At 63.7% G+C, this 224,554-nt stretch carries 219 protein-coding genes, 4 tRNA genes, 1 rRNA gene, 1 pseudogene and 2 riboswitches (1 of these 227 cut by a window edge); of the genes and pseudogenes, 109 read left to right on the top strand and 116 right to left on the bottom strand.

Annotated features, from left to right (window positions below):
- Positions 1-161: the 5' end (the start) of a TlpA disulfide reductase family protein gene (locus tag IB234_RS07515; protein WP_192316085.1), read on the bottom strand. 307 nt of this gene lie to the left of the window's left edge; 161 of the gene's 468 nt are visible here — the first part of the coding sequence; its start codon is at positions 159-161; its stop codon lies off the left edge, out of view.
- Between the two features lie 30 nt (positions 162-191).
- Here IB234_RS07515 and IB234_RS07510 point away from each other — a divergent pair, with 30 nt between their 5' ends.
- Together IB234_RS07510 and IB234_RS07505 are read left to right on the top strand one after the other, a co-directional pair.
- Positions 192-1,601, top strand: a complete 1,410-nt coding sequence (locus IB234_RS07510) for a PilZ domain-containing protein (RefSeq protein ID WP_192316083.1) — start codon at positions 192-194, stop codon at positions 1,599-1,601.
- Between the two features lie 121 nt (positions 1,602-1,722).
- Positions 1,723-2,115, top strand: a complete 393-nt coding sequence (locus IB234_RS07505) for a hypothetical protein (RefSeq protein WP_192316081.1) — start codon at positions 1,723-1,725, stop codon at positions 2,113-2,115.
- 53 nt (positions 2,116-2,168) lie between these two features.
- Here IB234_RS07505 and IB234_RS07500 read toward each other — a convergent pair whose 3' ends face one another.
- Both IB234_RS07500 and IB234_RS07495 read right to left on the bottom strand, forming a co-directional pair.
- Positions 2,169-2,360, bottom strand: coding sequence for a hypothetical protein (locus IB234_RS07500; RefSeq protein ID WP_192316079.1), 192 nt, complete (start codon positions 2,358-2,360; stop codon positions 2,169-2,171).
- A gap of 160 nt (positions 2,361-2,520) precedes the next feature.
- Entirely contained in the window at positions 2,521-3,753 is a 1,233-nt protein-coding gene (locus IB234_RS07495; RefSeq protein WP_192316077.1) for a virulence factor BrkB family protein, read from the bottom strand.
- A gap of 71 nt (positions 3,754-3,824) precedes the next feature.
- Between IB234_RS07495 and arsC the strand changes: the two genes are divergently transcribed.
- Genes arsC through IB234_RS07480 form a run of 3 tightly spaced genes read left to right on the top strand, consistent with a single transcriptional unit; the run spans position 3,825 to position 5,180 of the window.
- The gene (gene arsC, locus IB234_RS07490; RefSeq protein ID WP_192316074.1) at positions 3,825-4,178 is read left to right on the top strand and encodes an arsenate reductase (glutaredoxin); all 354 of its coding nucleotides are present in this window, start codon (positions 3,825-3,827) and stop codon (positions 4,176-4,178) included.
- Positions 4,175-4,780, top strand: a complete 606-nt coding sequence (gene wrbA, locus IB234_RS07485) for an NAD(P)H:quinone oxidoreductase (RefSeq protein ID WP_192316071.1) — start codon at positions 4,175-4,177, stop codon at positions 4,778-4,780. The genes arsC and wrbA overlap by 4 nt, the downstream gene beginning before the upstream one ends.
- Entirely contained in the window at positions 4,773-5,180 is a 408-nt protein-coding gene (locus tag IB234_RS07480; RefSeq protein WP_192316069.1) for a DUF2069 domain-containing protein, read from the top strand. The genes wrbA and IB234_RS07480 overlap by 8 nt, the downstream gene beginning before the upstream one ends.
- Positions 5,181-5,198: 18 nt before the next feature.
- Here IB234_RS07480 and hda read toward each other — a convergent pair whose 3' ends face one another.
- A complete protein-coding gene (gene hda / locus IB234_RS07475; RefSeq protein ID WP_192316067.1) occupies positions 5,199-5,903 on the bottom strand; it encodes a DnaA regulatory inactivator Hda in 705 nt (234 codons plus the stop codon).
- 320 nt (positions 5,904-6,223) lie between these two features.
- Between hda and IB234_RS07470 the strand changes: the two genes are divergently transcribed.
- A complete protein-coding gene (locus tag IB234_RS07470) occupies positions 6,224-6,691 on the top strand; it encodes a hypothetical protein (RefSeq protein ID WP_192316065.1) in 468 nt (155 codons plus the stop codon).
- Positions 6,692-6,912: 221 nt separating this feature from the next.
- On the opposite strand, the gene IB234_RS07465 is transcribed toward IB234_RS07470, so the two are convergent.
- The 6 genes from IB234_RS07465 to pedF form a co-directional block, all read right to left on the bottom strand.
- Positions 6,913-8,697, bottom strand: coding sequence for a PQQ-dependent methanol/ethanol family dehydrogenase (locus tag IB234_RS07465; protein WP_192316062.1), 1,785 nt, complete (start codon positions 8,695-8,697; stop codon positions 6,913-6,915).
- A 431-nt stretch (positions 8,698-9,128) separates the two neighbouring features.
- Positions 9,129-10,064: a quinoprotein relay system zinc metallohydrolase 1 gene (locus IB234_RS07460; RefSeq protein ID WP_192316060.1), complete on the bottom strand. Its 936-nt coding sequence runs from the start codon at positions 10,062-10,064 to the stop codon at positions 9,129-9,131.
- Between the two features lie 2 nt (positions 10,065-10,066).
- A complete protein-coding gene (locus tag IB234_RS07455) occupies positions 10,067-10,399 on the bottom strand; it encodes an EthD family reductase (protein WP_192316057.1) in 333 nt (110 codons plus the stop codon).
- Between the two features lie 33 nt (positions 10,400-10,432).
- The gene (locus IB234_RS07450; protein WP_192316055.1) at positions 10,433-11,179 is read right to left on the bottom strand and encodes a quinoprotein dehydrogenase-associated SoxYZ-like carrier; all 747 of its coding nucleotides are present in this window, start codon (positions 11,177-11,179) and stop codon (positions 10,433-10,435) included.
- Between the two features lie 13 nt (positions 11,180-11,192).
- Positions 11,193-12,077, bottom strand: a complete 885-nt coding sequence (locus IB234_RS07445; RefSeq protein WP_192316053.1) for a substrate-binding periplasmic protein — start codon at positions 12,075-12,077, stop codon at positions 11,193-11,195.
- A gap of 3 nt (positions 12,078-12,080) precedes the next feature.
- A complete protein-coding gene (gene pedF / locus IB234_RS07440; RefSeq protein ID WP_192316051.1) occupies positions 12,081-12,518 on the bottom strand; it encodes a cytochrome c-550 PedF in 438 nt (145 codons plus the stop codon).
- Between the two features lie 359 nt (positions 12,519-12,877).
- Between pedF and exaA the strand changes: the two genes are divergently transcribed.
- The 5 genes from exaA to IB234_RS07415 all read left to right on the top strand — a co-directional run bounded on the left by exaA (position 12,878) and on the right by IB234_RS07415 (position 17,178).
- Positions 12,878-14,749, top strand: a complete 1,872-nt coding sequence (gene exaA / locus IB234_RS07435; protein ID WP_192316048.1) for a quinoprotein ethanol dehydrogenase — start codon at positions 12,878-12,880, stop codon at positions 14,747-14,749.
- 105 nt (positions 14,750-14,854) lie between these two features.
- On the top strand, positions 14,855-15,499 hold the full coding sequence (locus IB234_RS07430) for a pentapeptide repeat-containing protein (protein ID WP_192316046.1): 645 nt from the start codon (positions 14,855-14,857) through the stop codon (positions 15,497-15,499).
- Positions 15,500-15,667: 168 nt separating this feature from the next.
- On the top strand, positions 15,668-16,135 hold the full coding sequence (locus IB234_RS07425) for a hypothetical protein (RefSeq protein ID WP_192316044.1): 468 nt from the start codon (positions 15,668-15,670) through the stop codon (positions 16,133-16,135).
- Between the two features lie 13 nt (positions 16,136-16,148).
- Positions 16,149-16,391 carry a helix-hairpin-helix domain-containing protein gene (locus tag IB234_RS07420; RefSeq protein ID WP_192316042.1) on the top strand — a complete coding sequence of 81 codons (243 nt, stop codon included), beginning with the start codon at positions 16,149-16,151 and terminating at the stop codon, positions 16,389-16,391.
- Between the two features lie 88 nt (positions 16,392-16,479).
- Positions 16,480-17,178, top strand: coding sequence for a polysaccharide lyase family 7 protein (locus tag IB234_RS07415; RefSeq protein WP_192316040.1), 699 nt, complete (start codon positions 16,480-16,482; stop codon positions 17,176-17,178).
- A 10-nt stretch (positions 17,179-17,188) separates the two neighbouring features.
- On the opposite strand, the gene IB234_RS07410 is transcribed toward IB234_RS07415, so the two are convergent.
- Genes IB234_RS07410 through IB234_RS07400 form a run of 3 tightly spaced genes read right to left on the bottom strand, consistent with a single transcriptional unit; the run spans position 17,189 to position 19,529 of the window.
- On the bottom strand, positions 17,189-17,842 hold the full coding sequence (locus tag IB234_RS07410; protein ID WP_192316038.1) for a response regulator transcription factor: 654 nt from the start codon (positions 17,840-17,842) through the stop codon (positions 17,189-17,191).
- Positions 17,839-19,092, bottom strand: a complete 1,254-nt coding sequence (locus tag IB234_RS07405; RefSeq protein ID WP_192316036.1) for a histidine kinase — start codon at positions 19,090-19,092, stop codon at positions 17,839-17,841. The genes IB234_RS07410 and IB234_RS07405 overlap by 4 nt, the downstream gene beginning before the upstream one ends.
- Positions 19,092-19,529, bottom strand: coding sequence for a copper-binding protein (locus tag IB234_RS07400; protein ID WP_192316033.1), 438 nt, complete (start codon positions 19,527-19,529; stop codon positions 19,092-19,094). Before IB234_RS07400 ends, IB234_RS07405 begins: the two co-directional genes overlap by 1 nt.
- A 154-nt stretch (positions 19,530-19,683) precedes the next feature.
- Here IB234_RS07400 and IB234_RS07395 point away from each other — a divergent pair, with 154 nt between their 5' ends.
- From IB234_RS07395 to IB234_RS07355, 9 genes are all read left to right on the top strand, one after another.
- Positions 19,684-20,880, top strand: coding sequence for an ABC transporter substrate-binding protein (locus IB234_RS07395; RefSeq protein ID WP_192316031.1), 1,197 nt, complete (start codon positions 19,684-19,686; stop codon positions 20,878-20,880).
- A complete protein-coding gene (locus tag IB234_RS07390; RefSeq protein ID WP_192316029.1) occupies positions 20,877-21,140 on the top strand; it encodes a hypothetical protein in 264 nt (87 codons plus the stop codon). The genes IB234_RS07395 and IB234_RS07390 overlap by 4 nt, the downstream gene beginning before the upstream one ends.
- Positions 21,141-21,172: 32 nt before the next feature.
- A complete protein-coding gene (locus IB234_RS07385; RefSeq protein WP_192316026.1) occupies positions 21,173-22,144 on the top strand; it encodes a YVTN family beta-propeller repeat protein in 972 nt (323 codons plus the stop codon).
- The gene (locus tag IB234_RS07380; RefSeq protein ID WP_192316023.1) at positions 22,141-22,872 is read left to right on the top strand and encodes an ABC transporter ATP-binding protein; all 732 of its coding nucleotides are present in this window, start codon (positions 22,141-22,143) and stop codon (positions 22,870-22,872) included. Before IB234_RS07385 ends, IB234_RS07380 begins: the two co-directional genes overlap by 4 nt.
- Positions 22,869-23,663, top strand: coding sequence for an ABC transporter permease (locus tag IB234_RS07375; RefSeq protein ID WP_192316021.1), 795 nt, complete (start codon positions 22,869-22,871; stop codon positions 23,661-23,663). The genes IB234_RS07380 and IB234_RS07375 overlap by 4 nt, the downstream gene beginning before the upstream one ends.
- 121 nt (positions 23,664-23,784) lie before the next feature.
- Positions 23,785-24,321 carry a PQQ-dependent catabolism-associated CXXCW motif protein gene (locus tag IB234_RS07370; protein ID WP_412547911.1) on the top strand — a complete coding sequence of 179 codons (537 nt, stop codon included), beginning with the start codon at positions 23,785-23,787 and terminating at the stop codon, positions 24,319-24,321.
- Positions 24,322-24,369: 48 nt separating this feature from the next.
- Entirely contained in the window at positions 24,370-25,032 is a 663-nt protein-coding gene (locus IB234_RS07365) for a response regulator (protein WP_192316017.1), read from the top strand.
- Positions 25,032-25,868: a DMT family transporter gene (locus IB234_RS07360; protein ID WP_412547906.1), complete on the top strand. Its 837-nt coding sequence runs from the start codon at positions 25,032-25,034 to the stop codon at positions 25,866-25,868. Before IB234_RS07365 ends, IB234_RS07360 begins: the two co-directional genes overlap by 1 nt.
- 68 nt (positions 25,869-25,936) lie before the next feature.
- Entirely contained in the window at positions 25,937-26,509 is a 573-nt protein-coding gene (locus IB234_RS07355; RefSeq protein ID WP_192316015.1) for an Sbal_3080 family lipoprotein, read from the top strand.
- Positions 26,510-26,512: 3 nt separating this feature from the next.
- Here IB234_RS07355 and nahK read toward each other — a convergent pair whose 3' ends face one another.
- The 7 genes from nahK to IB234_RS07320 all read right to left on the bottom strand — a co-directional run bounded on the left by nahK (position 26,513) and on the right by IB234_RS07320 (position 35,854).
- Positions 26,513-29,143, bottom strand: a complete 2,631-nt coding sequence (nahK, locus tag IB234_RS07350) for a hybrid sensor histidine kinase/response regulator NahK/ErcS' (RefSeq protein ID WP_192316013.1) — start codon at positions 29,141-29,143, stop codon at positions 26,513-26,515.
- A complete protein-coding gene (nosP, locus tag IB234_RS07345) occupies positions 29,076-30,236 on the bottom strand; it encodes a nitric oxide-sensing protein NosP (RefSeq protein ID WP_192316011.1) in 1,161 nt (386 codons plus the stop codon). The genes nahK and nosP overlap by 68 nt, the downstream gene beginning before the upstream one ends.
- 113 nt (positions 30,237-30,349) lie before the next feature.
- Positions 30,350-30,745, bottom strand: a complete 396-nt coding sequence (locus tag IB234_RS07340) for a hypothetical protein (protein ID WP_192316009.1) — start codon at positions 30,743-30,745, stop codon at positions 30,350-30,352.
- Positions 30,746-30,824: 79 nt separating this feature from the next.
- Positions 30,825-32,003, bottom strand: a complete 1,179-nt coding sequence (locus IB234_RS07335) for a porin (protein WP_192316007.1) — start codon at positions 32,001-32,003, stop codon at positions 30,825-30,827.
- 301 nt (positions 32,004-32,304) lie between these two features.
- On the bottom strand, positions 32,305-34,797 hold the full coding sequence (gene pqqF / locus IB234_RS07330; RefSeq protein ID WP_192316004.1) for a pyrroloquinoline quinone biosynthesis protein PqqF: 2,493 nt from the start codon (positions 34,795-34,797) through the stop codon (positions 32,305-32,307).
- A 49-nt stretch (positions 34,798-34,846) separates the two neighbouring features.
- Positions 34,847-35,122: a hypothetical protein gene (locus IB234_RS07325; protein ID WP_192316002.1), complete on the bottom strand. Its 276-nt coding sequence runs from the start codon at positions 35,120-35,122 to the stop codon at positions 34,847-34,849.
- Positions 35,123-35,560: 438 nt separating this feature from the next.
- Complete coding sequence (locus IB234_RS07320) at positions 35,561-35,854, bottom strand: transcriptional repressor (protein WP_192316000.1); 294 nt, start codon at positions 35,852-35,854, stop codon at positions 35,561-35,563.
- Between the two features lie 304 nt (positions 35,855-36,158).
- Here IB234_RS07320 and IB234_RS07315 point away from each other — a divergent pair, with 304 nt between their 5' ends.
- From IB234_RS07315 to IB234_RS07270, 10 genes are all read left to right on the top strand, one after another.
- Entirely contained in the window at positions 36,159-36,446 is a 288-nt protein-coding gene (locus tag IB234_RS07315; RefSeq protein WP_192317753.1) for a hypothetical protein, read from the top strand.
- Positions 36,447-36,561: 115 nt separating this feature from the next.
- A complete protein-coding gene (locus tag IB234_RS07310) occupies positions 36,562-37,587 on the top strand; it encodes a ligase-associated DNA damage response exonuclease (protein WP_192315997.1) in 1,026 nt (341 codons plus the stop codon).
- Positions 37,584-39,317 (top strand): ATP-dependent DNA ligase, encoded by a 1,734-nt coding sequence (locus IB234_RS07305; protein WP_192315995.1) that lies wholly within the window; start codon positions 37,584-37,586, stop codon positions 39,315-39,317. The genes IB234_RS07310 and IB234_RS07305 overlap by 4 nt, the downstream gene beginning before the upstream one ends.
- A complete protein-coding gene (locus IB234_RS07300; protein ID WP_192315993.1) occupies positions 39,314-41,896 on the top strand; it encodes a ligase-associated DNA damage response DEXH box helicase in 2,583 nt (860 codons plus the stop codon). Before IB234_RS07305 ends, IB234_RS07300 begins: the two co-directional genes overlap by 4 nt.
- 20 nt (positions 41,897-41,916) lie before the next feature.
- On the top strand, positions 41,917-42,600 hold the full coding sequence (gene pdeM / locus IB234_RS07295; protein ID WP_192317751.1) for a ligase-associated DNA damage response endonuclease PdeM: 684 nt from the start codon (positions 41,917-41,919) through the stop codon (positions 42,598-42,600).
- A 94-nt stretch (positions 42,601-42,694) separates the two neighbouring features.
- The gene (napE, locus tag IB234_RS07290; protein ID WP_318651989.1) at positions 42,695-42,844 is read left to right on the top strand and encodes a periplasmic nitrate reductase, NapE protein; all 150 of its coding nucleotides are present in this window, start codon (positions 42,695-42,697) and stop codon (positions 42,842-42,844) included.
- 13 nt (positions 42,845-42,857) lie between these two features.
- On the top strand, positions 42,858-43,118 hold the full coding sequence (locus tag IB234_RS07285; RefSeq protein ID WP_192315989.1) for a chaperone NapD: 261 nt from the start codon (positions 42,858-42,860) through the stop codon (positions 43,116-43,118).
- Positions 43,115-45,619, top strand: a complete 2,505-nt coding sequence (napA, locus tag IB234_RS07280; protein ID WP_192315987.1) for a nitrate reductase catalytic subunit NapA — start codon at positions 43,115-43,117, stop codon at positions 45,617-45,619. Before IB234_RS07285 ends, napA begins: the two co-directional genes overlap by 4 nt.
- An 11-nt stretch (positions 45,620-45,630) precedes the next feature.
- Complete coding sequence (locus IB234_RS07275) at positions 45,631-46,110, top strand: nitrate reductase cytochrome c-type subunit (protein ID WP_192315985.1); 480 nt, start codon at positions 45,631-45,633, stop codon at positions 46,108-46,110.
- Between the two features lie 7 nt (positions 46,111-46,117).
- The gene (locus tag IB234_RS07270; protein ID WP_192315983.1) at positions 46,118-46,714 is read left to right on the top strand and encodes a cytochrome c3 family protein; all 597 of its coding nucleotides are present in this window, start codon (positions 46,118-46,120) and stop codon (positions 46,712-46,714) included.
- Between the two features lie 3 nt (positions 46,715-46,717).
- Here the strand turns inward: IB234_RS07270 and IB234_RS07265 are convergent, their stop codons facing one another.
- From IB234_RS07265 to IB234_RS07240, 6 genes are all read right to left on the bottom strand, one after another.
- The gene (locus tag IB234_RS07265) at positions 46,718-47,875 is read right to left on the bottom strand and encodes a phospholipase D-like domain-containing protein (protein ID WP_192315981.1); all 1,158 of its coding nucleotides are present in this window, start codon (positions 47,873-47,875) and stop codon (positions 46,718-46,720) included.
- On the bottom strand, positions 47,872-48,459 hold the full coding sequence (locus IB234_RS07260; protein ID WP_192315979.1) for a YceI family protein: 588 nt from the start codon (positions 48,457-48,459) through the stop codon (positions 47,872-47,874). The genes IB234_RS07265 and IB234_RS07260 overlap by 4 nt, the downstream gene beginning before the upstream one ends.
- Before the next feature lie 96 nt (positions 48,460-48,555).
- Positions 48,556-48,885 carry an amidase gene (locus tag IB234_RS07255; protein WP_192315977.1) on the bottom strand — a complete coding sequence of 110 codons (330 nt, stop codon included), beginning with the start codon at positions 48,883-48,885 and terminating at the stop codon, positions 48,556-48,558.
- The gene (locus IB234_RS07250; protein WP_192315975.1) at positions 48,882-49,991 is read right to left on the bottom strand and encodes a serine hydrolase domain-containing protein; all 1,110 of its coding nucleotides are present in this window, start codon (positions 49,989-49,991) and stop codon (positions 48,882-48,884) included. Before IB234_RS07250 ends, IB234_RS07255 begins: the two co-directional genes overlap by 4 nt.
- Positions 49,992-50,149: 158 nt before the next feature.
- Positions 50,150-50,935: an MBL fold metallo-hydrolase gene (locus tag IB234_RS07245; RefSeq protein ID WP_192315973.1), complete on the bottom strand. Its 786-nt coding sequence runs from the start codon at positions 50,933-50,935 to the stop codon at positions 50,150-50,152.
- A gap of 66 nt (positions 50,936-51,001) precedes the next feature.
- A complete protein-coding gene (locus IB234_RS07240; protein ID WP_192315972.1) occupies positions 51,002-51,877 on the bottom strand; it encodes an acyl-CoA dehydrogenase in 876 nt (291 codons plus the stop codon).
- Between the two features lie 137 nt (positions 51,878-52,014).
- Between IB234_RS07240 and olsB the strand changes: the two genes are divergently transcribed.
- Positions 52,015-52,758, top strand: coding sequence for an L-ornithine N(alpha)-acyltransferase (gene olsB, locus IB234_RS07235; RefSeq protein ID WP_192315971.1), 744 nt, complete (start codon positions 52,015-52,017; stop codon positions 52,756-52,758).
- A 50-nt stretch (positions 52,759-52,808) separates the two neighbouring features.
- The gene (locus IB234_RS07230) at positions 52,809-53,585 is read left to right on the top strand and encodes a lysophospholipid acyltransferase family protein (RefSeq protein WP_192315970.1); all 777 of its coding nucleotides are present in this window, start codon (positions 52,809-52,811) and stop codon (positions 53,583-53,585) included.
- A 4-nt stretch (positions 53,586-53,589) separates the two neighbouring features.
- On the opposite strand, the gene IB234_RS07225 is transcribed toward IB234_RS07230, so the two are convergent.
- The 3 genes from IB234_RS07225 to IB234_RS07215 are packed head-to-tail and all read right to left on the bottom strand — an operon-like array spanning position 53,590 to position 55,722.
- Positions 53,590-54,075, bottom strand: a complete 486-nt coding sequence (locus IB234_RS07225) for a hypothetical protein (RefSeq protein ID WP_192315969.1) — start codon at positions 54,073-54,075, stop codon at positions 53,590-53,592.
- A gap of 37 nt (positions 54,076-54,112) precedes the next feature.
- Positions 54,113-54,700, bottom strand: a complete 588-nt coding sequence (locus IB234_RS07220) for an ACP phosphodiesterase (RefSeq protein WP_192315968.1) — start codon at positions 54,698-54,700, stop codon at positions 54,113-54,115.
- Positions 54,697-55,722, bottom strand: coding sequence for an AraC family transcriptional regulator (locus tag IB234_RS07215; protein WP_192315967.1), 1,026 nt, complete (start codon positions 55,720-55,722; stop codon positions 54,697-54,699). Before IB234_RS07215 ends, IB234_RS07220 begins: the two co-directional genes overlap by 4 nt.
- A gap of 124 nt (positions 55,723-55,846) precedes the next feature.
- On the opposite strand from IB234_RS07215, the gene IB234_RS07210 reads away from it, so the two are divergent.
- The 6 genes from IB234_RS07210 (at position 55,847) to IB234_RS07185 (ending at position 60,436) form a co-directional block, all read left to right on the top strand.
- Positions 55,847-57,007, top strand: a complete 1,161-nt coding sequence (locus IB234_RS07210) for an alkane 1-monooxygenase (RefSeq protein WP_192315965.1) — start codon at positions 55,847-55,849, stop codon at positions 57,005-57,007.
- Positions 57,004-57,171, top strand: coding sequence for a rubredoxin (locus IB234_RS07205; protein WP_192315963.1), 168 nt, complete (start codon positions 57,004-57,006; stop codon positions 57,169-57,171). Before IB234_RS07210 ends, IB234_RS07205 begins: the two co-directional genes overlap by 4 nt.
- 145 nt (positions 57,172-57,316) lie before the next feature.
- Positions 57,317-57,622: an ArsR/SmtB family transcription factor gene (locus IB234_RS07200; RefSeq protein WP_192315961.1), complete on the top strand. Its 306-nt coding sequence runs from the start codon at positions 57,317-57,319 to the stop codon at positions 57,620-57,622.
- Between the two features lie 57 nt (positions 57,623-57,679).
- Entirely contained in the window at positions 57,680-58,849 is a 1,170-nt protein-coding gene (locus IB234_RS07195; protein WP_192315959.1) for an MFS transporter, read from the top strand.
- An 18-nt stretch (positions 58,850-58,867) separates the two neighbouring features.
- Positions 58,868-59,917 (top strand): alkene reductase, encoded by a 1,050-nt coding sequence (locus IB234_RS07190; protein ID WP_192315957.1) that lies wholly within the window; start codon positions 58,868-58,870, stop codon positions 59,915-59,917.
- A gap of 117 nt (positions 59,918-60,034) precedes the next feature.
- Positions 60,035-60,436: a hypothetical protein gene (locus tag IB234_RS07185; RefSeq protein WP_192315955.1), complete on the top strand. Its 402-nt coding sequence runs from the start codon at positions 60,035-60,037 to the stop codon at positions 60,434-60,436.
- Positions 60,437-60,453: 17 nt separating this feature from the next.
- Here IB234_RS07185 and IB234_RS07180 read toward each other — a convergent pair whose 3' ends face one another.
- The 4 genes from IB234_RS07180 to recQ all read right to left on the bottom strand — a co-directional run bounded on the left by IB234_RS07180 (position 60,454) and on the right by recQ (position 65,661).
- Positions 60,454-60,888, bottom strand: a complete 435-nt coding sequence (locus tag IB234_RS07180) for a MarR family transcriptional regulator (protein WP_192315953.1) — start codon at positions 60,886-60,888, stop codon at positions 60,454-60,456.
- 120 nt (positions 60,889-61,008) lie between these two features.
- On the bottom strand, positions 61,009-62,013 hold the full coding sequence (locus tag IB234_RS07175; RefSeq protein ID WP_192315951.1) for a DUF2804 domain-containing protein: 1,005 nt from the start codon (positions 62,011-62,013) through the stop codon (positions 61,009-61,011).
- A gap of 85 nt (positions 62,014-62,098) precedes the next feature.
- Entirely contained in the window at positions 62,099-63,259 is a 1,161-nt protein-coding gene (locus IB234_RS07170; RefSeq protein WP_318651988.1) for a sensor domain-containing diguanylate cyclase, read from the bottom strand.
- A 269-nt stretch (positions 63,260-63,528) separates the two neighbouring features.
- A complete protein-coding gene (recQ, locus tag IB234_RS07165; RefSeq protein ID WP_192315948.1) occupies positions 63,529-65,661 on the bottom strand; it encodes a DNA helicase RecQ in 2,133 nt (710 codons plus the stop codon).
- A 143-nt stretch (positions 65,662-65,804) separates the two neighbouring features.
- Here recQ and IB234_RS07160 point away from each other — a divergent pair, with 143 nt between their 5' ends.
- The 4 genes from IB234_RS07160 to lapD all read left to right on the top strand — a co-directional run bounded on the left by IB234_RS07160 (position 65,805) and on the right by lapD (position 69,656).
- Positions 65,805-66,392, top strand: a complete 588-nt coding sequence (locus tag IB234_RS07160; protein WP_192315946.1) for a YecA family protein — start codon at positions 65,805-65,807, stop codon at positions 66,390-66,392.
- A gap of 154 nt (positions 66,393-66,546) precedes the next feature.
- Positions 66,547-66,951 carry a YbaN family protein gene (locus IB234_RS07155; protein WP_192315944.1) on the top strand — a complete coding sequence of 135 codons (405 nt, stop codon included), beginning with the start codon at positions 66,547-66,549 and terminating at the stop codon, positions 66,949-66,951.
- Positions 66,952-67,001: 50 nt separating this feature from the next.
- Entirely contained in the window at positions 67,002-67,700 is a 699-nt protein-coding gene (gene lapG, locus IB234_RS07150; RefSeq protein WP_192315942.1) for a cysteine protease LapG, read from the top strand.
- 9 nt (positions 67,701-67,709) lie between these two features.
- The gene (gene lapD, locus IB234_RS07145; RefSeq protein ID WP_192315939.1) at positions 67,710-69,656 is read left to right on the top strand and encodes a cyclic di-GMP receptor LapD; all 1,947 of its coding nucleotides are present in this window, start codon (positions 67,710-67,712) and stop codon (positions 69,654-69,656) included.
- 34 nt (positions 69,657-69,690) lie between these two features.
- On the opposite strand, the gene IB234_RS07140 is transcribed toward lapD, so the two are convergent.
- The 3 genes from IB234_RS07140 to IB234_RS07130 form a co-directional block, all read right to left on the bottom strand.
- Positions 69,691-70,032 carry a tryptophan synthase subunit beta gene (locus tag IB234_RS07140; RefSeq protein ID WP_192315937.1) on the bottom strand — a complete coding sequence of 114 codons (342 nt, stop codon included), beginning with the start codon at positions 70,030-70,032 and terminating at the stop codon, positions 69,691-69,693.
- A 190-nt stretch (positions 70,033-70,222) separates the two neighbouring features.
- Entirely contained in the window at positions 70,223-71,530 is a 1,308-nt protein-coding gene (locus IB234_RS07135) for an OprO/OprP family phosphate-selective porin (protein WP_192315935.1), read from the bottom strand.
- A 362-nt stretch (positions 71,531-71,892) separates the two neighbouring features.
- Positions 71,893-73,017 (bottom strand): beta-ketoacyl-ACP synthase III, encoded by a 1,125-nt coding sequence (locus tag IB234_RS07130; protein ID WP_192315932.1) that lies wholly within the window; start codon positions 73,015-73,017, stop codon positions 71,893-71,895.
- 216 nt (positions 73,018-73,233) lie between these two features.
- Here IB234_RS07130 and IB234_RS07125 point away from each other — a divergent pair, with 216 nt between their 5' ends.
- Positions 73,234-74,028: a LysE family translocator gene (locus IB234_RS07125; protein WP_225580446.1), complete on the top strand. Its 795-nt coding sequence runs from the start codon at positions 73,234-73,236 to the stop codon at positions 74,026-74,028.
- A 127-nt stretch (positions 74,029-74,155) separates the two neighbouring features.
- On the opposite strand, the gene IB234_RS07120 is transcribed toward IB234_RS07125, so the two are convergent.
- Together IB234_RS07120 and IB234_RS07115 are read right to left on the bottom strand one after the other, a co-directional pair.
- The gene (locus IB234_RS07120; RefSeq protein ID WP_192315930.1) at positions 74,156-74,755 is read right to left on the bottom strand and encodes an FMN-dependent NADH-azoreductase; all 600 of its coding nucleotides are present in this window, start codon (positions 74,753-74,755) and stop codon (positions 74,156-74,158) included.
- A 130-nt stretch (positions 74,756-74,885) separates the two neighbouring features.
- Complete coding sequence (locus tag IB234_RS07115) at positions 74,886-75,200, bottom strand: 3-phosphoglycerate kinase (RefSeq protein ID WP_192315928.1); 315 nt, start codon at positions 75,198-75,200, stop codon at positions 74,886-74,888.
- Between the two features lie 50 nt (positions 75,201-75,250).
- Between IB234_RS07115 and IB234_RS07110 the strand changes: the two genes are divergently transcribed.
- The 3 genes from IB234_RS07110 to IB234_RS07100 are packed head-to-tail and all read left to right on the top strand — an operon-like array spanning position 75,251 to position 77,563.
- Positions 75,251-76,177, top strand: coding sequence for a LysR family transcriptional regulator (locus tag IB234_RS07110; protein ID WP_192315926.1), 927 nt, complete (start codon positions 75,251-75,253; stop codon positions 76,175-76,177).
- Positions 76,178-76,187: 10 nt separating this feature from the next.
- On the top strand, positions 76,188-77,015 hold the full coding sequence (locus IB234_RS07105; RefSeq protein ID WP_192315924.1) for an alpha/beta fold hydrolase: 828 nt from the start codon (positions 76,188-76,190) through the stop codon (positions 77,013-77,015).
- Positions 77,009-77,563: a peptidylprolyl isomerase gene (locus IB234_RS07100; RefSeq protein ID WP_192315922.1), complete on the top strand. Its 555-nt coding sequence runs from the start codon at positions 77,009-77,011 to the stop codon at positions 77,561-77,563. Before IB234_RS07105 ends, IB234_RS07100 begins: the two co-directional genes overlap by 7 nt.
- Before the next feature lie 153 nt (positions 77,564-77,716).
- Here the strand turns inward: IB234_RS07100 and IB234_RS07095 are convergent, their stop codons facing one another.
- From IB234_RS07095 to IB234_RS07075, 6 genes are all read right to left on the bottom strand, one after another.
- Positions 77,717-78,040: a low molecular weight protein tyrosine phosphatase family protein gene (locus tag IB234_RS07095; protein ID WP_192315920.1), complete on the bottom strand. Its 324-nt coding sequence runs from the start codon at positions 78,038-78,040 to the stop codon at positions 77,717-77,719.
- A 36-nt stretch (positions 78,041-78,076) separates the two neighbouring features.
- A complete protein-coding gene (locus IB234_RS07090; RefSeq protein WP_192315918.1) occupies positions 78,077-79,207 on the bottom strand; it encodes a GNAT family N-acetyltransferase in 1,131 nt (376 codons plus the stop codon).
- A gap of 177 nt (positions 79,208-79,384) precedes the next feature.
- Complete coding sequence (ccoM, locus tag IB234_RS24115; RefSeq protein WP_263864186.1) at positions 79,385-79,516, bottom strand: cytochrome c oxidase subunit CcoM; 132 nt, start codon at positions 79,514-79,516, stop codon at positions 79,385-79,387.
- A 144-nt stretch (positions 79,517-79,660) separates the two neighbouring features.
- Positions 79,661-79,813, bottom strand: a complete 153-nt coding sequence (locus tag IB234_RS07085) for a hypothetical protein (protein ID WP_192315916.1) — start codon at positions 79,811-79,813, stop codon at positions 79,661-79,663.
- Between the two features lie 2 nt (positions 79,814-79,815).
- Positions 79,816-80,412: an alpha-ketoglutarate-dependent dioxygenase AlkB family protein gene (locus IB234_RS07080; protein WP_192315914.1), complete on the bottom strand. Its 597-nt coding sequence runs from the start codon at positions 80,410-80,412 to the stop codon at positions 79,816-79,818.
- Between the two features lie 5 nt (positions 80,413-80,417).
- Positions 80,418-80,717 (bottom strand): aspartate-semialdehyde dehydrogenase, encoded by a 300-nt coding sequence (locus IB234_RS07075; protein ID WP_192315912.1) that lies wholly within the window; start codon positions 80,715-80,717, stop codon positions 80,418-80,420.
- Positions 80,718-80,883: 166 nt separating this feature from the next.
- Here IB234_RS07075 and rapA point away from each other — a divergent pair, with 166 nt between their 5' ends.
- Together rapA and IB234_RS07065 are read left to right on the top strand one after the other, a co-directional pair.
- A complete protein-coding gene (gene rapA / locus IB234_RS07070; RefSeq protein WP_192315910.1) occupies positions 80,884-83,739 on the top strand; it encodes an RNA polymerase-associated protein RapA in 2,856 nt (951 codons plus the stop codon).
- A gap of 159 nt (positions 83,740-83,898) precedes the next feature.
- Positions 83,899-86,730 (top strand): valine--tRNA ligase, encoded by a 2,832-nt coding sequence (locus IB234_RS07065; protein ID WP_192315907.1) that lies wholly within the window; start codon positions 83,899-83,901, stop codon positions 86,728-86,730.
- Between the two features lie 99 nt (positions 86,731-86,829).
- Here IB234_RS07065 and IB234_RS07060 read toward each other — a convergent pair whose 3' ends face one another.
- Positions 86,830-89,037 (bottom strand): hypothetical protein, encoded by a 2,208-nt coding sequence (locus tag IB234_RS07060; RefSeq protein ID WP_192315896.1) that lies wholly within the window; start codon positions 89,035-89,037, stop codon positions 86,830-86,832.
- A gap of 202 nt (positions 89,038-89,239) precedes the next feature.
- Between IB234_RS07060 and IB234_RS07055 the strand changes: the two genes are divergently transcribed.
- The 12 genes from IB234_RS07055 to IB234_RS07000 all read left to right on the top strand — a co-directional run bounded on the left by IB234_RS07055 (position 89,240) and on the right by IB234_RS07000 (position 100,133).
- Complete coding sequence (locus tag IB234_RS07055; protein ID WP_192315894.1) at positions 89,240-89,536, top strand: winged helix-turn-helix domain-containing protein; 297 nt, start codon at positions 89,240-89,242, stop codon at positions 89,534-89,536.
- A 33-nt stretch (positions 89,537-89,569) separates the two neighbouring features.
- A complete protein-coding gene (locus IB234_RS07050; RefSeq protein WP_192315892.1) occupies positions 89,570-91,405 on the top strand; it encodes an SLC13 family permease in 1,836 nt (611 codons plus the stop codon).
- Between the two features lie 95 nt (positions 91,406-91,500).
- Positions 91,501-92,451 carry a YbgA family protein gene (locus IB234_RS07045; protein WP_192315890.1) on the top strand — a complete coding sequence of 317 codons (951 nt, stop codon included), beginning with the start codon at positions 91,501-91,503 and terminating at the stop codon, positions 92,449-92,451.
- Positions 92,448-93,383 (top strand): MerR family transcriptional regulator, encoded by a 936-nt coding sequence (locus IB234_RS07040; RefSeq protein WP_192315887.1) that lies wholly within the window; start codon positions 92,448-92,450, stop codon positions 93,381-93,383. The genes IB234_RS07045 and IB234_RS07040 overlap by 4 nt, the downstream gene beginning before the upstream one ends.
- Entirely contained in the window at positions 93,371-94,810 is a 1,440-nt protein-coding gene (gene phrB, locus IB234_RS07035; protein ID WP_192315885.1) for a deoxyribodipyrimidine photo-lyase, read from the top strand. The genes IB234_RS07040 and phrB overlap by 13 nt, the downstream gene beginning before the upstream one ends.
- A complete protein-coding gene (locus tag IB234_RS07030; protein ID WP_192315883.1) occupies positions 94,803-95,228 on the top strand; it encodes a nuclear transport factor 2 family protein in 426 nt (141 codons plus the stop codon). The genes phrB and IB234_RS07030 overlap by 8 nt, the downstream gene beginning before the upstream one ends.
- Positions 95,225-95,974: an SDR family NAD(P)-dependent oxidoreductase gene (locus tag IB234_RS07025; RefSeq protein ID WP_192315881.1), complete on the top strand. Its 750-nt coding sequence runs from the start codon at positions 95,225-95,227 to the stop codon at positions 95,972-95,974. The genes IB234_RS07030 and IB234_RS07025 overlap by 4 nt, the downstream gene beginning before the upstream one ends.
- Positions 95,971-97,218 (top strand): NAD(P)/FAD-dependent oxidoreductase, encoded by a 1,248-nt coding sequence (locus IB234_RS07020; protein ID WP_192315879.1) that lies wholly within the window; start codon positions 95,971-95,973, stop codon positions 97,216-97,218. The genes IB234_RS07025 and IB234_RS07020 overlap by 4 nt, the downstream gene beginning before the upstream one ends.
- Positions 97,215-98,006, top strand: a complete 792-nt coding sequence (locus IB234_RS07015) for a DUF1365 domain-containing protein (RefSeq protein WP_192315877.1) — start codon at positions 97,215-97,217, stop codon at positions 98,004-98,006. Before IB234_RS07020 ends, IB234_RS07015 begins: the two co-directional genes overlap by 4 nt.
- On the top strand, positions 97,993-99,270 hold the full coding sequence (locus tag IB234_RS07010) for an SAM-dependent methyltransferase (protein WP_192315875.1): 1,278 nt from the start codon (positions 97,993-97,995) through the stop codon (positions 99,268-99,270). The genes IB234_RS07015 and IB234_RS07010 overlap by 14 nt, the downstream gene beginning before the upstream one ends.
- Positions 99,270-99,770, top strand: a complete 501-nt coding sequence (locus IB234_RS07005) for a DUF2878 domain-containing protein (RefSeq protein WP_412547905.1) — start codon at positions 99,270-99,272, stop codon at positions 99,768-99,770. Before IB234_RS07010 ends, IB234_RS07005 begins: the two co-directional genes overlap by 1 nt.
- Before the next feature lie 57 nt (positions 99,771-99,827).
- Positions 99,828-100,133 (top strand): YkgJ family cysteine cluster protein, encoded by a 306-nt coding sequence (locus IB234_RS07000; protein ID WP_192315873.1) that lies wholly within the window; start codon positions 99,828-99,830, stop codon positions 100,131-100,133.
- A gap of 58 nt (positions 100,134-100,191) precedes the next feature.
- Here IB234_RS07000 and IB234_RS06995 read toward each other — a convergent pair whose 3' ends face one another.
- The 6 genes from IB234_RS06995 to hemA all read right to left on the bottom strand — a co-directional run bounded on the left by IB234_RS06995 (position 100,192) and on the right by hemA (position 105,667).
- Positions 100,192-100,704: an acyloxyacyl hydrolase gene (locus tag IB234_RS06995; RefSeq protein ID WP_192315871.1), complete on the bottom strand. Its 513-nt coding sequence runs from the start codon at positions 100,702-100,704 to the stop codon at positions 100,192-100,194.
- 105 nt (positions 100,705-100,809) lie between these two features.
- Complete coding sequence (murI, locus tag IB234_RS06990; RefSeq protein WP_192315869.1) at positions 100,810-101,601, bottom strand: glutamate racemase; 792 nt, start codon at positions 101,599-101,601, stop codon at positions 100,810-100,812.
- Complete coding sequence (locus IB234_RS06985) at positions 101,598-102,359, bottom strand: molybdopterin-synthase adenylyltransferase MoeB (RefSeq protein WP_192315867.1); 762 nt, start codon at positions 102,357-102,359, stop codon at positions 101,598-101,600. Before IB234_RS06985 ends, murI begins: the two co-directional genes overlap by 4 nt.
- Positions 102,356-103,186, bottom strand: a complete 831-nt coding sequence (prmC, locus tag IB234_RS06980) for a peptide chain release factor N(5)-glutamine methyltransferase (protein ID WP_192315865.1) — start codon at positions 103,184-103,186, stop codon at positions 102,356-102,358. Before prmC ends, IB234_RS06985 begins: the two co-directional genes overlap by 4 nt.
- Before the next feature lie 133 nt (positions 103,187-103,319).
- The gene (gene prfA / locus IB234_RS06975; protein ID WP_192315863.1) at positions 103,320-104,402 is read right to left on the bottom strand and encodes a peptide chain release factor 1; all 1,083 of its coding nucleotides are present in this window, start codon (positions 104,400-104,402) and stop codon (positions 103,320-103,322) included.
- A complete protein-coding gene (hemA, locus tag IB234_RS06970) occupies positions 104,399-105,667 on the bottom strand; it encodes a glutamyl-tRNA reductase (protein WP_192315861.1) in 1,269 nt (422 codons plus the stop codon). Before hemA ends, prfA begins: the two co-directional genes overlap by 4 nt.
- Before the next feature lie 193 nt (positions 105,668-105,860).
- Here hemA and IB234_RS06965 point away from each other — a divergent pair, with 193 nt between their 5' ends.
- From IB234_RS06965 to ychF, 9 genes are all read left to right on the top strand, one after another.
- Entirely contained in the window at positions 105,861-107,588 is a 1,728-nt protein-coding gene (locus IB234_RS06965) for a tetratricopeptide repeat protein (RefSeq protein WP_192315859.1), read from the top strand.
- 3 nt (positions 107,589-107,591) lie between these two features.
- Positions 107,592-108,206 (top strand): lipoprotein insertase outer membrane protein LolB, encoded by a 615-nt coding sequence (gene lolB / locus IB234_RS06960; RefSeq protein WP_192315857.1) that lies wholly within the window; start codon positions 107,592-107,594, stop codon positions 108,204-108,206.
- Positions 108,203-109,075, top strand: a complete 873-nt coding sequence (gene ispE, locus IB234_RS06955; protein WP_192315855.1) for a 4-(cytidine 5'-diphospho)-2-C-methyl-D-erythritol kinase — start codon at positions 108,203-108,205, stop codon at positions 109,073-109,075. The genes lolB and ispE overlap by 4 nt, the downstream gene beginning before the upstream one ends.
- Before the next feature lie 16 nt (positions 109,076-109,091).
- Positions 109,092-109,166 (top strand) — tRNA-Gln (locus IB234_RS06950).
- 29 nt (positions 109,167-109,195) lie between these two features.
- Positions 109,196-109,270 (top strand) — tRNA-Gln (locus IB234_RS06945).
- A 77-nt stretch (positions 109,271-109,347) separates the two neighbouring features.
- The gene (locus tag IB234_RS06940; RefSeq protein WP_043307172.1) at positions 109,348-110,289 is read left to right on the top strand and encodes a ribose-phosphate pyrophosphokinase; all 942 of its coding nucleotides are present in this window, start codon (positions 109,348-109,350) and stop codon (positions 110,287-110,289) included.
- Between the two features lie 111 nt (positions 110,290-110,400).
- Positions 110,401-111,006 (top strand): 50S ribosomal protein L25/general stress protein Ctc, encoded by a 606-nt coding sequence (locus IB234_RS06935; RefSeq protein ID WP_192315853.1) that lies wholly within the window; start codon positions 110,401-110,403, stop codon positions 111,004-111,006.
- Between the two features lie 35 nt (positions 111,007-111,041).
- The gene (pth, locus tag IB234_RS06930) at positions 111,042-111,626 is read left to right on the top strand and encodes an aminoacyl-tRNA hydrolase (RefSeq protein WP_192315851.1); all 585 of its coding nucleotides are present in this window, start codon (positions 111,042-111,044) and stop codon (positions 111,624-111,626) included.
- Between the two features lie 37 nt (positions 111,627-111,663).
- The gene (gene ychF / locus IB234_RS06925) at positions 111,664-112,764 is read left to right on the top strand and encodes a redox-regulated ATPase YchF (RefSeq protein WP_192315849.1); all 1,101 of its coding nucleotides are present in this window, start codon (positions 111,664-111,666) and stop codon (positions 112,762-112,764) included.
- Positions 112,765-112,836: 72 nt separating this feature from the next.
- On the opposite strand, the gene IB234_RS06920 is transcribed toward ychF, so the two are convergent.
- From IB234_RS06920 to IB234_RS06910, 3 genes are all read right to left on the bottom strand, one after another.
- A complete protein-coding gene (locus tag IB234_RS06920; RefSeq protein ID WP_192315847.1) occupies positions 112,837-113,274 on the bottom strand; it encodes a CopD family copper resistance protein in 438 nt (145 codons plus the stop codon).
- A 307-nt stretch (positions 113,275-113,581) separates the two neighbouring features.
- Positions 113,582-114,658: an AI-2E family transporter gene (locus IB234_RS06915; RefSeq protein WP_192315845.1), complete on the bottom strand. Its 1,077-nt coding sequence runs from the start codon at positions 114,656-114,658 to the stop codon at positions 113,582-113,584.
- A gap of 83 nt (positions 114,659-114,741) precedes the next feature.
- The gene (locus IB234_RS06910; protein ID WP_192315843.1) at positions 114,742-115,767 is read right to left on the bottom strand and encodes a DUF2066 domain-containing protein; all 1,026 of its coding nucleotides are present in this window, start codon (positions 115,765-115,767) and stop codon (positions 114,742-114,744) included.
- Positions 115,768-115,964: 197 nt separating this feature from the next.
- On the opposite strand from IB234_RS06910, the gene purM reads away from it, so the two are divergent.
- From purM to IB234_RS06890, 4 genes are all read left to right on the top strand, one after another.
- Positions 115,965-117,023 carry a phosphoribosylformylglycinamidine cyclo-ligase gene (gene purM, locus IB234_RS06905; protein ID WP_192315841.1) on the top strand — a complete coding sequence of 353 codons (1,059 nt, stop codon included), beginning with the start codon at positions 115,965-115,967 and terminating at the stop codon, positions 117,021-117,023.
- On the top strand, positions 117,023-117,670 hold the full coding sequence (purN, locus tag IB234_RS06900; RefSeq protein WP_412547904.1) for a phosphoribosylglycinamide formyltransferase: 648 nt from the start codon (positions 117,023-117,025) through the stop codon (positions 117,668-117,670). The genes purM and purN overlap by 1 nt, the downstream gene beginning before the upstream one ends.
- 8 nt (positions 117,671-117,678) lie before the next feature.
- Entirely contained in the window at positions 117,679-118,398 is a 720-nt protein-coding gene (locus IB234_RS06895; protein WP_192315839.1) for a DUF3108 domain-containing protein, read from the top strand.
- Positions 118,399-118,492: 94 nt separating this feature from the next.
- Positions 118,493-118,771, top strand: coding sequence for a Rho-binding antiterminator (locus tag IB234_RS06890; protein ID WP_192315836.1), 279 nt, complete (start codon positions 118,493-118,495; stop codon positions 118,769-118,771).
- Positions 118,772-118,814: 43 nt separating this feature from the next.
- On the opposite strand, the gene IB234_RS06885 is transcribed toward IB234_RS06890, so the two are convergent.
- The 12 genes from IB234_RS06885 to IB234_RS06830 form a co-directional block, all read right to left on the bottom strand.
- The gene (locus tag IB234_RS06885) at positions 118,815-119,354 is read right to left on the bottom strand and encodes a DUF2058 domain-containing protein (protein WP_192315834.1); all 540 of its coding nucleotides are present in this window, start codon (positions 119,352-119,354) and stop codon (positions 118,815-118,817) included.
- 19 nt (positions 119,355-119,373) lie between these two features.
- Positions 119,374-120,204, bottom strand: coding sequence for a nucleoside triphosphate pyrophosphohydrolase (gene mazG, locus IB234_RS06880; RefSeq protein WP_192315832.1), 831 nt, complete (start codon positions 120,202-120,204; stop codon positions 119,374-119,376).
- Positions 120,205-120,221: 17 nt separating this feature from the next.
- Positions 120,222-122,468 (bottom strand): GTP diphosphokinase, encoded by a 2,247-nt coding sequence (relA, locus tag IB234_RS06875; RefSeq protein ID WP_192315830.1) that lies wholly within the window; start codon positions 122,466-122,468, stop codon positions 120,222-120,224.
- Positions 122,469-122,548: 80 nt separating this feature from the next.
- Positions 122,549-123,913: a 23S rRNA (uracil(1939)-C(5))-methyltransferase RlmD gene (gene rlmD / locus IB234_RS06870; RefSeq protein ID WP_192315827.1), complete on the bottom strand. Its 1,365-nt coding sequence runs from the start codon at positions 123,911-123,913 to the stop codon at positions 122,549-122,551.
- Positions 123,914-123,915: 2 nt separating this feature from the next.
- Entirely contained in the window at positions 123,916-124,803 is an 888-nt protein-coding gene (gene cysM / locus IB234_RS06865; protein ID WP_192315816.1) for a cysteine synthase CysM, read from the bottom strand.
- Positions 124,804-124,941: 138 nt separating this feature from the next.
- The gene (locus IB234_RS06860) at positions 124,942-125,277 is read right to left on the bottom strand and encodes a DUF3325 domain-containing protein (RefSeq protein WP_192315813.1); all 336 of its coding nucleotides are present in this window, start codon (positions 125,275-125,277) and stop codon (positions 124,942-124,944) included.
- Complete coding sequence (locus tag IB234_RS06855) at positions 125,277-126,863, bottom strand: PepSY-associated TM helix domain-containing protein (RefSeq protein WP_192315811.1); 1,587 nt, start codon at positions 126,861-126,863, stop codon at positions 125,277-125,279. The genes IB234_RS06860 and IB234_RS06855 overlap by 1 nt, the downstream gene beginning before the upstream one ends.
- Positions 126,860-127,147, bottom strand: a complete 288-nt coding sequence (locus tag IB234_RS06850; RefSeq protein ID WP_192315809.1) for an iron transporter — start codon at positions 127,145-127,147, stop codon at positions 126,860-126,862. Before IB234_RS06850 ends, IB234_RS06855 begins: the two co-directional genes overlap by 4 nt.
- A gap of 100 nt (positions 127,148-127,247) precedes the next feature.
- Positions 127,248-128,519 (bottom strand): class I SAM-dependent methyltransferase, encoded by a 1,272-nt coding sequence (locus tag IB234_RS06845; protein ID WP_318651987.1) that lies wholly within the window; start codon positions 128,517-128,519, stop codon positions 127,248-127,250.
- Positions 128,520-128,689: 170 nt separating this feature from the next.
- Entirely contained in the window at positions 128,690-130,765 is a 2,076-nt protein-coding gene (locus IB234_RS06840; protein ID WP_192315806.1) for a TonB-dependent receptor domain-containing protein, read from the bottom strand.
- A 329-nt stretch (positions 130,766-131,094) separates the two neighbouring features.
- Positions 131,095-132,426 carry a sensor histidine kinase gene (locus IB234_RS06835; protein WP_192315804.1) on the bottom strand — a complete coding sequence of 444 codons (1,332 nt, stop codon included), beginning with the start codon at positions 132,424-132,426 and terminating at the stop codon, positions 131,095-131,097.
- Position 132,427: 1 nt separating this feature from the next.
- Entirely contained in the window at positions 132,428-133,126 is a 699-nt protein-coding gene (locus IB234_RS06830; RefSeq protein WP_192315802.1) for a response regulator transcription factor, read from the bottom strand.
- Between the two features lie 109 nt (positions 133,127-133,235).
- Here IB234_RS06830 and IB234_RS06825 point away from each other — a divergent pair, with 109 nt between their 5' ends.
- The 4 genes from IB234_RS06825 to IB234_RS06810 all read left to right on the top strand — a co-directional run bounded on the left by IB234_RS06825 (position 133,236) and on the right by IB234_RS06810 (position 138,119).
- A complete protein-coding gene (locus IB234_RS06825; protein ID WP_192315799.1) occupies positions 133,236-135,986 on the top strand; it encodes an ATP-binding protein in 2,751 nt (916 codons plus the stop codon).
- Positions 135,987-136,081: 95 nt separating this feature from the next.
- Positions 136,082-137,068, top strand: coding sequence for a 2-hydroxyacid dehydrogenase (locus IB234_RS06820; protein ID WP_192315797.1), 987 nt, complete (start codon positions 136,082-136,084; stop codon positions 137,066-137,068).
- Between the two features lie 215 nt (positions 137,069-137,283).
- On the top strand, positions 137,284-137,721 hold the full coding sequence (locus tag IB234_RS06815; RefSeq protein WP_192315795.1) for a hypothetical protein: 438 nt from the start codon (positions 137,284-137,286) through the stop codon (positions 137,719-137,721).
- Complete coding sequence (locus IB234_RS06810; RefSeq protein WP_192315792.1) at positions 137,718-138,119, top strand: META domain-containing protein; 402 nt, start codon at positions 137,718-137,720, stop codon at positions 138,117-138,119. The genes IB234_RS06815 and IB234_RS06810 overlap by 4 nt, the downstream gene beginning before the upstream one ends.
- On the opposite strand, the gene IB234_RS06805 is transcribed toward IB234_RS06810, so the two are convergent.
- The 14 genes from IB234_RS06805 to rpoE form a co-directional block, all read right to left on the bottom strand.
- Positions 138,120-138,398 carry a SelT/SelW/SelH family protein gene (locus tag IB234_RS06805; protein ID WP_192315790.1) on the bottom strand — a complete coding sequence of 93 codons (279 nt, stop codon included), beginning with the start codon at positions 138,396-138,398 and terminating at the stop codon, positions 138,120-138,122. It abuts the gene before it with no gap.
- Between the two features lie 109 nt (positions 138,399-138,507).
- On the bottom strand, positions 138,508-139,725 hold the full coding sequence (locus IB234_RS06800) for a hypothetical protein (protein ID WP_192315788.1): 1,218 nt from the start codon (positions 139,723-139,725) through the stop codon (positions 138,508-138,510).
- Between the two features lie 62 nt (positions 139,726-139,787).
- The gene (locus IB234_RS06795; protein ID WP_192315785.1) at positions 139,788-140,237 is read right to left on the bottom strand and encodes a YcgN family cysteine cluster protein; all 450 of its coding nucleotides are present in this window, start codon (positions 140,235-140,237) and stop codon (positions 139,788-139,790) included.
- 128 nt (positions 140,238-140,365) lie between these two features.
- Entirely contained in the window at positions 140,366-141,112 is a 747-nt protein-coding gene (pdxJ, locus tag IB234_RS06790) for a pyridoxine 5'-phosphate synthase (protein WP_192315783.1), read from the bottom strand.
- The gene (recO, locus tag IB234_RS06785; RefSeq protein ID WP_192315781.1) at positions 141,105-141,803 is read right to left on the bottom strand and encodes a DNA repair protein RecO; all 699 of its coding nucleotides are present in this window, start codon (positions 141,801-141,803) and stop codon (positions 141,105-141,107) included. The genes pdxJ and recO overlap by 8 nt, the downstream gene beginning before the upstream one ends.
- A 4-nt stretch (positions 141,804-141,807) precedes the next feature.
- Complete coding sequence (era, locus tag IB234_RS06780; RefSeq protein WP_192315779.1) at positions 141,808-142,710, bottom strand: GTPase Era; 903 nt, start codon at positions 142,708-142,710, stop codon at positions 141,808-141,810.
- A complete protein-coding gene (gene rnc / locus IB234_RS06775; protein WP_192315776.1) occupies positions 142,703-143,392 on the bottom strand; it encodes a ribonuclease III in 690 nt (229 codons plus the stop codon). Before rnc ends, era begins: the two co-directional genes overlap by 8 nt.
- Positions 143,389-143,766, bottom strand: a complete 378-nt coding sequence (locus IB234_RS06770; RefSeq protein WP_192315774.1) for a DUF4845 domain-containing protein — start codon at positions 143,764-143,766, stop codon at positions 143,389-143,391. Before IB234_RS06770 ends, rnc begins: the two co-directional genes overlap by 4 nt.
- 85 nt (positions 143,767-143,851) lie before the next feature.
- Complete coding sequence (gene lepB / locus IB234_RS06765; RefSeq protein WP_192315772.1) at positions 143,852-144,703, bottom strand: signal peptidase I; 852 nt, start codon at positions 144,701-144,703, stop codon at positions 143,852-143,854.
- A 5-nt stretch (positions 144,704-144,708) separates the two neighbouring features.
- Positions 144,709-146,508, bottom strand: a complete 1,800-nt coding sequence (lepA, locus tag IB234_RS06760) for a translation elongation factor 4 (protein WP_192315770.1) — start codon at positions 146,506-146,508, stop codon at positions 144,709-144,711.
- A gap of 147 nt (positions 146,509-146,655) precedes the next feature.
- Complete coding sequence (locus IB234_RS06755) at positions 146,656-148,077, bottom strand: DegQ family serine endoprotease (RefSeq protein ID WP_192315768.1); 1,422 nt, start codon at positions 148,075-148,077, stop codon at positions 146,656-146,658.
- A gap of 126 nt (positions 148,078-148,203) precedes the next feature.
- Positions 148,204-149,142 carry a MucB/RseB C-terminal domain-containing protein gene (locus IB234_RS06750; RefSeq protein ID WP_192315766.1) on the bottom strand — a complete coding sequence of 313 codons (939 nt, stop codon included), beginning with the start codon at positions 149,140-149,142 and terminating at the stop codon, positions 148,204-148,206.
- A gap of 8 nt (positions 149,143-149,150) precedes the next feature.
- Positions 149,151-149,735: a sigma-E factor negative regulatory protein gene (locus IB234_RS06745; RefSeq protein WP_192315764.1), complete on the bottom strand. Its 585-nt coding sequence runs from the start codon at positions 149,733-149,735 to the stop codon at positions 149,151-149,153.
- A 37-nt stretch (positions 149,736-149,772) separates the two neighbouring features.
- Positions 149,773-150,354, bottom strand: coding sequence for an RNA polymerase sigma factor RpoE (gene rpoE, locus IB234_RS06740; protein ID WP_192315762.1), 582 nt, complete (start codon positions 150,352-150,354; stop codon positions 149,773-149,775).
- A 347-nt stretch (positions 150,355-150,701) separates the two neighbouring features.
- Here rpoE and nadB point away from each other — a divergent pair, with 347 nt between their 5' ends.
- Positions 150,702-152,318, top strand: a complete 1,617-nt coding sequence (gene nadB, locus IB234_RS06735) for an L-aspartate oxidase (protein WP_192315759.1) — start codon at positions 150,702-150,704, stop codon at positions 152,316-152,318.
- Here nadB and IB234_RS06730 read toward each other — a convergent pair.
- Together IB234_RS06730 and IB234_RS06725 are read right to left on the bottom strand one after the other, a co-directional pair.
- Entirely contained in the window at positions 152,287-152,739 is a 453-nt protein-coding gene (locus IB234_RS06730; RefSeq protein WP_192315757.1) for a protein YgfX, read from the bottom strand. The genes nadB and IB234_RS06730 overlap by 32 nt on opposite strands.
- Positions 152,723-152,977 (bottom strand): succinate dehydrogenase assembly factor 2, encoded by a 255-nt coding sequence (locus IB234_RS06725; RefSeq protein ID WP_192315755.1) that lies wholly within the window; start codon positions 152,975-152,977, stop codon positions 152,723-152,725. The genes IB234_RS06730 and IB234_RS06725 overlap by 17 nt, the downstream gene beginning before the upstream one ends.
- Positions 152,978-153,097: 120 nt before the next feature.
- Here IB234_RS06725 and IB234_RS06720 point away from each other — a divergent pair, with 120 nt between their 5' ends.
- From IB234_RS06720 to IB234_RS06640, 17 genes are all read left to right on the top strand, one after another.
- Positions 153,098-154,039 (top strand): YgfZ/GcvT domain-containing protein, encoded by a 942-nt coding sequence (locus IB234_RS06720; protein ID WP_192315753.1) that lies wholly within the window; start codon positions 153,098-153,100, stop codon positions 154,037-154,039.
- 107 nt (positions 154,040-154,146) lie between these two features.
- Positions 154,147-154,983: an HDOD domain-containing protein gene (locus tag IB234_RS06715; RefSeq protein ID WP_192315751.1), complete on the top strand. Its 837-nt coding sequence runs from the start codon at positions 154,147-154,149 to the stop codon at positions 154,981-154,983.
- Positions 154,984-155,118: 135 nt separating this feature from the next.
- Positions 155,119-155,874, top strand: a complete 756-nt coding sequence (locus IB234_RS06710) for a substrate-binding periplasmic protein (RefSeq protein WP_192315749.1) — start codon at positions 155,119-155,121, stop codon at positions 155,872-155,874.
- A 177-nt stretch (positions 155,875-156,051) separates the two neighbouring features.
- Positions 156,052-156,155, top strand: a riboswitch (guanidine-I (ykkC/yxkD leader).
- Between the two features lie 50 nt (positions 156,156-156,205).
- Positions 156,206-157,264 (top strand): putative urea ABC transporter substrate-binding protein, encoded by a 1,059-nt coding sequence (locus IB234_RS06705; RefSeq protein ID WP_192315747.1) that lies wholly within the window; start codon positions 156,206-156,208, stop codon positions 157,262-157,264.
- Between the two features lie 308 nt (positions 157,265-157,572).
- Positions 157,573-157,676, top strand: a riboswitch (guanidine-I (ykkC/yxkD leader).
- A 59-nt stretch (positions 157,677-157,735) separates the two neighbouring features.
- On the top strand, positions 157,736-158,803 hold the full coding sequence (locus IB234_RS06700) for a putative urea ABC transporter substrate-binding protein (protein ID WP_192315745.1): 1,068 nt from the start codon (positions 157,736-157,738) through the stop codon (positions 158,801-158,803).
- Between the two features lie 62 nt (positions 158,804-158,865).
- Positions 158,866-159,681, top strand: a complete 816-nt coding sequence (locus IB234_RS06695; protein WP_192315743.1) for an ABC transporter permease — start codon at positions 158,866-158,868, stop codon at positions 159,679-159,681.
- A complete protein-coding gene (locus tag IB234_RS06690) occupies positions 159,678-160,472 on the top strand; it encodes an ABC transporter ATP-binding protein (RefSeq protein ID WP_192315741.1) in 795 nt (264 codons plus the stop codon). Before IB234_RS06695 ends, IB234_RS06690 begins: the two co-directional genes overlap by 4 nt.
- Before the next feature lie 9 nt (positions 160,473-160,481).
- The gene (locus IB234_RS06685; RefSeq protein WP_192315739.1) at positions 160,482-161,210 is read left to right on the top strand and encodes an urea amidolyase associated protein UAAP1; all 729 of its coding nucleotides are present in this window, start codon (positions 160,482-160,484) and stop codon (positions 161,208-161,210) included.
- A 10-nt stretch (positions 161,211-161,220) separates the two neighbouring features.
- Positions 161,221-161,856, top strand: a complete 636-nt coding sequence (locus tag IB234_RS06680) for an urea amidolyase associated protein UAAP2 (RefSeq protein WP_192315737.1) — start codon at positions 161,221-161,223, stop codon at positions 161,854-161,856.
- 233 nt (positions 161,857-162,089) lie between these two features.
- Positions 162,090-165,689, top strand: a complete 3,600-nt coding sequence (gene uca / locus IB234_RS06675; protein ID WP_192315735.1) for an urea carboxylase — start codon at positions 162,090-162,092, stop codon at positions 165,687-165,689.
- A 39-nt stretch (positions 165,690-165,728) separates the two neighbouring features.
- Positions 165,729-166,796 carry a DUF2157 domain-containing protein gene (locus IB234_RS06670; protein ID WP_192315732.1) on the top strand — a complete coding sequence of 356 codons (1,068 nt, stop codon included), beginning with the start codon at positions 165,729-165,731 and terminating at the stop codon, positions 166,794-166,796.
- Positions 166,793-167,644: a DUF4824 family protein gene (locus tag IB234_RS06665; protein WP_192315730.1), complete on the top strand. Its 852-nt coding sequence runs from the start codon at positions 166,793-166,795 to the stop codon at positions 167,642-167,644. Before IB234_RS06670 ends, IB234_RS06665 begins: the two co-directional genes overlap by 4 nt.
- A 30-nt stretch (positions 167,645-167,674) precedes the next feature.
- Complete coding sequence (locus IB234_RS06660) at positions 167,675-169,153, top strand: sensor domain-containing diguanylate cyclase (RefSeq protein WP_192315727.1); 1,479 nt, start codon at positions 167,675-167,677, stop codon at positions 169,151-169,153.
- A gap of 1 nt (position 169,154) precedes the next feature.
- Positions 169,155-169,355 carry a cysteine-rich CWC family protein gene (locus IB234_RS06655; RefSeq protein WP_192315715.1) on the top strand — a complete coding sequence of 67 codons (201 nt, stop codon included), beginning with the start codon at positions 169,155-169,157 and terminating at the stop codon, positions 169,353-169,355.
- Between the two features lie 2 nt (positions 169,356-169,357).
- Complete coding sequence (locus tag IB234_RS06650; RefSeq protein ID WP_192315712.1) at positions 169,358-170,050, top strand: pseudouridine synthase; 693 nt, start codon at positions 169,358-169,360, stop codon at positions 170,048-170,050.
- Between the two features lie 348 nt (positions 170,051-170,398).
- Positions 170,399-171,277 (top strand): alpha/beta fold hydrolase, encoded by an 879-nt coding sequence (locus IB234_RS06645; protein WP_192315710.1) that lies wholly within the window; start codon positions 170,399-170,401, stop codon positions 171,275-171,277.
- 77 nt (positions 171,278-171,354) lie between these two features.
- A tRNA-Gly gene (locus IB234_RS06640) sits at positions 171,355-171,428 on the top strand.
- A gap of 118 nt (positions 171,429-171,546) precedes the next feature.
- On the opposite strand, the gene IB234_RS06635 is transcribed toward IB234_RS06640, so the two are convergent.
- The 3 genes from IB234_RS06635 to IB234_RS06625 all read right to left on the bottom strand — a co-directional run bounded on the left by IB234_RS06635 (position 171,547) and on the right by IB234_RS06625 (position 175,120).
- On the bottom strand, positions 171,547-173,751 hold the full coding sequence (locus IB234_RS06635) for an OsmC domain/YcaO domain-containing protein (RefSeq protein ID WP_192315707.1): 2,205 nt from the start codon (positions 173,749-173,751) through the stop codon (positions 171,547-171,549).
- Positions 173,752-173,831: 80 nt separating this feature from the next.
- Positions 173,832-174,470, bottom strand: a complete 639-nt coding sequence (locus IB234_RS06630; RefSeq protein WP_192315705.1) for a DUF4375 domain-containing protein — start codon at positions 174,468-174,470, stop codon at positions 173,832-173,834.
- 341 nt (positions 174,471-174,811) lie between these two features.
- A complete protein-coding gene (locus tag IB234_RS06625; RefSeq protein WP_192315703.1) occupies positions 174,812-175,120 on the bottom strand; it encodes a hypothetical protein in 309 nt (102 codons plus the stop codon).
- 275 nt (positions 175,121-175,395) lie between these two features.
- On the opposite strand from IB234_RS06625, the gene IB234_RS06620 reads away from it, so the two are divergent.
- The gene (locus IB234_RS06620; RefSeq protein WP_192315701.1) at positions 175,396-175,557 is read left to right on the top strand and encodes a hypothetical protein; all 162 of its coding nucleotides are present in this window, start codon (positions 175,396-175,398) and stop codon (positions 175,555-175,557) included.
- Between the two features lie 6 nt (positions 175,558-175,563).
- On the opposite strand, the gene IB234_RS06615 is transcribed toward IB234_RS06620, so the two are convergent.
- On the bottom strand, positions 175,564-176,115 hold the full coding sequence (locus IB234_RS06615; RefSeq protein ID WP_192315699.1) for an ATP-dependent Clp protease proteolytic subunit: 552 nt from the start codon (positions 176,113-176,115) through the stop codon (positions 175,564-175,566).
- 386 nt (positions 176,116-176,501) lie between these two features.
- Positions 176,502-176,732, bottom strand: coding sequence for a hypothetical protein (locus tag IB234_RS06610; RefSeq protein ID WP_192315697.1), 231 nt, complete (start codon positions 176,730-176,732; stop codon positions 176,502-176,504).
- A 181-nt stretch (positions 176,733-176,913) separates the two neighbouring features.
- On the opposite strand from IB234_RS06610, the gene IB234_RS06605 reads away from it, so the two are divergent.
- The 4 genes from IB234_RS06605 (at position 176,914) to IB234_RS06590 (ending at position 182,358) form a co-directional block, all read left to right on the top strand.
- Positions 176,914-178,551 carry a VRR-NUC domain-containing protein gene (locus tag IB234_RS06605; protein ID WP_192315695.1) on the top strand — a complete coding sequence of 546 codons (1,638 nt, stop codon included), beginning with the start codon at positions 176,914-176,916 and terminating at the stop codon, positions 178,549-178,551.
- Positions 178,548-180,830 (top strand): ATP-dependent DNA helicase, encoded by a 2,283-nt coding sequence (locus tag IB234_RS06600; protein ID WP_192315693.1) that lies wholly within the window; start codon positions 178,548-178,550, stop codon positions 180,828-180,830. Before IB234_RS06605 ends, IB234_RS06600 begins: the two co-directional genes overlap by 4 nt.
- Before the next feature lie 215 nt (positions 180,831-181,045).
- Entirely contained in the window at positions 181,046-182,038 is a 993-nt protein-coding gene (locus IB234_RS06595; RefSeq protein ID WP_192315691.1) for a TerC family protein, read from the top strand.
- 14 nt (positions 182,039-182,052) lie between these two features.
- Positions 182,053-182,358, top strand: a complete 306-nt coding sequence (locus IB234_RS06590; RefSeq protein ID WP_192315689.1) for a hypothetical protein — start codon at positions 182,053-182,055, stop codon at positions 182,356-182,358.
- Here IB234_RS06590 and IB234_RS06585 read toward each other — a convergent pair whose 3' ends face one another.
- The 11 genes from IB234_RS06585 to pqqA all read right to left on the bottom strand — a co-directional run bounded on the left by IB234_RS06585 (position 182,359) and on the right by pqqA (position 192,669).
- Positions 182,359-183,114, bottom strand: coding sequence for an SIR2 family NAD-dependent protein deacylase (locus IB234_RS06585; protein WP_192315687.1), 756 nt, complete (start codon positions 183,112-183,114; stop codon positions 182,359-182,361).
- 41 nt (positions 183,115-183,155) lie between these two features.
- Complete coding sequence (locus IB234_RS06580) at positions 183,156-183,650, bottom strand: hypothetical protein (RefSeq protein ID WP_192315685.1); 495 nt, start codon at positions 183,648-183,650, stop codon at positions 183,156-183,158.
- Position 183,651: 1 nt separating this feature from the next.
- Positions 183,652-184,545 (bottom strand): lysozyme, encoded by an 894-nt coding sequence (locus tag IB234_RS06575; protein WP_192315683.1) that lies wholly within the window; start codon positions 184,543-184,545, stop codon positions 183,652-183,654.
- 144 nt (positions 184,546-184,689) lie between these two features.
- Positions 184,690-186,339, bottom strand: a complete 1,650-nt coding sequence (locus IB234_RS06570) for a NahK/ErcS family hybrid sensor histidine kinase/response regulator (protein WP_192315681.1) — start codon at positions 186,337-186,339, stop codon at positions 184,690-184,692.
- The gene (ercA, locus tag IB234_RS06565) at positions 186,323-187,486 is read right to left on the bottom strand and encodes an alcohol dehydrogenase-like regulatory protein ErcA (RefSeq protein WP_192315679.1); all 1,164 of its coding nucleotides are present in this window, start codon (positions 187,484-187,486) and stop codon (positions 186,323-186,325) included. Before ercA ends, IB234_RS06570 begins: the two co-directional genes overlap by 17 nt.
- 77 nt (positions 187,487-187,563) lie before the next feature.
- Positions 187,564-189,420 carry an alpha/beta hydrolase family protein gene (locus tag IB234_RS06560; RefSeq protein ID WP_192315677.1) on the bottom strand — a complete coding sequence of 619 codons (1,857 nt, stop codon included), beginning with the start codon at positions 189,418-189,420 and terminating at the stop codon, positions 187,564-187,566.
- A complete protein-coding gene (gene pqqE / locus IB234_RS06555) occupies positions 189,417-190,571 on the bottom strand; it encodes a pyrroloquinoline quinone biosynthesis protein PqqE (protein WP_192315674.1) in 1,155 nt (384 codons plus the stop codon). Before pqqE ends, IB234_RS06560 begins: the two co-directional genes overlap by 4 nt.
- Positions 190,543-190,845 carry a pyrroloquinoline quinone biosynthesis peptide chaperone PqqD gene (gene pqqD, locus IB234_RS06550; protein WP_192315672.1) on the bottom strand — a complete coding sequence of 101 codons (303 nt, stop codon included), beginning with the start codon at positions 190,843-190,845 and terminating at the stop codon, positions 190,543-190,545. The genes pqqE and pqqD overlap by 29 nt, the downstream gene beginning before the upstream one ends.
- A 31-nt stretch (positions 190,846-190,876) precedes the next feature.
- Positions 190,877-191,629, bottom strand: a complete 753-nt coding sequence (gene pqqC, locus IB234_RS06545; protein ID WP_192315670.1) for a pyrroloquinoline-quinone synthase PqqC — start codon at positions 191,627-191,629, stop codon at positions 190,877-190,879.
- A 10-nt stretch (positions 191,630-191,639) separates the two neighbouring features.
- Positions 191,640-192,551, bottom strand: coding sequence for a pyrroloquinoline quinone biosynthesis protein PqqB (gene pqqB / locus IB234_RS06540; protein WP_192315668.1), 912 nt, complete (start codon positions 192,549-192,551; stop codon positions 191,640-191,642).
- A gap of 46 nt (positions 192,552-192,597) precedes the next feature.
- Positions 192,598-192,669 carry a pyrroloquinoline quinone precursor peptide PqqA gene (gene pqqA / locus IB234_RS06535; RefSeq protein ID WP_192317738.1) on the bottom strand — a complete coding sequence of 24 codons (72 nt, stop codon included), beginning with the start codon at positions 192,667-192,669 and terminating at the stop codon, positions 192,598-192,600.
- 391 nt (positions 192,670-193,060) lie between these two features.
- On the opposite strand from pqqA, the gene IB234_RS06530 reads away from it, so the two are divergent.
- Positions 193,061-195,004 carry a sigma-54-dependent Fis family transcriptional regulator gene (locus tag IB234_RS06530; protein ID WP_192315666.1) on the top strand — a complete coding sequence of 648 codons (1,944 nt, stop codon included), beginning with the start codon at positions 193,061-193,063 and terminating at the stop codon, positions 195,002-195,004.
- A gap of 96 nt (positions 195,005-195,100) precedes the next feature.
- Here IB234_RS06530 and aldA read toward each other — a convergent pair whose 3' ends face one another.
- The 6 genes from aldA to IB234_RS06500 form a co-directional block, all read right to left on the bottom strand.
- The gene (aldA, locus tag IB234_RS06525) at positions 195,101-196,537 is read right to left on the bottom strand and encodes an aldehyde dehydrogenase (protein ID WP_192315663.1); all 1,437 of its coding nucleotides are present in this window, start codon (positions 196,535-196,537) and stop codon (positions 195,101-195,103) included.
- A gap of 67 nt (positions 196,538-196,604) precedes the next feature.
- Positions 196,605-198,794, bottom strand: coding sequence for a PQQ-dependent dehydrogenase, methanol/ethanol family (locus tag IB234_RS06520; protein ID WP_192315661.1), 2,190 nt, complete (start codon positions 198,792-198,794; stop codon positions 196,605-196,607).
- A gap of 467 nt (positions 198,795-199,261) precedes the next feature.
- Positions 199,262-200,782 (bottom strand): aldehyde dehydrogenase family protein, encoded by a 1,521-nt coding sequence (locus tag IB234_RS06515; protein WP_192315659.1) that lies wholly within the window; start codon positions 200,780-200,782, stop codon positions 199,262-199,264.
- Positions 200,783-200,940: 158 nt separating this feature from the next.
- Positions 200,941-201,699 carry a thiosulfate oxidation carrier complex protein SoxZ gene (locus tag IB234_RS06510; RefSeq protein ID WP_192315657.1) on the bottom strand — a complete coding sequence of 253 codons (759 nt, stop codon included), beginning with the start codon at positions 201,697-201,699 and terminating at the stop codon, positions 200,941-200,943.
- Complete coding sequence (locus IB234_RS06505) at positions 201,696-202,970, bottom strand: NAD(P)/FAD-dependent oxidoreductase (RefSeq protein ID WP_192315655.1); 1,275 nt, start codon at positions 202,968-202,970, stop codon at positions 201,696-201,698. Before IB234_RS06505 ends, IB234_RS06510 begins: the two co-directional genes overlap by 4 nt.
- A gap of 3 nt (positions 202,971-202,973) precedes the next feature.
- A complete protein-coding gene (locus IB234_RS06500) occupies positions 202,974-204,206 on the bottom strand; it encodes a methyl-accepting chemotaxis protein (protein ID WP_412547910.1) in 1,233 nt (410 codons plus the stop codon).
- Positions 204,207-204,812: 606 nt separating this feature from the next.
- On the opposite strand from IB234_RS06500, the gene IB234_RS06495 reads away from it, so the two are divergent.
- The 3 genes from IB234_RS06495 (at position 204,813) to IB234_RS06485 (ending at position 207,189) form a co-directional block, all read left to right on the top strand.
- Positions 204,813-206,048: an ABC transporter substrate-binding protein gene (locus tag IB234_RS06495; RefSeq protein ID WP_192315651.1), complete on the top strand. Its 1,236-nt coding sequence runs from the start codon at positions 204,813-204,815 to the stop codon at positions 206,046-206,048.
- Between the two features lie 66 nt (positions 206,049-206,114).
- Positions 206,115-207,017 (top strand): aromatic amino acid DMT transporter YddG, encoded by a 903-nt coding sequence (yddG, locus tag IB234_RS06490; RefSeq protein WP_192315648.1) that lies wholly within the window; start codon positions 206,115-206,117, stop codon positions 207,015-207,017.
- 95 nt (positions 207,018-207,112) lie between these two features.
- A tRNA-Met gene (locus tag IB234_RS06485) sits at positions 207,113-207,189 on the top strand.
- On the opposite strand, the pseudogene IB234_RS23915 reads toward IB234_RS06485, so the two are convergent.
- The 3 genes and pseudogenes from IB234_RS23915 to IB234_RS06475 all read right to left on the bottom strand — a co-directional run.
- Positions 207,146-207,498: pseudogene (locus IB234_RS23915) on the bottom strand (hypothetical protein); the annotation flags it as partial. The gene IB234_RS06485 and the pseudogene IB234_RS23915 sit on opposite strands and share 44 nt — an antisense overlap.
- Before the next feature lie 758 nt (positions 207,499-208,256).
- Positions 208,257-208,805 carry a hypothetical protein gene (locus IB234_RS06480; RefSeq protein ID WP_192315637.1) on the bottom strand — a complete coding sequence of 183 codons (549 nt, stop codon included), beginning with the start codon at positions 208,803-208,805 and terminating at the stop codon, positions 208,257-208,259.
- 397 nt (positions 208,806-209,202) lie between these two features.
- Positions 209,203-209,406, bottom strand: a complete 204-nt coding sequence (locus IB234_RS06475; protein WP_192315634.1) for a hypothetical protein — start codon at positions 209,404-209,406, stop codon at positions 209,203-209,205.
- A gap of 812 nt (positions 209,407-210,218) precedes the next feature.
- Between IB234_RS06475 and IB234_RS06470 the strand changes: the two genes are divergently transcribed.
- Positions 210,219-210,656, top strand: a complete 438-nt coding sequence (locus IB234_RS06470; protein ID WP_192315632.1) for a hypothetical protein — start codon at positions 210,219-210,221, stop codon at positions 210,654-210,656.
- A 250-nt stretch (positions 210,657-210,906) separates the two neighbouring features.
- Positions 210,907-211,110 carry a hypothetical protein gene (locus IB234_RS06465; protein WP_192315630.1) on the top strand — a complete coding sequence of 68 codons (204 nt, stop codon included), beginning with the start codon at positions 210,907-210,909 and terminating at the stop codon, positions 211,108-211,110.
- Between the two features lie 3 nt (positions 211,111-211,113).
- On the opposite strand, the gene IB234_RS06460 is transcribed toward IB234_RS06465, so the two are convergent.
- The 6 genes from IB234_RS06460 to IB234_RS06435 form a co-directional block, all read right to left on the bottom strand.
- Positions 211,114-212,013, bottom strand: a complete 900-nt coding sequence (locus IB234_RS06460; RefSeq protein WP_192315628.1) for a DMT family transporter — start codon at positions 212,011-212,013, stop codon at positions 211,114-211,116.
- On the bottom strand, positions 212,013-212,657 hold the full coding sequence (gene can / locus IB234_RS06455) for a carbonate dehydratase (RefSeq protein WP_192315626.1): 645 nt from the start codon (positions 212,655-212,657) through the stop codon (positions 212,013-212,015). Before can ends, IB234_RS06460 begins: the two co-directional genes overlap by 1 nt.
- Before the next feature lie 28 nt (positions 212,658-212,685).
- A complete protein-coding gene (rimI, locus tag IB234_RS06450) occupies positions 212,686-213,138 on the bottom strand; it encodes a ribosomal protein S18-alanine N-acetyltransferase (protein ID WP_192315624.1) in 453 nt (150 codons plus the stop codon).
- Entirely contained in the window at positions 213,135-213,941 is an 807-nt protein-coding gene (locus tag IB234_RS06445) for an energy transducer TonB (RefSeq protein WP_192315622.1), read from the bottom strand. Before IB234_RS06445 ends, rimI begins: the two co-directional genes overlap by 4 nt.
- 187 nt (positions 213,942-214,128) lie before the next feature.
- A complete protein-coding gene (locus IB234_RS06440; RefSeq protein ID WP_192315620.1) occupies positions 214,129-215,373 on the bottom strand; it encodes a saccharopine dehydrogenase family protein in 1,245 nt (414 codons plus the stop codon).
- Positions 215,374-215,403: 30 nt separating this feature from the next.
- The gene (locus IB234_RS06435; protein WP_192315618.1) at positions 215,404-216,501 is read right to left on the bottom strand and encodes a carboxynorspermidine decarboxylase; all 1,098 of its coding nucleotides are present in this window, start codon (positions 216,499-216,501) and stop codon (positions 215,404-215,406) included.
- A 223-nt stretch (positions 216,502-216,724) separates the two neighbouring features.
- Between IB234_RS06435 and mksB the strand changes: the two genes are divergently transcribed.
- From mksB to mksF, 3 genes are read left to right on the top strand one after another with little or no spacing between them, the layout of a single operon-like run.
- Positions 216,725-217,972, top strand: a complete 1,248-nt coding sequence (mksB, locus tag IB234_RS06430; protein ID WP_192315616.1) for an Mks condensin complex protein MksB — start codon at positions 216,725-216,727, stop codon at positions 217,970-217,972.
- Complete coding sequence (gene mksE / locus IB234_RS06425; protein WP_192315614.1) at positions 217,969-218,679, top strand: Mks condensin complex protein MksE; 711 nt, start codon at positions 217,969-217,971, stop codon at positions 218,677-218,679. Before mksB ends, mksE begins: the two co-directional genes overlap by 4 nt.
- A complete protein-coding gene (mksF, locus tag IB234_RS06420; protein WP_192315612.1) occupies positions 218,676-221,495 on the top strand; it encodes an Mks condensin complex protein MksF in 2,820 nt (939 codons plus the stop codon). The genes mksE and mksF overlap by 4 nt, the downstream gene beginning before the upstream one ends.
- 55 nt (positions 221,496-221,550) lie before the next feature.
- On the opposite strand, the gene IB234_RS06415 is transcribed toward mksF, so the two are convergent.
- The 3 genes from IB234_RS06415 to rrf all read right to left on the bottom strand — a co-directional run.
- Complete coding sequence (locus IB234_RS06415) at positions 221,551-221,859, bottom strand: PepSY domain-containing protein (protein WP_021701515.1); 309 nt, start codon at positions 221,857-221,859, stop codon at positions 221,551-221,553.
- Between the two features lie 77 nt (positions 221,860-221,936).
- Entirely contained in the window at positions 221,937-224,240 is a 2,304-nt protein-coding gene (locus IB234_RS06410; RefSeq protein ID WP_192315610.1) for a PqiB family protein, read from the bottom strand.
- A gap of 221 nt (positions 224,241-224,461) precedes the next feature.
- Positions 224,462-224,554 (bottom strand): 5S ribosomal RNA (rrf, locus tag IB234_RS06405); the annotation flags it as partial.

Below are 224,554 nucleotides of genomic sequence, written 5' to 3'. Positions count from 1 at the left end.
GGCTTGCACCACTCTGCCCAGTAATTGATCACCAACCACTGGCCTTCTAGCTGCTCAGCCGTTACCTTTCGTCCATGCTGATCGACTCCCCAGTCCTCGGCGCAGCCGGCCAGGAAAAGTCCGGCTACTAGACCTATCACCATCTGGAGTGGCCTTCCCATGCATTCGCTCCTCGTGCACTCGGGGTTGATATGACGCTGGACGCTCTGCGCCTGGAAGTGCCGGACATCGTCGAAGAGGAAGCCACCCGGCTCGGTGAGCTCAACGCCGAACTCACCGATGCACGCCGAAAGCCTCGTGAGGACGGCCTGCAACAGGCGTTGAGGCTATTGCATCGCCTCAACCGCAGTGCCATGACCTTACTTGAAAGACAGCGGGCCCTGCAAAGCTTCTGCGAAGAGTATCGCCACTATTGCAACGCGCTGGCCGATGGCTCCCAGCCCTCTCAGGCGTTTGTCAGCCTGTGCAACGAACTGGCAGCCGGTTTCAAACGGCTACTGCTGCAGATACTCCAGGGCCGCCAGCCCTCGCGCCCGCATCTCGCCTGGTGCCTGTATATGGCCCAGCACTTTCTCGCCCAGAGTCTGCTGCGCCATTATCAGCTTTATCAGGAACCGCCCGCCTCGCTCTGGAGCGATAGCCACCTGCTCTACTGGATAGGCGAGCATCAGGGTTGCCTGGACGAACATGTAGCCGCCCCATTCCAACCTACTCCGGCAGGGACGCTGCGCGGCCTCTATCAACAGATGCTGATGCTGGCACTGAGCAATCCCTTCCATCTGGCAGAGGGTGAGTGCGCAGTCCTGTTCGGGGCGCTGACGCCGCTCGCATCGCTCGCCCGGCTACTACCCTGGGACGAAGACGAAGAAGGCGAAGGTCCTCTGATCGACCTGAGCCAGGCTCAGCCATGCCTCCCGTACGATGCGGAGATCGCGGGCTCCACTGAACACCTGCGCAGGTTAGAGCTCGGAGCCCTGCTGGTGGCCCTGTATGAGCCAGCACCATTACAGAGTGCAGGCGAGCGTGAACTGCTGGATCAGGTCCGACAGCACTGGCTTGGTCGCCAGCAAAGACGTCATCCTCGTGCCGACTTCAGTGCCGATTGCAGCCTGGTGATCGGCCTACCGGCCATCCATGCGCAGTTGCTGGAGAAGCGCCCCACCAGCTCCGCCGCGCAGATGCTGGATGCCAGCGCCGGAGGGGCCAGACTCGTCTGCCATGCTGAGCTGGCCACGCATCTACCAGTCGGCCAACTGGTCCTAGTTCTACCTCGCAGCGGATCCGCCACCCTGGCCCTGGTACGTTGGCGCCACCTCAATCAGGATGGACTGCACCTGGGCCTGCGCTACCTGAAGGGCCTGCCTCGCGCCGTATGGCTGAGACGAGCCCCCAGCGCACAAACTCATCCGGGGGTGTTGCAAAGCACACCGGAGCCGGGAGCGGGCTGGCATCATGGTCTTTGGCTGCCCTGCGGACAGTTCGTCGAAGGCGAGAACGTCTGGCTGCAGCTCGCCAACGCCAACAACCAAGCGATATTGTTACTGCCGGCACCCAATCTCGGCACCCCAACAGTCACGCGCTACCCGCTGCGGCTGGCTTGAACATTCAGCCAGGTTCTGCGACAGAAGTCTCAAGAGCCAAAGCCCCAGTGCACAGTTTCGTCACCAGCCGTTTTTTATAATTGGCTAATTCCTATACCAATGAGTTCTGCCGGAGCCTTCCATGTCCCAAGCCAACGACAAGCTAATCGGCCCAGTTCCCGCGAGCATCGTCAATAGCGCGCGCCTGAACGTAACGCCTTACGAGGGGCGGGTCGGTGAGTTCAACGTGGCTGTCTGGCTGCACCTGCCAGGCCTGGCCAATCTGCCGGTTTCGCTGATCGTGCGCTATCGCGACGGCAACCAGGCACGCGAAGTGGCGGTAGACCATGGCAAGGTCAACGGCCATAACAAGGTGATGCTCTCCGGCATTGCCCGCCTGCCAATGAAACACAAGATCGAAGACATGCAAGTACGTTTGCGTTCGGCCGTTCCCGCCCAGACCCTGGTCGTGGAGGAGCTCTTCGTACAAGCCGTCGAGATACTGGATGCCGCGTCTCGCCAGGCAATGGCCTGACGCTTGAGACCTGAATCAACCCCGCTACGGCGGGGTTTGCTTTTTTTGGGGCCTCAGAACACCCCGAAGCGCACGACACTACTCGGCTTCGCAGGCTCAGCCTCCTCGGCCGCCTGCCGGGCCAGCGCTGCCAGCGACTCGGGCCAGCGAGAAAAACGCAGACCGGTGATGCGATTGAGCCGTTCCAACGCCTCCTCGGAATCCCGAGGCTGCAACGGCACCACCTTGTTCTTGCTACTGCTCATTCACCGCGTCCCCGAATCCCGCACTCGCTAGCAGTCTGCCAGCATTCAGCTAGGCATTAGCCAGAAGCGTGCCAGGCCCAGCAGGCCGCTTTCGCAGGAGGCCGAGGAGCCTTCATTCGGCGCACATGGGCTGTACCTCGCCCGAAACTGACCTTTTTCGTCACTTTTCCTGAGAATCGCTTTCGGCGCGTAACCATCTCGCAAGACTGCCGCCGAACAGGGCCGCCTGGTCTTCGTGAAATCGTCCCATGGCCTCACGCAGCTGGGGGTACCAGGCTTCCTCCAGGGTCTCCGGCAACTGGTTCGGACGCGGCAAGGGCCAGGGACTGTGAGCGAGCAGGCGATGCAGGCTGTAGTGCTCGAGATCACGACACAGCACCCAGCCCCCGCCGCTGGCGCGACAAATCAGACGCTCACGCTCCAGGAAGTCGAGCACCTCCTCCCATTCGTCCTGAGGCAACCACCATCCAGCCCGCTGTACATCGAGGTGGCGAACCGATTGTCCGCGCTGCTGCCGATCATGGAAAACCCTCAGTACGCCGATGACCGCCAGCAGGCGAGGCAGTGCCTGGCGCCGCCACTGACGTGACGATGAGAGGTTGCATACCAGCTCCGCACCGAGCAGCACGATCAGCCAGGACAGATACACCCAGAGCAGGAACAGAGGCACGGTAGCGAACGCACCGTAGATCAGCTGGTAGCCCGGAAAGAAGCTCACGAAGAGACCGAACAACTTCTTGGCCACCTCGATCAGTACTGCCGCGAAGAGCCCGCCGATCAGGGCATGGCGTAACGGCACGCGTGCATTGGGCACCGCCGAGTAGATCAGAGTGAAGGCCGCGGCGCTGAACAGCAGAGGAGCAAAGCGCAGGAGAGTACGCGCGCCGATCAGAGCATCCGGCCCTGTGAGTAACGACAGCGATGTGATGTACGTGGTCACGGCGAATCCGGCCCCCAACAGCAGCGGCCCCAGGCTTAGGATCGCCCAGTACAGCAGGAAACTGGAGACACCCCGACGTGGCTGGCGCACACGCCAGATGGCATTCAAGGTTTTCTCGATGGTCACCAGCATGAAGAATGCGGTCACCGCGAGCAGCGCCACACCAGCCCAGGTAAGGTGTCGCGCCTGAGTGGTGAACTCTCGCAGGTACTGCTGCACAGTCTCGCCAGATGACGGCACGAAGTTGTGGAAGATGAAACTCTGGATCTGCTCGCCGGTATCCTGGAACGCCGGCACGGCAGAAAGCATGGCGAAGGTAACGGTCATCACCGGCACCACGGCGAACAGCGTGGTGTAGGTCAGCGCAGCGGCGTTATTGATGGCACGGTCGGCGAGGAAACGCTGCAACAGGAATCGCCAGAACTCCATCAGATCATCCAGCCGCTGTTGCATGCCCACTCCTTAGAACCGTTTCGTGCTCGACGCGGCTAGAATAGCGCCCTCATCCGACAATGGGCACCCGCATGACCGACCTGACCCTCTACCACAACCCGCGCTGTTCCAAGTCCCGCGGCGCCCTGGAGCTCCTCGAGGCGCACGGGCAGTCGCCCAACGTGGTGCGCTACCTGGAGACGCCACCCAGCGCCGCCGAGCTGCACGCACTACTGGCCAAGCTGGGCATAGGCGCACGCGAGCTGCTGCGTAGCGGCGAGGACGAGTACAAAGACCTAGGCCTGGCCGACTCCAGCCTCAGCGATGAGCAACTGATTGCCGCCATGGCCGCACATCCCAAGCTGATCGAGCGCCCCATCCTGGTCGCGGGCGAACGGGCCATCATCGGTCGCCCTCCGGAGAAGGTACTGGAGCTGCTGGCATGAGTTCGCCCTACATCCTGGTGCTGTACTACAGCCGCCACGGAGCCACTGCCGAAATGGCCCGGCAGATCGCCCGTGGTATCGAACTAGGAGGCCTGGAGGCTCGTCTGCGCACCGTTCCGGCCATCTCCAGCGAATGCGAGGCCGTAGCCCCGAACATTCCCGATGACGGCGCCCCGTACGCCAGCATCGACGACATCCGGCACTGCGCCGGTCTCGCCCTGGGCAGCCCGACACGCTTCGGCAACATGGCTGCGCCGATGAAGTACTTCATCGACGGCACCAGCAGCCTGTGGCTGACTGGCGAGTTGGTCGGCAAGCCGGCAGGCGTCTTCACCTCCACGTCCAGCCTGCACGGCGGTCAGGAAAGCACGCTGCTGTCGATGATGTTGCCGTTGCTGCACCACGGCATGCTGGTCTGCGGCCTGCCTTACAGCGAGGGTGCGCTGCTTGAGACCCGCGGTGGCGGCACACCCTATGGCCCTAGCCACCATGCCGGAGCCGATGGCAAACGTAGCCTGGATGAGCATGAAATCGCACTGTGCCGAGCCCTCGGCCAGCGCCTGGCGCAGACCGCCATGAAACTGGAGAACCTCCGTGGCTAAAACGCCCAAGCCCTTACCGGCCGTAGAGTGGCTGAACCCGCGTCTGAAACTCAGCCGCGCCCTCAGCCTTGTCAGCTTCTTCGCCTTGCTCGTTCTGCTCCTGATTTGGAACGTGGCCTTCGCCGACCTGCACGGTGCCCGTACATGGGTTGTGCTGAGCATTCAGCTGCTGCCGCTGCTGCTGCTCGCCCCAGGCCTGCTGCTGGGCAACGCCCGCGCTCACGCCTGGGCCTGTTTCGTAGTGAATATCTACTTCATCCAGGGCGTGGTCGCCTGCATCGACCCGGCCCGAGCCCTGTTCGGCGCCCTGGAAACGGTGATCAGCGTAAGTCTGTTCTGCAGCGCCCTGCTCTACACCCGCTGGCGCTTCCAGTGCGACCGCAAGATGGCAGGAGAGTGACCTGAGATACCCTGGGCCTTACCAGCCCAGGGTTTCCTTGAGAAAGGGAATAGTCAGCTTGCGCTGAGCCTGCAGCGAGGCCTGGTCGAGCCTCTCCAGCAACTCGAACAGGGCACTCATGCTGCGCTCGCCGCGGGTGAGAATGAAGCGTCCCACTTCTTCGGTGAGGTGCAGGCCTCGGCGCGACGCACGCAACTGCAGGGCACGCAGCTTGTCCTCGTCAGACAGCGAATGCAGCTGAAACACCAGCGCCAAGGTCAGACGTGACTGCAGGTCCGGTAGTGCTATCGGTAGCTCGCGCGGCGACGCCGTCGCTGCCAGCAGTAGAGGTTTACCGGCATCACGCAGGCGATTGAACAGGTGAAACAACGCCTCTTCCCAGTCAGCACGGCCCGCCACCGCATCGAGATCATCCAGACAGACCAGCTCAGACTGCTCCAGACCATCCAGCAACTCGGGACCGTACTCGGCCACCTCGCCCAGCGGCAGGTAGACCGCCTGCTCACCCCGCAGCTCGAAGCGCAGACAGGCGGCCTGCAACAGATGGCTACGCCCTACGCCTTCGCCCCCCCAGAGATAGATAAGGCTCTCTGCCCAACCGGCATCGGCCTCGCACAGGCGCTCGACATAGCCAAGCGCGGCGGCATTGGCGCCGGGATAATAGTTGGCGAAGGTGGCATCGTCACGCAGACGTACGCCGAGAGGCAGCTGGACAGGTTTCATACGCTGGACAGCGGCTTTTCCAAGCCGCCCAAGGACTCTGTGATGATCGCCAAGTTTATCGCCTTGTCGGCTCCAAGTCATTGATGGATAAGCCTGTTCGGATGAACACGAAACACATCGCCTGAACGGAGCTGGCAGACACCAGGACAGGGGCGTTGCGCCCCCCACGTGATCTGACGTCACAAGGCGCATGGCGGATGAGAACCGGCAGTCAGCGACCATCAGACGCATGAGGCCGATATGGACTCCCCAGGCCGAACAGCCGATCATCGCCCACCAACGGATTACCTTTTTGTTTCGGAGCCAGGAGCATCACGACCATGGACGGTCACAACCAACAGAAGCTATTCGCCTTTCCCCGCGAGGTAGCACGCGCAGCTATCTCAGTAACCAGCCGTCGCACCTGGCGACATGCACACCCGGGCATTCATCTGGGTCGCCCCCTGGCGTTGTGCCTGCTATTTATTCTCCCCTTCACGGCTCACCCGCAAGAATTTGGATCAATGGAGGCTCAGTACCTGCTCTACTCAGGTGCCATCGGCGATCCGATGCCGGTCGAGCAAAACAATGCCAAGCTCGCGCTGGCGATAACGGGCGAAGCGGCCGAGGAAATCTTCCAGCAGATCGGCCCCGACCTGAAAGATGAGTGCGATGCAGGGAATGAAAGCCGTTTTCGTGCCAACGGTAATGGCTCGGTCACCTGCCAGTACCACCTGCAGGACGGCTATCTCTGCTACCTAGGAATCGACCTGGTGAAGGGCATGCCGGTCAGCGCAAGCGTCTGCTAGGCTCGCCCACTGCCGAGCAAGCCGGTCAATTCGGGCGGTACGACGCATACCTCGGAAGTCTGGCGATCCAGAGCAGCAGTCGGCGCCGCGGTGATCGTCGGCGGATCAGCAAAGAGGCTACCGGCAAGAACGACGATGCGCGCGGCCCCATTCGGGAAGACCGCGCGCATCCGGGAGAAGCTACAGACGGCGAGGCCGTTAGCCTCGCTGCCCAACCGACCTCAGTGCTTGGTCGCAACCAGGTCCTTCGGCAGTTTGAAGGTCCAGAGCATGCCGCCCTGGTTGAAGTCCTTGATCCGCTTGGCGACCTCGCCACCCCACAGCGGCACGGCACCACCCCAGCCGGAAAGCACGGAGACGTACTGCTCACCATCCATCTCCCAGGTGATCGGCGAGCCGATCACGCCGGAGCCGGTCTGGAACTCGTAGAGCTTCTTACCGGACTTGGCATCGAAGGCCATCAGATAGCCTTCCGGGTTGCCGGTGAACACCAGGTTGCCCTTGGTGGCCAGCACCCCGCCCCAGAGAGGCGCGTAGTTCTTGTAACGCCAGACCTCCTTGCCGCTCTTCGGATCGATCGCGCGCAGCACACCGATGTATTCCTCGTTGAGCGGATGGATGGTGAAGCCAGAGCCTAGGTAGGCTGCGCCTTTCTTGTAGGTCACACCCTCGTTCCACATGTCCATGCCCCACTCGTTGGAAGGCACGTAGAACAGACCGGTGTCCTGACTGTACGCCATCGGCATCCAGTTCTTACCGCCAAGGAAGGACGGCGCGACGAACACGGTGTTGCCCTTCTTGGCGTCACCGCTCGGAGCACCCGGACGGTTGGCCGGGTCGTAAATCGGTCGGCCATCCTTGTCCAGGCCCTTGGCCCAGGTGATCTTGTCGACGAAGGGGAAACCGCGGATGAACTTGCCGTTGGTGCGGTCGAGCACATAGAAGAAGCCGTTACGGTCCGCGGTGGCTGCCGCCTTCACGGCCTTGCCGCCGTCCTGGTAGTCGAACGACACCAACTCGTTGACGCCGTCATAGTCCCAGCCGTCGTGCGGGGTGGTCTGGAAGTGCCACTTGATCGAGCCGTCCGCCGGGTTCAGCGCCAGACGCGAGGCGGAGAACAGGTTGTCGCCCGGACGCAGGTTGGAGTTCCATGGCGATGGGTTGCCGGTACCGATCAGGATGGAATCGGTGCTCGGGTCGTAGTAGCCACCCAGCCACGGAGCCGCACCTCCGGTCTTCCACAGGTCACCCGGCCAGGTCTTGCCCGGTGCGCCGCCGGAGATGCCGTTCTCGACAGCCTTGCCGTCCTTGTAGACATAGCCCATGTGGCCTTCCACGGTCGGACGACTCCACAGCAACTCGCCGTTCTTCGGATCGTAGGCCTCGACCTTGCCGACCACACCGAACTCGCCACCGGCTACACCGGTGATCAGCTTGCCTTTGACGATCATCGGTGCGGCAGAGATCGAATAGCCTGCCTTGTAGTCGGCCACGGTCTTCTTCCACACCACCTTGCCGGTGTCCTTGTTCAGGGCGACCAGCTTGGCATCGAGAGTGGCGAAGTACACCAGGTCGTCATACAGCGCTACGCCGCGGTTGATCACGTCGCAGCACGGCATGATGCCGTCGGGCAGGCGTGCGTCGTACTGCCAGAGCTTCTTGCCGGTGCGCGCATCGACCGCGAAAACCCGCGAGTAGGAGCCGGTGACATACATCACACCATCCTTCACCAGCGGCTGGGCCTGCTGGCCACGTTGCTTCTCGCCACCGAAGGAGAATGCCCAGACCGGGCGGAGCTGAGTGACGTTCTCGCTGTTCAGGGTGTTCAGGCTGCTGTAGCGCTGACCCAGAGTACCGAGGCCGTTGGTGACCACCTGGTCCGGGGTCTTGGCGTCGTTGATGATCTCTTCGTCCGTGACCGCCGCCCTAGCGGCCAGGCTGGACAGGGCCAGAGCGGCTGACAGCGCCGTCAGAGCGAGGGGCTTGCGAAGACCTGTGTGCATCATTGCGGCTACCTCTGCGGGTTCATTGTTATGCAACCGGGAAATAGTCCCGGTCTGCCGCAAATTCTTGGACCGACGCCGCCCTGCGCCTATCCAACGCTGTGCCGATTTCCCTAGTTCCTTGGTAGCAATACCCCCAGCCGCAGGCGATTCGGCACCAAGGGCTATCGCAGTGCGCCCTGCATGCTCCGGGCAAGACATGCCAAAGGCCGTCGATCCAACGAGCCCCAAGAGACCGATCCGAGCTATGCGCGTGCCGGCAACAGGAATGGGTTGTTCCACTGAGCTTGAAGTGACCGCTGCAGCAGTTCGGCAGGAACACCGCCTCGCCGCGCCGAGCATGTTCGCGAAAAGGTCGCCAGACCTCTCTTGCAGACTCGCCAAGCGCTATTTCCACAGCACATCGACGTCCTCGATGCGCTGAGTGTCGCCCTTCACTCGCGGCGATCGATCCGCCTCAGCACCTGCGTCTCGTAACGCGGATACAGGTGGCTGACACTGCGGATCAGCTCGTAGCGGCTCAGGCTGACGGCGGCGAAACGCTCGGGAATGGGTGCGCGTATCACCTCGTTCATGTCCTCACCGCGACCAGCAGCGCCACGCAGCAGGCCATCAAGCCAGCCCAGGTAGTCGTGCATCTGCGCGAAAGGTGCGGCATCGCTGGCCAGCGGCCCGTGCCCAGGCACGATGAGCCGCCACGGCAGCTTCTGCAGCGTCTCCAGATCGGCCTGCCAGATTTCCAGTCCCGGGCTGTTCGGCGTGGTCAAGGCACGCTGGTAGAACACCAGATCGCCGGCAAACAGCACGCCAGTACTCTCGTCGAGGATCGCCAGATCGGCACCTGTATGGCCGCTCAGGGCCAAGAGGCGCAGACGATGCCCGCCGATGTCCTGCACACCAGGCTCGACGGTCTCGTCGGGCAGCACCACCTCGGTGCCGCGCATCCAGTCCCCAACCAGGCGGTACATATTCTCGGCCATGGCGTTGCCCTGCTGGCTCAGCAGCTCGCGGGTGCCAGCCAGGGCCGCGATGGGCACGCCGGCGAAGGCCTGGTTGCCCAGCACATGGTCCGGGTGGTGATGAGTCAGCAAAACCTTGTACAGCGGCTTGTCGGTGACCCCGGCGATAGCCTGACGCATGGCCTCGCCGTAGCGCTTCGAGGGGCCGCTGTCGATCACCAGTACACCCTCGGCGGTGACGATGAAGGCCGTGTTGACGATGTTGCCGCCATTGCTTTCGGCGAAGTTGTCGGTACTGCCTTCCAGCAGCCAGGTGTCCGCCGCGATCTGCCGGGGTTGCAGCCGATAGTCGAATTGCGCCTGGGCGGAGCCGGCAGCCAACAGGGCGAACAGCAGCAACAGGCCGCGCATGCTCAGCACTCCGGCGCGCGCCAATCGAGCCGCACGTCGCTGATCTGCACCTGCGGCTCGGCGTCGGTGAAGTTGGGCAGGTCGCCCATGATCCGCTCGCCATGCTCGGCGAAACACCGCTGAAAGCTGTCCAGGCTGACGAAGAACAGATGCCCGACCACCACGAACGGCGCTGGGCTACCGGGCGCACCGCCGGCCAAGCCCTGATCCACGGCCACGCCTAGGCAGGCCTCACCCAGGCACTCGCGCACAAGGGCCATGTGCGTGCCGCAGTAGTAACCCAGATCGAAACGCACGCCGGGGCGGTTGGGATACAGAACGCTGACCTTGATCATCGGGAGTACTCCAGAGAACGGAAGAGGGAAGCTTCAGAGCTCGGCAGCGAACTCGTTGCCATTGTTGTCGCGCAAGCGCAGCTCGGTCTCGCCGCCACCGCGCAGCTCGAAGCCCAGAGTCGGGTTCTCGCTCACCGCGGGAAACAGCTCGAGCAGCGCCAGGCGCTTGCCGCCCTGGTCGAACAGCTCGGCGCGCTCCAGGTAGAACTCCGGGATGCCGCCCACCAGGCCGTTGTCCATCGGGTGGGCCACCGAAAGACGCAGGCGCTCCAGGTCGCCCTGCGGGTAACGCCCACCGAGCACCTGGCCCAGGCGCTCCTCCCAGCCTTCCTGAGCGCGCACCACGCTAGGCGCTGTACAGCCGCCGCCGGCGGCATCGACACGGGTTGAGCCGACATGCCAGACACCATCCTCGGTCTGCACAGCGGCGCGGATCGCCGTGGCCTGCTCGACACGGATGCGCACCGCGATAAACGGCAGCAGGCGCTCGGACTCGCTGTGCAGGGTGAATATATGCGGGATCGGATTCAGCTCGGCCCAGGCCAGCATGCGCTGCACCGGCCGGCCAAGGTCGCGGGCGTCGATCTCGATCGGCACCTGGCGCGAGTCTTCGGCGAACGGTGGCGCCAGCACCCTGACCCGCTCATCGAACTGCACCGGCGCGACGCCGAGCAGGCGCTGGCGATGGAACTCCCACATAGGCGAATTCAGCGGATCGATCTCCCCCGCTTGCACCGTGCAGGCAAGCAGCAGAGACAGCAGACACCACATGCGGGACATACGACCTCCTGGCCTACTCGACATCCTGATAGAGACCGGGCAACTCGTACTGCAGGCCCTGCCCGCCATACAGACTGGTCATCTCGCCCGAGCGAATCATCCCGTCGAGCGTCTCCTCGAGGGCATAGGCCAGCTGGCGATTGCTTTCGTGTACCGCCATGCCGATGTCCCACTCCTGCTGGCCCATCTCCGGATAGGCGTTGGTCGCCAGCCGCAGCCGCTCGTCGCCAGCCTGATGCAGAAGCCCGTCGATCTCGCCACGCATGGCCATCACCGCGTCCACCTCACCGCCACGCATCGCCGCAAAAGCCTGTGAGGCGCTCGGGTAATGGTGGGTGTTACGGCTCATGCGACCGCCGAACACCGAGGTCATGTAGAAGGACGGCACGCTGTCCACCTCGACGCCGATCGGGTGATAGGAGAACACCGCGATGCTTGGCACCTCCTTCAGACGTCGGCTGTCGTAGGCCACCTGCCAGCGCTCGCGCTGATAGGGGGCGAACATCACCACCTGCTCGTTGACCAGCTCACCCAGCTCGTTGCGCTTGGCCGAGTAGTCGCGGTCATACGGCACCCGCAGCATCACGTCGGCGAGCAGGTTCGGGCGCATGTAGTGGCCCTTCCAGATGTAGTTGCGCAGGTCGTCGTCGAGCTTCTCACCGGGTACCACCCAGATCAGTTCCAGCTTCAGCCCCATGCCGGCTGCCAGGCGCTCGGCCAACCGCACGTCGATGCCGTGTGGCTGGCCGTCACGAAGCTCGCTGTAGGGCGGGAAGTTGTCGTAGACCGCCACCTTGAGCACGCCCGATGCGACGATGTCGTCGTACGGCCGCACCTTGGCCTGGGCCTGCCCGACCAGCAGCGCGAGGCACAGCAGACAGCCCAGCAGCAGGCGCATGGCTTACTCCTCGGTGTGCACGCTGTCCAGGTAGGAGCGGATCGCCCACAGCGCTTCCTGGCTGAGGAAGTCGGCCATCTTCGGCATGTAGACGGCACCGTCGCGAACCGCACCGTTGATCACACGCTCCTTGAACCATTCGTCACCCTCGGCACCCACTTCGAGGTAGCGCAAGTCGGGGGCGATACCACCGGAAATGGCCTCCAGGCCATGGCAGCGAGCGCAGTTCTGGTTGTAGGCGGAAGTACCGATCTCGACCGCCAGCTTGTTATTGGCGTAGGGCGCGCGGTAGGGGTTCTCGTCGCGCCATTCCTTGCCCAGCGGCTCCAGACCGTCGACGTTGACCGCCTGCGGGGTCACGTCACCGTGGGCCAGAACCAGGCCGGAGAAACCAAGGCCAGCGCAGATCAGCAGAGCGCGGGAAATATTCTTCTTGTTCATTGCTGTCCATCCTCATCAAATGCAGTGCAAGGCAAACGCTTGCGGGAGCCTGCCCACGGATCGATGAGTGACCATCGCCGTGTACAGCCTCCGTGCGTCTTGTCCGCATCTTAGGAATGGCCCGACAGCGCCTGAATGCTGCTTTGGTGGCCAGGTACTAGTCCCTTGGTAGTAGCCTGGCTGAATGCCTCGCCAGACCCTTTCGCAGCAAGCCCAAGTCATGTCCCGTTCGGGCATTTTTCCCGACACTCGCGGGAGCTTTTCCGTATTCCGCCTCCCCGCCTGATCCCACTATCGATGCACCGGGCCGCCGGCTCGCCGACCGACCCCGTGTCCATCAACCAATGGGAACCGCAAACATGACAAGAACAACACTCCCCAGCACTGCCACCCCGCTGGCGCGCACCGTGCAGAGCCTGATTCTCGGCTTCGCTCTGGTGTCGTCCGGCAGCGTCTTCGCCAAATCGGTGACCTGGGACGACATCGCCAACGACCATACCACCACCGGTGACGTGCTGCAGTATGGCCTGGGCACCAACGCCCAGCGCTGGAGCCCCCTGGCCCAGGTCAACGACAACAACGTATTCAAGCTGACCCCGGCCTGGTCCTTCTCCTTCGGCGACGAAAAACAGCGCGGCCAGGAATCCCAGGCCATCGTCAGGGACGGTGTGATCTATGTGACCGGCTCCTACTCCCGCGTGTTCGCCCTCGACGCCAAGACCGGCAAACGCCTGTGGACCTACAACCACCGCCTGCCGGACGACATCCGCCCATGCTGCGACGTGGTCAACCGCGGCGCCGCCATCTACGGCGACAAGATTTTCTTCGGCACCCTCGACGCCTCCGTCGTGGCGCTGAACAAGGACACCGGCAAGGTTGTGTGGAAGAAGAAGTTCGGCGACCACGGTGCCGGCTACACCATGACCGGCGCGCCGACCATCGTGAAGGACGGCAAAAGCGGCAAGGTGCTGCTGATCCATGGCAGCTCCGGTGACGAGTTCGGCGTGGTCGGCAAGCTGTTCGCCCGCGACCCGGATACCGGTGAAGAAGTCTGGATGCGCCCCTTTGTCGAAGGCCATATGGGTCGTCTGAACGGCAAGGACAGCACCCCGACCGGCGACGTCAAGGCGCCGAGCTGGCCAGATGATCCCAACCACCCGACCGGCAAGAAGGAGGCCTGGAGCCAGGGCGGCGGTGCCCCGTGGCAGAGCGCCAGCTTCGATGCCGAGACCAACACCATCATCGTCGGCGCGGGCAATCCGGCGCCGTGGAACGGCTGGGCGCGCACCTCCGACGGTGGCAACCCGCACGACTATGACAGCCTGTATACCTCCGGCCAGGTCGGCGTCGACCCGAGCACCGGCGAGGTGAAGTGGTTCTACCAGCACACGCCGAACGATGCCTGGGACTTCTCCGGCAACAACGAACTGGTGCTGTTCGACTACAAGGACAAGGACGGCAAGACCGTCAAGGCCACAGCCCACGCCGACCGCAACGGCTTCTTCTATGTGGTCGACCGCAAGAACGGCAAGCTGCAGAACGCCTTCCCCTTCGTCGACAAGATCACCTGGGCCAGCCACATCGACCTGAAGACCGGTCGCCCGGTGGAAAACGAGGGCCAGCGTCCGCCGAAGCCGGAGCCAGGCCAGGCACGCGGCAAGTCGGTGGAAGTCTCACCGCCGTTCCTCGGCGGCAAGAACTGGAACCCGATGGCCTACAGCCAGGACACCGGCCTGTTCTACGTGCCGGCCAACCACTGGAAAGAGGACTACTGGGCCGAGGAGCCGCACTACAAGAAGGGTTCCGCGTACCTGGGCATGGGCTTCCGTATCAAGCGCCTGTATGACGATCACGTCGGCATCCTGCGCGCGATGAACCCGACCACCGGAAAAGTGGTATGGGAGCACAAGGAGCGCCTGCCACTGTGGGCCGGCGTGCTGGCGACTAAGGGCAACCTGGTGTTCACCGGCACCGGCGACGGCTACTTCAAGGCCTTCGACGCGAAGAACGGCAAGGAGCTGTGGAAGTTCCAGGTCGGTACCGGCATCGTCTCCCCGCCCATCACTTGGGAACAGGATGGCGAGCAATATATCGGCGTGACCACCGGTTACGGCGGCGCCGTACCGCTGTGGGGCGGCGACATGGCCGAGCTGACCAAGCCGGTTGCCCAGGGTGGTTCGTTCTGGGTGTTCAAGCTGCCGAACTGGGACAACAAGACCGCCAGCCGCTGAGCCGACTGACTGCAGCCCACGGTCGCCGAGTGCACCGTGGGCTGCGGCCATCTTCCCGACCGGTGCGCACCGCCAAGCGGTGCCGCACCACCACAGGAGCACACCATGAAGTACCTGCACCTGATTCTTCCGGCCGCCCTACTGCTGGCCGGCAGCTACGCCCTTGCCGATGACGAGCCTCTGGTGATCGACGGCTGCCGCATCGAACCCGGCAGCCACTGTCCAGGCGCCAATCTAAAGGGTGCCAACCTGCGCAACCAGGACATGCGTCGCATGGACCTGTCCGGTGCCGACCTATCCGGCGCGGACCTGCGCCACACCACGCTGGACCTAGCCAACCTGGAAAAGGCCAACCTCAAACAAGCCAACCTGACCCGCGCGAGCCTGCAGCAGAGCAACCTGCGCCTGGCCGATTTCAGTCAGGCCAAGCTGGTCGCCGTGCAGGGCTGGGGCCTGTTCGCCCAGGCTGCGCAGTTCCAGGGTGCCGACCTGTCCGCCGCGAACCTGGAGTTCGCTCGCCTGTCCGGCGCCAAGATGCACGACGCCAGACTGGTCGCCGCCGATCTGGAGATGACCTGGCTGAGCAAGGCCGACCTCAAGGGTGCCAACCTCAGCGATGCCAACCTGCAGGAAGTGAAGCTGAGTGGGTCGAACCTCGAAAACGCCGACCTCACCGGCACCCGCACACGTTTCGGTAACTTCCAGGACGCCTACATGGAGGGCTGCACCAACTGCCCGAAAGGGTGGTGATACTCCGACAGGCTCTGTACGAAACCTGCCCGGCACCTCAGCGCCGTTTTCGTACAGAGCCTGGCGCGATGCCAAGAGATGGCAAACCCGGCACGCGTCCTTCCTCACATCACGGCCTGGCTGGAGACGCTAGACTGGCGCGCTCTGAAACCGTCTAGGAAGGACCGCATGAGCGATACCGTATTGATCGCTGCCCAGCCAGGTCGCGCGCTGCTGCGCGCACTCCCCTATGTGCTGCTGTTTATACCCTTTGTGCTGCTGGTGCTGTGGCTGCAGTTCGGCTCTGGCGAAGTCTGTGCGCCGGAGCTACTGGGCATACCGCAGGCCTACTGGGCGCTACTGGCCGCGACCCGTGGCATGCCTGGCCTGATACTGATCATTGCGCTGGCCCATATTCCCTCGGCACTGAAGATCCTGCGTGACGGCTACTTCCCACCGCTCGACTCGGCGCGCCTGCGCCCCACCATTGCTCGGCGAGGCCCGATGGCCCGTATACGCGGATACCTCCTTCTCATCGCACCCTGCCTGGCCATCGGTCTGGTATTGCTGGGTCACCAGGCCCACAAGGAAATCATGGAGGGCCGTAGTGTCGACGACCTGCAACGGACCCTCGAAGCCAAATGCCAACATCCCTGACTGGTCATCGCATATGCCGTTTCCCGAAGAGCAACGCCAGGCCCTGCTACAGCTAAAGGGGGTCGGTCCCACGGTAATACAACGCCTCGAACAGCTCGGTTTCGGCTCGCTGCAGCAACTGAGCGAGGCGACAGCCCTGGACATCGTCGAGCAGGCTGCGGGGCTGCTCGGATCAAGCTGCTGGAAGAACAGTCCGCAAGCCAGGGCAGCCATCCAGGCGGCCATCGACCTCGCTCGCAACCAGCAAGCAGGATAGGCCGCTCGTCCAGAACCAAGCGCAACGCTGAACTTCCCGGCTCGAAGGGGTCGGAATCCCCACCGTTGCGCTTGCCAAGGACGCTCCCATGCTAGATCTCTCCACCTGGAACCTGACGATTCCGGCGACCGAATCCACCACGCTGATCACCACCGAGCGCCTCAACCGTGGCTACAGCAGCCAGTACTTTCGCCCGCAGCGCGACAGCAGCGTGCGCTTCTGGGTGCCGGTGAGCGGATCGCGCACTCTCAACTCCAGCTATCCCCGCAGCGAACTGCGCGAGACCTGGCCGAACGGCCAATTGCGCAATTGGTACCACCACGACGCGGACAACATCCTGAGCGCCGTACTCTCGGTCAACCAGGTGCCGAGCAAGAACAAGCTGGTGATCGGCCAGATCCATGCGGTCAATCGACCTGGCGATGTCGGTACGCCACTGATCAAGCTGCAGTACCACTTCCGGCCGGAACGCAACAGCGGGCGCATAGAGGCACTGGTACGCAAGCACCCGGACGACAGCCATGTGCAGAACATCGCGCTGGTCTCCGACGTGACCCTCGACGAGCGTTTTGCCTATCGACTGCGCCTGACTGCCAGCGGCCGCCTGGGCATCACCGTTTACAGCGACGACGATGACGGCTCCTACTATCGCCAGATCGCCTCTGGCTGGAGCCGAGAGCAGCTCTACTTCAAGGCCGGCGCCTATGTGCAGGACAACGCTGGCGGCAAAGCGGAAGGCGGGCGCGCCACCTTCTACCACCTCAACACCCTGCACCGCACACCCTGAACAACACTATTCAGGCCGACTGGCGCTCGCCGACACGCAGTACACCGGTGTCGATGGCCAGGTGCACCAGCTCGGCCAGCGAGTCGACACCCAGCTTGTTCTTCAGCAGGGTCATGTGGTTCGACACGGTCTTGCCGCTGATGCACAGACGCTCGGCGATCTGCCTCGTGGGCAGGCCACGGGCGAGCATGATGAATATCTCCATCTCGCGCGGCGTCATGCCGGCAAGGCGCGGGTCGCCTTCTGGCTCCGGAGTCTTCTGGCAGGCGAGCTGGGTGGCCAGCAACTGCTCGATGTAGGGGTAGCCGGAAAGCACCCGGCGTACAGCCTCGACCAGCACATCCGGCGCACAGCGCTTGCTCAGGTAACCGGCCGCGCCTGCATCCAGCGCCTGGCGCACCAGCGGTAGCTCCTCGTGCATGCTGAAGAACAGCACCGGCAGCTGCGGCAGCCGCTGGCGCAAGCGCCGACAGGTTTCCAGGCCGCTGATGCCCGGCAAGCCGATATCCAGCACCACCAGGTTGGGAATCTGCACCTGCACCTGGGCCAGTGCCTCCTCGCCACTGGCCGCTTCGCTGATCTGCACATCCGGCAGCAGCGCGCCAAGCAGGCTGGCATAGCCCTGGCGCACCACCGCGTGATCGTCCACCAGCAGGATCTTCATGTCCGTTCCTCCAAGGGAATGTTCAGATATAGCGTCCAGCCACGTCCCGGGCGGCCCCGGTAATGCAGCTCTCCACCCAGGCAACGGGCACGCTCGCACATGGATCGCAGGCCGATGCCCCGGCGAGCGGCCGGGCGACCATGACCGTTGTCGCGCAACAACAGCCGCAACTGGCCGCCACGCTGTTGCAGGCGCATGCGCACCCGGTTCGCACCAGAATGGCGAGCAACGTTGGTCAGGGCCTCCTGCAGCAAGCGGTAGAGATGCAGCTTGGCCTCCTGACTCGGCTCCGGCACCTCGCCGATCAGGTGCACTTGGCAATCGATGCCCTGGGCGCCCTGCCACTGCTCGGCGAGCTGGCACACCGCCTGCCGCAGCGGCAGGTGTTCGAGCATTACCGGATAGAGGTCGCGAACCAGAGCATGGAAGCCTTCCTGCAGTTGTACGCAATGCGCTTCCAGCCTCTGCGCGGCGTCGCGCACACCCTGCGGATTCTCTGCGAGCAGGCCGAACAGGCACGCCTGGGCGCGAATGCCGGCCAGGTACTGGCCCAGGTCGTCGTGCAGGGTCTGCGCCAGGCGGTTGCGTTCGTGCTCCTGCAGGCGCAGCAGGGCCTGGTTGAGGCGCTGGTTCTCCGCCTCGGCATGCTGCAGGGCGCTGGCCATCCGGTTGAAGTGACCGGCCAGGCGCTGTGCCTCCGGCAGGCGATGGCTGGTCAGCCTGGTGTCCAGCTGTCCCTGGGAAATCTGCTGGAGGCCGGTAAGCAGCTCCTCCAGCACGCCGAGTGCGTGGCGCACCGCCCAGCGGATCGCCAGCAGACATAGCAGCAGCGATAGACCGAGCAGGCCGAGCAATTGACGCAGCGAATCCCAGACCTCGTCGATCTCGTCACCGGGGTCGACCGCCAGGCGCAAGCGCCTGCCGTCGTCGAGGGCGATAAGCCGGGCCGGCGCCACCTCAGGGTAGAGCCAGCGCCCCAGCCAATCATCGGGCCCGGCCTCCGGCGGCACCGCCTGCCCGGCCGCCAGCCACTCCGCACGCACATGGCGCAGGCTCTGCCCCAGGTGTGGCGGCAGGCTGTCCGGAGAGCGGCGTACGCTGTCGGCCAGATAGTCGACCACTCCCTGAGCGGCGGCCAGCTCACGATGAACATCGTCGCCGGCCTGGCGCAACAGGATGGCCATGCAGATCAGCGTGACGACGGCGAAGAACAGGCTGACCAGCAGGTTGATACGACCGAGCGCGCTCATCACTCGACCACGAAGTGACCCTGCATGCCCTTGCCTTCCAGGCCCTTGGCATAGAACGGGAAACGTCCCGGCTTGATCGGTACGAAGAACAGCTCGGCCTCGCCGGCATCCTCGAATTCCAGCTCGTTCAGGGTCACCGCCTTGATCTCCACTCCGCCGGCCTCGACCTTGCGCAGGAAGATCGACGTGGCGAACTGCGGAGCCTGGAAGGCGTATTCCTTCTGACCGTTGGAGATCACCTTGAGCTGGTAGGCCTTGCCGGTCTCCAGACGGTACTCGTGCTGCGACATGAAGTAGTCGCTGTCGTCCGAGCCCATGACCAGGTCGGGCAGCGCCTGAGTCTTGCGAGTCAGGTCACCGGCGGCCATGACCTTGTCCAGGCCAGCCAGGCTGACCAGCAGCAGAACCAGAAACAGCAGGTGTTTGGTGACATGCATGGCGGAGTCCTCGAATTATTGTTGTGGACTCCATGCTAGGGACTGCGGCGCCCCGAGGTTCTCCTACCTTGGTACTGGCTCAGCACTACTTTCTGCATATTTCGCGCGGTCCGGGCTGTTCCTATGCTGGCGACAAGAATTAGAGGAGCCGCCCATGCGCCAGCTCGCCATGCATGCCCTGATCTATCTGCTGGCCATTGCCAGTGCCGCCTTCGTTGCCTGCCAGGCCTACGCGGCGGGCGGCGAGTTGCAGGTCCGCATCGCCTACCTGGCCTGGCAGCCCGACTCCGGGCCGGTGCTCTCCAATGTCATCCCCGAGCCGCTCGACGCAGGCCTGCGCGGGGCCGAACTGGCCATCGAAGACAGCAACAGTACCGGCCGCTTCCTCAAGCAACGCTACCACCTGGACACGGTGCAGGCGGAGAACCCCGAGCACTTGCTGGAGCGTGCCGCTGCATTGCATGCCGAGGGCGTGCGCCTGTTCGTGGTCAACGCCCCGGCCGCGCAGCTCACAGCGCTAGCCAAGTCCATGCCCGACAGCCTGCTGCTGAATGCCGGCAGCCCGGACGACGACCTGCGCCGCAGTGTGTGCCAGGCCAACCTGCTGCACAGCCTGCCCAGCCGCGCCATGCTCACCGACGCGCTGATGCAGTTCCTCGCCACTCGACAATGGCAGCGCCTGCTGCTGATCGTCGGCCAGACTCCGGATGACCAGCGCTACGCCGATGCCCTGCGGCGCTCGGCCAAGCGCTTCGGTCTGCGTATCGTCGCCGAGAAGCCGTGGAGCTTCGACAACGACCAGCGTCGCAGCGCCCAGGCCGACATGCCGCTCTTCACCCAGACCACGGAGTACGACGTCGTGCTGGTCGCCGACGAGCGCGGTGACTTCGGCGAGTACGTACCCTACCAGACCTGGTACCCACGGCCAGTGGCCGGCACTCAGGGACTGACGCCCACCGGCTGGCACAAGAGCGTGGAAACCTACGGAGCGGCGCAGCTGCAGAAGCGCTTCGAGGAGCACGCCGGGCGCTGGATGAACGACCGCGACTTCGCCGCCTGGATCGCCGTGCGCAGCATTGCCACCGCCGTCACCCGCAGCCGCGATGCGGCACCGCTGGCGATACGCAGCCTGTTGCTCGACGAGCAACTGCCGATCGACGGTTTCAAGGGCCGCAAGCTCAGCTACCGCTCATGGGACGGCCAGCTGCGCCAGCCGATTCCCGTGGTACAGCCACGCGCCCTGGTCACGACCTCACCGCAGGACGGCTTCCTGCATCCCGACAGCGAGCTCGACACCCTCGGCGATGATCGTGCCGAGAGCAGCTGCGACCTGGCCGGAGCCGCCTCATGAAACTGCTGCTGGCGGCCGGGCTGCTGCCAGCGCTGGCCGGCGGGGGCCTGGTACTCGGCGTACCGGAGCCAGAGGGAGCACAGCGCAGCGCATATCTGGTGAGCAGCCAGCGCCTGCCATGCCTCTACGCACGGCTGGCAGCACAGAGTGGCGGAAGCGCCCCGCGCAGCCGCCTTGAAGACTGCGCCGAGCGCTGGCAAGACCACCAGGCCGCCGCACTGTTGGCCAGCATCCCCGTCGCCGAAGAACCAGCGCGCTGAGCGCGCCCACCATAACAAGAGAGGATTCCGCCATGCTCCGTCCACCGTTCCTGCCGCTCCTGGCCCTCCCCCTGCTGCTCGCCAGCGTCGCAAGCCAGGCCGCTACCGCCTACGTATCCAACGAGAAGGACAACAACCTCAGCGTCATCGACCTGGATACCCTGAAGGTCACCGGAACCATCGAGGTCGGCAAGCGCCCACGTGGCCTGGCCCTGTCACACGAAAACACGCTGCTGTACATCTGCGCCAGCGACTCGGACACGGTGCAGGTGATGGACCTGGCCACGCGCAAGATCATCAAGGAGCTGCCCTCCGGAGCCGACCCCGAGCAGTTCGCCCTGCACCCGAACGACCAGTGGCTGTACATCTCCAACGAGGACGATGCGCTGGTGACGGTGGTCGACGTCAAGGCCGACAAGGTACTGGCGCAGATCGATGTGGGCGTAGAGCCCGAGGGCATGGCGGTGAGCCCCGACGGCAAGTGGGCGATCAACACCAGTGAAACCACCAACATGCTGCACTGGATCGACACCACCACCCAGACCCTGGTGGACAACACCCTGGTTGACCAGCGCCCACGGCATGTCGAGTTCAGCAAAGACGGCTCGCGCCTGTGGGCCAGCTCGGAAATCGGCGGAACGGTCACGGTGATCGACACCGCCAACCGCCAGCCGCTCAAGGTGCTCACCTTCAAGATCAAGGGCGTGCACCCGGACAAGGTACAACCGGTCGGTATCAAGCTCAGTAGCGACGGCAAGTACGCCTTCGTCGCACTCGGCCCGGCCAACCATATCGCCGTGGTCGACGCCAAGACCTTCGAGGTGCTGGACTACCTGCTGGTCGGCCGGCGTGTCTGGCACATGGCTTTCAGCCCGGACGAGAAACTCCTGCTGAGCACCAACGGGGTCAGCGGCGACGTCTCGGTAATCGACCTCGACTCGCTCAAGGTGACCAAGTCGATCAAGGTCGGTCGCTATCCCTGGGGCGTGGTGGTGACTCCGTGAGCCGCCTGCTCGCTCGGGACCTGAGTTTCCGCTACGGCGCCCGCCAGGCGCTGGACGGCGTGGCTTTCAGCCTGGAGCCCGGTCGTTTCACCGCACTGCTGGGACCCAATGGCGCCGGCAAATCGACCCTGGTCGCCCTGCTCACCCGCCTCTACGACCTGCAGGCGGGCGAGATTCTGGTCGACGGCCATAGCCTGCGGCGCGCCCCGCGCGAGGTACTGCGCCGCCTCGGCGTGGTGTTCCAGCAGAGCACCCTGGACCTCGACCTCTCGGTGGAGCAGAACCTGCGCTACCACGCCGCCCTGCACGGCATGGCACGCGCCGAGGCAAGCCGGCGCATCGACGAGGAACTGGCCCGCCAGCAGCTCGGCGAACGCCGCCACGAGCGTGTACGCGCCCTCAATGGCGGGCATCGGCGGCGGGTGGAGATCGCCCGCGCCCTGCTTCACCGCCCGCGCCTGCTGCTGCTCGATGAGGCCAGCGCCGGCCTCGATCCGGCGGCGCGCCTGGCGCTCAACACTCATGTGCGCCAGCTGTGCCGCGAGCAGGACCTCAGCGTGCTGTGGACCACCCACCTGCTGGACGAGGTGCAGGGCGACGACGACCTGCTGATCCTCGACCGCGGCCGCTTAATCGCCTGCGGGAATGCCGCGGCGATCGGCACCGATCACGGCGGCGACCTTTCCGCGGCCTTCCATCACCTGACCAGCCACGAGGTCGCCGCATGATCGCCTATTGGGAATGCCTGCGCGGTGTGCTGCTGCGCGAATGGCTGCGCTTCGCCCAACAGCGCACCCGCCTGCTCAGTGCGCTGGTACGACCGCTGCTGTGGCTGCTGGTATTCGCTGCCGGATTCCGCGCCGCCCTGGGCATCGCCATCATTGCGCCCTACGACACCTACATCACCTACGAAACCTACATCGTTCCCGGCCTGGCCTGCATGATCCTGCTGTTCAACGGCATGCAGGGCTCGCTGTCGATGGTCTACGACCGCGAGATGGGCAGCATGCGCGTGCTGCTCACCAGCCCGCTGCCGCGCGGTTTTCTGCTGCTGGCCAAGCTGCTGGCGACCTCGCTGATCTCCTTGCTGCAGGTCTATGCCTTTCTCGCCGTGGCCTGGTTCTATGGGGTGCAGCCACCGGCCTGGGGCCTGCTCGCCGCGCTGCCGGCGCTGCTGCTGGTAGCGCTGCTGCTGGCCGCCCTGGGCCTGCTGCTGTCCAACGGCATCCGCCAGTTGGAGAACTTCGCCGGGGTGATGAACTTCGTCATCTTCCCGCTGTTTTTCCTGTCCTCCGCGCTCTACCCGCTGTGGAAGATGCGCGAGGCCAGCGAATGGCTGTACTGGTTGTGCGCCATCAATCCATTCAGCCACGCCGTGGAGCTGGTGCGCTTCGCCCTCTACGAGCGATTCAATCCGCTGGCCGGCGCCATCTGCCTCGGCCTGACCCTGCTGTTCGCCGTACTCGCGGTGATCAGCTTCAACCCGCAGCATGCCGCCCTGCGCCGCTCGGCAGGATAAACAGCCGACCCGCCGGTCAGCCGGCTACTACTTTGGTATTGGTTTTCTTCACCATCGTAGGATTCCCAAAGGTCGGAGACTTGCCTGTAATAGGGATGAAGGAGTCGCCCCGATGTCGCGCATGCTCTCGCTGCCGTACCTGCTGCTGGCGCTGTTCACAGCCTCCGCCGTCGCCGAAGAACCTCTGCCCCTCTTCAGCGCCGACGGATACCGCCAGACGCACTATCGCAGCCCGACGCCCGAGCGCATCGAGGGCGCGCGGACCGTGACCACCGCCGAGCTGCAGACGCTGCTGGCGAGCGAGCCACGACCGGTACTGATCGACGTGTATCGCCGGCAGTACCTGTTCGGTCGCTTCATCGCCGACGAGGCCCACCACAATCTGCCCGGCAGCCTGTGGCTGGCCAACACCGGTGACGGCACGCTGAGCGTGCCCTGGCGCGACTACTTCGCGGCGCAGCTGCATCGCGCCAGCCACGGCCACAGGGACTGGCCGCTGGTGTTCTACTGCCGCTCGGACTGCTGGCTGGGCTGGAACGCCACTCGCCGCGCCCAGGCGCTGGGTTATACCCGGCTGTACTGGTACCGCGACGGCACCGACGCCTGGCAACAGGCCGGCCTGCCGCTGGAGCCAGCGGAGCCGGTCGCGTTACCCTAGAAACAATGCGTGCCCTGATAACGACAAGAAGAAATGAGGTGAATGGCCGTGTACAAGATACTCATCGCCGATGACCATCCGCTATTTCGCGAGGCCATCCACAACGTCATCTCCGACGGCTTCCCCGGCAGTGCCGTGATGGAGACCGCCGACCTCGACAGCACCCTGGAGCTGACCCAGGACCACGACGATCTGGACCTGATCCTGCTCGACCTGAACATGCCCGGCATGCACGGCCTCAACGGCCTGATCAACCTGCGCAACGAGGCGCCGACGGTACCGGTGGTGATCGTCTCCGCCGAGCAGGACAAGCAGATCGTGCTGCAGGCCATCACCTATGGCGCCGTGGGATTCATCACCAAGTCCAGCCCTCGCGCGCAGATGACCGACGCCATCGAGCAGATCCTCAACGGCAACGTCTACCTGCCCTCCGATATCATCCGCACGCAGAAGAACCCTTCGCGACGCAGCCACGAGGAGCCGAGCATCCCGCCGGAACTGCTGCAGGCACTCACCCGCAAGCAACTGCTGGTGCTGGAGCGGATGACCAAGGGCGAGTCGAACAAGCAGATCGCCTACAACCTCGACATCGCCGAAACCACGGTCAAGGCGCACGTCTCGGCGATCCTGCGCAAGCTGAACGTGCACAACCGGGTCCAGGCCATCCTCTCGGCCAGCGACATCGACTTCAGCTCGTACCTGCGCCGCTGATGCTGCGCGTCGCCCTACTTACGGCGCTGGCCATGCTGGCCTTCGCCGGCAACTCGCTGCTGTGCCGCGTCGCCCTGCGCGACAGCGATCTCGACCCGGCCAGCTTCACCGCCATCCGCCTGCTCTCCGGTGCATTGGTGCTCGCCTTGCTGGTCATGCTGCGTCGCCAGGGGCCTATCCGAGGTGACTGGCGCTCGGCCATGGCCTTGTTCGGCTACGCAGCCGGCTTCTCCTTCGCCTACGTCGAGCTGGATGCCGGGAGCGGCGCGCTGATCCTGTTCGGCGCGGTGCAGGCCAGCATGATCGGCTACGGCTGGCTCAGGGGAGAGCGGCTTCGCCCGCTGCAGCTGTTCGGCCTGGTCTGCGCCCTTGGCGGCCTGCTGTTCCTGCTGCTGCCCGGTGCCAGCGCACCATCTCCGCAGGCCGCCGGCCTGATGGTGCTGGCCGGCGTGGCCTGGGCCTTCTACTCACTACTCGGACGCGGCAATGCCGACCCGCTGGCCGCCACCGCTGGCAATTTCCTGCGCAGCCTGCCAGCCCTGCTGCCGCTCGCCGCGCTGTACCTGGAGCACCTGCGCTGGGATGGCCTCGGCGCCATCTACGCCGTGCTCTCCGGCGCGCTGGCCTCGGGCATCGGCTACGCGATCTGGTACACCGCCCTGCCCCACCTGAAGGCGATCCAGGCGGCCAGCGTACAGCTCAGCGTACCGATCATCGCCGCCCTGTTCGGCGCTCTGCTGCTGGGTGAAGCACTCAGCCTGCGGCTGGTGATCGCGTCGTTGGCCGTACTGGGCGGTATCGCGCTGATCCTGCTGGCCAAGGCCCGGCAGGCCTGAGCAGCACTCAGGATGCCGGCACTTTGGTAACATCCCGGCCCTGATCTAACTCTGGCATGGAGCCACCTATGCGTTTAGTCGTCGCATGTCTGTCCGCAGCACTTCTCACCGGCTGCAGCATCAAGCAGTCCGTCACCCCCGCCAGCATCCATAAACCCGCCAGCCGGGAAATCTGCATGATCCCTGCACTGGGGCTGCGCGAAGGCTTCCACGCTACCTACAAGGGCCTGCTCGAGCAGAAGGGTTTCAGCGTTCGCGAACTCAGGCCCGGCTCCAAACCTTCGCAGTGCCCGCTGACCACGGCCTACGTCGGCAACTGGACCTGGGATCTGGCGCTGTACATGGTCTACGCCGACATCAAGGTGTACCAGTACGGCCATCAGGTCGGCCAAGCCACCTATGACGCCAAGTGGGGCGGCGGCCGGCCGGACAAGTTCATCGATGCGGAAAGCAAGATCACCGAGCTGGCGAACCAGCTTTTCCCCAATGGCGCCCCCGAGCCCGAGGCCAAGGTCGAACCGGTCTCTACCTCGCACAACACCAGGCTCGAAAAGGAGCGCCAGTTGCAGGAGCTGATGAACGACAACAGCCTGGGCTACGAGGAATACATGCGCCGACGCCAGGCCATCGAAGCCGAGTGAGGCCTATCCCCGCCCCTGCAGCAGATGGCTCAGGGTGGTCTTCAGCTTCATCGGTTTGACCGGCTTGTGCAGCAGCGTATGGCCGAGCTCGCGCAGACTCTGCTTGAGCTCGTTGCTGTAGTTGGCAGTGACCATCAGCGCCGGTAGCGGCTCGGCGCGACGTGCGTTGATCGCGGTCACCGCCTGCACGCCATCACGATCATCGTCGAGGTGGTAGTCGGCGATCAGCACGTCGGCCTCGGCGTGGTAGTTGTCGACCTGGCGTGCGAGATCATCCTCGGACAACGCGGTGATCACCTGACAGCCCCAGGCCTCCAGCAGCGTGCGCATGCCGGCGCAGATGGCCGCGTCGTTATCCAGTACCCAGATGCGCGCGCCATGCAGGCGCTCCACTTCCATCGACAGCGGCTGTACAGGCGCCCGCAACACGCTGCTGCGGCGGGTCAACGGCACCTCGATGGCGAACATCGAACCGCGCCCCAGCTGGGAGGTCACGCGCAGGCGGTGACCAAGCATGCGCACGATCTTGTCGACGATGGCCAGGCCTAGCCCCAGACCACGATCCTGGTGCGGGCGCTGGCTGTCGCCACGCTTGAACTCCTGGAATATCTCGCTCAGCTTGTCCTCGGCGACGCCCATGCCGGTGTCCCACACCTCGATGGACAGCACGTTGCCGCGACGCCGGCAGCCGAGCAGGATGCGCCCACGCTCGGTGTAGCGAATAGCGTTGGTCAGCAGGTTGCGCAGGATGCGTGCGAGCAGCTGGATATCGCTGCGCACCCAGGCGGTACTGGCCAGGTAGCGCAACTCCAGCGACTCGCCGTCGGCCTGCTGGCGGAACTCGACGGCGAGGTTGTCCAGCAGGTCGGCGACGGCGAAGCTGGACAGGTCCGGGCGGATCACGCCGGCGTCCAGCTTGGAAATATCCACCAGAGTACCGAGCAGGTGCTCCACGTCCTCCAGCGAGTTGCTGACGTTGCGGATCAGCCCGCCCTCGCCCGGCGGCGCTTTTTCCAGCAATGCGCTGGTAAACAGTCGCGCGGCATTGAGCGGCTGCAGCAGGTCATGACTGACCGCGGCGAGGAACTTGGTCTTCGAAAGGTTGGCCACCTCGGCCTCGCGCTTGGCCTCGCGCAGGCGCGCTTCGGCCTGGGCATGCTCATCGATCTCGCGGCGCAGCTGGCTGTTCACCGTAGTCAACTCGGCGGTGCGCTCGCGCACGCGCTGCTCCAGGTTCTGGTAGGCCTGGTGCAACGCCTCGGCGGTGCGCCGCTGCTCGGTCACGTCGCGGATCAGCACGAAAATGCCGACCACCTCGCCACTCGCCACCCGGTTCGGCACGTAGGAGCGCAGCATGTAGCGCTGCTGGCCGCCAAAATTGGTCTCGGCCATCTCGAAGGTCACGCTCTCCCCAGACAGCGCCCGCTCGACGTAGGCCTCCAGCCGCCGCCAGTGATCCTCGCTGTGCACGTCGCGCAGGCTCTGGCCGAGCATCCCCTCGCGCGGCCAGTGGTACCACTCCTCGTAGACCTTGTTGGTGAATTCGTACACCAGATCGGCGTTGAGGTAGGCGATCAGCGCCGGCACATGGTCCGTGATCAGGCGCACCCAGCGCTCACGCTCGCTGAGCATCTGCGCATGCAGGAAGCGCTCGGTGATGTCGGTGAAGGTGTTGACGAAGCCGCCGGTGGGCAACGGGTGGGTGCGCACTTCCAGCATGCGTCCATCGAACAGACGCTGTTCGCACTCGTGCAATGGCGCCCCGGACTCGTCACGGCTGTCGGGGGTGAGCAGGCGCAGCTCGCTGTCGGCCATCACCTCGGCGAAGGGCCGGTGCGCCTCGATCGGTGCCAGGCCGCAGAGCTCGAGGAAGCGGTGGTTCCACAGCTCCAGGCTGCCCTCGGCGTTGACCATCGCCACGCCCTGGGACAGGTTGTCCACCGCCCGCTGCAGCAGCCGCGACTTCTGTGCCAGAGCCTGCTCGCGGCGCTGGGTCTCGCTCTGCTTGAGTTCGGTGATGTCGGTGTAGAGGATCACCAGCCCGCCTTCGCGAGTGGGCCGCTCGCTGACCTGTACCCAACGACCGTTCATCAACCGGTAGATGGTGTGGCCCTCGCCGCGACCGCGCTGTTCCTCGACGATCAGCCCCGTGCTGGCCGCCAGGCGCTTGATCTCGGACAACCGCGTACCGCTGCAGATGCGCGCACGGGTCCGCGCCCAGAACTCGCGGAAGCGGCTGTTGAACAGGACGATGCGCTGCTCCTTGTCGAACAGCACGAACGCATCGGAAATGCTCTCGATGGCGTCGATCAGGTGCTGGTGCGCGGTCTCGGCGCGCTGGCGGGCCTCACGCAGCAGCTGGTTGCTCGACTTCAGTTCGGTCATCGCCTGGTTCAGCGCGTCAGTGCGTTCACGCACCTGCTCGGCGAGGATCACCGAATGCTGAAACGCCGCGTAGCCATCCGAGCGCAGCGAATGGCCGGACTCGACCCGCTCGATCAGCGCCGCGTTGATCTTCTGCAGCCTCCCGTTCTGCGCCTCCAGTTCGGCGACACGGGCGCGCAGTTCAGCGCAGTCCGGATTCTGGGCGACCAATGGCGACACCGGTGAAGGTCTGGTTGATGTGCATGCCATTGAACTGCTCCCCGTAGGTGTTGAAGCCGATCACCCGCTGTTCGCGCAGGTATTCGGAGACTTCGGCCATGCCACTGCCATCGGAGACCTCCAGACGACGCAGCACGCAATCGCAGCCGATAGTGAGCAGCGGTGCCCCGAGACGCGCGTGCAGGCGCTCGAACTGCTGTCGCAGGTTCGGCAGCAACGGGCCGGGGGTCATGGAGGTAAGGACGATGCCAGTCTCCACCGCGCAGTAGAAGGTCAGGCTGCCATCCGGGTTGACCTGCTGGATGGAGCGGACGTAGTACTGGTCCTTGATCCGCACCGCCAGCGGGTGGGCGGCGAACAGACGCATATCGAGCGCCGCGGGTGCCACACCGATCAACCTGGCGTATTCCTCTGCCGCTGGCGCGGCGTTGAGCTCCAGCACCCGCCGCGACTCGGAATCGGCGGCGGTCACCACCAGCTTTTCAGCGCGCGGTTCGACGTGGTGGGTGGTGAACACCTCGAAGTCCAGCCAGGTGTTGAACAGCAGCACCACGGCCGCACCGCTGTGGAATTCGCCGTCGTGGTAGACGTGGGTACAGGTCAGGTGATTGTCGTCGCCGGCCGAGCCACCGAAGTGCGGGATCTGGCCGAGAGCGGCGCTGAGCGCAGCCAGCACTACCTCCTCACGGCTGGACAGTCCGTCCAGCAGGGTCAGGGCGAAACTGTGGTCCTTGATCGGCGCCATGGCGTTGCTGCGGCAGTCGCCCACCAGTTGCTCGACCAGTTGCTGGGCGTCAATCAGGTTGAAGCGATCCATCTGGTCGATCAGCACGCTGGCGATGGAGAAGCTGCGGTGATCGAAGCCAATGGCGCTGACACAGCGCTGACCGTAACCCTGCGGCGTGATCTCGCCTGCCGTGGTGCAGCCGACCACGCGGATACCACCGAAATACTCGTGCAAGGCCGGCCCCAGGCTGGCCAGATCGTATTCGGCCGAGCAGAAGAACAGCACGAAGCCCAGGTTGGGGTGCATCAGCTGGCGTGCCAGCTCCTGAGCCACGGTCTCGCTCTCGCGGGCGTGTGACACGGCCGTGACCACGGCCTCGGGTTCCTCATGTCGCATGCCCTACCTCACATCGCACTCCAGCTGTGCGGTCATTCTAGGAGGGGGCGGATTGCCCGCCCCATGCTACTTGGGTAGTGAACGGCCTCGTTCTAAAGTAGCGACCTCCGGCCTCAGCCCGGCAGCGGCCAGAACAGCAGCACCAGCACCAGCATGCCGGCGTAGAAGCCGATCTCCAGCGTCTCGCTCAATGGCTGTATCCGGCGAATGGCACCGTACACGTGCACCAGAACCATCAGCACGGCCACCGCAGCCAGAATCTCGTAGACCGTGGTGATGGCCTCGCCGGTGAGTGCCGCCCGGAGCATCAGCCCCTCGACGATCAGGATGAAGGCACCGAGGCAGCGACCGAAATAGATCGCCAGGTGCGTGTGCGTCGGAATGGTCCAGCCCATCAGGCGAGACCAGAAAAGTGGCACCAGGAAGATCGGCAAGGCGAACACCAGGCTGGTCCCCAGGCACAACCAGAGCAGGAAGCTCTGGCTATGAGCGCTCCATATCCCAAGCATGAAGAATCCCTCTATAAAAAAGAGAGAGCCGGAGCTCTCTCGAAGAATGGAGTATCACAGTTGCTGCAAGCGCCGTTACTTACCAGCTCAGTACCGCACCCACGGCGAAGGTATCGGTGTCTTCGTTCAGGCCACTGCCCTCGGCCGCATCGATCTCGTACTGGTTGTACTCGGCAACCAGCTTGAGGTTGTCGTTGATGGTGCGGAAATAGGCAATGCCGCGGGTCTCGTAATCGGCGGCCACACCTAGGCCGTTGCCGTCATCCTCGGTCTTGCCATAGGACAGGGCGAAGCGGTTCTTGCCAAAGGTGTAGGAACCCTGCAGCAGGTAGCCGTCGCTGTCGATGTCACGCAGGGTCGGCTCACCCAGGTTGTTGGTGAAGAACGGGTTGATGCCCTTGGCCTGGAAGCCGGATGCAGTCAGCGAGAGACCACCCATCTTGGCCTGCACGCCATAGCCGAGGCCCTTGGAGGTCACGTCGTCGACGCTGTCGTCGGTGTTCTCGGAAGTCTGGTAGGCGCCGTTGAGCCAGGTATAGATGGTCGAGCCGCCCATATCGAACTGATAACTGACCTCGGATTCGTAGCGCGGCTGGTCCTGATAGGCCTTGCCCACGGCGCTGTCGTCATTGGTATCGACCGGGTCCATGATACCGACCGCGAAGCGCAGCCCCTCGGCCAGGTTGTTGTTGCGATAGGTGATCTGCGAGGTCGGGAATGGATACGGGTAGCCGGTACCAATGTTGCCGAAGGAAACGCCGTTGCCATCCACCAGACCGAGAGTGTCGCTGACGTTGCCGTAGCCGGCCAGCAGCTCGTCGAGGAAGATGTTGGAGCGCGAGAACAGACCGAAGTCCTTACCGACCAGCACCTCGCCCCACTCGGGATTGGCCACGGTGCCATAGAACTGGCGAACGTCGATGGCGGTGTCGGTACCGTTGGTCTCACTGTCGTTGATGGTGACCCAGAACGAGGACCGACCACCCAGTTTGAGATCGTCCATCTGCTTGCCGAAGTTGAAACCGATCCAGTTGGGCAGGAAGCCCATCTTCACTCGAGACTGGCGACGGTCGAACTGCTCGCCATCGCGGTCGACGTCGCTGTTGACGTAGAAGGCATTGATATAGCCATCGGTAGAGAAGGTGGTGTCGTCCTTGTCGTACAGCACGATCTCGGCGGCGGCCTGCTGGGCAATGCCCAGGGCGACTGCGGCGCCCAGCGCCAGGGGTAGGAATCGACGGGTATTGTTCTTGTTCATCTCGCTCTCCGCTGTGTTGGGACGACTGTCGGCAGTCGTTGCGGGGCGATTATCGAAAGGCCACGGGGCAGCCCCCAGCCTGCGATGGCAGCGGTTGAATGGTGCTTTGGCGGGGTATGGCAGGAGCGGCAAGGAAGGTGTAGATCGGTGCCTGCCGGCGAAGCAAGGCTTAGGTCTTACTACCGTCAGACGAGCCAGCCACCAAAGTCGCGAGCCAGGCGCGCTTTGCACACAAAGAGGGACAGAATGGGGCCGGGAACACGGGACACGTTCCCGGTCGTGGTACGGGCTTGGAGATGTCTCAGCTGACGCGAGCCGGCCTGGAGGTCAGCACAAGACGCTCGCGGCGGACGTCCCGCAGGGCGTCGAAGGCCTGGAGCAGAGCCTTCGGTGTCAGGGCGCCGATAGCATCGAGGATATGGTCCGGCAGATACTCGCGCCCAGCCAGCCGGCCGTGCCACAGCCACTCGCCCAGCGCCTGCGGTTCTCGCAGCTGACCCCGCAGGCGAGCCACCAGAAGGTCGCCGCCCGAGGAGACTTCATCCGGCGAGCATTCGACCAGCCCCGCGCGCTGGGCATCGAGAAAAGCATCGACATGCCGCTGTAGCTCATGGGCGTCGGCGCAGGGAGACTGGATGGCGAACAGTAGTCCTGCATGCCCGAGTACCTGACGGAAACCACTGAACAGCCCGTAGCCAAGCTGCAGTTCTTCACGCATGCGGCGATGAAACGCGGCCTGCAGCCACTGGCCCAGCCAGCGCCAGGCGGCCTCGGCCTCGGCCTCCAGGGTCTGCTCGGGTTGGGGACAGAACAGCAGCAGAGCCGAGTCGCCGCCCGCCGCCCCTACACAGTCCACGGCACGCCACTCGGTGGTGTGGCGTAGCCCGGGCTGTTGCGCGATGCCCGGCAGAAGCAGCAACTCGGCAGCCAGTTTCCCGGCGAGCTCTTCAGGGCCCACCAGCAGGCCGTGCCAGCAACTCTCCCGCCAATCCATGCCCGTTTGCGAGACTGAAGATGCCTCGCTCGCCCCGACCAGTGCCCGGGGTAGCATCTGCAGCAAACGGCGAATGGGCATTTGCGCCTGCTCGCGTTGAACCGCCTGCTGCCACAGGCGCCGGCCGAGTTCGAGATCATCCTCCCCCGCCTGCGCGAGCTCCTGCCGCACCGCCCGCACAAGCGCCGGCAAGAGCGCTACCGGTCCGTCACATGACAACTGCCAGGTGCCGGCGCCGCCGCTGCTCTGCAGCGCAACACCCAGCCGCTCCGCTGCGGCTCGAACGCCCTTCAGGCGCCGCTCGTGCGCCAGGCCGAGCATGGGCGCCAGCAACGTGGGCCAGCGCCACTCCAGGAACAACGCTCCACGATCACCGGGCAACGGATGAACGGCCAGCGCTTGGGGCGAGGCCGCTGGGGGGAATTCCCCGGCATCCAGAAGTGGGTTGAGCAGGGAAGCGAAGTGGATCGGTAGCCTCTCCACGGCCGGTAATTCGGCCGCCGCCAAGGCCAGCGGAAAGCCACAGACCGTCGAAATAGCCGGCGCCAGCTCGGCGCTAGCGCGTACGCTGATCAGGCTGCCCTCACCACACTGTTCGAGCATCACCGTCAGGCTGCGCACGGCAGCATCGCCGGGCAACGGTATCGCTTCACCCCCGGCACTGCGCTCCAGCCAGAAGCGCGCCAGCTCAAGCGGCGCCAAGGCGTTCAACCTCCAAGGGAGCTCCAGGTGCTGCATCGCCAGCTCTTCCGGCCAGGGCGCGCAGGCGCCAAATTTCGCGAGCCAGTCCAGCAACGCCTGGCGAATCCGTGCACAGGCCTGGTCATCATCCTGCGCAAGCTCGACGTCGAGAGCGAGCACCGCCTGACCGAGATGGGAATACGCCGGACGCATGTACCAGCCATCGATCAGGCCAGCATCTCGTAGCTGTTGCTGAAGGCTACCCGGCAGATCGCTGGCCAGTTGCTCCTGCAACCAGCACAGCGCCCACCTGCAGCCCTGGGCTCTCCCCTGCAGCACCAGTCCCAACCACAGACGAGGATCGGCGGACGCCTGCCCGAGATGCCAATGCCGGGCGCGCAGCGGCAGAAGACTACCATCAGCCTCGGGAGCCGCCTTTGCCCCTCTGCCGAGGAAAGTGGCCAGACGCTCACCCAGCACCAGAAGCTCGTCCTTGGACTGTGGTCCGACCAGCATCAGGCGGCAGTTCTGCGCACAATAGAAACGCCGATGAAACTGAGCCAGGGCAGTGCGGAAATCTTCCCGCTGCGGCGCTAGGGTCGCGCCGTTGCCTGCCACGAAAGCATGGCAGGGATGCCCTGGAGCCAGTGCATCCAGCAGGGCACAAAGCCCCTGCTGGAGCGGATCGGCACTGCGGGCCAGGTACTCGGCTTCAAGCACCCGGAGCTCGGACACCTGGTCGGCAGCAGCCAACCGCGGACGGGCAAGCATGTCGAGCATTCGTAAGCCGGCTTCCTCCAACAGCTCTGCCGCTACCTCGCAGTGGAACTCGGTGAGGCGAGCCCCGGTGCTGGCATTGACGCGCCCCCCGCGGCGCTGGACGAAGGGTAGCAGCCGCTGTTCAGCCGGGTAGTCCTCTCCCCCGAGGAACAGCAGATGCTCCAGAAAGTGCGCGAGCCCCGGCCAGGCAACTGGTTCATCGTGGCTGCCGGCAGCCACTTCGACGACCAGGCACGCACGGCTCTCGTTCGGGCGATGCAGGACGGCAATCTGGCATCCACCGGGAACAGTACGTTGGAAGGGCACTGGCGTGCGCGGCGACAGGTCTGGGGCGGTCATGAGGGCCGAGAATGGCAATGGAGAGGCCAGCATCGACCCCTGGCGGGAATCAGGCAATAACTCTTTCGGCCAATGGCTCGGGCTCGGAGGCGCTGGAGCAGAGACTACACAGCTCGCGCGACGCACAGCTCGACGCCGCGCGACGCAACCTCAGATAAGACTCGCGCGCACTGGCCGCCGCACGTCCAAGCATCTCGCACTCCGCTTGCTGCTCGGCCGTGTAGGGTAGCGACGTTTCATTCATGAATTGGATCAGCGCCTGATGCGCCTCGGCTGAGAGCCGGGCCAAGCGGCTCTCTTCCTGGAGGATACGGGACTGGTCCATAGATATTTTTCCTGCCTACGCTTCTTGTTCTCGGCTTTTTTGACGCCAGAGAAGCGCAAGGTTCCTTCCTCCACGACGACCGGTCTGTCAGCGAAACGCGAAGGTGGTGTGGAAAAATACGATGGAAGCAGGACCATTCGGCGGGCACGGGGAAATCACGGATCGAACAAACGCCGCCTCAACCCTCGAAGCGAGCCACCGTGTACATCAGGCTCCTGGCCGATCGGCTACTCCCGCTTCGGCGAGCGCCGCTCGACGCCAGGCTGGGTATCCACCTGGCCAGGGCCCAGCGGATTGGGCTTGGCTGGCAGAGGTGAATGGGGGCTCCGCGGCCGATAGGGGTCGATGGCCATGCTCACCTCCTCGACCAGGAACAGCCTGGCCCTCTGACCTGGAGGCAGGCAAGCCTGACCGACGAAGTTCGAGGCGTCGGATGCCTCAGCCAGCCAGCGCCACAGGCGCCGCCTGTAGGCGGGTCCGCAGCAGACGGTAGAGACCGTCACCGTCGCGCTCGACCAGGCCGCAGGCACACAGGCGGCTCAGTACCTGCCTCACGCTGAGCACGGATATCTGTTCATCGGCCAGCAGCAGGCAGTCATGGAGCTCTCGCGAGCGCACACCCTGTTCGTTTCGCTGCAGCACTTCGAGAATCTTCAGTCGCACCAGACTGACTTTCAGTCCGGCGCCCTGAAGCATTGCCTTGAGTTGCAGGTGCTTGTCGCTGGTGGTCATACCACTCTCCTTGTGCGTGTGCTATCCACGTCTTCTATGTTCGAAAATCTGTCACGAAGCACAGCTTCTCAGCTTCTTACTAACTAAGACGAATGAGCGGCGAAAAACCTGCAGACGAAATGAAAAACTTTTGTATCTCGCCCCTGCATCAATCGTTTTGTGCTATTTCTCGAACCGCTCCGGCTTCACTGCCAGGCAGGGTTCAAGCAGCGACTCGATAGAACAGAGCTGCGTTACCGTCGGAGCACTGCAACAGGGGATGGCGGTACGCCGCCAGAAACAGGCAAGCCCGCTGGGGATAGATATGAAAAGGCTTGTACTGCTGACAATCACGCTGGTGCTTGTCGCCGGGTGCTCCGCAACTGCCAAGACGTATGAGAAAAAGGGCCGCAAAGGCCTGAACATCAACTGCTCCGGACTCACCTCGAACTGGAAGCAATGCGAGGACAAGGCGGCCAACGCCTGCGGTCCCAAGGGCTACAAGGTGGTAGCCAAGGCTGGGGCCGACCAGTCAGAAGACCCCGCGGACTTCGTCTTCGGGCTCAACCCGGCGGGCTTTTCCAGCCGCAGCATGATCGTGGTCTGCAAGTAAGCCACACACACTCAACGGACGAGTAATACCAACGGCACTCCGAGCGTCGAGGGCAACCTTTTGCCCGCCGTACCGGTCCATAGGCTGACCAGCCTTACAGACGAGCGGCCGCTTCATGGACCTGGTCATCGCCCGCCCCGAGGGGCTCTACTGCCCGCTCGGCGACTTCTACATCGACCCCTGGCGCCCGGTCGAACGCGCCGTGATCACCCACGGCCATGGCGACCATGCGCGCGGTGGCAGCCGCCACTACCTCGCCGCTGCTGCCGGTGCTGGCATCCTGCGCACCCGCCTGGGCGCCGATATCAATTTGCAGACCCTGGACTACGGCGAACGCCTCGCCCACCACGGCGTGACCCTCAGCCTGCATCCTGCCGGGCACGTGCTCGGCTCGGCCCAGGTGCGCCTGGAATACCGCGGTGAAGTCTGGGTCGCGTCCGGCGACTACAAGGTCGAGCCGGATGGCACCTGCACACCGTTCGAGCCGGTGCGCTGCCACACCTTCATCACCGAATCGACCTTCGGTCTGCCGATCTACTGCTGGCAACCGCAGGCGCAGATCTTCGCCGGTATCGATGACTGGTGGCGGCAGAACCAGGCGGCCGGGCGAGCCAGCGTGCTGTTCTGCTACGCCTTCGGCAAGGCGCAGCGCATCCTTCACGGCATCGACGCGCGCATCGGACCGATCCTCGGCCACGGCTCGATGGAGCCGCTCAACCAGGTCTACCGTGACGCCGGCGTGCACTTGCCGCCCACCCTGTACGCCGGTGACTTCAAGAAGAGTGACCCGCTGCTGCGCCAGGCGCTGATCCTCGCTCCGCCCTCGGCCGGCGGCAGCACCTGGATGCGCCGTTTCGGCGAGTACAGCGACGCCTTCGCCAGCGGCTGGATGATGCTGCGCGGCACGCGCCGGCGCCGCGGTGTCGACCGCGGTTTCGTGCTCTCCGACCACGCCGACTGGCCGGGCCTGCTGTGGGCCATCGAACAGACCGGCGCCGAGCGCGTGTTCGTCACCCACGGTTCGGTCAGCGTGCTGGTGCGCTACCTGCGCGAACAGGGCCTGGATGCCCAGGGCTTTGACACTGAGTACGGCGACGAGGACAAGGCCGCACCCAGTGCGGAAGCGGAGCCGAGCCCATGAAGGCCTTTGCCGACCTCTACGGGCGCCTCGACGCCACCACCTCGAGCAACGCCAAGCTCGCCGCGCTGCAGGACTACTTCCGCGCCGCCAGCGCCGAGGACGCCGCCTGGGCGGTGTTCTTTCTCGCCGGTGGGCGGCCGCGGCAACTGGTGCCGACGAAGCAGCTGCGCGAACTGGCGATGCAGGCGGCCAACCTGCCGGAATGGCTGTTCGAGGAAAGCTATTCGGCAGTCGGCGACCTGGCGGAAACCATCGCCCTGCTGCTGCCCGAATCCAGCCATGAATCCAGCGACGGCCTGGCCGTGTGGGTCGAAGAAAAACTCCTGCCCCTGCGCGGCTTGCCACCGGAAGAACTGGCCGCGCGCCTGCCGATGTTCTGGGCACAGCTCGACCGCCAGGCGCTGATGGTGTGCATCAAGCTGATCACCGGCGCCTTCCGCGTCGGCGTGTCCAAGCTGCTGGTGACCCGCGCCCTGGCCAGCCTCGCCGACATCGACGCCAAGCGCGTGGCGCAGCGCCTGGTGGGCTACACCGACCTGTCGCACCAGCCCAGCGCGGAGAGCTATCGCAAGCTGATCGCCGCCGAATCGCACGACGAACACGCCCAGCGTGGCGGCCAGCCCTACCCGTTCTTCCTCGCCCACGCCCTGCAACTGCCGGTGGAGAAATTCGAGGAGAACCTAGGCCCAGTCGACGCCTGGCAGGTGGAGTGGAAGTGGGACGGCATCCGCGCCCAGCTGGTCAAGCGCGACGGCCACCTGTGGCTGTGGTCGCGCGGCGAGGAGCTGATCAGCGAGCGCTTTCCCGAGCTGGACGAACTGGCTGCGCGCCTGCCCGACGGCACGGTGATCGACGGCGAACTGGTGGTCTGGCGCCACCCGCCGGCCATCGGCGCCGAACAGGCCAGCCTGATGGACGTCGACCTCGACAGCGCCTCACTGGAAGCGGGCGTGGAAGACAGCGTCGAGCGCTACGGCATCCAGCCCTTCGCCCTGCTGCAGCAGCGCATCGGCCGCAAGACCCTGGGCAAGAAGATCCTCGAAGAGGTGCCGGTGGCGGTGCTCGGCTACGACCTGCTGGAATGGCAGGGCCACGACTGGCGCAGCCACCCCCAGCACGAACGACGCGCGCAGCTGGAACAGGTGATCGCCGCCTGCGCCAGCCCCAGGCTGATGCCCTCGCCGCTGCTGCACGGCACCAGCTGGCAGGCGCTCGCCGAGCAGCGCGAAGAGTCGCGCCGCCTCGGCGTCGAGGGGATGATGCTCAAGGCCCGCGACTCGCTGTACGGCGTGGGCCGGACCAAGGACATGGGCGTGTGGTGGAAGTGGAAGGTCGACCCGTTCAGCGTCGACGCCGTGCTGATCTACGCCCAGCGTGGCCACGGCCGCCGCGCCAGCCTCTACAGCGACTACACCTTCGCCGTGTGGGACGGCCCGTCGGGCTCCAGCGAGCGCAGCCTGGTGCCGTTCGCCAAGGCCTATTCCGGACTGACCGACGAGGAAATGCGCAAGGTCGACGCCATCGTGCGCAAGACCACCGTGGAGAAGTTCGGCCCGGTGCGCAGCGTCACCCCGACCCTGGTTTTCGAGCTGGGTTTCGAGGGCATCGCCCTGTCCAAGCGGCACAAGAGCGGCATCGCCGTGCGCTTCCCGCGCATGCTGCGCTGGCGGCAGGACAAGCATGTGGAAGACGCCGACACCCTGGCCATCCTCCAGGACCTGCTGCAATGAGCCTGGCCGGCGCCTGGTTCGTCCAGCGTGGGTGGCAGGCCTTCCCGTTCCAGAGGGAGGTCTGGCAGGCCGTGGCCAAGGGCGAGTCCGGCGTGCTGCACGCCACCACCGGCTCGGGCAAGACCTATGCGGTGTGGCTGGCCGCGCTCGAGCACTTCGCCAAGGCCACGCCGGCCACCACCGCCAGCGGCCAGCCACGCAAGCGCCAGCCCGCCGCCGCGCCGCTCAGCGTGCTGTGGATCACCCCGATGCGCGCCCTGGCCGCCGACACCCAGCGCGCCCTGCAGGCGCCGCTGGACGACCTGAACATCGCTTGGAGCGTCGGCCTGCGCACCGGCGACACCGGCAGCAGCGAACGCGCGCGCCAGGGGCGCAAGCTGCCCAGCGCACTGATCACCACCCCGGAGAGCCTGACCCTGCTGCTGACCCGCAGCGATGCCGAGGCGCAGTTCGCCGGCCTGCGCATGCTGGTGGTGGACGAGTGGCACGAGCTGCTCGGCAACAAGCGCGGCGTGCAGCTGCAACTGGCCCTGGCGCGGCTGCGCCGGTGGAATCCAGGGCTGATCGTCTGGGGCCTGTCGGCGACCCTGGGCAACCAGCAGCACGCGCTGCAGGTGCTGCTCGGCGACACGCCGGGGCGCCTGGTGCAGGGCAAGCAGGACAAGAGCCTGCGCATCGACACCCTGCTGCCACCGGGCATCGAGCGTTTTCCCTGGGCCGGGCACCTGGGCCTGCGCATGCTGCCGCAGGTGGTCGAGGAGGTCGAAGCCAGCGGCACCAGCCTGCTGTTCACCAACACCCGCTCGCAGGCGGAGATCTGGTACCAGGCGCTGCTCGACGCGCGGCCGGACTGGGCCGGGCTGATCGCCCTGCACCACGGCTCGCTGTCGCGCGAGGTGCGCGACTGGGTCGAACTGGGCCTCAAGGAAGGCCGGCTGAAGGCCGTGGTGTGCACCTCAAGCCTGGACCTGGGCGTGGACTTCCTGCCGGTGGAACGGGTGCTGCAGATCGGTTCGGCCAAGGGCGTGGCGCGCCTGCTGCAACGGGCCGGGCGCTCCGGCCACGCACCGGGGCGCGCCTCGCGCATCAGCCTGGTGCCGACCCACGCGCTGGAGCTGATCGAAGCCGCCGCCGTGCAGGACGCCGTCGCCGCCGGGCGCATCGAGGCGCGGCAATCGCCGCAGAAGCCCCTCGACGTGCTGGTCCAGCACCTGGTCAGCATGGCCCTCGGTGGCGGCTTTCGCCCCGACGAGCTGCGCGAGGAAGTGCGCAGCGCCTGGGCCTATCGCGAGCTGAGCGACGAGGAATGGCAATGGGCGCTGGCCTTCGTCCGCCACGGCGGCAACTCGCTCACGGCCTACCCCGACTACCAGCGGGTGGAACCCGACGAACAGGGCATCTGGCGCGTGCCCAATGCGGCGCTCGCCAGGCGCCACCGCATGAGCGTGGGCACCATCGTCAGCGACGCCAGCATCGCCGTGAAGTTCTGGGCCAAGGGCGGCAGCGGCCGCTCGCTGGGCAGCGTCGAGGAAGGTTTCATCGCCCGCCTGCGTCCCGGCGACTGCTTCCTCTTCGCCGGGCGCCTGCTGGAGCTGGTGCGGGTGGAAAACATGACCGCCTACGTCAACCGCGCCACGTCGCGCAAGGCCGCGGTGCCGCGCTGGAATGGCGGGCGCATGCCGCTCTCCAGCGAGCTGGCCGACGCCGTGGTGGCGCGCTTCGGCGAAGCCGCGCAGGGCCAGTTTCGCGGCCCGGAGATGCAGCTGCTGCGGCCGCTGCTGGAGGTGCAGCAGGCCTGGTCGGCGCTGCCCACCTCCGACTCGCTGCTGGCGGAAACCCTGCACTCGCGCGAAGGCTGGCACCTGTTCCTCTACCCCTTCGCCGGGCGCAGCGTGCACCTCGGGCTGGCCAGCCTGCTGGCCTGGCGCATCGGCCAGTTGCAGCCGACGACCTTCTCCATCGCCGTCAACGACTACGGCCTGGAGTTGCTCTGCGCGAGCCCGGTGGACTGGCCGCGCTGGCTCAACGCCGACCTGCTACGCAGCGAAAACCTGATGCACGACGTGCTCGCCAGCCTGAATGCCGGCGAACTGGCGCGGCGGCGCTTTCGCGAGATCGCCCGTATCGCCGGGCTGGTGTTCGGCGGCTACCCCGGCGCGGCGAAAAGCGCACGCCAGTTGCAGGCCTCCAGCGCACTGTTCTTCGACGTGTTCCAGCAGTACGACCCCGGCAACCTGCTGCTCGGCCAGGCCCAGGAGGAAGTGCTGCGCCAGGAGCTGGACGTGCAGCACCTGCAACACACCCTGCAACGCCTGCGCGGGTTACGCCTGGACCTGCGCGCGGTGAAGCGCCCGCCACCATTGGCCTTTCCCCTGCTGGTGGAGCGCTTTCGCGAGAGTCTCAGCTCGGAGAAGCTGGCCGACCGCATCGCCCGCCTGCTCGCCGACCTGGAGAAAGCCGCCGGCCCTGGCGCCTACCAGGCCAGCAGCGCACCCGAGGTGGAGGGCGAACGACCACGGACGCGTACACCGCGACAGAGCAAGGACGGGCTCCCTCGGGTGAAGAAAAGCACCGGCTAAGGGACAGGAGGAGCACGACCATCGACCCGACCCACGCGCCCACGCCCGCCCTCGCCGTACAGCTCGCCAGCGAGGAAGTCTGGCTGCTAGCCGACAAGGCGCTGTACTGGCCAGCCGGCGAAGCACTGCTGATCGCCGATATCCACTTCGGCAAGGCCGCCGCCTACCGCGCCCTCGGCCAGCCGGTGCCGCAGGGCACCACAACCAACAACCTGCAGCGCCTGGATGCACTGCTGGCGCAGTACCCATGCCGGCAGCTGATCTTTATCGGCGACTTTCTGCATGCGCGCCAATCGCACGCGCCGGCCACCCTGGCGGCGCTGCACGCCTGGCGTGAACGCAACAGCGAGCTGGCGATTCTGCTGATCCGCGGCAACCACGACCGCAGCGCCGGCGACCCGCCGGCAACACTGAATATCCGCGTGGTCGCCGAGCCTCATCTGCTCGGTCCGTTCGCTCTGCAGCACGAACCCCACCCACACCCCAGTCATCATGTGCTGGCCGGCCACGTACACCCGGTATGCGTGTTGCGCGGGCGAGGCCGGCAGCGGTTACGCCTGCCCTGCTTCAGCCTGGATGACGGTGTTTGCCTGTTACCGGCATTCGGCGCCTTTACCGGCGGCATGCAGGTCGACCCGCAGGCGGGGCGACGGCTGTATGCGCTGGGCGGTGGAGGGGTATGGCCAGTGATAGCTGCCGATTAGCGAGCCCATCATTCTCATTGCTGTCATTTGTCCACACTAAATTCAAAGACTATCTTTGTTGCACCCGCACCAGTAGAGAAGTGCCGGAATGACCATGACCGTGCAAAAAGCCAAGGAAACCAGGCTGTTTCTGTTCCTGGTGGTATTCCTGTTCCCCATCTTGTCAGTGGCCATCGTCGGGGGCTACGGCTTCCTGGTCTGGATCATCCAGATATTCACCGGGCCACCGGGGCCTCCGGGCTAGCAGGGTGTCGGTCATGGACGAAACCCTCCACATCGCCAGCTTGGTGGTGCACTGCCATCCAGAACAGCTGGACGCCGTGCGCGCCAACCTGGCTCGCCTGCCCGATCTCGAGCTGCACCAGAGCAGCGACGCCGGCAAACAGGTGGTCGTGCTCGAAGCGCGCGATGAAGGTGCGATCCTCGAGCGCCTGCACACCATCCAGCAGCTCCCAGGAGTACTGGGCGCCGCGCTGATCTACCACGAACTCCTCGACGCCTCAGGAGAAGCCCGATGAAACTGACTCGTCGCGAATTCGCCAAGGCCCAGGCCGCCGCCATAGCGGCGGCCGCCGCCGGCCTGCCGTTTGTGAGTACCGCGAGCAACCTGCTCACCGATGCCGATCTCACCGCCCTGGAATGGAACAAGGCGCCCTGCCGCTTCTGCGGCACCGGCTGCGGCGTGATGGTGGCCACCAGAGATGGGCGGGTCGTCGCCACCCATGGCGACATCAAAGCAGAGGTCAATCGCGGCCTGAACTGCGTGAAAGGCTACTTCCTGTCGAAGATCATGTATGGCGTCGACCGTCTGACCCAGCCGCTGCTGCGGATGAAGAATGGCCAGTACAACAAGCAGGGCGAGTTCCAGCCAATCAGCTGGGAACAGGCCTTCGCCATCATGGCCGAGAAGACCAAAGAGGCGCTCAAGGCCCACGGCCCCGAGTCTGTTGGCATGTTCGGCTCGGGCCAATGGACGATCTGGGAAGGCTACGCCGCCAACAAGCTGATGAAAGCAGGCCTGCGCAGCAACAATATCGACCCCAACGCCCGCCACTGCATGGCTTCGGCGGTGATGGGCTTCATGCGCAGCTTCGGCATGGACGAGCCCATGGGCTGCTACGACGACATCGAGGCCACCGACAGCTTCGTGCTGTGGGGCTCGAATATGGCGGAGATGCACCCGATTCTCTGGTCACGCGTTACCGACCGGCGCCTGAGCCAGTCCCACGTCAAGGTCGCCGTGCTCTCCACCTTCGAGCACCGCAGCTTCGACCTGGCCGACATCCCGATGGTGTTCAAGCCGCAGACCGACCTGATCATCCTCAACTACATCGCCAACCACATCATCCAGTCCGGAGCGGTGAACCGCGACTTCATCAACCGCCACACGAAATTCGCCAAGGGCGCCGACGACATCGGCTATGGCCTGCGCCCCACCGATCCGCAGGAGCAGAAGGCGAAGAACGCGGCCAACGCCAATACCTGGAGCGACATCTCCTTCGAGCAGTTCGCCGCCTTCGTCAAACCCTACAACCTGGAGCGTGCCGCCGAGGAATCCGGCGTACCGGCCGAGCGCCTGAAGGCCCTGGCGGAACTCTATGCCGACCCGAAACGCAAGGTCGTTTCATTCTGGACGATGGGCTTCAACCAGCACACCCGAGGGGTGTGGGCCAACAACCTGATCTACAACATCCACCTGCTCACCGGGAAGATCAGCGAACCGGGCAACAGCCCGTTTTCCCTGACCGGCCAGCCCTCGGCCTGCGGCACCGCGCGCGAGGTCGGCACCTTCTCCCACCGCCTGCCGGCGGACCTGCTGGTGGCCAATCCCAAGCACCGCGCGACCGCCGAGAAGATCTGGAAGCTGCCTGCGGGCACCATCCAGGAGAAACCCGGTTTCCACGCGGTACAGCAGAGCCGCATGCTCAAGGACGGCGTGCTCAAGGTGTACTGGACCCAGGTCAGCAACAACATGCAGGCTGGCCCGAACATCATGCAGGAGGTCCTTCCCGGCTGGCGCAACCCGGAGGCATTCGTCATCGTCTCCGACGTCTACCCCACCGTCTCCGCCCAGGCGGCAGACCTGATCCTGCCCAGCGCCATGTGGGTGGAGAAGGAAGGTGCCTACGGCAACGCCGAGCGCCGGACCCAGTTCTGGCACCAGTTGGTCAAGGCGCCGGGCGAAGCCAGGTCCGACCTGTGGCAACTGGTCGAGTTCGCCAAGCACTTCACCACGGACGAGGTATGGCCGGCGGAGCTGCTGGCCAAGGCTCCGCAGCTCAAGGGCAAGACGCTGTTCGATGTGCTGTTCAAGAACGGCCAGGTCGACCAGTTTCCTTCCAGCGAGATGGCCGAGGGTTACGCCAACGACGAGGCTAGCGCCTTCGGCTTCTACCTGCAGAAGGGTCTGTTCGAGGAATACGCCGCCTTCGGCCGCGGCCATGGCCACGACCTGGCACCCTTCGACGCCTACCATGAAGCCCGCGGCCTGCGCTGGCCAGTGGTCGACGGTCAGGAAACACGCTGGCGCTATCGCGAAGGACACGACCCTTATGTCGAAAAGGGCAGCGGCGTGCAGTTCTATGGCTATCCGGACAAGAAGGCGATCATCTTCGCCCTGCCCTACGAGCCGCCGGCCGAGGCTCCGGACAACGACTTCCCGTTCTGGCTCAGCACCGGTCGGGTACTGGAGCACTGGCACACCGGCAGCATGACCCAGCGTGTGGACGAGCTGTATCGGGCGGTACCCGACGCCCTGGTGTACATGCACCCGGACGACGCCAAGCAGCTCAAAGCGCGACGCGGCAGCGAGGTCAAGGTGATCAGCCGGCGCGGCGAGATGCGTGCGCGCATCGAAACCCGCGGACGCAACAAGCCTCCACGCGGCCTGGTGTTCGTGCCCTTCTTCGACGCCAACAAGCTGATCAACAAGGTCACCCTGGACGCTACCGATCCCATCTCCAAGCAGACCGACTACAAGAAGTGCGCGGTGCGCATCGAACTGGTCAGCCTGGCCTGAGGAGCCCGAACATGAGAAGCCTGCCCCTGCTGCTGGTTTTCCTGGCGAGTCTCGTCCAGGCGGCCGACTACCCCCTTGATGCTCCAGCGCCCGATGGTCGGCGTCCCGGCGGCACCATCAGCCAGGAGCTGCCCGCGCCGCCCCTGGGCAACGACGAAAACAAGGACATCAAGCGCGAGCGCAACTATCCCGAGCAGCCACCCACCATCCCCCACGCCATCCGCGACTACCAGGTGGACAAGAACGGCAACAAGTGTCTGTCCTGTCACAGCCGCAGCAACAGCGCCAAGACCCAGGCGCCGATGATCAGCATTACCCACTACATGGATCGGGATGGCCAGACACTGGCCGCCGTCTCACCACGGCGCTACTTCTGCACCCAGTGCCATGTGCCGCAGCAGGACGTGAAGCCATTGGTGGAAAACGATTTCCGCACCATCGACAAGCTGCTGCAGGACGAAGTGCAGCGGGCCGGCCAGTCCCACCAGTGAGGTGCCCATGAAAGCCCTGTTCAGATGGCTGAGCGAGTATTGGTACATCCTGCGCAGACCCAGCGTGCATTACAGCCTGGGCTTCCTCACCCTTGGCGGGTTCATCGCCGGGATCATTTTCTGGGGTGGCTTCAACACCGCCCTGGAGGCCACCAACACCGAGCAGTTCTGTATCTCCTGTCATGAAATGGAGAGCAACGTCTACGTCGAGCTGAAGGACACCATCCACTACAGCAATCGTTCGGGCGTGCGCGCCACCTGCCCGGACTGCCACGTGCCCCATCAGTGGACGGACAAGATCGCCCGCAAGATGCAGGCCTCCAAGGAGGTCTGGGGGAAGATCTTCGGCACCATCAACACACGCGACAAATTCCTCGAGAAACGCCGCGAACTGGCCGAGCATGAATGGGCCAGGCTCAAGGCCAATGACTCGCTGGAGTGTCGCAACTGCCACGGCTTCGACTTCATGGATTTCACCCGGCAGAGCCCGCGGGCCAGGCAGATGCATTCGACCGCACTGGGCAATGGCCAGGCCACGTGCATCGACTGCCACAAGGGGATCGCCCACAGGTTGCCAGACATGCACGGCGTGCCGGGCTGGTGAACCTCAGCGGCGCCGGTCCAGCAGGTTCACCGCCACTCGATCCAGCCAACCCCACAGGCGCTGCATGAAGCGTTTGAACAGCGGGCGGCGGTGCCAGTCTTCCAGGGTGATCTCACGGCTCAGCTCGAAGTCGTTGAGAAAGCTCTCGGCTGCTGCCGTGGTCAGCTGCGGGTCGAGGGCCTCCAGATTGGCTTCCAGGTTGAAGCGCAGGTTCCAGTGGTCGAAGTTACACGAACCGACGCTCACCCAATCGTCCACCAGTACCAGCTTCAGATGCAGGAAACGCGGCTGGTATTCAAAGATCCTTACCCCGGCCTTGAGCAGGCGTGGGTAATAGCGCTGGCCAGCGAAGCGTACCGGAGGATGGTCGGTGTTGCGGCTGGTCAGTAGTAGCCGAACCTCTACCCCACGAGCAGCGGCGCGCATGAGAAAGCGGCGTACCTTGCGGCTGGGCAGGAAGTACGGAGTGGCAAGCCAGACCCTCTGTTTGGCGTGACCGATGCTGCGCAGCAGCGACTGGACGATGTCCAGGTGTTGGCTGGAGTCAGCGTAGGCCACCCTCCCCATGCCCCGCCCGGCCGATGGACAGGGAGGCAGATGGGCCAGCCCCGGCGCATGGCCGGGACGCCAGGGGTTACGGCCCTCGCAAGCCAGCCACTGGTGATCGAACAACAATTGCCAGTGCGCCACCAGAGGCCCTTCGATACGCACCATCACTTCGTGCCAGCATTCGTCCTGGGCCTGTGGCGACCAGAATTCGTCCGTGGCCCCGGTGCCACCGACATAGGCACAACGCTCATCCACCACCAACAGCTTGCGATGGTCACGGTAGAAGTTGCGGACGCCGCGCCGCCAGCGCAATGGGTTGTACTGGCGCAGCTGCACGCCGGCCTCGGCCAGACGCAGACGCTGCCCCTCGCCGAAGCGCAGGCAACCGAACGCATCGAACAGGCACAGCACCCGCACCCCTCGGGCGGCAACAATGCACAGAGCCTCGACCAGGGCGGCACTGCAGTGGCCATCCTCCACCAGATAAAGCTCGAGCAGTACCTGACGCTCGGCCGCGGCAATGTCGGCGAGCATGGCCGGCATGAACGCCGGCCCGTCGACCATCAGTTCGAAGCGGTTGCCGGATTTCCAGGGGAAGATGGCGCCGGTCATCGCGAGGTGAAGATCATCACCGCACCCACCGGCACCGAGAGGCTGATGCTGGACAGCCTGGCTACCGCGCGCAGGGCCTCCACACCCTCCTCCAGGCCGAAGTGCTCGGCATGCAGCACCAGCGGTGCCATGGTTACTACCTGGAAGCGCCGATCATCCAGGCGGGTCGCCAGTAGATCGGCCATGTAGCCGTGCTTGCGCCCACGGATCTCCACCTGAATCGGCAGAGTCAGCTCCAGCTGGGCACCAGGCGCGAGATCGGTGATCGGCGCCAGGTTGAGCTGGGCCATGATGTGGGCATCGGGAAACTTGCCGGTCTCGAACAGCAGGCTGCGCAGTCGCTCGTCGCGTACCGGGATGCCCGTGCTCACCGACTCCAGTTCGACACGCAGGCGGGCCGCGCCCTTGTCGTTGATCTTGCCGTGCAAGGTCAGGAATCGATGCACCTCGGAGAGGTTGTCGGCCTTGGTGGAAATGAACGACAGGCGCGAGGACTCGTTGTCCAGGTACCAGTCGGCCTGCACCGGCAATGCCAGGCAGACGGTAAGAACGGCGCCGGTCAGGATAGAAAGGGGCTTGGCCATGGACTCACTTGCATTGCGGGCTGAGCGCAACGATAGCGGCCCGGAGCGACCTTGCCAAACCCCAGCCGTTACAAGCCGTGGCGATGCGGATTCTGTTCAGAGCGGGTCGGCCGTGACCTGCAACTGACAGCCCTGGCGCGCATCCAGCCAGGCCGCCGTCTGGCTGCTGCCCAGGCCACGCGCCGTCACCCGTTTGCCCTGCTCGTCGTCATGGAAGGCACTGAGTGGCAGGTACTGCTTGACGTAGCCTTCGCAGTAGGCGGCCGGATTGCCACTGACATAGCGGCAGGAGCAGTACTCCTTGGCCGAGTATGCACCGATGATTCCGGGGAAGGCCGCCACATGGGCACGATTGATCCACGCCAGCAACACCAGGCCGGCCAGCAGCAGGAGGAACACCGAGAGAAAGGGGCGACGCCTGATCATGGCTGGTCTCCGAAGGCGGCCTGTACCCGTTTGAGCAGTTCGTTATGGCTGTAGCTGCCATCGCGGTCGTCGGCGTAGCGCACCACCACCAGCTTCTGCGCCGGCAATACATAGAGCGCCTGTCCCCAGTGACCCAGCGCAGCGAAGGCGCTATCCGGCACATCCGGCCAGGGCTTGGGAACGCCCTCCAGCGCCGCGTTGAGCCACCACTGACCACCGGGCACGGCGTCGTGCGGCTTGTCCGGGTTAGGCAGGTAATTGGCGAATGGCGTGCGGTTGAACGCCACCCAGGCGGCTGGCAGCACCTGCCTGTCACCCCAACGCCCGTCGCGCTGCATCAGCAGGCCGACGCGCCCAAGGTCGCGGGCAGTCATGTACGCATAGGACGAGGCCACGAAGGTGCCACTGGCATCGCGCTCCCACACGGCCGAGCGAATGCCCAGCGGATCGAACAGCGCGGTCCAGGGGTATCCGGCGTAGGCCTGTTCACCGACCATGGATTTCAGACTGGCGCCAAGCACGTTGCTGTCGCCACTGGAATAGCGGAAGCGCGTACCCGGCACCGCTCCCAGACTGTGCTCGGCAGTGAAGGCGGCCATGTCGCCGCGACCACGGGTGTAGAGCATCGCGACCACCGAGGACTTCAGTGGCGCGTACTCGTAGTCCTCTTGCCAGTCCAGGCCGGACGCCCAGTTGAGCAGGTGGCCCATCTTCACATCGGGGTGCGCGGCGAACGGCGGGTAGTGTTTGGCCACTGCGTCATCCAGCTTGAAGCGCCCCTCGCCGAAAGCCACGCCGAGCACGCTGGCAAACAGACTCTTGCTGATCGACCAGGTCAGGTGAGGGGTCTGCGCGGTAGTGGGTCCGGCATAGCGCTCGTAGACAATCACGCCGTCCCTGACCACCACCAGCGCATCGCTGCGCACACCCGCGCGGGCCACATCGTCCCTGGCGGGAAACGCGTAGTCGTCCAGCGCCTGTATGGCCGGGCTGGCTGCAGCCGGCTGGCTGATCCAGTCCTCGGACGGCCAGGTTTCCGCCGCCAGGGGACCGGCAACCAGCAGACAGCCGGCCAGGGCGGTACGACGCAACAGGGCAAGGGGCATCGGGCTCGCTCGCAAATGAAGGAGGAGCCGAAGCTAGCACGGCGAGGGTGACAGAAAACAGCGCCGATCACGCCAGATAGCGGGAGTGATCGGCAGACAGGCAGCCAAACGGCATCTGTTGCTGTGTAGACGCAGGCGCTCCCGAAGAGTGGGCTGGGTCAGTCGGGCAGCCGATAGTCCTGCTGGGTCATGAGATCGAGACCGCACTGCAGGTTCTCGATCCAGTAGAGAAATGCGTTGATCATCTCCGCACCAACGAAGGGACGACCGTGTTGCGGCACGATCATCGCCACATCCATCTCGCGCACCATCTGCACCCAGAAGCGGCAGGCCTTGTTGCTGGCCATGTAGCGGCGGTGGAAGCCGACCATGTTCGGCACATGCGCGGCGAAGTCCTGCACCGGGCTGGCGTCGTCGACCATCGAGGCGCCCATGTCGCCGGAGAAGAGAATCTTGCTCACCGGATCGTACAACTGGAAGTTGCCCACCGAGTGCAGGAAGTGCGCAGGCACCGCCTTGAGGTTGCACTTGCCCAGAGGAATGGCCTGACCACGATCCGGCAGCGCGATGATGCGATCATAGGTGTTGATGCCATGGCTCAGCGAAAGGTAGTTCGCGGTGAGGTGCGGCAGGAAGCGCGCCCACAGCTTGGAGCAGATCACTCGCGCACGGGTGTGCAGCAGCCACTTGTCCAGCGACGCGATGATGTCCGGGTCCTGGTGAGAGGCGAAGATATAGGTCAGCGCCTGCACCGAAATACGCTTGGACAGCTCCAGCGACAGCGGGGTGTAGGTCAGATCGCCGCCCGGATCGAGCAGCAGTTGCTGGTCGCCGTCGACGATGAGGAACTGGTTGGACTGCACACCTTCGCCGCTGACCAGGTCATCGAACATCAGGCATTGGTGAGTACCGTTATCGAACAGCACTATGGGCTCGCGGCGCATGTATACCTCGCAGGGAAGAAGCGAGATAACCTTATCCGACGCGGCCTGGAGGCGTACTGATCCAAGTCAAGCCAGTGCTGCCAGGGCTTTCTCCAGACGCTTCTCGCGTGCCGTTCGGGCTACCTCCAGCAGGTTGCAGTCACGTGACCAGAGCGCCGCCCACTCCTGCGGCCCGGAGGCAATGGCAGCGTCCAGCTCAGGGCGCAGCGCCTGGAACTGAGCGAACAGCCCGGCCAGCAGCAGATGGGTGATCGGATCGCTGGCATTGTGCCGCGCCACCTCGGCGCAGCCGCCGAGCAGCCCCAGCAGACGCAGGCTAAGCGCACGCGGCCAGTCGCTGTCCTGACCGACACCGTAGAGCCAGGCGCCGAGCGCAGCCAGCACGTGCAGGTCCTCGATACTGCGGAAGGGTTTGACGTAGCTGTCCCAGCCGTCTCCCGGCAGCAGCTCGCACAGGGTATTTTCCAGGTGCAGGCGTGCGTGGCCGATGTCCGGCATCAGCGGCAGTGCCGGTAGCGGCTCGATTCGCGAACCCGGCGCACCGGTATGCACTACGCCTACGGCCAGGCGCGGTACTCCCTCTTCATCCACCCGTGCCGCCACCAGCAGCCAGTCGGCGGCATCGGCGGCGGTGACGAAGTCCTTGCGCCCGGACAGGTGCAGGCCACTCAGGCGGGTCTGCATGTCTGCCGGGCGAGTGCTGCGATTCTCCGTCACACACAGTGCGCCAAGGGTGCGTGGTGCCGCCGGCCACAACGCCCGCAAGGCGCCCTGGTAACCGGCGAGGAAGGCGCGGCCTGGCGTGGTCGCCAGGCGCCCGCCAAGCACGGCCAGGGCGAAAGGGCCGCCATCATCGACCCGCTCGGTCAGCGCGGCGTACCAGTCCTCCAGATTGCTCTCGTTCAGGCGGTCTCGGGTTTCCAGCAGGGTTTGCCAGGGCATCACAAAAATCCTCGTCGTCTGTCACACAAGCATCACCCAACCTTCATGGAGGTGACACCGGGTCTTCCTAGCCTGAGCTTGCCCAACAACATCGACCGGCCGCAACCCATCGCAGGCTGGCTCACGGAGGCTAATCGATGACCCAGATCGCCCGAACTGCCGAACGCCGCCTGCAAGCCGAACGTCTGATCGGCCCCGATGCACTGCGTGAAGCCCAGACCCTGCGCTACGCCGTGTTCAGTCGTGAGTTCGACGCCAAGCTGAAAGGCGCCGAGCTGGGCCTGGACATGGATGACTACGACCCGCACTGTCGCCACATCGGCGTGCGTGACCTGAACAGCGGTCGCCTGGTCGCCACCACTCGCCTGCTCGATCACCAGGCCGCAGCCAGCCTCGGTCGCTTCTACAGCGAGGAGGAGTTCAGCCTGCACGGCCTGGCCCATCTCGAAGGCCCGGTCCTGGAAATCGGCCGCACCTGCGTCGATCCGTCCTACCGCAACGGCGGCACCATCGCCGTGCTGTGGAGCGAGCTGGCCGAAGTACTCAACGAGGGCGGCTACCGCTACCTGATGGGTTGCGCCAGCATTCCCATGCAGGACGGCGGCGTCCAGGCCCAGGCCATAATGCAGCGCCTGCGCGAGCGCCACCTGTGCACCGAAAACCTGCGTGCCGAGCCGCGCAACCCGCTGCCGGCCATGGACCTGCCGGGCAACGTCATCGCCGAGATGCCACCGCTGCTCAAGGCCTACATGCGCCTGGGTGCCAAGGTATGCGGCGAGCCGTGCTGGGACCAGGACTTCCAGGTCGCCGACGTGTTCATCCTGCTCAAGCGCGACGAGCTGTGCCCGCGCTATGCACGCCATTTCAAGGCTGCCGTCTAGCCGCCGAGCGTGGGGGCAACCCCACCCACCTCCGCCGTCTGAGAGACACGATGATCAAACTTCGCCTCTACCTGCGTCTCATCCGTCTGGCTGCCGTGCTGTTGCTCGGCATGCTGCTGGCCAGCAGCGTTGCACTGGCCGAGCGCCTGAGCCGTGGTGATCTGATGGGCCTGCGCCAGCGCCTTACCGCCTGGTTCATGTGCCGCCTGAGCCGCGCCCTGCCGTTCGAGGTCGAGGTGCTGGGCGAGCTGCCGCAGGGCACGCATCTGTGGGTTGGCAACCATGTGTCGTGGACCGATATCCCGCTACTCGGCCAGCTGCTGCCGATCTCCTTCCTGTCCAAGGCCGAGGTGCGTACCTGGCCGCTGGCCGGCTGGCTGGCGCACAAGGCCGGCACCCTGTTCATCCGTCGCGGCTCGGGCGATAGCGCACTGCTGGCGCGCCAGATTCATCGTCACCTTGAATCCGAGCGCCAGCTGCTGATCTTCCCCGAAGGCACCACCACCGACGGCCAGCAGGTACGCACCTTCCACGGCCGGCTGCTGACCGGCGCCATCGAGGCCGGCGTGCCACTGCAACCGGTGGCGATCCGTTACCTGCGCGGCGGGGTGATCGATCCCATCGCGCCCTTTATCGGGGACGACGACCTGCCCTCGCACCTGCTGCGCCTGTTCGGCGCAGAGCGTGGCAAGGTGCAGATCCAGCTGCTCGCGCCCATCGCCAGCGTTGGCCAGGAGCGCAACGCCCTGGCGCGTCAGGCGCAGCGAGCAGTGCAAGTGGCACTGTTCGGTGAAGAAGGACAAGAGAAAGTAAGAGAAGCGGCCTGACTGATCAGGGGGTACGCTGGTTTCGCAGAAATGCCAGCGCATCCAAGAAGCGCTGAGCCTTGGCCAGGTTGGTAGTGTTGATCCTCCGTAGGGTCGCTCCTTCGGTGTTACGGATCAGGATCACATACCTGTTTGCTTTGAACTTCCTTGAATGCAGAGTGCTTTCGCCGAGGGAGTTGTAGTAGATGCGCTGTCCCGCCTCTCGCGTGACGCTTCTGGACGAGCCCACAGCTATCGCGCCAGTTCCTATTGGCGCCGCGCTCGCCACACTGTCACCCGTCGTCACCACCCCATCGGAAAGTAGTATGTACTCCGACCCCACAGCTACCGCCTGCGGGCGCTGATCAGCCACGTAGTCCTCCAGGAAAACCTGCTCCACCACCGATTGAGCTTCGGCAAAGGTATCCGGCGGCGTAGGGGTGTAATTCATCCGGCTATGGCCGCATCCAGCCAGAGCCAGAACACCAAGAAGTAGCAAGGCTCTCTTCATACACACTCAAGCTCCATGGCAAAGCACGAATCTAACTTCAATTACCGGGCGTGCCGCAATTCTCAATAGCGAACATCTGTAGCTGCGGATAAAAATCGCGGAAATCGTCACTCAGCGGCTCATACAGCCGCTCCAGTTCGCCCATGGCGCCATCCAGCATCTGCGGCCGCGACAGCCGGCGGCTCATGCCTAGCAGCACCTGCTCCAGCACGGCGAAATCCGCATAGCTGCCCAGCCAATCCTGCGCCGCCATGCGCGGGGCGATGAAGGCCAGGCGTTCCGGCAGCTCGGGCTGCGCGGCCAGCACTTGGTAGACCCGCTCGGTGAATTGCCCCAGCGGCTCGTCGGCGAACTCCGCCCAGTCGCGCGCCAGACAATGGTCGAAGAACAGATCGAGGAGAATCCCCGACGTGCGCCGCCGCTCGGCAGGAAAGCGCGCCCGCGCCTGCTCGACCAGCGGGTGGCGGTCGGTGAAGGCATCAATGCGCCGGTGCAACTGGATGCGCGCCTCGATCTCAGCCGGAAAGCGCCCCGCCAGCGGCCCTTTGACGAAGTCGCCGTACAGGCTGCCGAGCAGTTGGTCCGGGGCATCGCCGCCCAGGTGCAGGTGGGCCAGGTAATTCACGCCGCCCCCTTGCGCCAGGCATTGGGCGTCATGCCCAGCCAGCGGCGGAAGGTACGACTGAAGTTGCTGGTGTCGCGATAGCCCAGGCGCTCGGCCACCGCCTCGACGCTCAGCGGCGTGCTCTGCAGCAGCCAGCAGGCCAGCTCCTGGCGCACCTCGTCGAGCAGTTGCTGGTAGTGCACGCCCTCGTCGCGCAGGCGGCGGATCAGTGTGCGCTCGGACAGGTGGAACTCGTCGGCCAGTTGCTCCAACGTCGGATAACTACCCTCGCAGGCCACCAGGCGCAGCTGCACGCGGCTGGTCCAGTCACCGCCGGGGGTGGCGCCCTGCAACTGGTGCTCGCAATCGCGCAGGGCGATGCGCGCGGCCTGGGGGTCGGCGCTCAGGCTCGGGCGGTCCAGCCAACTCAGCGGCAGGCTGACACTGAAACGCTCGGCGCCGAAGCCGGCACCGGGGCCGAGCAGTTCGCGATAACGCGCCGACCACGGCGGCTCGGCGAAGGGGAAGCGGAACTCCAGGCAGTCGTCCGGCAGCGCGCCGCACACCGCCTCCAGCAGGCGCAGGCAGACGCCGGCCAGGCTGGTGAAGATGTGCTCGCGCACATCGCCCAGGTCGAACAGCTCCTCGAAGTAGATGCGGTAGCGCTCGCCCTCGACCTGCCCACCGAGGCGCAGGCTGGACAGGCGCAGCACGCTGAAGCGCTCCAGCACCGCCAGCACGCCGCGCAAGTCCGGGCACAGGGCGGCGGCGTAGCCCACCGGGCCATGTGCCGACACCGGCGTGGCGCAGCCGACTTCCAGACCCAGCCAGGGGCAATCGGTGAGCTGGGTGGCGCGGCGGATCAGACGCTGCACCTGGGCGAAGTTGAGCGGGCGGTTGTCGCGGTGCAGGTGCACCCAATCCAGGCCAGTGCCGTGCAGAATCTCGGCCTCGCCGAAGCCACGCTGGCGCAGCGCTGCACACATCAGGCGGGCGTAGATCGGGTGCAGGCAGGGCTGGAGCGGGGCGAGGCTCGGGTCCATGGGGCAGGTCCGGCGCAGGATGAGTTGTCACCATAAGACGATTTTCTGCCCGACTCAACGGTTCTGCCCATGGCCACGCCGGCGCATGCTGGGCTCAGGTCGAAGAACCGCGGAGAGAATAAAAATGCACACCGCCCTGCCCTACCGTGACCGCAAGCGCCCACTCTGGTTGCTGTCGCTGTTCGTTCCCTGCCTGGGCCTGATCGGCCCCGCGCTGTACCTGCTGGTATCGCCGAATGACGCCTGGCTGTGGCTGTCGCCGGCGTTCTTCTACTTCGGCGTGCCACTGCTCGATGCGCTGATCGGCGAGGACCCGAGCAACCCGCCGGAATCCGAGGTACCGGCGCTGGAAGCCGATCCCTACTATCGCTGGATCACCTACCTGCTGGTGCCGGTATTGTGGCTGACCTTCATCGCCACCACCGCCTTCGTCGCCACCCAGCCGCTGGCCTGGTACGGCGTGCTGGCGATGATCATCAACACCGGCGGCGGCCTCGGCTTCGCCATCAACCTCGGCCACGAGATGGGCCACAAGAAGATTGCGCTGGAACGCTGGCTGGGCAAGCTGGCCCTGGCGCTGTCCTGCTACGGGCACTTCTACATCGAGCACAACCGCGGCCATCACCGTGACGTGGCCACCCCGGTGGATCCGGCCTCGTCGCGCATGGGCGAGTCGATCTACCGCTTCATCCTGCGCGAGATGCCCGGTGGTTTCCGCCGCGCCTGGCAGCTGGAGAAGGAGCGCCTGACCCGCTGCGGCAAGGGCGTCTGGAGCCTGGACAACGAGGTACTGCAGCCGGCGCTGATCAGCCTGGTCCTGTATGGCGGACTGACCCTGGCCTTCGGCCTGGCGATCCTGCCGTACCTGCTGCTGACCGCCTTCTGGGGCGCCTTCCAGCTGACCTCGGCCAACTACCTGGAACACTACGGCCTGCTACGCGGCAAGCTGGACAATGGCCGCTACGAGGTCTGCCAGCCGCACCACTCGTGGAACAGCAACCACCTGTTCTCCAACTGGGCGCTGTTCCACCTGCAACGCCATTCCGATCACCACGCCCACCCGACCCGGCGCTACCAGTCGCTGCGCAACTTCCCCGATCTGCCACGCCTGCCCAGCGGCTACTTCGGCATGTACCTGGTGGCCTACGTGCCGCCGCTGTGGTTCCGCACCATGAACCCGCGGCTGATCCGCGCCGTGCAGGGCGATGCCGCGCGGATCAACTTCCAGCCCGGCCAGCGTGAGCGCCTGATGCAGCGCTACGGCCTGGGCGAGCAGCCGGCATGAGCCGCCATCGCTGCCCGGAATGCGGCTACTGCTACGACGAAGCCCGCGGCGAACCACACCACGGCTACGCGCCGGGCACGCCCTGGGCGGAACTGCCCGAGGACTTCGCCTGTCCGGATTGCGCCATCCGCGTGAAGGACGAGTTCGAACCCCTGGCGGATTGATTCTTTCCCACGTGCGAGGCCTCTAGCCCGAGGCCTTCTCGCCGCTTCATCAGCTACGTTGATAGTCAGTATCGGTGCAAACGATCTAAATATCGGAACAACCCGATATACAGTTCGCCTCAACCCGATATACGACAGCGCCAGCATGAACACTCCACTCGACATCGACGAAATCATCAAGGCCCTGGCCCATCCGGTCCGGCGCGAAATACTGCAATGGCTGAAAGAGCCGGAGAAGCATTTCGCCGACCAAGACCACCCGCTGGAACTCGGCGTGTGCGCCGGCAAGTTCGAGCGCTGCGGCCTGTCCCAGTCGAGCGTATCGGTTCATTTGGCGACCTTGCAGCGCGCCGGTCTGGTGACCAGTCGCAAGGTCGGCCAGTGGAGTTTCTTCAAGCGTAACGAAGAGGTCATCCAGGCCTTCCTGAAAGACCTCGACGCCCAACTCTGAACGGCCCTGCCCGCGCGCAGGACCAAATACATGTAACCGTTTCCAGGAGCCGGCCCCATGCCGTTACCGCTTCTCGTCCTCGCTCTGTCCGCGTTTGCCATCGGCACCACGGAATTCGTCATCATGGGCCTGCTGCCCGAGGTGGCAGCCGACCTCGGCGTGTCCATCCCCGGTGCCGGTTGGCTGGTCACCGGTTATGCCCTCGGCGTGGCCTTCGGTGCACCGTTCATGGCCCTGGTCACTGCCAACTGGCCGCGCAAGTTGGCCCTGCTGGCGCTGATGGGCATTTTCGTACTGGGCAACCTGCTCTGCGCCACCGCTGCCGACTATGAGTTGCTGATGGTGGCCCGCGTGGTCACTGCACTCTGCCACGGCGCCTTCTTTGGCATCGGCTCCGTGGTCGCCGCCAGCCTGGTGCCGGAGAACCGCCGGGCCTCGGCCGTGGCCCTGATGTTCACTGGCCTGACCCTGGCCAACGTGCTCGGCGTGCCGCTGGGCACCGCGCTCGGCCAGTACGCCGGCTGGCGCTCGACCTTCTGGGCGGTAACCGGCATCGGCATCCTCGCCTTTATCGGCCTGTGGCGCGTACTGCCCAGCAATCGCGAGCAGGAGCCTGCCGACCTGCGCGGCGAACTGGCCGCCATGCGTGGCGCCGGCCTGTGGCTGGCTCTGTCCACCACCGTGCTGTTCTCCGCCGCCGTGTTCGCCCTGTTCACTTACATCGCACCACTGCTCGGCGAGGTCACCGGCGTGTCGCCACGCGGCATTACCTGGACCCTGCTGCTGATCGGCGTCGGCCTGACCCTCGGCAATATCCTCGGCGGTCGCCTGGCCGACTGGAACCTACCCAAGGCCCTGGCCAGCATCCTGCTCACCCTGGCGGTGTTCTCCTCGCTGGTGAGCTGGACCAGTCCGCTGCTGATCCCCTTGGAAATCAACCTGCTGCTCTGGGCCATGGCCGCCTTCGCCGCGGTGCCGGCCTTGCAGGTCAACGTGATGAACTTCGGCCAGGCTGCCCCGAACCTGGTGGCGACCCTCAACATCGGCGCCTTCAACCTGGGCAACGCCCTGGGCGCCTGGATCGGCGGCCTGGTCATCAGCCAGGGCCTGGGGCTGACCAGCGTGCCGCTGGCCGCCGCTGTCCTGGCCGTACTAGGCCTGATCGCCGCCCTGCTCACCTTTTCCCTCGGCAGTCACACCAGCGCCGCCGAACCCCTGCTCGACTGACACATTGGAGACCGCACCATGACCACCCTTTTCGACCCGATCAAGATTGGCAGTCTGGAACTGCCCAACCGCATCATCATGGCGCCGCTGACCCGCTGCCGCGCTGACGAAGGCCGTGTGCCCAATGCGCTGATGGCCGAGTACTACGTGCAGCGCGCCAGCGCTGGCCTGATCCTCAGCGAGGCCACCTCGGTCACCCCGATGGGCGTCGGCTACCCGGACACCCCCGGTATCTGGTCGGAAGATCAGGTCCGCGGATGGCTCAACATCACCCGCGCCGTGCACGCCAACGGCGGCCGCATCTTCCTGCAGCTGTGGCACGTCGGCCGTGTCTCCGACCCCATCTACCTGAACGGCGAGCTGCCGGTCGCCCCTAGCGCTATTGCGCCAGCCGGTCACGTCAGTCTGGTCCGTCCGATGAAGGGCTTCGAGACCCCGCGCGCCTTGGAAACCGAGGAAATCGCCGACATCGTCGAGGCCTACCGCCACGGCGCCGAGAATGCCAAGGCCGCCGGTTTCGATGGCGTGGAAGTGCACGGCGCCAACGGCTACCTGCTCGACCAGTTCCTGCAGAGCAGCACCAACCAGCGCACCGACCAGTACGGCGGCTCGATCGAGAACCGCGCACGCCTGCTGCTGGAAGTCACCGACGCAGCCATCTCCGTATGGGGCGCCGATCGCGTCGGCGTGCACCTGGCGCCGCGTCGCGACAGCCATGACATGGGCGATGCCGATCCGCGCGAAACCTTCGGCTACGTGGCCCGCGAGCTGGGCAAACGTGGCGTGGCCTTCATCTGCACCCGCGAGAAGGAAGGCGACGACAGCCTGACTCCCTTCATCAAGGAGCAATTCGGCGGCCTGGTGATCGCCAACGAGCGCTTCACCAAGGACCAGGCCAACACCTGGCTGGCAGAAGGCAAGGCCGATGCCGTGGCCTTCGGCATTCCCTACATCGCCAACCCCGACCTGGTCGAGCGTCTGGCCAAGGACGCCCCGCTCAACGAGCCGCGCCCCGAGCTGTTCTATGCCCAGGGCCCGGTCGGCTACATCGACTACCCACGCCTCTGACCGCATCTGGTCGGACGATAAAAAAGCCCCGCTCACGCGGGGCTTTTTTATTCACACGCCAGGCCTTCCGATGAAGCGCTGCACAAAGCGCGGTCAGGATGGCTATGATCGGCGACCATGCCCAGCTCACCACCACTACGCCAACCCTGCCCACCCGGCGCTTGCGATTGCGGGCGCGAGGAGCTGCTGAACGGCAGCGAGGCCGATGCGCGTATCCTGCTGCTCACGCTGCATGAGGAGAAGCGTCTGGTCGAGCGCCTGCAAAACCTGAAGGACCTGGAGGATCTCGAGCGCCTGCAGCAGAGGATGTACGAGCAGCTCGGCATTCGGCTGCAGGTGGCGCCGGGGATCAACGAGGTGCGCACCATGCGCGGCATCACCATCCAGATCGAAGCGTTACCTGGCCTGTGCCGCAAGACGCGGCAAGCGATTCCGTCGGCCATACGTCGGGGGCTGGAAAACTCGCCGGAAATTGCCTATCGGCTACTGGACGCCCATGACCTGCTGCGCGATACCTGAGAAGCGCTAGGCCAGACTTACCCCCGCTCCAGATTACCCAGAATGCGTGCGTGAATGTCCTGGCACAGGCGCTGTTCCTCCTCGCTCACTCCCGCGAACAACTCTCGACGCAGCTGCAGCGCGATACTCTCGATCTGCTCGATCAGAGGTCGTGCCTTGTCGCTGAGAACCACCTTCTTGGCTCGACGATCCTCTGGCACCGCGATGCGCCGGACCAGCTCCTGGGCCTCCAGACCGTCAAGCAGACGAGCCAGGGTCGGCCCCTCCACTCCCACGGTCTGGGCCAACTCGCGCTGGGTGGGTGCTTCCTTGAGCAGGGCGAGGTGAAGAAGAACCAGCCAGCGCGCCTGGGACAGGCCAAGCCCGGACAGACGACGATCCAGTTCAGCGCGCCAGGCGCGGGAAAGCTGGGCCAGCTGCATACCAAAACTGTGGTGCGCGAAGTTATGCATAGAAGACTCTCACCGGCTCTTGCCGCTGACCACTCCCCATACCGCGCGTGGACAGCAGAAAAACCTAATTATTAGTCAACTAACCATAACCCCGAAAACAGGGCTTCGCCAACCCCGCCGTCACCATTTGACATACTGATCCTCGACGAAGCCCCACAGGTTGTCGATCACCAGTGGGGGGCGCCCCGGGGGCCGCAAGGTGCCCTGGAAACAACCGAACACCTGCTTGAAGTTGCTGGCGAGCACGCCCAGGTTCAGATGCTCGCGGTGCAAGCCGTGGCCACGGAAGCTCAATTCCACTTGGCCGTCGCCGGAAACGATGCGCCACGGTTGTAGAGGATCATCGCGATCGAACTGGAAATGCACGCCGCCGACCGGATGCAGGGCGCCGTCCAGCCAATAACAGTTCTCGCTGAAGCTGGTTTCATTGACCCCGCAGGACAGGTTCAGACCGATCCGTGTACCCGCCACCTCACCGGACAGGCAAGCCCAGTTCCAGAAGGTCTCCGGGCGCATGTAGCCGGCCGACCAGTCATGGTGGGCGAAGGCATCCAGTGCCTGCAGATCGAAATCACCCAGCGCGCTGCGCACGCTGCCGTGACAGCGCACGCCGGCAACCTTCTGCGCATAGACCCAACCGTTCACCGCCGTCGGCGTGCAGATGCACATGGGCTCGAACTGCTGTTCGGAAAAACTGGCCTCGATGCGCGTGCCGTCGTCCAGTTCTACCAGCAGGCGCTTGACGCTGCCGCGATTGTCCAGACGCAGCAGGTTGGCACCGCTGCGCAGTTCGCAGGCACCATCGTTGGGCCGCTGCGAGAAGTCGGTGCCATTGCCCAGCGGTCGCTTGAACTCACGCTCGATCATTCGCCCGCTGGCAGGGTGGAACAGGTAGACGAAACCGGCGGTGAGCAGACTGATGTCGGCAAGCGCGCAGCCACCGATCAGCTCATCGCTGACGATGCCGAAGTACTGAAACTGGTGGAAGCGCCGCCACTTGGCCAGAGCGCCGAGGCGCCTCCCCATCGGCGAGCGAAAGTCGAAGTCGCGCCAGTTCACCTCGCCCGGTGCCGCCGGGAAGATGCCGTAGTGGGGTTGGCCGTTGGCCTGTATCAGTCGATCCATGAACGTCACCGCCAGGGGAAAGCGCCGATGCTAGCAGCCGCCCTGCCCCGCGAGAGGGGCGATTCGCGCCAGTACGGGGGGCCGTTCAGGTCACCACCTGGTTGCGTCCAAATGCCTTGGCCTCATACAGAGCCCGGTCGGCATGCTCGAACAGGCCATCCACGGTGGCATCTGCCGGTGGCTGCAGGCAGCAGACGCCGATAGAAATGGTCAGTACCGAGGCCGTCGACGAGCCGGCATGCTCGATGGCACAAGCCTCCAGACTCCGGCGCAAAGCCTCGGCGCGCTGGCGAGCCTCGCTCGGGGTTATGTCGTAGAGCAGCACCGCGAACTCCTCGCCGCCCAGGCGCGCCGCCATGTCCAGCGGGCGACGCGCCGCCTGCTGCAATGTTTCGCTGACCCGCTGCAGCGCACGGTCGCCAGCCTGATGGCCATACCGGTCGTTGTAGGCCTTGAAGTGATCGACGTCGCACAGCAGCAGCGCAAGGGAAAGCTCGTCCCGCTGTGCCTGGCGCCAGATCCGGTTGAGCTCGCGGTGGAAGCTGCGTCTGTTGCTCAAGCCGGTCAACCCATCCTGATCAGCCTGCACCCGCAACAGGCTGCTGACCAGAAAATGCTCACGTGACTTCAGCTCCAGCAGGTAGCAGCCCACGGCGCCGATCAGGTTACCCGCCAACAGGAACAACAGGTTGTTGAACAGGCGCTCCGGCGCCAGGCCGCCCAGCCACTCGAACAGCCCGTAGGCCAGCAGCACGACGAAAGAAATGACGGCCGCCTCGACCAGACGAAGACCGACGAGGAAATAGGCGGCGATACACACCAGCAGCAACCCCTCGTAGGGGAAGAACGGGTCCTGGCGATGCCCGAGGGCGATGATGGCTGCCGCGCCCAGTCCCATGGCACCGATGCAGGCGATGCTCAGCGGAACCGCCATTTGCGTGGGTCGTCGGGTCAAGGCCAGGCGACCGCAGGTCAGTAGCAGTGCTGCAACGCCAAGGCGGATGGACAGCATGATCAGCAACAGCGGCCCCTCGATCATCCACACATCCACGCCGACGAAGGCCAGCCAGGCCAACAGGGCGAAGATCAGCGCAACCCGCTTGAGCTCGAAGCTGTCGCGCAGCATGTATTCGCGATACTCAAGCTCCAGGCCAGGCACGAAACGCAGTCGACGATAGCCACGGGACAACTGGTCGGCATAGGGATTGGGCCGGACATCGGCCAGCCAGTCGGAGTGCAGCGGCACTTAGGGCCTGTTCCCGTGTCGACGCGCAACCGACAGGTACGGGCCTGTCTTTGCGCGGCACATAGTTACTCGTCGTTTGTGTGGGATGACCAAACCTCTCTCCTTGCGCCTAGCCCCGCGCAAAAACCGGCTCCATCGCGGCCGTACCGAAGCGGGAACAGAACCTCGAACCTCGCACATCGACCGCCTGGGATCACCCTAGCGTTTTGAGATACTCGTCACAAGTTGCCGCCAACGACTTGGCGTAAAGAATCGTTACAGCGATGACCTCAGACTTCGAACTCCGCCTGTAGTGCCGCACGTACACAATGCAGGACGCCTTCCGGAACCTGCCCGGCAAACTGCTCGGCGATGGCCGCCACCGGTGGCAGCTCACCCTCGCCGTCGAGGAAAGCGTCCTGAATCTCGCCGAGCAGCTCTTCCGGCAGATCCAGCGCCTGCTCCAGCGACAGCTGCTGGCTACCGATAGCCTCGGCCAGCAGGTTGTACACGCTCTTCTCGCCGCAGTTTAGCTGGCTGGCGATCTGCGCCGGCGTCATGCCGGCACGAGCCAGGCTGACCAACTCATGACGCAGGTCGGTGACTGCCTTGGGCGCCTCGCCGGCTTCGCCGCCGTTGAGCACTTCGAGGAAGGCATCCCCATAGCGCTCCAGCTTGCGCGCACCAACGCCACTAACCTGGGCCATCTCGGAGAGGTTGCGCGGCTGGCTGCGCAGCATTTCCAGCAGCGTCGAGTCAGGGAAGATGACGTAGGGCGGCACGCTGTGCTCCTCGGCCAGCTTGCGCCGCAGGGTGCGCAGGGCTTCCCACTGCTCGCGCTCCTCGCCGCGCACCAGTTGGCTGGCGCTGCTGCCACTGGCCTTGGCCGCCTGCTGTGGTTTGAGGTCGCGACGCAGTTCCAGAGTCACTTCCCCACGCAGTAAAGGGCGGCAGCTGTCAGAAAGACGCAGGCCGCCGTAACCCTCGAGGTCGACGTCGGCCAGGCCGCGCGCCACCAGCTGGCGGAACAGCGTGCGCCAGTCGCCTTCGGCCAGCGCCTTGCCGATGCCGAACACCGGCAGGTGCTGATGGCCGGAGGCGCGAATCTTCTCGTTGTCACGACCGAGCAGGATGTCCACCAGATGGCCCACACCATAGCGCTGGCCACTGCGGTAGATCGCCGACAGCGCCTGGCGTGCCGGCTCGGTGGCGTCCCAGGTCTGCACGTTGTCGACACAGGTGTCGCAGTGGCCGCAGGGCTTCTCTAGTACTTCGTCGAAGTAGGCCAGCAGCGCCTGGCGACGGCAGCGGATCTCCTCGCAGAGGGCGAGCATGGCGTCGAGCTTGTGCTGCTCGATACGCTTGTGGCGCTCGTCGCCCTCGGAATTGGCCAGCATTTGCTTGAGGAACACTACGTCCTGCAGGCCGTAGGCCATCCAGGCGTCGGCAGGCAGGCCATCGCGGCCGGCGCGACCGGTCTCCTGGTAATAGGCCTCCAGGCTCTTGGGCAGGTCCATGTGGCAGACGAAGCGCACGTTGGGCTTGTCGATGCCCATGCCGAAGGCGATGGTCGCCACCATGATCAGCCCTTCCTCGTTGAGAAAGCGCTTCTGGTGATAGGCGCGCAGATCGCTGGGCAGGCCGGCGTGATACGGCAGCGCCGGGAAGCCCTGGGCACTGAGGAAGTCGGCCACCTCCTCGACTTTCTTGCGCGACAGGCAGTAGACGATGCCGGCATCGCCCTTGCGTGCCGCAAGGAAGGCCAGCAGCTGCTTGCGCGGCTGATCCTTGGGCTGGATGCGGTAGAAGATGTTCGGCCGGTCGAAGCTAGAAAGGAAACGCTCGGCCTGCTCCAGGTGCAGGCGCTGGGCGATTTCCTCGCGGGTCCGCATGTCTGCGGTGGCGGTCAGGGCGATGCGCGGTACACCAGGGAACAATTCGGCCAACTGGCCCAGCTGCAGGTATTCCGGGCGGAAATCGTGGCCCCACTGCGACACGCAGTGGGCCTCGTCGATGGCGAACAAGGCGATCTGCGGCAGGCGCTGCAGGAAATCCAGCATGCGAGGCTGCACCAGGCGCTCGGGGGCCAGGTAGAGGAACTTGATCTCGTTGCGGCGGATGCGCTCGGCGATGTCGCGCTGCTCGTCGTTGCTCAGCGTGGAGTTCAGCGCCACGGCGGCCACGCCGAGTTCGTCGAGGGTGGCGACCTGATCGTCCATCAGCGCGATCAGCGGCGAGACGATCACCGCCAGGCCTTCGCGCAGCAACCCGGGCACCTGGTAGCACAGCGACTTGCCGCCGCCGGTGGGCATCAGCACCAGGGCGTCGCCACCACCCGCGACGCGCTCGATGATCGCTGCCTGGTTGCCGCGGAAGGCGTCGTAACCGAAAACGTCTTTGAGGATGCGAAGGGCAGCGGACATGGGTGGCGAGATCATCCAGGCTGAAGAAGCGGTCGGGCAGTATACGCGACCGCCGGCCGCGGCAGGCCATCGCCCGTCGGCCGTGCTTTTGCCGGCCTGGGCGGCTAGAATCCCGATGATTCCTCATTCAAGGTAGTTCCACGATGTCCTTCGCCGAGCAATTGTCCCGCCTGCAAGCCTTCCTCGATGCCGACGACCTGCACGAGGAGGCGCTGGACTACGTGGCCGCCCATGGCTACCTGACCGCCCTCTCCATCTGCCCCGACCAGGTGCCGGAGCGCGAGTGGATCGACGCATTGTTCGCCGAGCCGCCGCACTACCGCAGCGAGGCCGAGCGCGAGGAAATCGAAGCTACGCTGCAGTTACTCAAGGCCCATATCGCCCGCCAACTGGCCAGCGACGACGAGCCGGAAGTGCCTTGCGATCTGGACCTGGGCGACGAGCCCGACGACTCCGACCTGCGCGGCTGGTGCATCGGCTTCATGGAAGGCGTGTTCCTGCGCGAAGCCGTGTGGTTCGAAGACTCCGAGGACGAAGTGAGCGAGCTGCTGTTGCCGATCATGGTTGCTTCCGGCCTGTTCGACGAGCAGCCGGAATTTGCCGAGATCGCTCGTGATCGCCAATTGGTGGACAGCATGGTCGACCAGATTCCCGAACTGCTCACCGCCCTGTTCCTGCTCTGCCAGGCGCCGGAAGAGAAGCCAGCCCTCCTCAAACCTCGCCACCACTAACTTCCGAACGATAGGTGCCTGCGCTCGATCATGCGTCGTTGAGAGCAGCCTCGGAATGCTCATTTACCACTCGTAAACTGCGCTTCTTCGGCTGCCCTCACCTAGCCTGCTCGTCGCTCGGCGACTTCTCCTTCAGAGGCAGGAACACCAACTGATGGCGCATAGCGACATCCGGCAAAGCCGCCACCGCAGCGTTCGCTATCTGTTGCTGGCGGTCGGCTGGTTGAGCGTGGCACTCGGGGTGATCGGCATCTTCGTCCCGGTACTGCCGACCACGCCCTTCCTGCTGCTCGCCGCCGCCTGCTTCGTGCGCAGCTCTCGGCGCTTCTACATGTGGCTGGTGAACCACCCGCGTCTCGGCCCATGGATTCGCGACTACCTCGAAGGCAACGGCATTCCGCTCAAGGGCAAGATCTACGCCATCGGGCTGATGTGGCTCAGCATCGGCTTCTCCTGCTATCTGGTCCCGCTATTCTGGGCGCGGGCGTTCATGCTCACCAGCGCGGTACTGGTGAGCCTCTACATCCTGCGCCAGAAGACCCTGCCGAACCGCGAGTGAAGTCAGCGGAACCGCCTACACTTTCCCCACTCATCGCGGAGAAAACCCTCATGCCGCTGCGGCCGAGCACTCAGGGACGAGCCAGGCGCCTGTCGCCCGGCCGGCTGCTGCTCGGCATCCTGCTCTGCCTGCTGCTGGTCATGGCAGCGAGAGCCAACTGGGATTTCGGCCTGATCCTGAGCAATGCCGAGAAGCGCTACGGCAACCTGGGCCCCGCGAAGGCGCGTATAGAAGCCTGGGATGAGCTGATCATCACGAGCGAGAGCCTTACCGAGCGTGAAAAACTCACCGCCGTGAACCGCTTCTTCAATCGCCAGTTCCGCTTCGCGGACGATATCGCCATCTGGCGGCAGACAGACTACTGGGCGAGCCCCATCGAGGCACTGGTCAAGGGCGCAGGCGACTGCGAGGACTACTCCATCGCCAAGTACTTCACCCTGCGCCGCCTGGGCGTTCCCAGCGACAAGCTGCGTATCACCTATGTCAAGGCTCTGCGCTACAACCAGGCGCACATGGTGCTTACCTACTACGCCAGCCCCAGCGCCGACCCGCTGGTGCTAGACAACCTGATCGGAGAAATCCGCCCCGCATCCCAGCGCAACGACCTTTTGCCGGTCTATGCCTTCAATGCCGAAGGCCTCTATCTACCAGGACAATCGGGCAAGAAGAGTGACACCAAAAAGCTGTCGCGCTGGCAGGATCTGTTGAAGAAGATGCGAGCCGAAGGCTTCGACATCGGAGAGGGTTAGGAGAGGCCTATGTCCCTGTTGAAACAGCTGTTTCTCGCCATCTGTCTGTTCCTCGTGGTGGCCTTCACCGGCAGCTTCATCGCCGGCGTGGAGACCTCGCGGGAACAGCTGCTCAGCCAGTTGCGTTCCCACGCCCAAGACGCGGCAACCGCGCTGGGCCTGTCGATGACTCCGCACGTGGATGACCCGGCGATGATCGAGCTGATGGTCAGCTCGATCTTCGACAGTGGCTACTTCGCCACCATAAGAGTGGTACGCATCCCCGGCGAGGAGGTGATAGTCGAGCGCACCACGAGCACCACTACCGAACGGGTGCCCCAGTGGTTCGTCGATATGGTCGACCTCAAACCCGAGGGTGGTGATGCGCTGATCATGCGCGGCTGGGAGCAGGCCGCACGGGTGGAGGTGCTCAGCCATCCCCAGTTCGCACTGGCCAAGCTGTGGGATAGCGCCATCGGCAGCCTGCTGTGGCTTCTGTTGTGCGGCATCATCAGCGCCATTCTCGGCGGCTGGCTACTGCGCACCCAACTACGCCCCCTGGACACCATGGTCCATCAAGCACAGGCCATCAGCCGGCGAGAATTCTTCACACTACCCCACGTGCCACGCACACCCGAGCTGAAGCGTGTGGTGCTGGCGATGAATCAGATGGTCGAGAAGCTCAAGCAGCTTTTCGCCGAAGAAGCGGCGCGCAGCGAGAAACTGCGGGAAGAAGCGTACCAGGACAGCCTCACCGGGCTGGCCAACCGCCGTCTGTTCGAAATCAAGCTGGCCAACCAGTTGGCCATCACCGAGCAGAATGCCGCCGGCTATCTGATGTTCCTGCGCGTCAACGATCTCGGCGGTCTCAACCAGCGCATGGGAGGTCAGCACACCGACGCGCTGATCTACAGCATCGGGGAGTTGCTCAAGCGGCTGCTGGAGCAGCGCGGCGCTCCGGACTGGCTGGCCTCGCGCAGCCGTGGTGGCGAATTCACCTTACTCGCCCCCGGCCTGGTCGCCGAGGACGCCGACCGCATAGCCCAGGAGCTGACGGAAAGCCTGGAGAGCCTGCGTCAGACCGGCGCCAGCGACTGCATCCCGGTGGCGCATCTGGGCATCGCTGCGTTTCGGCCAGGTGAGCAGATGAGCAACGTCATTGGCCGTGCAGATCAGGCGCTGGCCCAGGCGCAGAGCAACGCTAACAAGACCTGGGAACGCCTGGACGACTTCAATGCCACCAACGGTCAGGGCCTGCACGAGTGGCGCCGCTGGATCGACGACGCCCTGAACCAGAGCATGCTGCAGCTGTACTTCCAGCCAGTCGCGGCATGCGCCGATACGAGCCACCTGTTGCATCGCAAGGTTCTGGCGCGCCTGCTCGACCCGCAAGGCGAGGCCGTGGCCGCCGGGCGCTTCCTGCCTTGGATAGAACGGCTGGGCTGGGCCGCCCGGCTGGACCTGGCGATGCTGGAGCACAGCTTCGCGCATCTGGCCAAGTATCCACAGCCGCTCGCGCTCAGCCTGTCTACTGCCACCCTGCGTGATGCAGTGAGCAGGGAGCGACTTCTGGCGCTGCTCAGACAGCACCCTCAGCACGGCAAGCAAATGACACTGGAGCTCGATGAGCGCTTTCTGCCGCCCCCGGCAGACTTGGAACAACTCAGCCAGCAGGTTCGCGAGGCCGGCTACCAGCTAGGGTTGCAACACTTTGGCGGCCGCTTCAGCCTGATCGGCAACCTGACGCACCTAGGACTGGCCTACTTGAAGATCGACGGCAGCTACATCCGCGCCATCGACCAGGAAGACGACAAGCGAGTGTTCATCGAGGCGATATTCAGGGCCACCAACAGCATCGACCTGCCACTGATCGCCGAGATGGTCGAAAGCCAGGGGGAGCTGCAGGTGCTCAGGGAGCTGGGGATCCATGGCGCCATGGGCCGACTGATCGGCCCGCCCGCACCCTGGCAGAACTGACGGAAGGGCCTCGCCCGCGAGGCGACTGGACAGCTCAGATCAGGCGAGTGTCCTCATCGCCCAGCAGCCCGCTGAGGCCTTCGATCTCGGCCCGGGTAACGGCCCGCTGGTCCAGTTTCCGCCTTGCCGCCTCGGGCAGATCGGTATAGCGGATCACCCCCTTCTCGACCAAGAGACCAACGACATCCTCCAGCACCCGAACCAGTTCTAGATCGGACTCCTGCAAGCGGGCCAGACGCTCGCGGACCTCTTCACGGGCGGTCAGCCAGTTGTGCAGCTCCGCACTCTCGACCGCCAGTGTTTCCGTCATCCCATCGAACGGCTCGTGCTCCACCCTCAGCAGGCGGCCCTCGGTATCCCTCTGCACGTAAACCATATCGTTCCTCCAAGCACGAAACGTCCGTCGGACCATGGCGTACTCCGTGGAGCACGCCCCTGCTGCTGGATGCTAGCAGCTTGTAGCGGTGACGCAGCGAGCGCGCCTCGGAGAAACATGAAGCCTCTTTCGCCCGGGCAAAAAAAGCCCCGCGTGTGCGGGGCGCAGAAGGAGCGAGTGGAACTGCTTGTTAGAACACGTACTGAGCGCGAACCACGAAACCGTCGCCGTCGTCGTCGCCATTGCTGTTGGTGGCGTTGTCGACCTTGGCCTTCACGTAAACACCGCTGATCTTCACGGCTTCGTTGGCGTACCAGTTCACACCGAGGTTGTGAACCTTGCCTTCGACGTCATCACGGGAGGCGAAGCTGCCGTTGTCATCTTCTGCGCTCAGGTGGTCATAGCGGTAGAAGACTTCCCAGGCACCGATCTGCTTGTTGGACGGTTTGACCGCGTCGAACTTGCCGAGCTTGTAGCCACGAGCCTCACCGGTGAGGGTATAGGCAGCCTGGACGTAGTAACCGTCGGCATCGATGTCGTCATAAGCGCTGCTGTCAGCTTCCAGGGTGCGGGAAACGTATTCACCCTGCAGGGAGAACGGACCCATGGCCCAGGCGGCTTCCACGCCCCAGGCGGTATCGTCGCCGAAGGCGCCGGCCGGGGTGACTTCAGCACCCGCCAGAGTCAGACGGTTACCGTTGTCGCCAGCATCCTGACCACCGTCGGTGCTGACACCGCGCATACCCAGACGGCTACGGATACGACCGTCGAAAGCGGTGTCGGACAGATCGCGCTGGGCGAGGTTGACGCCAAAGTGCAGGACGTTGCCGGCCTCGTGCATCGGGGCAAACACGCCACGCAGGTTGAACTGGGTGGTGCTGTCGCCGTCTTCGGCAGCGTTGGTGGCATCTTTCGAGAACACGCCAACGGAACCGTAGAAGGAATCAGCAGCGCTGCCCGACAGCTGGATGCCCAGACCACCGTTGTGGCCGTTGGTCCAGTCGATCAGGTCATACGCAGCGGTACGCTCTTGAGCGGTTACCCACTTGGAGCTGGTGGCCTTTTCCAGACCGAATTCCGGATCGAAACGGCCGACCTTGATGGACAGCGGCGAGAAGCCGTTGTAGGCCAGAGAGGCCTCGTCGAAGTAACCGTCTTCCTTGCGGTTGTCGCCACCGGAGTTCTGCGAGAGGTCGTAGTTGATCTGGTAGGCCCAATCCTTGTACAGGACGCCACCCAGCTCCACGAATGCACGACGGAAGTAACCGGCGTCGGCGGTGTCGCCATTCTTGGTGTAGAAACCGTCGAAGCGGCTGTAGTCAGCCTGGATACGGCCGCCCAGCTTGAAGCTGAATTCCTTGTCGGTGGTGCCTACTTCCAGACCACCTTTGGTCTTGATCACGAGGTCGGCGCCGTCAGTAGTGACGGTTCCGGCGAAAGCCTGGGCGGAGATGGCCAGAGCCAGGGCGCTGGCAGCAAAACCGGCGAAGTGCTTCATCGAAAGATTCCCCTATTGGTCTTTGGAAAACACTGGGCATCGGGCCCTGCGTTGGGGGGGAATCTTGGCGGGGGGTTATTTCAGCCCAGTTGCCGTTATATGAAAATTCGATGACAGCGGAACTAATTCAATTTCCTTTAGCGATAAGGAGTTGGCCAGCTGCTGAACGAAACGTCCTGCTATACGAGAGGCGGAAGCTCGCGTGAGCCGAACGCAAAGGCAATACGGTTCGGCCGAGTAGGCAGCCGAGCAAAGGAGAGAATTGCTGCAGTGCTGGAAGCGTTCAGCGGTCGCTGCGGAACGCGATAATGCAAAGGGGCTGCCACCCACACTGTGGTCATGCAGCCCCCTCCTGGCAGGTATCAACCCTTCTTGCGCAGGATCACACTACCGATGGAGTAACCCGCACCGAACGAACTGAGTACGCCGAGGCTGCCTGCCGGCAGGTCATCCTGGTTCTTGTGGAAGGCAATCACCGAGCCGGCCGAACTGGTGTTGGCGTAGGTGTCGAGGATAACCGGCGCCTCATGCGGCTCGGCATCACGGCCCAACAGCTTGCGAGCGATCAGCAGGTTCATGTTGAGGTTGGCCTGGTGCAGCCAGAAGCGTTTCACATCTCCGACGTTCAACTGATTCTCGGCCAGGTGAGCACCGATCAGGTCGGCCACCATCGGGCAGACATCCCTGAAGACCTTGCGACCTTCCTGGACGAACAGCTTGTCCTTGGCACCGATGCCCTCTTCCGCTGCGCGGTTGAGGAAGCCGAAGTTGTTGCGAATGTTGTTGGAAAACTGGGTCAGCAGCTTGGTGCCGACGATATCCCACTGGTGCTTGGAGGTGGCCTGGTCGGCGCGCTCGATGACGACCGCAGTGGCGCCATCGCCGAAGATGAAGTGGCTATCGCGGTCACGGAAATTCAGGTGGCCAGTGCAGATCTCCGGATTGACCATCAGCACCGCGCGCGCCTGGCCGGTAGCGATGGCATTGTTGGCGGCCTGGATGCCAAAGGTGGCGGAGGAACAGGCCACGTTCATGTCGTAGCCCCAACCGTCGATGCCCAGCGCGGCCTGTACTTCGATGGCCACCGCTGGATAGGCGCGCTCCAGGTTCGAGCAGGCGACGATCACCCCATCGATATCGGCAACGGTGCGACCAGCTCGCTCTAACGCCTGCTTGGCGGCTGCAACGCCCATCTCGCAGAGGATTCCCCAGTCTTCGTTGCTGCGTTGCGGCAGGCGCGGAGTCATGCGTTGCGGATCGAGGATACCGGCCTTGTCCATCACATAGCGGCTCTTGATACCCGACGCTTTCTCGATGAAGGCCACGCTGGATTCGCTCAGAGCCTCTGTCTCTCCACGCGCTATGGAGGCAGCATTATCGGCGTTGAATTGTTGGACGTACGCGTTGAACGAGGCCACCAGCTCTTCGTTGGAGATGCTGTTGGCGGGGGTATACAGGCCAGTGCCACTGATAACGGCTTTGTGCACGGGACGTTCCTCTTCTTCTAGATGCCGCCCGAAGCGGCTGGCTTGTAAGAGTGCTCCGGCAGCGAGCCGGTCGCGAATTCTGGGCAGCGGCGCATGAAGGAGCCAGGCAGTGACGCACGGCGCTGCAAAAAATGAAGTTTGCCATAGCCGGCCCCGGTGATGCTTCCATGGCGAAGCGAACCGGACTGGCGGCGGCGCGTTCATCCATGGCAGGAGATGCGCGATTTCGCCGGAAAGACACATCGAGGAGCGGCGATTGTCGCTGAAACAGCGGCATTGTGCCGCATCGAAGGGACGTCACCGGCACTCTCGTTTTTTGACCGAATACTCGGGAACGATGAGAATCCGAGCCTCCACCGCCCGGAGTCCACCATGCTCGGCACTCACGATCTAGCCTTGTTCGTCCTTTCCGGCCTGCTGCTGAACATGGCGCCGGGCCCCGACTCCTTACTGGTCATGACTCGCAGCGCCACCCAGGGCTGGCGTGCAGGCTCGGCAGCTGCCATGGGTATCGGAGCCGGCACCTGCGTACACGTTATCGCGGCCGCGCTGGGCATGTCCGCACTACTGGCCACTTCAGCGACCGCATTCATGATCATCAAGCTGATTGGCGCCGCCTACCTGCTGTACATCGGCATCAGCATGCTGCTGACAAAAAAGGCCGCCGAGGGGGAAAACGAGTCGGCCAATCTGCCCGCTCAGCCATATGGCCGGATATTCGCGCAGGGTTTCCTGACTAACGTGCTGAATCCGAAGGTGGCACTGTTCTTCCTCGCCTTCGTCCCGCAGTTCATCAGCCCGGACGCCGAGCACAAGGCGTTGTCGTTTCTCATGCTGGGCGCCATCTTCAACGTCAACGGCATTCTCTGGTGTCATCTGCTCGCGCTGTTCGCCGACTTCGCCAGACGACGCCTGCAAGTGGGCAACAGTGCAGGGCTCTGGTTGAAACGGGGTATCGGCGGCCTGTTCACCGCGCTGGGCGTCAGGTTGGCACTGGCAGACAGGATCTGACTGGCCGTCGCCACGACCGACAAGATTCGATAGCGGCCATTCATGTACCGCAAATGGCAACGAACGGAGCACCTCCGCTGCCCTTGAGGGGCCATGCGGAGACGCTCCGGCAAGTACTCTCCTTCAATCAGGCGACCTGGGCCAGCAGTTCACGAGCCTTGGCGAGCCCCTGCTCCTGGAATTCGGCGCCCATGTTCAGGCCTTCGGCATGGATGAATTGCACGTCATGGATGCCGATGAAAGCCAATGCCTGGCGCAGGTAAGGCTCCTGATGATCCAGGCCGCTGCCGGCATAGATGCCACCGCGGGCAGTCAGCACATAGGCGCGTTTGCCACCAAGCAGACCTTGCGGACCGGTCTCGGTGTACTTGAAGGTGACACCGGCGCGGAGTACGTGGTCCAACCAGGCCTTGAGAGTGCTGGGGATAGCAAAGTTGTACATCGGCGCGGCCAGTACCAGCACGTCTGCAGCCAGCAGCTCGTCGGTCAGCAGGTTCGAGCGAGCGGCGGCTGCCTTCTCCACGTCGTTCTGCTGGTCGGCAGGCTTCATCCAACCGGCAAGCAGGGTTTCATCCAGGTGCGGAACCGGCTGCTTGGCCAGATCGCGGATATTTACTTCATCCTGCGGATGGGCAGCCTGCCACTGGCCGATGAAATCGGCGGTCAGTTGGCGGGATACGGAACCTTCTTGGCGAGCACTGCTTTCGATAACGAGGACACGGGACATTTGGCTAACTCCATCGGGGTTGTTTGGCTTCGATGGAGTGAAGGTTATGGTCAGCCAATAAGATAAAAAAGCGCAGCTTTCCGCTTAAAACTATCAATAAAGTTGATTTATAGTGAGGCGGACTCTAGGCTCATACCTGCTCGCAAGTGACCTCCACCCGCAGCTTGATGATGTCGCGCGCAAATTTCACGGTGAGGTTGGCAGTTTCGCCGGGTTTGACGTCCGCCTTGCGAGTGCGGGGGGCCTCCGGACCGCTGCGAAACGCCGCCGAACACTTGGCCGGAACGGTGCCGTAGTTGTAAAGCATCACGGCGCCGATATTGCGATCCACCTGCTGGCTGGTGGCAGAAATGTCCGCGCCATTCAGCTTTTTCTCGATTTCGATCGGGTAGGCAACGGCGGTCAGCGGTAGCATCGCGAGCAGAGCCAAGCAGCAGTTTTTCATCGGCACTCTCCTTATCAGGGGGTGCCCAGATTAGAGAAGAGGAAGCGGCGATGAAAGCGCCCCGTGTCACGCTGGATCAATGGCGCACTCTGCAGGCAGTCGTGGATCACGGTGGCTTCGCCCAGGCGGCCGAGGCCCTGCACCGTTCGCAATCCTCGGTGAGCTACACGGTGGCACGGATGCAGGAACAGTTGGGCGCACCGCTGCTGCGCATCGACGGGCGCAAGGCGGTGCTCACCGATGCCGGCGAAGTACTGCTGCGTCGTTCGCGGCAGCTGGTCAAGCAAGCCAGCCAGTTGGAGGAGCTTGCCCACCATATGGAGCAGGGCTGGGAGGCCGAGGTTCGCCTGGTAGTGGACGCCGCCTACCCCACTGCCAGTATCGTGCGTACCCTTTCGGCCTTCATGCCGCAGAGTCGCGGCTGCCGTGTACGCCTGCGTGAAGAGGTGCTGTCCGGTGTCGAGGAGGTGCTCACCGAGGGCTCCGCCGACCTGGCCATCAGCGCCCTCAACATCACCGGCTACCTGCCCATCGAGCTGGGCGAGGTGGAATTCCTCGCCGTGGCTCATCCGGAACACCCACTACATCGCCTGCAGCGCCCCATCACCTTCCAGGACCTGGAGGGCCAGATGCAGGTGGTGACCCGCGACAGCGGTCGCGTGCAGCCGCGTGATGCCGGCTGGCTGGGCGCAGAGCAACGCTGGACGGTCGGCAGCCTGCCCACCGCCCGCACCTTCGTCAGCAGCGGACTGGGCTTCGCCTGGCTGCCACACCATCTGATCGCTCGCGAGCTGGAGGAAGGCCTGCTCAAGCCGCTGCAGATGGAGCAGGGTGGCACCCGGCGTCCGCGCTTCTTCCTCTACAGCAACAAGGACAAGGTCCTCGGCCCTGCCACCCAGATACTCATCGAGCTGATCAAGAACTTCGACGGCGCGGCGCTGGAAGCGCCGTTCGCCGCGCCGTTGTCGAGCAGCTGAGGGCCACGCCATGTCCTACTTCGAACACCTGGGCTGCCAGTTGCACTATGAGGACCGAGGCCAGGGAGATCCCGTGCTGCTGGTGCACGGGCTCGGCTCCAGCATCCAGGACTGGGAATACCAGATTCCGCACCTGCTGAAGCAACGCCGTGTGTTGGCCATCGACCTGCGCGGTCACGGCCGCTCCGGCAAGCCGCGCGAACGCTACAGCATGGCCGGCTTCGCTGACGACGTGGCCGCCCTGATCAAACACCTGCAGCTGCCGCCCGTGCATCTGGTGGGCATTTCGATGGGGGGCATGGTCGGGTTCCAGCTGGGCGTGGACCACCCCGAGTTGCTGCGCAGCCTGACCATCGTCAACAGCGGCCCCGAGGTGAAGGCAAGAAGTCCGGCCGATTGGTGGATGCTGGCCAAACGCTGGAGCCTGTCACGCCTGCTGAGCATGGACGCCATCGCCAAGGGGCTGGGGCGCGTGCTGTTCCCTCGTCCGGAGCAGGCCGAGCTGCGAGCCAAGGTGGAACAGCGTTGGCCACAAAACGACAAGCGCGCTTACCTGTCCAGCCTAGATGCGATCATCGGCTGGAGCGTGCGTGAACGTCTTTCGACCATCACCTGCCCCACCCTGGTGATCTCCGCCGACCGTGACTACACACCGGTGGCCCTCAAGGAGGCTTACGTGCGCGAGCTGCCCAATGCCCGCTTGGTGGTGATCGAACGCTCGCGTCATGCCACGCCGATGGACCAGCCCGAACGATTCAACAGTGTCCTGGATGACTTCCTCACCCAGGTCCAACACTCTAAACCGCAACACATCAACAAGGACCCACAATCATGCTGAAGCAACTCCTCCTCTCTGTCTGCGGCCTGCTGCTGAGCACCAGCCTGCTAGCCGCCGAGAACCCCCACGTGCTGCTGACCACCAGCTACGGCGATATCGAGTTGGAGCTGAACGCCGAGAAGGCGCCAATCAGCACCCAGAACTTTCTCGGTTATGTGGATGCCGGCTTCTACAACGGCACCCAGTTCCACCGAGTGATCCCCGGCTTCATGGTCCAGGGCGGCGGCTTCGATGCCGACATGCGCGAGAAGGACACCTTCAAGCCGATCAAGAACGAGGCCGACAACGGCCTGCTCAACGACCGCGGCACCATCGCCATGGCACGCACGCAGGACGTGAACTCGGCAACCAGCCAGTTCTTCATCAACCACAACAGCAATGACTTCCTCAATCACGGCGGCCGCGACTTCGGCTACGCGGTGTTCGGCAAGGTGGTACGCGGCATGGACGTGGTCGATCGCATCGCCAAGGTGCGCACCGGCAACCGCGGCATGCACCAGAATGTGCCAGTAGAGCCGGTACTGATCCTCACCGCGAAGAAGCTCTGATCTCATCTGCCCGGCTCAGCTAACCCAGGCGCTGCGCCGGGCGCATCACCGCTTGATCACTCGAGCATCCCAAACGCCACCCGCAACGGGTCAGTCAACACACTCCCCTCACCAGACCGCCCCTGGTCGGTCACGTGAGCCATGGTGCAAGGCTCAGCGCAGGTAGCAGCCTACCTTGCGCTGGAGCAGATCGACGAGCTCCGGCTGCATGTATTGATAGTCATCGGGAATCCCCAGGCATATCACCCGCCGCCCCTTGAGCAATGAGCCAAAGCGCTGCTGTAGTCGACGCTGGTGGACGCGCTCCATGACGAAGATCAGCTCCGCCCATTGCACCTGCTCGGCGGAAAGGACCACTTCAGCATCCGCCGCCAAGCCCGCCGAATCGCTTTCCACACCAGGCCAGGTAGCGAAAACATGCTCGGCGGTAGGACTACGCAGACGATTTCGACTGCAGATGAACAAGGCTCGCATCATGATAGCGATGGCACCGAAAGCAGAGGCTTGTACACCTCAGGTACCTTCCTGGCGATAGGGCAGCAGCGCTCGCGCACCCTCGGCATAGGCCAGCACTCCGGGCCGCTCTTCGGCAAGGAAATCGGCCACGGCCGAACGCAAACCAGGATGAAGCAGGTAGTGCCATGAACGAGTGATGACCGGTTCGAAGCCCCGGATGAGCTTGTGCTCGCCCTGGGCACCTGCGTCGAAACGCTGCTTCCCCTCGGCAATGGCACGCTCGATACCCTGGTAAAAGCAGGTTTCAAAGTGCAGACGGTCGAAGTCACCAAGACAACCCCAGTAACGACCGTAAAAGCTGTCGCCGGCCACCAGACTGAATGCCATCGCGACCGGACGATCTCCCTGGCGCGCGATGACTACACGGATCATCTCGGGCATGCGCTCCGCCAATAGGCTGAAGAAATCACGCGTCAGATAGGGCGAGCGACGCCGCACATAATAAGTGCTGGCGTAACAGGCGTAGACGAAGTCCCAGGCCGCCTCGCTCAGTTCATGACCGAACTGCCAGTCGAACTCGATGCCATGGCCCGCCACCTGGTCGCGCTCCTTGCGCAATTGCTTGCGCTTGCGGGAACTCAACGCGTCGAGGAAATCCTGAAAATCCCGATAGCCACGATTGCGCCAGTGGTACTGACAATCCAGACGCGGCAACCAATCGCCGTGTCCTTCGAAGAACACATCGTCCTCGCTACGCAGAAAGTTGACATGCAGCCCGGAGAGTCCCTCGCCGCTCAGGCTCTGGACGATGTCATCGAGCAGCACGCGCGCATGCCGAGAGTCACCGAGCAGGCGTGGGCCGGTTACCGGGCTGAAAGGCACCGCGCCGAGCAGCTTGGGATAGTAGGCGATGCCGGCGCGCTGGCAGGCGTCGGCCCAGCCCATGTCGAAGACGTACTCACCAAAGGAGTGCTGTTTGAGGTAGGCCGGCATCGCCGCCAGTACAGCACCGTCGCCGTCACACAACAGCCGGTGCGACGCCCGCCAGCCGGTGCCATCACCGATACAGCCACTGTCCTCCAGCGTCGAGAGGAAGGCATGGCGCACAAACGGCTGCGGCTCTGGCAAGAGATCATCCCAGACAGTCGGGGCGACATCCGCGATGCGAGATAGAGTAAGAAGAGGCATGCCGTCAGTCTGGCTGCTGGCAGCTAGAAAAGACAAGGTACACCGGGGAAAGGATAGAGATCGGCCCTGGCCATGGCTCGGCAAGCAGACAGAGGCCCGTCTCGAAAGAAAAAAGCGAACAAAAAAATGGGCGACCGAAGTCGCCCTAAATGCCTTGCGTGCACTGTTTCGGAAGGATCACTCGGCCTTGGCTGCTGCCTTGGCTTTCTTGTGAGAATCCTTCCAGATGAAGAGACCGAAACCGCCGAAGAAGACAAACATCAGAGCGACTGTGCCGATACCGGCGAGAACCACTGTATCGAGGAACATGGCTGCCTCCTTGTGCTGTGCCGTGTCTTGATGGGCTCAGATTAGAGGAGGCGTGGCGGAGGGAATTGATCCGGATCAATGTCCGGTGAGGTGAGCTCCGCGGCAGGGTGCCGCAGGCCGATGGGAGGTAGCGCGCAACGGAGCTCAGCGCTTCTTCTTGGGCTTGGATTTGCTCTTGCCCTTGAGCGGCATGGCCTGCTCGAAGGCCTGGCGCATGTCGTCCAGTTTCTTGTCGTGCAGGTCGTGGATGCGCTTGCTGCGCTCAGCACCGAAATCGATCAGCTTGTCGTCGCTCATGGTCAGGACCGGATCAGGCGAAAAGTAAGGTTGATGCGTGGCGCCACCGGCTTGCGGTTTTTTGCCACCTGATGTTGCCAATGATGCTGCGTTGCGCCGGCCATGACCAGCAGCGAACCGCTATCCAGTTGCAAAGAATGCTCGATACGCCCGCCGCCCTTGCGTCGCAGGTCGAAACGGCGCGGCCCGCCAAGATTGAGCGAGGCGACCAGCGGGTTCGGGCCAAGCTCAGGCTCGTCGTCACTGTGCCACCCCATCGAATCATTACCATCGCGGTAGAAGTTGAGCAGCACGCCGTTGAGCGGCTGGCCGGCCGCTTCCTCCACCCGCGCGCGGATCTCGACCAGCAACGACGTCCAGGGCAACGGCTGGTGCAACAGGCCGGAGTATCGGTAGCTCGCCTCGGGGTCGCCATACCATGCCAGCAGGCGCGGCACCGGAAAACGCTGGCCGTGGATCAGCAGCTCCGGCTGCTCCCAAGGCGTTTCCGCAGCCAATCTCTGAAACCATTCGTCGGCGGTAGCGACATCCAGCCAGTGTGGGCGGAAATCCAGTTCGGCGCCGGGTAGCTCCAGCGCCTGGGAATCGAACAGGTCCACGCGGGTCAGACCTCCACGTCTACCCAAAGCCCCTGACGCGGCAGCTCTTCCAGCAGCTTCTCTTCCTCGGGGTTGTGAGCTTCCAGCTCGGCCAATTCCTCCGGGGTGTAGCCACGGCGCTGGCGCCGGCGCTGCTCCTCGCGCAGCAGCTCCTCGGCCTCCTGCGGGTGCCGCTTGTCTAGGCCCACCTCGCTCTCATTGGCGCTCTCGTTGGTCGGCGTCACCGGAGGAATGTCCGGGCGCGGCTTCATCACGTCCTGCTGGGCGGTGACCGGGACCAAACTGTGGGGGATGGGCGGCAGCATCGGTGCTCTCCGTGTTTAGTTCTGCTGTCGGCCGGACGGCATTCAACTTGAACCGGCGCTCGCTACACTTTCGACAGGGCGATAAACCATAGATTCAGCAGCGGGCGTCGCCCTCGACGCGGCGTTCCGCTAACATACGCGGCTTTTTTCGCAGCTGGGGCATTTCATGGCAAGTAGTGGCATTGTGCAGTACCAACCGGGGCAACGCTGGATCAGCGACAGCGAGGCGGAACTCGGCCTGGGCACCATCCTCACTTCCGATGGCCGTCTGCTCACCGTGCTCTACCCGGCGACCGGCGAGACCCGTCAATACTCTCTGCGCAACGCCCCGTTGACCCGCGTGCGCTTCGCCCCAGGTGACGAGATCACCCATTTCGAGGGCTGGAAGCTGACCGTGCAGGAAGTCGAGGATATCGATGGCCTGCTGGTCTATCACGGCTTCGACGCCCAGCACGCGCCCTACAGCCTGCCGGAAACCCAGCTGTCCAACTTCATCCAGTTCCGCCTGGCCAGCGACCGCCTGTTCGCCGGGCAGATCGACCCGCTGAACTGGTTCGCCCTGCGCTACCACACCCTGGAGCACCAGAGCCGCCTGCTACAGTCCAGCCTGTGGGGCCTGGGCGGCGCCCGCGCCCAGCCAATCGCCCACCAGCTGCACATTGCCCGCGAAGTCGCCGACCGCATGGCCCCGCGCGTTCTGCTGGCCGACGAAGTGGGCCTGGGCAAAACCATCGAAGCCGGCCTGGTAATCCACCGCCAGCTGCTCTCCGGGCGTGCCAGCCGGGTGCTGATCCTGGTCCCGGAGAACCTGCAGCATCAGTGGCTGGTGGAGATGCGCCGCCGCTTCAACCTGCAGGTCGCGCTGTTCGACGCCGAGCGCTTCGCCGAGAGCGATGCCGACAACCCGTTCGAGGACACCCAACTGGCGCTGGTCTCCCTGGAATGGCTGAAGGACAGCGAGAAGGCGCAGAACGCCGCGTTCGCCGCCGGCTGGGACTTGTTGGTGGTCGACGAGGCCCACCACCTGGTGTGGCACCCGGAAAAGGCCAGCGACGAATACCGCCTGGTCGAGCAACTGGCCGAGGTCATCCCCGGCGTACTGCTGCTCACCGCCACCCCGGAACAGCTGGGCCTGGAAAGCCACTTCGCCCGCCTGCGTCTGCTCGACCCGGATCGTTTCCATGATCTGGAAGCCTTCCGTGCCGAGAGCGCCAACTACAAACCGATCGCCGAAGCGGTGCAGGAACTGCTTGACGAGGGCCGCCTGTCGGAAAAGGCCCATACCACCATCAGTGGCTTCCTCGGCAACGAGGGCGAGGCTCTGCTGGCCGCCGTCGCCGATGGTGACAGCGACGCCGCGGCACGGCTGATCCGCGAGCTGCTCGACCGCCACGGCACCGGTCGCCTGCTGTTCCGCAACACCCGTGCGGCCGTGCAAGGCTTCCCCGAGCGAGAACTGCATCCCTACCCGCTGGCCAACCCGGTGGAGTACATGGAGCTACCGGTGGGCGAGCACGCCGACCTCTATCCGGAAGTCAGCTACCAGGCACAGGACAGCAGCGAAGAGACGCGCTGGTGGAAATTCGACCCGCGCGTGGACTGGCTGATCGACACCCTGAAGATGCTCAAGCGCGTGAAGGTGCTGGTGATCTGCGCCCACGCCGAAACCGCGATGGACCTGGAAGACGCCCTGCGCGTGCGCTCCGGCATCCCAGCCACGGTGTTCCACGAGGGCATGAACATCCTCGAGCGCGACCGCGCCGCCGCCTACTTCGCCGACGAAGAATTCGGCGCCCAGGTGCTGATCTGCTCGGAAATCGGCAGTGAAGGCCGCAACTTCCAGTTCAGCCACCACCTGGTGCTGTTCGACCTGCCAGCCCACCCGGACCTGCTCGAGCAACGCATCGGCCGCCTTGACCGCATCGGCCAGAAACACGTCATCCAGTTGCACGTGCCGTACCTGGAGAACAGCCCGCAGGAGTGCCTGTTCCAGTGGTACCACCAGGCGCTGAACGCCTTCCTCAATACCTGCCCGACCGGTAACGCCCTGCAGCACCAGTTCGGCCCGCGCCTGCTGCCACTGCTGGAGGACACTGACGACAGCGTTTGGCAGGCCCTGCTGAGCGAGGCCAAGAACGAGCGCGAGCGCCTGGAGGGCGAGCTGCACAGCGGCCGCGACCGCCTGTTGGAGCTCAACTCCGGTGGTGCCGGCAACGGTCAGCAACTGGTCGAGGACATCCATGAGCAGGACGACCAGTTCGCCCTGCCGATCTACATGGAAGAACTGTTCGACGCCTACGGCATCGACAGCGAGGACCACTCCGAGAACGCCCTGGTGCTGCGCCCGAGCGAGAAGATGCTGGACGCCAGTTTCCCGCTGGGCGACGACGAAGGCGTGACCATCACCTACGACCGCAACCAGGCCCTGGCCCGCGAGGACATGCAGTTCCTCACTTGGGAGCACCCCATGGTGCAGGGCGGCATGGACCTGGTGCTGTCTGGCTCGATGGGCAACACCGCAGTGGCGCTGATCAAGAACAAGGCGCTGAAACCCGGTACCGTGTTGCTCGAACTGCTCTATGTCAGCGAGGTAGTGGCGCCCAAGGCCCTGCAACTGAGCCGCTTCCTGCCTCCGGTAGCCCTGCGCAGCCTGCTCGACCCCAACGGCAACGATCTTGCCACCAAGGTCGCCTTCGACACCCTCAACGACCAGCTGGAAGCCGTGCCGCGCGCCAGTGCCAACAAGTTCGTGCAGGCCCAGCGCGACGTGCTGGCCAAGCAGATCAACGCCGCCGAGGCGAAGATAGCGCCGCGCCACAGCGATCGGGTGAACGAGGCACGCCAGCGCTTCACCGCCACCCTGGACGAAGAGATCGCGCGCATGACCGCCCTGCAGGCGGTCAACCCGACCGTACGCCCAGCCGAGATCGAGGCCTTGCGCAAGCAGCGCGAGAGCGGTCTGAGCTTCCTCGACAAAGCCGCCCTGCGTCTGGAGGCGATTCGGGTACTGGTGGCCGGCTGAACCCTCGACGGTCGCCCCGGATCCGCCGACACGGCGCCGATCCGGGCACGCCCGGCAAAGCACCGCCTTGCCAGCCGGCGGCCAGTGGCCCATGGCGGGTGCCAGCCGTTATACTTGCCGGCTTTCCCGATCAGTTGCCAATACGGTCCCGCCGCACCCATGGACAAGACCTACCAGCCCCACGCCATCGAAACCGCCCTGTACGAGAACTGGGAGGCGAACAACTACTTCGCCCCGCAAGGTTCCGGCGAGCCCTACACCATCATGATCCCGCCGCCGAACGTCACCGGCAGCCTGCACATGGGCCATGGCTTCAACAACTCGATCATGGACTGCCTGATCCGCTTCCGCCGCATGCAGGGCCGCAACACCCTGTGGCAGCCGGGCACCGACCACGCGGGCATCGCCACGCAGATGGTGGTCGAGCGCCAGCTGGCCGCCGACGGCATCGGCCGCCATGACCTGGGCCGCGAGAAGTTCCTGGAAAAAGTCTGGGAGTGGAAGGAACAGTCCGGCGGCACCATCACCCGGCAGATCCGCCGCCTGGGCTCCTCGGTGGACTGGTCGCGCGAGCGCTTCACCATGGACGAAGGCCTGTCCGAAGCGGTTAAAGAAGCCTTCGTGCGCCTGCACAACGATGGCCTGATCTACCGCGGCAAGCGCCTGGTCAACTGGGACACCAAGTTCCACACCGCCATCTCCGACCTCGAAGTGGAAAACCACGACGAGAAGGGCCACCTGTGGAACCTGCGTTATCCGCTGGCCGACGGCAACAAGACCGCCGACGGCAAGGACTACCTGATCGTCGCCACCACCCGCCCGGAAACCATGCTCGGCGACAGCGCCGTGGCCGTGCACCCGGAAGACGAGCGCTACAAGGCGCTGATCGGCACCTTCGTCGAGCTGCCGCTGGTGGGCCGCCGTATCCCGATCATCGCCGACGACTACTGCGACCCCGAGTTCGGCACCGGCTGCGTGAAGATCACCCCGGCCCACGACTTCAACGACTATGAAGTCGGCAAGCGCCACAACCTGCCGCTGCTCAACATCTTCGACAAGAACGCCGCCGTGCTGGCCAAAACCCAGGTGTTCAACATCGACGGCAGCGTCAACAGCGAGATCGACGGCAGCCTGCCGGCCGAATACGCCGGCCTCGACCGCTTCGTCGCGCGCAAGCAGATCGTTGCCGCCTTCGAGGCCGCCGGCTTGCTGCACAGCATCGACGACCACGCCCTGAAAGTGCCGAAGGGCGACCGCTCCGGCACCGTCATCGAGCCGTGGCTGACCGACCAGTGGTACGTCTCCACCAAGCCGCTGGCCGAAAAAGCCATCGCCGTGGTCGAAAGTGGCGAGATCCAGTTCGTACCCAAGCAGTACGAGAACATGTACTTCAGCTGGATGCGCGACATCCAGGACTGGTGCATCAGCCGTCAGCTCTGGTGGGGCCACCGCATCCCAGCCTGGTACGACGACGCCGGCAACGTCTACGTCGGTCGTGACGAGGCGGAAGTTCGCGCCAAGCACAACCTCGGCGACGCCAACCTGCGCCAGGACGAAGACGTGCTGGACACCTGGTTCAGCTCCGGCCTGTGGACCTTCTCCACCCTCGGCTGGCCGCAGCAGACCGACTTCCTCAAGACCTTCCACCCCACCGACGTGCTGGTCACCGGCTTCGACATCATCTTCTTCTGGGTCGCCCGGATGATCATGCTGTCCACCCACCTGACCGGGCAGATCCCGTTCAAGACCGTGTACGTGCACGGCCTGGTGCGCGACGGCCAGGGCCAGAAGATGTCCAAGTCCAAGGGCAACGTGCTCGACCCGCTGGACATCGTCGACGGCATCGAGCTGGACGCCCTGCTGGAGAAACGCACCAGCGGCATGATGCAGCCCAAGCTGGCCGAGAAGATCGCCAAGCAGACCCGCGCCGAGTTCCCGGAAGGCATCGCCGCCTACGGCACCGACGCCCTGCGCTTCACCAACCTGGCGCTGGCCTCCACCGGTCGTGACATCAAGTTCGACATGGGCCGCGTCGAGGGTTACCGCAACTTCTGCAACAAGCTGTGGAACGCCGCCAACTTCGTCATCGAGAACACCGATAACCAGGACACCGGCATCAACGGTGAGCCGGTCGAGCTGTCGCCGGTGGATCGCTGGATCATCTCCGCCCTGCAGCGCTGCGAGCAGGACGTGACCCGCCACCTCGACGCCTTCCGCTTCGACATGGCCGCACAAGCCCTGTACGAGTTCATCTGGGACGAGTACTGCGCCTGGTACCTGGAGCTGGTCAAACCGGTGCTGTGGGACGAAAACGCCCCGGCAGAGCGCCAGCGCGGCACCCGCCGCACCCTGGTGCGCGTGCTGGAAGTGATCCTGCGCCTGGCCCACCCGTTCATGCCCTTCATCACCGAAGAAATCTGGCAGCGCATCAAGGGCCAGGCCGGCATCAGCGGCGAGACCATCATGCTGCAGGCCTGGCCGGTGGCCAACGAGAGCCGCATCGACGCCGCCGCCGAAGGCGACATCGAGTGGGTCAAGCAGCTGATGCTCGGCGTACGCCAGATCCGTGGCGAGATGAAGATCTCCATGGCCAAGCGCATCGACATCATCGTGCAGAATGCTGGCGCCGAAGACCTGCGCCGCCTGGCCGACTTCGAGCCGCTGCTGAACAAGCTGGCCAAGCTGGAATCGGTGCGCGTGCTGGCCGCCGGTGAAGAAGCGCCGATGTCCGCCACCGCCCTGGTCGGTGAGATGCAGGTGCTGGTACCGATGGCCGGCCTGATCGACAAGGACGCCGAACTGGCGCGCCTGGACAAGGAAATCCAGCGCCTGCAAGGCGAAGTCCAGCGCGTCGGCGGCAAGCTCGCCAACGAAGGTTTCGTCGCCAAGGCGCCGGCCGAAGTGCTCGACAAGGAGCGCGCCAAACTGGCCGAAGCCGAACAGGCGCTGGCCAAGCTGGTCGAGCAGCGCGAGAAGATCGCCAACCTGTGATAAGGAAAAGGCCCGCTTATGCGGGCCTTTCCTTTTATACCCTGCGAGCCGCAAGCGATCAGCGCAGCATCGCCCTGTCTGCGCCTGCCGCAACTCATGTCATTCGATACGAATAGACCGCAAGGCGACCCCTAACATACGCTCATCGTTCGAGCCGGGCGCCCTTGCATCCGGCGTGAGTATCCTCAGCACATTTCGACCGTCGCGGTAGGACACGTTTCGAAGGTTGATGACTTTCTCCCCGTTGGCCTGACCGCTGAATATCTCGGCGCCATTCATCATCAGCTTGATGTTCTGTAGACCGAAGGACGCGAGGTCCAGATCCAACTCGCCTTTCAGATTCGCCACATCACCCGTCACGAACGTCAATTCCGACGCCCGCCCCAGGCTCCAGCGATGGGAGGGCTCAGGCGTCGACCACCCCCCGAAGCTCAGGCGCGGATCGGAAAAGCCTGCGACCCCCTTGATGGCCTGCACATCCTCGTGCAACGGCAGATCGACGACAAACCCGCCATTGCACTGGGGGAATTGCGCGACCTGATTGAATACCGGGCAGGCAAGAACCCGATAGGATCCTTCGCCCAAGGTAGGCATCGGAACTTCCAGGCTGACTTCCTCGTTCTGAGCGAGACGACGTGTCAGCGGAAGGAAGGAGTGCGTCATGTCTTGCCCGGCGTTGTCCACTACGCTCACGCGCCAACCGACGGCATGCTGATCATCGGCATGACGCTCCCATATGCCACTCCCTTTTTTCTTGAGCCGCAACTGCAGACTGGATCGATCGGCGCTCAGGTGCCCTTCCGACTCGAACGCGAAAAAGCCCTCGTCGATTGACTTCGGATACTCTCTGCGCACGAATAGCTGGGGAACCAGAGAAGTGGGATCCAATTCGTACCAACGCTGAAATTCCTGCGTGTAGAACAAGAGCTGACTGCCCCGAAAGTCCGGTGACGGCATCAGCTCGCCACTCGCTGGATCTCGATAGGTATGCAGCTGAATGACCTTGGGCTTCAGAGACAGGACATAGTCGTTGTCCCATTTCTGCATGAAGCCACCCGGCAACCTGGAGATGTGCTGATTATTCAGCCCAACCATATCGATGGTCGGAAGGCCGGAGAAATAAGGAATGGCTCCAGCATCCACTACGGCGATTCGGCTATCCGGCGGCAACTGCATCTCAGCGATATGTTTACCCATGATCACATCGCCTTCGGTCGCCATCCGCTCGGTGCGCGCCTCCGTATACAGCTGAGTCGAAAGCCAGACCGAATACCCAGCGAAAGCCAGCGGCAATAACGCGGCGCTTCTTGGAAGCCCACACAAGGCAAGCGCACAAGTGCTGATCATCAGAGGCACGACCGGCATCAGAAAGCGGTAACCGATCATCCAGTCGCCGCCGACCAGTATGTTGAACGCGAAGTAGCCGCCTACATGAATGAACACTAACCACGCCCACCAGCCCGTGCCGCCGCCTCGGCGAATCAGCAATGCAGTCGCCAACAGATAGGGAAGGATCAGATAGAAGTACTCGGCGGCGAATCGGGACACATAACCAATCCCTACCCTGATCTGCTCTGTCAGGTTGCCGGTCTTTGCCGATACGGTTGTGGGAAAGAGCTCGCCGAACATGCTGTATCGCCATAGCAGCAGCAAGCCGACGATCAGCAGGAACACCATGCTGGAAACAACCACTCCCCCCCACGAGACTCTCTTGCGAAGAAGGAGACGGCTGGCCGTGTAAGCCAATATCGCCCCGAAGAATGCGCCTCCTTCCGGCCGAGTAACTGCCAGCCCTCCGAAGATAGCGCCAAGCAGGGCAAAGTAGCGAACCTGGGATGTGTCGAAAGCTAGAAAGCAGAAATAACAGCTGGCGACGAGCAACAGGGCAAAGAGAATTCCCTCCATCGCCGCCGGCCCCCACAACGCGAGCAGAGGGAAGGAAAAGAACATCGATAGCAGCGCCAACCCTGGCCACTGCTGCGTAAAGCCTTCTAAGCGTCGATGAACCAGCAGCAAGAGAGCGGCCGCTCCCATGTAGCTAGCCAGTCCCAGGTACTTGGCTGCCTGCAGCGGCTCCACACCCCACCAGGCGATCATCGCACTCAACAGCGTCCAGCTGACACTGGAGAAGCCTTCGACCAGTTCGCCATTGAATGTCAGCCCGCCTCCAGAGACCCAGTTCTTCACATATACGGAATAGATGAAGGCGTCATCCGGCTGATAAAACCAGTAAAGAACGACATGGAAAATGCCGAGGGCGAATAAAGCAACCAGCCCCAAGAAAGTAGCGTTGCGCGCAGAAAGCATGTTTTTCCCTTGTTATTGATCAGGACGTTGTTTCGTCGCTGTCGAGCCTCGCCGAGGCATATAACCGAACCGCCGAACTTATACCAGATGAGCACCTCATCGGCGCCCATTACCCGATTTTCCAACCAGAACCAGGGCTCGACAATGCCTGGCTGGTATCCTGCGCATAGGCCAAGCAAGTCGTCGCTCATGGAGGAATTCAATGGACGTCAGCAAGACCAAGACCAGCTTCTACCGCCGTCTCTACGTGGCCTGGCTGATCGACAGCGGCGCTGCCGCTAGCGTGCCGGCACTGATGGAAGCCACCGGTATGCCCCGCCGCACCGCCCAGGACACTCTGGCCGCGCTCGGCGAGCTGGATATCCTCTGCGACTTCGTGCAACACGGCGGCGAGCGCAACAACGCCGGCCATTATGTGATCCGCGAGTGGGGCCCGATCGACCGCGCCTGGGTCGCAGCCCATCTGGCGCAGATCAAGGCGCTGCTCGGCTATCCCTGAGACAATTACCCGGTATCGTTCACGGGAGGCGGCATGAATCCGCAGTTGCTCTGGGTCCTCGCTCTGCTGTTCGGCGCCGTCCTGCTGTTCGCGCTCAACAAGCCACGCATGGATGCCGTGGGGCTGCTGGTACTCGTCGCTCTGCCACTGACCGGCGTGCTCGACATCAGCCAGGCACTGGCCGGATTCAGCGACCCCAACGTGGTACTGATCGCCGCCCTGTTCGTGATCGGTGATGGACTGGTGCGTACCGGCATCGCCTATCGCCTGGGGGACTGGCTGGCGGCCCGTGCCGGCAACAGCGAGACGCGCCTGATCGTACTGCTGATGTTGGCCGTGGCGGGGCTCGGCTCGGTGATGAGCTCCACCGGCGTGGTCGCCATCTTCATCCCGGTAGTGCTCAGCGTCGCGGCACGCCTGCACCTATCGCCGACCCGGCTGATGATGCCGCTGGCCTTCGCCGGTCTGATCAGCGGCATGCTGACCCTGGTGGCCACGCCACCCAACCTGGTGGTGCACGCCGAGCTGCTGCGCGCCGGGCTGGACGGCTTCGGCTTCTTCGGCCCAACTCCGATCGGCCTGCCGATACTGGCCCTGGGCATCGGCTACATGCTGCTGACCCGCCGCTGGCTGCTGCGCAAGGACGTCGATGCGATCACCAGTGAGGCGCGCCCGACCCTGGCCGAGCTCGCACGCAACTACCATCTGAGCGGCCGCGAGCGGCGCCTGCGCGTGCGCGCCGATTCGCCACTGGCCGGGCAGATGCTCGACGAACTGGAACTGCGCAAGCAGCACGGCATCAACGTGATCGCCGTGGAGCGTGAGAGGCAGTTCCGCACCTTGCTGATGATCGCCACCGGCAGCACCCAGCTGCAGGCTGGCGACTTCCTGCTGGTGGACCTGGCCAGCCCGACCATTGGCCTGCTCGGAATCTACCAAGCACTGGGCCTGGAACCGGTACCCCTGACTTCCTCCTACTATGCCCGCCATTCGCACCAGTTGGGTCTCGCCGAGGTGGTGCTGCCTCCGGACTCACGTCTGGCCGGCAAGACGGTACAGGAGATTGCCCTGCGCAGTCGCCACCGGCTCAATCTGGTCGGCCTGCGCCGCCAAGGCAATGCGCTTGAGGGCGTGCTGGTGGATGAGAAGCTGCGCGCGGCCGACAGCCTGCTGGTGGCCGGCGAATGGAAGTACATCCACCGCCTGCAGCAGCAGACCCGCGACTTCCTGGTGCTCGGCCTGCCGGCCGAGGTGGACGAAGTGGCGCCGGCCATCCGCAAGGCGCCCTACGCCCTGCTCAGCCTGGCCGTGATGGTCGGCCTGATGGTCAGCGGCCTGGTACCCAATGTACTGGCTGCGTTGATCGGCTGCCTGCTGATGGGCGCCTTCCGTTGCATCGACCTGGACAGTGCCTACCGCGCCATCCACTGGCCGACGCTGATCCTGATCGCCGGCATGCTGCCGTTCGCCCAGGCCCTGCAGCAGACCGGCGGGGTCGACCTGGCCGTGCGCGGGCTGGTGGGGCTGGTCGGTGATGCCGGCCCCTATGCCCTGCTCGCCAGCCTGTTCGTGCTCACTGCGGTGATCGGCCTGTTCGTCTCAAACACCGCCACCGCCGTGCTGATGGCGCCAGTGGCCATCGCCACCGCACAGAGCCTAGGCCTGTCGCCCCTGCCTTTTGCCATGACCGTCGCCCTAGCCGCCTCGGCCGCGTTCATGACACCAGTGTCCTCGCCGGTAAATACCCTGGTGATGACACCGGGCCGCTACCGCTTCGGCGACTTCGTGCGCCTCGGCGTGCCATTCACCTTGCTAGTCATGCTGGTCAGCGTGCTGCTGGTGCCCTGGTGCTTCCCATTCACCCCGTAAAACTTGTACAAATTGATTTTCTTGCACAACCTCGAATCACCGTGTTTACTTGTACAAGAATTTCTTCTTGTACAAGTATTGGGCGGGAGGTGCACATGGGGGATCGTCTCAAGCTCGGCATCAGCGCCTGCCTGCTCGGCGAGCGGGTGCGCTACAACGGCGGCCACAAGCGTTCGAGTCTATGCACCGAAGTACTGGCCGAGCATTTCGAGCTGGTCCCGGTATGCCCGGAAATGGCCATCGGCCTCGGCACCCCACGCCCATCGATTCGGCTGGTCGGCGATGCCGATGCCCCTCGCGCGCTGATACCCCAGACACACGACCGCGACCTGACCACCGAGCTGCGTGCACAGGGCGCCCGCATCGCACGCGAGATGGATGACATCAGCGGCTTCGTACTGATGCACAAGTCGCCCTCCTGCGGTCTGCACCGGGTCAAGCTGTACCGAGACAACGGCCACCTCGCCGAAGCCACCACCCGCGGCGTATTCGCGGCCACCCTGCACAACCTGCGCCCGGACCTGCCGCTGGAAGATGAAGGCCGCCTGCACGACCCGGTGCTGCGCGAGAACTTCCTCAACCGCGTATTCGTCTACGGTCGCTGGCAACGCCTGCTCGCCGCCGGTATCACCCGCCAGGGGCTGCTCGACTTCCACGCCCGCCACAAATACCTGTTGATGGCCACTCATCCGCAGCAACAGAAGGTCCTCGGTCGCCTGCTCAGTGATCTCAGCCGACAGGACCTGGCCGAGCTCGCTCCGCGCTACTTCCGCCAACTGATGGAAGCCCTGAGCCGCCAGGCCACCCGAGGTACTCACAGCAATGTGCTGCAGCACCTGAGCGGCTACCTCAAGCGGCACCTCGGCAACGCCGAGCGCACCGAACTGCAGCAGCTGATCGAGCAGTACCGCACCGGAGTGATCCCGCTGGTGGTGCCACTGACCCTGCTGCGCCACCACTTCAACCGCCATCCGGATGCCTACGTGGCCAACCAGGACTATCTGCGCCCGTATCCGGACGATCTCAGCCTGAGGAATGCGATTTGAGCGACACCCCACTCGACTACCAGAGCGCCCTGGCCCTGGGCTACCTGCCCATCCGCGAGGTGGCGCGCAGCACCGGGGTCAACCCGGTGACCCTGCGCGCCTGGGAACGCCGCTACGGCCTGGTGGTCCCGCACCGCACTGCCAAGGGCCATCGCCTGTATGCCCCGGAGCAGATCGAGCGCATCCAGCAGGTGCTGACCTGGCTCAACCGCGGCGTGGCGGTCGGCCAGGTGCGCGAGCTGCTGGAACAGAACGTGGCGCCGGAGACGGTAATCAGCGGCGTGTGGGACGAGCTGCGCCAGGCCATGCTGCACAGCGTGGCGCGCCAGGCCGAACGCAGCCTGGACGAAGCCTTCAACCGCGCCCAGGCGCTCTACCCGCCGAGCGTGCTGTGCGCGCAATTGCTGTTGCCACTGCTGGAAGAACTGGACCGGCGCTGGCGCGAGCTGCCCTTCGGCGCGCGCCTGGAGCAGGTGTTCTTCCACTCCTGGCTGCGCAGCAAGCTCGGTGCCCGTCTGTACCACGACAACCGCCAACAGGCCGGCGCGCCGCTGTTGCTGGTCAGCCAGTCGGAGCTGGAGCTGGAACCCGGCCTGTGGCTGTGCGCCTGGCTGTTCAACAGCGCCGGCTGCCAGGTGCAGGTGCTGGACTGGGCGGTGCCGCTCAACGAGCTGGTGCAGGCAGTGGACCACATCGCCCCACGCGCCCTGCTGCTGTATTCCAGCCAGGCCTTGGTAGCGCCGCTGCGCCATCAGCTGGCGCGCCTGCTCGACGCCTGCGCCGTTCCGCTGCTGCTGGCCGGCCCGGCCGCCAGCATCCACGCCGAAGAACTGAGCCAGGTGCAGGGCCTGCACCTGGCCGCCGACCCACTGCTGGCCGAACAGCACCTGCGTGCGCTGGGCCTGCTGGAGGACGCGTCATGCGCCAGCTGATCTGGTTGCGTAGCGACCTGCGCTGCGCCGACAACAGCGCCATGGCCGCCGCCATGGCCGCCGGCCCAACCCTGGCCGTGTACCTGATCAGCCCCGAGCAGTGGCGCGAGCATGACGACGCACCGTGCAAGGTCGACTTCTGGCTGCGCAACCTGGCCGAACTGCAGCCGCGCCTGGCCGCGCTCAACGTGCCGCTGCTGATCCGCGTGGCGCCACACTGGCGCGATGCCCCGCGGGTGCTGGCCGAGCTGTGCCGCGAGCACGACATCACCGGGGTATGGGTCAACGAGGAATATGGCATCCACGAGCAAGACCGCGACCAGGCGGTGGAGCACGAGTTGAGCCGCCACGGCGTAGCCGTTCACGCCCAGCTGGACCAACTGTTCTTCCGCCCCGGTAGCGTGCTGACCAAATCCGGTGGCTACTTCCAGGTCTTCAGCCAGTTCCGCAAGGTCTGCTATCAGCGCCTGCACACCGCCCTGCCGGCACTGGTGCCGATGCCGTCCCGCCAACAGCCGCTGGATATCGCCAGCGATGCCATTCCCGCCGAGATCGAAGGCTTCGCCACGCCAGATGCCACCCTGCGCGAGCACTGGCCAGCCGGCGAGGAAGCTGCTCGTGAGCGCCTGGCCCTGTTCGCCGACGAGCTGCTGAGCGGGTACCAGCAACGTCGCGACATCCCGGGCGTGGACGGCACCAGCCAGATGTCGCCCTACCTGGCCTGCGGCGCGATCTCGCCGCGCCAGTGCCTGCACGCCGCGCTGCGCAGCAACCAGGGCGAGTTCGAAACCGGTAATCCCGGCGCCGTCACCTGGATCAACGAGCTGCTCTGGCGCGAGTTCTACAAGCACATCCTGGTGGGTTACCCGCGCGTCTCCCGCCATCGCGCCTTCCGCCAGGAAACCGAGGCCCTGCGCTGGCGCCACGCACCAGCCGAACTGGCTGCCTGGCAGCAGGGCCGCACCGGCATCCCGCTGGTCGACGCCGCCATGCGCCAGTTGCTGGCCACCGGCTGGATGCACAACCGCCTGCGCATGGTGGTGGCGATGTACCTGACCAAGAACCTGTTGATCGACTGGCGCGAAGGCGAGCGCTGGTTCATGCGCCACCTGATCGACGGCGACCTGGCCGCCAACAACGGCGGCTGGCAGTGGAGCGCTTCCACCGGCACCGACGCGGCGCCCTACTTCCGCATTTTCAACCCGGTCAGCCAGTCACAGAAATTCGATCCGGACGGCCGCTTCATCCGGCGCTGGGTACCGGAACTGGCGGAGTTGGACAACCGCGACATCCACGATCCTTCTGCGCGCGGCGGTCTGTTCGGCGTGCCCGGTTACCCGGCACAACTGGTCGACCTCAGCGCTTCCCGCGAACGTGCCCTGAACGCGTTTCGCGACCTGCCCAGGAAGGTGAACGGCGATGACTGACTTCCTCCATGACTTCGCCCGGCGCTTCGCCGAGCTCAACGCCGGCAATCTGCACCAGCGCCTCGGCGAACTGTATGGCGAGGATGTGCACTTCCACGACCCGCTCCACGAAATCCACGGCCTGTCAGCCCTGCGCGATTACTACGCCGAGCTGTATGCCAACGTGCGTGAGCTGAGCTTCGACTTCCACGGCCATGACCGGGTCGGCGATCACGAAGGCTACCTGCGCTGGACCATGCATTACCGCCACCCCCGCCTGCGCGGCGGCGCCCTGTTGAGCCTGGAGGGCTGCTCGCACCTGCGCTGGCGCGACAGGGTCGAGTACCACCGCGACTACTTCGACGCCGGTGCCCTGCTCTACGAACACCTGCCGCTGCTGGGCGGCGCCATCCGCTGGCTCAAGGGGCGGTTGGCATGAGCCGGCGCATCTGGCTCACCGGTGCCAGCAGCGGCATGGGCGCCGCGCTGGCCGAGCTGCTGCTGCAACGTGGCGAGCGTGTGGCCCTGAGCGCACGCAACGCCGAGGCACTGGAAGCCATCGCCCGGCGCTATCCGCAGCAAGTGCTGCTGGTGCCCGGCAACCTGGGCGACAGCCGCCAGGTACGCCTGATCGGCGAGCGCATCGCCCAGCTCTGGGGCGCGCTGGACCAGGTAATACTCAACGCCGGCACCTGCGAATACATCGACGCTCAGCGCTTCGAGGCCGCCACCGTGGAGCGGGTAATGCGCGGCAACCTGCTGTCCGTCGCCTACTGCATTGAGGCTGCTCTGCCGCTGCTGCGCCTGGGCCAGGCTCCGCACCTGGTGCTGATGGGCAGCTCGGTGACGCACCTGGCCCTGCCGCGTGCCGGTGCCTACGGCGCATCCAAGGCCGCGCTGCGCTACCTCGCCGAATCGCTGCGCCTGGACCTGCCGGAGATCGACATCACCCTGGTCAGCCCAGGCTTCGTCGATACACCGCTGACTCGCCGCAACGACTTCCCCATGCCCATGCTCTGGTCGGTGGAACGCGCAGTCCAACACATCGCCGCACGCCTCGAACGGCGGCCGCTGGAGATCAGCTTTCCCTGGCGCTTCATCACCACCCTGCGCCTGCTCGCCCACCTGCCCGCCCGCCTGCGTCTGGCCCTTGGCAGTCGTCTCGCCCGAAAGGAATCCCCATGAAGATCGCCATCGTCGGCAGCGGCATTTCCGGCCTGACCTGCGCCTACCTGCTGCAGCGCCAGCATGAAGTCACGGTGTTCGAGGCCAGTGACTGGATCGGCGGCCACACCCACACCGTGGACGTCATCGTGGACGGCCAGCGTCATGCGCTGGATACCGGTTTCATCGTGTTCAACGACTGGACCTACCCCAATTTCATCCGCCTGCTGGACCAGTTGGGCGTCGCCTCCCAGGCCACCGAGATGAGCTTCTCCGTGCATGACCCGGTCAGTGGCGACGAGTACAACGGCAATAGCCTCAACAGCCTGTTCGCCCGCCGCCGCAACCTAGTCAGTCCGGTGTTCTGGGGCATGCTGCGCGACATCCTGCGCTTCAACCGCGAGACGCCAGCGGACCTGGCGCAGCAGCGCATCGCCGCCCACACCACCCTCGGTGACTACCTGCAGCAACGCGGCTATGGCGAACGCTTCATCCATCACTACATCGTGCCGATGGGCGCGGCCATCTGGTCCATGTCGCTGCAGGACATGCTCGGCTTCCCTCTGCAATTCTTCATCCGCTTCTTCGAGAACCACGGCCTGCTCTCGGTCAACGATCGCCCACAGTGGCGGGTCATCAGTGGCGGCTCGCGCAGCTACGTAGCACCACTGACGGCCGGTTTCGCCGAGCGCATCCGCCTCAACTGCCCGGTGCAGCGGGTAGAACGCGACGCCGAGGGCGTGACCTTGCACAGCCCGGCCGGGACCGAGCGCTTCGACCGCATCGTATTCGCCTGCCACAGTGACCAGGCACTGGACCTGCTGGCCACACCCACCCTGGCCGAGCAGGCCATCCTCGGTGACCTGCGCTACGCCGACAACGAGGTGGTGCTGCACACAGATACCCGCCTGCTGCCACGCCGGCGCTTGGCCTGGGCCAGCTGGAACTACCGCCTGGGCGGCCCCCGCGAGCAGCCGGCGGCGGTGACCTACAACATGAACATCCTGCAAGGCATCGAAGCCCCGCAGACCTTCTGTGTCAGCCTCAACCAGACCGCCAGCATCGACCCCGCGCTCATCCTCGGCCGCTATCGCTACGCCCACCCGCAGTACAGCCTGGCCGGGCTGCGCGCCCAACAGCGCTGGGCCGAACTGCTCGGCGCACAACACACCTACTACTGCGGGGCCTACTGGGCCAACGGCTTCCATGAGGACGGCGTGGTCAGCGCGCTGCGCGTGGCGGAAGCCCTCGGGGAGCGCCTGTGAACAGCGCGCTCTACCAGGGCTGGGTCAGCCATCGTAGGCATTTGCCGCGCGGCCACGCCTTCCGCTACCGCATGGGCCTGCTCTATCTGGACCTGAGCGAGCAGAGCGAAGTCCTGGCCCTCTCGCCCCTGGCCGGCCATTCGCGCTGGGCGCCCTTTGCGTTTCGTGAAAGCGATTACCTGCCACACCTCACCGTCGCCGGCATGCGCCTGGAGCAAGCCGTACGCCAGTGCGTCGAACAGGTCATGGGCCATGCCCCGCAGGGCCGCATCTGCCTGCTGACCCAGCCACGCAGCTGGGGCCTGGCCTTCAACCCGGCCAGCTTTTTCTACTGCTTCGAGTCGGACGGGCGCCTGGCCGCGATTCTCTGCGAGGTGAGCAACACACCCTGGCGCGAGCGCCATCACTACGTGCTGCCGACCCACGCCGAGGGCGAGTCGCGACAACGGGTAGCCAAGGCCTTCCACGTCTCGCCGTTCCTGCCACGTGACCTGGAATACCGCATGCGCTTCACGCCGCCCGGCGAGCACCTGCGCATCCACATGGAGGACTGGCAAGGCGAGGACCGGCTGTTCGAGGCCGGCCTGGGCCTGACCCGCGCCGAGCTGAACCGCACCAGCCTGCACCGCCACCTGGCGAGTTTCCCCTGGATGACGGCCAAGACCCTGCTGGCCATCTATTGGCAGGCCCTACGCCTGTTGATCAAACGCATGCCACTGTTCGACCACCACGCCGCGGATGACGAGCGCCCCGCCGCCCTACTGGAGCCCCGCCATGAAGAGTCCTGACCTGATTTCCGCCAAGAGCAGCGTACGCAGCGGCAATGGCCTGGGCGCCAACCTGCTGCGCCGCCTGGTACTGCGCCAGCTTGGCCAGCTGCGCCACGGCCGGCTCAGCGTGCTGGAGAACGGCGAGCGCCTGGAGTTCGGCCAGCACGATGCCGACCTGCACGCCGAGATCGAGGTACTCGATGCCGCACTGTGGCCGCTGGTGGCCGGAAACGGCTCGATCGGCTCGGGTGAAGCCTATATTCACGGTTACTGGCGCAGCCCGAACCTGACCGCGGTGATCCGCCTGTTCGTCGCCAATCTCGACATGTTGGACGGCATGGAACGCGGCCTCGCGCAGCTCTTCGGTCGCCCGCTGATGCAGGGTCTGCACTGGCTAAACCGCAACACCCGCGAAGGTTCGCGGCGCAACATCGCGGCCCACTACGATCTCGGCAATGCGCTGTTCGAACAGATGCTCGATCCGACCATGATGTACTCGGCCGCCATGTTCGAGCGCGACGATGACAGCCTGGAGAAGGCCCAGTTGAACAAGCTGGAGCGCATCTGCCAGAAGCTCGCACTGCGCCCCGAGGACCATCTGCTGGAGATCGGCACCGGCTGGGGCAGCATGGCCATCTATGCAGCCACCCACTACGGCTGCCGGGTGACCACCACTACCCTGTCGCGCGAGCAGCATGACTACACCCGCCGGCGCATTGAGGAGCAAGGCCTGCAAGAGCGCATCACCCTGCTGCTCAAGGATTACCGCGATCTCGACGGTGAGTACGACAAGCTGGTGTCCATCGAGATGGTCGAGGCCGTCGGCCATCGCTACCTGCCCGATTACTTCCGCCAGTGCAGCCGCCTGCTCAAGCCCGACGGGCTGATGCTGCTGCAGAGCATCACCATCCGCGACCAGCGCTACGAGCAGGCGTGCAAGTCGGTGGACTTCATCCAGCGCTACATCTTCCCCGGCGGTGCCCTGCCCTCGGTGCACAAGCTGCTGCAGGTGGTGACCAGCGAGACGGACATGAACCTGCACCACATGGAGGACTTCGGCCTGCACTACGCGCGCACCCTGCGCCTGTGGCACGACAACCTGCGGCGCGCTCGCCACCAGCTGGAGCAGCTGGGTTACGACCAGTACTTCTACCGGCTGTGGGAGTTCTACCTGTGCTACTGCGAGGGCGGCTTCCTCGAACGCAGCATCGGCACCGCCCAACTGCTGCTGGCCAAGGAAGGCGCACGCCCCACCCCACTGCTGGGCAACCTCCGCGCCTGATGAGCCCACTGCGCAGCAACCTGGCCAACGCCGCGCTGTTCCAGCTCGGCTGGCTGGCGTGCGTATTCGGTGCTCAGCGCCCCTGGTTGCTGGCAATCGCGCTGGCCTGCCTCGCCGTCCACCTGTGCCTGCTGGCTCGACCTGGCGAATGGCGCGGGCTGCTCAGCGTCACGCTGCTCGGCGGCGCGCTGGACAGCCTGCTGCTTCACCTCGGCGTGTTCGATTTCGGCGGCGGCCTCCTGCTACCGGCCTGGCTGGCCCTGCTCTGGGCGCTGTTCGCCAGCACGCTCCGCCACAGCCTGGCCTGGAGCGCTCGCCCCTGTTGGCTGGGCAGCCTGCTCGGCGCCCTCGGCGCACCACTGTCCTATCTCGGCGGCGCCCGGCTGGCCGGCGTCGAGCTGCCACTGGGGCTCTGGCCCACGCTGATACTGCTCGCCGTCATCTGGGCCGGAGTGATACCGGTGGCGCACCGGCTGGTCGGCAACGTCCGATCACGCTGAGGCTCGCCGGTCGGCCAGGCGAGCCTCCGCTCGCCACCTGCCGTACACTGCGCGCCCATGACGTCCATTCCCCACCTGCAACTTCCAGACAGCGAGACCAGCTGCAGCACCTGTGCCGCGTGCTGCTGCCAGCTGGAAGTGATGCTGATCACCGACACCGGCGTACCCCAGCGTTTCATCGATACCGATGACTGGGGCGGCGAAGTCATGCGCCGCCTGGACGATGGCTGGTGCGCGGCGCTGGACCGCGACAGCATGCGCTGCACCATCTATGAGGTGCGCCCGCTGATCTGCCGCGAATTCGCCACGGGCTCGGCCGAGTGCCACGACGAGCGCAGCGGCATGCATGGTATCTATCGCTGACTCGCAGACATGAAAAAGCCGGGCATTCGCCCGGCTTTTTCGGTAACGCAGCGATCAATCAGAAGCTGGTGCGGTAATGCAGGGTGTAGGCCTCGACCCCATCGTTCGGCTGCTTGATGCCGGCGTTGGAGTAGTGCACAGCACGGATGCCCACTTCCTGACCAGCGAAGCGCAGACCTGCACCAATGCGGTCTTCGAACTGGAAGGAAGAACCCAGCTCGTTGCTCTCCAGTTCGGTGTTGGCGAAAGCCGCCACGCCGATACCGGCCTCGATGTAGGGTTTCACGTTCTCGCCGGCGAACTCATAGACGAATACAGGAGAGAACGACAGGCTGTGGTTGCTGGACGTGTCGTCACCGTCCCAGTAGGTATAACCGGCATCCCAGTAACCGGTCAGGCGCCCTACGCTACTCTCCCACCAGCTGGTGTCCCAATCCCACTGGGCGCCAAGGCGATAGACCATGGTCGAGTCCCCGCTCTGGCCAACGGCCGCGGTGAAATCGACAGCTTGAGCGGAAAGGCTGGCCAGGCCGAGAGCTATCACGGTCGCCTGAGCAATTATTTTCTTCATGTAACCTTCCTGTTACCGAGGGGGTGATGAGCGCTTATCGCGCTGGAGTATAGAAAGTTTTCGTATCAGATAAAGATGCGATCGAAACGAAACAGTCACTTCGTCTCAAACAGGGAGCGACCGGACTTCCGCAAGTTCAGACAATAATTTCGGCAACGCACGCTCCATCTCCTGCACATCTCCACTGCTCCAATAGCGAGTAGCCGCTGCCGGCCCCACCGCCCGAAGGCCTCGCTTATCCAGCAATACCTGCAGATGCCGTGCCACCGCTGCCCCCGTGTCCACCAGACTGACCGACTCGGGCACCAATTCTCGTAGCACAGGCTCGATGAACGGGTAGTGGGTACAGCCAAGAATCAGCGTGTCGCAGCCCTCAGCCAACAGCGGTTCGACCCAACCATGCAGTAGCTCGCGAGTGAGCGGCGCATCCAGTTCGCCGGCCTCGATCTGCTCCACCAGCCCCGGGCAAGGCTGGGTGATCACGCGCACATCGCTGGCGAAGCGATCAAGCAGAGCAGCGAACTTGGCGCTCTTCAGGGTGCCGGTGGTGGCCAGTACACCGACCACGCCGCTGCGGGTAGCCGCTGCGGCAGGCTTGACTGCCGGCTCCATGCCGACGATGGGCAACTCGGGATAGCGTTCGCGCAGGTCGGCAACCGCCGCCGCAGTGGCGGTGTTGCAGGCCAGCACCAACGCCTTGGCGCCCTGCCCGAGGAGAAACTCGGCGATCTTCTGGCTGCGTTCGCGGATGAACTCCGGACTCTTCTCGCCGTAGGGCACATGACCGCTGTCGGCAACATACAGCAGCGACTCGTCCGGCAGCCGCGCCCGGACTTCGCGCAGCACCGAGAGGCCACCGACGCCAGAATCGAACAACCCGACCGGCGCCTGGCTCATGGCCGTGTCCCACACACCGCGCACCCTGGGTCGCGCTTGACCCGCAGTTCGCGAAAGCGCGATCCGAGCGCATCGATCAGCAGCAGGCGGCCCACCAGGGGCTCGCCGAAGCCGGCCAGCAGCTTGAGCGCCTCCAGCGCCTGCAGGCTACCGACCAACCCCACCAGCGGGCCGACCACGCCGGCCTCGCTGCAGGTCAGCTCGGCCTCGCTGCCGTGGCCGTACAGGCAGTGGTAGCAAGGGCTTGCCGCGTCGCTCGGGTCGAATACCGCAAGCTGGCCTTCCAGGCGAATCGCCGCACCGGATACCAACGGCCTGCCTGCCGCCACGCAGGCGGCGTTGACCGCTTCGCGCGTGGCGAAGTTGTCGCTGCAGTCCAGCACCAAGTCCACCGCCGCCACTGTGGCAGCCAACGAATCCTCATCCAGCGCCGCACGATGGGGCGCCAGCTTGATTTGCTCATTGATCGCGGCCAGGCGAGCCATGGCCGAATCGACCTTGGCCACGCCCACCTGGTTGCTGTCGTGAATGATCTGCCGCTGCAGATTGGTCAGGTCGACCGTGTCGAAGTCCGCCAGGTGCAGTTCGCCGACCCCGGCAGCGGCCAGGTACAACGCGACCGGCGAGCCGAGTCCACCGAGGCCGACAATCAGCACCCGGCTCTGCTTCAAGCGCAGCTGGCCGGCTACGTCGATCTGCGGCAGAAGAATCTGCCGGCTGTAGCGCAGCAGTTCGTCGTCGCTCAGCTCCACAGTCATGCGGCCCACTGCCCCAAGGAAATACGTTGGTGACCGCCCAGGTCGCGACTGCTCTCCACGGCGCTGAAGCCGGTGGCGCCGAGCAACGCGCGCACGGCCTCGGCCTGATCATAGCCGTGCTCCAGCAGCAGCCAGCCACCGGCCTGTAGATGCTGCGGCGCCTCACGAATGATCTGGCGAATATCGTCCAGGCCATCGGCACCGGCCACCAGCGCACTCATCGGCTCAAAGCGCACATCGCCCTCGGCCAGATGGCGGTCATCTGCGGCGATATAAGGTGGATTACTGACGATCAGGTCGAAGCGCTCGCCGGCCAGAGCATCGAACCAGCTGCTCCGGCGGAACTCGGCATTGCTCAGCTTGAGGCGCTGGCGATTGCGTTCGGCCAGTTCGACCGCCTCGGCGATGCGATCCACCCCAGTTACTTTCCAGCCGCCACGCTCACTGGCCAAGGCCAGGGCGATGGCGCCGGTGCCGGTGCCCAGGTCGAGCACTCGCAGCGGCGTGGCTGGGGCCAGTTGCAGGGCGGTCTCCACCAGCAGCTCGGTATCGGGGCGAGGAATCAGGGTATGCGGCGCGACTTCCAGATCCAGGCTCCAGAAGCCCTGGTGGCCGAGGATATAGGCCACCGGCTCGCCCGCGCGGCGGCGTTCGAGCATGGTGGCGAAGGCGGCCAACTGCTCGGCGCTCGGCTCGCGCTCGGGCCAGGTGCGCAGGTAGCTACGCGGCTTATCCAACGCGGCGGCCAGCAGCAGCTCGGCATCCAGGCGCGCCGTCGGCGAATACGGCAATGTCACGCTATCGAGCAGGGATTGGATGGTGGCCATGCACAAGGTCCTATGCCTGTGGCTTCCTCTCCCCTTGGGAGAGGGCTGGGGTGAGGGTGACACAGGCAACACGGAGCAACCTGAAATCCCCTCACCCCCGGCCCCTCTCCCGATAGGAGAGGGGTGAAATCAATCAATCGCCCAGGGCGGCCAACTGGTCGGCTTGGTATTCCTGCAGCAGCGGCTCGATCACCTGCTCCACTGCGCCACCGATCACCTCGTTCAGCGAGTACAGGGTCAGGTTGATGCGGTGATCGGTGACCCGCCCCTGCGGGAAGTTGTAGGTGCGGATGCGCTCGGAACGGTCGCCGGAGCCCACCAGCAGCTTGCGCGTGTCGGAGATTTCCTTGTGCGCAGCAGCATCCTGCTGATCCTGCAGCTTGGCCGCCAGCCAGGCCATGGCCTTGGCGCGGTTCTTGTGCTGCGAACGCTCTTCCTGGCACTCCACCACCATGCCGGTAGGCAGGTGAGTGATGCGGATAGCCGAGTCGGTCTTGTTCACGTGCTGGCCACCAGCCCCCGAGGAGCGGTAGGTATCCACGCGCAGGTCGGCCGGGTTGATCTCGACGGCCATCTGCTCGTCCGGCTCCGGCAATACGGCGACGGTGCAGGCAGAGGTGTGGATGCGGCCTTGTGATTCGGTCTCCGGCACGCGCTGCACGCGGTGGGCACCGGACTCGAACTTGAGCTTGGCGTAGACGTTGTCGCCTTCGACACGGCTGATGACTTCTTTATAACCACCGTGCTCGCCAATGCTCTCCGAGAGTATCTCGACCCGCCAGCCCTGGCGCTCGGCGTAGCGCGAGTACATGCGGAACAGGTCGCCGGAGAAGATCGCCGCCTCGTCGCCACCGGTACCAGCGCGGATCTCCAGGAACACGTTGCGCCCGTCGTTGGGGTCCTTGGGCAGCAGCATGCGTTGCAGGCGGTCTTCCAGTTCAACCAGCGCTGCCTTGGCCTGGGCAACCTCCTCCTCCGCCATCTCGCGCATTTCCGGATCGCCGTCCTTGAGCAGCGCCTGGGCGCCCTCGAGGTCATCCTGGGTCTTGCGGAAGTCGCGGTAGGCGCCGATCACCGGCTCGACCTCGGCGTACTCCTTGGAGTAGGCGCGGAAGCGGGTCTGGTCGCCGATCACCTCGCCATCGCCGAGCAGCGCGGTGAGCTCCTCGAAGCGGTCGTTGAGGATGTCGAGTTTCTTCAGCAGGGAGGCTTTCATGTCTTGCTCGGGCCCTCGTCGAGGGCAAACAGTTCCTGGGCCACGGCCAGCGCTTCGAAGCGGCCGTCGGCGGAGATTTTCTTCAGTTGCACGCTGGGCGCGTGCAACAGCTTGTTGGTCAGGCCGCGGGCCAGCTGGGCCAGCACGTCCTCGGCATTGCTGCCGTTAGCCAGCATGCGCTGGGCCTTGGCCAGTTCTTCGTCACGCAGGCGCTCGGCCTGCTGGCGATAGGCACGCAGCACATCCACCGCAGCCAGTTCGCGCAGACGCTGCATGAACTCGTCGGCACCGACACTGACCAGCTCCTCGGCGGCCTGAGCGGCGCCCTGGCGGCTCTTGAGATTTTCCTCGATGACCTCATGCAGATCATCGACGGTATAGAGGTAGACGTCGTCCAGCTCCCCCACTTCCGGCTCGATATCGCGTGGTACGGCGATGTCGACCATGAACATGGGCTTGTGCTTGCGCTGCTTGAGCGCACGCTCCACGGCACCCTTGCCGAGGATCGGCAGTTGACTGGCAGTGGAGCTGATGACGATATCGCTGTATGCCAGCTCCTGCGGAATGTCCGCCAGCAGCACGGCGTGTGCGCCAAACTGCTCGGCCAGCTGGCTGGCGCGTTCCAGGGTACGGTTGGCGACGACAATGCGCTTCACGCCCTGATCGTGCAGGTGGCGAGCGACCAGGCTGATGGTCTCGCCTGCACCGATCAGCAGGGCCTGGCTACGGTGCAAGTCGGCGAAGATCTGCTTGGCCAGGCTGACGGCGGCGAAGGCCACCGACACCGGGTTCTCGCCAATGGCGGTATCGGTGCGCACGGTCTTGGCAGTGCTGAAGGTGGCCTGGAACAGCCGGCCGAGCAGCGGGCCGACGGTGCCGGCCTCGCGCGCCACGGCATACGCCGACTTCATCTGACCGAGGATCTGCGGCTCGCCGAGGACCATGGAGTCCAGCCCGGAGGCCACACGCATCATGTGGCGGACGGCATCATTGTCCTGATGCACGTAGGCGCAGGCGCGCAGCTCGTCGAGGCTAAGGCGGTGGTAGTCGGCCAGCCAGCGCAGCACCTCGTCGGCGGACAACTGGTCCTGCTCCAGGTACAGCTCGCTGCGATTGCAGGTAGATAGGATCGCCGCCTCGCGACTGGGCGTGATGCGACACAGCTGCTGCAGAGCCTCGACCAGTTGCTCGGGGGTAAAAGCCACGCGCTCGCGGACGTCCACCGAGGCGGTCTTATGGTTGATGCCGAGGGCGAGGAAGGCCATGCAGGGTCGCTAAGGGAATTCGGGATAGCGGGCGATTGTCCTACGTCACCCAAGGGAGAACAACTATTGCGACAAATTGCCCCGATAGACACAGACCACCAAGGCACTCTCCAGCGAAACCCACGAGGCGCGGTGGGCTTGCGCCTCCCGCTTGTGTCATGATGCAGAAACGCCACGGACCGCACCTTTCCCTATGAATAAATCCCTCGCGTTGCTGACCGCCTCCCTCCTGCTCGCTGGCTGCCAGACCCTGGCACCCACGCCCGACGGCACGCCGCCGGTGGAAGATGCGACGGCTAGCAAAGCCCCAGCCGCTCCCCAACAGTACGCCTCGTTCAGCGAGGATACGCTGTACTCGCTGCTCGCCGCCGAGCTAGCCGGCCAGCGCAATCGCTTCGACATCGCCCTGGGCAACTACGTGCAGCAGGCCAATGCTACCCAGGACCCTGGTGTGGCCGAACGTTCCTTCCGTATTGCCGAGTATCTGGGTGCCGAACAGGCCGCACTGGACAGCGCCCTGATCTGGTCGAAGAGCGCCCCCGATAGCGTCGACGCCCAGCGCGCGGCCGCCGTGCAGCTGGCCAGAGCCGGCCGTTACGACGAATCCATGCAGTTCATGGAGAAGGTCCTGCAAGGTCAGGGCGACACCCACTTCGACTTCCTCGCCCTGTCCGCGGCCGAGACGGACCCAGACACCCGCGCCGGGCTGCTGCAGAGCTTCGACCGTCTGCTGCACAAATACCCGGAAAACGGCCAGTTGCTGTTCGGCAAGGCTCTGCTGCTGCATCAGGATGGCCGCGCCGAGGAAGCACTCGAACTGCTTGAGGACCATGCCGCCAGCGAGGAGGAAATCCCTCCACTGCTGCTACGCGCACGCCTGCTGCAGAGCCTGAATCGTGGCGAGGAAGCCTTGCCGCTGCTGAAGAAAGGGATCAAGCGCTACCCGGAAGACAAGCGGGTACGCCTGGCCTACGCGCGCCAGTTGGTCGAACTGCGCCGCCTGGACGATGCCAAGAGCGAGTTCGCCGGACTGGTTCAACAGTTCCCGGATGACGATGACCTGCGCTACTCGCTGGCGCTGGTCTGCCTGGAAGCCGAGGCCTGGGATGAAGCTGCCGTCTACCTGGAGGAACTGGTGGCACGCGACGCTCACACCGATGCCGCTCACTTCAACCTGGGTCGTATCTATGAACAGCGTGGCGACCAAGAAAGCGCGCTGCTCGAGTACGCGCTGGTCGGCCCGGGCGACGACTACCTGCCGGCCCAGGTCCGTCAGACCGAGATACTCTTCGACGGCGAACGCGCTGCCGAAGCGAGCAACCGACTCGGCCGCAGCCGCGAGAGCCAACCCGATTACGCCATCCAGCTGTACCTGATCGAATCGGAAGCACTGGCCAATCGCGAGCGACTGGACGAATCGTGGCGAGTGATCGACCAGGCGCTCGGGCAATTCCCCGGCGATACCAACCTGCTTTACACGCGCGCCATGCTCTCCGAGAGGCGCGGTGACCTGGCCGGACTGGAACGCGACCTGCGTGGCATCATCGAGCGCGAACCGGACAACGCCACCGCGCTCAATGCCCTCGGCTACACCCTTGCCGACCGCACCACTCGTTATGAGGAAGCCAGAGCGCTGATCGAGCGAGCACACGTGCTCAATCCGGGCGACCCCGCCACGCTCGACAGCCTCGGCTGGATCAATTATCGACTGGGCAATCTGGACGTGGCCGAGCGCCACCTTCGCGCAGCCCTGCTCAAGTTCCCCGATCACGAGGTGGCCGCCCATCTCGGCGAAGTACTGTGGGCCCAGGGCAAGCAGCGCGAAGCACGCGAGGTCTGGGCAAAGGCCCTTGAAGCCGCTCCCGATAGTCCCATCCTGCGCTCCACCATTCAGCGCCTGACCGGTTCCGAGAAGCTCTGACCCATGTTTCGCCACACCCTCGCCCTCTGCCTGATTGCCCTTCTCGCCGGCTGCGCCGGCCTCACCAGCCGTGAATCCGTCGAAGGCCAGGGCGATGCGCAGCAATGGCAGGCGCATAAAGCCAGGGTTGCCGCCCTGGACGGCTGGCAGATCAGCGGCAAGGTCGGCATACGCGCGCCCAAGGACTCCGGCAGCGGCACGCTGTTCTGGCTGCAACGCCAGGGCTACTACGACATTCGCCTGTCCGGCCCACTCGGCCGTGGCGCCGCGCGCCTGACCGGTCGCGAAGGCAATGTGCTGCTGGAAGTGGCCAACCAGGGCCGCTATCAGGCCGAATCCCCCGAGGCCCTGCTCGAAGAACAACTGGGCTGGCGCCTGCCTGTCTCTCACCTGTTCTGGTGGGTGCGCGGCCTGCCCGCACCCGACAGCAAGAGCCGTGTCACCCTTGACGCCGACAGCCACTTATCCCGCCTGGAGCAGGATGGCTGGCAGCTGCAGTACCTGAGCTATGCCGAGCAGAACGGCTATCGCCTGCCGGAACGCATCAAGCTGCATGGCACCGACCTCGATATCACTCTGGTGATCAAGGACTGGCAGCCACGCCAGCTCGGCCAATGAGCACCGTCATTCCCGCCGCGGCGCAGCTGGTCCTGCCCGCCCCGGCCAAGCTCAATCTGATGCTACACATCCTCGGCCGCCGCGCCGACGGCTACCACCAGCTGCAGACCGTGTTCCAGTTCCTCGACCACGGGGACGAACTAGGCTTCGCCCTGCGCGAGGATAGCGAGATCCGCCTGAACATCGAGGTGGCCGGCGTACCGCATGATGCCAACCTGATCGTTCGCGCCGCGCGCCGTTTGCAGCAGGAATCCGGCACTACCCTCGGTGCCGATATCTGGCTGGACAAGCGCCTGCCCATGGGCGGCGGTATTGGCGGCGGCAGCTCAGATGCCGCCACCACCCTGCTCGGCCTCAACCATCTATGGCAGCTGGGCTGGGACGAAGACCGCCTGGCCGCTCTGGGCCTGACCCTGGGCGCGGACGTACCGGTGTTCGTCCGAGGCCGCGCAGCCTTCGCCGAAGGCGTGGGTGAGCAGTTGCAGCCGGTAGAGCTTGCAGAGCCCTGGTTTCTGGTCGCCATCCCACAGGTCAGCATCAGCACCGCGGAAGTTTTTGCCGACCCCGAGTTGACACGTGATACCCCCGCCATTACAGTTCGCAGCCTTCCTGAGGGGGGCGGTCGTAATGACTGCCAACCGGTTGTCGAGAAACGTTACCCAGAAGTGTGTAACGCTCTGAAAACGCTCAACAAATTTGTTGCAGCGAAGATGACTGGAACCGGAGCTTGTGTGTTTGGGAGCTTCCCAAACCAGGCCGATGCTGATAAAGTCTCGCGCCAACTTCCGGCCACCCTGCCGAACTTCATCGCTCGCGGCTGCAATCGGTCTCCGTTGCATCGCAAGCTCGAAACGGCAACTCGGAAGTGAATGCGGGACGCGATACAGGGGCGTCGCCAAGCGGTAAGGCAGCAGGTTTTGATCCTGCCATGCGTTGGTTCGAATCCAGCCGCCCCTGCCATATCTTCCCAGCATTCGACTAATTACCTTAGGGGCGTCGCCAAGCGGTAAGGCAGCAGGTTTTGATCCTGCCATGCGTTGGTTCGAATCCAGCCGCCCCTGCCATACTCTCGAAAGCTGTTCAGGAAGCCTGCTTGCTGAACAGCTTTTTTCATCGGAACCACACCAGGCAGGTACTGCGCGTGTCCAAGATGATGGTCTTCACGGGGAACTCCAACCCCGACCTGGCTCGTCGCATCGTGCGTCAGCTGCATATCCCTCTGGGCGATGCATCCGTAGGCAAGTTCTCCGACGGCGAAATCAGCGCCGAGATCAACGAGAACGTGCGCGGCAAGGATGTCTTCATCATCCAGCCAACCTGCGCGCCGACCAACGACAACCTGATGGAACTGGTAGTGATGGCTGATGCCTTCCGCCGCTCCTCAGCCACTCGTATCACTGCCGTGATCCCCTACTTCGGCTATGCCCGCCAGGATCGCCGTCCGCGCTCCGCTCGCGTGGCAATCAGCGCCAAGGTAGTGGCCGACATGCTGACCGTGGTCGGCATCGACCGCGTGCTCACCGTCGACCTGCACGCCGACCAGATCCAGGGCTTCTTCGATGTCCCGGTGGACAACATCTACGGCTCGCCGGTACTGACCGACGACATCCAGGATCAGCGCTTCGAGAACCTGATGATCGTCTCTCCGGACATCGGCGGCGTGGTTCGCGCCCGCGCCGTGGCCAAGAGCCTGGGCGTCGACCTGGCGATCATCGACAAGCGTCGTGAGAAGGCCAACGTTTCCGAAGTCATGCACATCATTGGCGATGTCGAAGGCCGCACCTGCGTGCTGGTCGACGACATGGTCGATACCGCCGGCACCCTCTGCCACGCCGCCAAGGCGCTGAAAGAGCACGGCGCCTCGAAGGTCTACGCCTACGCCACCCACCCGGTGCTGTCGGGGCGCGCCATCGAGAACCTGGAAAATTCCGTGCTGGACGCACTGGTTGTGACCAACACCATCCCGCTGTCCGCCGCCGCCCAGGCCTGCTCCCGCATTCGTCAGCTGGACATGGCCCCGGTTATCGCCGAAGCGGTTCGCCGCATCAGCAACGAAGAATCGATCAGCGCGATGTTCCGCTAGGCGGAACCTCCCTGAGCGACAAGTGCCCCGCCGCGTGCGGGGCTTTTTGCCCAACCGTCCGCACGCTGGTCGCAAGCGCTTCGGACGGTTTGGTCTATTTGGAGAACTGTAATGACTAATTTTGCCCTGAATGCCAACGTGCGTTCCGACCTGGGGAAAGGTGCGAGCCGCCGCCTGCGTCGTAACGAAAGCCTGGTTCCTGCCGTGATCTACGGTGGCGAGAAGCCGGCCCAATCCATCAGCATCCTCGCCAAAGAACTGGCCAAGCTGCTGGAAAACGAAGCCGCCTTCAGCCACGTACTGGCCCTGACCGTTGACGGCGCTGCCGAAAACGTCGTGATCAAGGCCCTGCAACGCCACCCGTCCAAAGGCTACGTGATGCACGCTGACTTCGTCCGCGTCGTTGCCGGCCAGAAGCTGAGCGCCCACGTTCCCCTGCACTTCGTCAACGAAGCCAGCTCGGTTGGCGTGAAGCAGCAAGGCGGCGAAGTGTCCCACACCATCTCCGAAGTCGAAGTTTCCTGCCAGCCGCAAGACCTGCCGGAATTCATCGAAGTCGACCTGGCAAAAGTGGAAGTCGGCCAGATCGTTCACCTGTCCGACATCAAACTGCCGAAAGGCGTCGAGCTGGTGGCCCTGGCCCACGGCAACGACCTGGCAGTTGCCAACATTCACGCTTCGCGCGTAGCGAAAGACGAGGAAGGCGCAGCCGAGTAATTCACTCGCTCGCCTGCTAAGGGAAGGGCTCCTACGTGACTGCCGTGCAACTGATCGTCGGCCTGGGTAATCCAGGCCCCGAATACGACCAGACCCGGCATAACGCAGGGGCCCTTTTCGTTGAGCGCCTGGCCGACCAGCAACGCGTCAGCCTGAGCCTCGACAAGAAATATTCCGGCCTGGTGGGCAAATTCAGCCATCAGGGACACGACGTTCGTCTGCTTATCCCCACCACCTTCATGAACCGCAGCGGCCAGTCCGTGGCGGCGCTGGCGAATTTTTTCCGGATCAGCCCGGACGCCATCCTGGTGGCCCACGACGAACTCGACATGCCTCCCGGCGTCGCCAAACTCAAACTCGGCGGCGGCCACGGCGGGCACAACGGCCTGCGCGACATCATCGCCCAGCTCGGCAATCAGAACGGCTTCTACCGCCTGCGCCTCGGCATCGGCCATCCTGGCCACGCCAGCCTGGTCTCCGGCTTCGTCCTCGGCCGCGCGCCGCGTAGCGAGCAGGAGCTGCTGGACAAGAGCGTCGACAACGCCCTGGGCGTACTGCCCGAGATGCTCGCCGGCGACTGGACCCGCGCCATGCAAAAACTGCACAGCCAGAAAGCCTGACCCCTTTTCACGACTTCATCTCCGCGAGGGATACACCATGGGATTCAACTGCGGCATCGTCGGCCTGCCCAACGTCGGCAAGTCCACCCTGTTCAACGCCCTCACCAAATCCGGCATCGCCGCGGAGAACTTCCCGTTCTGCACCATCGAGCCGAACAGCGGCATCGTACCCATGCCCGATAGCCGCCTGGACGCCCTGGCTGCCATCGTCAAACCCGAGCGCGTGATCCCCACCACCATGGAGTTCGTCGACATCGCCGGCCTGGTGGCGGGTGCCTCCAAGGGTGAAGGCCTGGGCAACAAGTTCCTCGCCAACATCCGCGAGACCGACGCCATAGCCCACGTGGTGCGCTGCTTCGAAGACGAGAACGTCATCCACGTCGCCAACAGCGTCGATCCCAAGCGCGATATCGAAATCATCGACCTCGAACTGATCTTCGCCGACCTCGACAGCTGCGAGAAGCAACTGCAGAAGGTCGCCCGCAACGCCAAGGGTGGCGACAAGGAAGCCCTGGCGCAGAAGGCCATTCTCGAGAAGCTCATCCCCCACTTCACCGAAGGCAAGCCTGCACGCAGCCTGATGAAGAACATGAGCGCCGACGAGAAGCTGGTCATTCGCGGCTTCCACCTGCTGACCAGCAAACCGGTGATGTACATCGCCAACGTCGCCGAAGACGGCTTCGACAACAACCCGCACCTCGACGTGGTTCGCGCCATCGCCGAGGAAGAAGGTGCGGTTGTAGTACCGGTGTGCAACAAGATCGAGGCCGAGATCGCCGAACTGGACGAAGACGAGGAGAAACAGATGTTCCTCGAATCCATGGGCATGGAAGAGCCGGGCCTGAACCGCGTGATCCGCGCCGGTTACGACCTGCTCAACCTGCAGACCTACTTCACCGCCGGCGTTAAGGAAGTCCGCGCCTGGACCGTGCGCATCGGCGCCACCGCCCCCCAGGCCGCCGCCGTGATCCACACCGACTTCGAGAAAGGCTTCATCCGCGCCGAAGTGGTGGCCTACGACGACTTCATCCAGTTCAAGGGTGAAAGCGGCGCCAAGGAAGCCGGAAAGTGGCGCCTGGAAGGCAAGGAATACATCGTCAAGGACGGCGACGTGATGCACTTCCGCTTCAACGTCTAAGCCACACAAGGCTCGAACACAGAACCCCTTGAGGATCACCTCAAGGGGTTTTTCTTTGCCGGCAGCCCCTCATCACCAGCTCAACAGGAACATTGCCTTGGCGAGGAACAGGATGCCCAGCATCTGGGTGAGTACGCTGATATGGATCGCCCGCGAGCGTGCGGGAGTCATCCGCCCACTACGCATCAGGGCTACCACCAGCATGAAGTGACCGAGAATGCTCAAGGCCAGGCAGATCTTCAACGCCAGGAGCGTACCAAAGCTGCTCTCGAACGGCGCTGCGAGTGCCGATCGATAATGCCAAGCCAGACCGAGCCCCGCGCCATAGAGGGCCAGCACGACCCAATGCATCACGCTTCGTGCCCGTTGCCCCAGCGCCTTGGATAGCCGCTCACGAGGCTCGGCCTCCAGTTGCCGAGCGGCACGACTCAGTATCATCACCTCGAAGAAGACGCCGCCGATAAAGAACGCAGCAGCGGTCAGGTGAATGAATTTAAGCAGCAGGTACATTTTGCCTCCTATGCCCGTCGGACGCCCCACGGCAGGGGCAGAACCGCGAGATGAATACCGATCGGCGGACGCAGGAGAAGATGCAGGCACGCCAGATGCCCATGGAAGCCACCTTCGAAGGGGGGGCAGCAATGCAACCGGCTTCAGGGGTGCGATGATGATCGCTACCTTCGAGAGGCTAGATCGCCAGCACTCTCCCGGACCACTCGACACGCCAGCATCATGCCGAATACATGGCCCTGAGGGGATGATCGAGGTCAACTAGCACCGGTTTCAGGAGACACCAGTGGCGAAGAGGCCTATCCGATCAGCTGGAGCCCGGCGGCAAGGAGTCATACATGGACGACTGCTTATAGAAGTCATGGACATGGCGCAACAGGACCATGATCACCGCGGCCACCGGCAGTGCCAATAGCACGCCCGTAAAGCCAAACAGCTGGCCGCCAGCGAGGATGGCGAAGATCACGGCGACCGGATGCAGCCCGATCCGGTCGCCGACGAGCATGGGAGTCAGCACCATGCCTTCCAGCAACTGGCCGATACTGAAGACCACAACGATACCGATCAGCGGGTACAGCTCGAAGCCTGCGTACTGGAACAGCGCAGCCACCACCGCAGCGCCAAAGCCAACGATGAAGCCCATGTACGGCACGATGCTGGCCAGACCGGCGAGCAAGCCGATCAGCAGCCCCAGCTCGAGGCCGATGACCATCAGCCCCATCGAATAAATGCCCGCAAGCGCCAGCATCACCAACAACTGGCCACGCATGAAAGCACCAAGCACCTCATGACATTCGCCGACCAGGCTCACTATCAGACCCTCCCGAGCCCTTGGCAGCAGGTTCTGCAGCTTGGCCATCATCAGGTCCCAATCACGCAGCAGGTAGAAGGCTACCACCGGAATCAGGAACAGGTTACCCAGCCAGCCCAGCAGCGCCAGACTCGATGCCGTGGCCTGTGCCAGCAGGCCACCGACGATATCGGTGGTCTTGCCCAGATGCCCGGACAGCGCCTGCTTGAGCTGGTCGAAACGCCAGAAGCCTTCGGCCAGGCCAAGCTGCGCCTGCACCCAGGGCAGCGCCTGATGCTGGGCCCAGTCCAGGCCCTGGGGAGCCAACTCGTAGAGACGTACCAACTGACGTCCCAGCATGGGGATCAGCACCAGCAGCATGACCAGCAGCACCAGGCTGAAGAGGCTGAAGACGATGACCACACCCCAGGTGCGCGACAGCCCTCGCTTCTCCAGGCGATCCACCAGCGGATCGCCCATGTAGGCCAGCAGCATCGCCACGAGGAAGGGAGACAGGATGGGGGTGAGCAGATAGATCAACCAGCCGCAAAGAAACAGTCCGGCCAGCCACATCCAGCGCCGCGAATCGGTCATCTCAGGCACTCCGCCTCTAGTGAAAGGTTTGCATGCCCGCATACCGGGCATTGCACGTATCAGTCCTTGAACGCGAACCGCGGTTACCAGCGGAAGCGCATGAGATTGACTGGCGCCGGAGCGGGCGCAGCCTGGGGATCAGTGCCGGCATCCAGCGGCGCGGCGTCAGCCGGCACCTCTTGCAGGCCAGCCAGGCCCAACTGGGCACGCAGCTGCTCGGCGCTGGCATTGACCTGCCAGACCATCTGATCGCCCTTGATCCGCAGCAGGCGAGCGGCGAAAGGCTCAAGCAGGCGCTCAAGTTCGGCGTAGCGACCCAGGTCAGCACCCTGAATTTCCAGTGTCAGGGCGCTGGCGGCGCCCGGTTTGACCAGGAAGCGCGGGGCCAGGCGCTCGCTTACGGCCAGCAGCACGGCGTCGGCCAGGGCCTTCTGGTCCGCACCCTGGGCCTTGCCCTGCTCGCGAGCATCGCCCAGCCACAAACGCCACTCGGCCTGCCACTGGCCGCCCTCCTCACGAGCCTGTACAGCCAGCAGAGCATCGGCGCCGTAGCGCTCCGAGGCCGGCTGCAACACGTCTGGCTGGGCCGCGCCGAGGTTTTCCGGGGTAGCGGCCAACTGCTCTTGCAAATCGGCCAGAGGAAGACGTAGCGGCAGACCGCGGTGCTGGGCGGCCTGGCGCACCGGAGAGGCCGCCTCTTGACCATCGCCTACAAGGCTTGCGCCCTCGGCACTGGTGTTCAGCCACCAGACCAGAATGGCCGGGCGATTGGCGCCCCACAACGCCAGGCCGGCCTGGCGCAACTTGTTCTCGGTGGTCAGTGGATCGAAGTCCACAACCAGGTTTTCACCTTCATACACGTATTGGCTGACCAACTGCTGCGGGTCCTGGCGCACACCCTCCAGTGCAGGACTCTGCACCGCCTTGGCGTCGCCCGTCAGACGCAGAACCAGCGTCTCCAGCGCGCGATTGAGGCCGGCGGTGCGCTCTTCGGGCTGCTGGCTGGTGACCGGTTCACGCACCTGATAAAGGCCGCTGACCGTCTCGGCCAGGGCCGGCAGGCTGAGCAGCGAAAGACAGAGGGCAAGCAGGCGGACGGACAGGCGCATCGATAGAGTCTCGGCTCGAAGTAACGCGCCTGCATGGCGCGTGAAGGGCTATACCTTAAACAGCCGCCTGTCCCCCGGCAACCGTCGTGCCCGGTGGCCGCTGGCGGGCAAGCCTGATAAAATCGCGCGCCTTTGCGGACCGGTCCGCGCCAACGCCGGCCGCCCACAGCATTCCCCCTTTCCAAAGGCCTGAAACCATGAGCAAGCAACCTTCCCTCAGCTACAAGGATGCAGGTGTCGACATCGACGCCGGCGAAGCCCTGGTCGAACGCATCAAAGGCGTGGCCAAGCGCACCGCGCGTCCGGAAGTCATGGGTGGCCTGGGTGGTTTCGGCGCCCTCTGCGAAATTCCCGCCGGCTACAAGCAGCCGGTACTGGTGTCCGGCACCGACGGCGTCGGCACCAAGCTGCGTCTGGCGCTGAACCTGAACAAGCACGACAGCATCGGCCAGGACCTGGTCGCCATGTGCGTCAACGATCTGGTCGTATGCGGCGCCGAGCCGCTGTTCTTCCTCGACTACTATGCCACCGGCAAGCTCAACGTCGACGTGGCCGCCACCGTGGTCACCGGTATCGGCGCTGGTTGCGAGCTGGCCGGCTGTTCCCTGGTCGGTGGTGAAACCGCCGAGATGCCGGGCATGTACGAAGGCGAAGACTACGACCTGGCCGGCTTCTGCGTCGGCGTGGTGGAGAAGGCCGAGATCATCGACGGCTCGAAAGTGGTCACCGGCGACGCCCTGATCGCCCTGCCCTCCTCCGGCCCGCACTCCAACGGCTACTCGCTGATCCGCAAGATCCTAGAAGTGTCCGGCACCGACATCGAAAACACCGAGCTGAACGGCAGCAAACTGGCCGACCTGCTGATGGCGCCGACCCGTATCTACGTCAAGCCGCTGCTGAAGCTGATCAAGGACACCGACGCAGTGAAGGCCATGGCCCACATCACCGGCGGAGGTCTGCTCGACAACATCCCGCGCGTGCTGCCGGAAGGAGCCCAGGCGGTGATCGACGTGGCCAGCTGGAACCGCCCGGCCGTGTTCGACTTCCTGCAGGAAAAAGGCAACGTCGACGAGCACGAGATGCACCGCGTACTGAACTGCGGCGTCGGCATGGTCATCTGCGTCGCCCAGGACCAGGTCGAGGCCACCCTGGCCAGCCTGCGCGCCTCGGGTGAAACCCCGTGGGTGATCGGCCAGATCGCCCAGGCCGCCGAAGGTGCCGAACTGGTCGTGCTGAACAATCTGAAAGCCCACTGATGGCCGACTGCAATGTCGTGGTGCTGATTTCGGGGTCCGGCAGCAACCTGCAGGCCCTGATCGACAGCATCGCCAAAGACGGCAACCCGGCCCGCATCGCCGCGGTGATTTCCAACCGCGCCGACGCCTACGGGCTGGAACGGGCCAAGCAGGCTGGCATCGCCACTCTGGTCTTAGACCACAAGCAGTTCGACGGCCGCGAGGCCTTTGACGCCGCGCTGGTCGAAGCCATCGACGGCTTCGATCCGCAGCTGGTGGTGCTGGCCGGTTTCATGCGCATCCTCACCGGCGGTTTCGTGCGTCACTATGAAGGCCGTCTGCTGAATATCCACCCCTCGCTGCTGCCCAAGTACAAGGGGCTGCACACCCACCAGCGTGCGCTGGAGGCTGGTGACAGCGAGCATGGCTGCAGTGTGCACTTCGTCACCGAGGAACTCGATGGCGGGCCTCTGGTCGTACAGGCGGTGGTGCCGGTAGAGTCTGGCGATACGCCGGAAAGCCTGGCCCAGCGCGTGCATTTCCAGGAGCATCACATCTATCCTCTGGCGATGCGCTGGTTCGCCGAAGGCCGTTTGCAACTGGGCGCCAGCGGCGCACAACTGGACGGCAAGGACCTGCCGGCCACCGGACACCTGATCCGCACATAGGAGATTCCATGCCCCGCGTTCTGCTGATGCTGCTCGCCCTCCTGGCCCTGCCGGTGCAGGCCGCCCTGGAGCTCAAGCCCTTCTCCGCCAGCTATACCGCCGACTGGAAGCAGGTGCCGATCAGCGGTACCGCCAGCCGCAGCCTGGAGGCCCTGGACAACGGCCGCTGGGAGCTGAACTTCGAAGCCTCCATGCTGGTGGCCAGCCTCAACGAGACCAGCACCTTCCGCATGGAGAGCGACGCCTTCCTGCCGCTGACCTATCGTTTCGTGCGTAGCGGCCTGGGCAAGGCCAAACAGATCGAGTTGGACTTCGACTGGACCGAGAAACAAGTATTGGGCAATGACCGGGGCGACCAAGTGCGCTTCCCGCTCAACCGCGGAATCCAGGACAAGTCGACCTACCAGTTGGTGCTGCAGCACGACGTAGCCGCCGGCAAGAAAAGCATGAGCTACCAAGTGATCGACGGCGACGAGATCGAGACCTACGACTTTCGCGTGCTGGGCAGCGAGCGTGTACGCACCAAGGCAGGCCTGATCGAGGCGATCAAGGTCGAGCGCGTGCGCGACCCTACCCAGAGCAGCCGCAAGACCGTGCTGTGGTTCGCCAAGGACTGGAACTACCTGCTGGTACGCCTGCATCAGGTAGAGAAGGACGGCAAGGAATACCAGATCATGCTCAAGGACGGCACCGTCAACGGTCGTACCGTCGAAGGCATCACTGAATAAGCGCAATGAATCGAACGAGCCGGGCAATGCCCGGCTTTTTCATGCCGGCGAGAAAACGCTAGGCTCCGGCCTTCTACCTCCTCTGGGTATCATCATGAACGACACCTACCGACCGCTGGCCTGCGCCCTCTACGATTACCTGGAAGTCGCCTGCCTGCACCGATACCGGTTGCGCATCGAGCTGGTCGACGGCAGTGAACTGCTGGCCCAGGCCCTGGGCACCAGCACCTCAGCCAGCAAGGAGGAGTTTCTCGTGGTCGGCACCGAAGATGGTGAGCAGCAGCTGCGCATGGACCGACTGCTGGCCATTACGCCGCTAGACACTGGCGCCAGTTACGGTCGAGTGCTACTCGGCGGCAATGCAACCTGCTGAGCCATGCGACAGAAAAAAGCCGGGCATTTACCCGGCTCCTTCGTTACCACATCAGATCGTCTGGCACCTGGTAAGCCGCATACGGATCATCGGCATCCGGCGCCTCGACCTGGGTATTGAGCAACAGAATGCGGCCTGGATCGCGCTCCTGAATCTTCAGCGCTGCTTCACGCGGAATGATCTCGTAGCCGCCACTATGACGAACGATGGCCAGCGAGCCTCGACTGAGCTTGTCGCGCATCAGGTTGTTCACCGCAATGCGCTTGACCTTCTTGTCGTCGACGAAGTTGTAGTAATCCTCGCTATTCAGCTTCGGCAAGCGACTGGTCTCGATCAACTGCTTGATCTGTGCAGCAATTGCCTTTTGCTGGGCCTTCTCCTGTTGCTGGCGGTTCAGCTCCTGGTCCTTGGCGGCCTTCTCGGCCTTGGCTTGCAGGGCGGCCTGCTTCTGCGAGTCATCCACCTCGACCTGGTTCTTCTTCTCCAGACGCTGCTGCTTCTGCTTCTGCTTGCCGGCCTGCTTGGCCTGCTTTTCATTGACCAGGCCGGCTTTCAGCAACTGGTCACGGAGGGAAAGGCTCATGGGTACTCGCTCTTGATCATCAGCAGCCGGGCGGCTGCTTTTCTAGCTTCTTGGCTTCGCCCCACAGGGCGTCCAGCTCTTCCAGGCTGCAATTCTCGATGGGGCGGCCGGTATCGCGCAACGTCTGCTCGATGTAGTGGAAACGCCGCTCGAACTTGTTGTTGGCTGCCCGCAGGGCAACTTCCGGATCGACCTTGAGGTGCCGCGCCAGATTGACCGCAACGAATAGCAGATCGCCAACCTCCTCGGTGATGGCCTCAGCGTCGTTCTCGCTCATGGCCTCCAGCACCTCGTCCAACTCCTCGCGCAGCTTGTCCACCACCGGCAGTGCCTCGGGCCAGTCGAAACCAACCTGAGCCGCACGCTTCTGCAGCTTGGCCGCACGACTCAAGGCTGGCAGTGCCTGCGGAACGTCATCCAACAGAGACAACTGCTCAGGCACGGCAGCCTTCTCGGCGCGCTCCTCGGCCTTGATCTCTTCCCAGCGCTGCTTGATCGCCGCTTCTTCCAGGCGGGCCATGTCTGGCGCACCGTAGAGGTCGCCATCGGGAAACACATGGGGATGACGACGCACCAGCTTACGGGTGATGGCATCGACCACACCGGCAAACTCGAAACGCCCCTCCTCCTTCGCCAGCTGGCTGTAGTAGACGACCTGGAAGAGCAGGTCGCCCAATTCTCCAGGCAGATGATCGAAGTCGCCGCGCTCGATGGCATCGGCCACTTCGTAGGCTTCCTCGAGGGTGTGCGGGACGATGGTCGCGTAGCTCTGCTTGAGGTCCCATGGACAGCCATGCTGCGGATCACGCAGGCGGGCCATCAGATGCAACAGGTCGTCGATTGTGTACATGCTTGATCCTGCGCCGGTCAGCTGCCCGAGCGGCTGCGGCGAACCTCGATGATGTTCGGCAACTGGCTGATCCGCGCCAACAGCCGGGCCAGCGAATCCAAGCCAGGAATCTCGATGGTCAGCAACATGGAGGCGATGTTGTCCTCCTTGTTCGAGCGGGTGTTCACAGCCAGCACGTTGATACGGTCGTTGAGCAACACCTGGGATACGTCGCGCAACAGACCGGAACGGTCGTAGGCGCGAATGACCACGTCCACCGGATAGGTCTGCACCGGCACCGGCCCCCAGCTGACCTGAATGATCCGCTCCGGCTCGCGGCCGGCCAGTTGCAGCACCGAGGCACAATCCTGGCGATGGATGCTGACGCCCCGCCCGACCGTGATGTAACCGACGATGGGGTCACCCGGCAGAGGCTGGCAACAACCGGCCATTTGCGTGAGCAGGTTGCCGACACCCTCGATCTGGATATCCCCACGACGACCCGGTCGTGGCGTAGAAGAACGCCGCGGAATCAGCTCCAACTGTTCGCTGGCACGCTCCGGCTCTACCTGCTGCTGGGCCAGGTTGACCGCATGTGCCAGGCGCAAGTCGCCGGCGCCAAGCGCCGCGTACATATCCTCGGCGGTCTTCAGGTTGCACTTCTCAGCCAACTTGGCGAAGTCCACGGCCTGCAGTGCCAGGCGCGACAGATCACGCTCCAGCATGGCCTTGCCGGCGGCGACGTTCTGCTCACGGTCCTGCAACTTGAACCAGTGGACGATCTTGGCCCGCGCCCGCGACGTAGTGATATAGCCCAGGTTGGGGTTGAGCCAGTCTCGGCTTGGCGCACCTTGCTTGGAGGTGATGATCTCCACCTGCTCGCCGGTCTGCAAGCTGTAGGTCAGCGGTACGATGCGGCCATTGACCTTGGCACCCCGGCAGTTGTGGCCGATCTGGGTGTGCACGCGGTAAGCGAAGTCCAGCGGTGTGGCGCCTTTGGGCAGGTCGATGGCGTGGCCGTCTGGAGTAAAGACGTAGACGCGGTCCGGTTCGATATCGACGCGCAACTGCTCGGCCAGGCCGCCGATGTCGCCCAGCTCCTCATGCCACTCGAGCACCTGACGCAACCAGGCCATCTTCTCTTCGTAGTGATCGGAGCCACCGCGCACGTCGGTGCCTTTGTACTTCCAGTGGGCGCAGACGCCGAGCTCGGCCTCTTCATGCATGGTCTGGGTGCGGATCTGCACCTCCAGCACCTTACCGTCCGGGCCGATCACTGCCGTGTGCAGAGAGCGGTAGCCGTTCTCCTTGGGGTTGGCGATGTAGTCGTCGAATTCCTTGGGGATGTGCCGCCACAGGCTGTGCACGATGCCCAGCGCGGTGTAGCAGTCGCGAACCTCCGGCACCAGCACGCGCACCGCACGCACGTCGTAGATCTGACTGAACTGCAAGCCCTTGCGCTGCATCTTCCGCCAGATGGAGTAGATGTGTTTGGCCCGACCACTGATGTCGGCCTTGATGCCCGTGGCGGTCAGCTCGTCACGCAGTTGATTCATCACATCGGCGATGTACTGCTCGCGATCGAGACGACGCTCGTGCAGCAACTTGGCGATCTGCTTGTACTGCTCGGGTTCCAGGTAGCGGAAGGAAATGTCCTCCAGCTCCCACTTGATATGGCCGATGCCCAGGCGGTGAGCCAGCGGTGCGTAGATGTCAAACACCTCGCGGGCAACGCGATGGCGTTTCTCATCGTCGGCATGTTTAACCGCGCGGATCGCACAGGTGCGCTCGGCCAGCTTGATCAGGGCGACGCGTACATCGTCGACCATCGCCACCAGCATCTTGCGCAGGTTCTCCACCTGGGCCTGGGAACCGAGCACCAGGGAGTCGCGCGGGTTGAGCGAGGCGCTGATGGCAGCCATGCGCAGCACGCCTTCGATCAGCTTGGCCACCACTGGGCCGAACTTCTCACCCACCACTTTCAGCGTGGTCTTGCCCTCGCGCACGGCGCGGTAGATCACCGCCGCCACCAGGCTGTCCTGGTCCAGCTTGAGGTCAGCCAGGATCTCGGCGATCTCCAGGCCAGTCTGGAAGCTGGAGGTGCCCTCCGCCCAGAGATTCTGGGCAGCGTTGGCCTGCTGCTCGACCTCGCGGGCGAACTCGCAGGCCGCCTTCAGGGCTTCACGATCCAGCGCCGGGTCGACGCTCAGCGTGTGATCCAGCCAGGCCTCGAGGTTAATGCTGCCGTCGAGGTTGATCGGCTGGTGTGCTCTCACCTGTACCATCTTCTGCCTTCCCTACGGCGGGCCGCAGCGCGCCGGATTATCGCCAGCCTTCTCTGAGCCGGTCGGATTGCATGGGCATCCTAGCCCATCTCGAATAACGCCATCGCCTCCACATGCGCCGTCTGCGGGAACATGTCGAGAATCCCGGCCCGTTTCAGCCGGTAGCCCTGCCGGACCAGTTCGGCGGTGTCACGCGCCAGGGTCGCAGGGTTGCACGAAACATATACCAGGCGCCGTGCGCCCAGCTCGCCAATCTGCTTGACCACCTCGAATGCACCGTCGCGCGGGGGGTCCAGCAGTATCGCTGCGAAGCCCTCGACAGCCCAGGGGGCTCCGGCCAGCGGGTTCGACAGGTCGGCCTGGAAAAAGTGCAGATTGCCCAGGCCGTTGGCTTCGGCGTTCGCGCGAGCCCGATCGACCATGGTCTGCACACCTTCCACCGCCACCACTTCTCGCGCCTTCTGCGCCAGCGGCAGGGCGAAGTTGCCCAGGCCGCAGAACAGGTCCAGCACACGCTCACCAGTCTGCGGCGCCAACCAGTCTAGCGCCTGTTCGACCATCGCCTGATTGACCGCTCCGTTGACTTGAACGAAATCGCCAGGCCGATACTGCAGCTCCAGGCTCCAGGGCTCCAGGCGGTAGCCCAATGCTTTTTCTGGGCTACCCGGCCCTGGATGGTCCGCCTCGGGCTCGCCAATGCCATGCAGCCACAGTTGCGCCTCATGGCCTGCGCAAAACTCGCGCAGGCGCTGCATATCCGCCTCACCCAGCGGGGCCGTGTGACGCAACAGCAGGGCCGATTGAGTGCCATGAAACAACTCGATATGACCGAGGGCCTGGGGCTTCTCCAAACGCCTCAGCAGTAGCGGAAGTTCGCGCAGGATCGGCTGCAAGGGCTGTACCAGCACGGGACAGTCATCGATGGCGACGATGTCTTGACTGGAGGCAGCGCGGAAGCCGACGTCCAGGCGCTTGGCCTTGACATCCCAGCGCACCGCGATGCGCGCGCGACGGCGATAGGCCAACTCGGGGCCAATCAATGGCACCACCCATTCATCCGGCTGCACGTCGGCAACGCGCTGCAACTGCTCGGCCAGCGTGCGCTGTTTCAGGGCGAGCTGCTCGTCATGGGGCAGGTGCTGCAGGTTACAACCACCGCAGGTACCCGCATGGGCACAGGGTGCTTCGCGGCGCAGCTCCACCGCACGCAACACGCGCTCGGTGCGCGCCTCCACCACCTGGCTGCGGGCATTGAGCACGCGGGCCTCTACCTCCTCGCCAGGCAGGCTGCCGGCGACGAACCAGCTGCGCCCCTCGATGAAAGCGATGCCGCGTCCATCGTTGGACAGGCGCTCGACCACCAGCTTCTGCTTCTTGCCGACCGGCACCTGCGCCTTACGCTCACCGCCGGCAGGCTGAAAACGCAACGATTTATGCTTGGCCATAATTACTGGTTGAACAGTCCGGAAGACAGATAGCGGTCACCGCGGTCGCAGATGATCGCCACCATCACGGCGCTCTCCACTTCCTGGGCCAGCCGGAGCATGGCTGCCACTGCACCACCGGAGGAGACGCCACAGAAGATGCCTTCCTCGCGCGCCATACGGCGCATCATCTCCTCGGCCTCGGCCTGAGTGATGTCCAGCACGCGATCCACCCGACTGGAGTCGTAGATGCTCGGCAGGTACTCCTGCGGCCAGCGGCGGATGCCGGGGATGGCCGAGCCATCCTGCGGCTGCAGACCGATGATCTCGATGGCCGGGTTCTGCTCTTTGAGGTAGCGAGAGGTGCCCATGATGGTACCGGTGGTACCCATGGAGCTGATGAAGTGGGTGATGCCACCGTCCGTCTGCTGCCAGATTTCAGGTCCGGTGCCGCGATAGTGGGCTTCAGGATTGTCGCCATTGGCGAACTGATCGAGCACCTTGCCCTTGCCTTCGGCCTGCATGGCCAGGGCCAGGTCACGGGCCACTTCCATGTTGTCCACCAGGATCAGCTCGGCGCCATAGGCAGTCATGGCTGCCTTGCGTTCGTCGGTGGAGTTGTCCGGCATGATCAGGATCATCTGGTAACCCTTGATCGCCGCCGCCATCGCCAGAGCGATGCCGGTATTGCCACTGGTGGCCTCGATCAGGATGTCGCCGGGCTGGATGTCGCCGCGCAGCTCGGCGCGAGTGATCATCGACAGCGCCGGGCGATCCTTCACCGAACCGGCCGGATTGTTGCCCTCCAGTTTCACCAGCAGAGTGTTCGAGGTGTTGCCGGGCAAGCGCTGCAGGCGAACCAGCGGGGTATTGCCGATGCAGTCGGCGATAGTAGGGTACTGCACGGTCATGGCGATGTTCGCAATCCAGACTCGGAAGGGGCGCCTATGATACCGGCAAACCCGTCGCGGCCATATTGCGGAACGCTAGGCTTCTAGAGCCGAAGGCTATAACGAGGAACTCGCTTCGCCACCATCCCCGAATATCCACTACAGCACCAGGCCGCACAGGGCCCAGCCGAGCAGACCAGCCGGCGCCAGCCAGATGCTCAGGCGCGGCGCATAAGGCAGCAGCATGACCAAGGCGAAACCTGCCAGAGATATCTGGCCGAACCAGCCCACCGGCCCCATGGCCCAGCCCCAACCCAGCACACAAGTAGCGAAGCTCAGCCCTAGCGCCAGCCAGCCGAGGCCGCGCAGCGATCTGCGTCGCGCAACGCTCGGTACAGAGCCCCAGACCTGCTTGTAGTGACGCTCCAATCCCTGATACAGCGCAACCATGCCACCGTATGCCAGTAGCGTGCCGCCGAAGAAAGCACTGAGCATCAGGCTACCTCCACGGTCGCACGAGCGGGTCTGCGGGGCGCCTTGACCTCCGCCGGGCGACCGACATGCCAGCAGGTCCAGGCCAGTGCAGTGCCTATTGCCAGAGTTGTCAGTTCCAGCAAAAGGCGTGTGCTCCCATCACCACCGCTCACCATGCCCAGCAGTGGCAGGCCGATGCACAGCCCTGCCGCCAGGCCCAGTTGCTCACGCCAGGCAGCCAGGCAGGGACGCAGCCAGGCATGCACCAGCGTCAGCGACCACAGACCGAAGAACACCCGTACCTCCCAGCCGCCGCGTTCAGCCAGGTCCACCGGCAACAGGCGATTGGCCCAGAGCATGCCGACACAAGCCACGGCCAGGCCCGCCACCACGGCGACATTGACACGCTCGGCGACAGCATACATCCGTGCCGCCAGCACACCCTCGGCGTCCGGGCGGCGGCGGCGCTTGACGGTGAACAGCACCAGCCCGGTGGCGATCATCCCGCTGCTGACCAGGCCACAGACGAAATACAGCCAGCGCATCGGGTAGCCACCGAACTGGGCGAAGTGCAGCCCGGCCATCACCCGCTGGGTGAGCTGCACAGGGCGACTGACATTGGGCGCGCGCAGCACCTGACCGGTGACGCCGTCGAACTGCATGCTCTGGCCCTTGGTCAGCTCGATGCGATTACCCAGTACCGGGCGCACCTCGATACGAGCATCGGTGCGTCCCGGGTTGCGTATCGACAGCCCGGACAACGGCCCCATCGCTCGTTCGGCCTCCGCCAGCAGCGGCGCCAGATCGGTCAATACGACAGAGGACGCCACTCGCTCGCCACGCCCCTCGCCGATCCCCCGCCCCTGGCGCTGACCACCATCGGCACGCGCTTGAACCTCACGAGACTCGCCACCCTGCGGGCCACGACCGAAGGCCGCTTCGCGATTGCCGTCGAACAGGGCATCCACCGCTGCGGGCATATAGATGAGGTAGAAGATCACCAGTCCGGTATAGGTGATCATCAGGTGGAACGGCAGCAGCAGCACGCCGCTGGCGTTGTGCGCATCCAGCCAGGAACGCTGGCCCTTGGCCGGTCGGAAAGTGAAGAACTCCTTGAAGAACTTCTTGTGGATGACGATACCGCTGACCAACGCCACCAGCATCGCCACCGCGGCCAGCCCTACCAACCAGATGCCCAGGGTGCGCGGCAGGTTGAGGGTGAAATGGAAGCGGAAGAAGAAGCCTCCACCAGCCGTTTCACGACTGTCGAGCCGTTCGCCAGTGCGCGGGTCCAGCTGTTCACCGCCGCCGCGACGCTGCTCGCCAGCAGATACGGTGAGGCCCGGCGAACGCTCGCTGGGCAGGCCGATGTTCCAGGCGCTGGCACCCGCGTGATTGGCCTGCAGATAGGCCAGTGCACGCTGGGCCGCGTCCAGTTGGCTGACCTCGTGAGCGGGCACCTCCGGCTTCATCCAATGGTCGATCTCCTTGTCGAACACCGCCAGGGTCCCGGTTAGGAAGATAGCGAACAGCAGCCAGCCGAAGATCAGCCCGCCCCAGGTGTGCAGCCAGGACAGCTTCTGCGTGATGGTCTGCGGCTTGCTCATGTCAGCGCCCTCGACAGCTGCGGCCAGAAACCGACCAGCGCCAGCGGTACGGCCAAAGCGACGCCATACCAGGCGCGCGCGGCGCTGTCACAGGCGAAGGCCCAGAGAATGGCCAACGGATAGATGACGAAGGCAGGCAGCGTGGCCACCACCAGCGCATCGCTCGGAGTCAGCGGCAGCAATCGGGCCAATGCCGCGGTGAAGGCGTAGGTAAAGGCGTAGCCACCGAGAATGGCGGCCAGGGTCCGTGACAGGACGGGCCAGGCGAAATGCGAGGATTTCATAGCGTTTTCCCAAGGGTGTCGCGCCCGCCGCACAGTGCACAGCACGGCGGCAGAGTGCCGAACATAGGCAGGATCGGAGTCTGGTTACGCAGGCCCATTTCTACAGTGGGTTCGTATGGGCAGCCGTGCCGCACTCGGCCATGACCGCGAGCCGTATCCCGTGCTGCTCCAACCACTCCCGCAGGCGGCCGGCCGACTCGTCGCAGCCCCGGCCGTCGTCACGCAGCGGATGAACGGAACCCTGCCACATGAGCATCTGCAGTGACTGCGAGAGCAAGCCGGGGTTGTCGAAAAACGCAGGCAACGTGCTCAGCTCGTCGAACGAGGCAGGGGCCTGTGCCAGGCGATCCAGCAGGGGCGAGAATATCGCCGCCGGCCCTTGGATCTCCCCGATCGGCGTTGCGAAGCTCAGGCCGCCAGTACCGGGCGCCTGTGGACCGAGACAGAAGCGCATCGCGCCCACGCGCCGCCGGTGCTCCGGCACCGCTAGCGCCTCGGGGGAGTGCTGGAACAGGTCCTGCCGTTGGTGCTGGTTGCGTGCCAGGTCTTTCACCGCCTCCCGTAGCGCCGGGGATGGCAGCCCTGCCAGCAGAGGCTGGGCGGCGCCGGGGATGGAGAGACTGTCCAGGTTCTCGAAGACATTGGCGCTGCCCAGGTAGGCAACCCCGCCGCGTGCCACCGCACGATGCAGGTCAACCGAATGCTGAGGCGCCCAGTGATCCGAGAGGAAGTGATGAGCCAGATAGGCGGGGTTGGCCTGTCTCAAGGTTCGCAGGCTGGCGCTCAGGCGTGGCTGATCAACGAATACGCCGGCCGCATCCAGGCGACAAAGTAGCTCGATGCCGGCTTGAACCTGCCCCTCCGAATCACCAGCCACATGCGGCGCCAGCTCGTTCAGCAGCTTCTGGACCGGAATCATCTGGGTCGCACCGGGATGACACATGTAGTGCAGGTAGAACAACCCACCGGGTTTCAGCGAGCGCTCAACCAGTCGCAGAACATGTTGCTGTTGCGCGGGCGCTATCCACGACCACGCACCATGGCTCGCGATGAAGTCGAAAGGCTGCTCGTTGTCCCGCTCGAACCGGGCGAAGTCGGCATGGACGAAACGCAGATTGCCCAGGCCCAACGCGCCGGCAGCCTCCTCGGCAACAGCGAGGTGCCGCGCGTTGAAATCGACACCGACGAATTGCCCGAGTGGATTGGTGGCCGCCGCCACCAGCAGATTGATACCCAGGCCGCAACCCAGCTCGCAGTAGGTATATGGTCTTGTGATATCGGGTGCAGCGGTACCCAGCAGGTGCGCCACACTGGCCAGCCACACGGGCTGCATCTCTTTATGAAAATGCGGCGGATAGGACACGTCCGCCACATAACCATCCTGCCTCTTCATTCGCGGGGAGCCGAATTCGTTAGACATGCCCACACCTCCTGGAAACGCAAACGAAGAGCTGCCAGGCGGGTTTCCGCGGGCAGCTCCTCAGGATTCTCCAGCGATCTCGCCCTGGGCTCGTGGCACACGGAGAGATCGCCGATCTGCACTCAGAAGTTCTGGGTCAGACCGAAGATGTAGCGCCGTCCATCGAGGTTGTAGGCGTAGTCATCGTCGGTGGTGACTTCCTTGTTGGTGACGTTGTAGATGCCGAACTTGAGATTCAGATCTTTGGTGGCGGCATACACCACGCCAACATCGGCGAAGGTGTAGGACGGGTAGGTCACGCCGTTGGTGCTGGAACCACTGGTACCCGTCTGCCATCGACCGGAGGTTTCTCCGCGATAGTTGACCTGGGTCCACAGGTTCATCTTCTCGGTCGCCTGCCAGTCCAGAGAGAAGTTGAACATGTGCTTGGCCACATCGTTGAGCGGCTCGCCCTTGTACTGGCCCGACTCCTGCTCAGTGCTGGTATAGGTGTAGCTGTGGCGGTACATCAGGTTGTCGAGGATCTGGTAGTCCAGCGTGAACTCGACGCCTTCGAGCTTCGCCTCGTCCACGTTCTCGTAGGCGGTGTAACCGTACTGGTGGGCGGGGTAGTTGGTGCCGTTGTAGGTGCAGGGAACGTTCTGCGCACACACGCGGCCGGTGCGGTTGATCTTGTCCTGGTAGTCGGTCTGGTAGACCGTCAGGGTGCTGCTCAGGCCCAGATCGAAGTTCTCGTAACCGATACCGATCTCGCGGTTTAGGCTGGTTTCCGGAATCAGATCCGGGTTACCGATGATCACCCCGCCCATGGACGAGGAGCCAAAATCGGTAGCGCTCTGGCGCAGGCTGGGAGCCTTGTAGCCCGAGGTGACGCCGCCTTTGAGGGTGAAGTTGTCGGTCAGGTGGTAGACCGCGTAGACCTTGGGACTGAACTCGCTGCCGAAGGCCTCGTTGTCGTCGTAGCGGCCGCTCAGAGTCAGGGTCAGATCGTCGGTCAGGCTCCAGTTGTCCTCCAGGAAGGCGGAGTTCTGGTAGCGCTCCATCTCGACGACTGCATCCGCCACAGGAACCACTGGCGGGCGCAGGCCACTGGTCGCGCCATCCTCCAGCTTCTCGTTCTTGTGCGTCAGGCCACCGGTCAGGGTGTGCGAATCGAAGAAGTAGGTAGCCTGGGTGTTGGCGGTCAGCACACCATATTCGATGCCGTTGCCGGTGTTTTCATTGACCCGGGTTGGGTTTTCCGAGGTGTCGTAGTTAAGGTAGGTATCCAGCAACAAGTCGCCATAACGCCCCTCGTGGGTGATGGCGTAGGTCTTCTGGATGGACTTGTTGTAGCTGGCCTCGTCGGCCTCGTCGAGGCTCTTGCCCGGGTTGTGCCAGCGGCGCTGCAGAGCCTCGTTGTAGCTCAGGGTAACCAGGTTTTCCTCGTTGATGTTCCAGCCCAGCTTGCCGCCGGCATTCGACCGCCGGAACTTTGGATCGGCCGCAGCACTGTCGCTGCCGCCGACGAAGTGGGCCTCGTCCTGATGCAGGAACGAGCCATTCAGCTGCAGCGCCAGCACGTCATCAATCAATGGCGCGTTCAGATAGGCGCTGGTCTGGTAGCCATCCTCGTTCACCTTGTTGGCGCTGTCGGCCATGGTGTACTCGGTGGTGATGCTGCCAGCCCATTCGTTCCGGATCTTCTTGGTGATGATATTGATCACCCCGCCCATGGCATCGGAGCCGTAGAGCGAGGAGGCCGGGCCGCGAATCACTTCGATGCGGTCGATGGCCTCGATCGGCGGTAGGAAATTGATCGGTGTGCCAGCTTGGGAACCATTCAAGCCGAAGGACTCGTTGCCCTGCACTGGTCGATCATCGATCAGGAAAAGCGTATAGCCGGCAGTCATGCCGCGAATCATGATGGAGCGCTCGACACCGCCACCGGATATCTGCACACCGGCAACGTTCTTCAGTGCATCGGTGACATCGGTGTAGGACTTCTTCTTCAGCTCTTCCGCACTGATGACGGTGATGGCCGCCGGGGCATCCTTGATGCTCTGCTCGAAGCCCGAGGCAGTGACTACGACCTCTTTCAGCTCCAGCTGCTCGCTTGCATGCGCCGGAAACGCCAGAGAGGCCATTGCAGCTGCCAGCAGGCTCTTCTTGAACTGAGGTTTCTTCCCTGCGGCGGGCTGATGCGTGATTCGTGACATGCGGATAGCTCCTAGAAAAACAGGATGACTCAAGTGTCGGCAGTGGTTTCTTTATTCCGGCCCATCAAGAAAAACCGCGCAGCCCTCGCTCAATCCTCAGCCAGATCGATCGCCATCGGGTCATGACCACGAACAGGTAGATCGAGGCACTCGGTACCCGTCGGACGGCACTCGATTGAAAGATGGGCAGTGCGGTGAAGTTCCTGTGCAATGGGGGGACGCACACAGGCGGGCGAGCGGAGGAAAGAAACGCTGCGACTCGTCACGCACTGAGCGGATCGGTCAAGAATGATATGAATTCACATTTGAGAGTAAATTCAATTTACAAACTATACACTATGCAGCCGCATATTCAGGCGCAAGCCACTTCCGCCATTCTCCGCCCATAGTGACCCGCCCTGCATGCGCACGGCTCCCCGCGCGATGGCCAGGCCAAGACCGAAGCCGTCGCCCCCTGGGCGGGAAGCGTTGAGGCGAGTGAAGGGACGGAAAATGGCTTTCAGTTGTGCTGTCGGAACACCGCCACCCTGATCCTCGATATGCAGCTGCCAGAAGGCACCGTCCCGGGCTCCGCTCAGCCGGATCACACCGTCCGGAGGTGAGTGGCGGATGGCGTTGCGCACGATGTTCTCCAGGGCCTGCGCCAGCCCATTGAGGTGGCCATTCACCCTGCAGTCGACAGGCAACTCGCAACGCAGCCGTTCGACAGCCCATCCACTTTCAAAACAGGCGTTCTCGCTGATGACTCCCCACAGGGCCGGCACATCGATTTCCTCGAGCGCAGGCTGAGGACGCTCGGTGTCCAGCCAGACCAGCTCCAGCGTGTCGTCCACCAGGCGCTGCATGCACTGAACTTCACGCTCCAGGCGCTCGCGCAGAAGCTCCAAGTCCCCCGCGCATTCGCCTGCCACCCGCAGACGCGACAACGGCGTGCGTAGCTCATGGGAGAGGTCGCGTAGCAGCTGACGTTGGTAGGCCACCGTGTGTTCGAGCCGCCCAGCCATGTGGTCGAAGGCCCGGCCCAGCTCACCCAGCTCATCACGCCTGCGGGTCACGCTATCGCCGACCCTGGCGGCAAGATTACCGGTGCTGAGCGCCAGGGCCTGGCGATGAAGAGCCCCCAGCGGCGCGATAAGCGCTCGGTACAGCAACACGCCGAGCAATACCGCGAGCGCACCCGGCAGCACCCGTTGCAGCAGGACCTCCCACACCTCGCGATATTTCCTCGGACTCAGCTCACGCGGCAACTCCATCACCAGACGATGCTCACCATCCGCGAACGGGATATAGAACGTCGGCCATCCCGTGGGCCTGCCCATCAGGCCATCCAATGGGCGGATGAAGTCCAGGCGCCTGCGCTCCTCCTCGCTCATCGGCTGAGACGACAGCGACCGGTCATGCTCATCCACCATCACGGCCCATACCTGCTCGCGTTCACGCAACGCCTGCAGGTACGCATCGGCGCCCTCTGCGCCACGCATCCGCCAGGCAAGCTCGGCGTCGCGGGCATAACCGACCAGCGTCTGCTTGGACGATTCGGGCAGGCGCGAGGTTGCCTCATTGACCCATCTGCCAAGATCGAGGTGCAGGCTGACCATCAGCAGGCAGAAAAGCGCCAACGCGCCTGTCAGCTTCCAGAACAGCGAATGGCGAGAGAGCATCTCAGTCCTCGTCGACCTGGAACAGGTAGCCTTTACCCCACGCCGTCTCCAGTCGCCCGGCCTGATAGCCGATAGCCTGCAATTTGCGGCGAATGTGGCTCACGTGCATGTCCAGGGCCCGGTCATGAGCGGAGAACGGGCGATGCAGCACCTGCTGATAGAGAAATGCCTTGCTCAATACCTCTCCCGCATGGCCGGCAAAGGTCTCCAGCAACCGGTACTCGGTGCTGGTCAGCTGCGCCCAACGGTCCTCGTGGCAGACATCGCACCGGCGCTCGTCGAACCTCAGAGCCTGGGCGGATGCTGGCTCCTGCTGGCGACGCTCGTAAGCCACCCGGCGCAGGATGGCGGCGATGCGGACCTCCAGCTCAGCCATGGCGAACGGCTTGGGCAGATAGTCGTCAGCCCCCTGGCTGAACCCGGCAATACGATCCTGCTCGGCACCGAGCGCCGACATCAGGATCACGGGCACCCCTCGCTTGCGGCGGAGCTCGGCCAGGGCATCCAGTCCGTTGCGCCCAGGCAACAGGATATCCAGCAACACCAGATCGAAGGATTCGGCGCAGGCCAGTGCGAGGCCTTCCTCGCCATCGTGCTGCAACGTCACGTCGAACCCACGCCGCCCCAGATGCTCGTGCAGATGCGAAGCCAGAACGGGATCGTCCTCGATGGCAAGAATGCGAGCGGCAGTAGCGGACATGCGGAAATATCTCAAATGAGAATAAATATCGAATATTCTGCCAAAAACGCATGCAGATTCCCACTCGCCGAATGGCTAAACTGCCCTCTGAACTTCAGTGGAGAACGTCGTGCTCAAGGATCTCGGCATCAAGGGGCGAGTGCTGCTGCTCACCCTGCTGCCTACCAGCCTGCTGGCGCTGGTGTTGGGCGGCTACTTCACCTGGATGCAACTGGCCGACCTGCGCAACCAGCTGCTGCAGCGAGGAGAGCTGGTCGTTCAGCATCTGGCCCCCCTGGCAGCCCCCGCACTTGCTACCAGCGACAGCGATCAGCTCCGTCGGCTAGCCGAGGACGCCCTGAACCAGCAGGACGTGCGTGCCGTGGGCTTCCTCTCGGCCAAACGCCACAAACTCGCCCACGCCGGCCCGACGATGCTCAACCCCGCTCCGCAGACCACGGTGGAGCCCATGGCCACCAGCAGTGGCGATGACGCAACCCGCTTCCTGATGCCGGTGTTCGGCCGTCATCAACGTAGCGCGCCGCCCTCCGACGAGAGCACCGACCGGCTACTGGGCTGGGTGGAGCTGGAGCTGTCCCACCACCGAACTCTGGTGCAGGGCTATCGCAGCCTGTTCGCTAGCCTGCTCCTGATTGCCGCGGGCCTGACTGTCACCGCATTGCTCGCCCTGCGCATGAGTCGGACGATCAACGATCCTCTGCGCATCATCAAGCTTGGCGTGGAGATGCTCAGGAAAGGGCAGCTGGAAACCCGCCTGCCGCCGCTGGGCAATCATGAGATGGACGACCTGGCCGATGGCATCAACGCCATGGCCGCTTCGCTGCAGAGTGCGCAGGAGGAGCTGCAGCACAGCATCGACCAGGCCACCGAGGACGTGCGGCAAAACCTGGAAACCATCGAGATCCAGAACATCGAACTGGATCTGGCACGCAAGGAGGCGCTGGAGGCGAGCCGCATCAAGTCCGAGTTCCTGGCCAACATGAGCCACGAGATCCGCACCCCGCTCAACGGTATCCTCGGCTTCACCGGCCTGCTGCAGAAGAGCGACCTGACCCCGCGTCAGCAGGACTACCTGGGCACCATCGAGAAGTCCGCCGAGAGCCTGCTGGGGATCATCAACGAAGTGCTCGACTTCTCCAAGATCGAGGCTGGCAAGCTGGTACTGGAGAACATTCCGTTCAACCTGCGCGACCTGATCCAGGACTGCCTGACCATCCTCGCCCCCTCGGCCCACGAGAAGCAACTGGAGCTCGTCAGCCTGATCTACCGCGACACCCCACTGGCTCTGCAGGGCGACCCGTTGCGCCTGAAGCAGGTGCTGACCAATCTGGTGAGCAATGCCATCAAGTTCACCCGCGAAGGCACTATCGCCGTGCGTGCCATGGTCGAGGACGAGAGCGACGACCGAGCCCAGCTGCGCATCAGCGTGCAGGACACGGGCATCGGGCTGTCCGACGACGACCTGCGCGCACTGTTTCAGGCCTTCAGTCAGGCCGATAACTCACTGAGCCGCCAGGCCGGCGGTACTGGCCTGGGGCTGGTCATCTCCAAACGCCTGATCGAACAGATGGGTGGCGAGATCGGCGTGGACAGCAACCCGGGAACCGGCTCGGAGTTCTGGATCAGCCTGACCCTACCGAAGGCACGCGACGACGCCGACGATCTTCCCCGCGCCCCGTTGCAGGGCCGCCGAGTGGCCATGCTGGAAAGCCACGAACTGACCCGCCAGGCCCTGCACCATCAACTGGCGGATTGTGGCCTCCAGGTTCTGGAGTTCGACAGCTTCGATCAGTTGCTGGGGCAGGTAGCCCTGCAACGCGAGGCCGGCCACCCCATCGACCTGGCCGTGCTCGGCATCAACGCCCAGGAATTCCCCGTGCGGGCGCTGGACAAGCAGCTGTGGGAACTCAACCGCCTGGGCTGCAAGCCGCTCGTCCTCTGCCCCACCACGGAACAGGCGCTGTACCACGAAGCCCTGCCGGGCGCCCATCTGCAACTGCAGTCCAAGCCCGCCTGCACACGCAAGCTATTGCGCGTGCTGAGCGAACTGGTCAGCCCGCGCCCGCTCAAGGTCGAGCCGACACCTCTGCTCACCAGCCGCCCTCCTCGTCTGCTCTGCGTGGATGACAATCCCGCCAACCTGATGCTGGTGCAGACGCTGCTCGGAGACATGGGAGCCGACGTCATGGCGGTGGACAGCGGCCAGGCCGCCGTCGCGGCCGTTCGCGACCATGCCTTCGACCTGGTCTTCATGGACGTGCAGATGCCCGGCATGGACGGCCGCCAGGCTACCGAGGCCATCCGTCAATGGGAGCAGGAGCATGAACGCACCGCGCTGCCGATCGTGGCGCTCACCGCCCATGCCCTGGCCAATGAGAAGCGTGCCCTGCTCCAGGGCGGCATGGATGACTACCTGACCAAGCCCATCAACGAGAAACAGCTCGCCCAGGTCATTCTCAAGTGGACCGGGTTGGCCCTGCGCAATCAGCCGCCACCCACGACACCACCCATCACCATTCATGAGGAGGGGCTGCGCATACTCGACCCTACCGAAGGGCTACGCCTGGCGGCAGGCAAGGCGGACCTGGCGCGCGACATGCTGAACATGCTGCTCACCGGCCTGCCGGGGGACCGCCAGGCCATTCGTCAGGCCCGGGACGCAGCAGACCACAGGACACTGATCGAACGGGTCCATCGCCTGCACGGGGCCACTCGCTATTGTGGCGTACCCCAACTGCGGGCCGCCTGCCAGCGCGCCGAGACCCTGCTCAAGCAGGATGACCCGGCCGCCGGGGAGGCGCTCGACGAGTTGGATATCGCCATCGGCCGACTGGCCGATGAAACCATTGCCCACGCCTGAACGGTTGAGCCTGCACCGAAGCGAGCTCGGCGTCATGAGACCCTCGCTCGTGCGCCCTGTTGATCGACGCGGGAGTCAAGGCTCTGGAGAGACCGATGCGCATCATCATGTACAGCAGCAAGCCCTATGACCGCGCGAGCTTCATCGCCCGCGGCCTGCCTGACGGCTGGCAGATCCATTTCCAGGACAGCCTGCTCAACATTGACACCGCGACGCTGGCCGAAGGCTGCGAGGTGGCCTGTGCCTTCATCAATGACGACCTCTCCGCGCCCGTCTTGAAACGCCTGGCAGACGCCGGGGTACGCCTGATAGCCCTGCGCTCGGCAGGCTACAACCATGTCGACCTGCATGCTGCCAGGGAGCTCGGCCTCACGGTTGCCAGGGTGCCTGCCTACTCGCCGCAGGCTATCGCCGAACATGCAGTAGCGCTGATCCTGGCGCTGAACAGGCGCATCCATCGGGCATTCAATCGCACTCGCGAGGGGGACTTCTCGCTACATGGGCTGACCGGCTTCGACCTTCACGGCAAGACGGTAGGTGTGATCGGCGGAGGGCAGATCGGTCTGGCGTTCGCCCGTATCATGGTGGGCTTCGGATGCCATGTGCTGATCAGCGACCCAGCTCCCATCAGAGGGCTGGATCAGCTTCAGGCCAACCAGGTCCCGCTCGATGAGCTGATCGCTCGCAGCGATGTGATCAGTCTGCACTGCCCGCTGACTGAGACCAGCTATCACCTGATAGACGCCGATACGCTCGCGCGAATGAAGCGTGGCGCCATGCTGATCAACACCGGGCGTGGTGCGCTGGTGGATGCACCCGCATTGATCGATGCCTTGAAGAGCGGTCAGCTCGGCTATCTGGGCTTAGATGTTTACGAGGAGGAAGCCGACCTGTTCTTCGAGGACCGCTCCGACCAGCCGCTGCAGGACGACGTCCTGGCGCGCCTGCTGACCTTCCCCAACGTGATCGTCACCGCTCACCAGGCGTTCCTCACCCACGAGGCGCTGGCCGCGATCGCGGGGGTCACCCTGAAGAACATCGCCGCCTGGTCCGCCGGCAGCCCAGCCAATCAGGTCACGTGAACGTCGTCAGGGCTGACACCTAAGCCTGATGGGCGACCGGAAAAGCTCCAATGCCGGCCCCCTCCTCGCTCCGGAGTGCCGGCGGAATCACGTCGGTGGCACGCGCAGGTCTGGAGTGAAGATGCCAGCCGCACGACGACGGAACGACCATGTAAGCGATGCGATTTGCGAACGAAACGGAACAGCCCCAGTATGACGGGGTTTCTGGAGGCCCCATGACCACCCACGATTTCCGCTACACCCTGCTCAGTCCCCAACACACGCTGACCGAATGCCGCGCTCTGGCACCGGGCCGCTATCAGGTCACCGGCAACGGTGGTGCCATTCAGGCTGGCGATACGTTGCTCGTCACCCTCAAAGGCAGCCGAGATCTGTCCATGAGCCTGGTCGTGGAAAAGGTTCGTCATCTGATCAATCCCCCTGGCCAGTGGCTGGCCGTCGCCAGCGGACCGGTCTTCCGCGAACTGGCCATCCATAACTGGCAGGTAGATTGCGATGGCTGCGGCAAGCGTATCGACCTCGAGTTCGCGGTCGACGCCTCGCTCGGCAAGCAGGCTCAGCCTGTCGCAGCCGAGCTGCGCCTGGCCGAGCTAGGCTGGTCGAGCCACGAGGGTAAGCACTGGTGCCCGAACTGTCAGGAGCGAAGCGCATGAGGCAGATGCTGGCTACAGGTTTTCTAGTGGTCCTGGCGGGTTGCTCCGGCAATCCACCGCAACTGGAGAACGAAAAGGCGTACAGCGTGGAATGGATCGGTGAGCGCCCGCTTGTCGACCGAAGCCACCTCACCATCACCTTGGGCGAGGATGGTCGTGCCTATGGCAATGCCGGCTGCAACCACTGGTTTGCCAGCTATACGCGACAGGGCGATACGCTGCATTTCGAGCAGGCGGGCACCACCCGCAAACTATGCGCCCCTGCTCTGATGGAGCAGGAGCAGCGATTTCTCGACTTGCTGAGCAAGATCAGCCGCTGGGACGTATCCGCTACCGGTCAGCTGCGTCTATGGCCCGTGGAAGGTCTACCGATCCGCCTGTGGCCGGAAGAAGGCTGATCATCGATCAATGTGCCCGAGATTCCGCTCTGGATCGATCAGGTCACGCAGACGCTGTTTGAGCACCTTGGCCTCGGGAAAACCACCATCGGACTTGCGCTCCCACAGCTGAACACCGTCACAGCTGATGATGAAGATCCCGCCAGTCCCCGGCTTGAGGGCTACCCACTCAAGCTCATCGGCGAAGGAAGAGAGCAGCTCCTGTGCCAACCACGCCGCCCGCAGCATCCACTGGCATTGAGTGCAGTAGGTGATGGTCACGCCAGGTTTGCCGGACATAGCAGTACTCTCATTGCATTTGGAGCGGCCATTAACAGGACCGCTCAGAAGACCCAGTCCTCACTGCGCATCAGCAACCCCCGGCCACAAAGGAACGAGCGGAGGCCATTCAGCGCAGCAGCTTGGTTTCCAGCACCTGCGAACCACGCCCCATGACATTTTCGCTGATCTCGATGAAGTCCTTGGTGCTGACCTTGTCCAGGCGCATCAGGCCACGCGTGACATCATCCAGCGAGCGTTGATTGTCGGTGCTCTTGCGGATCTCGCGATCCAGCTCCTGCAGCAGAAGAACCGCTCGAGCAGTGACAGGTCCGGTGGACGTTTCGGTGCGCAGGCTATCGACTTTCTTGCTCCAGTTCACCAGCTTCTTGCGGACAGCCTGATAGCGATCCTCGCTCATTCCACCCGCACGACGCATGAGTTCGATCGCGTAGTACTCGGCCAATCCCTCACTGATCCAGTCGCTCTTGTCAGTGTCGCGGATGCGGCTGAATACATGGACCAGCTCGTGCACCAGCGAACTGGTGCCGTTCTCACTGACCAGCGGGCGATCGGAATGGAAGAAGACAGAGTTGGGCGCCGACAGGCCTCCGCGCCACATGGGATCGCCAGCCCCGACGACGAGCAGCTTGGCGGGGTCTCTGGGAAACACCGCCTGTGCCTCGGGCCAGATGAAGGTCAACAGCGTGATGATGTCCATGCGCCGCATGCCCTCGCCAACCGGCGCGGCCACCGTGACATCGGTATCGCCCAGCTGGGCACGACGACTGCCCAGCTTGCCTGCCAGAATCCAGCCCGTGGGCCGATCGAACTGACGCGAGGGATTGTCGATACGGAACTTGTTCTTGCCCACCCGCGGCCAACCTGTCTCCACGCTCGTCCAGCCCTGCGGAAGCTCGAACTGCAGTCGTGCAACCAGTTCGACCTTGTCCTCCTTGTCCAGATGCGCACTGGGGACGAGGTCATCGCCACGCAACAGCGCCCAGCCCGCGGTCATCCGCGCATCGAATTTACCGTTGTCACGCGGATGATCTATCCGCACGCGATAACTCAGGCTGCTCTTTCCTTTGGACGGTTTCCAGATACCTCGCTTGGCATCGCTCTGCTGCCAACCGTCCCCCTTGAAATCGCTGTAGTAGCCCTTGTCACCCAGATTGAAGTCGAGGCTCCGGACGACCTCACCCTTCTCCAGTGTCAGGGTGACCTCGGCTTGATCGCTATCCGGGAGGAAGCGCACGAGGTAATCGAGATCGACTCGCTTGGCAGCCCACAATGGGGAACTCAGGCTGCTAAGCAGGATGGCAACCAGCAACTGGCGGGCAGGCATCGGTGAAGACTCCCTAGAAGATGACAATGAACCGGGTTTGACCCATTCGGGGCTGGAAACGCTCAACCGGCACGGAAGATCAGATGATCTTCCCAGTCCTCTTCCGCCACGCTGCCTTCTGCAAGCATACGGCCGGACTGGGATATGCGCTCATGATGTACTGCATCTGGATCACCACAGACCAGATGGTGCCATAGCGGCAGATCCTTGCCCTCGCCGACCAGGCGGTAGGCACAGGTAGGAGGCAACCACTGGAACTGGTCGGCCTGGGCAGGCGTCAGCTGGATGCAGTCGGGTACATACTGCTGTCGATTAGGGTAGTCGCTGCAGCGACAGGTCTTCAGGTCTAGCAGCTTGCAGGCGATACGCGTGTAGTAAACGCTGCCGTCGTCCTCGTCCTCCAGCTTCTGGAGACAGCAAAGGCCACAGCCGTCGCACAGCGACTCCCACTCCTCTCGGTCGAGTTGGTCGAGTGTCTTGCGCATCCAGAAGGGTTGAACTTTGGCAGCCATGGCTGAAGGACGTGACGAAAAAGGAGCGGAAGTCTAGCCCCTGGCGCCACACCCGCCAAGCGCAGATGACTGGCGGGCGAGTACCCCGGGCAGCGCGTGCAGAACTGGCTGCCTGGGTAATCGAGGACTCAGCCGCGACCAGCAGCTGCGACAATCAACTGCTTCATCTCCGCCACTGCGCCCTTGAAGCCGACGAACAGTGCCTGAGCCACGATCGCATGGCCGATGTTCAGCTCATGAATGCCGGCGATCGCCGCAACCGGCTCGACATTGTGGTAATGCAGCCCATGACCAGCGTTGACGATCAGCCCATGGGCAAGGCCGCACGCCACCCCATCACGGATACGAGCCAGCTCGCGAGCACTCTCCGCCGGTGTGAGGGCGTCGGCATAGCGGCCGGTGTGCAATTCGATGGCTGGCGCACCTATACGTCGGGAAGCCTCGATCTGCCGTTCTTCGGCATCGATGAACAACGACACCTCGCACCCCAGTCTGGCCAGGCGCTGCACCGCCGCCTTGATCCGCTCCTCCTGGCCAGCCACATCCAGGCCACCTTCGGTGGTCAGCTCCTGGCGGGTTTCCGGCACCAGACACACATGCTCGGGCCGAATCTGTTCGGCGAAATCAAGCATGAAGTCGGTGACGCCCATCTCGAAGTTCATGCGCGTCTGCAGTACCTCCTTGAGTATGCGAACGTCACGCTCCTGGATATGCCGGCGATCCTCGCGCAGATGCACGGTAATGCCATCGGCGCCTGCCTCCTCGGCATCCAGCGCGGCCTTGACCGGGTCCGGATAGCGGGTACCACGGGCCTGGCGGAGTGTGGCCACGTGGTCGATGTTGACGCCGAGGAGGATGCGGTTGGCTTCAGTCACGGACAGGTTCCTTGAGAGTCATGAAGAGTTCGCGGCTGACCAGAGGTCGACCGCCCAGATGAGGAGCCAGAGCCTGGCGCATCAGGCGCTTGGCGGCAGCCAGGGCGCCAGGAGACGACCAGTCCGCCTCGGCCATGGCTAGCAGATCGATGCCTTGGAACAGGCCGGGCTGCAGTTGGCCCACTGGTTCCATGCCGGCGTCCGGGTGCAGGCGATAGAGGCTGTCGGCAACAACCGGGTGACCCGAAATATCGATATCCAAGGCGAAACCATAGCCCAGGTCGTCCAGCAGGCGCCATTCGAAGGCGCGCAACAGCGGCTCCAGCGGCGGATTGGCGGACAGCGCCCGGAGCGTCAGGGCGTAATGATCGAACAGCGCGGGGTGAGGGTCTTCGGAGGGCAGCAGGCGCAAAAGAAGCTCATTGAGGTACATGCCGCTGTAGAGCGTCTGACCTTGCAGCCAGTGAGCGATACCGGTGGCCTCGAGACGGCCGACACTCTTCAGCTCCCCCCTCCCCCGCAACTCCAACTCTAGCGGTGCGAATGGCCTGGCGAGACCGCCGGCCTTGCCGCGGGCGCCCCGCAGCACTGCACGCAGCCGCCCTTCGGGAGTGAGGAAGTCGACCAGTGCGCTGGTTTCCTTGTACGGCCGGCTGTGGAGGACGAAAGCCGGTAGCGCACCGTTAGGCATGGGTTCAGAAGTCGGTGTAGCCCAGCGACCGCAGCGCGCGCTCGTCGTCGGACCAGCCGCCCTTCACTTTGACCCAGAGGTTGAGCATGACCTTGGAGTCGAAAAGCACCTCCATGTCCTTGCGCGCATCCTGACCGATGCGTTTGATGCGCTCGCCCTTGTCACCAATGATGATCTTCTTCTGGCCGTCGCGCTCAACCAGGATCAATCCGTGGATATGCAGCACCCGCCCCTCCTGCTTGAATTCCTCGATCTCGACGGTGATCTGGTACGGTAGCTCGGCGCCAAGTTGGCGCATGATCTTCTCGCGGATCAGCTCGGCAGCGAGGAAACGGCTGGAGCGGTCAGTAATCTGGTCTTCAGGGAAGAAGTGCTCGGACTCCGGCAGATTCTCCGCCACCAGACGCTCCAGGGTATCTAGGTTCTGCCCATGGAGTGCGGATATGGGCACCACCTCGGCCTGTGGCAGCTGGGTGGCTAACCACTCCAGATGAGGCAGCAGCTCGCTCTTGTCTTCCAGACGATCCGCCTTGTTCACCGCCAGCAGGATGGGGCATTTCACGTACTGGACCTTCTCGAGCACCATCTGGTCCTCGTCGGTCCAGCGAGTACGGTCGACGACGAATACCACGACATCGACGTCCTTCAAGGCGGTCGAAGCGCTGCGGTTCATGTAGCGATTGAGCGCCTTGTCGTTATGCTTGTGGAGACCAGGGGTGTCAACATAGACGGCCTGCACGTCGCCCTCGGTCTTGATGCCGAGCATGTTGTGGCGGGTTGTCTGCGGCTTACGCGAGGTGATCGCCAGCTTCTGCCCGAGGATATGGTTGAGCAGGGTCGACTTACCCACGTTGGGGCGGCCGACGATGGCGACGTAGCCACAACGGGTCACAGGTGCATCAGTCATGGCTGTTCTCCACACCCAGCGCCACAAGCGCGGCAGCAGCGGCCACCTGCTCGGCGATCCGCCGGCTGGCGCCATGGCCCTGAGTCTTGTCGGTCAGCAGTGCCACTTCGCACTGCACGAAAAAGGTACGGCAATGGGGCTCGCCCTGAATATCCACCACCTCGTAGCGCGGCAACTCGGCAGCCCGCGACTGGAGGAACTCCTGCAGACGGGTCTTGGGATCCTTGTTGGTATCCACCAGCGTCAGGCTGTCCAGCTCGTTGCTCAGCCAGGCAAGTACCCGCTCGCGGGCCACGTCCATGCCCGCATCCAGATAGATGGCCCCGATCAGCGCCTCGAGGGCATCCGCCAGAATAGACTCGCGACGAAATCCGCCACTCTTCAGCTCCCCCGACCCCAGGCGGAGGTACTCGCCCAGCTCGAAGCCACGAGCAAGGACGGCCAGGGTCTCACCCTTCACCAACCGCGCGCGCAGGCGGGAGAGTTGCCCTTCGCGAGCCTGAGGAAAACGCTCGTACAGCGCCTCACCTGCCACGAAGTTGAGAATGGCATCGCCAAGAAATTCCAGACGTTCGTTATTACGACCGGCGAAGCTGCGGTGGGTCAGGGCCAGGAGCATCAGATCCTGGCTCTGGAATGTATGGCCGAGCTGACGCTCTAGGCGGGAAAGGGAGTAACTCACGGCATTCGTACGCGGAATTCTTTATCGAAATTGGCCACCAAATCCAGATTCTCGATCAATGCTTCACGGCGTTCGTACTTCAGGTGAGCCCTGAACTCGTTATTCTCGATTTTGATTTCAAGAATGTCCTTCAAGTCCACGCCACGAATGCCGTTCACCTGCATCATCTTGCTGATATGGGCATAGAACTCCGGCACCGAGCGTACGTCGGCCGCCTTGTCGGTCTCCACAGACATGATGGCCTTTTCCAGTGCCCAATAGTCCATGTAGTGCGGGAACATCTTGAAACCAGTGCTGGCGAGAAAGGCGACCACGGCTAATACAGCCACCCACCCCAGCATGGAAAGACCTTTCTGCGAGCGCGCGAACTTCATGATCGACCTCTATTATCGGTATTGTCGAATGACTATATACAAGGAGGCGCCATTCGACTGAACGGCGCCTCTCATTTTCCAGTGATCAGCGGATCAAGCCAACTCTGGAGAAGTTTGGCAGATTGCGCGCTTTCGGATCCGGCCAGCTCATCCACACCGCGAAGGCCTTACCAACGATATTCTGATCGGGAACCATGCCCCAGAGCTCCTTGGGGATAGCGGCATCATTCCAATAGCGGCTGTCGTTGGAGTCGTCACGATTGTCGCCCATCATGAAATAGTGCCCTTCAGGCACTACCCATTCGTCCCCGCCGCGCACATTGCGATTCAACTGCTTGCGAATCATGTGCTCGATATCACCGAGTTTTTCCTTATAGACCAGAGTTCGCCCCAGCGACCCTGGTTCCTCTCCAAGAAACTCCTCGGCTACCGGCTGACCATTCACCAGCAGGCGCTTGTCCATGGTGTAGCTGACTCGATCACCCGGCAGACCCACTACACGCTTGATGTAGTTGATGCTCGGGTTACTGGGGTAGCGAAAGACCATAACATCACCGCGCTGTGGACTGCCCACCTCAATGATCTTGGTATCGACTACCGGCAGTCGGATGCCATAGGCGAACTTATTCACCAGAATGAAATCACCTACCTCCAAGGTGGGCTTCATCGAACCGGACGGAATCTGAAAAGGCTCCAGCAGGAACGAGCGCAGCACTAGGACGATAGCCAGCACCGGGAAGAACGATTTGCCGTACTCGACCAGTAATGGCTCCTTGTTCAGGCGCTGCAGGACCTGTGCATCCGGCTCGCCAACCTGCCCCTCATAGGCGGCAATAGCCGCACGTCGCTTCGGCGCCAGCAGCAACAGATCGATCAATGCCAGAGCACCGCATACCGCAACGGCGACTACCAAAATCAGAGGGAAGTTGAACGACATAGGTATTAGCTATCCACTTTGAGTACGGCAAGGAAGGCTTCTTGCGGGATCTCCACGCTGCCTACCTGCTTCATCCGCTTCTTACCGGCCTTCTGCTTCTCCAGCAGCTTTTTCTTACGACTGACGTCACCGCCGTAGCACTTGGCCAATACGTTCTTGCGTAGCGCCTTGACCGTGGTCCGAGCGATGATCTGGCCACCGATGGCGGCCTGAATTGCCACATCGAACATCTGCCGCGGGATCAGCTCTTTCATTTTCTCAGTCAGAACTCGCCCCTTCTGATGGGCGCGATCACGGTGCACAATGAGCGCAAGGGCATCGACCTTCTCACCGTTGATCATCACATCCAGGCGCACCAGATTGGCCGACTGGAAGCGGTCGAAGCTGTAGTCCAGCGAGGCATAGCCACGGCTCACCGACTTAAGGCGGTCGAAGAAGTCGAGCACCACCTCGTTCATCGGCAGATCATAAGAAACCTGTACCTGGCTGCTGAGGAACTGCAGGTCGCGCTGCACGCCGCGCTTCTCGATGCACAGGGTGATGACGTTACCCAGGTGTTCCTGCGGCACCAGGATGTTGGCCCGCACGATAGGCTCACGCATATCGAGAATGCCGGCCGGATCGGGCAGTTTGGACGGGTTGTCGACAGACAGCGTCTCGCCGTTCTTCATCTCGACTTCGAAGATTACCGTCGGCGCGGTGGTGATCAGATCCAGGTCGTACTCGCGCTCCAGGCGCTCCTGGATGATCTCCATGTGCAGCATGCCGAGGAAACCGATACGGAAACCGAAGCCGAGGGCATCGGAGCTCTCCGGCTCGTACTGCAGCGCGGCATCGTTCAGGGTCAGCTTCTGCAGGGCTTCACGGAAGTCCTCGAAGTCGTCGGAGCTGACCGGGAACAAACCAGCGTAGACCTGCGGCTTGATGCGTTTGAAGCCCGGCAGCACATCCACGTCCGGGGTATTGGACAAGGTCAGGGTATCGCCCACCGGAGCACCGTGGATATCCTTGATACCGGCGATCACAAAGCCCACTTCGCCAGCCTTGAGGTCGGCAGTCTCAGTGTGCTTCGGAGTGAACACACCGACGCTGTCGACTTGGTGCGTTTTGCCGGTGGACTTGACCAGGATCTTGTCGCCCTTCTTCATCCGGCCGTGCTTGACGCGCACCAGGGAGACAATACCCAGGTAATTGTCGAACCAAGAGTCGATGATCAGAGCCTGCAGCGGCGCCTCGATGTCCCCTTCCGGCGGAGGAATCACTTGAACCAGGCGTTCCAACACATCGATCACGCCCATGCCGCTCTTAGCGCTACAAGGCACTGCGTCAGTGGCATCGATGCCGATGATGTGCTCAATCTCGTCCTTGACACGCTCAGGCTCGGCCTGGGGAAGGTCCATCTTGTTCAGGACCGGCATGACCTCAAGGCCCTGCTCGATAGCGGTGTAGCAGTTGGCGACCGATTGCGCCTCTACGCCCTGCCCAGCATCCACCACAAGGATTGCACCCTCGCAGGCCGCTAAGGAGCGACTGACTTCATAGGTGAAGTCGACGTGACCAGGGGTATCGATGAAGTTCAGCTGATACGTCCTACCGTCTTGTGCAGGATAGTGCAGAGTCACACTATGCGCCTTGATGGTGATACCGCGCTCACGCTCCAAATCCATGGAGTCGAGAACCTGAGCTTCCATCTCGCGATCAGACAAGCCACCACAGATCTGGATAAAGCGGTCGGCCAGGGTCGACTTGCCATGATCAATGTGGGCGATGATGGAAAAATTGCGGATATGACTCAGGTCACTCACGGATCAACACTCGAAAAAGCCGCAGGCAGGCTGCCCGACGAAAAATAGCCGGGGAGTTTACCTGATCGACGACTAGGCCGTCACGTACGCGACGCGGGACTCAGGAACAAAAAAGGGCGGCAACGCCGCCCTTTTCCTGGATAGATATCACTCAGCCAGTTTGAAGGTGATGAAACTGGCCCGCCCCTGACGCAGTACTCGCATGGACACCGAGCGATTGACCGGCAACCCTTTAGCTACTTGAGCAAAAGACTTAGCCGAATCGATCGCTTGATTGTTCAAGTGAGTAATCACGTCGCCAGAACGCAGGCCTATCAGAGCCGCAGGGCCGCCCTGAACTTCCTTGATGACGACACCACCGCGCAGATCGAATGCTTTTTTCTGCTCGGCAGTCAGCTCGACCACCGAAACACCAAGACGATTGCTGCTGCGCTCAGCACCGGACTGCCCTACCAACGGCATCTCAGCACCGTCCTCCGGTAGCGCACCGATGCTCAGCTTGATGGTTTTACGCTCACCTTCGCGAACAACTTCCAATTCGGCCTGAGCATTCGGTTTCAAGGCACCGACCAAATGTGGCAAGTCGGCAGACATGACGATAGGTTGGCCATTCAGATTCAGAATCACATCGCCCACCTGCAAGCCACCTTTTGCCGCTGGGCCATCCTCCAGCACCTGAGCGACCAGCGCCCCAGCCGGCTTATCCAAGCCAAACGACTCAGCCAAATCCTTGTTCACTTCTTGGATAACCACACCCAGCCAGCCGCGACTCACCTTGCCTTCAGATTTCAGTTGGCTGGCAACATCCATAGCCACATCAATGGGAATGGCAAAGGAGAGCCCCATAAATCCGCCGGAGCGGGTGAAAATCTGCGAGTTGATCCCTACCACCTCGCCGTCCAGATTGAACAGCGGGCCACCAGAGTTACCTGGGTTGATTGCCACATCGGTTTGAATGAATGGCACATAACTCTCATTGGGAAGACTGCGCCCTTTAGCAGAGACAATACCGGCAGTCACCGAGTGATCGAAACCGAAAGGAGAGCCGATAGCCAGCACCCACTCACCCACTTTAAGAGCCTGCGACTTGCCCAGCTTGACAGTCGGCAGCCCCTTTCCCTCTACCTTGAGCAACGCCACATCGGTACGTGGGTCAGCACCTATCAACTTGGCCTCAAGCTCGCTTCGGTCGGAAAGGCGAACAATGATCTCGTCCGCATTTGCGACTACATGATTGTTCGTCAGCACGTACCCATCATCAGAGATGATGAAGCCTGAGCCAAGCGACTGAGCCTCGCGCTGCCTGCCACCCTGCCCCCGCGGCAACTGGGGAACGTTGCGCTCGAAGAACTCGCGAAACATGGGAGGCAACCCCTCCAGATCAGGCACCTGCCCCTGGACAGCCACATCACGCTGCGGCAAGTTCTGTCGGGTGCTGATATTCACCACCGCCGGGGAGGCCTCTTCGACCAGCTCGGTAAACTCTGGCAGCTCAGCACGGGCTAGAGACATCTGCCCCAAAAATAGCAAGGCAAAGACACTGGACAGCGAGTACTTCAGACTAAGCATCAACTTCAGCTCCATCCACATAGAAAACAAAGGAAATTACAGGGTCATAGGCAAACGTGCGCAGATATGAAGCAACTGCCCCAGACCGGTAACAACCGCAGATAGTCGGCCATGAAGCATTGAACATTATCGGGATGAACTCTCAATAGCAGTTGCCGATTGCATCGATAACGCAACGCGCTCCGCGGTACCTAATGGAATCTCCCCAACGACGGTGACCATCATGTCGCCACCGACTGTGCTCATACGCCGAGACACGACCGCTGTAGGGCCCAGTTGGGTACGGGCATCTTCTACGCTCGCGCTTTGTAGAGGCTCGAGAAAAATCGTGAACCGAGCCAACCCATCGCCATACATCAGGCAGGCTACCGGGTCGGAGGAGACTGGGCTGCTGCAATGCAATGCCTGAGTCAAGTCAAAGCCAGGCGGCACCCAACCAGCCTTCCATGACTGAGGTAACTCAGTGACCGCCACCATGCTGACTGGCCTGCAAGCATCGCCAGGCTTCAGCATGTCGCCAGATATCTCATCGGCCAAATTCAAACTGACAAACTGAAACCGCTCCAGAAGCTGTCCCTTCTCACTGATCAACAGCGACTTGAGAGGCAGCGCAGTCTCATCGTCCAAATGTAGCTCGAAGGCATAACGATGCTGATCCTTAGGGATCAGTGCCAGTACAGTGGCGGAGCGGCCAGCAACACGGGAACTGCCCAACACCCGCAAATCATAACGCTGCTCCAATTCGGCAACATTCAACTTACGCGCCGGCCACTGGGCATCTACCACTTGCTCGCCAAGCGCGCCGCTCATGCATTGCGGTTTGCCATCTATTCGAAGCGTTTCCTGAGCTGGGCCATCAAGCTGCAACAGGCGTTCGGCAACACCAGCTTTCCCTCCACTGTGCCAAATTCCGTGGGTAGAAAAGCTACCATTGCGCTCGTAGATGAAGGTACCGATAAAGCTCTGTCGATCAGCCTGAGCCAATCGCTGCAACCAACTCTCGGCGGCATGTACTGGCAACGCCAGACAGCCACCGAGCACTGCTATAAGAGGGATGACGCGCATGTACTCTCTCAGCGATTTTCCAGACTGGCAGCCCGCGCATAGGGCAGCGCGGTGTCGGCACCTGTAGTCGCCTGCTGGGCGTGCTGACGCAGATAGGCGGGAAGACGCTGCTCATACCAACTCGAGCCGGTTTGTTGATCAGCCCATGGCTGCAGAGGAGAAGCGCCCTCGGTATAACCCGCCAGAACAGCCGGCCCCTGCACCTGCGGCAGGGTCAAGCCAGGCTGAGAAGCCTGCTGCTGCGCCAATTGCGCGCCAGCAATCTCGTCCTGATTGTAAAAGCGCACACCCGCGAGTACCGCCAAGGTTACAGAAGCAGCAACCGCCACACGCCCAACCATTCGCCATGGACCTCGGGAGGCAGCAGTAGGCATCGTCTCCTCGGCTAGCGCAGCGGATACTGCGGCAGCGATGTCCAAACGCGGCTCCAGCAGCTCCTTATGCATCACCGCACGAGCTATCTGATAGCGCGACCAGGTGCCACGCAGCTCAGCATCGTCACCAGCCGCCGCCAGTACTCGACGCAACTCAAGTTCGTCCGCTTCGTTATCCATCACCGCGGACAGCGATTCCTGCAGGGCTTCACGACTCATGGTGTTTCCTCTCTTGGCTGTCGCCGCTGTCTCACAATCATGCTTCTTGCAGCAAAGGCTGCAGGGCTTTATCGATAGCTTCACGGGCCCGAAATATCCGCGAGCGCACCGTACCTACCGGACACTGCATGACGCTAGCAATGTCCTCGTAACTCAAGCCGTCGAACTCACGCAGGGTCAGAGCCGTGCGCAGATCTTCGGGTAGCTGCTGGATAGTTCGATGCACGGTAGCCTCGATCTCGTCACGCAGCATGGAGCGCTCAGGTGACTCGATATCCTTGAGCGCATGATCTCCATCGTAGAACTCCGCATCCTCTGCGCTTACATCGCTATCCGGCGGACGGCGCCCGCGGGATACCAAGTAGTTTTTCGCCGTATTGATGGCAATACGGTACAGCCATGTATAAAAGGCACTGTCACCGCGAAAATTCCCGAGCGCACGATAGGCCTTGATGAAAGCCTCTTGAGCGACATCCTGCGCCTCGTGGCTATCGTGAACGAAGCGCACCACCAAGCCCAAAATCTTGTGCTGGTACTTGAGCACCAGCAAATCAAAGGCCCGCTTGTCGCCGCGCTGCACCCGCTCGACCAACTGCTGATCGTCTTCCTGGGCTAGCATGAATACTCCTCGTCCGTTCCGGAGGAGATCCGCACCAGCCAGTCTTTCCGTCTGCCAAGATAGACTCGGGCGTTGCGCAAAAGTTCTCCCCTCCGAAGAAGCTTTGCTCGGCGCTCAATACACCTTGCAAAGCGTTACAGCATCGTCGATTCGACTACTGCATGAATAATCTGGCCGATCTGGCCGCCGCTCCATTACGACAGGCACTTTCGGTATCTGTCCTTGGAACTTGAACGACTAAGAAAAGTTCCAGAGCTCTCTTCTGCGTCATAAGCCCGGCTATTGTGCCGCTCACCCCCTCTATATACTAGGCAGCGCCACTTCGGTCCCTGTGGAATCAGCAGTAGATGAGCCGACACTATCAACACGACGTCCTGGTCATCGGCAGCGGAGCTGCCGGCCTTACCCTGGCACTGACTCTACCCGCGCATCTCAGAGTTGCCGTGTTGAGCAAAGGCGATCTGGCCAACGGATCGACCTACTGGGCCCAAGGTGGCGTAGCGGCGGTACTGGACAATGCCGACACCGTAGAGTCCCACGTCGCCGACACCCTCAATTCCGGCGGAGGCCTGTGTCGTGAGGACGCTGTGCGTTTCACCGTAGAACACAGCCGCGAGGCCATCCAGTGGCTGATCGAGCAAGGCGTGCCCTTCACTCGCGACGAGAAGCAGGACCGCGAGGACGGCGGCTTCGAGTTTCACCTGACCCGCGAGGGCGGCCACAGCCACCGGCGCATCATCCATGCCGCCGACGCCACCGGCGCGGCCATCTTCAACACCCTGCTTCAACAGACCCGCCAGCGCGCCAACATCGAACTGCAGGAACAGCGCGTGGCGGTCGACCTGATCACCGAGCGCAAGCTCGGTCTGCCTGGCCAGCGCTGCGTCGGCGCCTACGTGCTCAACCGCACCAGTGGCGAAGTCGACACCTACCATGCGCGCTTCGTGATCCTTGCCACCGGCGGCGCGGCCAAGGTCTACCTCTATACCAGCAACCCGGACGGGGCCAGCGGCGACGGCATCGCCATGGCCTGGCGCGCCGGCTGCCGGGTTGGCAATCTGGAATTCAACCAGTTTCACCCGACCTGCCTGTACCACCCGCAAGCCAAGAGTTTCCTGGTCACCGAGGCCCTGCGCGGCGAAGGCGCCCACCTCAAGCTGCCCAACGGCGAGCGCTTCATGGAACGCTTCGACGAGCGCGCCGAACTGGCCCCGCGCGATATCGTCGCCCGAGCCATCGACCACGAGATGAAGCGCCTGGGTATCGACTGCGTGTACCTGGACATCAGCCACAAGCCGGCCGAATTCGTGAAGGCGCACTTCCCCACCGTGTATGAACGCTGCCTGACGTTCGGCATCGATATCACCCGTCAGCCCATCCCGGTGGTGCCGGCGGCGCACTATACCTGCGGTGGCGTGCTGGTCGACCAGCATGGCCATACCGACGTGCCCGGCCTGTATGCCATCGGCGAGACCAGCTTCACCGGCCTGCACGGCGCCAACCGCATGGCCAGCAACTCGCTGCTGGAGTGCTTCGTCTATGCCCGCTCGGCGGTCGAGGACATCGTCGCACAGCTCGACCAGGTGCCGATGCCCCAGGCACTACCAGCCTGGGACGCCAGCCAGGTGACCGACTCGGACGAGGACGTGATCATCGCGCACAACTGGGACGAGCTGCGGCGGTTCATGTGGGACTACGTCGGCATCGTGCGCACCAACAAGCGCCTGCAGCGCGCCCAGCACCGGGTGCGCCTGCTGCTCGACGAGATCGACGAGTTCTACAGCAACTACAAGGTCAGTCGCGACCTGATCGAGCTGCGCAACCTGGCCCAGGTCGCCGAGCTGATGATCGAGTCGGCCATGCTGCGTCGCGAGAGCCGCGGCCTGCACTACACCCTGGACTATCCGGACATGCTGCCGGAGGCCCGGGACACTATTCTGGCGCCGCCCACCTACGTCGGCTGAACTTCAGGCGTACGCGCAGACGCCGATGCGCCTCACGTGGCAATGCATCACGCGCGATACATAAACCTCGCACCCGCCGTTCGCCCACCAGGCGAAAGCGAAGCACCACCGCCACGGACAGCGCCAGGCTGTCCGGCCGCAGCTGCACCGGCTGCCAGCCATCACGGCTATTGAACAGCTGCCAGCCACTCTCGTTGCGGCGCAATCCGGTGAAGGCGGACGAATGCCGCAGCAGGATCTGTCGCGGCAGCACCCAGCCGGCATGGGACAAACAGGCGAGCACTCCGAGCAGAGCTACCCAGAGAGGAAGCTCGACAGCAAACAGAGTGATCAGCGCTAGAGCCAGCTCCAACAAGTAGACTGCCAGCAGCAGACGCGAAGCCTGCCAGTGGCATTCGAAATAATTACTTGGGTTGGACACGGTCCAGAATCATGCGAACCATGCGTCGCAGATCGGAATCATCTGGCTCACCGCGCTGCATGAACCAGCCAAACATGTCCTGGTCCTCGCACTCCAGCAGCTTGCGATAGCGAGCCTGATCCTCGGCATCCAGGCTGGGGTACACCTCCTTGACGAAGGGCACCAGCAGCACGTCCAGTTCCAGCATGCCACGACGGCTATGCCAGAAGAGTCGATTCAGTTCGGTCGCGTCGGCCATGCAGCGGCTCCTGTACTAAAGGCGCGCAGTATAACGGCGCGGCGCTCACTCGGCACCCGCTGACAAGGCGTCGGGGGGCCTCTATGATGACGCCCTGACTTTTCCAATCAGCGAACGCCCATGGCCAACTCCGCCTTCTTTACACTATTGAGCCACGAGGCTCTGCTCGCCGTGCGCGGGCCGGATGCTGCCAAGTTCCTCCAGGGCCAGCTCACCTGCAACCTCAATTACCTCAACGAGCAGACTTCCAGCTTGGGCGCGCGTTGCACACCCAAGGGCCGGATGATCTCCAGCTTCCGCATTCTGCAGGACGGCGATGGTTACCTGCTGGCGCTGGCCAGCGAACTATTCGAGGTACAGCTGACCGACCTGAAGAAATACGCGGTGTTCTCCAAGTCGACACTCACCGATGAATCCACCAAATGGGTGCGCTTCGGTTTGTCTGGCGGAGACGGCGCCCTGCTCACCCTCGGTCTGGACCTGCCGCTGCAGGCAGACACTGTAACCCGTACCAACGGCCTGATCGCTATTCGCCTGCCCGGCGGCCGCGCCGAGCTGTGGGCACCCGCCGAACAGCATGAAAGCCTGCATGGCCGCCTGGCCGCGCAGCTGCATGAGGCGCCACTCAATGACTGGCTGCTCGGCCAGGTGCGCGCCGGCATCGGCCAGGTATTCGGCGCTACCCGCGAGCAATTCATCCCGCAGATGATCAACCTGCAGGCCGTCGGCGGCGTCAGTTTCAAGAAGGGCTGCTACACCGGCCAGGAAATCGTTGCCCGCATGCAGTACCTCGGCAAGCTCAAACGCCGGCTGAAACGCCTGAGCCTGCCCCAGAGCGAGTCGCCGACCGTGGGCAGCGAGCTGTTCTCGCCGGTACATAGCTCCAGCGTCGGCGAAGTGGTGCTGGCAGCCACCGTCGATGGCAGCACGGAGCTGCTGGCGGTGCTGCAGGAGGACGCAGTGGCCGATGGCCGTATCCATCTCGGCAGTGTCGAGGGCCCTCTGCTAACTCTCCTGGAGTTGCCCTATCAATTGGATGCAGATCGCGAAATCCAGCACTAGCAAAAAAAGCTAATGCATGCCCCCGGGAAAACGCGGTACAACCCGGACATTACTGAACGAAGCCGCATCCCAAACGATTGATGCGGTCATGCGACCCGAGACCCCAGATGAGCAAGCTTGCCGAGAAAGTCCAAGAGGAACTGATCCACGCCATCGAGAATGATGAGCTGGTACTGCCTACTCTGCCCGAGGTGGCACTCAAGGTGCGTGAGGCGGTGGAAGATCCGAACATCAGTATCCCCGCGCTGAGCAAGGTAATCGGAAACGATGCGGCACTGGCCGCACGCATCATCAAGGTGGTCAACAGCCCATTGCTGCGCACCAGCAAGGAGATCACCGATCTACAGATGGCCGTAAGTCGCCTCGGTATCAATTACACATGCAACTTGGCCACCGGCTTGGCCATGGAGCAGATGTTCCAGGCCACCAGCGATGTGGTAGATCGCAAGATGCGCGAAGTATGGAACAAAAGCACCGAAATCGCCGGCATCTGCCACGTACTGTGCCGGCACTACACCCGACTGATGCCTGACCAGGCGACTCTCGCAGGTCTTATCCACCAGATTGGGGTTCTGCCGATTCTCACCTACGCAGAAGAGCACAATGCGCTACTGGCCGACTCCATCAGCCTCAACCACGTGATCGAGAAGATTCACCCGATCATTGGCGACAGGATTCTGCGTGCCTGGGAGTTTCCCGAGCCCATCGCCATGGTGCCGGGCCAGTATCTAGACTTCACTCGCAACTCGGCAAAGGCCGACTATGTCGATATCGTTCAGGTGGCCACACTGCAGAGCTACCTAGGCAGCGAGCACCCCTATACGCAACTGGACTGGGGCACTATTCCCGCCTTCGCCAAACTCGGCCTCGACCCCAACGTCGATATGCAGGCCGACGATGACCTCTCGGCAGCCATGGAAGCTGCGTCAAGCATGCTGAAATAAGGCTGCGACAAGCAGCGCATAACCCGACTAGACTGCAGGCGAGCTCAGTGGCGAAATGCCATTGAGCGGCGATCAAGCCGTACGCCACGGGGATCGAAGGAACCCGCCCCGTGCAGTTCAGGATGGGAATGCACCATGCGACTGCTCTCTCTGCTGTTTATCCTGCTGGTTTCATCTGCCTCTATCGCCGACGAACTCCGCCTGACCAACGGGGAATGGCCGCCTTATCTTGGTGAAAACCTCCCCTTCCATGGAGTGGCCTCACGCATAGTCGAGGAGGCATTCGCCCAGGAGGGCGTCCAGGTGAAGTGGGAGTTTCATCCCTGGGCAAGAGCGCTGCATAACGCGGAGCGAGGTACGAGCGACGGCAGTGCCGTGTGGCTCCGCAGCCCAGGTCGCGAGGAAGCCTTTTTCATCAGCGACCCGGTGGTTGAGAGTGGCTACTACTTCTTCCATCGCAAGGATCTGCCCGTCGAATGGGGCGAGGTCGGCGATCTCCAAGGGCTGCGGGTAGGCGGAGCCATCGACTACGACTATGGCGAAGCCTTCAGCAGTGCCGAGCAAGATGGCGTGCTTCGCGTCCGACGCCTCAGCACCGAGGAGCAGGGTTTGCGGATGTTGTTGGCCGGAAGGCTGGACGTATTTCCGATGGACAAGATCGTCGCCTTCGATCTTCTGCACAACCGCTTCACTCGCGATGAACGCGCCCAACTCAGCTTCCACCCGCACCCCCTGCGCACCGACAGCCTGCACCTGATGCTGTCGAAAAGGATCGTAGGCAACGAAGAGAAACTGCAGAGTTTCAACCGTGGGCTCCGACAACTTCGGGACAGCGGCAGAGTCGCGCAATACCTGCTGGAAATTCAGCAGCCATTGAGCCTGACCCAATAGAGACCACCTGGCCCTCTCGGCCATCCGCACCGCACACAGGCACGCCAATCAGCCCATGCACGAGGATGGCGCACCCACCCCGTTCTTCTCGCAATACCTGCGCACTCCGTGCGCGTCCTCGGCAATCTGGCACGATGTTCGCTTCAACCGTGCCGAATGTGGCGCATGGCACCACTTGCAATGGCCGACTAGGGTTCCGGCTCGTCTCACACGACGAGCGACTGGTCCGAGAGTGGGCGACCTCGACAGGGGTTACACGGCGGGACAAAAGCCCGGGAGAAGTACAAGGCATGGCCGCCAGCCACTTCCCGTCCACTGTCCCGAGGTCTCCATGCTCAACCGCCTGTTGTGCTCTTCCCTGCTCGCTCTGCTGCTCGTACAGCCTGCCCACGCCGCCCCCGAGAAACGCCCGTTCAAGGTATGCTGGTCGATCTACGCCGGCTGGATGCTGTGGGGCTACATCGCCGAAGAAGGCATCATCGACAAATGGGCGAAGAAGTACGGTGTCGAGATCCAGGTCGAGCAGGTGCCGGACTATGTCGCCTCCATCGAGCAATACACCGCCAACCAGTACGACGCCTGCTCCATGACCAACATGGACGCCCTGACCATTCCCGCTGCCGCAGGCGTGGATTCCACCGCGCTCATCGTCGGAGACTTCTCCGCCGGTGCCGACGGCATTCTGGTACGCGGCGGCAGCAAGGACCTGAAAGACCTCAAGGGCAAGACCATCCTGCTGGTGGAGAACTCGGTGTCCCACTACCTGCTCAGCCGCGCTCTGGAATGGGCACATCTGCAGCCTTCGGACGTAACGATCGAGAACGTCTCTGACAAGGACCTGGCTCAGATCTGGCGCAGTGGCAAGGGTGATGCCGTGGTGACCTGGAACCCTATCCTCTCCGATCTGCGTCAGGACGGCGACAGCGTGCAGGTGTTCAGCTCGCACCATGTACCCGGCGAGATCCTCGACCTGCTGGTGATCAACAGCCAGACCCTGACCCAACACCCCGAACTGGGCCGCGCCCTGACCGGCGCCTGGTTCGAGGGCATGCGTCTGATGGGCCTGCCAACCCCAGCTGGCGCAGCCGCACGCGCCAAGATGGCCAGCGCAGCGGACACCACGCCCGCTGACTTCGACGAACAGTTGCGCACCATCCGTTCCTTCTACGCTCCGCGTTCGGCAGCTGCCTTCGCCCGTGGCGAGAAGATGCCGGACCTGATGCAGCGCGTGGCCAACTTCGCCGACGCCCAGCAACTGCTCGGCGAAGGAAAAGGCCTGCAACGCCTGGGTATCGCCTTCAGCGATAACCGCGTACTGGGCAACCCCTCGCAGATCATGCTGCGCTTCAATCCGACCTATATGCAGCTGGCCGCCGACAACCAGCTCTAGAACCGGTCTCGAATCTCTTGATCGTCGGCCATGCTGCGTTGAAATTGGGTTCGGGCTGCTCATTTACACCTCGTAAACTCCGCGCCCTCACCCAATTTCGCCTTGCCTGGCTCTAGCTCAAGAGACTCGAAACAGGCTCTAAGCACCAACAGCGAACACCGCGCACCGCTTTCGTGCGCGATGTTCGCCAGTTGGCTACCGACAGCAAGCGCTGCCCCAGCAAATCCGGGGCAATCGGCAGCTGGCACGATGTTCGCTACAGCCCAACCATGCAGAAGCACCCCGCCAGGGGCGCGGCACTACAACTTGCAATGGCCGACTAGGGTTCCGGCCCGTCCACCACGACGGGCGGCTGGTCCGAGAGTTGGCGACCTCGACAGGGGTTACACGGCGGGACAAAAGCCCGGGAGAACGCGCACAGGCCAGTGCCGCGCCGCTCCTGCCCGCATCCCTAGAACTGGAGGTCTACCCATGCGCAAGTCCCTGCTGTCCTCGCTGATTGCCGCCGGCCTCGCTGCCGCCCTGAGCATCCCCGCTCATGCCGAGAAGAAAGACCAATTCAACGTCTGCTGGACCATCTACGCCGGCTGGATGCCATGGGAATACGGCGCCGCACAGGGCATCGTCGACAAGTGGGCGAAGAAGTACGACATCGCCATCGAAGTGACCCAGCTCAACGACTACGTCGAGTCGATCAACCAGTACACCGCCGGCCAGTTCGACGGCTGCACCATGACCAACATGGACGCCCTGACCATTCCCGCAGCCGGTGGCGTGGACAGCACCGCGCTGGTGATCGGCGACTTCTCCAACGGCAACGACGGCATCGTGCTCAAGGGCGAGAAGAAAACCCTGGGCGACCTCAAGGGCCTGGACGTCAACCTGGTCGAACTCTCCGTCTCCCACTACCTGCTCGCCCGCGGCCTGGAAAAGGCTGACCTGAGCGAGAAGGACCTGAAAGTGGTGAACACCTCCGACGCCGACATGGTCGCCGCCTTCGCCACCAGCGACGTGAAAGCCGTGGCCACCTGGAACCCGCTACTGGCCGAAATCGAAGCCACCCCGGGCGTGACCAAGGTGTTCGACTCCAGCCAGATCCCCGGCGAGATCATCGACCTGATGGTGGTCAACAGCGAGACCCTGAAGGACAACCCTGCCCTGGGCAAAGCCCTGACCGGTGCCTGGTACGAAATCATGGCGACCATGAGTGCCGATACTGCCGAAGGCAAGGCGGCCCGCGAGCACATGGCCAAGGCCTCCGGCACCGACCTGGCCGGCTACGAGGCGCAACTGGCGGCGACCAAGATGTTCTATTCGGCCAAGGACGCCGTGGCCTTCGCCAACAGCCCGAAACTGCCGGCGACCATGAGCAAGGTGGCCAGCTTCTCCTTCGACCACGGCCTGCTCGGCGAGGGTGCGCAAAACGCCGACGCCATCGGCATGAGCTTCGCCCGCAACGTGGTCACCGGCGACAAGAGCAACGTCAAGCTGCGCTTCGACCCGTCGTTCATGCAGCTGGCGGCCGACGGCAAGCTTTGAAGCCCTGGCCCCCTCTCCCTCCGGGAGAGGGGAATGGGGAATGTGAACGTCCGAGGAACACCATGCGCCTGATCAACCGACATCCGGACCGCGGCGGCCGCCTGCTGCTGATCCTGCTGCCGTTCGCCCTGCTGCTGTTCGCCTACTTCGTGGGCTCGGCGGCGCGGCTGACGGAGAACCCCAACGACAAGCTGTTGCCCAGCGCCAGTCAGATGGTCAGCGCAATCGACCGCCTGGCCTTCACCGAGGACAAGCGCAGCGGCAACTACCTGTTCTGGGAAGACAGCGCGGCCAGCCTCAAGCGCCTCGGTATGGGCATCGGCATCGCCGCCCTGGTCGGCCTGTGCCTGGGCATCGCGGCGGGCATCCTGCCGCTGTTCCGCGCGCCGCTGTCGCCGCTGCTGACCGTGCTGTCGATGGTGCCGCCGCTGGCGATCCTGCCGATCCTGTTCATCGTTTTCGGCCTCGGTGAACTGTCCAAGGTGATGCTGATCGTGATCGGCATCACTCCGGTACTGGCCCGCGATCTGGAACAGCGTGCCCGCGAGATTCCCACCGAGATCCTGATCAAAGCGCAGACCCTCGGCGCCAGCACCTGGACCCTGATCCTCCGTGTGGTGCTGCCGCAACTGCTGCCGCGCCTGCTGATCGCCCTGCGCCTGGTGCTCGGCTCGGCCTGGCTGTTCCTTATCGCTGCCGAAGCCATCGCCTCTACCGACGGCCTTGGCTACCGCATCTTCCTCGTGCGTCGCTACATGGCGATGGACGTGATCCTGCCGTACGTGGTGTGGATCACCCTGCTCGCCTGGCTGATGGACCTGGGCCTGCGCCAGCTCACCCGCCTGTGCTTCCCCTGGTATGAAGGAGCGAAAGCATGAGCGCCTTTATCGAGGTCAAGAATGTGTGGCAGGAGTACGGCGACCAAGTGGTACTGGAGCGCCTGAATCTGTCGATCAACGAAGGCGAGTTCTGTACCCTGGTTGGCGCTTCCGGCTGTGGCAAGTCGACCTTTCTGCGCCTGCTGCTGGGCCAGGAGCGCGCCAGCCGTGGCGAGATCCTGCTCGGCGGCCAACCGCTGGCCGGTGAGCCGGATAGCAGCCGTGGCGTGGTGTTCCAGCGTTACTCGGTGTTCCCGCACCTCTCCGTACTGGATAACGTCGCCATCGGCCTGGAACTGCCGCGCTCACCGTTGCTCGGCCGCCTGTTCGGCGCGGCCAAGCGCGACGCCCGTGCCCAGGCCGAAGTGATCCTGCGCAAAGTCGGCCTCGGCCATGCCCTCGACAAATACCCTAGCCAGCTCTCCGGCGGCATGCAGCAGCGCCTGGCCATCGCCCAGGCGCTGATCATGAAGCCGCGCGTGCTGCTGCTCGACGAACCCTTCGGCGCCCTCGACCCGGGCATCCGCAAGGACATGCACGCCCTGCTGCTGGAGCTGTGGCACGAGACCAAGCTGACCGTATTCATGGTCACCCATGACCTGAGCGAAGGCTTCAGCCTCGGCACCCGCCTGCTGGTGTTCGACAAGACCCGCATCGACCCCCACGCACCGAACGCCTTCGGCGCGCGCATCACCTACGACATCCCCCTGAACAGCGACCGCCGCGCCACCCGCGCCGCCGTCAACGCCTTGCCGGCGCACGTCACCGGCAACCCGCAACCGGCCCTGTAAGGAATAGCCATGACTGCATCCCTGACCCTGCGCCCCAGCCTGTACGAAGAACTCGTACCCGGCGGCGGCCACACCTCCTTCGTCCTCAAGCGCGGCCAGCTGCTGCGCATTACCGACCTCGAAGGCAGCGCCAACGTCAGCCTGCTGCTGCTTTCCGCCGCCGAGAAAAGCGAGCGCCTGAACCTGCCGGACACCCTCAAGTGCCAGCACACCGCCAAGCTCACCGCCGGCCACTGCCTGTACTCGGATATGGGCAGAGTCCTGGCGGCGATCACCGCCGACACCTGCGGCTGGCATGACAGCTTCGGCGGCGTGCTCAACGCCGAGGAAGTCAGCGAGAAATACGGCGCCGGTCGCTACCAGGAACTGCGCAATGGCTACTTCCGCAACGGCGTGGACAACCTGCTGGTGGAAATGGGCAAGTGGAACCTGAACATCCAGGACCTGCTGATGGCGCTCAACCTGTTCAGCAAGGTCAGCGTCGATGGCGACGGCCGCTTCCACTTCGAGCCGGGCAACTCCCAGGCTGGCGACTACATCGAGCTGTACGCGCCGATGGACACCCTGGTGGTACTCACCGCCCTGCAGCACCCGCTGGACCCCAACCCGCAATACGCGCCCAAGCCGGTGCAACTGAGCTGGAGCCGCGTCGAGAGCGATGGCATCAGCGTGCTCTGCCGCACCTCGCGCCCGGAAAACGGCCGCGGCTTCCACAACACCGAACGCCTGTATATCTGAGGACGCCGAGATGAGCCTTACCGCCAGCGACAAGCACGCCGCCACCGCCGTCTACCGCCACGAGATCCCGGCCGGCGAGCCGTTCCTCTGCGAAGTCAAAGCCGGGCAGACCGTGCGCCTGCTCGACCTCGAAGGCAACCAGGCGGTCGACACGCTGTTCTTCAGCGCGAAGAACCCGCGCGAGCGCTACGACCCGCAACGCACCCTGCGCAAGCAGAACAGCGTGTACCTCACCACCGGCACCGTCCTCTACTCCAACCTGGGCAATCCGCTGCTGACCATCAGCGCCGACACCTGCGGCCGCCACGACACCCTCGGCGGCGCCTGCGCCCAGGAGAGCAACACGGTCAGATACGCCCTCGACAAGCGCTACATGCACAGCTGCCGCGACAACTTCCTGCGCGCCAGCCTGCACGACGGCCGCCTGGAGAAGCGCGACATCGGCGCCAACATCAACTTCTTTATGAACGTTCCCGTCACCCCGGAAGGCGGCCTGACCTTCGAGGATGGCATCTCCGCGCCGGGCAAATACGTCGAACTGGTCGCGCATATGGACGTCATCGTGCTGATCTCCAACTGCCCGCAACTGAACAACCCGTGCAACGGCTGGAACCCGACCCCCGCCGAGGTGCTGGTATGGGACTGAAGCGGTTTATTCCGGACTCCGTCCGGAGCGCCGGGGGCCCTGCCAACCTGCGCCTGTGGCTGTACCAACTGTGCCAGAGCCGCTCAGGCCAGTGCCTGGAGCAGAAGCCCACGCCCACCGAGAAACCCTAGGCACCAGCCCGCTGGTAGCCACACCGATTTCCCACCCCGGACGACCGTGGTGCAGACCGAATAGCGGCGGGACGGCCCGCCAACCCTTTCGAGGGCAAGCAGATGTTCGACAAACTCCTGATCGCCAACCGTGGCGCCATCGCCTGCCGCATCCTGCGCACCCTGCGTCAGCTCGATGTGCAGGGCGTGGCCGTGTACTCCGAGGCCGACGCCGCCAGCCTGCATATCCAGCAGGCCGATGAGGCCTTCAGCCTCGGCGAAGGCCCAGCCGCCGGCACCTACCTGGTGGTCGACAAGATCCTCGCCGTGGCCAAGCAGACTGGTGCTAAAGCGATTCACCCCGGCTACGGCTTCCTCTCCGAGAACGCCGCCTTCGCCGAAGCCTGCGAAGCGGCCGGCATCGCCTTTGTCGGCCCGACGCCGGAGCAGCTGCGCGTATTCGGCCTCAAGCACACCGCCAGGGCACTCGCGAAACAGCACGGCGTGCCGATGCTCGAAGGCACCGAGTTGCTGGAAAACCTCGACGCCGCGCTCAAGGCCGGTGAGGAAGTCGGCTATCCGGTTATGCTGAAAAGCACCGCCGGTGGTGGCGGCATCGGCATGCGCGTGTGCCGCAGCGCCGAGGAACTCAGCGATGCCTTCGAAGCGGTCAAGCGCCTGGGGCAGAACAACTTCAGCGACAGCGGCGTCTTCATCGAGAAATACATCCAGCGCGCCCGCCATCTGGAAGTGCAGGTATTTGGCGATGGCACCGGCGAAGTGCTGGCCCTCGGCGTGCGCGACTGCTCGGTGCAGCGGCGCAACCAGAAGGTGCTGGAAGAAACCCCGGCACCCAACCTGCCGGCCGGCATGGCCGAGGAGCTGTGCGCGGCGGCAATCAAGCTGGCCAAGGCGGTCAGCTACCGCAGCGCTGGCACCGTGGAGTTCGTCTACGACAGCGATGCCGAGCGCTTCTACTTCCTCGAAGTGAACACCCGCCTGCAGGTCGAGCATGGCGTTACCGAACAGGTGTGGGGCGTCGACCTGGTGCGCTGGATGATTGAGTTGGCTGCTGGCGACCTGGCCCCGCTCAGCGAGCTGAGCAAAGGCCTGAAAGCCAGCGGCCACGCCATCCAGGCACGCCTGTACGCCGAAGACCCGGGCCGCGACTTCCAGCCGAGCCCCGGCCTGCTGACTGCCGTGCAATTCCCGGCAGCCGATGGCAAGAGCCTGCGCATCGACACCTGGGTCGAGGCCGGTTGCGAGATTCCGCCCTACTTCGACCCGATGATCGCCAAGCTCATCACCTGGCAGCCGACCCGTGAGGAAGCCAGCGCCGCGCTGAACCAGGCCCTGGCCGATACCCTGCTGTACGGCGTGGAAACCAACAGCCAGTACCTGCGCCAGATCCTGGTCGATGCGCCGTTTGCCAGCGGCTCGCCGTGGACCCGCTGCCTGGAAGGCCTGACCTACCAGGCGCATACCTTCGAGGTACTGTCCGCCGGCACCCAGACCACTGTGCAGGACTTCCCCGGCCGCCTCGGCTATTGGGCCGTCGGCGTGCCACCGTCCGGGCCGATGGACGACCGCGCCCTGCGCCTGGGCAACCGCCTGCTGGGTAACGCCGAAGGCGCCGCCAGCCTGGAAATCACCATGAGCGGCCCGCTGCTGCGCTTCAACACCGATGCGGTGGTAGCAGTGACCGGTGCGGAAATCCCCGTCACCCTGGACGGCGTGGTTCAGCCGCTGAACACCGCCCTGCTGATCAAGGCCGGCAGCACCCTGAGCCTCGGCACCATCGCCGGCTCCGGCGCGCGCTCGTACCTGTGCCTGCGCGGCGGCCTGCAAGTACCGGAATACCTGGGCTCGAAAAGCACCTTCACCCTCGGCCAGTTCGGCGGCCACGGCGGCCGCGCCCTGCGTGCAGGCGACGTGCTGCATATTCCGGCATTGAGCGATGCGGGCAACGGCGCGCAGCTGCCCGCCGCGCTGTGCACCGCCCTGCCCGCCATCCGTGAAATCCGCGTGATCTACGGCCCGCATGGCGCGCCGGAATACTTCACCCCGGCCTATATCGACACCTTCCTCGCCACCGACTGGGAAGTGCACTTCAACTCCAGCCGCACCGGCGTGCGCCTGATCGGCCCGAAACCGGAGTGGGTGCGCGACAGTGGCGGCGAAGCCGGCCTGCACCCATCGAACATCCACGACAACCCCTACGCCATCGGCGCGGTGGACTTCACCGGCGACATGCCGGTGATCCTCGGCCCGGACGGCCCGAGCCTGGGCGGCTTCGTCTGCCCGGTGACCATCATCGAGGCCGACCTGTGGCAGCTCGGCCAGCTCAAGGCCGGCGACAAGCTGCGCTTCGTGCCGGTGAATATCGACACCGCGCGCCAGTTGGCCAAGGCGCGCAAGGCCGAAGTCGCCGGGCTGGAAGCAGTGGCGGTGAACTGGAAGCCGATCCCGCTGGAGCCGCCGGTAATCCTCGACATCGGCAGCCAGGACAAGCGCCTGGTCGCCCGCCTCTCCGGTGACACTCACCTGCTGCTGGAAATCGGCCAGGCCGAGCTGGACCTGGTGCTGCGCTTTCGCGGCCACGCACTGATGCAGGCGCTGGAGGCCAAGAGCCTGAATGGCGTGATCGACCTGACTCCGGGCATCCGCTCGCTGCAGGTTCACTACCAGCCGGAAACCCTGTCGCTGGCCAACCTGCTGGCGGTGGTGATCGGCGAGTGGGACGCGGTGTGCAACGCCCAGGACCTCAAGGTGCCATCGCGCATCGTGCACCTGCCGCTCTCGTGGGACGACCCGGCCTGCCAGCGGGCCATCGACAAGTACATGACCACGGTGCGCAAGGACGCGCCCTGGTGCCCGAGCAACCTGGAGTTCATCCGCCGCATCAACGACCTGCCCAACCTCGACGAGGTCTACAAGACCGTGTTCGACGCCAGCTACCTGGTGATGGGCCTGGGCGACGTCTACCTCGGCGCACCGGTGGCCACGCCGCTCGACCCGCGCCACCGCCTGGTGACTACCAAGTACAACCCGGCGCGTACCTGGACCGCCGAGAACTCGGTGGGCATCGGCGGCGCCTACATGTGCGTGTATGGCATGGAAGGCCCGGGCGGCTACCAGTTCGTCGGCCGTACCCTGCAGATGTGGAACCGCTACCGCGAAGTCGCCGCCTTCCACGGCAAGCCCTGGCTGCTGCGCTTCTTCGACCAGATCCGCTTCTACCCGGTGGGCGCCGAGGAACTGCTGCAGATTCGCCGCGACTTCCCCCTCGGTCGCTATGAACTGCGCATCGAAGACAGCGAACTGGCCCTGGCCGACTACCAGGACTTCCTAACCGAGGAAGCCGAGGGCATCGACGCTTTCCGCAGTCAGCAACGCGCTGCCTTCGACGCCGAACGCCAGCGCTGGATCGCCTCCGGCCAGGCCCATTACGAGAGCGAGGAAGCGGTCGCCGAACTGGGCGACGACGCCCCGCTGGCGGCCGGCCAGCACAGCATCGACAGCCATATCGCCGGCAACCTCTGGCAGGTGCAGGTCGAGGAAGGCTGCACGGTGAAAGCCGGCGACGTACTGGTGATCCTCGAGTCGATGAAGATGGAAATCCCCCTCACCGCGCCGCGCGACGGCGTGGTGCGCGAAGTTCGCGTGCAACCCGGCTCGCCGGTACGCGCGGGCCAGCGGGTAGTGGTGCTGGAAGAGGCTTAAGGGATACAGTCGCGGGCAGCGCATCCACAGGGAAGAACCATGCCGCTGACCCGCGACCTGGCCCAGCAACGGGCCGACGATATCCAGGCGTTTCGCCGTGAAGCCCAGCGCCTGCGTGGCGAGAATGCCCTGACGCTGGAAGAAGAGTCGCTCGCGCGCATCGCCGCCCATCACGACCAGCTACTGGCGCAGTACCGCAGCAACTTCGACATCGATCACAACCAGCAGACCAAGCGCCTGTCGCTGAGCATGCGCGTGGTCTCGCTGCTTGGTGCGCTAGCCCTGGCGGCCAGCCTGCTGTTCTTCTTCTATCAGTTCTGGGGCCTGTTCGGCGAAGCGCTGCAGGTCGGCATCCTGATCGGCTTCTCGCTCGGCAGCCTGCTGCTGACCTTCGCCCTGCAGCAACGCGACGCCTCCGGCTACTTCGCCAAACTGGCCGGCGTGCTGGCCCTGGCCTGCTTCGTCCTCAACATCCACATGCTCGGGCAGATCTTCAACATCACGCCCACCGACAAGGCCCTGCTGCCCTGGGCCGCCTACGCCCTGCTACTGGCCTACACCTGCAACGCACGCCTGCTGCTGGCCGCCGGCCTGATCTGCCTGCTTGCTTACAGCGGCACACGCATCAGCGAATGGTGTGGCTGGCTGTGGTTGGAAGCCGCAGAGCGGCCGGAACACTTCCTGCCCGGAGGTTTGCTGGTATTCGTGCTGCCGGCGCTGCTGTCCCAGGCGCGCTTCAGCGGCTTTGCCGCCACCTACCGCATCGTCGGCATGCTGGCCATGCTGCTGCCGATGCTGGTGTTGGCCAACTGGGGGCGCGGCAGCTACCTGCCGTTCGAATACGACAGCATCGAGAAGGCCTACCAGCTGCTCGGCTTCGCCGTATCGGCGCTGTTCATCTGGCTCGGCATTCGCCGCGACTGGTCCGAGGTCACCCTGATCGGCCAGCTGGCGTTCCTGCTGTTCCTATTCATCAAGATGGTCGACTGGTGGTGGGACGTGCTGCCCAAGTACCTGTTCTTCCTGGTCCTCGGCCTAACCGCGATCCTCGCCCTGCTGGTGCTCGGCCGCCTGCGTCGCGGCCACAAGGGAGGTGACTGCACATGATCACTCTCAAGCCCCGCCACGGCCTGCTGGCCGGTCTGGCGCTGATCCTACTGAGCAATGCCGTGGCCCTTGCCGGCGTTTGGTACAACCGCCAGGGCGAGCCAGAGAGCCGGTTGCTGTTGTCCGAGAGAGAGTTGCATCGCGACTGGGATGGCCCGCGCCGCGAGAACAGTGGCCTGAGCCTGCGTCTGGACTGGCGCATGCCCGTGCGCACCAACCCGGCCGACAAGGATCGCTGCTACAGCGAATACGGTCTGACGCCGGCACAGCTGCAGGCCGTAGGCTTGCCCAGCAGCGGCCCCGAACCGCGCCAGGATACCCGCCAGACCTGGGCGATTCTCGAGTTGGACGGTCCGCTCTATCAGCAAGCGCTGCAACAGGCCGAGCGCCATCTGCACAAGGCCAGCACCAAACTGCAGGAGCTGCCGAACGACAAGGAGCGGCAGCAACAGGAGAAGGCGGCACGCGAGGCCCTGGCCAATGAACGCGACAAGGAGAGCCGCCTGTTCCTCGCCGATGTCGGCCTGGATCCCGCAGCCCTGCGCCAGCGCTATCCGGATCGCACTCGTTACCTGCTGCTACGCGGCAGCGTGCGGGTCTGGCGGCGCTGCTACAGCGACGCCGACACCACGCTCAGCGGCTCGTTCTCCCCTAGCAACGGCAGCATCAACGTGCCCCACGCCTGGCGCCAGCTGCTGGCCGAACGGCTGCCGGAGCACTACGGCAACGCGGACCAGCCGTTCAGCGCCGAAATCAGCTTCGGCAAGCGCCTGGAGCCCTGGATCAGTGCGGTGAAGATCGCGGAAAAACCGGCCTCTGCCAGTGACGACGGCAGCGCACCACGCTAGCATTGCGCCATTCCCTCAAGGCTTCGCCCCATGCCGCTCAGCACGTCCCGCAAGGCTCAGTTTTCCCTGCTGCTGCTCCTGATGATCCTGCTGCTGGGTGGATTCCTCGCCACCAGCCTGGTCAGCTACTACAGCTCGCGCGACAGCATCCGCCACAACATCGTCAACACCGAGCTGCCGCTGACCTCCGACAACATCTATTCGGAGATCCAGAAGGACCTGATCCGCCCCACTCAGATCGCCTCGATGATGTCGCGCGACACTTTCCTGCGTGACTGGGTGATCGCCGGCGAACACGATGCCCAACCGATGACCCGCTACCTGCGCGAAGTGCAGGAGCACTACGGCACCTTCACCAGCTTCTTCATCTCCGAGAAAACCCGCGTCTACTACCAGGCCAAGGGCGTGCTGAAGAAGATCGACCAGAACGAGCCGCGTGACGCCTGGTACTTCCGCGTGCGCAGCATGGCCGAGCCTTACGAGATCAGCGTCGACCCGGACATGGCCAACAGCGACAGACTGACCTTCTTCATCAACTTCAAGGTGTTCGACTTCCAGGACAACTTCATCGGCGTCGCAGGCGTCGGCCTGACAGTAGATGCCGTGGTCAAGCTGGTGGACGACTATCAGCAGCGCTACGACCGCAGCATCTACTTCACCGACCGCAACGGCTACCTGATGCTCACCGGTGCCGACGGCGGCCCCATGGGCGCCAAGCGCGGCCAGATACTTGGCCAGGTACCGGGCATGGAGCCGCTGTTGGCCAAGCTGCCACAGCCCAAGAGCGGTAACTTCACTTACCAGGAGCACGGCCGCGGCCACTTCCTCAACGTGCGCTACATCCCCGAACTGGACTGGTACCTGTTCGTCGACAAACACGAGGAAGGTGCCCTAGCCGGCGTCCGCCACACGCTCTATCTCAACATGCTGATCTGCGCGCTGATCAGCGCAGTGGTGCTGTTCCTGGTCTACGTAGCGACCCGCCGCTACCAGGAACGCATTGCCGCCCTGGCCACCACCGATGTGCTTACCAGCCTGCCCAACCGTCGCGGCTTCAACCTGCTGGCCGCCCAGGCGCTGCAGGAAGCCGTCCGCGACCAGAGCCCGTTGAGCGCCCTGCTGATCGATCTCGACCACTTCAAACTGCTCAACGACACTCACGGCCACCTGGCCGGCGACCACGTACTGCGGGGCTTCGCCCAGAGTCTGCAAAGCAACCTGCGCCAGTCCGACATCATCTGCCGCTGGGGTGGCGAGGAATTCATCCTGCTGCTCAAGGACACCGGCAGCAGCACGGCGCGCCAACTGGCTGAGAAGATCCGCCAGCAGACTGAAGAGCAGGTGTTCCAGTACAACGGCGTCAATCTGCAGATCACCACCAGCATCGGCATCACCGAGCTACACGGTGACGACAATCTGGATCGCCTGATCGCCCGCGCTGACCGCGCCCTGTACCGGGCCAAGCAGTCCGGGCGCAACCGCAGTTGCGAAGAAAGCTCCATCACCTGACATGCCCGACGCCGACCGTTGCCCACGCTGCGGCCAGCCCAACAGCTGCGCACAGGCCAGTCGCGAGCAGCCGGTGCAGGACTGCTGGTGTTTTCACACGCCGATCAAGCAAAGCGCGCTCGATGAGCTGCCCGCCGAATTGCGTGACCAGACCTGCCTCTGCCCAAACTGCGCCCGCGCCTTGAGCGACACCAGCCACTAGCCATGCGCCTGGACCGTTTCCTCAGCAACCTGCCGCGTTTCAACCGTGCCGACGCACGCCTTTTGCTGGCCGCCGGACGCCTGCGTGTGGATGGAGAGACGGTGCGCGACGGGCGACACGAGGTGCGCGAATTCAGCCGCATCGAGCTGGACGATGAGCTGCTACAAACCGGTAAGCCGGCGCGCTACTTCATGCTCAACAAGCCGGCCGGCGTGGTCAGCGCCACCGAACACCCCGAGCATCGCACCGTGCTCGACCTGCTCGACGAGCCGGGCAAGCACGAGCTGCACATCGGCGGGCGTCTGGACCTGACAACCACCGGTCTGCTGGTCATCACCAACGACGGCCTCTGGTCACGCCGCCTCACCGAGCCACGCAGCCGCCTGGGCAAGGTCTATCGAGTAACCACCGAGCAGCCGATCACGCCCGAGTACGCCGAGGTATTCGCCCGCGGCCTGTACTTCGCGTACGAAAACCTCACCACCCTGCCCGCCGAACTGGAGATACTCAGCAGCCACGAAGCCCTGCTGACTCTGCACGAGGGCCGCTACCATCAGGTCAAGCGCATGTTCGGCCACTTTCAGAACAAGGTGACCGGCTTGCACCGCGAGCGCATGGGGCCTTTGGTGCTGGACCCGGCGCTGGCTCCCGGGCAGTACCGCGCACTGAACTCGGCGGAGATCGCACAGGTCTGAATGACCGTCGGGCAGATGCTGCAGCATGGGTCACCCAAGTGACTTGCACCTGCAACACAAGCCTGCTTGAATCAGAATCAAGGTCCAGATGTGACCGAACAGTCTCAACCACACTCTAAGAATGCTTTTTCCGGTCGAGTGCCTCAGGCACCACCAACGGGTCTGCCCCTCGTCGTGCCGCAAGGCCGATGCCCGTTCCGGAAATACCCGCCGCTAACAACAACCATCGGCCAGCCCTTCGAGCCGACCAGGCCCCGCTTCCCAGGCATATGCCTACCTGTCCTGAACTCGCGTGCAGCAGCAGTCTGGCGCTGCGCGTCCGTATCGTCGTACGTCAGGGGCATGACCATGAAAGCAGAAACCGCTGTGCTGGATATCCAGGGGCAACACCGGGTTTACACGGAGTTCTACCGCGCCGACAGCGCCGAGCAGACCATCATCCTGGTCAACGGCTCGCTGTCGACCACCGCATCCTTCGCGCAGACGGTCCGCTACCTCCACCCACATTTCAACGTGGTGCTGTTCGACCTGCCCTATGCCGGGCAGTCACGCGAATACAACCCGCACGAGCGCTTTCTCACCCGCGAGGATGAAGCCGACATCCTGCTGGAGCTGGTCGAGTATTTCGCCTGCGATATCGTGCTGTCGTTCTCCTGGGGCGGCATCGCCACTCTGCAGGCACTGGCCCGCAAGCCAAGACGCATCAAACGTGCAGTGATCAACTCGTTCTCCCCCATCATCAACCAGGCCATGCTCGGCTACTTGGAGCGCGGTATCGAAGTGATGCAGGCCTGTGATCGTGAAAATGTCGGTGCGGTGCTCAACGCCACCATCGGCAAGCACCTGCCCTCGCTGTTCAAGCGTTACAACCATCGCCACGTCAGCGGGCTTGAAGCCTACGAGTACGCGCAGATGAGCTTTCATGTGGAGAACGTGCTGAAGATGGAGGGCCGCTCCTGCGTCAGCTTCGCCGGTGAAATCGAGATACCGCTGCTGTTCGTCAATGGCGAGTGGGACGAGTACACCACGCCGGACGAAGCGCGCCTGTTCACACAGTACGTGCGCCACTGCGAGTTCCGCACCATCGGCCAGGCCGGCCACTTCCTCGACATGGAACACAAGACCGCCTGGATGCAGACCCGCGATGCGCTGCTGGCCTTCCTGCTCCCCCCCATCGCCAGCCGCACCCGCAGCCTGTCGACGGAAAAGCACGCCGTGGCGGTATGAAGGAGAAGAAAACAGGCAAGGCCGCGGTGTTCGGCTTCACCTTGGCGGGCGATTCTGGTACAAAGTCAGCCGCCCGAGCGGGCGTCGTATAATGGCATTACCTGAGCTTCCCAAGCTCATGACGAGGGTTCGATTCCCTTCGCCCGCTCCAGAATCTCTAAGTTGAAGCCCTGCTCTGCAGGGCTTTTTCGTATGTATCTCCGCCCCCCAAAGCGATTAGCTTGCCGCTACAAGCCCAAAGCACCTAAAGGTGCTTTGGGGTGGCGCCGTCAGCTAGAGAAACCCGCCGCCCTGGCCCGCGCCGCGTGAAGCTTCTTATAGCTTTCAACCAGCCGCAGGTGCTTGTCGAGGCCTTCCAGCTGCATGCTGGTCGGCGTCAGGCCAAAGAAGCGCACGCTGCCGTCCACCGAGCCAAGCGCAGCGTCCATGCGCTCATTGCCGAACATGCGGCGGAAGTTGGCCTCGTAGTCGACCATCTCCAGGTCGTCGTCCAGCTGCACTTCCAGCACCACGTTGAGTGCCTGATAGAACAGGCCGCGCTCGACGGTGTTGTCGTTGTACTGCAGGAAGGCCTCCACCAGCCCCTTGGCATGCTCGAACTTCTTCAGCGCCACGTAGATCAGCAGCTTCAGCTCCAGAATCGTGAGTTGCCCCCAGACAGTGTTGTCGTCGAATTCGACGCCGATCAGGGTGGTGATGTCGGTGTAGTCGTCGACGTCGCTGTTCTCCAGGCTCTTGAGCAGGGACTTGAGCCGAAGGTCACTCAGGCTGTACAGGTTGAGGATGTCGGAGCGGAACAGCAGAGCCTTGTTGGTGTTGTCCCAGATCAGGTCTTCCACCGGGTAGATTTCCGAGTAGCCCGGCACCAGGATGCGGCAGGCGTTGGCGCCAAGGTCGTCGTACACGGCCATGTACACCTCCTTGCCCAGGTCCTCCAGGATGCCGAACAGGGTCGCGGCTTCCTGGGCGTTGGAGTCCTCACCGTGACCGGAGAAGTCCCACTCGACGAACTCGTAATCGGCCTTGGCGCTGAAGAAGCGCCAGGACACCACGCCGCTGGAGTCGATGAAATGTTCGACGAAGTTGTTCGGTTCGGTCAGCGCCTGGCTCTCGAAGGTCGGCTGCGGCAGATCGTTGAGCCCCTCGAAGCTGCGTCCCTGAAGCAGCTCGGTGAGGCTGCGCTCCAGCGCCACCTCGAAGCTCGGGTGCGCGCCGAACGAGGCGAACACGCCGCCAGTACGCGGGTTCATCAGGGTCACGCACATCACTGGAAATTCACCGCCCAGGGAGGCGTCCTTCACCAGCACCGGGAAGCCCTGTTCTTCCAGCCCCTTGATGCCAGCGACGATGCCCGGGTACTTGGCCAGTACTTCCTGGGGCACGTCCGGCAGGGCCAGTTCCTGTTCGAGGATTTCGCGTTTCACCGCGCGCTCGAAGATTTCCGACAGGCACTGCACCTGCGCCTCGGCCAGGGTATTGCCGGCGCTCATGCCGTTACTGAGGTAAAGGTTTTCGATCAGGTTGGAGGGGAAGTACACCGCCTCGCCGTCCGACTGGCGCACGAAGGGCAGCGAACAGATGCCGCGCGCCTTGTTGCCCGAGTTGGTGTCGTACAGGTGCGAGCCGCGCAGCTCGCCGTCCGGGTTGTAGATCTCCAGGCAGTAGTCGTCGAGGATTTCTTCCGGCAGCGCGTCTTTCGGCCCCGGCTTGAACCACTGCTCGTTCGGGTAGTGGACGAACGGCGCATTGGCGATCTCCTCGCCCCAGAACTGGTCGTTGTAGAAGAAGTTGCAGTTCAGCCGCTCGATGAACTCGCCCAGCGCCGAGGCCAGCGCGCTTTCCTTGGTCGCACCCTTGCCGTTGGTAAAGCACATCGGCGAACCCGCATCGCGAACATGCAACGACCAGACGTTGGGCACGATGTTGCGCCATGAGGCGATCTCGATCTTCATGCCCAGGCCGGCAAGAATCGCCGACATGTTGGCGATGGTTTCTTCGAGCGGCAGGTCCTTGCCGAGAATGCGCGTGCCCTCGCCCTCGGTCAGCGCCGGAATCAGCAGCGCCTGGGCATCAGCGTCCAGGTTTTCCACTTCCTCGATGACGAAGTCCGGCCCAGCCTGCACCACCTTCTTCACGGTGCAACGGTCGATGGAACGCAGGATGCCGAGGCGATCCTTCTCGGAGATCTCCGCCGGCAGCTCGACCTGGATCTTGAAGATCTGCTTGTAGCGGTCTTCCGGGTCAACAATGTTGTTCTGCGACAGGCGAATGTTGTCGGTGGGGATGTTGCGCGTCTGGCAGTACAGCTTGACGAAGTAGGCCGCACACAGCGCCGAAGACGCCAGGAAGTAGTCGAACGGCCCCGGTGCCGAACCATCGCCCTTGTAGCGAATCGGCTGATCGGCGATCACCGTGAAGTCATCGAATTTGGCTTCGAGACGGAGGTTGTCGAGAAAGTTGACCTTGATTTCCATGCTGGACTACCAGAAAGCGGGCAAGACGAATTGGTCGCCATTATCCGTTTTTTCAGCGGGAAGTCCTGCGCTTTCAGCGGCTACCGCTCGCTGGTCGTTTCGGCGAGGGAACGACAGAAAAAATCGACCTGATGCATCTCTATGAAATCGACCAGAGGCCGATAGAAGGCAGCGTTGTATCCACCTGAAACGCCTTCACGATGGATAAGCGCGTAATAGCGACTCTCCAGCTCATCCCATTGCGGTCCTAGAGTCTGAGCCAACGAACAATAGAAATCGATTTCCTCATCATCCGCGCACTCTTCCACACCGGCATCGATTGCATCCGCCATGTCAGCCAATGCGCCGATGCGCTGCTCCCTGTCCTTGGGGATGGGGCGGTACTGGAACATGGCATAGGCCTGTTCCAGTATTTCCGCGTATGCCTCCATCCGGAGCAGACGAAACCCCTGCAGGGCTTCTTCCGCCAATTCGCCATAGCTATTGAAGAAGAACTGCGAAAAGCCACCGTTGCAGATCTGGCCGTTGGCATTGAGGACGGCCCAGAGCGCCAACTGAGACGGTGTCAGCGTCGCTGTCAGATGCGAGGCGACTGTCGGATTGTCCCACTCCCAAGCCTCCTCGACCTTTTCCACGACGTAATCGACGAACTCATACAGGCGGCCATCCCACTGAGAATCCAGCGGTTCGGCACTGCGCAAAGGCATCCGGTAATCCATTCGGTCTTCTCCCTCTAAGCAAATTGATGAGTAAGCAGCTACGGCCTGTGCTTTGCCATCTTGCCGCTAGGAAATCCCGCCCCGAGCGGCTCGCTTACATCGAACTTGCAAGCTGGTCTACAGGCGCCGGGAAGATACAGCGCTACGGAGCAAGCACGATGATATCGCCCGGCCCTCTCATAAAACTGTGACAGACAATGGGCCACGAGCCTCGACATTGATAAAGAATGAAGCCTCTCCAGTCGGTAGCGGTTATTCGATGTCCTCCCTGGCACATTCGAGCTTGAAGCACTGTCTGGACACTTACTCTCTCAAGCGTTATCGCCAACTCCACAAGAGCCTCAGTTGACGAAGAAGCCGCGCAGGAAATATCCAAAAAACGGCTCATCCATGAGTCTGACGGAACAAATGCTCACTGCATTTGTCGTGCTGGCCTTCGCGTGCGTCGGACTCTGGTTCGGGCTTTCTGGAGTCATCGAAGGAATGGTGGACATACCCAGCCGCCAGGCGAGCAGCAAGATTCTCAGAGACGAGTCACCTGCCGCGTTCTGGATCAGCGTTGGCATCTGGCTTGCTGTCGGGCTGGGATTGCTCTGGGTAGCGATGGCGATCGTAAGGAACGTGTTGAAGGCCATCTTTAGATAAATCACCGCCCCTGCCTGGCGGGATGACTAAGATGAAAACCCTCCATCGTTCCCTATGAATCGGGGCTCTCTTGGCGCAAGGCCCTAACGTTAAGGATCATGCCAGCAGAAGCCTTGGCCCTAGCATCAAGCCCGCACCAGCTTGAATCGCATCACCTCGCCCCTCAGCACGCGGACAAAGCAGCGAAAAACAGTGAAGCAACTCACACTTCTCAAATAGCCAAATGTATACATCATCACACTATTGATAGTCTGCCCGGACCATTTCGGGAGTTTCCAGAATGAAGGAACAACGAAAGTACCTCGCTCTGCGCGCCCATATCGCAGAACTGCTCGGCGAAGGTGCCACGATCGTCAGCCGAGAGCCATTCACTTTGCGCATCAGCGGGCATCTGTTCCGTGTGCAGCACGGCATGCTAATAGGCAACTCGGTAGCAGCCTGACCTTGATCAGGAGTACACACACCAGCTCACCGACTCCGCTGGCATCCCCAGGCAATCCACTACATGGATGACGCCTGAGTTCAACGCATCCTCCGCATTCAGAATTCGGGGCCCAGCCGTCAGGCAGTCGAGCACATCCAGGGGAACCCTGGCTCCGCGAGTGCGCTCCTCGACGATACTGGCGTACAGCTGCAGGTCGTAATCCAGGCTCATCGCATATTCCGACATACGCACATGATCGACCGCGCCGTTCAGCGTCCAGTGGAACGGATGGAAGAGGAATTTGCTATAGGGGCACGCGGTACGCCGCTCACCGGCAAGAAAGATGATGTTACCCATGGATTCGACCGTGCCGAGATTGTGGGTCCTCACCGGTACCGGCAGGGAAACGAGAAAGTTGTAGAGGGAGAAGCCGTAGCTGCATTCGCCGCCCATGGTGGCGATCTTGATGATCAGCTCATCGGCGCCCTGCTGGATGGCCTGAGAGCATTTGTCGATCAACTGGCCACAGGTAGAAGAATTGATCGGCGCGGTAAAGTGGACCACGTGACTGCGCATGCCTGCCCTCCCGTCGTTCGATTGCTCGCAAGGACGAGCGGAAGCCGAAGCTTCCGCTCGGTTGCGTCAACGCTCGCGACCGCTACTGCGCTCGCCTCCCTTGCGGCCGGCATCGGGCGCCTGCTCACGCTCGACAGTGCCGGTGCGGCCGCCCTCACGACCAGAGCCTGATTGCTGCGCTCGTTTTCACCGCGCCGGCCCGACTCGTTCTGACCCATCCTGTTCTTGTCTCCAATCATGGGAACCTCCACTTTTTCAGTCATGGGAGGCGAGGCACGCATCTTCATGTGCTTCGATGGCGCCTCACTGTGACTGAATGAAGGGCTACCGGGGCAGTTTCATGTTTTTCCCGCCTTGCGGACGAGTGGCGAAAGCTCCGCTGCGCTTCAGGTTGCAGCTATGCCGGTGATGGTGATGCCGTAGTGACGCAACAGCAGCACTGCCGGTTCATCGCTGCGTTTGTCCTGGCCATCGCCGAACTCGCCCTTCTCCAGGTTCTGCCGGGCCCAGTCGAGCAGGTGCTGCACCGCCTCTTCCATCTCCGGCTTGTGGTCGGCCTGCAGGTCCAACGTGCAGGTGCTGTTGTCCTTGCTGTAGCTGATGGTCCATTGCGCCATGGTGGCCTCCTGCGGGATACGCGCCTGACTTGCGGGCCAGAGCGCTTCGTACAGATTTCGAGTGGTGCGCCGGGGCAACGGTTCAGGTAACAAGCCCGACGGCACTGCAGGCGGTCGGCGCGGGGTTGCCCTGCTGGCGTATCTCACGCACCATAACTGTATATAAAGCCAGTTATTTGCCATGCTCGCTTCGCTCGACTCGCCCCTTTACTACCTCAGCAACTTCCGCACGGCGCTGGCCTGGGTCGAGCAGCGCTATGCCGACCTGCTGGACGCGGACGAGCAGGCCTTCCTGACGAATTTTCACGCGCTGCCGGAAGCCTCCCAGGCCCTGCTGGTGCGCTTGATCATGCGCAAGGGTCCGCACTTTCGCGCCAGCAAGCTGGCCTATGTGGAGATCGGCGACATCGCCGCTGCCGCCAAGCCCCTGCTGCACCTGGGGTGGTTGATCGAGAATGCCGAGCTGGAGCTGGACACGTTGTTCGCTCTGCTACGCAAGGACGAGCTGTTGGTCACCTTTGCCGAGGCCGAAACACTGCGCAGCCTGAAGAAGACCGAGCTGCTGGAAGCGCTGCGCGAGCTACATCCAGAAGCACGCAGCTTCACCGATTGGAGCCCGCAGCTGGATCGGCTCTACAGCCTGACCGTCGGCCCGCTGTGTGATCGTTTGCGCCTGCTGTTCTTCGGCAACCTGGCGCAGGACTGGTCCGAATTCGTGCTCGCCGAGCTGGGCATCTACCGCTACGAGCGGGTCGAGATAGGCGCCGAGTCGCGCGGCTTCCGTAGCCGTCTGGATATCGACCACTACCTGCACCTGCAGCACTGCCGCGAGCTGTTCGAGGCCGGCCTGCCAATAACCGAGGTGCGGGCCGAGCTGGGTGACTTCAGCAGCGATAACCCACACCTGATTCGCCGCCACGCCAAGCTGCTGTTTCACCTCGGCCAGCAATTGGAACGTGAAGGCGAACTGGCCGAAGCCGCCGCGCTGTATGCCAGCAGCACACACGCCGAAGCCCGCCAGCGCCAGGTCCGTGTGCTGGAGAAACTCGGCGAATGGCAACAGGCCCACGACCTGGCGACCGCCGCCCTGCTCACCCCACGCAACGACGCCGAGACTCAGGCGTTGGAACGCGCCCTGCCGCGTCTGCAACGTCAACTCGGCCTGCCAAAGCAGCCACGCAAGCCAGCGGCCGAGGCCGGGCTGATCGAGCTGGAATTGCCTCAGCCGCTGGAATTCAGCGTGGAATGGGCGGTGCAGCAATATCTGCACACGGAGCAGACACCGGCCTTTTATGTGGAAAACACCCTGGTCTGCGGCCTGTTCGGCCTGCTCTGCTGGGAGGCAATCTTCGCCCCGCTGCCCGGCGCCTTCTTCCATCCGTTCCACGCAGGGCCGGTGGACCTGCATGACAGCGACTTCCGCAGCCGCCGCGCAGGCCTGTTCGAGCGCTGCCTGGCGCGCCTGGAGGATGGCAGCCACGCCGAGGCGATCCGCGCCACCTACGCCGCCAAGTACGGCATCGTCTCGCCCTTCGTGCACTGGGCGGTGCTGACACCCGAGCTGCTGGAAACCGCCCTGCGCTGCCTGCCGCCGGCGCACCTGCGCGCCTGGTTCGAGCGCCTGCTCGGCGACATTCGCGCCAACCGCGCCGGCATGCCGGACCTGATCCAATTCTGGCCGGCCGAGCAGCGCTACCGGATGATCGAGGTGAAGGGCCCCGGCGACCGCCTGCAGGACAACCAGAAGCGCTGGCTGGCCTTCTGCACCGAGCAAGGCATGCCGGTGGACGTCTGCTACGTACGCTGGAGCCAGACATGAGCTACGCCGTGGCGGTGCGGGCGCTGTGCGAGTTCACCGCCAAGCAGGGCGATCTCGACCTACGCTTCACCCCCGCACCCACCGCCGCCGAGGGCATGGCCGGCCACAGCACCGTGGTCGGCCGCCGCGGCGCCGGCTACATCGCCGAGCTGCCGCTGGCCGGCGAGTATCCGGGCCTGCGGGTCAGCGGTCGCGCCGATGGCTACGACCCGCAACAGAACCTGCTGGAAGAGATCAAGACTCACCGTGGCGATGTGGCGCGCATCCCGGACAACCACCGCGTGCTGCACTGGGCCCAGGTCAAGGTCTACGGCTGGCTGCTGTGCGATGCGCTGGAGCTGCCACATATCGACCTGGCGGTGGTGTACTTCAACGTGCTCACGCAGAAGGAAACGGTGTTTCGCGAGCACTTCGAGGTCGCTGAACTCAAGACCTTCTTCGAGCTGCAGTGCGCACGCTTCGTCGCCTTCGCCGAGCAGGAGACCGCCCATCGAGTTGCTCGCGACCACAGCCTGGAGCGCCTGCAGTTCCCCTACCCGGACTTCCGCCGTGGACAGCGCCAGCTCGCCGAGTCCGTGTACCGCGCCGCCCGCGACGGCGACTTCCTGCTGGCCCAGGCCACCACCGGCATCGGCAAGACCCTGGCCACCCTGTTCCCGCAGCTCAAGGCTTTTCCCGGCCAGGATCTGGACCGGCTGTTCTTCCTCACCGCCAAGACCCCGGGCCGGCGCCTGGCACTGGATGCCCTGGCCAGCCTGCGTGCGCAGGAACACGACATGCCGCTGCGGGTGCTGGAACACGTGGCCCGTGACAAGGCCTGCGAGCACCCTGACAAGGCCTGCCACGGCGAATCCTGCCCGCTGGCCAGGGGCTTCTACGACCGCCTGCCGGCCGCCCGCGCCGCCGCCCTCGAGCGCCGCTGGCTCACCCAGGAGGCCGTGCGCGAGATCGCCCTGGCCCACCAGATCTGCCCCTACTACCTGTCCCAGGAGCTGTGCCGCTGGAGCGACGTGGTGGTCGGTGATTACAACTACTACTTCGACATGACCGCCCTGCTCCACGGCCTGACCGTGCTCAATGGTTGGAAGGTCACCCTCCTAGTGGACGAGGCGCACAACCTGATCGAGCGCGCCCGCGGCATGTACAGCGCCGAACTGGACCAGGCCGAGTTCAACGCCATGCGCAAGCTCGCCCCGACCGGCCTCAAGGGCGTGCTGGAGCGCGTCGGCCGCCATTGGAACCAACTGCACCGCGACCAGGAAGTGCCGTACCAGATCTACCCGGCCATCTCCGAGCTGTTCATCGTCGCCCTGCAGAAGGCAGTGAGCGCCATCACCGATCACCTCACCGACCAGCCGGAAGGCAACCAGGCCGCGCTGCTGCGCTTCTACCTCGACGCCATGCTGTTCTGCCGCCTGGCCGAGGCGTTCGGCCCGCACTCGCTGTTCGACATCAGCCGCCACGACAGCCGCAGCCTGTCGACCCTGTGCCTGCGTAACATCGTGCCGGCGCGCTTCCTCGCCGAGCGCTTCGCCAACGCCCACAGCGCCACGCTGTTCTCCGCCACCCTCAGCCCCGGCCACTACCACGCCGACCTGCTCGGCCTGCCGCGCGACTGGCAGTGGCTGGAGGTGCAGTCGCCGTTCAGCGCCGAGCAGCTCAGGGTCCAGGCGCTGGCCAACCTGTCGACCCGCTACCAGCACCGCGAGGCCAGCCTGGCGCCCATCACCGGCCTGCTGGCCCGGCAGTTTCGCGAGCAGCCAGGCAACTACCTGGCCTTCTTCAGCAGCTACGCCTACCTGGAACAGGCCCTGGACAACTTCCGCAGCGCGCATCCAGACATCCCGGTATGGGCGCAGTCGCGCAGCATGAACGAGGCTGAACGCCAGGCCTTTCTCGAGCGTTTCTCCGAGCACTCCCAGGGCATCGGCTTCGCCGTGCTCGGCGGCGCCTTCGGCGAGGGCATCGATCTGCCTGGCAAGCGCCTGATCGGCGCCTTTATCGCCACCCTTGGCCTGCCGCAGGTCAACCCGGTCAACGAGGAGGTGAAGGCACGTATGCAGCAGATGTTCGGCAACGGCTACGACTACGCTTACCTCTACCCCGGCCTGCAGAAAGTGGTACAGGCCGCCGGTCGGGTGATTCGCACCACCGAGGACAGCGGCGTGGTCTATCTGCTGGACGACCGTTTCACCCGCAGTGAGGTGCGCCAGCTGTTGCCGAGCTGGTGGCAGGTCGAGCGCAGTCGTTACCTGCCGCATCTGCAGCCCAGTTCGTGACGGGCACCGCCGGTCAGATCGTATCGCCCCACAGGGCTCGCGCGCCTTGAGCCAGACGGCAGCGAGCCAGGAAATACACACTTTGCAAAACCCCGGTGCTTGAGGCGGCCCGGAAAATCCTTATCCTGCGCGCCGTGACGCCGGGCCCCTCTGACGGTTTGCAGCCGCCATGTCGGAGTCATAGTTGGTACAACTACGACTGAAAGGAGGGGCTCATGACTGCCCTAGATTCGTTCCTCTTCGCCGACCTGCTCGGCACCGCCACCTGGCTGTGGCTGACCTTCTTCGCCCTGGTAGCCGCCCTGCTGGCCTTCGACCTCGGCATCCTGCACCGCGACAACCGCGAAATTGGCGTCAAGGAGAGCCTGCTGCTGTCGGCCGGCTACATCTCCATGGGCCTGCTGTTCGCCGTCTGGGTGTTCTTGCAGAAAGGCGGCGACGCCAGCATGGACTACCTGACCGGCTTCCTGATCGAGAAGTCGCTGTCGATGGACAACGTGTTCGTCATGGCGCTGATCTTCAGCTTCCTGGCCATCCCGCGTCAGTACCAGCACAAGGTACTGTTCTGGGGAATCATGGGCGTGATCGTGCTGCGCGCCATCATGATCGGCCTGGGCGCTGCGCTGATCAGCGAGTTCGACTGGATCCTCTACGTGTTCGGCGCCTTCCTGCTGCTGACCGGCGTGAAGATGCTGTTCTCCAAGGTCGACGATGAGCCGGACCTGGCCAACAACCGCTTCGTCAACTGGCTGCGCAACCACCTGCCGGTGACCGACCGCCTGCACGAGCAGAAATTCTTCGTCCGTCAGGAAGACGCCAGCGGCAAGCTCAAGCTATGGATCACCCCACTGTTCCTGGCCCTGATCCTGATCGAGCTGGCTGACCTGGTGTTCGCCGTGGACAGCGTGCCGGCGATCTTCGCCATCACCCAGGACCCGTTCATCGTCTACACCTCGAACATCTTCGCCATCCTCGGCCTGCGCGCCCTGTATTTCGCCCTGGCCGCGATGATCCATCGCTTCGCCTACCTGAAGTACGCCCTGGCCCTGGTGCTGGTGTTCATCGGCGGCAAGATCTTCCTGCACGGCATCATCGGCAAGGTGCCGGCAGTGATCTCGCTCAGCGTGACCGTGGGCCTGCTGGCCGGTGGCGTGCTGCTGTCGCTGTACAAGACCCGTAATCAACCCGCCCACAAGCTCGAATCCTGATCGGAGGCCCGTACATGAACCGTTATCAACCGTTGTTGCTGGGCCTCGGCCTGCTCGCCCTGGTCGGCTGCGACAGCGCCGAACAGGCTGCGTCCAACTTCGCCGAGAAGGTCGAGCAGGCCGCCGTCGATCAGGTGAAAGAGAGCCTGGGCGACACCCTCAAGGGCCTCGATGAACAGGTCGAGCAGCTCAACGACAAGGTCGACCAGGCCCAGGAAGGCACCCGCGAATGGCTGGACCAGGCGCAGCCGAAGTCCGAGCAGAACGCACCTGAGCAAGATGCCGAGCAGCAGCCGGAACAGGGCATGATCGAGACCTGATCAGTCCGGAAAAGCCGCCTGCAACAGCTGTGGCAACACCACGCCGGCGGCGCCCGGCAGGCTGTATTCGCGCGGCTTGCTGGCGGCCACCGGTTGCGGGTTGATGTGCACCACGGTGGCGCCGTTGCGTGAGGCGATCTGCGGCACCTGGGCGGCCGGATAGACCAATCCCGACGTGCCGACCGAGAACAGCAGGTCGCACTCGGCGGCCGCCTCGAAGGCCTGCTGCAAAGCCGCCTCCGGCATTGACTCGCCAAACCACACCACGCCCGGTCGCACCGGCCCGCCGCACGATGCACAACGCGGCGGTGCCAGGCGCCGGCCCTCCTCCGGCTCGTCCAGCTCGCGGGCAAGGCTGCCATAGCGCTCGCCACAGTCGAAGCAACGCGGCGTTTGCAGGCTACCGTGCAGATGGATCACGCCCTGGCTGCCAGCACGCTCGTGCAAGTCGTCGACGTTCTGCGTCACCAGCGTCACACGTGACAGCCGGCTCTCTAGCTCGGCGATAGCGCGGTGAGCCGGATTGGGAACGGCCCTCAGTACCCGCTGGCGCCGCCACTCGTACCAACCCCAGACCAGTTCGGGATCAGCTGTGAAGGCCTCCGGCGTAGCCAGCCGTGCCGGATCGAAGCGGGCCCACAGGCCGGTCAGCGCATCACGGAAAGTTGGAATACCACTCTCCGCCGACACCCCGGCGCCGGTGTAGACCAGCAGGTGGCGGGACTCGAGCAGGGCTTCGATAATTGCCGGGATCATAGAGGCTCATCAGTAGAGTCAGGAAGAATCAGCCCCTGCAATCAAGGTGGAGTCTTCGCAGAGGTGAAAATCAGCAAATATCCACTCCCAACTACTGTAACCAAAGCACTGCCATTTTCAATCATTGAGTCGAAAGGCAAAGGGCACTCCTGCTGCGGCCATAGACTGGTGATCTCATATATCTCCCTCTCAAGTGGAATATTTTCCTCATCAAATAGAACTGAATATAACTTTACCGTCGATTCGGACATCCAATACTCAATAGGCCGCTTAAGCTTCCGCACTGACTTCACATCACAAACACCCAGAACTTTAAGCGAGCCCTCCTTCATCACTATTTTAAGCTCCGAAAACTGCGCCTCCAAGCCAGCTCTCTCACCGACATCAACAACTGAGTGAAGGACATTATTCTGGGATATCCTACTGAAAGCCCAAATACTATCCTGCGATTTATGCTCAGCATGCTCACTGGCAGCAACAAGAGACGCACAAAGCATGAAGTAACAAAAAACACCAATCATCCTTGATTTTAACATTTCAATGATCCGAATTATAAACACCAATCAAGAAGACATCTATTTCCGCCTTACGGCGAAGCACCAATCCAGGAGTACCTCCATTGGTTATATCTGAAAATCCATGCGAGGCGCCACGATAATCACCAGAATTTAGTTTAGCCAATAACTTTGGAGCACCTCTCTTCACTAAAAAATATCGCCCAGTATTAAAGACCAACGAAACCAAAGCATCAAATTCGTGCTGAAACAGGTCAGCAGTCACAGCGTCCCGCACACCTTTTTCCATTTCAGGAATTCGACTTTCGAAGAGAACATTTGCATATTGGCGACTCACACCTTTACTAAATTCCAAAGGAAGCCTTATGCTTTCACAACTAGCCCTGGCAATTAAATGGCCATAGCCTATCGTGCAGTAGCCCTCGGAATCATTGTAAGCATTGGCACGAAACCCTTCCCAATCTTTAATAAATCGCCTTCCACGCTGAGATAGCGAGAGCAATCCCGGATTCACTCTAATATCAGCCCCAACGCGTGACTCGTCATTGAGAACCCTGACACAAATACTGTCTATATCAACCATCTCTAGAAAACGGATCAACTTATCCCACCCCAGCCTAGCCACCCCGGAGTTATTTCCATCATTAGCTACGACTACTGCTTCGTATTCGCTGGAAGAACGAAATGCAAACCCCTCTGGGATTAGTAAGAACTTCTTTCCAGGTAAATGCTCGCTATACACAACGGGAAGGACAGCCTTAGAAAAGGTGGTGAGCACGCTACACCATCTAATTTTATAGACAGCATTTCCCCGCAGCCCAAGCCTTCCCTTGAAGAAGGGCCTTACGAGACCGCCACGAATACCGGCAGCAGGAATAAAGTAATCATTATTACCGTATATGTTCATTGCAATCATGGTGACATCCTTGTCGTTAGCAATCCCTCAACAAACATGGCACACAGCAGGCCATGGATTGAGCTGCAAGCATGCCTGCTAACACTCAATAGAAATGAGTACTGGCTTCGCTTTCAAGCTATGCAATCGGTTAATTAGACAACCTCAAGCACCCAGCAGTTGGCTCAGTACCGCACGCAGCTTGCCTGGCTTTAGGGGTTTGTTGAGCAGCGGGATGGCCTTGCGCTGAGCCGCGCTCTGGCAGTGTTCACTGCGGTCGGCGGTGATCATCACTACCGGCAGCTCAGGGTCGAAATGTTCCCGCAGCGCATCAACCACCTCGCAACCAATCACCCCGTTATCCAGGTGATAGTCGATCAGTAGTACCTCCGGTGCACGTCCCTGCAACACCGACAGCGCCTGCGGCAGGTCGCGCGCGGTGAGCACCTCGCAGCCCCACTGACTGAGCAGTGCGTCCATGCTGTCGAGGATGCTCTGCTCGTTGTCGACCACCAGCAGTCGCCGTCCCGGCAGCGGGTCACCCAGCTGTGCCTGCGGCACCAGCGTGGCCAGGCGTTCCGGCATCGGCGCCAGCGGCAGTTCGAACGAGAAGCACGAGCCCTTGCCCACCCGCGAGCGCACCTGTACCGGGCAGTCGAGGATGCGCGCGATGCGCTCGACGATGGCCAGACCAAGGCCAACCCCACGCCCTGGCTCGAGCTGGTTGAACTCCTGGAAGATCGCCTGCAGCTGGTTCTGCGGAATGCCGCGACCGCTGTCCCACACCTCGATGCTCACGCTCTGGCCGCGTCGCCTTGCGGCCAGCAGCACGCCTCCGCTCCGGGTATAGCGGCAGGCGTTGCTCAGCAGGTTGCGCAGAATGCGGCTGACCAGGCGCAGGTCGGTGCGCACCGCCAGCTTCGGCAAGTGCATGCGCAGGCGCAGCCCGGCCGCTTCTGCCACCGACTGAAACTCAGAGGCCAGCGGCGTGAACAGCTCGGCCAGGTCATGATCGGCCGGGGTTGCCTGCACCGCGGCCTGGTCCAGACGGGAGATATCGAGCAGGTCGGCAAGCAGTTCTTCGGCGCCATCCAGAGCCTGGTGAGTACGCTCTACCAGCAACTTTTCGGAGCTTGGCAACGACCGCTCGCGCAGGGTGGCGATCAGCAGGCGCGCCGCATTCAACGGCTGCAGCAGGTCGTGGCTGGCCGCGGCGAGAAAGCGATCCTTGGAATGGTTGGCTTCTTGTGCCGCGTCGCGCGCCTCGCGCAGCTCCTCGGTGCGTGAGACGACCCGCTGCTCCAGCTCGTCGTTGAGCTGCTGCAGGCGCAGTTGGGCCAGCTTGCGTTCGGTGATATCGGCGACGAAGCCCTCGAACAGGCCGGGCTCGTCCGGCTTGAGCAGCAGGTTCATGATCACCGTGATGCGGCTACCGTCGCGCCGGCGCAACTCGGTCTCGTAGCCGTACAGACCGCCACGTTCCTGCAGGGCAGTGCGGATCGCGCGCATCTCCTCGCTACCGCCGACGAACAGCTCGCGTGCCAGGTCTGACAGCGACCACAACACCTGCTGCGGCTCGGCATAGCCGAGCATCCGCGCCAGCGCCGGATTGGCCGCCAACAGGCCCTGAGTCATGCTGGCCTGGAAGATGCCGTGAACCGCGTTCTCGAACAGCCACTTGTAGCGGTTGCGCTCGGCCTCCAGCTCTTCCAGGCGCGCCTGCAGTTCGGGGTAATGACTCTTGCGTTGCGACTGGCTGCTCAGCCCTAACAGCCCGGCCAGGGCCTTCTGCGGGTCCTCAGAGGGCCTCGCCATACACCACCTCGACATCGCGCTGGCTGGACTGCCGCGGGTTGGTGAGGATGCACGGATCATGCATGGCGTGGCGCGAGAGGAACGGGATGTCGCTGCTGCCGACACCATGGCGGGCCAGCGTCTCGTGGAAGCCCACGGCACTCTTGAAGGCGATCAGGTGTTCCACCAGGCGTACGCGGATCTGCGGATGGGTCAGACCGCGGCAATCCAGGCCGAGGGTTTCGGCTATCACCTTGAAGCGCTCCGGCGCGGCGTCGTAGTTGAAGGCCACCACATGTTCCACCAGCGCTGCATTGCACAGGCCGTGCGGCAGGTCGAGGAAACCGCCGAGGCTGTGGCTCATCGCATGTACTGCACCGAGGATGGCATTGGAGAAAGCCAGACCGGCCTGCATGCTGCCGAGCATGATCTTCTCGCGCAGGGCGATGTCGGCAGGATTGGCGATCATGCCCACCAGGTTGCCGCCGATAAGCCGCATGGCCTCCAGTGCATGGGTATCGGTGAGCGGGCCATTGCCGGTGGAGACGAACGCCTCGATGGCGTGCACCAGCGCGTCGATGCCGGTACAGGCGGAGAGGAACGGGTCCATGCTCAAGGTGGTTTCCGGGTCGATCAACGACACGTCCGGCACCACGGCCTTGCTAACAATGGAGAACTTCATCCGCTCGGTCTGGTTGGAGATGATCACGAACTGCGAAACGTCAGCCGAGGTGCCGGCGGTGGTCGGGATCAGGATCAGCGGCGGGCTCGGCACACGCACCGTGTCGACGCCCTCGAATTCGAGGATATGGCGGCCATGCGCGGCAACGATGCCGATGCCCTTGGCGCAGTCCATCGGGCTACCACCGCCCACCGCGACGATGACATTGCAGCCCTCGCTGCGGTACAGCTCGGCGCCGGTCATTACCTCTTCCATACGCGGGTTGGGCGACACCCCGGTGTACAGACAGAAGGCCAGGCCCTGGGCCTGCAGGCTGTTGGCCACGTCGGTGACCCAGCCGGCGGCCATCACGCCCGGATCGGACACCAGCAGTACCTTGGTGGCACCGAAGTTGGCGGCGACGTTGCCGACGTTATGGCGGCAACCGGCACCGAAGATGATTTCGGGGGAAACGAACTTGCGCAGCGGGCTCAGCACCTGGCTCATACCACGGCCTTTTTCTTGTTTTGGTGATCTTCCCGCAGCCTACTGCAATCGCCGGGCTTTGCAATCGGACCTTCTGTCTAGAGCACCGCAGAGGCTGCCTCCAGCAGGGCACGATAGAACGCGTGTTCCGCCTCCAGCGCTGCGGCCTGATGCTCGGCCTGGCGGAAGCCGTGGCCCTCGTCGGGGAAAAGGCGGTACTCCACAGTGACGCCATTGTCCCGCAACGCGGCGACCATGCTCTCGGTCTGCTGCGGCACCACCACCGCATCCCGACCACCCTGGAAGAAAATCACCGGGACGCGGATGCGCCCGGCCTGGCGCAGTGGCGTGCGCCGCCGGTAGCGCTCGACATGCTGCTGCGGATCACCCAGCAGCCAGTCCAGGTAATCCGCCTCGAACTTGTGGGTAAGCCGGCGCAACGCCAGCGGATCGCTGACGCCATACAGGCTGGCGCCACCGGCATAACCACCCTGGGCCAGGGCCAGGAGTGCGCTATACCCTCCGGCGCTGGCACCGCGCACGAACACCCTGGCCGGGTCGATGCGCCCGAGGTCGGCCAGGTGGTCGACGCCGGCGCGGATATCTTCCAGTTCGATGCGCCCCCACTCGCCCTGCAGGCGCTGCCGGTAGACACGGCCAAAGCCGGCGCTGCCACGGTAGTTGAGGTCGAGCACGGCGAAGCCTCGCAGGGTCCAGAACGGAATGCGCGGGTCGAACACCGGGTAGCTGGATGAAGTCGGCCCGCCGTGGAGGAACACCACCAGCGGCGTCGGCCCCGAGCCCTGAGCTGGGTAGAAATAGCCATGGGCGGTCTCGCCGCCACTGGCGAAGGCGATGGCTTCGGGGCGCGGCAGCAGCACCTCGTCCAGCGGTCGCTCGCCACCGGCCAGCACGCTCAGACTGTCGTCATGGCGGTCGATGGCCAGCAACGCCGGCAGGCGATCCGGTGCGGCGGCCACGCAGTAGAAATAACGCTCGTCCGCCGCCAGCGCACGGAAGCGACTGAAGTCCGTGGCCAGGCGCCGCTCATAGCCGGCATCGGTACGCTCCAGCAACTGCCCTGTCGCAGGAGTGATGCGGCTCAGCAGCAAGCCTCCGCCCTCCAGCGGCAGGTAGCTGCGCCCGCCGAGCTGCCACGGCGCCGGGGCATGATCGCAAGCCGCATCGAGCACCGGCTGCAGGCCGTTGTCGCCCTCACGCAGTGGCTGCCACCAGCCATGTCGATCACTCAGGCAATACAGGCGACCATCGGCGGCGAAGCGCGGCTGCTGCAGCGACTCCTCGCCGCCCTCGCCGGCCAGTACCTGGGTACGGCTCCAGTCACCGGCTGGCGAGCGGTGCCGCTGGCACAGGCGGGTGGCGGTCCAGGGCTGCTGCGGGCGATCCCACTCGACCCAGACCAGGCGCGTGCCAGTCTCATCCATCGTCGGCGCGGCGTAGAAGTCGGCACCCTGCACCAGCACCTGGCGGCTGCCGTCCAGGCCGAGGCGAACGATGCGGTGCTCCACCTCGCCCGGCTCGCGGCTCTCCTCCACCGCCAGCACCGCCTGCCAAGCCGGAACGAAGGCCAGATCGCCGTAGCGGCAGGAGAACTGCTCTGTCAGCGCCTGCGGCGCGGTGCCGACGAGATCGAGGTGATAGACCTGCTGATCGGCCTCGTTGACGAAAGCCACGCCACTGGTGGTGACGCAGCTGGCACCACCACCGTATTCGTAGACCTTGCTGCGTACCGAATAGCCCGGCGGGGTCAATTCGCGGCGCTGCACGCCAAGGAGGAACTGCAGCGAGCTACGCCCGCTGGCCGGATCGAACTCGACCCACAGCACGCCGCCGTGGGCTGCGTGCAGCTCGGCAAAATCACGGCCGGCGGCGGCCGCCTGCGTGGCGGACCAGGTGGCTGCCATGGCCGAGCCCTGATCGCGAGAGTGACTCATGCCTTGCAGATCAGCCGCGAGGCCTTGTCGTTGCGGAAGGTCAGCTCGCCAAGGCCGACCGCGCCCAATTCAGCTTCATGGCGCGCATCGAGGATCATGCCGTGGTGGGCCGACTTGGCGCAGACCGGGTCGGCGTTCTCCGCCGTGCCGGTGAGCATGAACGCCTGGCAGCGACAGCCGCCGAAATCGCGTTCCTTCTCGTCGCAACTGCGGCACGGCTCCGGCATCCAGTCGTCGCCACGGAAGCGGTTGAAGCCGAAGGAGTCGTACCAGATGTGGCGGATGTCGTGCTCGCGCACGTTGGGGAATTTCACCGGCAACTGCCGCGCGCTGTGGCAGGGCAAGGCGGTGCCGTCCGGAGTGACGTCGAGGAACAGGTTGCCCCAGCCGTTCATGCAGGCCTTGGGGCGCTCCTCGTAGTAATCCGGGGTGACGAAGATCAGCTTGCACGGGTGATTCTGTGCCGCCAGCTTCGCCCGGTATTCATTGGTGATGCGCTCGGCGCGTTCCAGTTGCGCCTTGCTCGGCAGCAGGCCGGCACGGTTGAGCTGGGCCCAGCCGTAGAACTGGCAGGTGGCGAGCTCGACGAAGTCCGCCTCCAACTCCAGGCACAGCTCGATGATCTGATCGATGCGATCGATGTTGTGTCGGTGGGTGACGAAGTTGAGCACCATCGGGTAGCCATGGGCCTTCACCGCGCGGGCCATGGCGACTTTCTGCGCATAGGCCTTGCCGCTGCCGGCGAGCAGGTTGTTGAGTTCCTCGTCGGCGGCCTGGAAGCTGATCTGGATATGGTCCAGGCCGGCCTCGGCGAACGCCGCCACCTTGGCCTCGGTGAGGCCGATGCCAGAGGTGATCAGGTTGGTGTAGTAACCCAGCCCACGGGCCGCCTGGATCAGCTCGACCAGGTCCTGGCGCACCAGCGGCTCTCCGCCGGAGAAACCCAGCTGCGCCGCCCCCAGTTCACGGGCCTGGCGAAACACCTCGATCCACTCGGCGGTGCTCAGCTCCTCGCCCTGGCGAGCGAAGTCCAGCGGGTTCGAGCAGTACGGACACTGCAGCGGGCAGCGGTAGGTCAGCTCGGCCAGCAACCAGAACGGCGGGCCGACCTGCACGCCGGGTTTAGCGCAACTCGATCCAGAACTGAGCATGGGCCACCTCAAGGAACGCCAGGATGTCTTCGTCGATCCCCTGGATTTCAGGGAAACGGCTCTGCAGTTCGGCGACGATGGTCGCCACGCTGCGCTGGCCGTCCACCATCTTGAGTATCTCGCCGGCACTCTCGTTAAGCTTGATCATGCCCTCCGGGTAGAGCAGCACGTGGCAGCCCTGGGCCGGCTCGAACTGCAGGCGGAAGCCGCGCCGAATGGTCGGTATACCGAGCAGCAGGGACGGTTGATTGGCCTGAGCGAGGTTGCTGCTCATAGGGAGGTACTCCTGTTCGTGACGGGGCGAATCACAGCGCGATGCCCCGGTGCCAGACCCGTTCGCGGGTCACGGTGTGGTACGGCGGACGCTCCAGCTCGTAGGCCATGCTCATGGCGTCGAGCATGCTCCACAGCACGTCGAGCTTGAATTGCAGGATGTCCAACATGCGCTCCTGGGCCTCGCGTGTGCGGTAGTGGCCGAGGGTGATGCGCAGGCCGTGCTCGACATCGCGGCGAGCTTCCTTCAGGCGCTTGCGGAAATAGTCGTAGCCAGCCGAGTCGATCCAGGGGTAGTGCTGTGGCCAGCTATCCAGGCGTGACTGGTGGATCTGCGGGGCGAACAGCTCGGTCAGCGAACTACTGGCCGCCTCCTGCCAGGACGCACGGCGGGCGAAGTTGACGTAGGCATCCACGGCGAAGCGCACACCGGGCAGCACCAGCTCCTGCGACAGCACCTGCTTGCGGTCCAGGCCCACCGCCTCGGCCAGGCGCAGCCAGGCCTCGATACCACCCTCCTCACCCGGCGCGCCATCGTGGTCGACGATGCGCTGGATCCATTCGCGGCGGGTGTCACGGTCCGGGCAATTGGCCAGGATCGCGGCATCCTTCAGCGGAATGCACACCTGATAGTAGAAGCGGTTGGCCACCCAGCCCTGGATCTGCTCACGGCTGGCGCGGCCCTCGTACATGGCCACATGGAACGGGTGGTGGATGTGGTAGCAGGCACCCTTGGCGCGCAGCGCCTGTTCGAATGCCTCGGGGGTCATGGCTGGCTGGTTCATACCAGGCTCCTCAGAGTTCGATGCCCATGCCGTCGAAGGCGACTTCAATGCCGTGCGCGGTCAGTTCGGCGCGCTCGGCCGAGTCCTCGTCGAGGATCGGATTGGTATTGTTGATATGGATCAGCACCTTGCGCGCGGGCAGGCCCTGCAGTGCGGCGATCATCCCATCCGGCCCGCTCTGCTGCAGGTGACCCAGCTGACTGCCGAGCTTGCTGCCGACCTCGGCACGGATCATCTCGTCGTCGCGCCAGAAGGTGCCGTCCACCAGCAGGCAGTCGGCCTCGGCCATCTGCGCGCGCAGCTCGGCGTCCACCTGCCCCAGGCCCGGGGCGTAGAACAGCGTGCCACCGGTGCGCCGGTCGCGTACCCGCAGGCCAATGTTGTCGCCGGGGTGCGGGTCGTTGCGGTGCGGCGAATAGGGCGGTGCAGCGCTGTGCAGCGGGAACGGGGTGAACTCCAGCTGCGGGCAGGCGGCGATGGTGAAGCTGCGCGTCAGCTCGATAGGCTGCCAACGCAGGCCGCCGCCCGGCCAGTGCGAGAGCATGTTGAACAGCGGGAAACCGCTGGTCAGGTCCTGGTGGACCATCTCCGTGCACCACACCTCGTGCGGGCAGCCCTCGCGCAGGCTGAGCAGGCCGGTGGTGTGGTCGATCTGGCTGTCGAGCAGGACCACCGCCGAGATACCGGTATCACGCACCGCACGCGCCGGCTGTAGCGCCGGGAAAGCTTCGAGCTGGGCACGGATGTCCGGCGAGGCATTACACAGGATCCAGTTGACTCCATCATCGGAGAGAGCGATGGACGACTGGGTACGCGACCGCGCATTCAGCGTTCCGTCGCGCAGTCCACGACAGTTGCGGCAGTTGCAGTTCCACTGGGGAAAGCCACCACCGGCGGCCGACCCGAGAATCTGAATGAGCATACGGCTGCTCCAAGATAGAAGCCCCGGCGGACCGGGGCTGATCGGATCAACGATTGGCGAAGTACAGGGTGACTTCGAAGCCAATGCGCAGGTCGGTAAAGCTAGGCTTGGTCCACATGGATCGATCCTCTTCTTGTAGGCCGGAAGATTCCGGCAGGTCGAGTTAAGCACCAGGGCCGCTTCCCCCGAATGATACTTTCGAAGGAGTTTCGCCCCTGATTTGGTAGGGCAGGCGCGACAACTGTCGCCTCCTGCCCGCTACAGGTGTCGCATCGCTGCGACAGCTGTTCTGCCAGGCGCCGCCGCAGGCCGCGGAAAACCGCGCTACCCAGGGCACCGCCGTGAATCCGACGAAGCGGCACAGCGCTTGCTGGCCTCCCCGGTGTTCGACGGATGGATGACTGCACATCGCTCCCAGCCGGAGTATGGTTGGGACCAGCCGCCGGCCGAACGGCTCCGCAAAAAACAACAACGCGCCGCAGCCTGACTCGCGGCCAATGGGAGTGCCCATGACCGCCCATGCCTTGGAAACCTGCCCCAATGACCTCACCGCCTTCGTCGCGGACCACTTCCCCGAGCGCGGCATCCGCCCAGATGGCCTGATCGCCCGCTCCTGGTATCGCAGCGTGATGGAGCACCGTCTCGATCCGCACGGCGCGGTCGAGAAGAACATCCTCACCGCCAGCGAACTGCGCGAATACCAGGCCCTGCACGAGGAGTACCTGGCCATCGCCGGCCAGGGCCTCAACGGCCTGGCCAAGCGCGTGGTACCGGCTGGCTTCGCCGTGCTGCTCAGCGACGAGCACGGCGTGACCCTCGACTCGCGCCTGCCGCGCCAGCGCGACACCTACACCCAGGCCGGGCTGATCGTCGGTGCGCGCTGGGACGAGTCCATCGCCGGCACCAACGGCATCGGCACCACCCTGGCCGCCGGCCAGCCGATGACCATCCACCGCCAGGAGCATTTCCTGGTCTCCAACTTCCGCCTGAGCTGCTCGGTAGCGCCGATCTACGATGCGCAGAACGCCCTGCGCGGCTGCCTCAACGCCACCTGTCTGAACAGCGACGGGCCGAAGGAAGCGCAGTACCTGACCCTGCAGCTGGTGATCATGTATGCCCGGCTGATCGAGAACGCCAGCTTCCGCCAGCGCTACCGCGACCGCCTGAGCCTGTCGCTGAAGCCGCGCGACGACATTGCCGACCTGGCCAACGAACAGTTGCTGGCCCTCGACGAGCGCGGACGGGTCATCGGCGCCAACCACGCCGCCTTCGTCGCCTACCAGCAGGAACGCGGCATCGACCTGCTCGGCAGCCGCATCGACCAGCTGCTGCCGGCCAACGTCGACGAGCTGCTCAGCCTGACCCTGGGCGGTGCCCGTGGCGTACGCCTGCGCACCCAGCAGGACGAGGCGCTGGTGGATATTGGCCTGCGCATTCCCGCCAGCCCGCCGCCACGCAGCGCCCCGAACCGGATCGAGGCCCGCCCCGAGCACCCGGACCTGCAGCGCCTCAGCGGCGGCGATGCGCGCCTGCTGGACGGCGTGGGGCGCCTGCGCAAGGTGCTCGACAAGGGCATCCCGATTCTCATCACTGGCGAGACCGGCACCGGCAAGGAGGCCTTCGCCCGCGCCATCCACCAGGCCAGCACGCGCCACACCGGCCCCTTCGTCGCGCTGAACTGCGCGGCGATTCCGGAAAGCCTGATCGAGAGCGAACTGTTCGGTTACCGCGGCGGCAGCTTCACCGGTGCCAACAAGAAAGGCATGAAGGGCAAGCTGGAACTGGCCAATGGCGGCACGCTGTTCCTCGACGAGATCGGCGACATGCCCGCGCACCTGCAGACCCGCCTGCTGCGCGTGCTGGCCGAGCGCGAACTGTTCCCCCTCGGTGCCGACGCACCCGTGGCGCTGGATGTGCAGGTGGTTTCCGCAACGCACCAGAACCTGGCCGAGATGATCCGCAGCAAGGGCTTCCGCGAGGACCTGTTCTACCGCCTCAGCGGCATGACCCTGCAGCTGCCGGCCCTGCGCGAGCGCAGCGACCGCGATGCGCTGATCGACAACCTGCTGGCTGGTCTCGGCACGGAATTGCGCCTGGACGAAACCGTGCGCGAGCGTCTGCACACACACCCCTGGCCGGGCAACATCCGCCAGTTGCTCAACTGCCTGCGCTACGCCGCCGCCCTTGCCGAGGATGGCCGCATCGACCTGGACTGCCTGCCCGCCGAACTGCATCAGACGGCTCCCGCCGACGCACCATTGGCGTTGCAGGAAGCCACCAGCAGCGCCCTCGCTGCCCGCCTGGACGACGATGAGGCACGCCACCTGCTGGCAGCGTTGCGTGAGAGGCAGTGGAACATTAGTGCGGTGGCAGAGCAGTTCGGCATTGCCCGGTCGACCCTGTATCGGAAGATGAAGAAGCACGGCATCGTGCAGCCCAACGCGCTGTACTGATTCCTTCCTTTTTCCCTGCGTCCGACCAATCCGGGCGCAGGGAAAAAGGAGCGAGCCGCACCTGGCAAGGACGGCCCGCCCAATCGAAGCGACGACTTACTCCTGGGCGTACACCACATGTGTATGGGTGTACTCGTACAAGCCATGCTTGCCGTCCGCACCACCGATGCCGGACTTGCGCGTGCCGGCGTGGAAGCCCTGCATGGCCTCGAAGTTCTCGCGGTTGATGTAGGTCTCGCCGAAGTCCAGCTCGCGGCTGGCCTTGAGAGCGGCGCTGAGGTTGCGGGTATAGATCGACGAGGTCAGGCCGTACTCGCTGTCGTTCGCGCGGGCGATGGCCTCGTCGAGGTCATCGACGATCTGGATCGGCAGCACCGGACCGAAGATCTCCTTGCGCATGATCTCCATGTCGGTGGCGCAGCCGGCCAGTACCGTGGGCTGGTAATGGAAGCCCTTGCCCTTGTCCGCCACCGCCCCACCAGTGATCACCTGGGCGCCCTGCTCGACCGCCGTGCGCACCATCTGCGCGACCTTGTCCAGGCCGGCCTGGTTGATCAGCGGGCCCATGTCCAGATCGGACTCGACGGAAGGATCACCGTAGCGGGTAGCCGCCATCGCCGAAGCGATCTTGTCGATGAACTGGTCGGCCACCTTGCGCTCGACGTAGACACGTTCGGCACAGTTGCACACCTGTCCGGTGTTGATCACCCGCGACGCGGTGATGGCGGTGACGGCCAGGTCCAGATCGGCATCGGCCAGCACGATGGCCGGCGCCTTGCCGCCCAGTTCCAGGTTGAGCTTGGTGATATTCGGCGCCGCCGCGGCCATGATCCGCGAGCCGGTGCCGACGCTGCCGGTGAAGCTGATCAGGTCAACCCCGGCGTGACTGGTCAGCGCGCTGCCGGCACCTGCACCGGTGCCGCCGACCACGTTGAACACACCGCGCGGCAGGTCGGTCTCGGCCACCAGTTTGGCGAACTCGAAGCAGTTGATCGGCGTTTCCTCGCTGGGCTTGATCACGATGGTGTTGCCGGTGATCAGCGCCGGCGCCATCTTCCGGGCAATGAGGAAGAACGGGAAATTCCACGGCAGGATACCGGCCACCACGCCCAGCGGCTTGCGCAGCAGGAAGATGTGCTCGCCGGCACGGTCGCTGGTCAGCACCTCGCCTTCCAGGCGGCGCGCCCATTCGGCCATGTAGTCCAGGTAGTCGGCGGTGAAGTTGACCTCCACCTCGGCCAGGGCCGGCACCTTGCCGCCCTCGACAGTGATGATGCGCGCCAGGCGCGGGGCGTTGGCGCGCACCTTGGCGGCGATCTGGCGCAGGTAGCCGGCGCGCTCGATAGCCGGCTTGGCGGCCCAGCCCTTCTGTGCGGCGCGGGCCGCGGCAATGGCGCGCTCGACCTGCTCGTTGCCGGCTTCGGGGATACGCGCCAGCAGGTCGGCATTGGCCGGGTTGCGTACCTCGACCAGGTTGTCGCTGCCGACAAAGGCGTTGTCGATGTAGTGCTGGTAGGTGGTGATGTCGCTCATGGTCGCTCTCGCTATACGGAGTGGGCTGACAAACGCGCACCGGGTGAGCGGTGCGCGTTCGCGGGGATCACTTGGCGCTGAACTTGTCCCAGGCGTCGCCTTCCTGCTGCAGGTCGTGGGCGCGCTTGATCAGGTACTGATGGATCTGGTCCACCTGCTTGGCATCGAAGGCCTCGGCGAACGACGGCATGCCGTCCGGTACGCGACCGCCGTAGAGAATGCCGAGGAACATCTGGTGCTTCTCCGGGGTGAGCTTGCGCAGGTCCGGTAGCACGCCGCCGCTCACCGCATGAATGCCGTGGCACTGCGAGCAGTGGCCGTCATACAGCTTGGCGCCGGCCTCCACGGTGGCCGCATCGGCGGTCAGCGGCGGCGGTTTCGGGGCATCGGCCGGCGGCGCCGGCTCGCGCAGCTTGGCGGTGCCGCCGAGCTTGTAGGTGAGTACCTGGGCGAACGGCTGCACGCCGGCGCGCAACGACAGGGCACCGGCGAAGGTGGAGAAGGCACCGCCCCAGCCGGCCATGAAGGTGACGTACTGCTCGCCATCCACCGAATAGGTGATCGGCGCCGCCATCACGCCGCTGGCGGCCGGCTGCTCCCAGAGTTTCTTGCCGTCCTCGGCGGCGTAGGCGATCACCCGGCCATCGGCACTGCCTTCGAACACCAGGTTGCCGGCGGTGCTCAGGGTGCCGCCGTTGAAGATGGTCACGTAGGGCACTTCCCAGGCCGCTTCCTGCTTCACCGGGTCCCAGGCGATCAGCTTGCCGGACCAGGTCTTGGCCATTTCCAGCAGGCCGTCGGCACCTTCAGGCATCATCCCGGTACGCAGGCCAAGCTGGTACATGCTCTTGAACGGGTTGCGCTTGGGCGCCTCGGGGATGTGCTCGTAGTAGGCCGACATGATGTGCGCGGGGATGTACACCAGCCCGGTCTTCGGGTTGAACGACATCGGGTGCCAGTCGTGCGCGCCCCAGAACGCCGGGGTCACCAGGTTGCGCTTGCCGTTCTTCCAATACGCCGCGTTTTCCTCGTCGACGATGGGCCGACCGGTCTTCATGTCCATGCCCTTGGTCCAGTTCTGCGGGACGATGCCTTTGGCCGAGAGCAGCTCGCCGGTGGCGCGGTCGATAACGTAGAAGAAACCGTTCTTCGGTGCCTGCATCAGCACCTTGCGCTGCTTACCTTCGATCTCCAGCTCGGCAAGGATCATGTGCTGGGTGGCGGTGAAGTCCCAGGCGTCGCCCGGGGTGGTCTGGTAGTGCCAGGCGTATTCGCCGGTGTCGGCGTTGACCGCGACGATGGAGGACAGGAACAGGTTGTCGCCCTTGGCCTGGCTGCGCCATTTCGGGTCCCACAGCGAGCCGTTGCCGACGCCGATGTAGAGCAGGTTCAGCTCCGGGTCGAAGGCGAAGGAATCCCACGCGGTACCGCCACCGCCCTGCTCGACGAAGGCGTCGCCGAACCAGGTCTTCTGGGCAATCTCCATCGCCTTGTCTTCCGGCGGCAGCTTGGGGTCGCCCGGCACGGTGTAGAAGCGCCAGGCCTGCTTGCCGCTCTCGGCGTCGTAGGCGGTGACGTAGCCACGCACGCCAAACTCGGCGCCGCCGTTGCCGATGATCACCTTGCCGTTCACCACGCGCGGTGCGCCGGTGATGGTGTAGCTGCGCTTGTGATCGGCGCGGGTGTCGACCGACCAGGCACGCTTGCCGGTCTTGGCGTCGATGGCCTCCAGGCGGCCGTCGAGCACGCCGACGTAGACCTTGCCCTTCCACACCGCCACGCCACGGTTGACCGCGTCGCAGCAGGCCTCCCCGGCGCGCGAGCGATCCGACTGCGGGTCGTACTTCCACAACAGTTCGCCATTGCGCGCGTCCAGCGCGTACACCACCGAGAACGGCCCGGTGGTGTACATCACGCCGTCGACCACGATGGGTGTGGCCTCCACACCACGGTCGAGGTCGAGCTTGTAGCTCCAGGCCAGGCCGAGCTTGCCGACGTTCTGCTGGTTGATCTGCTCCAGCGGGCTGTAGCGTTGCTCGTCGTAGGTACGGCCATGACTCATCCAGTTACCCGGCTCCTGGTCGGCGGCGACGATGCGCTTGCCATCGACGTTGGCCGGTATCTCGGCAGCCTGGGCGGTATGGACGAAGCCGGCCAGCAGCACGGCGGCGAACAGCGCGGAACGGGGTAGACGCAAGGCGGGTTGCCGGTCGGACGACGGGCACGCAGAAGGCGCGGTGAGGCCAATCGATCTCATGGATGTTCTCCGATTCTTGTTGTTGCCTCGACGTTCGCGCCGAGGCTTGGCAGAGTCAGAGCAACGCCTGTGCCAGCGCCCGCCGGGAAGACTGAAAGCCTTGCGCGGCAAGGCCTGCACAGATATCTAAGGGAAACTGAAAGCGGGAAGAAGAACGCAACAGCTGTTGCATTCACACGGGCGTTTGTAGCGGTGGTGCAACGCCCGGAGCGGGCATAAAAAACGCGGCCGGAGCCGCGTTCGACAGGACCTGCCGCTCCGAAGGGAGTAGGCGGTTTGCGAGGAGACGAGCAGGACGCCCGAAGGCATATCGAAAAAAAGCGCGGCCTGGGACCGCGCGGGACATCAATCCATCGGCCGGGCAATGGCCGCCAAGGCGGCCCACGCTCAGTTAGGCCAGACGACGGAAGCGCCTCCCTGCGCTCGATGAAAAAACGTGCGTCCGCCGCAGGGCGGACGCGGGTGGATCAGAAGAAGCCCAGCGGGTTGATGTCGTAGCTCACCAGCAGGTTCTTGGTCTGCTGATAGTGGTCGAGCATCATCTTGTGGGTCTCGCGGCCGACACCGGACTTCTTGTAGCCACCGAAGGCGGCGTGCGCCGGGTACAGGTGGTAGCAGTTGGTCCACACGCGACCGGCCTTGATGCCACGCCCCATGCGGTAGGCGATGTTGATGTCGCGGCTCCACACGCCGGCACCCAGGCCGAACTCGGTGTCGTTGGCGATGGCCAGCGCCTCAGCCTCGTCCTTGAAGGTGGTCACGCCGATCACCGGCCCGAAGATCTCCTCCTGGAACACGCGCATCTTGTTATGGCCCTTCAGCAGAGTCGGCTGGATGTAGTAGCCGTTGGCCAGGTCGCCGGACAGGCGTTCGGAGGAGCCGCCGGTGAGCACCTGGGCACCTTCCTGCTGGGCGATCTCGAGATAGCTGAGGATCTTGTCGTACTGCTGCTGCGAGGCCTGGGCACCGACCATAACGTCGGTATCCAGCGGGTTGCCGCGCTTGATCTGCTTGATCTTCTTCAGCACCTCGACCATGAACGCGTCATAGATGCTTTCCTGAACGACCGCGCGGGACGGGCAGGTGCACACTTCGCCCTGGTTGAAGAAGCCCAGCACCAGGCCTTCGGCGGCCTTCTCGATGAAGGCCGGCTCGGCGTTCATGATGTCGGCGAAGAAGATGTTCGGGCTCTTGCCACCCAGCTCCACGGTGCTCGGAATGATGTTCTCGGCGGCACACTTCATGATGTGCGAGCCGACCGGGGTGGAGCCGGTGAAGGCGATCTTGGCAATGCGCTTGCTGGTGGCCAGCGCCTCGCCGGCTTCGCGGCCGAAGCCCTGGACGACGTTCAGCACGCCCGGCGGCAGCAGGTCGCCGATGATTTCCATCAGCAGGGTGATCGACAGCGGGGTCTGCTCGGCTGGCTTGAGCACGATGGCATTGCCGGCGGCCAGCGCCGGAGCCAGTTTCCAGGCGGCCATCAGCAGCGGGAAGTTCCACGGGATGACCTGGCCGACGACGCCCAGCGGCTCGTGGAAATGGTAAGCCACGGTGCCGTCGTTGATTTCGGCGGCACTGCCTTCCTGGGCACGGATGCAGCCGGCGAAATAGCGGAAGTGGTCGGCGGCCAGCGGTACGTCGGCGTTCAGGGTCTCGCGCACGGCCTTGCCGTTGTCCCAGGTCTCGGTGACGGCGAGTATTTCCAGATTCTGCTCAATGCGGTCGGCGATCTTCAGCAGCACCAGCGCGCGGTCCTGCACCGACGTGCGGCCCCAGGCATCGGCGGCGGCGTGGGCGGCATCCAGGGCCTTGTCGATGTCCTCGGCCGAGGAGCGCGGGAACTCGGCGATGACCTGGCCGGTGACCGGGGAAGTGTTCACGAAGTACTCGCCCTTCAGTGGCGGTACGAACTCGCCATTGATGTAGTTGCCGTAGCGCGGCTTGAAGGAAACGATGGAGCCAGGAGTCCCAGGTTGAGCGTAGATCATGATGATGCCTCTTCTTGTGGTGCCTGCCCCTGCCAATGGGCCAGGTCGTGCTTCGATCTTTGCAGCCGCTCTGCCTCGCGGGTATGCGCCGATGGCACAGCTGGGCTACTCATTTGGTAGTACATGCCTGAGTGCAATCCTTGTGGCGGCGGTCGCGCTCAGGGCAAGCGACGGTCGAAGGTCGTACCGTCGTCGTCCGTCCAGCGTAGACCCAGCTCGCCGGTATCAGCCGGCAGCACCACCCGCCAGTAGGGATTGGCAGAAGCACCGGCGAACGCGCGCACCCGCAGCAGCTCGCCCTGCGCCCCATCGACGCTGAATTCGCGCAGCAGGTGGGGCGGCAGCAGGCGACCGGCGGTATCGCGTCGCTGGCCGGTCTCCATCGGATGGCGCAGCAGACTGGCCAGTTCTCTGCCACCATCCAGCGGCCGGAGCCAGGCCTGGATCTGGCCGAGGCCGTCGTTGGGATCGGCGAGCGGCGGCGACAGGCAGCTGCTGCCTGCGATGCGCACCTGCTGGCGCACGTCCCAGGTGCGCCCATCGGCATCGCGTGCCAGCACTTGCAGTACCTGGCTCTGCGGCAAACGCACGCGGGTACTCAGGCGCAGCGGCTCGTGCCAGGCGCGCAGCTCGACCTCGGCGATGCGCGGTTCACCTTCCCGCTCGCGCAGCAGCACCAGCCGCAGCGGCGGGCGGGCACCGCGCAGGGTCAGGGTGACGGCAACGAAGGCGCCGTCCTCAACCCATTCAGGGATATCCAAGACCAGGCCAGCGGCCTGCGGCAAACCACCGGCTAGCAGGCGCCTCTGCTCATCATGCAGCGGCTCGGCTGCCAATGCCGGTGTCACCAGCAGCACCAACGTCGCCACGATTCGGCGCGCCCCGCACATGACTCGTACGGCACGTCCCGACTTCACGCCGGCGCCCCCCAGGCGGCCGTGCAGATGCCGAGGTACCAGGCCGCCGCCACCTGCGCCTCATGCCGGCGCAGTGCATCATCACCGTCCAGAGGGCTGAGCTGCAGGGTGCCCGGCACCTCGCCGAGCAGCCCCTGCTCGACGCGATAGCGCGCCGAGATCGACACGGCATCGTCGGGTGTCAACAAGCTGTAGCAGGTGTTGCTCAGCACCGGCGGCTGCAACGGCTCGCCGCGCAGCTCGGCCAGCAGGTGAGCCACTGCCAGGCGCGCCTGGGCCTGGGCGCTGAACGCCGACTTGGGCATCGGCGCGGCGATGCTGGCATCGCCCAGCACCGTGATGTGCTCGGCCGTGCGGGCACGAAAGCGCTGAGGGTCCACCGGCACCCAGCCGCTGGCGTCGGTCAGCCCGGCACGCACGGCGATAGCAGCAGCCCGTTGCGGCGGGATCAGGTTGATCACCGCCGCGCGATGGCGATTGCCGAACTCGCACTCGAGCTCGCGACGCTGCGCATCGGCGCGCACCACCCGGCCATCACCCGCATGGCCAACCCACTCGACCAGCCCCGGGTAATGGCGTTGCCAGCCCTGCTGGAACAGCGCCTGCTTGGAGAAGCTGTCCTTCGCATCGAGGATCAACAGCTTGCTGCGCGGCTTGTGTCGCTTCAGATAGTCGGCGATCAGGCTGGCCCGCTCGTAGGGGCCGGGCGGGCAGCGGTAGGGGTTGTCCGGCACGCCGATCAGCACCAGGCCACCATCGGTCATGGCCTGCAGCTGGCGGCGCAGCAGCTCGGTCTGCACGCCGGCCTGCCACGCATGCGGCAGCCGCTTGGCTGCTGCAGCGTCATAGCCTTCGATGGCGTCAAAACGCATGTCGATGCCGGGTGCCAGGATCAGATGGTCGTAGTCCAGCCACAGCCCATCATCGAGCTGTACCCGACGACCGGCCGTATCGATGTCGCGCGCCGCCTGGTGCAACAGGCGGACGCCCTGCCCTTCCAGGTCGCGATAGGACCAGGCGATCCTCGCCAGCGGGTCCAGCCCGGCTATCACCCTGTTGCTCATCGGGCAGGTGTGGTAGTGCACCTTCGGCTCGATCAGCACCACATCCAGGCCCGGCTCTGCCTGGCGCAGCAGGCGTGCGGCGGTGGCTCCGGCGAATCCGCCACCGACCACCAGCACGCGCCCGGTCACCCGGCCCTGCCCCGCTCGCGCCCACCAGGGCAACAGTGCCAGACCGGCGAGGAGCGCGCGACGACTCAGGCGCGCCATCGCTCAGCGCGCCGCCACGGCGCCTTCCGGGCGGTAGCCCAGGCGCAGGCCGCCCCAGTGGCGACCACAAATACGGATCGGCACCGACAGGTCGTGCATCAGCTCGCCGGTGTCGCGGGTATAGGTCTGCAGCAGCAACGGCTGCTCGTGGCTGCCGCAGCGGATGCCGGTGCGGTCGTCGAAGCGGCGCTTGCTGCGGCTGCGCAGCATGTCCTGCTGGCGGTCGCCGGTCAGCGCAGCACTGAACGCCCGGTTGTGGGTCGGTACGTAGCCCTCGGGCGTGCAGGCGATGGCGAACACCAGGCCCTCGTGCTGCCCCAGCAGCGGCTCCTGGATGTCCGGCAGGACGCGGTCGGTGTAGTCGTCGAAGCGGGTTTTGTACTTCTGCGGGAAACTGCCCGGCACCGGCCGGTACTGGCGGTCGAACAGGTCGTCGAGGCTGACACGACCGGATTCGACATCCGCCTCGAAGCGTTCGGCGATGGACTGAGCGCCCTGCCGGGCCAGGTCATAGGCACGCTGGTGGTAGTCGTCCAGCGCGACCTCGGCGAGACGCTCACTGATCTGCTCGGCCTGCCCCTCCAGGCGCCCGGCCACGCCGCCCAGGCGCTGGGTATGGGCATCGCTCTCGGCCAGGTCACCGCGCATCTGCTCCATGGCGGCGAACAGGCTGGTGAGCTGCTCGCGGTTGATCTCGGCCCCCTGGGCGATCTCGTCGACCTGCCCTTCCACCACCTCGGCCAGCGCGACAATGTTGGCGAGGCTGCTACCAGCCTGCTCGACGGCGCCGACGCCCTCGTCCAGTTCACTGGCCAGCTGGCGGATCTGCTCGACCACGGCGGCGGTCTTGCGCTGGATATCGGCAACCATCTCGCCGACCTCTTCGGTGGCGCTGGCGGTGCGCGCGGCCAGGCCGCGCACCTCGTCGGCGACCACCGCGAAACCGCGCCCGGCCTCGCCGGCACGCGCCGCCTCGATGGCCGCGTTGAGCGCCAGCAGGTTGGTCTGGCTGGCTACGCCCTGGATCACCTGGGTAACCCGCTGGATGTCCTCGCTACGCTGGCTGAGGTTGCCGATCAGCTCGCGGCTGGCGCTGGCGCGGCCACTCAACTGGTGCATGCGCGCGATGCTGTCGTGCAAAACTCGCAGGCCTTCGTCGCTGCTGCGGCGCGCCTCGTGGGCGGCTTCCAGGGTGCGTTGACTGAGCAGGCTGGTTTGCTCCTCGGTGGTGATCATCACCTCGGCATTGCCCACGATGCTGGCCGCGCCCTGCAGCTGAGAGGCCAGGCGATGGGCAAGCTGCTTCACCGAATAGGCCACCTCGGCGGCAGACAAGGCGTTGCTGCTGGTGGTGCGCGACAGGTCGCGGCTCAGGCGCAGCAGTGACTCGTCGTCGGTCGACGGCGTGACATCGCTCGCCCCGCCGCCCCGGAGCAACAGGGGCAGCCAGGCCACCGCCACGGCCAGCGGCAGCGCCATCACCAGGCCTATGTTGCCCCGCTGCAGAGCGAGGATGAGACAGCAGATGGCAATGGCCTGAAACAGGCCGGCCAGCAGAGGTCGGTACATCGCGCACCTCGTTCGGACGTTATTGTGATTGTTTGCCCATTAGGCCGCCTGGGCGCCGGTCCGACCATCATTCCTTGGTCGCAAACGCCTAAGCCCAAAGAGCGGGAACACCGTGCATCCAGTGGCCGGAACGGTCTAGGGGCTGCGGACCAGGCCAGGCGACTGCGTATGACATCCGGGCCCTAAGTCGCAACGACTTCGATACAACGAGCAATAGCAACAGTATGGCGTCCCCCCTAAAAAGGCAGCTCCCGATCATCAAGGAGTGACACCATGCGCCGCCTGCTAACCGGCCTGCTGCTCGGAGCCCTGCTGTCCAGTACCACCTTGGCCGACACCATCAAGATCGGCCTGAACTACCCGCGTACCGGCAACTACAAGGATGAGGGGCTGGAGCTCCGACGCGGTGCCCTGCTGGCAGTCGACGAGGTCAATCGCACCGGCGGAGTACTCGGCAAGCCGCTCGAATTGCTCGGAGAGAACACCGCCTCCCGGGCCGAACAGGCAAGGGACAATGTCGACAGCTTCGCTGACGCTGGCGCGCGTATGGTCTTCGGCGGCGCGACCAGCGAGGAGGCCATCGCCGCCGGCCAGCGCGCCCGTGAGCGCGGCCTGCTGTACTTCGCCACCCTCAGCTACGCCAACGACGTCACCGGTAGCCAGGGCCATCGCTACCTGTTCCGCGAGTCCAACAGCGCATGGATGAGCGCCCGTGTACTGGGCGAATACCTCGCGTGGCACATGCCACGCCGGCAGTATCACTACATCCTGATCGACGATGCCTGGGGCCGGAGCATGGAGGCGGCACTACGCCAGGCCACCAGCAGCAGCGACCGCGCGCGCCACGGGCGCACCGCATTGCCCACCGGGCTGGTACGCCGCGAGCAGTATCAGGAGGCATTGCGCAAGGCGGCCAACAGCGAGGCCGACATGCTGGTACTGGTACTGCTCGGCGACAACCTGCAGCGCAGCATGCGCATGGTCCACAACATGGGCCTGAAGAAGCGCATGCAGGTGATCGTGCCCAACCTGACGAAGAGCGTGGTGCAGCAGAGCGGGCCATTGATCATGGAGGATGTGATCGGCACCGAAGCCTGGACCTGGGATCTGCCTCGCCAGGAAGGCAACGCAGCCGGCGAGCACTTCGTGCAGGCGTACATCGACCAGCATCGCGAGTACCCAGGCAGCACCAGCGCTTCGGCATATGCCATCGTCCTCCAATGGGTCGACGCCGTCCGCCGTACCGGCAGCCTTGACAGCGAGCGACTGATCTCGGCCCTCGAAGACCACCGCTACACGCTGCTCAAGGAGCAACAGCAATGGCGCGGCTTCGACCACCAGAACGTCCAGAGCATCTACGCGGTACGGGTACGCAGTCGCGAGCAGATCATGCGCGACCCGCTCAAGCAGGACTATTTCGAGATCATCCATCGCATGGAGGGCGAAAGCGCGGCTCCCAGCCTGGAAGACTGGCAGCAGGAACGGGGCGAGCAACTGACTCTGCAATGATGCTGCGCTAGACTCGCGCCCCGGCGAGCCGCAAGGCACGCCCATCGCCTGCAGTCTGGAGTAGCAATGTTCACCTCCCCCGGCCCTCAAGCGGCCACTCTTTGCGGCCTTGCGGCCATCGTCCTGTGGAGCACCATCGTCGGCCTGATCCGCGGGGTCAGCGAACACTTCGGCGCCATCGGCGGCGCTGCACTGATCTATACGGTCGGCGCCCTGCTGCTGCTCCCTCTTTTGGGCCGCCCGCGCCTGCGCGGCTTTCCGCGCATCTATCTGGTACTCGGTAGCATCCTCTTCGTCGCCTACGAGTTGTGCCTGTCGCTGTCGCTGGGCTTCGCCCACAACCGCGCGCAGGCAATCGAACTGAGCATCCTCAACTACCTGTGGCCCTGCTTCACCATCGTCTTCGCCATTCTGCTCAACGGCCAGAAGGCCCGCTGGCCGATCATTCCGGGAATCGCCCTGGCCTTGGCAGGCATCACCTGGGTCATCAGCGGCGATCAGGAAATCTCCCTGCAGCGCATCCTCGGCAATGTGCAAAGCAACCCGCTGAGCTACGGCCTGGCCTTCTCCGGCGCGGTGATCTGGGGCCTCTACTGCAGCGCGACCAAGCGTTACGCAGACGGCCGCAACGGCGTAGTGCTGTTCTTCATGCTGGTCGCCGCGACGCTATGGGTGAAGTACGCTTTCAGCGCACAGCCGGCCTTGAGCTTCAACCTCCCAGCCTCGCTGGAGCTGCTCGGCGCTGCGGCGGCAATGGCATTCGGCTATGCGCTGTGGAACGTGGGCCTGCTGCGCGGCAACCTGACGCTGATGGCGTCGGCCTCCTATTTCACGCCAGTGCTGTCAGCGCTTTTCGCTATGGCCTGGCTGGACACCCAACTGACATCAGCCTTCTGGCAAGGCGTGGCGATGGTTACCGGCGGCTCGCTGTTGTGCTGGCTGGCCACACGGGAGACCGCCGCGCACTGACGAATAGCCTGCGCCTAAGCGCTTGATAACGCGCGTTTTTGTCCGCCAGGCGGGGTTGACAGCCGATATCGACAAGAGAATAATGCGCGCCACTCGGCTACATAGCTCAGTCGGTTAGAGCGCAGCATTCATAATGCTGATGTCCCAGGTTCAAGTCCCGGTGTAGCCACCATACAAAACAAAGGGTTAGCGAAAGCTAGCCCTTTGTCGTTTCTGGGGGTGTCCGCATCTTGCCCAGTCAGCTTGGCCAACGGCGAGAGTGTAAGCGCGGTCGAAAAGTGATCAGGAGCCCAGTGCAAATAGCGCATTGTCATCTTGATATCACCGTGGCCAAGGATACGCTGCTGGGCCAAGATGCCCCCAAACATGTAATGACTGGCAAACGTGTGCCGCTGGACATGCGTCATCTGCCCAGGCGTATGCACGCCCCACTCCTATCAGCCTCCCGAAATACCGCCCAGCAAGAGCCGCTTAGTAACCCCCGTAAAGCGCCGCTTAACGGCAGCAACTCGTTATGCAGCCTTGCTTCCTTGTCTTAGTAGCTTGAAAGTCAAAACACCGCCAAAAACCTGAAACACACTACCTACGAAATTTAACCAAAAATATCTTGTCGGTGATATTACGACATACAACACCCTAGATATTCCAATGCGATATTCATCATTTTCAGGATATGACAGATATACTCTGGCTGTATCGCTGCCCCATTTAAGTTTTCCCTCTACAGGGACCTTGGGCACCTTGAGCCCCTACTCTCTAAAGATACAAAATCAACACCCAACTGAACCAGCCACACAAAAATATTGACGCAATTAAGAATTCAAGCATAGCCATGAGCATCTTGCGCCTTTGGCAAAAATGCCTGACAAGGGATCGCTCCTCCCCCGAGCGAACACCTTGAACCACTCTCTAGACTTGGCTCACTCCACCAGAGCGCTGCTTTGTCTCTTGGCTCTTATGAGATTTACCAACGCACGTATAGCAGAGTCAATTATGCCAATGGCACCGATAAAAATCACCGACAACCCAAGACCACCTGAGCCAGATTTGTAAATAAGCAAGCCAACCAATGAGGCCGCCACCCATATTGCAATACCGATAAGATTTTTTTGAATCTCTCCGAGGGCGGCAGTGCTTTGTATTTTGATTTCAGATGTTGCTTAAGCATGAGAAGCTCCTTTTCTACATTTTATATATGAATTTATCTAGAGCACATCGACCAGCTCGCTTGAGCTCAAATCATCTTTTCCTGGTGTAGAAATTAAAACTTTCCGTAACATCTATCGACAGGGCGCGAGCTCTACTAAACTCAGCATCCGTTATGCGCCTGCCAATGAACTCCTCCCACCGCTTTACATGGGAGGATTCTTTTTCAATGACGCCTGGAAATGACTGAATAACACACCACTCCAACTCGAAGCCTGGTATGTGATCAATGCACTCATAAGCATCAATTATATCCACATTACCTGTTTTAATAGCCTCAATAGTACCAGATATAGCCTTACCATAGTCCTCTGGCGTTACATCCCCCTCCGGAATGTATAGCAAATCAACTACAGCATTTCGCGCACTCTCATGCTGAGCTTTGACTTTCTGCTTGCCGCCCAACATATTTCTTACGCGACTCCTTACGGCAATAGCGTGCCTAAACTGCTCCTCGCTGTACTCGTCAAACATAGCTTCTATCAGATAGTTACAGCTATCAAGAAGCTCTTTGGCCTGACTCCGGCTTAGCTTATCCACGTCGGATAGGGTCTGAAAATCCAAAGGGTGCATTTCGCTCATTCAATATCCCCTTAACAGGCAGGCTTAATAATTAAACTAACGAACTGGCAAAGCGCAACTCTTGAGCAACCGGCCAAAAGCAAGCGAAAACTTAGTGCATCACTACAAAATAGCCGGCGCTTTTATAATTTTTACCGCGCTCTGAATGAAGGCAATCCCCCTCAATGAGCCCGCCACTCTATCAAACACCTTGAACACAACAAAAAACACTACGCATCTGACTGCAAACTCAGTCAATCCTGGCATAAAGCTGGCCACTAGCATTGGAATAAAATCAGCATCGCCTCCTATTTATCCAACATTTAACTTTAATGACTTTACCTCTGTAAAAGCCCCTGCAAATTGAAGGATTAGCGAGATAGGGATAAGCATTTAGCCGAGCGTCCTTTTCTGCTCTTTAGATGACTGATATAAGTAGGCACCAGAAGTGGCGTGAATATTTTCCACCACTTACTTTTGCATAACGTTCCTTGTCGAGCACCAAACCCTTGATTTTCCCCTCTTGCATCGGCTCGAACGCGGGCAGAGCGATAGTGGACAACTCCAAGGGGCCAGCATGGCGACAGCGCAACGGTACGACCGTAGCGGGATAGCTGTCCATGGGAAGAGCTGCTTTTAATAATGCTGATGTCCCAAGCTTATGGCTACCATAAAAAACAAGGGATTGGCTCCAGCCCTATTGCTATTTCCAAGGCTGCCTTCTGAAAAAATGCTTTGTACGGTTATTGGCGAATAGGTCATTCCAATAGCACGATACAAAGCCAATGCGTCTGAATATCTTGAATCCCCCCAGCCCTATGATTCACTCTGCTGCTCTGCAGCTACCCGGCAAGACCTGTAAGACGGGTGATAGTGGAAGGGAATTGATGGCTCGCCTGTAAAGGGACTTTTGAATGCACAGTAGGAACGAAAGGATGCCTCTCACCTTGACAATACCGCACCAACTCATGAGCTGGATGAGTCATTCAGAGCCGGACACTGATCGTCTAGCTGCGGCCAGCCTTGCTTTGGCGCTGTTTCTGGTACCGCCCCATGCCATAGCCCACTCTTCCAAGCCATCCACTACATTGGGCACCACCTCCTGCTCTTCACTCGAAGAAAGGTCGAAGCCCAATCTCGTATACGAGTCGGTCATCTGGACCGAGGGTTTCCTGAGCGCTCAGCACCCGGAGATTCCCGAGTGGGAGAGTACGATCAGCGAGAAATTCAGCCGCGCTCAAAAAGAGGCTTTCATAATTTCGTTTTGCCGGGGATTCAAAGAGGCGACAATCCGTGACGCGGCAAGCTCTCTGGTACATGTTCTAGAACAGGGAATCGTGTACGGTCCGAGAAAGCTCTAACCGAGCAGTGCAGCAAACAGCAACGCAGCTCACATCATGTATACCTGGACAGATTCCCAATCAAGGAGGGGCCATGCACCTGGAGCTGGAAAAACTACCTACCCCGACAAGAAGAAAAAGAAGGAGCCCCTGGCGCTACCTTCTGATGCTCATTGCCATATCCATAGGCCCCTTGGTGGCGCTGGCCTACGTTTACACTCAGGGCCCGGGTAGCGAGATCAAGCTCAACAGGCTTTCGGATGTTTTTTCGACGTACAGTGACTCGACGGAATCCAGACCCGGCCTCAACTCGATCACGCCCGCTAGCGAGCAGTCGTCGGAAATAACCCAGGTTCTTAGCAAGCTTCTGGGTGACGGCAAAAGCGCGGTCAGTGGTGCAGCGCAGACCATCACGCCAGGCCAGCTAAAGCAGGATACCCGGCGCCCCATGAAGGAATGCATCAAGCCAGGGAACATCATCGATGATGAGGTGAAGGGGTGCGTCGAGGGCACACTAGCCAAAGACTGGTGAGATTGAGAGAGACGACAGTTGCTAGTGGCGTGATAGGTCAGCCCTCTTATTACCTTCGGAACATGAGCGCTGCCCTCTCAGCTTTACGATCACTAGCCGACACCGCAGAGGCTGATGTGCTCGGCAACCTCGCCAGCCGTTCGAGCCTGCTCGCAGGCTCAGCCACCATATTTCGATTGAGCATTTGCCCCCAAGGGCGTCTCTATTGGCTAACGCTATTCAGCGTCCGCCTTACATTTCGGATACCAGCATGAGAGATGACTTCGAGAATATTCGCGCCGAGCGCGACCTACCGTATCGCCCCAGTACATCCAGTTCGAACTATGCCGGGTTATGGAAGCAGATCGCCCTGGGTATCGTGGTTGGCTATTCGGTGCTAGGAGTGCTCAGCGCTGCCGGCTGGTGGATGTTCGCCAAGCTGGCCCTGAGCGGATTGCAGATCACCTCGCAATGACACCTAGCGTCGCTGCCCACGACCTGCCAACAACAGGCCGCTGACGATCAGTGCGCCACCCGACCAGTGATAGGGCTGCAGGCCTTCGCCCAGAAGTATCCAACCGAGGATCGCGGTGAACACCGGCATCATGTAATTGCTCATGGCGGTATGTGCCGGGCCCAGCTCGCGCAGACCGATATTCCAGAGCTGATAGGCAAGCACCGAGGCGAACAGTGCCGTGTAGCCGATGGCCGCGAGATTGGCCAGGCTCGGCGAGAAACGAGAGCCCTGGGCCAATTCCCACAAGTAGAGTGGGCTCAGCATCAACAATCCCAGCGCCACCTGCGCACCGAGCAGAGTGAAAGGTGGCACCTGCAGGCGTGTACTCCAGCGCCGCAACAGCAGCGAGTACAGAGCCCACACCAGCGTTGCAATCACCATCAACAGGTCACCGCGAGCAAAGGACAGGTTAGCCAGCACCTGCAAGTCGCCACGCCCGATCAGCCAGAGCAGCCCGAGGAACGCCAGCACCAGACCGAGCCAGGCACGCCGGGGTGGCCATTCGCCCAGCAGCAGGCCCGCACCGATGAAGGTGGCCAGCGGCAGGCAAGTGCTGACCAGGCTGATATTGATCGCCACCGTGCTGCCGGCCGCGGTATAGAGCAGGCCGTTGTAGGTGGTGATGGCCATGAGGGCGAGCAGCCACAGCCGCCAGCCGGCGCCGCGCAGCGCCAATCGGTGCTGCCACAATGAACGACCTACCAGCGGCAGGAGAATGCTCAGGGCCACCGCCCAGCGCCAGAAGGCCAGCGAGAACGGCGGGATGGCTCCGGTAAAGGCCCGAGCAACCAGCGCATTGCCCGCCCAGAACAGGCTGGCCAGGGCCAAGCCGGCCCATGCGAGAAGTGCCGCCCGAGGCATCAGCCCGCCCCGAGTGGGCGCAGTCGGTATTGTGGCGGTAGTTGCTCCAGACCACTGACGGTGACGTTGAGGTTCTTCCAACGACCGTCCTTGATGCCATAGATACAACCGTGCACGGCCAGCTCCTGGCCCCGATGCCAGGCGTTCTGGACGATGGTGGTGTGACCGACGTTGGCTACCTGCTGGATCACGTTCAGCTCGCACAGGCGATCCACCTGCGCCTCACCGCCGTCGAACTGGGCGAGGTGCTCGCGGTGCTCGTAGTAGAGATCACGGATCGAGCGCAGCCAGCCGTCGATCAGGCCGAACTGTCGGTCCTGCATGGCCGCGCGCACGCCACCGCAACCGTAGTGGCCGGTGACCAGGATGTGCTTCACCTTGAGCACGTCCACCGCATACTGGATCACCGACAGGCAGTTGAGGTCGGTGTGCAGCACCACGTTGGCGACGTTGCGGTGGACGAAGATATCGCCAGGCAACAAGCCGACAATTTCATTGGCCGGCACACGGGCGTCCGAGCAGCCGATCCACAGGAACTCCGGCGTCTGCTGCTTGGCCAGTTTGGCGAAGAAGTCCGGGTCCTTCTCGGTAATCGACTCGGCCCATCGGGCGTTGTTGTCGAACAGCTGCTGCAGGTCGCTCATGTCATGGTCCTTCCCGCCGCCGCAGGCGCTATTCGATCAGGGTGCAGGCCATGACCAACGCGTCTTCGCGGCCGCCAGGGGCCGGATAGTAGTCGCGGCGCCGGCCGATCTCGTTGAAGCCGTAGCGCTCGTACAGGCGGTAGGCTCCCTGGTTGCTGGCGCGCACCTCGAGGAAGCACTCTCCCGCCTTGAGCTGCATGGCGCGGCTCATCAGATGCTCCAGCAGCTTCAGGCCCAGGCCCTTGCCTTGGCTCTGCGGGCGCACGGTGATGTTGAGCAGATGGGCTTCATCGAGGATCACCTGGATGATGCCGTGGCCGATCTGCTCGTCGCCGTCGAGCATCAGCCAGCAGTCGTAGGACTTGAGGCCGTCGGCGAACAGGTTACGGTTCCAGGGGTGGCTGAACGCGGCGCTCTCGATCTGCACCACGCGGTCGAGGTCCGCCTCGGTCATCGGCCGGAAGCTGATCATGTCGCTCATACGCCCGGCCTCCAGCGCGGCATCACCCGGCGCATGGCGCGCCACAGCTCGGCCTTGCGTTGCGGCTCGTCCATCAGCAGTTCCAGGCTGGGCAATGCCCATGCGGCGCCCAGGCCTTCGACTTGCAGCTCGCGGTTGTAGGCGTCCTCGTCCGCCTCGCCGGCGAAGCGCACCGCTGGCAGGCCGACCAGCCAAAGGCAGCGGCACGGCTCGGCCTCCAACTGGCCGGCCAGCACGCCCTGCACGTAGTCGCGGGCGGAATCAGGGCCCTGATCCATGTTGCCGCGGGTGAGCAACGGCCAGCGGATCGGCGAGCCATCGCCGACCTGTTGCGGGGCATCCGGCAGGCCGGCGGCGCGCAGCAGGTCCTTGAGCAGCAGATAGGAAGGGTCACGGCTCTGGAAGGGCTCGCCGGTGGCCAACTCGACCAGCAGCGCGCAATCGCCGGCGCGCAGCAGCTGCAGAGCGAAGCGCGGCGGCGGTATGACCGGCTTGGCCTCCACCACCGGCGCCTCTTCCACCTCGATCTTGGTCTCGGGCTTAGCGAAGACCTTGGAAGCAGCGCTGGGGCGCGGCACTTCGATAGCCGGCCGAGCCACGGGCTGCGGCACAGGCTCCGGCGCCGCGACAGGCGCAGCCGCTGCGACTTCGACAACGGCGCTCTGCGGCTCGACCTCAGGCTCCGCATGCGGCTGCAGCAGCTCGGGGCGCGAGGGCGCGGCGAATGGCAGCTCCACACGCGGCAGCCAACTGGCCACCTGCATGGCACTCAGATAGGCGCGGCGACGCAATTCGGCGATCACGAACGCACCTGCGAAAAATCAATGGAGTGGATGCGGCTCAAGGGCGCTGGCCTTTCACGGGAACGCATGGCCGGGCATTGTCGCGTGAAACGCCGCGAGCGGAAAGCCGCCCTGCGCAAAGCCGCCAACAAGAATGGCGGACCGGAATGCACAAGGCCCGCCGATTGGCGGGCCTTGTGAGGGGGGATCAGAGAGCCTGATCCCAGGGACGGTCGCCGTGCTCGTCCTTGATGCGGGTTGGCAGGCCCATGCCGTCGAGGAGCTTGAGGAACGGCTCAGCCGGCAGTTCCTCGACGTTGACCATGCGCAGCGCATCCCACTCGCCACGGGCTACCAGCAAGGCAGCGGCGACCGGCGGTACGCCGGCGGTGTAGGAGATACCCTGGCTGTCGGTCTCGGCGAAGGCTTCGGCGTGGTCGGCCACGTTGTAGATGAACAGCTCGCGCGGCTCACCATCCTTGCTGCCTTTGACCAGGTCGCCGATGCAGGTCTTGCCGCTGTAGCCCGGCGCCAGCGAGGAAGGATCCGGCAGCACGGCCTTGACCAGCTTGAGCGGGATCACCTGTTGCCCTTCGGCGGTGGTGACGGGCTGCTCGGAGAGCAGGCCGAGGTTCTTCAGCACGGTGAAGACGTTGATGTAGTGGTCGCCGAAGCTCATCCAGAAGCGCACGTTCGGCACGTTCAGATGCTTGGACAACGAATGCACTTCATCGTGGCCGGTCAGGTACAGGTTCTGCACGCCAACCACCGGCAGATCGTCGGTGCGTTTGACTTCGAACATGCTGTTACTGGTCCACTGGCTGTTCTGCCAGCTCCAGACCTGACCGGTGAATTCGCGGAAGTTGATTTCCGGGTCGAAATTGGTGGCGAAGTACTTGCCGTGGGAACCGGCGTTGACGTCGAGGATGTCGATCGACTCGATCTTGTCGAAGTACTGTTGTTGCGCCAGTGCGGCGTAGGCGTTGACCACACCCGGGTCGAAGCCGACGCCGAGAATCGCGGTGATGCCCTTCTCCTGGCACTCGGCCAGGTGCTTCCACTCGTAGTTGCCATACCACGGCGGGGTTTCGCAGATCTTGCTCGGGTCCTCGTGGATCGCGGTGTCCAGGTAGGCGACACCGGTGTCGATGCAGGCACGCAGCACGGACATGTTGAGGAAGGCGGAGCCGACGTTGATGACGATCTGCGATTCGGTTTCGCGGATCAGTGCCTTGGTCGCTTCCACGTCCAAGGCATTCAGCGCGTAGGCGCGGATATCCGCGGGCTGCTTCAGGCTGTCTTTAGCCTGCACGCTGTCGATGATGGCCTGGCATTTGGAGATGTTGCGCGACGCAATAGCAATGCGACCTAACTCGTCATTGTGTTGCGCACACTTATGGGCCACCACCTTGGCAACACCTCCTGCACCAATGATAAGAACGTTCTTCTTCAATTCGTTATCTCTCCTTTACCCGGGCCAGCCTCAGGAGAGGCTGGAGAGGTAATCGTCAAAGGTAAATTCGCGAACCACCTCGACGCTGCCGTCGAGTTGCTTCACCACAATGGCCGGCATTTTCAGGCCGTTGAACCAGTTCTTCTTGACCATGGTGTAACCCGCCGCATCGATGAACGACAGACGATCGCCGATGGCCAGCGGACGATCGAATTGGTATTCGCCGAAGATGTCGCCGGCCAGACAGGACTTACCGCACACCATCCAGGTGTGCTCGCCGTCGTTGGGCGCCATCTTGGCGTTGAGGCGGTAGATCAGCAGATCGAGCATGTGCGCCTCGATCGAGCTGTCGACCACCGCGAGGTTCTTGCCGTTGTACAGGGTGTCGAGCACGGTGACTTCGAGCGACGCACTCATGGTGATCGCCGCTTCGCCCGGCTCCAGGTAGACCTGCACGCCGTACTTGTCGGAGAAGGCCTTGAGCCGCGCGCAGAAGGCGTCCAGTGGATAGCCCTCGCCGGTGAAGTGGATGCCGCCGCCGAGGCTGACCCACTCGACCTGGGCGATCAGGTGGCCGAAGCGCTCCTCGATGGTGGTCAGCATCTTGTCGAACAGCTCGAAGCTGCCGTTCTCGCAGTTGTTGTGGAACATGAAGCCGCTGATCTTGCCCATCACCGGGGCGATCTTCTCGGCGTCCCACTCGCCCAGGCGGCTGAACGGCCGCGCCGGGTCGGCCAGCAGGTAGTCGGAGCTGCTCACCTGCGGGTTGACGCGCAGGCCGCGGATGGTGCCCTCGGTAGCCGCTTCAAAACGCTCCAGCTGGCTGATCGAGTTGAAGATGATCTTGTCGCAGTTGGCGACCATCTCTTCGATCTCGTCATCGGCCCAGCCCACGCTGTAGGCATGGGTCTCGCCGGCGAACTTCTGCCGGCCGAGCTTGAGCTCATATAAGGAAGAGGAGGTGGTGCCGTCCATGTACTGCTGCATCAGGTCGAACACCGACCAGGTGGCGAAGCACTTGAGCGCCAGCAGTGCCTTGGCGCCGGAGTGTTCGCGCACGTAGGCGATCTTCTCCAGGTTGGCCATCAGCTTCTGCTTGTCGATGAGGTAGTACGGCGTCTTGATCATCTCGTAGCCCCGGTCGATGGAGGGACGGGCGCCCCCCGAAAAATGGACGCGAATTGTGCCGACAACCGGCGCATATCGAAAGAGCGATGGCTGAATTTCGATCAATGGCGACGCATGCGAGCATGCCGGCCGGGCATGACCGCGACATGACAGACGCGGGTATCGTCCGGGGCTCGATACGCTACAATCCGCCGCTTTCAATCAATGGATAACCGGGCCCGCGATGATCGATCCCAAGCGCGTACTGCGCGCCCTCGCCGAGCACTGGACGCTGCTCGAACCGCTGTGCGAGCGCTTCGATACCGGCACCCTGAGCTTGGTCGAGCTGCGCAACCAGCTCGGAGCGCAACTGCCCGAGGGCAGCCCCGCAGACATCACCGCCCTGCTCGACCAGTGGATCCGCCTGGACATCCTGGTGCCGGTGGCCAAGAGCCCCAACCGCTTCGAGCTGAACGCGCAGATCCACGACTTCCTCGCCTACCTGCGCCGTGAGCACCGCTTGGGGTTGTGCCTGGAGATCGAAGCCTACCTGCGCCACCTGGAGCGCCTGGCCGGCTATATCCAGGACGCCTTCGAAGTGCGTGACGGCAACGACCTGGCACGCCAGCTGCGCCTGCTCGACATGCGCGTGCGCGATGTACTGAAGAAGCTGGCCAACGACGAGCAGGCCCTGGTCGGCGTGGCCGAGCGGGCCAAGACGTCTGACCGGCAGATTCCGCTACGCCAGCGCTACGCCGAAGTGCTGGCGACCTGGGACGAATACGTCGAGCCGATGATCCAGCTGGTCTCCGCCGACGGCGCCTTCGAGCAGGGCGTGCGCCGCGTCGAACAGGTACTGCTGCGCCTGCTCGGCGAGCAGCAACGCCTCGGCCAACTGGTCGACGACGACCTGCTGCTGCGCACCCACGCGCGCATCCTGGAGATGCAGACCGTCGCCCAGCTGACTCTGCGCAAGGCTCGCGAGCTGCTGCTGCCGCTGCGCGAGGAAGCACGCCGGCACAACGCCGTGACCCGTGGCGCCGCGCTGGCCCTGTCGGTGATCCGCAAGAAGGGCCTGGACGCCCTGCCGCAGGCTTCGCTGCCGCTGTTCACCCGGCCGCAGAGCACCTTCCTCGGCACCGCCAGCCAGGTGGAGAGCTACGTCTACGCCCTGGCCCGCTTCCAGCCCAAGCCCAACCAGTTCCCGCGCGCCAGTGGCTCGCGCAAGGGAGCACCGCCCAAGGCGCCACGCACCGCGCGCGAGATGATCGAGCGCTGCGAGCAGGCCCTGCCACTGCCGGACCTGATGGTCTGGCTGCTGGAACAGGAGCCGGAAGGCGCCACCGACGAGCTCCTCTACTGGTTCTCGCGGCTGTCGCGTGACGGCCGCTTCCAGCGCGAGCGCCTCGAGCGCCGCGACTACCTCACCCGCGAGCATCAGGTCAGCCTGAGCTCCTATGCCCTGATCAAGCCGGCCGGGACCTCCGCATGAATATCGATCTGAAAGAACTTACCCAGCTCGCGCCGATCTTCCGCGAGCTGTTCAAGGGCTACCACATCAGCCGCGCCGCCCCCGAGCTGTACACCCAGCTCTCCAACCAGCAGGACGCCTACCGCGCGCTGTTCAAGTCGCTGGGCTACGAGCTGGTCTGCGACAGCCGTGGCTTCTACTACTTCGTCCCCGAGCAGATGGGCGCCCAGGTCAACAAGACCGCCCAGCGCCTGGCACTGTTCACCTTCATCCTGGTCGAGCATCTGGCCGACCAGGGCCGCGACCCGCTGGCCGTGCTCGACGGTGGCAGCCTCGGTCGCGACGAGCTGCCGCCGCTGCTGGAGAAGTACAAGGACCTGTTCCTGCAGGCCGAGGTCACCACCCAAGACGAGCTGGAAGAGAAGATCATGCGCCGCATGACCCAGCTCGGCTTCGCCAGCGAGGAGAACGGCGTGTACCGCTTCCTCGCGCCGATGCACCGCTTCCTCGACGTGTGCCTGTCGGTGCAGCAGGACCGCGACCTGGCGGCCAGCCTGCACAGCAACCTGCCGCTGCCGACGCCGGAGCTGGTGGTCGACGACGCCGAAGAAGACATCGTGCGCATCGAGCCGCTGCCCGCTGCCAGCGAGGAATCGGAAGAATCCGAGGAAGAAGCCCTGGCCCGTGCCATGGCCGAGGAACGTGACGCCCAGGAGATCGACGCATGAGCCAGGAACGCTACGGCATCCGCCGCTTCGCCCTGCTGAACACCGCCGGCTACAGCCTCGGCATCTTCCCGCTGGAGAACCCACTGTCGGTCTACGGCGCCAACAACCTGGGCAAGTCGGCGTCGATCAACGCCCTGCAGTTCCCGATCCTCGCGCGCATGTCGGACATGAGCTTCGGCAAGTACAGCCTGGAAGCCTCGCGCAAGTTCTACTTTGCCTCGGACACCAGCTACATCCTGGTGGAAGTCGCCCTGCCCCACGGCCCACACGTGATCGGCGTGGCCGGTCGCGGCCCGGGCGGCGGCTTCGGCCACCAGTTCTTCGCCTACCAAGGCGAGCTGGACCTGGCCCACTATCAGCAGGACGGCATCTGCCTGCGCCAGCGCGAGCTGTTCAAGAACCTCGGTCAGGCCGGCATCACTCCCTACGAGCTGAAGCCCGAGGAACTACGCCGCCTGCTGGTTGGCGGCCACACCAGCATCCCGCTGGACCTGACCCTGATCCCGCTGCGCTCCACCAGCGAGCAGAGCCTGAAGACCTTCCGCGCGCTGTTCATCAACCTGCTGCATATGCGCGAGATCACTGCGGCCAAGCTCAAGCAGCTGTTCCTCGATGCCTTCGAGCACAGCCTGCGTTCGGGCAGCGTCGACTACATCGCCGCCACCGAAGAAGCCTTCCGCGACGTGCGCCGCATGGAGCAGGACTACCAGGCGCTGGTCGCCGCCGGCCCCTTGGTCGAAGCACTGTCCGGCGGCGTCGCCCAGCGCGAACTGCTGCGCGGCAAGCTGCATCGCCTGTCGCCGCTGCTGGATAACCTGCTCGGCGCCTGGCAGGACTACTCCGGCGCACGCAAGGAAGAGCTGGTGATCCAGGCCGAGCACTACCGCCGCGAGCAGGACGGCCTGCAGAACGAGCAGCGTGGCGGCACCGCCGAGCTGATGCGCCTGGAGCGCGAGATCAGCGAGATCCAGCGCTGGCTCGGTGAGCTGTCCGTGCTGAAGAATCGCTTCGCCCTGGTCGACAACGCCAAGGTGCTGGAAGAGCAGCTGCTTGCCGCCAAGGACGCCCACGACGAACTGGCCGGCGCCCTGGCGCAATCGCGGCAGTTCTCCGCCGAGGATCTGGACGAGCGCCTGCGCGACCTGGAGAAGCGCCTGAAGTCGGTCAAGCAGCAGCTCGACCACGCCGACAACAACAGTTACTCGCGCCTGCGCGAGGAGTTCAGCCAGGCCGACGTCGATCGTCTGATGCGCCTGTTCAACGGCCAGCTGTTCAGCCTGCCGCTGGGTGAGAAAGGCATCCAGGCCGAGGGCGACGATTGGGTCAAGGCGGTCGAGGCCGTGCTGGATCGCTTCAAGGGCGACACCTTCGCCGTGCCGGGCCTGTCCATCGACCTCTCGCACATCGAGCCGCCGGCCCTGCAGGCCCTGGCCGACCGCGCCGCCCTGCGCGACCAGAAGGACCGCCTGGAGCGCGAGCTCAAGCAGCTCAAGACCCAGCAGGCCGTGGCCAACGACCGCGCGGCGAGCAAGGCCCAGGCCGAGCAGCTGTACCAGGCCGTGCTGGATGCGCAGAAGGCCCTGGAAGACTTCCGCCGCAGCCAGACCCTGAGCGCCGAGGAGCCGAGCAAGCTGGAGCAGCTGGCCGAGGCCGAGGCTGCCCAGGACGAGCTCAAGCGCGCCTCCGATGCCTTCACCGAGCGCGTGCAGCAGCTGTCCGCCAAGCTGCAGCTGGTCGGCCGCCAACTGGCCGATCTGGAAGCCAAGGAACGTACTCTGGAAGACGCTCTCCGTCGTCGCCAACTGCTGCCGGCCGATCTGCCGTTCGGCACGCCGTTCATGGAACCAGTCGACGACAGCCTGGAGAACCTGCTGCCGCTGCTCAACGACTACCAGGACAGCTGGCAGGCGCTGCAGCGCATCGATGGCCAGATCGACGCGCTGTATGCGCAGGTGCGCCTCAAGGGCGTGGCCAAGTTCGACAGCGAGGACGATCCGGAGCGTCGCCTGCAACTGCTGGTCAACGCCTATGCGCATCGCCAGGACGAGGCCCTCACGCTAGCCAAGGCGCGCCGCGCCGCGGTCACCGATATCGCCCGTACCCTGCGCAACATCCGCAGCGACTACGACAACCTGGAACACCAGCTGGCGCTGTTCAACCGCGAGATCAACAAGCGCCAGGTATCCAACCTGGAGAGCTTCCGCATCGTCCTGGCACCCAACCGCGACGCGCTCAAGCACATCGACCAGATCATCCACAGCGCCGGCCAGTACGAGGAAGGCGAAACCCTGTCGGTGTTCGACCTCTCGCAGAGCGCCGAGCAGGATGCGAAGAACGAGGAAGCCAAGGACTACCTGTCGCGCCTGGTGGCCGCCAACGGCAACCAGCTAGGGCTCAAGGACCTGTTCGAACTGGCCTTCGAGATCACCAAGGTCGGCGGTCAGCCGGTGATGCACACCGACATCGATGGCGCCGCGTCCAACGGCACCACCATGACCATCAAGGCGCTGACCAACATGTACCTGCTGCTGCACCTGATGGATCGCGAGCAGGCCGGCAAGGTGCGTCTGCCCTACTACCTCGACGAGGCCGCGGACATCGACGAGCGCAACCAGCAGGCGCTGATCGAGACCAGCCTGCAGCTGGGCTTCGTGCCGATTCTGGCGTCAGTGAAACCGCAGGTATCGGCCCACGTGGCCATCGACCTGGAAGGCGGCAGCGGCCCCAACGGCATCTACATCGACGAGGCCGACTGGAAGTTCATCAAGCGTCGCGAAACCGCCAAGGCGACCGAGGAACAGGCCGAGCCGGCCTGACTCTTCCGCGCAAACGAAAAGGGCCGCTCATGCGGCCCTTTTTCTTGGGAGTGGATCAATCGTCCTGGTGATCCTGGAGGATCTGGCCATTGGTGGCGTCCAGTTCCAGGTCCCACTTCACGCCCTGGGCGTCACGCACTTCCACCTGGTAGATGTAGCGGCCGTATTCCTCTTCCAGCTCGGTCTCGGTGACCTGGCCGCCGGGGTGCTTGGCCAGGGCGGCGGCATTGAGCTTGTCGAAGCTCTGGATGGTGCCGGCATCGCGCAGCTTGAGCGCTTCGTCCGGGCCGAGGTCACGGGCCTGGGCGATACCGGCAGTGGCAGCGAGGGTAGTGATGGCGAAAAGGGCAGTCAGCTTGTTCATCGTGTTTCTCCGTCGGGAGTAATTGGTTTCGACGGGAATCAAGATAGCCAAGCCGACTTAAGCCAAGCTGAATCCGCTTAATTCTCCAGGCGAATCTTCGGCGCCCAATTCAGCCACTCTTCATTCACCTCGTCATTCAGGGCGAAGGTCTGCCCGGGCTGAGCCGGGCCACCCATGACCGCGTTGTCCGGCGTGGCGAAGGCGATACCGCCCTCCAGCAGCGCCTCCAGCGACTCGGTACGCACCTTCACGCCCTTGAACAGGCCGGCGTCCACGCCGATGCCACTGGCGTTCCAGAAACGAGTGCCGCTGCGCACCAGGGGGGCGTAACGCGGCTCGATCAGTACATGGATCAGCACGCGATCCGAAGTCGGGCCCAGCTCGAAATCGGTGACCTTGCCCACCGGAATCTCGCGATAGCTGACCACCACGCCAGGCTTGATCGACCCTCGGCGAGCAGTGCTCAGCACCAAGCGCAGGCCCTCGGCTCGCGCAGCAACCGTCGGCGCCTGCTTGCGTATCTCGAAGTAGTTCTGCACCTTGCCGGCCTTGGTCGCCGGCTGCACCTCAATGTACTGACCGCTGACCAAGGTCTCCAGGTTAGCGGTGCGCACCAATCCCAACTCCGGTTTTACCACCCAGAACTCGCTGCCAGCCGCAGCGACGCGCCCAGTCGCCTTGATGATTCGAGCATTGAGTAGTACTGCCTGCAGATCGTCGGTCAGCTCTACAGTCTCCACCTTGCCAACTTCGATCCCCTTGAAGCGGATCTGCGTCCCTGGGTTGATGCCGTCGCCAGTTGGCACCTTGATCTGAATAGCCACCCCTTCCTGCAGAGCGACATCGCGGTCCTCGTGCAGAGTGAAGCGCTGGATCTTGCGATTGACCGGCGCCCCCATATTAGGTGTCTCGAAAGTCACACCGCCGGCTAGGAGGGTCTGCAGAGATTCACTCTTGACCTCGATGCCGGAAGAAATGCCGCCTTTCAGGGTAATACCGCTAGAGTTCCAAAACCGGGTGGAGCTATTCACCAGATTGGCGTAGATCGGTTCGATGTGCGCCCCAAGCACGACGCGCTTGCGATCGCGGGAAAACTGGAAGCTCTGGATAGTCCCGACCTTTACCTGTCGATAGAGGATGGGGCTACCGACCTCCAGCGAGCCCAGAGTGTCGGCAAACAACACCAGATGCAGGCCAGGCGCGTCGATATCCAGCGGCGGCGCTTTGGCCCGGGCAACGAAGTCGCGCGCGGGTGGCTTACCCTTCTCGCCGGGCTTGATTGCAATGTAATTGCCCTTGACCAGGGCCTCCAGACCAGTAATCCCAGCCAGAGAAATGGACGGTTTGACCATCCAGAACTCGGCTCCTTCGGTCAGGTAGTCCTCTGCTTTGGGGTCAAGGGTAAGATCCACCGATGCAGAGGCTAGGTCATCATTGACTTTGATTGTCTTAACGAAACCGACCTGAATACCCTTGTACATCACTGGAGTACGGCCCGCCTCGACCCCTTCGAAGTCCTGCAGTTTAAGGGTCGCCTTGATACCAGCCTGAGCCGCATCGAAGTCATCATAAAGACGGAAAGGTAGGCTCGGGTCCGTGGGAGGACTGTCTTTGCGGTGTTCGGGGGTCGCGAACGCAATGCCCCCCGCAACGATGCTAGTCAGGGACTCAGTACGCACTTTCACTCCCGAGAGACCCGCGTCAATAGTTACACCGCTCGCATTCCAGAAACGCGTGTGCTTGCGTACCAGACTGGCAAACTCGGGCTGAATGAAGACCTGGATTTCCACCGTGGTCTGATCCTGAGCCAGCTTGTAGCTTTTTACACGGCCGACTTGAATCTGCTTATAAAAGACCGGGCTGTCACGATTGATTGAGCCCAGGCGATCGGCCTTGAGGGTCAGGTGAAGTCCTGGGACCAAATCAGAGAGGGGAGGCTGCTCGGCGAGAGCAACGAATTTGCGCGTCGGCTCACCATCGCCAGGACTGGCGGTAATGTAGTTGCCCGAGACCAGGGTCTCCAAACCAGTGATCCCGGCCAGCGAGACACTGGGCTTGACCAGCCAGAAGCGAGTATTGCTGCGCAGGTGGTCCTCTACCCGTTTATCCATCTCGATGGTGACCCGGACCCCACGCTCCTTGCCGTGGTCGTCCAGCTCCATGCCGATTACCTTACCAATCGACATGCCTTTGTACATGACCTCGGTCTTGTTGACCTGAATGCCATCTCCTGAAGGGAAGAATATCTGGATCTCGATCCCGGCCTGACTGTAAGCCTTGTAGGCCAACCACCCACCTATAAGAAGGGCAATCAAGGGGAGAACCCAGATAGCGGACCAGTTGGTGGTGCGGCGGGTCTTCGCTGTATTCAGCTCGGTCATGCAGGAAGGCTCCATTCCTTTCGAGGCAGATCGAGAGCCCCCTTGCGATGGCCGCAGGAATGACCTCCATCTTAATCAAGCAGTTCTTCGCTATCGCGTAAACAGCAGGCGCAAGCCTAACGCATGCCAAGATCTCCTGCATGCCGCCGTCGCTTCTGATTTTTCCGCGCACAAAAGCCAAACCCCCACCCGATTGCTCGGATGGGGGTTTGGGGATAGGAGCTTGACGATGACCTACTCTCACATGGGGAAACCCCACACTACCATCGGCGATGCGTCGTTTCACTACTGAGTTCGGGAAGGGATCAGGTGGT

Origin of the sequence: Pseudomonas sp. PDM16 (genome assembly GCF_014851865.1) — a bacterium.
Classification (GTDB): domain Bacteria; phylum Pseudomonadota; class Gammaproteobacteria; order Pseudomonadales; family Pseudomonadaceae; genus Aquipseudomonas.
Note: the sequence above shows the minus strand (reverse complement) of the source record. Positions and strands in the feature narration are given on the sequence as shown.

Bases quoted from the DNA above. Each gene is read 5' to 3' on its own strand.
- IB234_RS07105 (WP_192315924.1), top strand. From the start codon at position 76,188: ATGTCCTACTTCGAACACCTGGGCTGCCAGTTGCACTATGAGGACCGA.
- IB234_RS06560 (WP_192315677.1), bottom strand. From the start codon at position 189,420: ATGAGTCACTCTCGCGATCAGGGCTCGGCCATGGCAGCCACCTGGTCC.
- pqqD (WP_192315672.1), bottom strand. From the start codon at position 190,845: ATGAGCAGCAACCTCGCTCAGGCCAATCAACCGTCCCTGCTGCTCGGT.
- IB234_RS07500 (WP_192316079.1), bottom strand. From the start codon at position 2,360: ATGAGCAGTAGCAAGAACAAGGTGGTGCCGTTGCAGCCTCGGGATTCC.
- IB234_RS07175 (WP_192315951.1), bottom strand. From the start codon at position 62,013: ATGGATCGACTGATACAGGCCAACGGCCAACCCCACTACGGCATCTTC.
- IB234_RS06605 (WP_192315695.1), top strand. From the start codon at position 176,914: ATGCTCGCTTCGCTCGACTCGCCCCTTTACTACCTCAGCAACTTCCGC.
- IB234_RS07160 (WP_192315946.1), top strand. From the start codon at position 65,805: ATGTCCTTCGCCGAGCAATTGTCCCGCCTGCAAGCCTTCCTCGATGCC.
- IB234_RS07385 (WP_192316026.1), top strand. From the start codon at position 21,173: ATGCTCCGTCCACCGTTCCTGCCGCTCCTGGCCCTCCCCCTGCTGCTC.
- IB234_RS07205 (WP_192315963.1), top strand. From the start codon at position 57,004: ATGAGCCGCCATCGCTGCCCGGAATGCGGCTACTGCTACGACGAAGCC.
- IB234_RS06670 (WP_192315732.1), top strand. From the start codon at position 165,729: ATGCCGCTGACCCGCGACCTGGCCCAGCAACGGGCCGACGATATCCAG.
- pqqB (WP_192315668.1), bottom strand. From the start codon at position 192,551: ATGCTCATTCAGATTCTCGGGTCGGCCGCCGGTGGTGGCTTTCCCCAG.
- phrB (WP_192315885.1), top strand. From the start codon at position 93,371: ATGCGCCAGCTGATCTGGTTGCGTAGCGACCTGCGCTGCGCCGACAAC.
- IB234_RS06480 (WP_192315637.1), bottom strand. From the start codon at position 208,805: ATGAGCGAAATGCACCCTTTGGATTTTCAGACCCTATCCGACGTGGAT.
- IB234_RS07215 (WP_192315967.1), bottom strand. From the start codon at position 55,722: ATGGACCCGAGCCTCGCCCCGCTCCAGCCCTGCCTGCACCCGATCTAC.
- mksB (WP_192315616.1), top strand. From the start codon at position 216,725: ATGATCGATCCCAAGCGCGTACTGCGCGCCCTCGCCGAGCACTGGACG.
- IB234_RS07055 (WP_192315894.1), top strand. From the start codon at position 89,240: ATGGACGTCAGCAAGACCAAGACCAGCTTCTACCGCCGTCTCTACGTG.
- IB234_RS07315 (WP_192317753.1), top strand. From the start codon at position 36,159: ATGAAAAGGCTTGTACTGCTGACAATCACGCTGGTGCTTGTCGCCGGG.
- ccoM (WP_263864186.1), bottom strand. From the start codon at position 79,516: ATGTTCCTCGATACAGTGGTTCTCGCCGGTATCGGCACAGTCGCTCTG.
- IB234_RS06635 (WP_192315707.1), bottom strand. From the start codon at position 173,751: ATGGAAATCAAGGTCAACTTTCTCGACAACCTCCGTCTCGAAGCCAAA.
- IB234_RS07505 (WP_192316081.1), top strand. From the start codon at position 1,723: ATGTCCCAAGCCAACGACAAGCTAATCGGCCCAGTTCCCGCGAGCATC.
- IB234_RS07400 (WP_192316033.1), bottom strand. From the start codon at position 19,529: ATGCATGTCACCAAACACCTGCTGTTTCTGGTTCTGCTGCTGGTCAGC.
- IB234_RS07095 (WP_192315920.1), bottom strand. From the start codon at position 78,040: ATGATGCGAGCCTTGTTCATCTGCAGTCGAAATCGTCTGCGTAGTCCT.
- napA (WP_192315987.1), top strand. From the start codon at position 43,115: ATGAAACTGACTCGTCGCGAATTCGCCAAGGCCCAGGCCGCCGCCATA.
- IB234_RS07340 (WP_192316009.1), bottom strand. From the start codon at position 30,745: ATGCTTGGGATATGGAGCGCTCATAGCCAGAGCTTCCTGCTCTGGTTG.
- IB234_RS07470 (WP_192316065.1), top strand. From the start codon at position 6,224: ATGGACGGTCACAACCAACAGAAGCTATTCGCCTTTCCCCGCGAGGTA.
- IB234_RS07245 (WP_192315973.1), bottom strand. From the start codon at position 50,935: ATGCGCCGCGAGCCCATAGTGCTGTTCGATAACGGTACTCACCAATGC.
- IB234_RS07300 (WP_192315993.1), top strand. From the start codon at position 39,314: ATGAGCCTGGCCGGCGCCTGGTTCGTCCAGCGTGGGTGGCAGGCCTTC.
- IB234_RS07240 (WP_192315972.1), bottom strand. From the start codon at position 51,877: ATGCCCTGGCAAACCCTGCTGGAAACCCGAGACCGCCTGAACGAGAGC.
- IB234_RS07450 (WP_192316055.1), bottom strand. From the start codon at position 11,179: ATGTCCCGCATGTGGTGTCTGCTGTCTCTGCTGCTTGCCTGCACGGTG.
- IB234_RS06685 (WP_192315739.1), top strand. From the start codon at position 160,482: ATGACTGCATCCCTGACCCTGCGCCCCAGCCTGTACGAAGAACTCGTA.
- era (WP_192315779.1), bottom strand. From the start codon at position 142,710: ATGACTGATGCACCTGTGACCCGTTGTGGCTACGTCGCCATCGTCGGC.
- IB234_RS07410 (WP_192316038.1), bottom strand. From the start codon at position 17,842: ATGAAGATCCTGCTGGTGGACGATCACGCGGTGGTGCGCCAGGGCTAT.
- IB234_RS07395 (WP_192316031.1), top strand. From the start codon at position 19,684: ATGCGCCAGCTCGCCATGCATGCCCTGATCTATCTGCTGGCCATTGCC.
- IB234_RS07325 (WP_192316002.1), bottom strand. From the start codon at position 35,122: ATGGACCAGTCCCGTATCCTCCAGGAAGAGAGCCGCTTGGCCCGGCTC.
- IB234_RS06710 (WP_192315749.1), top strand. From the start codon at position 155,119: ATGCGACTGCTCTCTCTGCTGTTTATCCTGCTGGTTTCATCTGCCTCT.
- mazG (WP_192315832.1), bottom strand. From the start codon at position 120,204: ATGTACACAATCGACGACCTGTTGCATCTGATGGCCCGCCTGCGTGAT.
- rlmD (WP_192315827.1), bottom strand. From the start codon at position 123,913: ATGGCCAAGCATAAATCGTTGCGTTTTCAGCCTGCCGGCGGTGAGCGT.
- recO (WP_192315781.1), bottom strand. From the start codon at position 141,803: ATGCCTAACGGTGCGCTACCGGCTTTCGTCCTCCACAGCCGGCCGTAC.
- napE (WP_318651989.1), top strand. From the start codon at position 42,695: ATGACCGTGCAAAAAGCCAAGGAAACCAGGCTGTTTCTGTTCCTGGTG.
- IB234_RS06805 (WP_192315790.1), bottom strand. From the start codon at position 138,398: ATGTCCGGCAAACCTGGCGTGACCATCACCTACTGCACTCAATGCCAG.
- relA (WP_192315830.1), bottom strand. From the start codon at position 122,468: ATGGTACAGGTGAGAGCACACCAGCCGATCAACCTCGACGGCAGCATT.
- lepB (WP_192315772.1), bottom strand. From the start codon at position 144,703: ATGTCGTTCAACTTCCCTCTGATTTTGGTAGTCGCCGTTGCGGTATGC.
- IB234_RS07495 (WP_192316077.1), bottom strand. From the start codon at position 3,753: ATGCAACAGCGGCTGGATGATCTGATGGAGTTCTGGCGATTCCTGTTG.
- IB234_RS06465 (WP_192315630.1), top strand. From the start codon at position 210,907: ATGAGAGATGACTTCGAGAATATTCGCGCCGAGCGCGACCTACCGTAT.
- IB234_RS06985 (WP_192315867.1), bottom strand. From the start codon at position 102,359: ATGACTGTGGAGCTGAGCGACGACGAACTGCTGCGCTACAGCCGGCAG.
- IB234_RS06580 (WP_192315685.1), bottom strand. From the start codon at position 183,650: ATGTTAAAATCAAGGATGATTGGTGTTTTTTGTTACTTCATGCTTTGT.
- IB234_RS06820 (WP_192315797.1), top strand. From the start codon at position 136,082: ATGCGCATCATCATGTACAGCAGCAAGCCCTATGACCGCGCGAGCTTC.
- exaA (WP_192316048.1), top strand. From the start codon at position 12,878: ATGACAAGAACAACACTCCCCAGCACTGCCACCCCGCTGGCGCGCACC.
- lapD (WP_192315939.1), top strand. From the start codon at position 67,710: ATGTCCCTGTTGAAACAGCTGTTTCTCGCCATCTGTCTGTTCCTCGTG.
- IB234_RS07085 (WP_192315916.1), bottom strand. From the start codon at position 79,813: ATGAGCGACGACAAGCTGATCGATTTCGGTGCTGAGCGCAGCAAGCGC.
- IB234_RS07370 (WP_412547911.1), top strand. From the start codon at position 23,785: ATGCTCTCGCTGCCGTACCTGCTGCTGGCGCTGTTCACAGCCTCCGCC.
- lapG (WP_192315942.1), top strand. From the start codon at position 67,002: ATGCCGCTGCGGCCGAGCACTCAGGGACGAGCCAGGCGCCTGTCGCCC.
- IB234_RS06520 (WP_192315661.1), bottom strand. From the start codon at position 198,794: ATGAGATCGATTGGCCTCACCGCGCCTTCTGCGTGCCCGTCGTCCGAC.
- prmC (WP_192315865.1), bottom strand. From the start codon at position 103,186: ATGGCCACCATCCAATCCCTGCTCGATAGCGTGACATTGCCGTATTCG.
- IB234_RS06570 (WP_192315681.1), bottom strand. From the start codon at position 186,339: ATGGCGAGGCCCTCTGAGGACCCGCAGAAGGCCCTGGCCGGGCTGTTA.
- IB234_RS06755 (WP_192315768.1), bottom strand. From the start codon at position 148,077: ATGCTTAGTCTGAAGTACTCGCTGTCCAGTGTCTTTGCCTTGCTATTT.
- IB234_RS06720 (WP_192315753.1), top strand. From the start codon at position 153,098: ATGGCCAACTCCGCCTTCTTTACACTATTGAGCCACGAGGCTCTGCTC.
- IB234_RS07115 (WP_192315928.1), bottom strand. From the start codon at position 75,200: ATGAAAAACTGCTGCTTGGCTCTGCTCGCGATGCTACCGCTGACCGCC.
- IB234_RS07190 (WP_192315957.1), top strand. From the start codon at position 58,868: ATGACCACCCTTTTCGACCCGATCAAGATTGGCAGTCTGGAACTGCCC.
- pqqF (WP_192316004.1), bottom strand. From the start codon at position 34,797: ATGACCGCCCCAGACCTGTCGCCGCGCACGCCAGTGCCCTTCCAACGT.
- IB234_RS06705 (WP_192315747.1), top strand. From the start codon at position 156,206: ATGCTCAACCGCCTGTTGTGCTCTTCCCTGCTCGCTCTGCTGCTCGTA.
- wrbA (WP_192316071.1), top strand. From the start codon at position 4,175: ATGAGTTCGCCCTACATCCTGGTGCTGTACTACAGCCGCCACGGAGCC.
- aldA (WP_192315663.1), bottom strand. From the start codon at position 196,537: ATGAGCGACATCACCACCTACCAGCACTACATCGACAACGCCTTTGTC.
- IB234_RS07265 (WP_192315981.1), bottom strand. From the start codon at position 47,875: ATGACCGGCGCCATCTTCCCCTGGAAATCCGGCAACCGCTTCGAACTG.
- nadB (WP_192315759.1), top strand. From the start codon at position 150,702: ATGAGCCGACACTATCAACACGACGTCCTGGTCATCGGCAGCGGAGCT.
- IB234_RS07050 (WP_192315892.1), top strand. From the start codon at position 89,570: ATGAATCCGCAGTTGCTCTGGGTCCTCGCTCTGCTGTTCGGCGCCGTC.
- IB234_RS07255 (WP_192315977.1), bottom strand. From the start codon at position 48,885: ATGATCAGGCGTCGCCCCTTTCTCTCGGTGTTCCTCCTGCTGCTGGCC.
- IB234_RS06995 (WP_192315871.1), bottom strand. From the start codon at position 100,704: ATGAAGAAAATAATTGCTCAGGCGACCGTGATAGCTCTCGGCCTGGCC.
- IB234_RS07510 (WP_192316083.1), top strand. From the start codon at position 192: ATGACGCTGGACGCTCTGCGCCTGGAAGTGCCGGACATCGTCGAAGAG.
- pqqC (WP_192315670.1), bottom strand. From the start codon at position 191,629: ATGAACCAGCCAGCCATGACCCCCGAGGCATTCGAACAGGCGCTGCGC.
- IB234_RS07430 (WP_192316046.1), top strand. From the start codon at position 14,855: ATGAAGTACCTGCACCTGATTCTTCCGGCCGCCCTACTGCTGGCCGGC.
- IB234_RS07355 (WP_192316015.1), top strand. From the start codon at position 25,937: ATGCGTTTAGTCGTCGCATGTCTGTCCGCAGCACTTCTCACCGGCTGC.
- IB234_RS06835 (WP_192315804.1), bottom strand. From the start codon at position 132,426: ATGCTCTCTCGCCATTCGCTGTTCTGGAAGCTGACAGGCGCGTTGGCG.
- IB234_RS07425 (WP_192316044.1), top strand. From the start codon at position 15,668: ATGAGCGATACCGTATTGATCGCTGCCCAGCCAGGTCGCGCGCTGCTG.
- IB234_RS06815 (WP_192315795.1), top strand. From the start codon at position 137,284: ATGACCACCCACGATTTCCGCTACACCCTGCTCAGTCCCCAACACACG.
- IB234_RS07000 (WP_192315873.1), top strand. From the start codon at position 99,828: ATGACGTCCATTCCCCACCTGCAACTTCCAGACAGCGAGACCAGCTGC.
- IB234_RS07275 (WP_192315985.1), top strand. From the start codon at position 45,631: ATGAGAAGCCTGCCCCTGCTGCTGGTTTTCCTGGCGAGTCTCGTCCAG.
- mksF (WP_192315612.1), top strand. From the start codon at position 218,676: ATGAGCCAGGAACGCTACGGCATCCGCCGCTTCGCCCTGCTGAACACC.
- IB234_RS07305 (WP_192315995.1), top strand. From the start codon at position 37,584: ATGAAGGCCTTTGCCGACCTCTACGGGCGCCTCGACGCCACCACCTCG.
- IB234_RS07465 (WP_192316062.1), bottom strand. From the start codon at position 8,697: ATGATGCACACAGGTCTTCGCAAGCCCCTCGCTCTGACGGCGCTGTCA.
- IB234_RS06530 (WP_192315666.1), top strand. From the start codon at position 193,061: ATGACCGCCCATGCCTTGGAAACCTGCCCCAATGACCTCACCGCCTTC.
- can (WP_192315626.1), bottom strand. From the start codon at position 212,657: ATGAGCGACCTGCAGCAGCTGTTCGACAACAACGCCCGATGGGCCGAG.
- hemA (WP_192315861.1), bottom strand. From the start codon at position 105,667: ATGGCCTTCCTCGCCCTCGGCATCAACCATAAGACCGCCTCGGTGGAC.
- IB234_RS07260 (WP_192315979.1), bottom strand. From the start codon at position 48,459: ATGGCCAAGCCCCTTTCTATCCTGACCGGCGCCGTTCTTACCGTCTGC.
- pedF (WP_192316051.1), bottom strand. From the start codon at position 12,518: ATGAACAAGAAGAATATTTCCCGCGCTCTGCTGATCTGCGCTGGCCTT.
- IB234_RS07445 (WP_192316053.1), bottom strand. From the start codon at position 12,077: ATGCGCCTGCTGCTGGGCTGTCTGCTGTGCCTCGCGCTGCTGGTCGGG.
- IB234_RS07125 (WP_225580446.1), top strand. From the start codon at position 73,234: ATGCGCGATTTCGCCGGAAAGACACATCGAGGAGCGGCGATTGTCGCT.
- IB234_RS07230 (WP_192315970.1), top strand. From the start codon at position 52,809: ATGATCAAACTTCGCCTCTACCTGCGTCTCATCCGTCTGGCTGCCGTG.
- IB234_RS07155 (WP_192315944.1), top strand. From the start codon at position 66,547: ATGGCGCATAGCGACATCCGGCAAAGCCGCCACCGCAGCGTTCGCTAT.
- IB234_RS07270 (WP_192315983.1), top strand. From the start codon at position 46,118: ATGAAAGCCCTGTTCAGATGGCTGAGCGAGTATTGGTACATCCTGCGC.
- IB234_RS07360 (WP_412547906.1), top strand. From the start codon at position 25,032: ATGCTGCGCGTCGCCCTACTTACGGCGCTGGCCATGCTGGCCTTCGCC.
- IB234_RS07100 (WP_192315922.1), top strand. From the start codon at position 77,009: ATGCTGAAGCAACTCCTCCTCTCTGTCTGCGGCCTGCTGCTGAGCACC.
- IB234_RS06715 (WP_192315751.1), top strand. From the start codon at position 154,147: ATGAGCAAGCTTGCCGAGAAAGTCCAAGAGGAACTGATCCACGCCATC.
- IB234_RS07005 (WP_412547905.1), top strand. From the start codon at position 99,270: ATGAGCCCACTGCGCAGCAACCTGGCCAACGCCGCGCTGTTCCAGCTC.
- rapA (WP_192315910.1), top strand. From the start codon at position 80,884: ATGGCAAGTAGTGGCATTGTGCAGTACCAACCGGGGCAACGCTGGATC.
- IB234_RS06645 (WP_192315710.1), top strand. From the start codon at position 170,399: ATGAAAGCAGAAACCGCTGTGCTGGATATCCAGGGGCAACACCGGGTT.
- IB234_RS06725 (WP_192315755.1), bottom strand. From the start codon at position 152,977: ATGGCCGACGCGACCGAACTGAATCGACTCTTCTGGCATAGCCGTCGT.
- pqqE (WP_192315674.1), bottom strand. From the start codon at position 190,571: ATGCTCAGTTCTGGATCGAGTTGCGCTAAACCCGGCGTGCAGGTCGGC.
- IB234_RS07045 (WP_192315890.1), top strand. From the start codon at position 91,501: ATGGGGGATCGTCTCAAGCTCGGCATCAGCGCCTGCCTGCTCGGCGAG.
- IB234_RS06915 (WP_192315845.1), bottom strand. From the start codon at position 114,658: ATGACCGATTCGCGGCGCTGGATGTGGCTGGCCGGACTGTTTCTTTGC.
- IB234_RS06590 (WP_192315689.1), top strand. From the start codon at position 182,053: ATGAACCGTTATCAACCGTTGTTGCTGGGCCTCGGCCTGCTCGCCCTG.
- IB234_RS07195 (WP_192315959.1), top strand. From the start codon at position 57,680: ATGCCGTTACCGCTTCTCGTCCTCGCTCTGTCCGCGTTTGCCATCGGC.
- lolB (WP_192315857.1), top strand. From the start codon at position 107,592: ATGTTTCGCCACACCCTCGCCCTCTGCCTGATTGCCCTTCTCGCCGGC.
- ychF (WP_192315849.1), top strand. From the start codon at position 111,664: ATGGGATTCAACTGCGGCATCGTCGGCCTGCCCAACGTCGGCAAGTCC.
- IB234_RS06885 (WP_192315834.1), bottom strand. From the start codon at position 119,354: ATGAGCCTTTCCCTCCGTGACCAGTTGCTGAAAGCCGGCCTGGTCAAT.
- IB234_RS07180 (WP_192315953.1), bottom strand. From the start codon at position 60,888: ATGCATAACTTCGCGCACCACAGTTTTGGTATGCAGCTGGCCCAGCTT.
- IB234_RS07225 (WP_192315969.1), bottom strand. From the start codon at position 54,075: ATGAAGAGAGCCTTGCTACTTCTTGGTGTTCTGGCTCTGGCTGGATGC.
- IB234_RS06770 (WP_192315774.1), bottom strand. From the start codon at position 143,766: ATGAAGTTCGCGCGCTCGCAGAAAGGTCTTTCCATGCTGGGGTGGGTG.
- IB234_RS06630 (WP_192315705.1), bottom strand. From the start codon at position 174,470: ATGGATTACCGGATGCCTTTGCGCAGTGCCGAACCGCTGGATTCTCAG.
- IB234_RS06585 (WP_192315687.1), bottom strand. From the start codon at position 183,114: ATGATCCCGGCAATTATCGAAGCCCTGCTCGAGTCCCGCCACCTGCTG.
- IB234_RS06505 (WP_192315655.1), bottom strand. From the start codon at position 202,970: ATGGCGCGCCTGAGTCGTCGCGCGCTCCTCGCCGGTCTGGCACTGTTG.
- IB234_RS07120 (WP_192315930.1), bottom strand. From the start codon at position 74,755: ATGTCCCGTGTCCTCGTTATCGAAAGCAGTGCTCGCCAAGAAGGTTCC.
- ispE (WP_192315855.1), top strand. From the start codon at position 108,203: ATGAGCACCGTCATTCCCGCCGCGGCGCAGCTGGTCCTGCCCGCCCCG.
- arsC (WP_192316074.1), top strand. From the start codon at position 3,825: ATGACCGACCTGACCCTCTACCACAACCCGCGCTGTTCCAAGTCCCGC.
- IB234_RS07405 (WP_192316036.1), bottom strand. From the start codon at position 19,092: ATGAGCGCGCTCGGTCGTATCAACCTGCTGGTCAGCCTGTTCTTCGCC.
- IB234_RS07335 (WP_192316007.1), bottom strand. From the start codon at position 32,003: ATGAACAAGAACAATACCCGTCGATTCCTACCCCTGGCGCTGGGCGCC.
- nahK (WP_192316013.1), bottom strand. From the start codon at position 29,143: ATGGCATGCACATCAACCAGACCTTCACCGGTGTCGCCATTGGTCGCC.
- IB234_RS06410 (WP_192315610.1), bottom strand. From the start codon at position 224,240: ATGACCGAGCTGAATACAGCGAAGACCCGCCGCACCACCAACTGGTCC.
- IB234_RS07210 (WP_192315965.1), top strand. From the start codon at position 55,847: ATGCACACCGCCCTGCCCTACCGTGACCGCAAGCGCCCACTCTGGTTG.
- IB234_RS06615 (WP_192315699.1), bottom strand. From the start codon at position 176,115: ATGCGCAGTCACGTGGTCCACTTTACCGCGCCGATCAATTCTTCTACC.
- uca (WP_192315735.1), top strand. From the start codon at position 162,090: ATGTTCGACAAACTCCTGATCGCCAACCGTGGCGCCATCGCCTGCCGC.
- IB234_RS06475 (WP_192315634.1), bottom strand. From the start codon at position 209,406: ATGGACAGCTATCCCGCTACGGTCGTACCGTTGCGCTGTCGCCATGCT.
- IB234_RS07030 (WP_192315883.1), top strand. From the start codon at position 94,803: ATGACTGACTTCCTCCATGACTTCGCCCGGCGCTTCGCCGAGCTCAAC.
- IB234_RS06840 (WP_192315806.1), bottom strand. From the start codon at position 130,765: ATGTCACGAATCACGCATCAGCCCGCCGCAGGGAAGAAACCTCAGTTC.
- IB234_RS07285 (WP_192315989.1), top strand. From the start codon at position 42,858: ATGGACGAAACCCTCCACATCGCCAGCTTGGTGGTGCACTGCCATCCA.
- IB234_RS07320 (WP_192316000.1), bottom strand. From the start codon at position 35,854: ATGACCACCAGCGACAAGCACCTGCAACTCAAGGCAATGCTTCAGGGC.
- IB234_RS06700 (WP_192315745.1), top strand. From the start codon at position 157,736: ATGCGCAAGTCCCTGCTGTCCTCGCTGATTGCCGCCGGCCTCGCTGCC.
- IB234_RS06690 (WP_192315741.1), top strand. From the start codon at position 159,678: ATGAGCGCCTTTATCGAGGTCAAGAATGTGTGGCAGGAGTACGGCGAC.
- IB234_RS06500 (WP_412547910.1), bottom strand. From the start codon at position 204,206: ATGATCACCACCGAGGAGCAAACCAGCCTGCTCAGTCAACGCACCCTG.
- IB234_RS06680 (WP_192315737.1), top strand. From the start codon at position 161,221: ATGAGCCTTACCGCCAGCGACAAGCACGCCGCCACCGCCGTCTACCGC.
- IB234_RS07420 (WP_192316042.1), top strand. From the start codon at position 16,149: ATGCCGTTTCCCGAAGAGCAACGCCAGGCCCTGCTACAGCTAAAGGGG.
- IB234_RS06745 (WP_192315764.1), bottom strand. From the start codon at position 149,735: ATGAGTCGTGAAGCCCTGCAGGAATCGCTGTCCGCGGTGATGGATAAC.
- ercA (WP_192315679.1), bottom strand. From the start codon at position 187,486: ATGAGCCAGGTGCTGAGCCCGCTGCGCAAGTTCGTTTCCCCCGAAATC.
- IB234_RS06800 (WP_192315788.1), bottom strand. From the start codon at position 139,725: ATGCCTGCCCGCCAGTTGCTGGTTGCCATCCTGCTTAGCAGCCTGAGT.
- IB234_RS06795 (WP_192315785.1), bottom strand. From the start codon at position 140,237: ATGGCTGCCAAAGTTCAACCCTTCTGGATGCGCAAGACACTCGACCAA.
- IB234_RS06965 (WP_192315859.1), top strand. From the start codon at position 105,861: ATGAATAAATCCCTCGCGTTGCTGACCGCCTCCCTCCTGCTCGCTGGC.
- recQ (WP_192315948.1), bottom strand. From the start codon at position 65,661: ATGTCCGCTGCCCTTCGCATCCTCAAAGACGTTTTCGGTTACGACGCC.
- IB234_RS06415 (WP_021701515.1), bottom strand. From the start codon at position 221,859: ATGAACAAGCTGACTGCCCTTTTCGCCATCACTACCCTCGCTGCCACT.
- IB234_RS07110 (WP_192315926.1), top strand. From the start codon at position 75,251: ATGAAAGCGCCCCGTGTCACGCTGGATCAATGGCGCACTCTGCAGGCA.
- murI (WP_192315869.1), bottom strand. From the start codon at position 101,601: ATGAGCCAGGCGCCGGTCGGGTTGTTCGATTCTGGCGTCGGTGGCCTC.
- IB234_RS07455 (WP_192316057.1), bottom strand. From the start codon at position 10,399: ATGATCAAGGTCAGCGTTCTGTATCCCAACCGCCCCGGCGTGCGTTTC.
- IB234_RS06935 (WP_192315853.1), top strand. From the start codon at position 110,401: ATGACTAATTTTGCCCTGAATGCCAACGTGCGTTCCGACCTGGGGAAA.
- IB234_RS06470 (WP_192315632.1), top strand. From the start codon at position 210,219: ATGCACCTGGAGCTGGAAAAACTACCTACCCCGACAAGAAGAAAAAGA.
- IB234_RS06435 (WP_192315618.1), bottom strand. From the start codon at position 216,501: ATGATCAAGACGCCGTACTACCTCATCGACAAGCAGAAGCTGATGGCC.
- IB234_RS07020 (WP_192315879.1), top strand. From the start codon at position 95,971: ATGAAGATCGCCATCGTCGGCAGCGGCATTTCCGGCCTGACCTGCGCC.
- IB234_RS06660 (WP_192315727.1), top strand. From the start codon at position 167,675: ATGCCGCTCAGCACGTCCCGCAAGGCTCAGTTTTCCCTGCTGCTGCTC.
- hda (WP_192316067.1), bottom strand. From the start codon at position 5,903: ATGAAACCTGTCCAGCTGCCTCTCGGCGTACGTCTGCGTGACGATGCC.
- IB234_RS07185 (WP_192315955.1), top strand. From the start codon at position 60,035: ATGCCCAGCTCACCACCACTACGCCAACCCTGCCCACCCGGCGCTTGC.
- purM (WP_192315841.1), top strand. From the start codon at position 115,965: ATGAGCAAGCAACCTTCCCTCAGCTACAAGGATGCAGGTGTCGACATC.
- IB234_RS06650 (WP_192315712.1), top strand. From the start codon at position 169,358: ATGCGCCTGGACCGTTTCCTCAGCAACCTGCCGCGTTTCAACCGTGCC.
- prfA (WP_192315863.1), bottom strand. From the start codon at position 104,402: ATGAAAGCCTCCCTGCTGAAGAAACTCGACATCCTCAACGACCGCTTC.
- IB234_RS06600 (WP_192315693.1), top strand. From the start codon at position 178,548: ATGAGCTACGCCGTGGCGGTGCGGGCGCTGTGCGAGTTCACCGCCAAG.
- IB234_RS06860 (WP_192315813.1), bottom strand. From the start codon at position 125,277: ATGCTCAGTGCTTTCTTCGGCGGCACGCTACTGGCATACGGTGGCATG.
- rimI (WP_192315624.1), bottom strand. From the start codon at position 213,138: ATGAGCGACATGATCAGCTTCCGGCCGATGACCGAGGCGGACCTCGAC.
- IB234_RS07025 (WP_192315881.1), top strand. From the start codon at position 95,225: ATGAGCCGGCGCATCTGGCTCACCGGTGCCAGCAGCGGCATGGGCGCC.
- IB234_RS06665 (WP_192315730.1), top strand. From the start codon at position 166,793: ATGATCACTCTCAAGCCCCGCCACGGCCTGCTGGCCGGTCTGGCGCTG.
- yddG (WP_192315648.1), top strand. From the start codon at position 206,115: ATGTTCACCTCCCCCGGCCCTCAAGCGGCCACTCTTTGCGGCCTTGCG.
- IB234_RS06515 (WP_192315659.1), bottom strand. From the start codon at position 200,782: ATGATCTACGCTCAACCTGGGACTCCTGGCTCCATCGTTTCCTTCAAG.
- IB234_RS07140 (WP_192315937.1), bottom strand. From the start codon at position 70,032: ATGGTTTACGTGCAGAGGGATACCGAGGGCCGCCTGCTGAGGGTGGAG.
- cysM (WP_192315816.1), bottom strand. From the start codon at position 124,803: ATGACCGTGCAGTACCCTACTATCGCCGACTGCATCGGCAATACCCCG.
- IB234_RS07060 (WP_192315896.1), bottom strand. From the start codon at position 89,037: ATGCTTTCTGCGCGCAACGCTACTTTCTTGGGGCTGGTTGCTTTATTC.
- IB234_RS07135 (WP_192315935.1), bottom strand. From the start codon at position 71,530: ATGAAGCACTTCGCCGGTTTTGCTGCCAGCGCCCTGGCTCTGGCCATC.
- IB234_RS07250 (WP_192315975.1), bottom strand. From the start codon at position 49,991: ATGCCCCTTGCCCTGTTGCGTCGTACCGCCCTGGCCGGCTGTCTGCTG.
- IB234_RS06655 (WP_192315715.1), top strand. From the start codon at position 169,155: ATGCCCGACGCCGACCGTTGCCCACGCTGCGGCCAGCCCAACAGCTGC.
- IB234_RS06855 (WP_192315811.1), bottom strand. From the start codon at position 126,863: ATGAGCAAGCCGCAGACCATCACGCAGAAGCTGTCCTGGCTGCACACC.
- rpoE (WP_192315762.1), bottom strand. From the start codon at position 150,354: ATGCTAGCCCAGGAAGACGATCAGCAGTTGGTCGAGCGGGTGCAGCGC.
- mksE (WP_192315614.1), top strand. From the start codon at position 217,969: ATGAATATCGATCTGAAAGAACTTACCCAGCTCGCGCCGATCTTCCGC.
- IB234_RS06620 (WP_192315701.1), top strand. From the start codon at position 175,396: ATGAAGGAACAACGAAAGTACCTCGCTCTGCGCGCCCATATCGCAGAA.
- IB234_RS06830 (WP_192315802.1), bottom strand. From the start codon at position 133,126: ATGTCCGCTACTGCCGCTCGCATTCTTGCCATCGAGGACGATCCCGTT.
- IB234_RS07065 (WP_192315907.1), top strand. From the start codon at position 83,899: ATGGACAAGACCTACCAGCCCCACGCCATCGAAACCGCCCTGTACGAG.
- IB234_RS07075 (WP_192315912.1), bottom strand. From the start codon at position 80,717: ATGCTGCCGCCCATCCCCCACAGTTTGGTCCCGGTCACCGCCCAGCAG.
- IB234_RS06750 (WP_192315766.1), bottom strand. From the start codon at position 149,142: ATGCGCGTCATCCCTCTTATAGCAGTGCTCGGTGGCTGTCTGGCGTTG.
- IB234_RS07310 (WP_192315997.1), top strand. From the start codon at position 36,562: ATGGACCTGGTCATCGCCCGCCCCGAGGGGCTCTACTGCCCGCTCGGC.
- IB234_RS06850 (WP_192315809.1), bottom strand. From the start codon at position 127,147: ATGAAATCCTCGCATTTCGCCTGGCCCGTCCTGTCACGGACCCTGGCC.
- nosP (WP_192316011.1), bottom strand. From the start codon at position 30,236: ATGCGACATGAGGAACCCGAGGCCGTGGTCACGGCCGTGTCACACGCC.
- IB234_RS07090 (WP_192315918.1), bottom strand. From the start codon at position 79,207: ATGCCTCTTCTTACTCTATCTCGCATCGCGGATGTCGCCCCGACTGTC.
- IB234_RS06895 (WP_192315839.1), top strand. From the start codon at position 117,679: ATGCCCCGCGTTCTGCTGATGCTGCTCGCCCTCCTGGCCCTGCCGGTG.
- IB234_RS06595 (WP_192315691.1), top strand. From the start codon at position 181,046: ATGACTGCCCTAGATTCGTTCCTCTTCGCCGACCTGCTCGGCACCGCC.
- IB234_RS06920 (WP_192315847.1), bottom strand. From the start codon at position 113,274: ATGTACCTGCTGCTTAAATTCATTCACCTGACCGCTGCTGCGTTCTTT.
- IB234_RS07460 (WP_192316060.1), bottom strand. From the start codon at position 10,064: ATGCGCGGCCTGTTGCTGCTGTTCGCCCTGTTGGCTGCCGGCTCCGCC.
- IB234_RS06575 (WP_192315683.1), bottom strand. From the start codon at position 184,545: ATGATTGCAATGAACATATACGGTAATAATGATTACTTTATTCCTGCT.
- olsB (WP_192315971.1), top strand. From the start codon at position 52,015: ATGACCCAGATCGCCCGAACTGCCGAACGCCGCCTGCAAGCCGAACGT.
- IB234_RS06460 (WP_192315628.1), bottom strand. From the start codon at position 212,013: ATGCCTCGGGCGGCACTTCTCGCATGGGCCGGCTTGGCCCTGGCCAGC.
- IB234_RS06610 (WP_192315697.1), bottom strand. From the start codon at position 176,732: ATGGCGCAATGGACCATCAGCTACAGCAAGGACAACAGCACCTGCACG.
- IB234_RS07375 (WP_192316021.1), top strand. From the start codon at position 22,869: ATGATCGCCTATTGGGAATGCCTGCGCGGTGTGCTGCTGCGCGAATGG.
- IB234_RS06910 (WP_192315843.1), bottom strand. From the start codon at position 115,767: ATGCGCCTGTCCGTCCGCCTGCTTGCCCTCTGTCTTTCGCTGCTCAGC.
- IB234_RS07415 (WP_192316040.1), top strand. From the start codon at position 16,480: ATGCTAGATCTCTCCACCTGGAACCTGACGATTCCGGCGACCGAATCC.
- IB234_RS06495 (WP_192315651.1), top strand. From the start codon at position 204,813: ATGCGCCGCCTGCTAACCGGCCTGCTGCTCGGAGCCCTGCTGTCCAGT.
- IB234_RS06695 (WP_192315743.1), top strand. From the start codon at position 158,866: ATGCGCCTGATCAACCGACATCCGGACCGCGGCGGCCGCCTGCTGCTG.
- IB234_RS07200 (WP_192315961.1), top strand. From the start codon at position 57,317: ATGAACACTCCACTCGACATCGACGAAATCATCAAGGCCCTGGCCCAT.
- IB234_RS07010 (WP_192315875.1), top strand. From the start codon at position 97,993: ATGAAGAGTCCTGACCTGATTTCCGCCAAGAGCAGCGTACGCAGCGGC.
- IB234_RS07390 (WP_192316029.1), top strand. From the start codon at position 20,877: ATGAAACTGCTGCTGGCGGCCGGGCTGCTGCCAGCGCTGGCCGGCGGG.
- purN (WP_412547904.1), top strand. From the start codon at position 117,023: ATGGCCGACTGCAATGTCGTGGTGCTGATTTCGGGGTCCGGCAGCAAC.
- IB234_RS06890 (WP_192315836.1), top strand. From the start codon at position 118,493: ATGAACGACACCTACCGACCGCTGGCCTGCGCCCTCTACGATTACCTG.
- IB234_RS06810 (WP_192315792.1), top strand. From the start codon at position 137,718: ATGAGGCAGATGCTGGCTACAGGTTTTCTAGTGGTCCTGGCGGGTTGC.